The organism is Maritalea porphyrae (assembly GCF_027213965.1).
In the GTDB taxonomy this organism is placed as follows: domain Bacteria; phylum Pseudomonadota; class Alphaproteobacteria; order Rhizobiales; family Devosiaceae; genus Maritalea; species Maritalea porphyrae_A.
The window spans coordinates 230,687-456,482 of the sequence record NZ_JAPWGX010000003.1 but is presented as its reverse complement, the minus strand read 5'-3'; the positions used below and the strand labels follow the sequence as shown (position 1 = coordinate 456,482).

The following is a 225,796-nucleotide window of genomic DNA, read 5'->3' as shown; positions in this document are numbered from 1 at the left end:
AATCCTAAGCGGTAACCTTTATAGATAAAACTGTATGAAGTTTGAGTTTGAAGGAGCGCTAAGCAGCATCATAAACGATACGATTGCGCCCTTCCCGTTTCGCACGATAAAGCGCGATATCAGCACGTTTGAGCATTTGCTCGGGCGTTTCATCGGGCAATTCATTTATTGAAATACCCACGCTCACCGTAATATTGAGCGGCATAGTAAGTCCTGTTTCAAATGGCTCACTAGCAACCGCATGGCGAATACGTTCCGCAATATTCTTTGCATGGACCAAATCTGTCCCAGGCATCATCACCACAAATTCTTCCCCGCCATAGCGACAAGCCAAGTCAACGCCACGAATGTTGCGCTGAAGCCGCGCTGCAAACTCTTTGAGCACTTCGTCGCCAGCCGCATGGCCGTGGGTATCATTGACCGATTTGAAGTAATCGATATCCAGCATCATCAAGCCAAGACCCCGGTCGCCTTCTTTGGCTCTATCCAGTTGCACACACATATGCCGGTCAAAATATCGCCGATTGTAAAGTCCAGTTAGCCCATCGATTACGGCCATTGCCACCGTGCTCGACAAGTTTTTGCGCAACTCATTTGAATAACGATAACGGCGCAACTGCGTACGCACACGTGCTGCAAGCTCATTGCGCTCCACTGGGCGCAAAATGAAATCATTTACGCCAAGTTCAAGTCCACGCACCACCTTTGGCTTATCCGGCACGTCGGCGACAAGAATGATGGGAATGCCGCGTGTATTCTCAAGCGTTCGAATTTGAGAACAAATCCTCAATGGATCAATTCCATCTAGCGCCATGCTAACGACCACAACTTCAAAATCTTGATCCGCTAAATGAAAGGCTGCATCTTCAGGCGTTGCAAGGTGAGTAACATTATGTTCCGTGGCCAATGACTCCATTAGCCGTTTGGCATTATGTGCATCAGAATCGATCAACAAGATGTTGCCACCTGTTGGATCGATGCCTGCTGTCATATCGACAATATCTTCAATCGCAATCGCCTGGCCAGTCACTGCCCGTGCCCGCAACTCATCAGTAAGGCCTTTAAGGCGAGCCAGACTTTTGACACGCGCCATCAGTTGAATATCATCAACAGGTTTGGTCAAAAAATCATCAGCCCCAGATTCAAGGCCACGCACTTTGTCTGAAGGTTGATCGAGTGCTGTCACCATGACCACAGGGATATGCTGTGTCTTTGGGTCAGACTTTAGCCGCTGGCAGGTTTCAAAGCCGTCCATACCCGGCATCATAACGTCCAACAAAACCAAGTCGCAATCACCGCGACGGCAAATCTCAATTGCGTCTGCGCCATTGCTTGCTTCTACAACGTCAAAATACTCAGCCGTAAGCCGAGCGGCCAACAGTTTCACATTCGTTGGAATATCATCAACAACTAATACTCGTGCCGTCATGACTATGCCTTATTCTTTGCCAGCTTAACGACCTGGCCCAATAAAATTCTCAATTGTTTCCAGGAAATGCGGCAACGAGATGGGTTTGGAAATATAGCCTTCACAGCCCCCCTCGCGAATACGCTCCTCATCACCCTTCATGGCGAACGCGGTAACGGCAATCACCGGAATATGCGCCAGCTCTTCATTCTCTTTGATCCATTTGGTCACCACCAACCCAGAGACTTCAGGCAACTGAATGTCCATCAAAATCAAATCTGGGTGATGCTCTTTCGCAATGTCTAGCGCATCAAGCCCATTTCGTGTTTGTATCGTGCGATAGCCGCGCGATTCCAACAAATCGTTGAACAGCTTCATATTTAGCTCGTTATCTTCAACGATCATCACCGTCTTTGACATAATTCCCCGGATCAAATGTTCATATGACTTGTCGAATTTAAGATGCATTTGATTTAACATCCAAAATCTTACGAAAGACGTAATAGGACCCATTTAGATGAGCTTAGTTTCCGACCAGTTTGTTGATGAAATTGCCAACGCCTGCCTGACGCATTTGATAAGTGAGCCCGAGTTGCTGGGTCAGTTTTTGGGTGAAACCGGCACATCGCCAGACGAATTGCGCGTTGAAATTGCTCAACACGTCAAAACAGGTATGATGGACTTCTTCGCCCACAATGAGCCCGCAATGCTTGCCGTTTGCGCAAACGCACGCATCAGCACAGAACAGTTTATGCGCGCCTATTATCAACTCAACCCAAGCGGCTAAAGCGAAATGGCGACACTTTGCAAGGAATGCGGCCACCAGAACGGCGAAAAGGATTTCGACCGATGTCCCGTTTGCAAGTCGCGTCGCACCATTACCCATTCAGAGCTGAATGAACTAAGTATCGCTCATGTGGATTGCGATTCTTTTTATGCCTCCGTTGAAAAACGCGACAACCCGGAATTGCGTGACAAACCGGTCATTGTTGGCGGCAGCCAACGTGGCGTTGTGTCTACCTGCTGCTATATCGCCCGGCTTAGTGGTGTCCGTTCCGCCATGCCCTCGTTTCAAGCCAAGCGCTTATGCCCACAAGCGGTTTTTGTTCGTCCACGGATGGCAGAATACGTCAAAGCCAGCAAACTGATCCGCGATGAGTTCGACAAGTTGACCCCATCTGTTGAACCACTCAGCATAGACGAGGCATTCTTAGACCTGTCTGGCACCCAAAAACTGCACCACGCCAGTCCAGCACAAAGCCTTGCTAAACTCGCACGCGATGTGGAGAAAAACGTCGGCGTGACAATTTCAATTGGGCTTTCGCACAACAAATTCTTGGCAAAAATCGCTTCTGATTTGGACAAACCACGCGGCATGGCGCTGATCGGCAAAGCCGAAACCACACAATTTCTCGCCGACAAGCCAGTGACCATCATTTATGGCATCGGTAAAAAATTCGGAGAGCGGCTGGCAAGAGATGGTATCACCCGCATTGGTCAACTGCAGGAAATGGAACTCAAGGATCTTGCCAGCCGATATGGTGAAATTGGTGCACGTCTCTATTACCTCGCGCGCGGTGAAGACAAGCGCTTGGTCAAACGCTCGCGCGGTGTAAAATCGGTATCGAACGAAACGACTTTCTTTAAGGATATAAATGACTTCGAGGAACTTTCTAAGGTGATGTTACGTCTGTCAGAAGAAGTCAGCAGCCGCATGAAAGCCAAAGATCTTGCCGGCGACACCATAACGTTAAAACTCAAAACAGCTGGATTTGCCACGCGAACACGGCGCCGCCAACTCCTCTCTCCAACTCACTTGGCACACATAATCTATGAAACAGGTCAATCGATGTTGGAAAAGGAAGTGGGCATGACCAGCTTTAGGCTAATCGGCATTGGCGTATCGGGCTTGTGCAAAGCCCCAACGAGTGACCCTGTCGATCTAATTGATCCAAAGGTTGCTCGCAAAGCAGCCGCCGAACGCGCAATGGATAAGGTGCGTGACCGCTTTGGTAAAAAAGCGGTCTTGCGCGGCAAACTAATGAGCGTCAAAAAAGAAGAAATCAAGAGCGACAAAGATTCGCCAAAACCAAAATCAACCTAGGGTACAACCATGACTCCTGAAGAAAAAATTATTGAACTTGGCTTTCAATTGCCTGCCCCTGTCGCACCACTCGCCAGCTATGTGCCAGTACAACGCACCGGAAATCTGCTGCACATTTCAGGGCAACTGCCAATGGATGCTGAGGGCCTGCGCAAAGGTCGCTTGGGGGACAATGTTGGCGTTGAACAAGCACAACAAGCTGCGCAAATCTGTGCCCTCAATATTCTTGGACAAATAAAGTCGAGTGCAGGTGTGGATCTATCCAACATTAAACAAGTTATCAAACTCGGCGTGTTTGTAGCCTGTACCGACGATTTCAATGAGCATCATCTTGTGGCAAATGGCGCATCTGACTTGATCGGCCAATTCTTGGGCGACAAGGGAAAACACGCCCGCGCCGCTGTTGGCGTGCCTTCACTTCCGCTCGGCGCAGTTGTCGAAATCGAAGCGATTGTTGAGATTGCGGATTAATGGACGATATTGCAGCTGCTTTCGCTCAGCCAATTGCCCATCGTGGTCTTCATAGCCACAAAAAGGGTATTATAGAAAACAGTGCAGACGCGTTTGCAGCTGCAATAAATGCGGGCCTTGGCATCGAATGCGACTTGCAGCTGACAGGCGATGACCAACCTGTTGTGTTTCACGACTACACTCTTGATCGTTTGACGGCACAATCTGGTAGGCTGAGGAGCATAAGTGCCGATCAATTCAGCCGCATCCCGCTCAAAGGGAGCCAAAACAAACCCCAGTCCTTTGCCGATCTGTTACAGCAAGTCGACGGACAGGTACCGCTTATCGTCGAACTGAAGTCCCAACATGATGACAATTCGCAATTGGCAAAGCATACAGTTGAAGTCGCGCAAAACTATAAGGGACCGTTGGTGTTTAAGAGTTTTGATCCAAAGCTTTTAGTTGAACTGCGACGCCATGGCTGCCCTTGGCCAATCGGCATAGTATTGGAACGCGAGAAACCAAAAAACGCACCATGGATTGTGGGATTTCTGCTTCGCCATCTCCTACATTGGCCGTGGACAAGATTTAGCTTCGTTTCCTGTAACGTAGATGATTTGGACCTTCCAATGGTGCGGTTGTACAGAACGCTCGGCTACAAAGTGATGACATGGACAGTAAAGAACGAGGCGCAACACGCCACTGCAGCCATTCATGCGGATCAAGTCGTCTTTGAAGACGAAGGGCTTTCCCAACTCGACAAAGGCAAAAAGTGAGCAAACAATCAGCGCCCATTATTGCAAAGACCTTTGGCTCAGCGACACAGATTGGGGCTGACAGTTGGAATGCTTGCGCTGGTTCTACAAACCCATTTGTTCAATATGCCTTTTTTGATGCACTTGAACGTTCGGGCAGCGCTTCGGCTCTGAGCGGCTGGCAACCTCAACATATCGCGCTAGTCGATCAAAACGACATCATCTTTGCTATTATGCCAGCTTACATCAAAAACCACTCTCAAGGCGAATATGTGTTTGACCACGCTTGGGCAGATGCATATGCGCGCGCTGGCGGCAACTATTACCCAAAGCTGCAAATTTCTGTTCCTTTCACGCCCGCCTCTGCCCCCAAACTCCTCATAAGGCCTGATGCCCCTACTGAAATGCTTGCCGCCCTGCCCGATGCCGCCGCGTCGGCAACAATCCAACTAGGGTGCTCTTCTGCGCATGCTACATTCCTTTCAAAAAACGAGCTTGCTGTATTCAAATCAAATGGCTGGCTTGAGAGAAACGATCAACAGTTTCATTGGACCAACAACAACTTCACAAATTTTGATGACTTCTTAGAGAGCCTGACTTCACGCAAACGCAAATCCATTCGCAAAGAGCGACGCGAAGCATTGGCCAATGGAATCAATGTGGTGTGGAAAACCGGGAGCGAAATCACGGAAGCGGATTGGGATGTGTTTTTTGAATTCTATCAGGACACTGGCGCGCGAAAATGGGGCTCGCCATACCTCAATCGCACTTTCTTTTCTATGATCGGCAAAAGCATGGCCGACCGGATACTGTTGATGTTTGCAAAGGACGAAGATCGTACGATCGCTGGTGCGCTCAACTTCATCGGGTCAGATACCTTGTTCGGGAGATATTGGGGATGCAATACCCATGTGCCCTTCCTGCATTTCGAATTGTGCTACTATCAAGCCATTGATTTTGCGATTCAAAACCGCCTAAAGCGTGTAGAAGCGGGCGCACAGGGTGGCCACAAACTTGCCCGCGGCTATGAACCAGTAACAACATATTCAGCCCACTTTATCGCCCATCCGGCTTTTCGAGAGGCCATTGAAGACTATTTGGTCAATGAACGTGAACACGTTGCCTTAGATCAGGCAGAAATGAAAAACTATACGCCATTTAAAAAGCAGACCTAAACCACCACTGCAATTGACAAGCATGCCGAATTTCTGCACCTCTTGAAGAAATTGCCATTCACACTTGAGCAAAGAGCGAACCATGCCTTCAAGCTACGATCCAAATAACATTTTCACCAAGATCATCGCCGGCGATATCCCAAGCCACAAAATCTTTGAAGACGATGTTTGCGTATCAATTATGGATATTATGCCGGAGAGCCGCGGTCATGTGCTGGTTGTCCCTAAAAAAGGCGCGCGCAACTTGATTGACGTTGATCCTGACGATTTGGCGGAACTGATGAAGCGCGTTCAAAAGATAGCCGTGGCGGTTAAAAAATCCATGCGCGCTGATGGGATATTGTTGCGCCAATCGAGCGAAGAAGTCGCGGGCCAAACTGTTTACCACTTACATTTTCACATCATCCCTTGCTACGCCGGGCAACGACGCAATCGGCATGGCGAAGTTGAAGTTTCAAACGACGACTTGGCAGAAATTGCCGAGCACATTCGCGCAGCTCTTTAACAAAAAGGCCGGTCAACTGACCGGCCCTTTTTAATTAGCTCTTTTCAGAACTCGTTTTTGGTTTGCTCTTTGGTGTCGATGGCACCCGAGCGCTGCTCGTTGCCGCCTTCTTGCGCGGTTTTTTGGTGATCGCTTTGCGTTTTTCTGGCCCCGTAATCGCCTTTGGCTTTGCAGGCGCAGGGGGCAAAAACTTAAGCACCAACTCGTCGGCACCTCGTTTCACATCGACTTTCACCGTACCGCCATTTTGTAGCTTGCCGAACAAGACTTCATCAGCCAATGGCTTCTTGATGTGTTCTTGAATGACCCGGCCAAGTGGACGAGCACCCATTGTCTCGTCATATCCGCGCTTGGCAATCCACTTGTTCGCAGCAGTTGTCAATTCGATGGTTACACCACGCTCGCCCAATTGTGCTTCAAGCTGAATAACAAACTTCTCAACAACTTGACTAACCACTTTGCTCGGCAAGGCACCGAACGAAATAATAGCGTCCAACCGGTTACGGAATTCTGGTGTGAAAAAGGTTTTAAGCGCCTCTTCGTCGTCACCTGTACGTTTGTTGGTTGTGAAGCCCACTGGTGCACGCGCCATATCGGCAGCACCCGCGTTCGACGTCATGATCAAAATGACGTTGCGGAACATGACTTCTTTGCCGTTATGATCGGTAAGCTTGCCGTGGTCCATAACTTGCAACAAGATGTTGAACAAATCCGGGTGTGCTTTCTCAATTTCATCAAGCAAAACAACGCAGTGCGGGTTTTGGTCGACTCCATCTGTTAACAAACCACCTTGATCAAACCCAACATAACCTGGGGGCGCACCGATCAACCGTGAAACGGTATGACGCTCCATATACTCGGACATATCAAAGCGCAAAAGCTCCACGCCAAGCGTGTCGGCAAGCTGTTTTGCTACTTCGGTTTTACCCACACCAGTTGGCCCGGTGAACAGATAAGATCCGATGGGTTTTTCAGGCTCTCGTAATCCGGCACGGGCCAGTTTTATTGCAGACGAGAGTGCTGAAATCGCATCGTCTTGCCCAAACACCACGCGCTTCAAATTGTCTTCCAAACCGGAAAGAAGCTCGGTATCAGACTTTGAGACAGATTTCGGGGGAATGCGCGCCATTGTAGCAATGGTTGCTTCAATCTCTTCCACACCAATTTGTTTCTTTCGTTCCGCTTCGGGCAACAACCGTTGCGCAGCACCAGATTCATCAACCACATCAATGGCTTTATCGGGAAGCTTGCGATCATTGATATACCTAGCGCTTAGCTCAACTGCAGTTTTAATCGCTTCATTGGTATATTCAACATCGTGATACTTTTCGTAATATGGCTTCAAGCCCTTCATAATGTCGATCGCTTCAGGAACACTTGGCTCAGCAACATCGATCTTTTGGAATCGACGAACCAAAGCACGGTCCTTTTCAAAGAACTGTCGATATTCTTTGTAGGTAGTTGAACCAATGCAGCGAATTTCGCCAGAAGCAAGCGCGGGTTTAAGCAAGTTTGATGCATCAAGTGCACCACCGGATGTTGCGCCAGCGCCGATTACCGTGTGAATTTCGTCAATGAACAATATGCTGTCAGGTTCTTTTTCAAGCGCCTTGACCACAGACTTCAAACGTTCCTCGAAATCACCACGATAGCGCGTTCCAGCCAGCAGCGCGCCCATGTCGAGCGCATAGATGGTGGCTGGTTTCAAGATCTCAGGCACGTCGCCTTCAACAATCCGCTTGGCCAACCCTTCAGCAATTGCAGTTTTACCAACTCCGGGGTCGCCAACATAAAGTGGATTGTTTTTTGAACGACGGCATAGAATTTGAATAGTACGTTTTAGCTCCGCGGCGCGACCGATCAAGGGATCAATTTTGCCCGCTTCCGCTTTGGCGTTCAAATCAACACAAAACTCATCAAGTGGCGAGGAACCGGAACCCGCTGGCCCATCGCCCTCTTCTTCTGCCCCTTGGATGGGCCGGGTTTCTGTGACACCAGACTTTGAAATGCCGTGAGATATATAGTTCACAGCATCAAGCCGCGTCATATCCTGTTGTTCAAGGAAATAGGCCGCATGGCTTTCACGTTCAGCAAATATGGCGACCAAAACATTGGCCCCCGTTACTTCGTCACGGCCAGACGACTGCACATGAATGACAGCGCGCTGAATGACGCGTTGAAAAGCAGCGGTTGGCGTCGAATCCACATCGCCATCAACAACCAGACTAGAAAGCTCGTCGACAATGAATTCTTCCAAATCTTGGCGCAGAGCTTCGCGATCAACCTCACACGCATCTAACACCGCCAGTGCATCGTCATCTTCGGTTAGCGCCAATAACAAGTGCTCCAACGTCGCCATTTCATGCGAGTGTTCGCGCGCCAAATTCATCGCGTTGTGTAGAGCCTTTTCCAAACCTCGGGAGAATGAGGGCATATCTTACTCCTACTGTTTTTCCATTACGCATTGTAATGGGTGTTGGTTCTTTTTGGCCGCGTCCATGACCTGAGTTACTTTTGTTTCTGCCACTTCGTACGGAAAAATGCCGCACTCCCCCACGCCGTGATTATGTACATGCATTGTAATAGATACGGCTTCATCTTGGTTCTTGTTGAACACTTGTTGCAAAACCGCGATTACAAATTCCATCGGCGTATAGTCATCGTTGAGCAATAGTACGCGATACAATCCGGGCCGCTTGACCTTCGTGCGCGTTTTGGTTGCAACACCAATGCCATCTCCAGAATCGTCATCGTTCTGGTCATTCGAAGACATGTAAATCTTGTTCGTCTCGTTCATGGTATTCGGTGTATTTCTCTGCTCGTGAATCCTAATCCTATTATGTATGCAAATTATGGCCAATGTTAAGACCTAGAAGGTCAAAAACTCTTCCCACGAATCTGCCACAACATGATTAAAATACGCTGCACTTTTTCAAACAAATCAAAACAATTTTACTCATTCGTAAGAAGCCGTCCGTATTTTGGTGCCGAGTGAAGTTGCTCCGGCTGCATATGTTTGCAGAATGAATACGCGGAGCACGAGTTTTGTATTGAGTACGGGCCTACGTATCGGCCCGATTTGTCTGGAGTACAGGGTGGATTTCCTCTCTGATATTTTTAAGCATCGCCGTGTTTTCACGTCAATTTTGACGTCCATCATTCTCGTGATGACAACACTTGTTGCCCCCCAACCCGCCCAAGCTGCAAACTTGCGCAAATATGCGGGTATTGTTGTGGACGCAAAAACCGGCAAGACCCTTTATTCATATGGGGCAGATTCGACCCGATATCCAGCTTCTGTCACAAAAGTGATGACGCTCTATATTGTGTTTGAAGAGCTTGCGGCAGGTCGGCTGAAACTATCTTCCAAACTCAAGGTTTCGAAATACGCGTCCTCCGCGGAACCAACAAAACTCTACCTAAAGCCTGGAACAACAATAGCTGTTTCAGACGCTATCCAAGCCTTGGTCACCAAGTCGGCGAACGATGTGGCGCGCGTAATCGCGGAAAATATTTCTGGCTCGGTTCCAAACTTCGCCGTTCGCATGACCAAAACCGCACGTGCGCTTGGTATGTCACGGACAACATACAAGAATCCATCAGGTTTGCCGAATTCAGCCCAGGTAACAACGGTGCGCGACCAAGCACGTTTGGGCATGGCGATTTTCCAGCATTTCCCACAGTATTTCAAATACTTCAAAACGCGTTCGTTCCGCTATCGGGGCAATACCTACGGCAATCACAATCGCCTACTCGGTTCAGTTCGCGGTGTTGACGGCATCAAAACTGGATATACGCGTGCTTCGGGTCACAATTTGTTGACTTCAGCCCGTCACGGCAACCGTCACATCATCGTGGCTGGTTTCGGTTTTGACTCCGGCGGTTCACGCAACACAAAAGTGAGCCAACTGGTCAACAAATATTTGCCCAAGGCACACAAAGGTAGCTACTGGAAACAAGCGTCTATCGCAAAACCAAAGGGCGGAAGTGGCAATTCGGTGGGCAATTCTCAAGAGATTGCCATCGCATTAGATGGAACACCACCCGCGCGTCCCCAATCATTGGGCGGTGGAACAATTCAAGTGGCGGCTCAAGAAGCCCCAGCAGTTCCTGCCCCACTTGCGGCTCCTGCACCACTCACTGTGGCTGTAAAACCTGCCCCAGTGGCGCCTGAACGCGTTGAAGAACCAATCGAAGTTGCATCCATTGTCAACGTACCAACACCGCCAAGCCGTCCTGAGGACCTATTGGCGGGCGACGGCACAAAGCAGCTGGGCCTTATTGCAATCAACCAGCAAGCACCGGCACCACAACGCCAAACGCTGGAACAAGCCAATGCGTTTACACCGCTTGATTTGCTGGGCAATTTGATCAACCGAAATCAGCCTTCGACCCGGTCAGCCCCAACGCCACCGCAAGGGCTCATTCCGCCCGGTAATATTGTTGACCCGCAGACAACCAGTTCCCTCGGTGCAGCAACAGCACTCAGCGAAATGCCCAAAATCTGGACCGTTCAAATCGGCGCCGCCAAAAATCAGGATGGTGCGAACCAGCTCATAGCCGAGGCAAACAATCAGCTCGCAATTTTAAAGGATTATCGTTCGTCCGTTCAATCAGTCACCCGCAACGGCCAGAGTTTTTACCGGGCGCGGTTCGTCGGGTTTACTGGTGAAGCAGAAGCAGCAACGGCATGCAACGCCCTAAAAGAAAGAAATATCAAGTGCCTAGCCCTGCCCGGCTAGGAAGTCACAACGCATGAGTAAGTGTATCGGAGTAACTCAATGCAAGATTTTGAACAATTGAAAGACCTTGACCAACTAAGAGAGCTCGCCAGTTTTGAGCCAAAGTCAGATTTGGCCTCTTCAGATTCGCGCAAGCGCAAATCCACTTTGTTGCGTATCGCGCAAAACATCGCCGAACGTAGCCAACAAAAAACAGTTGCTGAGATGCTTGGTTCTGTCATGGCAATATCCGCAAGAACACGCCGCGTTTTGCACGAACCGGTTAGTGTTGAACTTGATGTTTTCAATGCAGACGGGTCAAGAGCGGTGGTCCTTGAGTTTGGTCAGTCAACAGACTGACCGCTCACCTCAATTGGCGGCGACGTGGTGGAATGCTTCATTTTCAAGCACACGCGCCCGCCACTCATCTCGACGTGCTTTGCGCTCTTCAATCAATTCGCGCACCGGTAGGTTCAATGAATCGACAAGCTTGCGGTATTCTTGCCTAGCGCTGATCTGCGACACACCACCCCCTAATAGAATTTCATCGCTGGCCGGATCAAAGACTGTAAGACCGGATGAAAACAACGAGCGAAATGCAACACGCTCTGCAATCCCCTCAGCCATACGACATCCCAAACGGTTAGATATCCGCTCAATGGCGGAGTGCACGTTGCGCATATTTCGTGAGGACAGAGAAGCAATCCGGTTGCGCACAATCACCCAGTCAATTGTTCTGCCATCAAGCGCCAACCGTTCTTTACGCGATTGCTGCACCAGGCGAGCATAGTGATTTATAGAACGAATTTCGAGAGTCGTTGGATCGACGTCAGCAAGCACATCAAGATCAATCAAGCTGTCGTTTACCGGTGTGACCAGCGTGTCGGCCAACGAATGACTTAATCTTGTTAGGTGAGTATCAAAACCCGGGGTGTCAACGATTAGAAAATCCGCATGCCTTTCCACCTCACCCACAGCCTGCCGAAACAGCGAGAACTCGATCCGCTCGCGCTCTTTTTGACTATCTGCACGCGCGATAGGCAAGTGGTAATGCGTTGTATGCGGAATGCGAACCCCATGTTTGCGGGCCCAATTGCGGCGGTTCTTTACGTAATGAGTGAATGTTTGTTGACGACTATCGGTATCAATCGTCGCAACATTATACCCTTGATAAAGCAACTGAATGGCAAGGTGAAACGCTGTGGTGGTTTTACCCGACCCGCCTTTTTCGTTGCCCAGCACAATTAGATGCGCCCCAGATCGCTCTACCATTCAATTTCCCTCGTATGTCCCTGCGTACTATTGACGATAGTGGCGGCTAACAACAAGACAGTTTTTATAGTTAATGAAATCTAACTTAATGATTGAGGTAAACGCATTAAATAAGTCCTAATTCGGCAAGCGCTTGTGCCATTTCTTCCGGTGGCCGTTCCGACCCACCAATCGAAGAAATGTCCTTTGGCGCATCATCAACTTTGAGGTAGCGCCAGCCCTGAAAAGGGCGTTTGGGCTGAGGAACAGTAGGCACCAACTCCTGATCCATTACGATGTCGCAAAAAGAACGTCCCTCGCCGTCTGTGCCCGCTTCCAAGCCCACAATACGTTGTCGGCACTGAATCTTGCCCCCAAACACCCAATAAATGGACCCACCAGCCAACAGCTCCTCAGCGCGTTTGGGCATCATTCTTGTACGGTGCCAAGCAAGACCATCTGGCCGTCCCATTCCACTTTGTACCAGCGCTGCGCGATAGGCAGCGAGCTCGTCGATAGAAGTGGTTCCAACCGATAATTTTATCAAATGAATCATGAAGCAAACTTTGCAGCGATTGTTGACTCTAACAAGTCAAAAAGAAGGGGCGCTGATCAATCTGACCGCGCCCCGTTTAATTTGCCAAATAACCTAGAGTTAGTGTCTAGGCACTGACGATGACTGATACGAGTAGTCCAACTGACAGCAGACAAATGAATGTCCAAGTTGCTGCCCGCCAACATACCGCCTTAGATTGGCTGCGCATGCAGTCTCCTATATTTGTTTCACCCCTCCAGCATCGCCTCAAAGCGCCGCCGGAGCTTTAACAGATAATTAATTATAGCGAGCAATGCAAGCATTAGTATTTAGTCGCATGCCCCTGTGCATAAATTGGTGCATAACAACCGGTTAGAGCAGCCCAAACGCAAGACCCGCGAGCCATAAAAACGCAAAGAAACCAACAACATCAGTTACCGTTGTCACAAATGCGGTTGAAGCAACAGCGGGGTCAATATTCAATCGGTCAAGTGCGATCGGAATAAGAATTCCAGACACACCTGCCGCAAACATATTGATAACCATCGCAACCCCAATGACGCCGCCAAGCAACGGACTGGAAAACCATACAGTCGCTACAACACCAATTATTAGCGCAAATATGACCCCGTTTAGCGCACCCACAAGTACTTCACGTGTGATCAAGCGGCGGATGTTAAATCGATCCAATTCCTTTGTCGAAAGCGCCCGCACCGTCACGGTCATCGCTTGCGTGCCCGCGTTCCCGCCCATTGAGGCGACAATGGGCATAAGCACCGCTAGCGCCACCATTTGCGAAATAGTCGCGTCAAATTGGGCAATCACCAAAGAGGCCAAAACTGCGGTGACCAAGTTGACCATCAACCATGTCACACGGCTACGAAGGGCATCCCAAACGTTATCTGAAATCTCTTCGTCACCAACACCAGCCAAACGCTTGATGTCTTCGCCGGCTTCTTCCTGGATCACATCAACGATATCATCAATGGTGAGTACACCGACCATTCTGTTGGAATCGTCTACGACCGCCAATTCGACCAAATCGTATCGTTCAAACAGACGGGCCGCCTCTTCTTGATCTTCTTCCGCGGCAACATCAATCACATTATTGTTCATAATGGCTTCGATGCTATCGGGTCGTTTTGCCCGCAACATGCGGTCCAGCGCCAGGGTGCCCAACAAGTTGTACGATGGATCAACCACATAGATTTGGTAGAAATCGTCAGGCAAATCATCAGCGTCGCGCATATAATCGATTGTTTGCCCAATCGTCCAGAACGGCGGAATAGCAATAAAGTCGGTTTGCATGCGCCGACCGGCTGTTTCGTCGGGGAAATCCAAACTGCGCCGCAATGCCAAACGCTCAAAGGTTGGCAATTGCGCCAAAATCTCAGCTTGGTCTGACCCTTCAATATCCTCAAGAATATAAACAGCGTCATCACTATCTAGCTCTTGCACCCCACGCGCAATATCCGCGTTGGGCAACTCGTCCATCAGCTCAAGGCGAATGCCATCATCAACTTCGGTAAGGGCAGAATAGTCAAACTCGTCACCCAATAGGGTAATCAGGCCCATCCGGTCACTTGAAGACAGCACTTCAAGAACGTCACCAACGTCCGCAGCATGCAGTGGCGCCATAAACGTTTTAACTTCAGCCGAATCGTCGGTGGCGATCAAATCGACGAGTTGATCAACCCATTCACGATTTATCTGATCATCTTCCTCACGCAACTCAGGAATATCGCTAAATTCGACATCTTGAACCGCACTCTGGGCATTTTCTTGAACCATAATCGCCTCCGCAAACGATTTTGAGTTACTCTGCGTAACATGGGTGTAACGAATTCGCGAAATGCTGGCTAGCCGTTGTTTTAGCGGATTTGCACGCTTCGGGTTGAATATAGAAATTACGCACATCACGCGCCACTCACACCGATTTGAGCAGGCGTTATTTTATCTTCTCACTCGTTTCAGCCAAAACAAGGGTGCAGCCAGATGAGCTGCTTAAGAAATTTTGAAAAACTTGAATTCCCTTGGAGGATTAAATGTCTAAGTCAAAAACCGCTACAGGCCTTATCGTTGCTTCTGCAATGGCCGCTGCAATTTCAACAGCTGCATCAGTTGCCCCCGTTCACGCCGATGAAATGGCAATGGAAAAATGCTACGGCGTTTCTGTAGCAGGTAAAAATGACTGCGCTGCGGGTCCAGGCACCACCTGTGCAGGCACATCAAAAGTTGACTACCAAGGCAACGCATGGACACTTGTTCCAGCAGGCCTTTGCGACAATGCAGATTTTTGGGCTAAAGTGATCCCAGGTGATCGTGCCGGTTCAATGGAAGCGCTTGATCGCGACATGGCTGGCTAAGCCACACTGTTTTCTTGGGCGGCAAGTGCCGCCCACGACTTTCAACAAAACCAGTAGCTAAAAGTCTTTGGGGCAGAGCACATGATTGGCAAATATTTTGGCGTAGGCGTCGGCTTCAAACCCGAACACTTCCAAAACATCATGGAATCCCAACCCGACCTTGGTTTCTTTGAAGTCCATGCAGAAAACTATATGGGCGACGGGGGCATCCCTCATCGCATGTTAGGCGCTCTGCGCAATCAATATCAGCTCAGCATCCACGGCGTTGGTCTGTCTCTGGGAACCATGGGCAACCTAGATCAAAACCACCTGCACCGTCTCAAAAGCCTTGTCGATCGCTATCAACCAGCACTTGTGTCTGAGCATCTGGCATGGTCCAGCCACGACGAAGCCAAAAACCTTCTTTTCCTAAACGATTTGCTGCCAATTCCTTACACACAGGAAACACTTGATCGCGTTGTCGAACATGTCGACCAAACTCAAACCACACTCGGGCGGCAAATCCTTGTGGAAAATCCTTCTACTTACGTAGCTTTTAGCGACACGCAGATGAGTGAGATTGATTTTATCACCCAAATGCAAAAGCACACAGGCTGCGGGCTAATTCTTGACGTCAACAACGTCTATATTTCAGCAAACAACCAAAAGATGGATGCATTTGACTATTTGGATAGTTTCCCCACACACGCTGTGGGCGAAATCCATCTCGCCGGACACGCAGAGGACGTTGACGATAGCGGTGAGCGACTACTTATCGACGCCCACGACCGCAAAGTCGCCCCCGACGTCTGGTCACTCTACCGGCATGTCATTCAAAAAACGGGTGAAATCACAACACTAATTGAATGGGACAATGATGTTCCAGACTGGCCAACGCTTTATCATGAAGCAATGGATGCCAAATCCTTGATGATCGAACTGGGAGCAGACACCCATGCCGCTCAGTAAGCAACAATTCTCACAGGTAGAGTTTGCGGCCCGCTTGTTTGATCCCGAGGCGACCGCCCCAAATGGCGTAGTCGATCCAAATGGTGTGGCTGCTCCCAAACGCTACAGTGTCTACAAAAACAATGTTATTGTAAGCTACCTCGAAGCCCTCGCCGCAGCTTACCCCGCTTGCAAAAACCTTGTGGGCGAGGACTTCTTCAACGCCTTGGGCCGCGCCTATTTAACCAACGTGCCGCCAAGTTCGCAGTTGATGATCCTTTTTGGCGAAGGCTTTGCAGATTTTGTTGCCAATTATGCGCCAGCCCAAAAGATCCCATTCTTGCCTGATATCGCCAAACTCGAACGCGCATGGCGGCTTGCCTATCACAGCGCCGACATTGCCCCTATTTCTGCTGAAAAGCTTTCTGCACTTCCCCCAGAACAATTGGGCGATGCAACAGTGTCGTTTTTGCCTTCGGTGGCGTTGATTAGTTCGCCTTTCCCCGTCATCAACCTTTGGGCAGCCGCCACCAAAATGCAAACGTTGGACGGTATAGACCCTCAAAATGGGGAAACTGCTTTGATCGTGCGGCCAGAATTAGATGTAAATGTCCATAACGTCCCGAAAGACCTTGCTGATCCCATTTTGGCGATAATCCACGGTGAAACGCTGAACCATGCGGCAGAAATCGGCCTGGCCAACAATGATGATTTCGATTTTTCTGCGATGTTTAGTTTGCTGATCCAAACTGGCGCGATTGCCAACATCATTTTAGATACAAAAGGAACCTGATAATGCTCGGAACCGTTTTTGGTCGCTTTGACCGTTTGCATATGTTTGGCCTTCCCGGCGCGCTTGTCGGGTCTGCAATCCTTTTGTGGGTGCGCTTCTTTTTGGGCATGCCATATTGGAATTCTGGTTGGACAAAATGGTCGCAATTCCCATTCAGCGTCAATTCATCAGCAAAATACTTGTTTTCACAAGAATATAAGCTGCACATTTTCGGGTCAGAAATCCCCTTTCCTGCCCCTGAACTTCTCGCCCACTTCGCAGGACTCGGCGAAGTAATCCTGCCCGTATTCCTAATCGCCGGATTGTTCTCTCGATTTGCAGCATTGGGCCTATTGGGTATGACGGCTGTCATTCAGCTTGTTTACCCTGGAGCTTGGATGATTCACGCAAGCTGGGCGCTTGCCGCATTGGTGGTCATTGTCGTTGGCCCCGGCATGTTCTCTGTCGACGAAGCTGTGCGCCGCGTCTTAAAGATCAAATAGCGTAAAAACCCAAAGGGTCACGCAATGGTGTGTGGCCCATTTCATTTCGTGCTATCTTGCCACAATTGCGCCTTGAAATCGCGCAATCGAGAACCTTCGCGCAATAGGCGCTAGGGAACCCAACGGGGCAAGGCAAATGAACAAGACAGTATTAGCAATTATCGCAGCCATCATCGTCATCGGTGGCGGTTACTATGTTTATGATAGCGGCCAAAAAGCCGAGCAAGTGCGCATTGAAGCTAAAGCTGCTGCAAAAGCAGCAGAACAAGAAGCAGCCGAAAAAGCTGCTGCAGAGGCGAAAGCCGCTGAAGAACTTGCTAAGGCCGCTGCTGAAGAAGCCGCAAAAGCTGAAGCAGAAGCCAAAGCAAAAGCTGAAGCTGAAGCAGCCGCTGCAGCCGATTTGGCAAAAGCCGCCGAAGAAGCCGCAACCAAGGCAGCTGAGGACGCAGCAAAAGCTGCAGCGGACGCCGCCGCCGCGGCTCAAACTGAAGTCAACAATGCGGTTGAAACTGTACAGGAAGCCCTGAGCGTTGAATCTTTGACCAAGTCGGTTGATGAATCAAACTTGGGCGATATTGAAAAGTCATTGTTGAAAGCTGCAATTCAAGCGGCAGGCGACAACCAAGACGCACTGAAAGCAATTTGGGAAGACTTTAAGGCAAAAACTGCTCAATAATCTGAGCAACGAAAAAGCAAAAGCCCTGGCAGCATTAGCTGACCAGGGCTTTTTGTTTGGTGCGGCCGAGAAGACTCGAACTTCCACGGGTGTTACCCCACAGCGACCTCAACGCTGCGCGTCTACCAATTCCGCCACGGCCGCATTTGGTAGAAATGCTCACCAATCATGTGAGCGCGCCACCCATTAGCAAATGAGTTTCAAAGTGACAAGCTAATTGATGGAATTTGCGAGATTTTCCTCAACGCTATTTGTTGCGTATAATCTTTTCAGTAATATCTACAGACAATTGACCATCATCGATTTTGATTTCACCAATGGCGACAAGCGTGTTGTTTGCGTAGATCTTAAGGGGATCGTGCTCGGTGGCGTCCAGTTCAATAACGGCGCCACGGCCCATGCGGAGCAAATGGTGGATCGGCATATCGGTTGCACCAAGTTCAACCGTTATATCAACCTCAATCGCTTTTAACCTATCCATTTTACTGCCAACACCAAATCTTGATACAATAGACAATTGAAGCAGGCGCAGAATTGCCCTAAATCATGCTTCACCGAATGACTATGCTGAATTTATGGTTAGCGAACCATTAACAAAGCCAAATCACCTGCGCCAATTTGAATAGGTTAGAACACCAAGCCGATGTCACTTGCAACACTTTTTCGTCCCGACAACAAACCCACCCTATGGCAAATTGCTGACGCCCCCGTTCCTTATCCCGTTGCCCTAGAGCAAATGAAGGCGCAAGTGGCTGAGATGGCCACAAACGGCGCACAAGAGCGTGCATGGCTGCTTGAACACCCCCCGCTCTACACTGCTGGTACGTCAGCCAAAACGGACGATTTAACAGACCCAGATTTCTTGCCTGTTTTTGACGCGGGTCGAGGTGGCCAATATACCTACCATGGGCCTGGGCAGCGGGTCGTCTATTTCATGCTCGATCTTAGAGAACGTGGTCGCGATGTCCGCGCCTTTGTTCGCGCGATGGAATCTTTGGTGATCGACACATTGGCGCAGTTCAATATCGAAGGCTATCAGGTTGATGGGCGTGTTGGTGTCTGGGTAAAACGCAAAGACAAGGGCCTTGGAAGAGAAGACAAGATAGCAGCAATCGGTGTGCGTGTTTCGAGATGGATCAGCTTTCACGGCATTTCGATTAATCTAAATCCTGACCTAGACAATTACAAAGGCATCGTGCCCTGCGGCATCACTGATCAGGGTGTCACAAGCTTTGAGGACCTTGGCCAATTGGTATCAATGCCAGAGCTAGACTCTGCTCTAAAAATCGCTTTCGAACGCCACTTTGGCCCCGTCGAAACAGCTCGGTAATTTTGTGGAAATCACCTTCATGATCTGATACAAATGGGACGGAATTTCTCCTTCTCTTACAGATATTGAACGGCACAATGACCCTAGACGACTTGAAAAAACTCGCCACCAGCGGAACCATTTTCAACCTTGATCGAATGATCGGACCAAAGATCATCAAAATCCTCTACCTTTTGGGGCTTGGTGCCATCGGCATTTGGACCGTGCGCCACCTGTTTGGCTCGTTCGCTCAGTCATTTGGTGCAGGCATTTGGGGACTTTTGGAAATCGGTGTGGTTGGTCTTGGCAGTTTCGTTTTGCTGCGTGTGCTGTGTGAGACGCTATTGATCTTTTTCAAGAAGAACGAGGCCCACATTACGCTCGCCCCGACTGCCCGCCCCGCCATGAGCATTTTTGATGACGTGAAGGATGCACTGGAAGAGTTGGCAGATGACGATGCGACCTTTGAAGAACAAAAGTCAATCGAACCTGCACCAGCGAAAAAGCCGGCTGCAAAGCGAGCACCCGCTCGCAAACGTGCAACGGCATCCAAAACCAGTGCCGCATCCAAAACCAGCGCGACGGCCAAGCCAAAATCCTAACTTCACCTACCACTTGGGTTGATGCGCAAACCGCATCAACCCATTAAAATAATTCGCGCCGTTGCAATGCGTTTCCCCTATTGAACAAAAGCAAATTCAACTATGCTGACCGAATTGGATACAATCTAACATCCGGGAAGCCCATGTCTGCGTTTGATTCTAACCCTCCTGCTTTCACCTCAACTCAAATTGACCAGATCTTGGCAGACCACTACGGCCTGACTGGTGCACAAACCATACTTGAAAGCGAACGCGATCAGAACATTGCCGTTGACACAGGTGACGCAAAATTTGTTCTTAAAATCGCAAATGTTGCAGAAGATCTTGAGTTTTTAGAGTTGCAATCAAACGCAATGGCGCACTTGGCAAAAAGCGGCTATCCATTTGCCCCCGCCCAAATCGAAAACAAGTCCGGCCAGAATATTTTCACCGTTGAATTGAACGGCCAGCGACATGCGATCCGGCTCATTTCCTTCATCAATGGTCCCCTCTTGAGCGCACAAATTCCTTCAACTCAAGCGCTTACAAACCTTGGTAGCACCATTGGTCAATTGTCAGCGTCGTTGCAAGGTTTTTCACATCCAGCCGCCAACCGTCCGAATTTTGAGTGGAACTTAGACAATGTTCTCGCGCTTAAAACCATGTGTGCGGACATCGAAAATCATGACAATGCACAACGCGTTAATGCGCTTTTCGAGCGTTATGAAACGCTCATTCAGCCCAAGCTTATCAACCTGCGCAATGCGGTGCTTTATCAAGATGCAAATGACAACAACATTATTGTCGACCCAAATGACGCATCACAAATCAAAGGTGTGTTTGATTTTGGCGATATGTGCTTTGGCCGCCAAATAAACGAGCTCGCCGTTTGCATGGCATATGCGTTGCTGGGCCAAGAAGACATCTACACAGCCGCCCACGCCCTTGTGCGCGGCTACACAAGCGCTTTTGCCTTAACAGAGCAAGAGCTGGAAGTTTTGTTCGACCTGGCGCGCATGCGGCTCGTTTCCAGCGTTTGCATGTCTTCGCACCAAGCCAAAAAATACCCGGACAATGAATACCTCAAAATCTCGCAACAACCTGCCTTTGAATTGCTCAAGAGGCTTGAAAGCGTTGATGTTGGTTTCATGACCGCACTATTCCGCGATGCGGCAGGCTTTGAAGCTGTAAAAGGCGGTAAGGAAGTCACTGCTTTCTTAAAAGCGAACCGCAAAAACCTTTGCCCAATGTTTTTGCCAGATTTCAAATATCAACGTCGCTTTGTCATTCCTGCCGATGGCAGCGATCCTAGAGTACCGGATCTGTCAGCTGAAGAGTTTGACGGATGGTTCAACGCCAAACGTGCGCAACTGAACACGCGATATGGAATTGGGCGCTACGGTGAAGACCGAACTGTCTACCAAACAGCCGCATTTGCATCTCCAGCGTCACCAGAACGCCGCACCATGCATATGGGACTAGATGTATTTGTTGACGCTGACGAGCCGCTTTACGCGCCGATCGCTGGCACCGTTTACACTGTCCACGACAACGCCATTCACCTTGATTATGGTCCCACCTTGATCTTGCAGCACAAAACAGACGACGGCACGCCGTTCTATTCCCTTTATGGTCACCTCTCGCCTTCGATATTTGAGTTGCATAAAGAAGGTGACAAAATTGAAGCTGGTCAACTTATTGGGCACATTGGCGATTGGGATGTAAATGGCGGCTGGTCGCCCCACCTGCATTTCCAAATCATGACCGATATGCTCGGCCACAAGGAAAACTTTTATGGCGTTGGCCACAAAAGCCTCTGGCACGTTTGGAACCAAATCTGCATTGACCCAGACCTAATGCTCGGCCAAGCACCAGAAACCTATCAGATTGACAATCAAGATTCGGCACAAATGATGGAACGGCGGGCGAAATTGCTCGGTCCATCCCTCAGTGTGTCATACAAAAACAAACTAAAAATCGTGCGCGGCGATGGCGTGCATCTTTTTGATGAAACGGGCCGCGCCTACTTAGATTGTGTCAACAACATCACCCACATTGGCCACTGTCACCCTCATCTTGTGCAGGCGATCAGCAAACAAGCCGCCATTTTGAACACCAACACGCGCTATTTGAATGAGTTGGTGCTGGACTATGCTGAGCGCATTACGTCAAAGCTCCCCGATCCATTGTCCGTTGCGTTTTTCGTTAACTCGGGCACCGAGGCAAACGAATTGGCGCTACGCATAGCGCGCCACGCCACCGGCCAAAAGAACACGGTGGTGCTCGATTGGGCATACCATGGCAACTCTCAGGGTGCTGTGGACATCAGCCCCTATAAGTTCAAGCGCAAAGGCGGTTTCCCACAACCAGATTTTGTTGAAATAGCTGACTTTCCCGACCCATATCGCGGGCCGCACAAAGGCTATTCTGAAAACTCAGGCAAAGCCTACGCCCAGTCTGTCGCAGAATGCGTTGGAAACATCAAAAGTAAAACCGGAAATGGGGCCGCAACCTTCATCGCGGAATCAATATCTGGCGTTGGCGGGCAAATCGCTTACCCTAAAGGCTATTTGCAAGCAGCTTATGCAGCGATCAGGGCAGAAGGCGGTATATGCGTCGCCGACGAAGTGCAATGTGGTTTTGGCCGTGTTGGCGATCATTTCTGGGGTTTTGAGTTACAAGACGTGGTGCCCGACATTGTGGTGATGGGCAAACCCATCGGCAACGGGCACCCGCTAGCTGCCGTGGTAACCACAAAAGAACTCGCGACGAGCTTTGCAAATGGCATGGAGTATTTCAACTCCTTCGGCGGCAACCCAGTCTCAATGGCAGTCGGGTTGGCGGTAATGGATGTGATTGAAAATGAAAACATGCAAAGCCACGCCAAAGAATTGGGTGCCTATATCCTGAACCGCTGGCAAACCTGCAAAGACAAATACGAATTTGTTGGCGATGTGCGCGGGCACGGATTGTTCTTGGGCATTGAGCTGGTGAAAGACCGCGAAACACTGGAACCGGCAACTGATCTTGCTGGCCAAATCGTAAATGAAATGCGCGAACGCGCAATATTGCTTTCAACCGACGGGCCGCTTGAAAACGTGTTGAAATTCAAGCCTCCCATGGTGTTCAGCAAAGAAAATGCGGACTTCTTATGCGATACGTTGGACGCAGTGTTTGCCGACTTTGCTTGACGTGGGGCCTGAAAGCGTTAGAAAGCGCTTTGATCCTTCAAAAAGGCAATTTGGATGAACCAGAACCCAACCATCGGACTTGTCAGCCTCGGCTGCCCAAAAGCGCTTGTCGACTCTGAACGCATTTTGACCACCCTGCGTGCGCAAGGCTATAATTTTTCGCGTGACTACGAGGGCGCAGACGTTGTCATCGTAAACACGTGTGGGTTCTTGGACAGCGCCAAAGCTGAAAGCCTAGAGGCAATCGGCGAAGCCATCAAAGAAAATGGCAAGGTTATTGTGACCGGTTGTCTGGGTACTGAAGAGCAGTTGATCCGTGATACCCATCCAAATGTTTTGGCAGTGTCTGGCCCTCATCAATATGAGGCTGTTGTAAACGCAGTGCACGAAAATGTGCCGCCGGTTCACAAGCCATTTGAAACACTTGTGCCCGAGGACGGCTTGCGCCTAACGCCACGCCATTATGCCTACTTGAAGATTTCTGAAGGCTGCTCAAACCGTTGCACTTTCTGCATTATCCCAGCCATTCGAGGTGATTTGCAGTCGCGTCCAATCGCAAGCGTACTTTATGAAGCAGAACGTTTGGTCAAAGCCGGTGTTAAGGAGATCATGGTGATCTCTCAAGACACAAGCGCATACGGCCAAGATATCAAATATGCCTCTTCACGCTTTCATAAGCGCGACGTTGATGCGCGTTTTTATGATTTGGCCCGCGAATTGGGCGATATGGACGCATGGATCCGCATGCACTATGTCTACCCCTACCCGCATGTGGACAAATCGATCCACCTGATGGCTGAAGGCAAAATTCTGCCTTACCTTGATATTCCATTTCAGCACGCGGCGCCAAATGTGCTCAAAGCCATGCGCCGACCCGCAAACCAAGTCAAAACCGCTGATCGCATCAAAGCGTGGCGCGACATATGCCCTGATTTGGCAATTCGCTCGACATTCATTGTTGGCTTCCCTGGTGAAACTGAAGACGACTTCCAGCAACTTCTTGATTGGCTTGATGAAACACAAATCGACCGCGTTGGTGCTTTCACATATGAACCTGTGACTGGTGCGCCGGCCAATGAACTTGAAGGCGCAGTGCCCGACGAGATCAAACAAGAACGCTATGGCCGTTTGATGGAAAAAGCCCAGGCCATTTCAATTGATCGCCTCAGCAAAAAGGTTGGCCGAACAATCGACGTGCTGGTTGATGATGTTTCACCAGAAGACGACCGTGCTCTGGGCCGCAGCCAATGGGATGCACCAGAAATCGATGGGCAAGTGTTTATTGACGACGCAATTAACATCAAGCCCGGCGATATGGTCAAAGTCACGATCAATGATTCTGACGAATATGACTTGTATGGCACCCCGGCTGATGTAGCCCAACAAGCAAACAAAGATGCATAAGGCTTTCTCCCTGAAAATGGGCGATAAGACCTTGGAGCTTGGCCCAAAACCGTTGGTTATGGGCATATTAAATGTCACGCCTGATAGCTTTTCTGACGGCGGCGAGCATAGTGCTGCCGCAGACGCTGTTGGTCAGGCCAAACAAATGATAAGCGAAGGTGCTGACATCATCGATGTTGGTGGCGAAAGCACCCGCCCCGGAGCCAAGGAAGTCGGCGCACAGGCCGAACTAGACCGGATCATGCCGGTGCTTGACGCTTTGGCGGAAGCCAGAATCAATAAGCCCGTTTCAATCGATACATACAAAGCAATCGTTGGTCACCAAGCCATTCAGGCTGGTGCCTCAATCATCAATGATGTTTGGGGTTTTCAACGGGACCCAGAACTTGCCGATGTTGCCGCGCACTACAATATCCCATCTATTCTCATGCATTGGGACGAAGACCGCGACACACAAAAAGACATTGTTTCAGAACTAAAGCGATACTTTGACAAAAGCATTCAAATTGCTGAATATGCGGGACTATCCAAATCTCAAATAGTGCTTGATCCAGGGTTTGGATTTGCAAAAACCTACGAAGAGAACTTCACGCTTCTTGGTCGCATCGACGAATTGGTTGAACTAGGGTACCCTATCCTTATTGGATTCTCGCGCAAATCGACCCTTGGGAAACTGTTGGGGGTTGAGCCTAAAGAACGGGTTGCGGCAACGGGGGCAACCACGGTACTAGCATACACGCAGGGCGCGCATATATTTCGTGTGCACGATGTTCGCGAGAACTATGACGCTTTGCAAGTTGCACACGCAACCTATTACAGCCCTCCACCCGCTCGGGAAATATAATTGATGCCAAAGACAAATCGGACTGAAGACAAAATCGTGCTCGCTGACTTAGCTTTTTATGGCTACCACGGCGTCATGCAGGAAGAAAATGCCCTCGGGCAGCGTTTTCGCATTGATCTGGAGTGCGGTGTGGACCTGTCCAAACCGGGCCTAACGGACGATGTGGAAGACACAATTTCATACGACCAGATTTTCAACTTGGTCAACGAGCGTGTTACCCAAACACGTTTCAAGCTTATCGAAGCGCTTGGGCAGCATTTGATTGATGGCTTGTTCGACACGTTTGAGACGATTGAATGGGTCAGAGTACGTGTGCGCAAACCAGAAGCACCGATTCCCGTTGTAACTGGTGAATTCGCAATAGAATTGGTTCGAGATCGGGAGACAAAGTAATGGGAAAAGCTTGGCTTGGACTTGGAGCAAATATTGGCCGCCCTCGTGCACAATTACTAGAGGCGTTGCGCCGACTAGACGCTCACCCTGACGTACACATCACCCGCAAATCTCGCATCATCGAAACGGACCCTTGGGGTAAAACCGACCAAGATCCATTTCTCAATATGGCCATTGAAGTAGAAACAGCTCTAGGCCCAATCGACTTGCTCGATTCGTGCTTGATGATTGAACAAGCGATGGGCCGCAAGCGCGATGAAAAATGGGGCCCTCGCCTCATCGACATAGATGTGATTGCCTTTGGCCAATCCAGAATCAATAATGAGCGGCTTACGGTGCCACACCCCCACGCCCACGAACGCGCTTTCGTGATGGATCCGCTTGAAGAGATCGCACCATCTGTTGTTGAGTGGATCAGAAATCAGGCAAACGCCTAGAGTTCTCTTTCGACCAGTTCCAACACTTTTACCGCTGCGTCAAAGTCTTGTCGTTTGAAGGCGCGCATACGCATTGCCTCCGCATCTTCACCCCAATGGCTAGCTTGATAGTCTTCATCTACATAGGCGATTTTTAAGACTTCTGAGGCACTAAACAAGCCCTCGGCCAAACCAACTGAAAGAATTGCTGACCCCGTAATCGACGTGATCAACATTGTGCAAAAGGCACCAAACACCCCATAAGGCGCAATAATCTCACCAACCCGTGCTTGCACTTCAGGAGGTTGGTCTTGGTGGATCACTCCTGTAATGACGTTGAACGAAACATCATAGCGCCTGGTGAACGCATCAAGCGCCCCGCCCCAATGTTTTGATTGCAGATCAACTAGTTCTTGTGGCGTGTCCGCTCTGTAAGTTAGCAAGTCGTTCCCGGCGAATTTAACAATCTCCGCCTTCACTGCATCAAGCGTTTCTTCACCCTTTTCGACCGTTGTATTGACCAAACGGGTCAACGGCATGGTCGCAGGGTCTATCTCTTTTTCCTGCGCATCCCATTCAGCTGCAAGCAATGTCGCAAGCCGCTGGCTTGGCACTTTCACCAGCGTTTTGCCCGGCGATTTGATTGAACGCCCGTCTAACAGAACCCCAAAACCACCTTCAACAGCGCCAACGCTCACTTGTTTATAAAAGCGCTTTGCCAACTGTTGTTTTTGGTGTTTTTGCGCACGGCCATATCCATCTTCAATATGGGCTTCTGCATCTTCCAAAATCTCACGCATCGTGCTTACTCCGTCAATTCATCAATTGCATCAATGAGTTGATGATAGTGATCTATCACCAAATCCGCGCCGCTTTCGCGCAATGTTGTATGGTCGTGGTAACCCCAATTTACGCCCAACGCTTTTACGCCAGCCGCCTTTGCCATCGCCATATCATAAGACGTGTCGCCAATCATAACCGTTTTTGCAGCCTTAACGCCAGTTTCGCTCATCGCCGTCAAAACCATGCCCGGATTAGGCTTGGAGGGATTATTGTCTGGCGTTTGCAGCGTATGGAAATGATGACCGAAGCCTTGCTCTTTGAATAGGCGCTCCACGCCTTTTAAACGCTTGCCAGTGGCGATGCCCAAAAATGTCTCATCTTGAGCGCCAAGTGTCGCGATCGCCTCTGCAGCACCTGTATAAATCTGTTCGTTGATCAGGCCGTGTTCAATCTTATGATTGAAATAGTCTCGATAGTCTTGCTCAAGTTTTAGCGCCAGCTCCTGATTGTCGTCGCCAAGCAAATTCAGCATAATAATATCTAGGTTCAACCCAATCCCTGCACGAATGTCTGCGTCCGCTGGTTTGGGCAGGTTGTTTTTGTGAAAGACAAATTGAGCGCTCTCCACGATATGCGCAGCACTGTCGACAATGGTGCCGTCGACATCAAAAATCACCAATCGCATTAACTCTCAGCCCTCGCCCGCAACCCTTCGTCGCGCAATGTTTTGTCATATTCAATTGCAGCCATAACGACTTCACGCACACCTTCACGCTTGGTGTCCGGCATCGACCTGAATTTGATATGCCGTAAGTCTTTTCCGGTGCCTTCAAGCAACCCGAGTGGGTTGGGCAGATGCGCCCCATAAAAGAACTGCAGATTAACGTGCTTAGGCTGTCCGCAAACGGTCACGATTGTGGAGTTTGCAATAAAACCTGGAAATCCCCACCGCTTCATCCGGTGTAAATTGGGATCAACCTCGGCCGCCAAATCATAAACAGCATGCGCAATCTCTTTGATGGGCACATCGAGTTTATCAAAGTGGCTAAGATCAGGCATAGATCAATCCTCGTCTAAGGCGTCTTCTTCATTTTGGTCATAGTATTTGACGTTAAACCCGAACATATCAAACGTCTTTTGCATATGAGGTGGCAATGGCGCTGTAATGTCTAACTGTTTACCGCTCGGCAAAGGTATGGCCAGTCGGCGGGCATGCAAATGAAGCCCCTCACCCAAATCATCGGGCTTTTCCCAATTTTCGATATCAAAATACCGTGGGTCATTAATAATCGGTGTTCCCATCTGCTGCATATGCACACGCAACTGGTGTGTGCGACCGGTCACTGGTTTTAGGGTCACCCAAGCAAACTTACCGCCGGCATCTTCTGTAACCGAATAATGGGTCAACGAGTGCTGCGCCCCGTCAACGCCATTACCAACCACACGCATTTGCTCGCCATCTTCTGTCGATTGACGGGCGACAAAACAAGAAATCTTGCCTTGTTTTGGATGGGGCACATATGCTGTTACCGCCCAATATATCTTACGAGCTGAACGGGAACGAAACACTTTGCCGAAATGTGAGGCAGCTTGACGTGTTTTCGCTATCAGCAAGCAACCCGACGTATCACGATCCAATCGGTGCACAAGCCGTGGCTTTTCACCCTTCTTGTTCGGAATGCTCTCCAGCAATTTATCCACGTGATACTTGGTGCCGCTGCCGCCTTGCACAGCAAGACCATGCGGCTTGTTGATCACCAAAATGGTCTCATCTTCATAAAGCGTAATATCACGCAACAATTGCACGTCTTTTTCGACAACACGCGGCTGATACTCTTTGTGAGTTTCGGGCAAATCACCGATCGGCGGAACGCGAATGGTTTGCCCTTTGGCAAGCCGAGTGTTCGCTTTCACGCGTCCCTTATCAATCCGTACTTCGCCCTTTCGGATAATCCGTTGAAGGCGTGAAAATGGCAAATCTGGGAAATGAACAGAAAACCAGCGATCAAGGCGCATGCCTTCTTCTTCTGCGGTGACTATTCGTTGTTGTACGCCACTCATAGGGCCAAACCTCTCATAAGCGCCAATGCGCCAAACAATGCTGCAATCGAAAGCACTACAGACAAACCTACATAACCAGCAGCAGCCATCACCTGACCGCGCTCATAAAGAACAATTGCATCTAACGAAAATGCAGAAAATGTTGTGAACCCACCACAAAAGCCGGTCGCTAGAAACAGCCGGACTGACTGGCCCCATTCAGGCGTTGTCTTGGCCAAATACCCGATAACAACCCCAATGATGAATGAACCAATTACATTCACGATCATCGTGGCGTAAGGAAAACCAATTAGTCCAAATCGCATTACCAACTGGCCAACGCTATGTCGCCCCATAGCACCCAATGCACCGCCCAAACCGACCAGCAAATAGGACATTCAACTGTCTTTCTAACTTATTCACTCAGGCCCGTTTTGCCTGCAGTTTTGCTGAAACGCAAGCGCTTGAAATAGTCCATTCGCTTTTGCACGTCCCGCTCGAACCCGCGTTCTACAGGATGATAGAACTCTTGTCGCCCTAAATCATCGGGGAAATAGTCTTGCCCAGAAAAGCCTTCAGGGGTGTCGTGATCATAAATATACCCCTTGTTGTATCCCTCATTTTTCATCAATTTGGTCGGCGCATTCAATATGCTTTTTGGTGGCATGGGCGAACCAGTTTTTTTGGCAAATGCCGTGGCCTGATTGTAGGCAGTGTAAACAGCGTTAGATTTTGGCGCCGTTGCCAAATAAACGGCTGCCTGCGCCAATGCCAATTCCCCTTCTGGCGAGCCAAGCATTTGATAAGCATCCCGTGCTGCCACACATTGTGGCAGGGCAAGTGGATCAGCTAGGCCAATATCTTCCACCGCCATGCGGATCAACCGACGCGCCAAAAACATTGGATCTTCCCCAGAAACCAGCATGCGCGTCAAATAATAAAGCGCCGCATCAGGGTCAGATCCACGAATGGTCTTGTGCAGCGCAGAAATAAGGTTGTAATGCCCGTCCTGTCCTTTGTCATAAACTGGCGCCCGGCGCTGAACGATCCGCTCGAGCCCCTCCCTGTCCAACTCATCGCCATCAACAGTGGCTGCAAAGATCTCTTCGACCAATCCCAACAAAGCTCGGCCATCACCATCCGCCATTTCAGCCAATGAAATTCGTGCGTCCTCACTCAGCAGCAATGTGCGCCCCACATGCTCTTCTGCGCGGCGCAGCAATTGTTCTGCGGCCTCATCGTCGTGGGCTTTAAAAGTAAGCACTTGGGCCCGAGACAATAAAGCTGAATTCAACTCAAACGATGGGTTTTCCGTTGTCGCGCCAACCAAAACTAACGTGCCATCCTCCATCACTGGCAAAAAACTGTCCTGCTGCGCTCTGTTAAACCGGTGGATTTCATCCACAAACAACAAGGTTCGCTTGCCAGACCGTTTTAAATCCCGCGCCTGCTCAAAAACCTTCTTGAGGTCAGCAACACCGGAAAAAATCGCAGAAATCTGATGAAAGCGATAGTCGACATTCTGCGCCAACAGACGGGCAACAGTTGTTTTGCCAGACCCCGGCGGCCCCCAAAATACCAAAGAACCCAACCGCCCGGACTTTATCATCCGGGTCAAAACGCCTTCTTCACCCACCAAATGATCTTGCCCAACCACGTCAGCCAAAGATTGGGGACGCAATAGATCAGCCAGAGGCCGATCTTCATCAGGCGCGTTGGATAAGTCTTCAATAAAAAGGTCGGTCATTTCACTCGCTTACAAAGCTATTGTAACCCTAAATAACATGCGGACCATCTGGTCGCCAACCACTCAGGCAATGATAAACAGTTCGGAATACCGTCAAGCTGCCTTCTTTAATGAGCCAAAAAAAAGGCGCCCCGAAGGACGCCCTAATTCATACCAGATATAAAGTAGCTTACGCTGCTTCTTCTGCTTGGTCTTGACGCTCAGCAGTTGGGCCAGAATCTTTGCCTTTTGCTGTGATATCGCGGTCAACAAACTCAATCACTGCGATTGGTGCGTTGTCGCCATAGCGGAAACCCGCTTTAAGCACACGTGTGTAACCGCCTTGACGGTCTTGGTAACGTGGACCCAAAACATCAAACAATTTCTTTGCTTGCGTCTCATCACCAATACGAGAAGCGGCAATACGACGAGAGTGAAGATCACCCTTCTTCGCAAGTGTCACCAACTTTTCAACGATTGGACGTAGGTCTTTTGCTTTTGGAACAGTTGTAACAATCTGCTCGTGCTTAATTAGCGCAGCGGCCATATTTGCAAACATCGCTTTACGATGGCTTGCAGTACGGTTCAACTTGCGACCGGCTTTACGGTGGCGCATTCTATTCTCCTGTCAACTCAATGCGTTAAGCGAAAAAGATCAATAGTGATCTTCAAAACGCTTCGCGAGATCTTCAATGTTTTCAGGCGGCCAGTTGGCTACATCCATACCAAGATGCAGGCCCATTTGCGCCAGAACTTCTTTAATTTCATTTAGTGATTTACGGCCAAAGTTCGGGGTGCGCAACATTTCCGCTTCCGACTTTTGGATCAAATCACCAATGTACACGATGTTGTCGTTCTTCAGGCAGTTTGCAGAACGAACAGACAATTCAAGCTCATCAACTTTCTTGAGAAGCGCAGGATTAAATGCAAGCTCAGGCGTTGCATCTTCAACCACTTCCTTCTCAGGCTCTTCAAAGTTCACGAACACATTCAATTGGTCTTGCAAGATACGTGCAGCAAATGCCACAGCATCTTCAGGGGTAATTGAACCATCAGTCTCAACTGTCAAATTAAGCTTGTCATAGTCAAGAACTTGGCCCTCACGGGTGTTCTCCACTTTATAAGACACGCGCTTAATTGGTGAAAACAACGCATCCACAGATACAAAGCCAATTGGCGCATCTTCAGGACGGTTGCGATCAGCAGGCACATAGCCCTTACCAGTCTCAACTGTGAATTCCATATTGATCTCAGCACCATCATCAAGGTGACAAAGAACCAATTCTGGGTTCAGAATTTCGATATCGCCAGAAACTTCAATGTCGCTGGCCAAGACAGCGCCCGGACCCTTTTTAGACAAAGTGAGACGCTTAGGCCCCTCTTCTTCCATGCGAACTGAAATCTCTTTTACGTTGAGCACCATATCGGTGACATCTTCACGAACGCCAGGCACAGAAGAAAATTCGTGCAGAACGCCGTCAATTTGGATTGCGGTAACCGCAGCCCCTTGCAATGAAGACAACAATACCCGACGCAACGCGTTGCCCAATGTCAAACCATAACCGCGCTCTAGCGGTTCGGCGACAACTGAAGCTACCCGTGCCGGATCATTTCCCGGTACAATGTCCAGTTTTGTCGGCTTAATCAGTTCCTGCCAGTTTTTCTGGATCATTATAGTTTACACCCTTTCAATAATGCGGACTATCCGCCGATAGCCGCATGAAATGTAAAATTCCACACCCGCCCGTTTGGCCGAACGAACGGTAAAGTGAATTAAACGCGACGACGTTTGCGTGGACGACATCCGTTATGTGGAATTGAAGTCACATCGCGGATGCTTGTGACTGTAAATCCAGCAGCTTGCAAAGCGCGCAAAGCTGATTCGCGGCCAGAACCTGGACCACAAACTTCAACTTCCAATGTCTTCATGTTGTGCTCTTGCGCTTTTTTCGCAGCATCTTCAGCAGCAACCTGTGCGGCATATGGAGTAGACTTACGAGAGCCTTTAAAACCCATTGTACCGGCTGATGACCAAGCAATCGCGTTGCCCTGTACATCAGTGATCGTGATCATTGTGTTGTTGAATGTTGAGTTTACGTGCGCAACACCAGATGTGATGTTTTTACGCTCGCGACGCTTAACGCGTGCTTCTTTAGCCATGCTTTTTCCTTATGCGATCTCATCACCACCGTTCTCAGACGGTAGCTCCACCGAAATACACAGTGCCCCAACCATTCGGGGCACCAAAATTACTTCTTCTTACCTGCGATTGCTTTCGCTGGGCCCTTGCGAGTCCGAGCGTTATTGTGCGTATTTTGACCACGCACAGGCAAACCACGACGATGACGAAGACCACGGTAGTTACCCATGTCCATCAAACGTTTGATGTTCATAGCAACTGAACGTCGAAGGTCACCTTCAACGATGTAGTCACGGTCAATTGTTTCACGAACTTGAATGACTTCTGCGTCAGACAATTCCATAACACGACGTTCAGCAGGAATACCTACTTTTTCGCAAATCTCTGATGCGTGTTTAGCACCGATCCCATGAATATACTGAAGTGCAATTTCTACACGTTTATTCGTTGGGATATTTACGCCAGCAATACGAGCCACGTTGCTGATCTCCTTAATTCAATGCAGATCACCATGATCTGCGTCCACACAACAGCAACAGACCGGCATTCGATCTCTTGCAAATTTTTCAAGAAACCGAGCCCAGTCGCACCAATGCGTATAACTAAGCGCGGTTCATAACCGAGTTTCCAGTCCAAAGTCAACCGTTAGGTTGACAAAGGATAAACCTGATATTTCTTAGGCGTCCAAAGCCGCCAATATTGCCTTAGTGACTTCTTCGATTCCCGCCATGCCGTCAACGCTTTTAACGAGGCTCTTGGCCGAATAAAAATCAACAAGCGGAGCGGTCAACTCATGATAGACGTCCAAGCGATTGCGAAGAACTTCTTCGTTATCGTCTTCACGTGCACCACCAGACTCGGCCGCACGTGTCAGAATACGCCCGACAAGGGTATCTGCGTCTGCCTTAATCTCAACTACAGCATCAAGACTGATGCCTTTGTCCTGGAGCAATTCTTCAAGCGCCTCTGCTTGCGCAGTTGTACGAGGGAAACCATCAAGGATAAACCCATTCGCACAGTCCGCTTCGTCCAAGCGATCTGAGATGATGCCAACTACGACTTCGTCAGGAACAAGATCACCACGGGCAATAATGTCTTTGACCTCAAGTCCAAGTGCAGTCTCAGCAGCAATCGCCGCTCGCAACATATCGCCGGTTGAAAGTTGGGGAATGCCAAACTTCTCAATCAAAAATTGAGCCTGGGTGCCCTTGCCTGCTCCCGGTGGTCCTAAAAGAATCAATCTCATTTTTTGCGCCGTCCTCCCAAACGTGATTTTTTCACGAGGCCTTCATATTGTTGCGCAATCAAATGCGACTGGACCTGTGAAATCGTATCGAGTGTCACCGTGACCATAATCAGCAGCGAAGTTCCACCCAAGAACGCTGAAACGTTCAACTGTGAAACGAGCACTTCGGGAATCAAAGCAACAAGTGTCAAATAGATCGCACCAACTATCGTAATTCGCGTCAACACATAATCGATATGCTGGGCTGTGCGCTCACCGGGCCGGATGCCGGGAATGAATCCGCCTGACTTTTTCAAATTGTCAGCCGTTTCAGTCGGGTTAAACACGATAGATGTATAGTAGAACGCGAAGAAAAAGATCAACGAAGCAAAAATTGCAAGGTAAACCGGTTGCCCACGTCCAAGCACGGCCGCAACAGTTGTAAGCCACCCCGGTGCATCACCTTGAGCTGCAAACGACGCCATAGTCGCTGGCAACAAAAGCAATGAAGATGCAAAGATCACAGGAATAACACCAGCCGTATTGAGCTTCAATGGCAAGTGAGATGTATCGCCCTGGAACATCTTATTGCCAACTTGTCGCTTCGGATACTGCACGAGCAGTTTTCGTTGCGCACGTTCAAAGAACACGATGATCGCAATCACTACGATGGCCAATACCAGCAATGCGACAACACCAATGGTCGGCAATGCCCCGGTACGGCTCAACTCCAATGTCTGCGCAATAGCTGCAGGCAATGTCGCAACAATCCCGGCGAAAATGATCAACGAGATCCCGTTGCCAACGCCGCGTGACGTCACTTGCTCACCGAGCCACATCAAGAACATTGTTCCCCCAACAAGGGTTACAACGGTCGAAATGCGGAAAAACCAACCAGGATTGGAAACAACCCCATCACTCGCTTCAAGACCGACAGCAATGCCGTAAGCTTGCAACGCACAGAAAATAACCGCCAAATAGCGGGTATATTGGTTGATCTTGCGGCGACCAGACTCACCTTCCTTCTTCAAGGCCTCAAGCGTTGGAGAAGCAGTCGTCATCACCTGGATAACGATTGAAGCTGTAATGTAGGGAATTAGGTTGAGGGCAAAAATCGCCATCCGCTCAACTGCGCCGCCAGCAAACATGTTGAACATGCCAAAAATGCCCGTTTGCGCGCGATCGAATGTCGCTGCAAATGCGTTGCCGTCGATCCCCGGAATAGGAATGTATGTGCCGAGCCGATAGACCAAAAGCGCACCTAGGGTAAACCAGATGCGCTGTTGAAGATCTTTTGCCTTGGCAAAGGTCGAAAAATTTAAGTTCCGGGCAAGTTGTTCTGCTGCCGAAGCCATATAGCTCAGTCCTTAACTCAAGGAAAAATGTTCGTTATTATTCAGCTGCAGGAAGGTCTACTTTACCACCAGCAGCTTCAACGGCCGCCAAAGCGCCCTTAGATACGTGATCAACCTTGAATGTCACTTTTTTCGAAGTGAATTCGCCGCCATTGATCAAACGAACACCGTCTTTTGCACGACGAATAACGCCCGCTCCAACAAGTGCCGCAACATCAATTACGCCTTTTGCATCCAAGCGACCAGCATCGATTGCTGATTGAATACGATCCAAACGCACAGCATTAAACTTTTTCGCAAACGGATTGTTAAATCCGCGCTTAGGCATTTGCTGGATCAGGTTGGTTTGTTCACCACGGAAGCCATTTACAGACACACCTGAGCGTGACTTTTGACCCTTAACACCGCGTCCACCTGTTTTGCCTTTGCCAGAACCAATACCACGACCAATACGTGTACGGTTTTTTGACGAGCCTTGATTGTCGGCCAACTCATTCAGTCGCATGACAAACCCTTTGATTACTTCTCGTCGACAACGCGAACGAGGTGGGAAACTTTTTTGATCATCCCGCGAACAGCTGGAGTATCTTCCAGTGTTTTACGACGATGCATCTTGTTCAAACCAAGACCAACAAGCGTAGCACGTTGATCTTGAGTGCGGCGGATCGGGCTACCGACCTGCTCTACTGTTACTGTTTTATCAGCCATGTCTCAACTCCAGTTCAAACGCTTAAAACTAAGCGCTTGCTGTTTCGCCAACGTCTGTTTCGCGACGGCGACCTTGGATGTCAGAAACTTTCAAACCACGACGTGCAGCAACTGAACGTGGGCTTTCTAGGTTCTTCAAAGCATCAAAGGTAGCACGCACCATGTTGTATGGGTTCGCTGAACCTTGTGATTTCGCAACAATGTCGGAAATACCCAAAGTTTCAAAAACCGCACGCATAGGACCACCAGCAATAATACCAGTACCAGCAGGTGCTGCACGAAGCAGAACTTTACCGGCGCCGTGGCGACCATTTACATCGTGGTGCAATGTACGTGCTTCACGCAGTGGAACACGGATCATTTGACGTTTAGCTTGCTCTGTTGCTTTACGGATCGCTTCAGGCACTTCGCGTGCCTTACCGTGACCAAAGCCAACGCGGCCCTTTTGATCACCAACCACAACAAGTGCAGCAAAGCCGAAACGACGGCCGCCCTTTACCACTTTCGCTACGCGATTGATGTGGACCAGGCGATCAACAAATTCGCTATCGCGCTCTTGATTGTCTCTCATCGTTTCAACCAATTCTTCTCAATTGTTTTCAATACAGTCGACGCCATCATTAGAAGCGTAGACCACCTTCGCGTGCAGCTTCTGCCAAAGCTTTCACGCGGCCATGATAAAGGTATGCACCACGGTCAAATACAACGTCTTCAACGCCGGCTTTTACTGCACGTGCAGCGAGCAACTTGCCCACTTCAGTTGCAGCAGATTGGTTAGAGCCTTTTTCAACTTTGACATCACTGTCCAAAGTTGAAGCAGCTGCAACCGTGCGGCCTGTTGTGTCGTCAATAACCTGAGCATAAATGTTCTTCTCAGACCGGAATACCGACAAACGAGGACGCCCATTAGCGCGCACTTTAACTGCGCGACGTACCCTCGCCTTACGGCGGTCCTTAGATTGGCTGCGGTTCGCCATGTTTTCGCGTCCTTACTTCTTCTTACCTTCTTTGCGGAAGATATATTCGTCTTCATAACGGATACCTTTGCCTTTGTAAGGCTCCGGTGGCCGGAATTCACGAATGTTTGCGGCAACTTGCCCAACAACTTGCTTATCAATTCCAGAAACAACGATCTCAGTCGCCGCCGGCGCCTGAAGTTCAATGCCCTCTGGAGCTTTGAAAATCACGTCATGTGAAAAGCCTAGCGCCAATTTAAGGTCTGAACCTTGCATTTGCGCACGATAACCAACACCGTTGATTAGCAGCTTCTTTTGGAACCCTTCTTTCACACCGGATACAATATTCTGTACCAATGTGCGTGACATTCCCCATGCAGAACGAGCAGCTTTTGTTTCGTTCACAGGGGTGACCTTGACGCCTTCGTCGGTCATTTCAACAGTCACCAGATCCACCAGATCGACAGACAATTCGCCTTTTGGGCCTTTTGCCTTAATCGTCTGGCCTTCGATTGTGACCGTCACACCATCAACTGGGGCGACTGGTTTCTTGCCAATACGAGACATTTTCTTTTGCCTTCTCGGATCAAACCGTAGCTTTTAAAGAGGATAATTGTGAACGTATTAGAATACGCGGCACAACACTTCCCCACCAACATTATTCGTACGTGCTTCATGATCAGCCATAACACCCTTAGGTGTAGAGACGATCGAAACGCCCAAACCGTTCGCAACCTGTGGGATATTTTTCACAGAAGCGTAAACACGGCGTCCAGGCTTAGAAACACGCTGGATTTCGCGAATGACAGGCACGTCGTCAAGATATTTCAACTCAACGTCGATTTCCGCGATACCGTTTTCAATTTCTGAAACAGTGTAGCCGCGAATAAAGCCTTCAGACTTCAAAACATCCAACACACGAGCCCGCAATTTAGATGCAGGTGTTTTGACACTTGTCCGGTTGCGCATTTGCGCATTCCGGATACGTGTCAACATATCACCAAGCGGATCAGTAAAACTCATCGCTTAATTCTCCTTACCAGCTCGATTTCACGAGGCCAGGGATTTTTCCCTTATTGCCCAAATCGCGTAATGCAATACGTGACATTTTGAGCTTACGATAATACCCACGTGGGCGACCGGTTACTTCACAACGGTTGCGCAAACGAGTTGCTGCACCGTTACGAGGCAAGGCTGCCAGCTTAAGCTGGGCCTGAAACCGCTCTTCAAGTGGAATTGAGGCGTCCTTAACGATCGCTTTGAGAGCCGCGCGTTTGCTTGCATCACGTGCAATCATTTTGCGTTTTTTCTCATTGTTCTCTACGGCGCTTTTCTTTGCCATTCTTCTCTCGTCCTTATCCGACTGTCACGTGTTAGGCTGTTTGCCCAAACGGGAAGTTAAAGCCTTTAAGAAGCGCCAACGCTTCTTCATTTGTGTTTGCAGTCGTACACACAATAACGTCAAGGCCCCAAATTTGGTCGACTTGGTCGTAATTGATTTCAGGGAAAACGATATGTTCCTTGATGCCCATAGCAAAATTGCCACGACCGTCAAAGCTTTTTTCGTTCAAGCCACGGAAGTCACGTACACGAGGCAAAGCAATGTTTACCAAACGGTCCATGAATTCATACATCTGCGTCTTACGAAGTGTAACCTTACAACCCAAAGGCATCTCTTCACGAACTTTAAAGCCCGCAATAGATTTCTTTGCGTATGTAATTACAACTTTTTGACCAGCAATTGCTTCCAAATCAGCAGCAGCTGACTTGACTTTTTTGCTGTCATTAACCGCTTCGCCAACACCCATGTTCAACACGATTTTCTCGAGTTTAGGCACCTGCATTGGGTTTTTGTAATTGAATTGCTCTGTCAACGCTGCACGCAAGACATCGTCATAGTGTGTGCGTAGGCGTGGGACGTAGTTCTCAGCCATCGATCACTTCTCCCGAACGTTTCGCAACGCGTTTCTTTTCGCCGTCCTTAACAACAAAACCAACACGAGTTGCTTTGTTTTCTTTTGGATCAACGAGCGCAATGTTTGACAAATGAATAGGCGCTTCTTTCGTGAAGATGCCGCCCTCTTCGGTCTGGGTCGCACGAGTATGACGCTTAACAAGGTTTACACCTTGAACAACAGCGCGTTTATCGGCTGGGTTGATGTTCAACACGTCGCCGGTTTTACCCTTATCGCGACCTGTGAGGACAATAACCTTGTCACCCTTTTTAATTTTCGCAGCCATTGCTAGAGCACCTCCGGCGCAAGCGAAACAATCTTCATGTGATTCTTTGAACGCAGTTCACGAGGAACTGGGCCAAAGATACGTGTGCCGATTGGCTCTTCACTAGTGTTCACCAAAACCGCTGCGTTGCGGTCAAAACGGATCGTGGTACCATCAGGACGACGGATGTCTTTAGCTGTGCGCACAACTACTGCACGCATAACTTGTCCCTTTTTAACACGGCCACGCGGAATAGCTTCTTTAACGGAAACAACAATCATGTCTCCAACAGAAGCGTATTTACGCTTAGAGCCGCCCAGCACCTTGATGCACATAACACGACGTGCACCGGAGTTATCCGCGACATCGAGATTCGTCTGCATCTGAATCATGACTGGTAGCCTTCTTAATTGTCGGTTGGTTTATGCCAACCTCTACTTAAATCCAAATCCGGAGTTCAATACTTCAATTATGAAGCTTGTACAACGGTCCATCTTTTATTCTTCGAAATCGGCGCACATTCTTCGATTTGAACGATATCGCCAGTTTTGGCAACGTTCGCTTCGTCGTGAGCCTGATATTTCTTAGAACGACGTACCACTTTTTTCAAAAGCGGGTGTGTGAAGCGACGTTCGACGCGCACAACAATCGTTTTATCGTTCTTGTCAGAGACCACAGTCCCTTGCAATATACGCTTTGGCATCAAGCCGCTCCTACTCGCCTGCTACGCTTTTTTCGCGCAGGATTGTTTTCACCCGTGCAACGTCGCGGCGTACTTGCCGAACTCGCGCGGTGTTTTCAAGCTGTTGCGTTGCACCTTGAAAGCGCAGGTTAAACTGCTCTTTCTTAAGGTCTAGCAATTCTTGCTTCAGCTCATCTGCGGTTTTAGCCCGCACATCATTCGCATTCATTTCTTCGATCCCTTAGTCGGCGATACGTGTAACAACACGTGTCTTGATCGGCAATTTCATTGCTGCAAGGCGCAATGCCTCACGTGCAACTTCGTCCGACACACCGTCGATCTCAAACATCACCCGGCCAGGTTTAACCCGAGCGGCCCAATAATCTACTGAACCTTTACCTTTACCCATCCGAACTTCAGTAGGCTTCGCGCTTACTGGAACATCAGGGAAGATTCGGATCCATACACGGCCCGCACGTTTCATGTGACGGGTCATTGCACGACGAGCAGCCTCGATTTGACGAGACGTCACGCGTTCTGGCTCTTGTGCTTTTAGGCCATGAGACCCAAAGTTCAAAGCGCTACCGCCTTTTGCAACACCGCGAATACGGCCTTTATGCATTTTGCGGAATTTGGTGCGTTTAGGTTGCAACATTTTTCAATATGCTCCTTAACCGGCGTTCTGACGGCGCTGCTGACGCTGAGGTTTCTTATCACCTGAGCCTTCTGTAGCGCGACGTTCATGTGCCATTGGATCGTGTTCAAGGATTTCGCCTTTAAAGACCCAAACTTTTACACCGATAATGCCGAAAGTTGTTTCACCTTCTGCTGTGCCATAATCAATATCAGCACGCAGAGTGTGCAACGGCACCCGGCCCTCACGGTACCATTCAGTCCGCGCAATATCAGCACCGCCCAAACGACCCGCAACATTCACACGAATGCCTTGAGCGCCCATGCGCATTGCTGTTTGTACGGCACGCTTCATAGCGCGGCGGAAAGAAACCCGACGCTCTAGTTGCTGTGCAATACCTTGCGCAACCAAAGTTGCATCTGTTTCAGGCTTGCGAACTTCAACAATGTTCAAGTGCACTTCTGAATCTGTAAACTTACGCACTTTTGCACGAAGTTTTTCGATGTCAGCGCCTTTTTTACCGATCACGATACCAGGACGTGCTGTGTGAATAGACACACGACATTTCCGGTGTGGACGCTCGATAACAATCTTAGAAACTGCAGCTTGCTTAAGAGTTTTCTCAAGCATTTTGCGGATCTTAAGATCTTCCTGCAACAACGTGCCGAATTCGCCTTTGTTGGCGTACCAGCGGCTGTCCCAAGTGCGGTTTACGCCAAGACGGAAACCAATTGGATTGATCTTATGGCCCATTATGCAGCCTCCTCAACTTCACGCACAACGATTGTCAAGTGTGAGAAAGGTTTCAAAATCTTTCCTACACGACCACGTGCACGTGGACGAAAACGTTTCATCACAAGCGATTTGCCAACAAATGCTTCAGCAACGATCAACGCATCTGTATCCAGACCGTGATTGTTTTCAGCATTGGCAATAGCGCTTTCCAATGTTTTCTTTACGTCTTTTGCAATCCGCTTAGGAGAGAAGCTCAAATCAGCCAAAGCTTTTTCGACTTTCTTACCGCGGATAGTTGTTGCAACAAGATTCAACTTTTGAGGGCTGGTGCGCACTTGGCGCAGCACTGCCCGTGCCTCGTTGTCTTTCAGCGAACGTTCTCGCTTTGCCTTACCCATCGTTACTTCCTCTTCGCCTTCTTATCGGCGCCGTGGCCGTAATATGTGCGGGTCGGAGAAAATTCGCCAAATTTATGGCCAATCATCTCTTCGGACACATTAACAGGCACGTGTTTTTGACCGTTATAAACGCCAAAGGTCAATCCAACGAACTGAGGCAAAATTGTAGAGCGACGGCTCCAAATTTTGATAACCTCGTTGCGGCCAGATTCCCGAACCTTCTCGGCTTTTTTGATCAGATATCCGTCTACAAACGGACCTTTCCAAACAGAACGTGTCATGTGACCTACCTGCCCTTCTTCTGATGACGTGAACGAACAATAAATTTGTCCGTTGATTTGTTAGAGCGGGTACGCTTGCCCTTAGTTGGTTTACCCCAAGGCGTCACTGGATGACGGCCACCTGAAGTACGACCTTCACCACCACCGTGTGGGTGATCGATCGGGTTCATGGCAACACCACGAACACTTGGACGTTTACCCAACCAGCGTTTACGGCCAGCTTTACCAAGGTTTGTGTTTGAATGGTCAGCGTTTGAAACCGCGCCAACTGTTGCCATACATGCACCAGGAACCAAGCGAGTTTCGCCTGAACCCAAGCGAAGGATCGCCATGCCTTGGTCACGTCCAACATACTGTACATACGTACCAGCTGAACGAGCCATTTGACCGCCTTTAAGAGGCTTCATCTCGACGTTGTGCACGATTGTTCCAACCGGCATACGCTCAAGAGGCATCGCATTACCTGGCTTAATGTCCACTGAATTGCGTGAAGAGATAACTTTATCCCCTGCACCCAAACGCTGTGGAGCCAAGATGTACGCTTGCTCACCATCTTCATAGTTCACAAGTGCGATGAAGGCTGTACGGTTTGGATCATATTCCAAACGCTCAACAGTACCAACAACGTCATACTTGCGACGTTTGAAGTCAACCAAACGGTAGGCACGCTTCACTCCGCCGCCTTGGCGACGCATTGTGATACGACCAGAATTGTTTCGGCCACCCTTGTTTGTCAGACCTGACGTCAATTTCTTGACCGGACCGCCCTTGTGTAGTTCAGAGCGATCGATACCGATCAAGGCGCGCTGGCCTGGCGAGGTGGGATTATATTGCTTCAAAGCCATTTTCTAATCGTCCTGCCCTAAAGTCCAGATGAAAGATCGATTGACTGACCTTCAGCCAACGTCACAATCGCCTTTTTAACGTCTTTACGCTGACCAATACGGCCCTTAAAACGCTTTTCTTTACCCTTACGGATCAACGTATTAACAGCCTGAACCTTAACAGAGAACAAACCTTCAACAGCCTTCTTAATCTCAGGCTTAGTTGCGTCGATCGCGACGTCAAAAACAACTTGATTGTGCTCGGAAGCCATCGTTGATTTTTCAGTCACAACTGGGTTGCGAATAATGTCATATGCGCGTTCGGTGCTCATGAGAAACGTGCCTCCAAGCTTTCCAAAGCCGCTTTGGTCAAGACCAATTTATTGCGACGAAGGATGTCATAAACATTGATACCTTGCGCTGGCAAAACATCGATATGTGGAATGTTGCTAGCTGCACGAACAAAGTTCTGATCCAGCTCTGCGCCACCAATAATCAATGCATTGTCAAAACCAAGCACGCCGAAAGACTTAATCAAAGCAGCCGTTTTAGGCTCTTTTGACTCAGCTTTGTCAAGGATCACAAGATCACCAGCTTTTGCTTTTGTCGACAAAGCCAGTTTCAATGCCAAGGCACGAACTTTCTTTGGCAACGAAATAGCGTGCGAACGTGTAACCGGACCAAAAGCACGACCACCACCGCGGAACTGAGGAACCTTACGGTTACCGTGACGCGCGCCGCCTGAACCTTTTTGGCGAACAAATTTCTTTGTTGTACCGCGAATGTCAGCGCGACCTTTGGTTTCGTGCGTACCAGCCATTTTCTTCAGCTGTTGGTACCGAACCATACGGTGCAAAATGTCAGCGCGTGGCTCTAGACCAAACACGTCATCTGCAAGTTCAACTTTGCCAGCTTCTTTGCCCTCAAGGGTAGTTACTGAAAATTCCATTATTCAGCGCCCCCTTCTTGGACTTCAGCAGCAGGTGCTGCAGCAATTGCTTTGAATGAACCAGGAGTTGGTGCATCCGCAGGAATAGCTTTTTTCACTGCGTCGCGAACCATAATCCAGCCACCTTTTGAGCCAGGAACAGCACCCTGAACCATGATCAAACCGCGTTCAACGTCAGTTTTAACCACTTTAAGGTTCTGAGTAGTTGTCCGAACAGCACCCATGTGACCAGCCATCTTCTTACCTTTGAAGACTTTACCTGGATCTTGACACTGACCAGTCGAACCGTGTGCACGGTGAGAAACCGATACACCGTGAGTAGCACGCATGCCGCCAAAGTTGTGACGCTTCATCGCACCGGCAAAACCTTTACCGATTGATGTTCCAGAAACGTCAACCAACTGACCAACATTGAAATGGTCAGCCAACATTTCGGCGCCCACTTCGATCAAGTTGGCTTCCGAAACACGGAATTCAGCCACTTTTCGTTTTGGTTCAACTTTAGCAACCGCGAAGTGACCACGGCCAGCTCGAGTTACATTCTTTACTTTGGCTGTACCAGACCCCAATTGGAGCGCTGTATAACCATCTTTGTCCGCCGTCCGCTGAGCGACAACTTGGCAGTTCTGAAGACCAAGAACCGTCACAGGGATATCTCTTCCATCCTCTGCAAAGATCCGGGTCATGCCCAGCTTCTGTGCGATCACACCTGAACGCATCGGTTTACACCTTTTTCTTTTATCTTAAAGTTTGATCTCGACGTCCACACCGGCCGCCAGATCCAACTTCATGAGTGCATCCACTGTCTGTGGAGTAGGCTCTACAATGTCCAAAAGACGCTTGTGAGTCCGAATTTCGAATTGTTCGCGGCTCTTCTTATCGATGTGCGGCGAACGGTTGACAGTGTATTTGTCAATTCGTGTTGGCAACGGGATCGGGCCACGTACTTGAGCGCCTGTGCGCTTAGCAGTATTTACGATCTCGCTCGTTGAACTATCGAGTACTCGATGGTCGAACGCTTTAAGCCGGATACGAATGTTTTGACCATTCATGTCGATGCTTCCTAAAATTACGCGTCAGCGGCACGTTGAAAACGCGCCGCCTTTGCGCTGTTAAATCTACTCGATGATTTTTGAAACGACGCCGGCACCAACGGTACGGCCACCTTCACGAATAGCGAAGCGCAGTTGTGCTTCCATCGCGATCGGTACGATCAATTCAACATTCATCTCAACGCGGTCACCAGGCATCACCATTTCGGTGCCTTCTGGCAATGTCACAACACCAGTCACGTCAGTTGTACGGAAGTAGAACTGTGGACGGTAGTTGTTGAAGAATGGCGTGTGACGACCACCCTCGTCTTTCGTCAGAATAATCGCTTCACCAATGAACTTGGTGTGCGGTGTTACTGAACCTGGCTTACAAAGAACTTGACCACGCTCAACTTGCTCACGGTCAACACCACGGATCAAAGCACCGATGTTGTCGCCAGCTTCACCGCTGTCGAGCAACTTACGGAACATTTCAACACCAGTAACGGTTGTTTTCTGGGTGTCTTTAATGCCAACGATCTCAACTTCTTCGCCAACTTTAACAATGCCACGCTCAACACGACCGGTAACAACTGTACCACGGCCAGAAATTGAGAACACATCTTCAATTGGCATCAAGAACGGCTGATCAATAGGACGTGCAGGTGTTGGGATGAAATCATCAACAGCTTGCATCAACTCAAGGATCTTGTTCTTGCCGATTTCGTCATCACGGCCTTCAAGCGCTGCCAAAGCAGAACCAGAAACAACTGGAATGTCGTCGCCTGGGAATTCGTAAGATGATAGCAACTCACGGATTTCCATTTCAACCAACTCAAGCAACTCTTCGTCGTCAACTTGGTCAACTTTGTTCATGAACACAACAAGCGCTGGCACACCAACTTGGCGAGCCAACAAAATGTGCTCACGTGTTTGTGGCATTGGGCCATCAGCTGCGTTAACAACCAAAATAGCACCATCCATTTGTGCCGCACCAGTGATCATGTTTTTCACATAATCGGCGTGTCCTGGGCAATCAACGTGCGCATAGTGACGATTGTCTGTTTCATACTCAACGTGAGCTGTAGAAATCGTAATACCACGTGCTTTTTCTTCTGGAGCTTTATCAATCTCGTCAAAAGCTGTCGCAACACCACCTTGAGCCTCAGCCAATACTTTCGTAATCGCCGCTGTCAATGTTGTCTTGCCGTGGTCAACGTGACCAATCGTTCCAATGTTTACGTGCGGTTTGTTCCGCTCAAACTTTTCCTTCGCCATATCGCTCTCTCCGTATTTCGTATCAGCGTAGTGCTGGCGTTAAAATTAACTGGCGCTTGCCGCCATGACTTCGTCGGCCACCTGTTGTGGCACTTGCGCATAGTGATCAAAGACCATGCTAAATTGTGCACGTCCTTGGCTCATTGAGCGCAACGTATTCACATAACCAAACATGTTGGCGAGCGGTACAAACGCATCAATAACAGTCGCGTTGCCGCGCATATCTTGGCCCTGAACTTGGCCACGACGTGAAGTCAAATCACCAATGATCGAACCCGTGTATTCTTCAGGGCTCACACATTCGACTTTCATGATTGGTTCAAGAAGTTTTGGACCAGCCATCTTAATCGCTTCACGGAAACCTGCACGACCTGCCAACTCAAATGCCATTACAGAAGAGTCAACGTCGTGATAGGCGCCGTCTTTCAGTGTGAACTTCACATCAACAAGCGGGAAGCCAGCAAGTGGACCTGCGCCCATGATGGACTTAACGCCCTTCTCAACACCTGGAATATATTCCTTAGGAACGTTACCGCCAGTAACTGTGTCTGTGAACTCAAGACCAACACCTGATTCACCAGGCTCAATTGTGAATTTGATCCGAGCGAACTGACCAGAACCACCAGATTGTTTCTTGTGGGTATAGTCGTGGTCTGCAACTTTCGTGATTGTCTCACGGTAAGCCACTTGTGGTTGACCAATGTTCGCTTCCACGCCGAATTCACGCTTCATACGATCAACAAGAATGTCGAGGTGCAACTCGCCCATACCTGAAATAATAGTCTGACCGCTCTCTTCGTCTGACTTAACGCGGAAGCTTGGATCTTCAGCAGCAAGACGGTTCAAAGCAAGACCCATTTTTTCTTGGTCGGCTTTAGTTTTAGGCTCAACAGCAATATCGATAACTGGATCTGGGAATTCCATGCGCTCAAGAATAACTTTTGAGTTAGGAGCACAAAGCGTATCACCAGTTGTTGTGTCTTTAAGACCAACAATCGCTACGATATCACCAGCATAGGCGTTTTGAATTTGTTCGCGGCTGTTTGAGTGCATCTCAAACATACGACCAACACGTTCTTTTTTCTCTTTAACTGTGTTCTCAACTGCAGAACCAGCTTCAAGCGTACCAGAATAGATCCGGCAGAATGTCAATGAACCCATGTGAGGATCGTTGGCAATCTTAAACGCAAGCATCGAAAATGGCGCTTCATCAGATGCTGGACGTGAAACTTCTTCTTCTGTGCGTACGTCAATACCAGTAATAGCTGGAATATCGACAGGCGAAGGAAGAAAATCAACAACAGCATCAAGAAGTGGCTGTACGCCTTTGTTCTTAAACGCAGAACCGCAGAACACTGGGTAGAAAGTCACATCGATAGTACCACGACGAACCAACTCACGGATCTTATCATTGTCTGGCATTACGCCTTCCAAGTAAGCTTCCATTGCTTCTTCATCGACATCAACGATCGTTTCGATCATTTTCTCGCGATATTCAGCTGCACGCTCTTTAAGGTCATCAGGGATTTCAACAACATCCCACTCAGCGCCAAGCGCTTCAGACTTCCAAACAAGTGCATTCATCTCAATAAGATCAACAACACCAGCAAATTCGTTTTCCGCGCCAATTGGCAGCTGCATAACAACCGGTGTAGCACCCAAACGCTTCTTGATCATATCTACTGAGTTGTAGAAATCAGCGCCGATTTTGTCCATTTTGTTGACAAAAATCATGCGAGGCACATTGTACTTATCAGCTTGACGCCAAACAGTTTCAGTTTGTGGCTCAACACCAGCGTTCGCATCAAGCAAAGCAACCGCACCATCAAGCACGCGCAATGAACGTTCTACTTCAATCGTGAAGTCAACGTGTCCTGGCGTATCAATAATGTTGAAACGGCGCTTTTTACCGTCGCGGCCAGGCCAGAATGTAGTCGTCGCAGCAGAGGTAATGGTAATACCACGCTCTTGCTCTTGCTCCATCCAGTCCATGGTTGCAGCGCCATCGTGCACTTCACCAATTTTATGGCTTTTACCGGTGTAATAAAGGATCCGCTCAGTCGTTGTGGTTTTACCCGCATCGATGTGCGCCATGATACCGAAATTGCGATAGTCTTCGATCTTATATTCGCGAGACATAATCGTGATACCCTTTTCGATCTACCAGCGGTAGTGTGAGAATGCACGGTTGGCGTCTGCCATCCGGTGCGTATCTTCACGTTTTTTAACAGCTTGGCCGCGACCATTAAGGGCGTCCAAAAGCTCACCAGACAAACGATCAACCATTGTGTTTTCACCACGACCGCGCGCGGCAGTGATCAACCAACGAATGGCCAATGCTTGCTGACGCTCGGTACGCACTTCAACAGGCACCTGATAAGTCGCACCACCAACACGGCGAGAACGAACCTCAACCGCTGGGCGAATATTATCCAAAGCCGTGTGGAACACACCAACTGGATCTTGTTTCGTGCGCTCTTCGACCAAGTCGAAAGCACCGTAAACAATACGCTCTGCTGCTGACTTTTTGCCATCAATCATGAGCGAGTTCATAAATTTAGTAACGACGAGATCACCGAACTTTGGATCCGGGTTAACCTCACGTTTTTCTGCGCGATGTCGACGTGACATATTACAACAGCTCCTTACTTAGGCCGCTTTGCGCCGTACTTAGAACGACGTTGTTTACGATCCTTGACGCTTTGTGTATCCAAAACGCCGCGCAAAATATGGTAACGTACACCTGGAAGGTCACGCACACGACCACCACGAATAAGAACAACAGAGTGCTCTTGAAGGTTGTGGCCTTCACCTGGAATATAAGAAATAACTTCACGCTGGTTCGTCAGACGAACCTTTGCAACCTTGCGCAACGCAGAGTTAGGCTTCTTAGGGGTCGTTGTGTACACACGGGTGCAAACGCCACGCTTTTGTGGGTTCGCTTCCATCGCTGGTACTTTGTTCCGCTTCGGCTTTGGTGACCGAGGCTTGCGGATCAACTGGTTAATGGTCGGCATATTGCTCGAACCTTCTTTTTCATCCGTTCAAAAACTCATGTTTAACAGTTCACAACAACCAACATGGCACCCGCCCTTCCCCAAACGGAGATCGGCAGCGCCAAATAATACAGAGGATTACTCAGTTTCCTGAGAAATCTTGCGTCTCGCAATTGTCGCGTCTGTTACCCGTCAGTGTGTTTGAAGCACTTATATTTCAAACCTTTTAGGTGGCTTGAATAGTGAGGTGCTTCACGACCTACTGTGAAGGTAGGGCGTTATTAAGTCGAACAGCGCCCGACGTCAAGGGTTTCTGGGATTTTTTTGATATTTCGGCCGTTCAAGGCAATATCGGCGCCAATATCAGCGCGCAAACTCGGACATTTGCTCTATTTGGACCAATATCGAGCATCATGGCCAATCAATTGTACGATTACGACTCTAAATCGACTTCTTCAACAGGAAAATAGAATCGCAAATCAAGTGTTTATGTCATTTTGCAGAATCATCTCGCAAAGATGGTAAATCAAAACCTAAAACGACAAAGGGCGCCCACCGGGCGCCCTTTGCAACAATTATAGATAAAGGACCTAGCTCGCAGGCTGCTCACTATTCTCTGGTGAAGCTTCAATACGCAAAGCATTGCGTGCTGCAAGCTCCTCGTCTGCCTGGCGCTTACGCTCAGCCAAGATCAAGTCATCACGCTTACCAGCGACACGCTGTGTCTCCGCCGTAAAGGCGCCAGTTCCCACAGGGATCAAGCGACCAACGATGATGTTTTCTTTAAGACCTTCAAGTGGATCTGCCTTGCCGCTAACCGCAGCTTCAGTAAGAACCCTTGTTGTCTCTTGGAACGACGCCGCTGAGAAGAACGAACGTGTTTGCAATGAAGCTTTGGTGATACCCAACAGAACGGGTGAACCAACAGCCGGCTTACGACCATCAGCAATCAAACGTTCATTGAGTTCATCAAAATCGATCGTATCAATGTTTTCTTCTTTGATCAGACCAGAGTCACCCGGATCGGTAATCTCAACTTTTTGCAACATCTGACGAACAATCGTTTCGATGTGCTTATCGTTGATACCCACGCCTTGCAGACGGTAAACCTCTTGAATTTCGTTCACGAGGTAACGTGCAAGTTCTTCAACACCCTTAATAGCTAGGATATCGTGTGGCGCCGGATTGCCGTCCAAGATGTACTCACCACGTTCAATTGGATCGCCTTCTTGCAGATGGAATGGCTTACCTTTTGGAATGAGATATTCCGCTGGTTCCATTGTCTCATCTTGTGGCTCAATAACAATGCGACGCTTGTTTTTGTAATCACGACCGAAGCGAATAGTACCATCGATCTCTGCGATAATCGCATGATCTTTAGGACGACGTGCTTCAAACAATTCCGCAACCCGTGGCAAACCACCGGTAATGTCTTTTGTTTTGGCGCTTTCAAGAGGAATACGTGCAATCACGTCACCAGGGTTCACTTTTGAACCAGGCTCCGCAGCGATCACAGCTTCCACAGACAAGAGATAACGAGCGTCAGCGCCGCGATCAAGTTTGATCACTTTGCCGTCTTTATCCATCACGGTCAGAGCAGGTTTAAGGTGCTCACCGCGTGGGTTTGAACGCCAGTCGATAACCAGACGTTTGGTAAAGCCAGTAGCTTCATCTGTTTGTTCTGAAACAGATGCACCGTCAACCAAGTCTTCAAAAGCGATGACACCACCAACTTCCGACAAGATCGGACGCACATATGGATCCCATTCAGCAACTCGCTGTCCAGCATTGATGCTGTCGCCAGCTTCAACTTTGAGCGTTGAACCGTAAGGAACCTTATGATGCCCAAGTTCTGCGCCATCTTCGCCAGTGATGACAAGCTGCAACGAGCGGCTCATGTTGACCAAACGGCCTTCACTGTCCTTGGCAACATTACCATTGCGGAACGAAACTTTACCGGTGTGGTTGGCTTCGATGAATGAGCTATCAACAACCTGCGCTGTACCACCAATGTGGAACGTACGCATGGTTAGCTGTGTACCTGGCTCACCAATTGACTGCGCCGCGATAACGCCAACAGCCTCGCCCATATTAACCGGAGTACCACGTGCAAGGTCACGTCCATAACACGTACCGCAAACGCCGTGACGTTGCTTACATGTCAACACAGAACGGATCTTAACCGAGTTGACTTTGCCTTCTTCAACACGATCAGCATCGGCTTCGTCCATCAGCACACCCTTGGCAACCAGCACTTCGCCAGTCTTAGGATGCAAGATGTCTTCCGCAGATGTACGGCCAAGAATTCGGCTACCAATTGAAGCGATAATGTTACCACTATCGATAATCGGCGTCATCGTCAGACCGTCATCGGTTCCACAATCATTTGTGGTGATGATACAGTCTTGTGCAACGTCAACCAAACGACGAGTTAGGTAACCCGAGTTCGCGGTCTTCATCGCTGTATCAGCCAAGCCCTTACGTGCACCGTGGGTCGAGTTAAAGTACTCGTTAACAGTCAGGCCTTCTTTAAAGTTCGAGATAATTGGCGTTTCAATGATGCCGCCATCTGGACGTGCCATCAAACCGCGCATACCCGCAAGCTGCTTCATTTGAGCTGGCGAACCACGAGCACCTGAGTGAGCCATCATGTAAACTGAGTTGATCGGTTTCTGACGACCTGTCTCTTCATCCATCTGTACAGACGAAATCCGAGCCATCATCTCATCAGCAACTTTGTCACCACATTTGGCCCAAGCATCAACAACCTTGTTGTACTTCTCGCCGCGTGTGATCAAACCATCGTTGTACTGCTGTTCAAACTCTTCAACTTGACCACGTGTTGCATCAACAATCGCCTGCTTGGTGTCAGGGATAACCATGTCATCCTTACCAAACGAAATACCAGCTTTACACGCGTGACGGAAACCAAGGTCCATAACTTGGTCACAGAAAATGACGGTCTCTTTTTGACCACAGCCACGGTAAACCGTGTCGATCAGTTTCGAGATCATTTTCTTGGTCATCAGCTGGTTACAAGCTTCAAACGGCACCTTGTCGCTCTTTGGCAACAATTGAGCGATCATCATGCGACCAGGTGTGGTGTCATGAATTTCGTTATATCGGTTGCCTTCAGCATCAACGGTGGTGAAACGACCTTTGATTTTAGTGTGCAGCGTAATGATACCACGTGAAAGTGCATGTTCGATTTCGCCCATAGAAGCGAATGCCATGCCCTCACCTGGCTCATTGTCTGACGCAAGCGACAGATAATAAAGACCAAGAACAATATCCTGCGACGGCACAATGATCGGCTGACCATTGGCTGGGTGCAAAATGTTGTTTGTTGACATCATCAACACACGTGCTTCCAACTGCGCTTCCAAAGACAATGGAACGTGCACAGCCATTTGGTCACCGTCAAAGTCGGCGTTAAAGGCCGCACAAACGAGCGGGTGAAGCTGAATGGCTTTACCTTCGATCAATGTCGGTTCAAAAGCTTGAATGCCCAAACGGTGCAACGTTGGCGCCCGGTTCAACATCACTGGGTGCTCACGAATAACTTCGTCCAAGATGTCCCAAACTTCAGGACGCTCTTTTTCAACCAGCTTTTTCGCTTGCTTAACAGTTGTTGAAAGGCCTTTTGCTTCAAGGCGCGAATAGATAAACGGCTTGAACAATTCAAGCGCCATCTTCTTCGGCAAACCACACTGATGCAGTTTCAACTCAGGACCAACGGTAATAACAGAACGACCAGAATAATCGACCCGCTTACCAAGCAAGTTCTGGCGGAAACGACCCTGCTTACCTTTAAGCATGTCAGAAAGTGACTTCAACGGACGCTTGTTCGCACCAGTAATGGTACGGCCACGACGACCATTGTCGAACAAGGCATCAACAGACTCTTGCAACATCCGCTTTTCGTTTCGGATGATGATGTCTGGCGCACGAAGCTCCATCAAGCGCTTCAAGCGGTTGTTACGGTTGATCACACGACGATAAAGGTCGTTCAAATCTGACGTCGCAAAGCGACCACCATCAAGCGGCACCAAGGGGCGCAACTCAGGCGGGATCACAGGCACAACAGTCATGATCATCCACTCAGGCCGGTTGCCTGACACGATAAACTGCTCAACAACTTTTAGACGCTTGCCCAATTTCTTAGGCTTCAGTTCTGTCGTTGCTTCAGCGATTTCAACGCGAAGCTGAGCTGCCAACTTTTCCAAGTCAAGCGAAGCCAACATTTCGCGGATAGCTTCCGCACCAATCATTGCTGTGAAGCTATCGGCACCATATTCATCTTGGGCGTCTATGAATTCTTCTTCAGTAATAAGCTGGTTGACTGAAAACGGGCTCAAACCGGGCTCGATCACCACATAGTGTTCGAAATAGAGCACCCGCTCGACGTCCTTCAATGTCATATCGAGCAACAGCGCAATACGAGATGGAAGTGACTTCAAGAACCAAATGTGGGCAACTGGCGCGGCCAATTCGATGTGACCCATGCGTTCACGACGAACCCGAGACAAGGTGACTTCAACGCCACACTTCTCACAGATAACGCCTTTAAACTTCATGCGCTTATATTTACCGCAAAGACATTCATAGTCTTTTTGCGGACCAAATGTGCGGGCACAGAAAAGGCCATCGCGCTCTGGCTTGAACGTACGATAGTTGATCGTTTCTGGTTTTTTGATTTCACCAAAAGACCAGCTCAGAATTTTCTCAGGGCTAGCAATGTTGATTTTGACTTGGTCAAAAACTTGCGCCTGAGCCTGCGGATTGAAAAGATCCATAACTTGATGGTTCAATTTCGTATCTCCTATGTTGCAGGTGGGGCTGGACGTCTCCAAACCCCGTTATAAACCTGCGGAAAAATTAAGCGATTGATGTTGCTACTAGATTATTCTGCAGCGTCCGCAGGTTGATCTTGTTCGATCTGATCCTGTGGTTCATCATCCTCAAATTCATCTTCAGCCGCGGTGCTCAATTCAACATTGAGACCCAAGGATCTGATTTCTTTGACCAACACGTTAAAGCTTTCCGGAATACCGGCCTCAAACGTGTCATCGCCCCGAACGATTGCTTCGTAGACTTTCGTCCGCCCTGCAACGTCATCCGATTTAACTGTGAGCATTTCTTGAAGCGTATAAGCTGCGCCGTAAGCTTCAAGAGCCCAAACTTCCATCTCACCAAAGCGCTGACCACCAAACTGCGCCTTACCACCAAGCGGTTGCTGGGTAACAAGGGAGTATGGTCCGATTGAACGCGCGTGGATCTTGTCGTCCACCATGTGACCAAGTTTGAGCATGTAAATGTAACCAACGGTTACATCACGGTCGAACTCTTCACCTGTACGTCCATCGATCAAACGAGATTGACCAGAAGCTTCAAGCCCTGCTTGTTCAAGCATCACAACAATGTCGGCTTCTTTCGCACCATCAAATACCGGTGTTGCGATTGAAACGCCTTTGGTGCCCAAATACTCAGACAAACGCACAACACTGTCGTCATCAAGGTCTTGGATGTAGTCATCATCCGTGTAAAGCGCATTCAGCTCTTCACGAAGTGGCGCTACATTGTTCTGACCTTCACGCTTGTATGTGTCATACATCGCGCCGATTTTGCGGCCCATGCCAGCACAAGCCCAACCAAGGTGAGTTTCCAAGATCTGGCCAACGTTCATCCGGCTTGGCACGCCAAGTGGGTTCAAAACGATGTCAACAGGTGTACCGTCTGCCAAGTGAGGCATATCTTCAACAGGCATGATGCGAGACACCACACCTTTGTTGCCGTGACGGCCAGCCATTTTATCACCAGACTGGATTTTACGCTTAGTCGCAACAAAGACTTTGACCATCTTCATCACGCCTGGTGGCAATTCGTCACCACGCTGAAGCTTGTCAACTTTGTCGATAAAACGCTGCTCAAGTTGTTTGCGGCTGTCTTCATACTGGCCTTGCAATGCCTCAATTTCAGACATTACATGGTCATCATCAACCGCAAACTGCCACCATTTAGAACGTGGCTGGCTTTCAAACACAACGTCATTCAACTTTGTGCCTGCAACATAGCCTTTAGGGCCAGCAGTTGCTTCTTTGCCGAACAACATTTCTTTCAAACGCGCATAAACGTTACGATCAAGAATTGACTGCTCATCGTCCCTATCTTTGGCAAGACGTTCAATCTCTTCGCGCTCAATAGCCATCGCACGTTCATCTTTGTCGATGCCGTGACGGTTGAACACACGAACTTCGATCACTGTGCCCGCATCCCCAGGAGGAACACGCAATGATGTGTCACGTACGTCAGAAGCTTTTTCACCAAAGATCGCCCGCAAAAGCTTTTCTTCTGGTGTCATTGGGCTTTCGCCTTTTGGTGTGATTTTACCCACCAAAATGTCGCCCGCTTCAACGTCCGCACCAATGTGTACGATACCCGCTTCGTCGAGGTTTTTCAGAGCTTCTTCTGAAACGTTTGGAATATCACGAGTGATTTCCTCAGGACCCAATTTGGTATCCCGCGCCATCACTTCGAACTCTTCCAAGTGAACAGACGTGAACACGTCATCTTTCACAATGTTTTCAGAAAGAAGGATCGAATCCTCATAGTTGTAGCCATTCCAAGGCATAAACGCGACGAGCACGTTACGGCCAAGAGCCAAATCGCCCATATCAGTTGATGGACCATCAGCAATCGTATCGCCCGCATCAACATGATCACCCACTACGACCAATGGACGTTGGTTGATACATGATGATTGGTTTGAACGCTGGAACTTCATCAATGTGTAGATGTCCACACCAGACTTAGAAGCATCAGTTTCTTGCGTTGCACGAATAACGATACGTGTCGCGTCAACCTGATCAACGATACCTGGACGTTTGGCAACAATCGCCGCACCTGAATCGCGTGCCACAACGGCTTCCATGCCAGTACCAACAAACGGCGCCTGTGCACGAAGCAATGGCACAGCCTGACGCTGCATGTTTGAACCCATCAAAGCACGGTTCGCATCATCGTTTTCCAAGAATGGAATAAGCGAAGCCGCAACCGAAACAACCTGTTTCGGCGAAACGTCCATCAAGTCAATCGCTTCGCGCGGTGTCAAAGACACCTCACCGGCGTGACGTGATGTTACAAGATCGTTTTCAAACGAACCATCGTCATTCAGCTTGGCGTTGGCCTGCGCAACATTGTATTTTGCTTCTTCCATTGCTGAAAGATAAACAACGTCATCAGTCACTTTGCCATCGATAACTTTACGGTAAGGCGCTTCAATAAAGCCGTATTTGTTGACCCGTGCGAATGTAGCCAAAGAGTTGATCAAACCAATGTTTGGACCCTCTGGAGTTTCAATCGGACAAATACGACCATAGTGGGTTGTATGAACGTCACGTACTTCAAAACCAGCACGCTCACGTGTCAAACCGCCAGGGCCAAGCGCTGAAAGACGACGCTTATGCGTGATCTCTGAAAGCGGGTTGGTCTGATCCATAAACTGTGAAAGCTGTGATGAACCAAAGAACTCACGCACCGCAGCGGCTGCTGGCTTTGCGTTGATCAAATCTTGCGGCATCACTGTGTCAATTTCCACAGATGACATACGCTCTTTGATCGCACGTTCCATGCGCAACAAGCCAAGACGGTAATGGTTTTCCATCAACTCGCCAACTGAACGCACACGACGGTTGCCAAGGTTATCGATATCATCGATATCGCCTTTGCCGTCACGAAGGTTCACCAAAGTGCGAACGACTTCAACAATGTCTTCTTTGCGTAGAACACGAACAGTGTCTTCACACTCCATGTCCAATCGCATGTTCATTTTCACACGGCCAACCGCTGAAAGGTCATAACGTTCAGAATCAAAGAACAATGATTCAAACATTGCTTCAGCAGTTTCGATGGTGGGGGGCTCGCCCGGACGCATCACGCGGTAGATGTCAAACAATGCATCTTCACGAGACTCGTTTTTGTCGAGCGCCAAAGTGTTGCGCAAGTAAGCGCCAACATTCACGTGATCGATATCGAGCACAGGAACAGCGTCAAAACCGGCTTCAACCAATTTAGCCAGATTTGCGTCATCAAGTTCGTCACCAGCTTCGAGATAAATCTCGCCAGTTTCGTCATTGATCAAATCTTCTGCAACATAAGAGCCGAACAAGTCAGCATCTTCCACCAAAACGTGGGTCATGCCGCCTTCGTGCAACTTTTTCGCTGCCCGTGCTGACATTTTCTTGCCAGCTTCGTGCACCACGTCACCAGTATCAGCGTCGATGATGTCTGCGATTGGTTTTGTGCCACGCACTTTTTCCCAATCAAATGGCTGACGCCATCCACCATTCGCACGCTCATAAGTGATCGTGTTATAATATGTATCAAGGATTTCCTCTGCATCCATGCCCAAAGCTTTGAGCAAAGAAGTTACAGGGATCTTGCGGCGACGGTCGATGCGGGCATAAACAACATCTTTCGCGTCAAATTCAATATCGAGCCAAGAGCCACGGTATGGAATGATGCGCGCAGCAAACAAAAGCTTGCCAGAAGAGTGTGATTTGCCTTTATCGTGATCAAAGAACACACCAGGTGAACGGTGCATTTGAGAAACGATAACACGCTCGGTACCATTGACCACAAATGTACCGTTACCGGTCATAAATGGCATATCGCCCATGTAAACATCTTGTTCTTTGATGTCTTTTACAGACTTCGCGCCTGTTTCCTCGTCGATTTCAAATACGATCAAACGAAGAGTGACCTTCAAAGGCGCTGCAAATGTCATATCGCGTTGGCGACATTCATCTACATCATATTTAGGCTGTTCAAATTCATAAGACACAAAGTCCAAGGACGCTGTGTTTGCGAAGTCAGAAATTGGAAAAACTGACTTGAATACAGATTGAAGACCTTCGTCACCACGACCACCCTCAGGTGCGTCTACGATCAAGAATTGATCATATGATGCTTTTTGAACTTCAATTAGGTTTGGCATTTCGATGACTTCTCGAATGCTGCCAAAGGATTTGCGTACTTTACGACGACCTTGATAGTTGGTGGTCATGCCCGCTCCTATGTTTTGAAATGCTTTAAGGGCAACTGTCCAGAATACCGAAAATTATCTTCGGTACTCGGGACATCTGCCCTATTGTTTGTTTACCGCAACTTCGCCCGCCAGATGCAACGGACCAAATTTATTACGCTCAATTACGCTGAGCGAAAGGAAGCGGCGCGGCGCTTATACCGCGCCACTTCCAAAGACTTACTTAAGCTCGACGCCTGCGCCTGCAGCTTCAAGTTTAGCTTTAAGCTCTTCAGCTTCAGCTTTCGCGATGCCTTCTTTAACAGGCTTCGGTGCACCTTCAACAAGGTCTTTAGCTTCTTTCAAGCCAAGACCAGTGATTGCGCGAACTTCTTTAATCACGTTGATTTTCTTGTCGCCAGCAGAAGTCAGAATTACGTCGAATTCTGTTTGCTCTTCAGCAGCTTCAGCAGCAACACCGCCAGCAGCAGCAACAGCTACTGGAGCAGCGGCAGAAACGCCCCATTTTTCTTCCAACATTGTTGAAAGCTCAGAAGCTTCCAAAACTGTAAGGGCAGATAGATCGTCAACGAGCTTTGCTAGATCAGCCATTGTATTTTCCTTATGTATTTCAATTCGAACTGTGGTTGTGATGCGAAGGCGCTATGCCGCTTCTTCGCCCTTTGTAGAATATGCTGAGATAACTCGAGCAATTTGCCCGCCAGGTGCATTGAGAATTGCGGCGATGTTTGTTGCAGGCTGTTTAACCAGACCAGCAAGTTTCGCACGTAGTTCATCAAGACTTGGAAGTTCAGCCAATGCCGCAACCTGTTTAGGGTCGAGTTTGGTTTCACCCATCGCGCCGCCAAGAACGACATACTTGTCGTTAGCCTTAGCAAACTTGGCAGAAATCTTTGCTGCCGTGATTGGATCTTCCGCATAGGTTAGAACTGTTGGACCGGTGAGATATTCACCAAAATCCGCAATTTCAGCATTTTCAAGAGCGAGCTTGGCAAGGCGGTTTTTCGCAACTTTAACTTGGCCACCAGCTTGTTTCATCTGCACGCGCAGATCTTCCATTTTGGCGACTGTCAAGCCTGAATAATGAGCTACTACGACAGAACCAGACGCGTTGAACGCATCTTGCAATGACGATACCAGCTCTCGCTTTTCCGCTTTATCCACTGCTTCTCTCCACTAATGATCCGAGAAACTTCTCGAACCGTTTCAGTTTTGATGCTTTGCTGCCTAAATAGTTCCAGACCAGCTAAAGCAACGGTGAAATGCCTGCCAACCTGAAATGTCCAAACAAAGCTTGGTCAAAACTGGTTTGTTCGAACCGAAACATCCTTGCCCATTCGGGCGAATTCTGTGTCGATTGTCACGCCGTCTATTGTTGGCTGGAATATTAAGTTCCCAAAAAGGAACGCCTACAGTCTCGGACAGGTCTTAATCCAAACCCCTAAAGTTCGGGGTTTGAAATCGGGTGATTAAAACCACCCGAATTCTTGTGTAGGGCGCCTAAACGCCCGCCATCTTAAAAAGCCTTACGCTTGTACAGATGACACATCAACATGAACACCAGGGCCCATTGAAGATGTCAGCGCAACGCGCTGGATGAATGTACCTTTTGCGCCAGATGGTTTAGCTTTCTGAACCGCATCAGCAAAAGCTTTTACGTTTTCAACCAACTTTGCGTCATCAAACGATGCTTTACCAACACCAGCGTGCAAAATACCAGCTTTCTCAACGCGGAACTCAACTGAACCTGCTTTAGCAGCTTCAACAGCAGTTTTCACGTCAGGTGTCACTGTGCCCACTTTAGGGTTTGGCATTAGGTTACGAGGACCCAAAACTTTACCCAAGCGACCAACAAGTGGCATCATGTCTGGTGTTGCAATGCAGCGATCAAAGTCGATGTTGCCCTTAAGCACTTCATCAACAAGCTCTTCTGCACCAACAATATCTGCACCAGCAGCTTTTGCTTCGTCAGCTTTCGCATCGCGAGCAAAAACAGCAACACGTGCTGTACGGCCTGTACCATTTGGAAGCGCTACAACGCCGCGAACCATTTGGTCTGCGTGACGTGGATCAACACCCAAGTTGATGGCCACTTCAATGGTCTCATCAAACTTTGCTGTTGCATTGCTTTTTACAAGCGCAATAGCTTCTTCCAACTTGTAGAGTTTTTTGCGGTCAACAGCTTCACGAGCAGCGACGGTACGTTTACCTAGTTTAGCCATTCTCGTTACCCCTGAACCTCAAGACCCATAGCGCGAGCTGAACCTGCGATTTGTGCCATCGCTGCCTCAATAGTGTCCGCGTTTAGATCTTGGATTTTCTTCTCTGCAATTTCGCGCAACTGGTCTTGCGAAATAGAACCCGCAACTTCGTGACCAGGCTTTTGTGAACCTTTAGGCAAGCCCAAAGTCTTCAACAAGAAATAGCTCACAGGCGGTTGCTTCATTGTGTAGGTGAAGCTTTTGTCCGCAAAAATGGTAATTGTCACCGGAATAGGTGAGTTCTTTTCCATTTCCTGAGTTGCTGCGTTGAAACCCTTACAGAATTCCATGATGTTCAAACCACGTTGACCCAATGCAGGGCCAATCGGGGGTGACGGCGAAGCTGCGCCAGCCGGCACTTGGAGCTTCAAATAGCCCTCAATCTTTTTTGCCATTTTGTTGCCTTTTCAAATGCGCCCGCACCATGCGGACATTCACAACAGCGTGGTGCAAGGTGTAATGTGCTGATTTGGCCAACCAGCACCCTCTCCCACACAGATTTAATGGTTAGGCTTTTTCAACCTGACCATATTCCAATTCAACCGGTGTAGCCCGACCGAAAATAGAAACTTCAACTTTAAGACGCGCGCGCTCCTCATCAACCTCTTCAACCACACCGTTAAAGCTGGCAAACGGACCGTCCGACACGCGAACGCTCTCACCAACTTCAAAGCTGATTGAGGGCTTAGGCCGCTCAACGCCTTCTTGTACTTGATGCAGAATTGAATTCGCTTCAGTTTCTGAAATCGGGATCGGCTTATGCTCAGATCCCAAAAAGCCAGTTACTTTTGGCGTATTCTTGATCAAGTGAAATGTTTCATCCGTCAGTTCCATTTTAACAAGAACATATCCGGGAAAGAACTTGCGCTCTGCGTCAACCTTACGGCCGCGGCGCACTTCAACAACTTTTTCAGTTGGAACAAGCACATCATCAAACAAATGATCAAGGCCCGAAGCCACGATCTTTTCTCTGATAGATTCGGCGACTTTGCGCTCGAAGTTTGAATAGGCCTGGACGATATACCAGCGTTTTGCCATCAGTAAAAAACCTAACCGTTCACTATTAAGGCTTAGCCAATGCTAAGCAGCAATCCTACAAACCAAGCTACAACTTGATCCGCCGCCAAAAAGAACACACTGGCCAATGTCACCATGATCAAAACCATGATGGTTGAAACCATAGTCTCATTACGGGTCGGCCATACGACCTTTGCAACTTCCGAACGGACTTGCTGCAAAAATGTGAACGGATTTGTCCGAGCCATAAAATTCCCTTGAGTTTCAACACGAAACCTGTGTCCGTGTGCCCATAACCAAATAGCCGCGCGAGTCGCCCGCACGGCTGGAAGTGGTGTAATAAACCTTAAGAAATCAAAACGCAACCCCTTTTGGCACATGCGTTGCGCATCATTGCATGTCATTCCACGCCAAAGCTAAACCAAGCGCGCTCTAATTATTCCGCGCAGTGAATTGCCAACATAAAGCTCTCGCGCCTCACGCAAATCGTTCGGTTGCAAAACCATTTCACGGGCATTGCCACTTTCCAGCAGCTCCTGGCGCAAAATACCGGGCAATAACCCAGAGGACAAAGGCGGCGTAAGAAGCCCCTCACCCATATCAGCAAACACATTGGTAATTGTGCCTTCGCACACGTCACCGTGTTCATTTAAAAGGATATACTCATCCAAACCATCCGGCAGATCCGCGCGTAGCTGATTATAAAGTTCACGCTTGGTGGTTTTGATTTTCAGCCAAGGGTCGTCCGCACGAACTTGCTCACTCGCAATTGACACGCGCCAAACTGTATCTTCTGGCAGCGGAAGAAAATCCCAAGTTTCAATTTTCACATCATTGTCAAATCCAACAGACAGGCGCATCCGCTGAGGTTTGTCGCCCCGGATCACATCCAAAATGCTTTTAATGTTCCCCGCTTCAATGCCCAAACGTGCACATCCACGCGCCAGACGCGCCAAATGCAAATCCAACCGCTGCACCCCTTTATCCGGGGTCCAAAGCATAGTCTCGAACACCCTTAAGTCTTTTGGAGCGTGGTCGCGAAGCGCGCTTTCCATAATGCCTCGTCATATTCAGATGCCGCAGTGCTGTCATAAACAACACCGCCGCCCACATTCAACCTTGCGCGGCCATTTTCAACCAATAGCGTGCGAATGGCCACATTAAATTCGGATTGACCATCTGGCCCCCACCAGCCAATGGAGCCACAATATATGTCACGCTGCCAAGGCTCCAAATCCCTGATAATTTCCATTGCCCGAATTTTTGGTGCGCCGGTGATCGACCCACACGGAAAAAGAGCCTGCAATATTCCACTCAATTGAATGCCGCACTGCAATTGCCCCTGCACCAAGCTGGTCATCTGATGAACGGTTGCAAAGCTTTCCACACGGAACAACTCTGGCACATTGACCGAACCAATCTCACAAATCCGCGACAAGTCATTGCGCATCAAATCAACGATCATCAGGTTCTCAGCACGGTTTTTCTCGTCGCTGGCAAGAAATGCCTTGCGCCGAGCATCTTCCTCGAGATTTGCGGATCGCGGTTGCGTCCCCTTCATGGGGCGGGTTTCAATAAGACCGTCCGCAAAGGTGCGGAAAAACAACTCGGGCGAACGAGATAGTATGCTTGGCAAACCATCTTGCTCAATGTGCACACCATACCGAACGGACTGCACTTTTCGCAATGCTGCATAAAGCCCATCTAAATCGCCGACAAGCTGCCCATCAATTGGGAAAGTCAAATTGGCCTGATAAATATCACCAGCCTCAATATAGTCATGCACCACAACAAATGCTTTTTCATAGCTCTGCGCATCCCATCGCGGTTGCAAATGGCTCAGCTCACCGTTTCCAGTCTGCACAGCAACGACTTCGCAATCCTCAAACACCCCAAATCGCAGTAAAGGCAAATGCCGTTTCGCTGGCATAAGATGACGAAGACAAGCCTCCAACGCGTAACCAAGTTCATAGCTTGCATAACCTGCCAACCACTTGCCGCTCGCACACGCCTCATCAAGTGCTGCCAGCGCCGCTGGCACATCTGAAAGGTCATTAGCTTGGATAATCTTGATCGGATCACGAAAGCGCGTAGCTTTCCCACCTGGTCCATAATCAAATTGAAGGTGCATTCAGATTTCCAATAACAGCAGCAGAATTGACTTTGCGCCCCTTCTATTGCGGCCCACATATTCTATGCAAGCGATACCTATGACCGTACTAGCTACAAGATGAGCCGATCACGTTGCAGTTGTCATCTCGGTAATAGGTGCAATTGCCTTGCGTGATCACTGCCGAGCAGCTCCCGCCGGTTCCACCTTCGACGCTTGTTTGCCCGTTTCCAGCTGCGAACAACGCTAAAATCAGAATAATTGGGAAGCCCATGGCAAACCGAACAGTCAGTTTTTTGCTGATCTCTGGCGCGCGCCAAAGCAAAAACAACGCGGTTGGGTACATAACAAATACATAAAGCGGATGCACGAAATTGATCCCAAGGCCAAAAAAACCAATGACGCAAGCGACACTGGCGCCAAACTTTACATTTCTAATGAAATCGTCGCTCTTCCAAACCCCATAAAGGCCAACTGGGAAAAACACCAGCACCCAAGCAATGACCAGCGTTTTGCTGTCATACCAATTGCTCTTGCTCTCAACCGATGCAGCTTCTTCGCTCATTGTTTCCCCCAACGCTCATGCATGATCAAATCCTCAAGCGGCAACCGCTTGCGCCAACCTTTGACTTGTAATTCAGGTTCTTCGTATAACTCATCGACATAGCCAACACACAAATAAGCGATGATCTCAATATCCTCTGGAATTTGCAAAATCTGCCGCATCTTGGCTTCATGATAGATCGAGACCCAACCGACCCCAACCCCTTCAGCACGTGCCGCTAGCCAGAGATTTTGCACCGCGCAAACAACACTATATTGCGCCATCTGTGGATTGTGCGTACGCCCCAACCCTGTTTTACCATTGCGGTTGGGATCACAGGTTATACATATGTTGAGCGGTGCCTTTGTGATGCCCTCAAGCTTCAAGTTTTGATAAAGCGCTTTGCGCTCACCCTTGAACTGCTGCGCCTCTTCCGCCTGCGCCGCCTTAAAAGCAGCTTGTACCTTTTGGCGCTGTTCAAGCGAGTTAATCAGCAAAAAGTTCCAAGGCTGCATAAACCCAACCGAAGGAGCCGCATGTGCAGCACTCAAAATGCGGTTTAAGACCGCGCCATCAATTGGATTGGGCAAAAACTGATCCCGCACATCACGTCGCGTTTTAATAGCGCGATAGACCGCTGCACGATCTTGGGCATCGAACGCTAAACGGTGTTCGTCCGCATCGTTTATTGTCACTTCGCGGTATGAATCTAGTGGATTGTGCATTGTGTGAATCTTGTTACCTCGCCTGAACACGCAAGATCACACAACATTGTCGAACACACAACCAAACACGACCAAGTAAATGGCGGATTTGCTAGCTAAAATTTCTGGAAAAAATGGCAGGGGCGGAGAGACTCGAACTCACGACCCTCGGTTTTGGAGACCGATGCTCTACCAACTGAGCTACACCCCTGCATAAACGACAAACGCCGCTGGCAAGGGTCTAATGCCAACAGCGATTTGTTTCAAGTGCTTTATGGCATTTTGCAGCTAAATTTGTAGCACAATCGGTTTGAGCATAAACAAAAGCCCCAAAAACCCAACGGCCCAAACCAAGGAACGCCCCCAAGGCACAGCAAACAAGTAGCAAAACAGATATACGACCCTCGCCCCAACAAATAGTTGCGCTCCCAATATTGCATCGGCAGGTACGCTGGAGCCGAGCATGTTCAGAATCGCCAGCGCCAAAAACACAGGAAAGCTTTCCCGCAAATTGTTGAAAGCGCGAACAGCACGCTGTCCAACAACGGGCAATTCCGGCAGATCGTCGCGCGAGCCCACATATCGTCCAATGCCAATTTGTGGAATTCGGATAAGACTGGGCAAAAACAGCTGCGCAAAATACAGCGCCAAGGCTACAACTATCCATATAATCATAAATCTCTCCCAATAATCATCATTGCTATAATGGCCATAGGGGGTATCGTTTTCAATTCCCTCACAAGGAATTGCCCTATTTGCGCAATCCCATAGATTGGCTAAAGGAGTACAAGCAGATGAACAGTTTTGGCCACATACTAAGTGCGGAGCGCAAATCTCGCGGTGTTAGCCAACACCGTCTTGCAACAGATGTTCAAACAACACAACGGCATTTGTCTTTCTTAGAAACGGGGCGTTCCAAGCCAAGCCGAGAAATGATCATTCGCCTATCGGAGACCATGCAATTGTCGCACAATCAGCGTGGCGAACTGTTCGAGGCTGCGGGCTTCACTTCACCCTACAGTCAGCGGAATCTGGATAGCAAGAGCATCCGCAAAACCATTGAACTCATGGAAAAATATGTTCTCGCAAACTGGCCCTACCCCGGTTTAATTCTGGACCCAGAAATGAATATCCTGAGTTTCAACCAAAGCGCAAAGTCGCTGTTCATGCTGCCTAACACGTCGGATGCACCGATGAATGTTTATGATGTGCTTTTGAGCAACGGCTTCATGGAGCGTGTACAAAACTGGGAAGAATTGAGTTGGGCCGTCTATCTGCGCTTACGACGTCAGGCCCAAAAACACCCTCAATTTCGCCAAAAATTAGAAAGTTACGAGGCGGCGGGCCTGTTTGATGACGCGATAAAACGCCTTGCTCACTCCTCAGAGGTACCGCCATTCATTCCAATTATGATGGAATTTGAAGATGGCACACGATTGCAATTCACCTCAATTGAAGCGGGGCTTTCCACAGTTCATGATGACATCCTATCCGGCATCACCATTGAACTGGTGCTACCGATAAATGAGGAGAGCGATAAGCTGATGCGCAATCAGCCTTGACCAAACGCCAACCTTGCAACCCACAGGGCTTCACCCACCAAACAGTGCTATTATTGCAAAATATTGACGTCCGCTTTTTTACCCAAAAAATGGCAGAGCCATCATCACCAGCCCAAGGAATCCGACCACCCAAACAATCGAACGCAACCAAGGCACGGCTAGAACATAAGCAACAACATAAACAACACGTGCACCAAGAAACAATTCGGCACCAGCCAAAGCAGCTACTTCATGCCCCTGCATAATGGACAAAATGGCGAGCGGCAAAAATAGAAAGAGGCTTTCTTTAAGATTGATCAGCGCGCGTTCTGCACGTTGCCCCGCCAACGGCAAAGAAGGCAAATCATCGCGACTGCCCACGTAACGGTTCAAGCCAATCTGAAAGAACCGCATAGTCGCAGGCGTCAAAAGCTGCACAATGTAAAGTGCAAGCACAATCAAAATCACATAAGTCATACGCATCTCCTCCGGCGTTTTGCCAGCTTCATCAGAGCACTTAAGCCAATATCGCTTCTAACCGCAAACCAACAACGCCCCCCTACCAACGCAAGAGTGAATCGATATTGTACGCCTAGCGGTAGGCACAGGATAGGCAAATCAAACGCAAACGCCTAACGCTTCTTTGACGCACGCAAACTGAATCTCGGTTCACCCCCCGGCTTGACCCATTCACAACACAAACCAAATTGTCCGGTCAGCAAGTGGGCAGTTGATGAGGTTAGTTACTTTGATCTAGACTAGGCTGGTTCCGTCATTAGATTACTAGGAATTCTCATGTTTCGTTTTTTGTGCTTTTTCTTGTTGTTTGCCTCACCGTGCTATGCTGCAAATATAGGTATCCACGGCAATGACAGTAATACCCTAAACGCAATATCGTTTACCGGGAACTTCATCAAAGGCGATCTGCTGCGGCTCCAAAGCCACATCTCAAAGTTGCCCGACAAAAAATATGCTGCGGTTTTTTTCGAATCTGATGGAGGCTCAATCAATGAAGCACTAGAAATAGGATTATATATCCGGAAGATGGGCATACGGACAGTTGTTCCTCAAAATGCGAAATGCCTTAGCGCCTGCGCGTTCGCCTTCTTGGCGGGCTATGACGCAAGAAACAGGGAACCTTGGCGGACAAAAAGCAGTGAGAGCCATCTCGGATTCCATGCGTTTTGGAGCACTTATGAAGATCGCGCGTATTCACGTGATGAAGTCGAAGAAGAAGTGCGCTTTACGCAGATCATTACCATGGCATTAATCAACTATTTCGGCCAAATTGATGCGCCCACAGAACTTCTTGCTATGTCATTGAGCTACGACTCCGACGACATGCTTTACTTATCAAACAGCGACGCGCTTCAAACAGGTATCAACGTCTGGGACGATGTATCAGATGAAATGATCTATGCAAAAAACGTGATGTCCCTCGGAACAAAATAAAAGGGCGACCCGAAGGCCGCCCTAATGCATTCTCAGTCTTAAAAAAGACTACTCGATGATTTTTGAAACGACGCCGGCACCAACGGTACGGCCACCTTCACGAATAGCGAAGCGCAGTTGTGCTTCCATCGCGATCGGTACGATCAATTCAACATTCATCTCAACGCGGTCACCAGGCATCACCATTTCGGTGCCTTCTGGCAATGTCACAACACCAGTCACGTCAGTTGTACGGAAGTAGAACTGTGGACGGTAGTTGTTGAAGAATGGCGTGTGACGACCACCCTCGTCTTTCGTCAGAATAATCGCTTCACCAATGAACTTGGTGTGCGGTGTTACTGAACCTGGCTTACAAAGAACTTGACCACGCTCAACTTGCTCACGGTCAACACCACGGATCAAAGCACCGATGTTGTCGCCAGCTTCACCGCTGTCGAGCAACTTACGGAACATTTCAACACCAGTAACGGTTGTTTTCTGGGTGTCTTTAATGCCAACGATCTCAACTTCTTCGCCAACTTTAACAATGCCACGCTCAACACGACCGGTAACAACTGTACCACGGCCAGAAATTGAGAACACATCTTCAATTGGCATCAAGAACGGCTGATCAATAGGACGTGCAGGTGTTGGGATGAAATCATCAACAGCTTGCATCAACTCAAGGATCTTGTTCTTGCCGATTTCGTCATCACGGCCTTCAAGCGCTGCCAAAGCAGAACCAGAAACAACTGGAATGTCGTCGCCTGGGAATTCGTAAGATGATAGCAACTCACGGATTTCCATTTCAACCAACTCAAGCAACTCTTCGTCGTCAACTTGGTCAACTTTGTTCATGAACACAACAAGCGCTGGCACACCAACTTGGCGAGCCAACAAAATGTGCTCACGTGTTTGTGGCATTGGGCCATCAGCTGCGTTAACAACCAAAATAGCACCATCCATTTGTGCCGCACCAGTGATCATGTTTTTCACATAATCGGCGTGTCCTGGGCAATCAACGTGCGCATAGTGACGATTGTCTGTTTCATACTCAACGTGAGCTGTAGAAATCGTAATACCACGTGCTTTTTCTTCTGGAGCTTTATCAATCTCGTCAAAAGCTGTCGCAACACCACCTTGAGCCTCAGCCAATACTTTCGTAATCGCCGCTGTCAATGTTGTCTTGCCGTGGTCAACGTGACCAATCGTTCCAATGTTTACGTGCGGTTTGTTCCGCTCAAACTTTTCCTTCGCCATGCGTCATATCTCCGTTCGCTTAGCATCCGGCCAAATAAACAAGGGAACACACCCTGCCGGAAATTCGAGGGTCTATTACCTGAAAAAAACAAACAACAAAAGCCCTAATTTCATGCAACGTAAGAACCGGCTAATATTGCGCCAATCGTTCAATCAATAATGCAAAGAATCTTTGCTTGTTTGCCTTAAATGCCCATTCAACGTTCGGGGTATTTTCAGTCACCCCCCAAAAGTCCACAGCTGTGTGTCCCCTTGTCAATTTGCTTGTGGTTTCTATGGCTACATGACAGGGTTTTAGATCAAAAATAGATGGCTCAAGCAACCAAGCAATTGTGCACGGGTCGTGCAACGGACCGCCCTCAGCGCTGTATTTTGCCGCGTCATATTGACCAAAAAAATCAAGCATCCCGGCAGAAGCATGCGCCACCTTATTGTCGAGCGAGCGAATATCGGCCACCAATTGGGGGTCTGTCATCACTTGGTGCGTCACATCCAAGCCAAACATCACGATGGGACGGCCACAACGCATCACCACATCTGCTGCGTGCGGATCAACGTAAATATTAAACTCGGCAGAAGGCGTCACATTGCCCCCTTCAAAACTCGCACCACCCATCAGAACAATTTGTTTGATCTTGGGCAAAATGTCAGGCGCCTTGCGCAACGCCATTGCAATATTGGTTAGAGGCCCAGTTGGTACCAACGTGATTTCGTCGACATCAGCAGCACGCAACGTTTCAATGATGAAGTCAACGCCATGCTGATCGCGTTTTTTGATCGTCGGCTCAAAAAAATCGATGCCATCAATCCCCGTTTCGCCATGCAAATACTCCGCGGTGAACAATTGCTCGACCATAGGACCATCACATCCTGCAAAAACAGGAACATCCAAACGCCCCGCCATCTCCACAAGAATTCGACAATTCAACTCTGTACGTGCCAATGGCACATTGCCGCCACACGCCACTACGCCACGTACATCAAGTTCGGGCGCATTAAGCGCCAAGAACAACATAAGCGCGTCATCCTGGCCGGGATCGCAATCGATAATTATTGGGATTTTTTGTGACGAGTTTGACATAGATCCTCCAGTATCCAGCAGACTCTATCTTGTTCAAAACTTCAATTGTCAACCTTCTCACCAATTGACGGGCGACCCGATGGATAAACCAAACGAGCCGCCCTATTCGGGTTAGGGCCGAATAGTTCGCGGCTCAATAGGCTCAATTGGATTGATTGGAGCAGTGCCGAAGCCAATTTGGAATGAAGGTTCACTCAAAACCATGAAACGGAGCACAATCCATATGAGGCTAAATTTTATTCGTGGGGCAATTAGTATTCCAAAAGGACATTATCGCTGGACGGGGCTAGAAGTGCAACGTTGCAAAGCTATAAGATAGTTTTCTCAGCCTTTGAAAACGAATACCCTCTGGGCGCACAAATATTGTCTTCAGCCACTTGTGGCGCAAGGCGGTCACCACCACCTTCAGCAGGTTGCAATAATGCAATTTGAACTTTCGATATCGGATGCACTTGATGGCATTAACTCTTCTCTTTTTATTCGCTGGTTTGGTCTTGCTGTTTGTGGGCGGTGAAAGCCTCGTCCGCGGCAGCGCAGCTCTGGCGGTTCGCTTACGTGTACCCGCATTTGTAGTCGGCCTTACAATTGTGGGGTTTGGAACATCGATGCCAGAGTTATTGGTTTCGCTAAGCGCGGCACTAAAGGGTGCACCAGACATTGCAATGGGCAATGTCGTCGGATCAAACATTGCAAACATCCTGCTCATCCTTGGTGTTTCGGCCCTGCTCTTACCTCTGAAACAAGAGTTTTCTAAATCCGCACGCGACATTGGCGTGATGGTCTTTGCCGGATTACTGCTTGTCGGGCTGAGTGCGATTGGCATTATCGAGCGTTGGGCTGGTCTCTTGATGGTGGGTTCACTCGCAACCTATGTGATTTACATTCTATTCTTTGCAAAACAAGGAACAGAGGCGCAGGTTGAACTCCCATTTTCAAGTAATGGCCTGGTGAAAGAAATAGCCTTCGTCGCAATCGGTTTGGTAAGCCTCGTCATTGGGGCTGAATGGCTGGTAGACGCTTCAACAACCATTGCGCGGTCGTTTGAAATACCAGAAGCCGTTATCGGACTGACAATCGTTGCAGTGGGCACAAGCCTGCCAGAACTTGCAACTTCTGTAATGGCCGCATTAAAACGAGAATCCGATATCGCGGTCGGTAACATTTTGGGATCCAACATTTTCAATATTTTGGGAATCCTAGGCGTCACCGCCATCATTACGCCAATTGCAATAAGCCCAACCATGGCAACGTTTGATATACCAGTAATGATTGCTGTTTTCTTCTCACTTGCCATGCTGATCTTTTTCCTGGGGAGGATAAGTCGCATTGCTGGGATTAGCGCACTCACACTCTACGCGGGTTATGTCGCATATCTATACTAGCTCTCTAAACGAAAAAAAGGCACCGCGAACGGTGCCTTTTTCTTAAGCCGATACAATGGGACGCTACATACAGTGTTTGCACTTGGTAGCATAAGCAACAATATCTAACCGTGCTTCTGAGATGTCTTCGCCACAAGAAATGCAGACGCCGTAGGTTCCGTTTTCCATTCGGCTGAGCGCGTTCTCTATTTTTTGCAGTTCTTGCTTTCCTGCATTGCCCAGCCCCTCAAGCATCTCATCATCTTCGCGCTCAACAGCACGTTCTTCCACATCAGGGTCTGGAGTATCATCCAATCGGTCTTCAATTTTGTGCAAACGCTCATCAAGCTCCGCTTTGCGAGCCTGCAAACGGGTCCGGTAAATCTCTAAATCACGCATAATACACCCCTTTCAATCGTTGAGCACATTGTGTCAGAGATGGGCTTGCGCCAAATTGATCTGGCGCAAGTCAAAGCTTTTATGCAGGCACCGGCAAAAACACGCCACCACGATAACCTTTGCGCTTTTGCACAATCGCCAGCACCGCAATGGTTAGTCCAACCATAATGATATCTCCAATTGGAGCAGCAATCCAAATACCTGACTCGCCCAAAAACCGAGGCACTGTAAACAACAACGGCAGACCAATCAGGTAATTGCGTGAAAGGCTTAAAATTGCTGCACGTTTAGCGTCACCAATGGCCTGAAAGAAGCCGGATAGAATTATGGCAGGACCCGCCGTGAAATACATGATCATGACATAGGGCAACACGCGCGCGGTCTCAGCAATCATATCCGCATCTTTGACGAATGAGCCAGCAATTGGACCTGCAAATGAGATAAAGACCACTTCAATGATTACGCAATAAACCAGGGCCACAATAAGTGCCGTCTTGGTGCTGACATTCACACGCGCGGGTAACTTGCCGCCAAAATTGTTGCCAGCAATAGACTGAAATGCCATCGAAATCCCGAGCAATGGCATGAAGGAAAACGTCATAAGCCGTGTGATGATGCCATAAGCCCCAACGGTCACCGTATAGTCATCTGAACCATAGATCTTGAGCAAAGCAACAACACTGCCCGCGATCAAAGAGATTGAAAGATAGTTCAAACTCAGCGGCGCGCCCAAGGCCAGGTTTTCTTTTGCTACCCGCACAAATGTCGCCATATTTGGCAGGTGAAAACCAAGCTTTGAAAACCCGCGCAATCGATAGATCATTATTGCACTCAGCGAGCACAGCTGGGCAGCAACTGTACCCCAAGCAGAACCAGCGACGCCCATATCAAGCATCACGATAAAGATGTAATTGAAAACCATATTGAGCAACGTCACACCGACCGAAACCAGTGTCATGAACCCCATCTTCCCTTCGCTGCGTAAAGCATCAAATTGAACAGAGAGGATGAAAATTAGTGGCGAGGTAAACATCATGATCGACATGTATGTCCATGCCATGCGCGTCAACTCAGGGTCACCATCGGTAACCCACGCCACCAATTGATGGCCAAAGACCAAAAAGACCAACATTAAAACAGCACTGACGGCGATCCCCATAACTATGGCCACGGCAAAACTGTCGGCCGCTCCCCGCAAGTCGTTCGCCCCAAGCCGTCGCGCAACAATGGAAGCAAAGCCATTTGAAATCATTGTGGTCAGCGAATAAATCAGCATTTGCACCGGAAACATAACCGTGACGGCAGTCAGAGCAGCGGAGCCAACAAAGATGCCAAGAAAATAGGCATCAACAAGATTAAACAGACCATTGACCACCATGATCATGATAATAGGCAAAGCGGTTGTCAAAAACAGTTTACCGATGGGTTGGGTCAAATAGTTATTATTTTCAACAGTTTGAGATTCAGTCATGAATCATTTCCTTAATAGTCACGCACCCGCAGGTGGCAAAAAAACATCTCTTGAAATCTGGGCTAAGTGGTTTTTCAACCCGGTAGGCCAATCTGCAATTTGTGCAAAAAACTGCTCTGCATCACCTGCAAAAAGCGCCCGAATGGCCTCTTCGTAATTGGGCAAGTCTCCGGCTACTGCCGTCATAAGTTTGTATGCGGTCTGCTGCCCTGCACGTTTATCTTTGTCGCCGTCAGCCACATGCATCGCCTCACCTACCAGCTTGCGCAATGTCACAGAAGCACCGCCCCGCTGCTCACGCAGCCACTCCCAATGGCGCGGCAACAAAGTCACCTCTTTGCTCACAACTCCGAGCTTGGGGCGTCCAGGGCGCTTGGGTGGCGCAACGGCTTCTTCCAACGGCTGTTTGCTGGCCATTCGACCGAAGACGTCTTCCATTGATCCGCGCAGGTCCAACTCAATGACGTTGGATTTCTGGTTGTCAAAAACCAAAATCATATCATTTGGGTTTTGATCATGGTGCCGCTTCACTTCGTGCACCACTTCCGCCAACGTACCGCTGGCGATCAACTCATGGCCCACAAAGGCAACACATTCCAAATCTGGTGAATAAGTCACAACAATAGTCTCCGCGTTTTGTTGCGAGAGTAATACCGGGGTAAAACTATGGAGTCAATAAAACCCGGGTAAAATATTTTACCCGGATAAAACTAGCTTAGTTTGTCAGCCAAATAGGGCAGACTGCGGTCATATCGATAATCAATCGAGAAATGGTCATCTGGGAATTCTTCGTACACATGATCAATTCCCGCTCCATTCAACTTGTTTTGCATCCGACGCGCCACATAAACAAAATTGAACTGATCGACATCCCCGCAATCAAGCCAAATGCCTTTGAGGCTTTTCAAGTCCTCGATATGCTGATCAAAAATATGCAGCGGGTCCCACTCAAGCCACTTGGCCCAGCGCGACTTATCAAGTTCGCAAGTGTGCAGATCAACGGGTAATCTGATCCCACAAAAGGCTTCCGGATCAGGGTCATAGGTTGCCCCCATCGCCAAAATCATAAGCGCGTGAATGTCATCGTGACTTGGGTTGTGGTTTTCTTCAACTGCCCCCACAAACTTCTCGACTGATCCATCATGTTTTGCCAATGCACGCAAGGCTTTGGGCATATCCGGCAGATAAGCAACATCAAACCCCATATCGCCTGAATGGCAAGCAATAGCAGACCATGTATCCGCATAAAGCATGCCGTGGACCATCGCCGCATATCCACCGGACGATTTGCCGATAACGCCACGTTTGCCATCGCCACCGCAACCAAATCGACCTTCGATTTTGGGCAGCATTTCCTTGATCAAAAAGTCCGCCCAGTTCCCCATGGCCGCAGAGTTGATATATTGATTGCCGCCAAGTCGGGTAAAGCAATCTGGAAAGACAATAACGCAGGGCTTCATGTCACCACTAGCAATCAAACGGTCCAATCGTGCCGGCACATTCTCATCAAACCCTCGCCAATTGGTACGGCTCAAGCCACTCCCCGTGTATCCAGCTAAATCAACGATGATAGGCAAGCCCACACCATCGTGTCCGTGGGGCACATAGACGTCCACGTCACGCAGAGTATGATCGCCAAGCATGTTCGATGTTAGCGCTTCAGATTGAACCTGAATGCGATGAATGGTGCCCTGTGGCAGAGAGTAATCGCGACGCATATGTCACCCCTTGTTTCATTTGAAGCAAAGGTAACAAGCAACAAAAAATCCAGCTACAGCATTTTTGGCTCAAAACGCAGATTTACAGCCATTCACCCCATTGAGTTCTGATTTAGTTTCGCCCATTATCATTGCACAGGCTTTTTAGTTTGCTTTTCGCACAACAATGCCTTGGGCCAACCACTCATCAAAAATCGCTAGCGCCGTTTCGCAAAACTGAGCATCATTGATGTGGCAATCAAGTTCGGTGAACCCAACGGGTGGCTGCACAGACTTTGCTAATTCTTCAACAAAGGCCGCATGGCTTTGCGGTTCATGTGCTGGTTCACCCGGCTTGTCCCATTCTTCAACACCCTGCTTTGGCGAGATTATGTGCACAGGCGCTTTGCTCTCTGATGCCCTCGCCCCAATCTCGCGCGCAACTTGTCGACGCTCCTCAGCATTCAACGTCGCCGACGCCAACAATCGATTGTGAGCATGAAAAGATCGATCGCTGAACTGATCAGGAAACGGTTGCCAGCCGGGGAAATCCACCAAATCCACGCAACCGGGCGCAATAATAGCGGGCGTTTTTGAAGCAGCTGCCCCGCGCAACCGATTGGGTCCCGAATTCACGCTTGAGCCCATCATATGATTGCCCATTTCTTGCGGTGCAAAATCCATCACACATGCAAAAGCCCCTTCCCGCGCCAAATTCTCAAACGCCATACCGCCCATGCCCGTCGCATGAAATATCGCCACTTCAAAACCACGCTCTTCAAGCGCAGGTTTGAGCACTTTCATATATTTCAAGCACGACGAACCAAGACTGGTCATGCCAACCATTGGCTTTTTTTGTGTCGGCATTTCCACCGCACGCGCAGCGCCCAAAACGGCACCCGCCGCTTGGCTCAGCGAAGCTTTGCAAACCGAATTAAGGCCATAAAGACCACCCGCCCACAAAATCATTTGTGTATCAGTTGCCAACCGCTCAGCAGGGATCAGAGTTGAAAATGCAATGGTGGAGATAATGTATTTCGGCACCCCAAGCGGCAACGCCCGCGCGCAATCCAGCGCAAGATCAGTCCCCATAGACCCGCCCATCGCGATCATGCCATCAATACGCCCGGCCTTATGCAGCATTTGGCAAAGCGCCGACGATCCGCGCGCCATAATTTGCATGGCAGTGTTTTCATCGCCACTATCGATGGCCTCGTCAATGGAAGAATTGGCGGCTTCCGCCACTTGATGCTTGGAAATGTCAGTAGGCATCGCCGGATCACCCAACACACTCACGTCCATAGTGAGCACCTTACCGCCCTGCCCCTGAATAGCTTTAGTTAGATAGTCCAATTCATCAGACTTGGTATCATAAGTGCCAATCACCAATATTGTTTTGTCTTGTGTCATCAGTGCCACCTACAATTGAATCCAAGCCGTCTTCAGGTTTTCAAATTTCTCTAAGGCATGCAGCGATTTGTCCGCCCCGTTGCCTGATTGCTTCATGCCCGCCAGCGGCACATTGTTGCCCGCACCGCCATATGTGTTCACATGCACCACACCAGATTTGATGTTGCGCACCATCCGGTGGGCCCGCGACAGATTGGACGTCCAAACGGCGGCGGCCAAGCCAAAGTCCGTGCCATTCGCCAATGCAATCGCTTCTTCTTCACTATCAAATGGCGTAACGCCAACCACGGGACCAAACACTTCGTTTTGGAACAAATCCATCTCTGGTCGAACATCTGTAAAAATCGTGGGCTGCATATAATAACCGCCTTTTTCGGCGTGCAGTTGCTTCCCCCCACAAACCAAAGTCGCGCCCTCAGCAATAGCGCGCTCCACGAAAGCTAGATCGCCTTCTAGCTGCTGCTTAGTGGTGATAGCACCGATACTATTAGTCAGCTCCAACGGGTCGCCCACAATCAGCTTTTCGGCCTGTACTTTCAACCGCTCAACAAATGCATCATGGATGGACCGTTCCACCAAAATGCGCGAACCAGCAACACACACTTCACCCGAATTGCGGAAAATACCAGCAGCCGAAACCTTCGCTGCATGGTCAATGTCTTCGACGTCTGCAAACACCACGTTCGGCGATTTACCGCCCAACTCGAGGTAAAGTCGTTTCATGTTCGAGCGCGCAGCATAATCCATCAACCGGCGACCAGTACCACCAGACCCTGTGAAGGTGATGATATCAATGGCTTGATGAAGGCCCATCGCCTCACCTGCCACGGCGCCATTGCCGGTGATGACATTTAGCACGCCCGCTGGCAATCCAGCTTCCATGCACAATCCCACCAACCTAAGCAGACTTAGTGATGCCGCTTCCGAGGGCTTTAACACGACAGAATTCCCTGCCGCTAATGCAGGTGCAATTTTCCATGCGCCAATCATTAAAGGGAAATTCCAAGGCACAATCGCCCCGACAACCCCAACCGGCTCGCGATGCACCAGCGCCAACACATTGTCCGCAGTCGGCGCGATCTCGCCATAAACCTTGTCGATCGCCTCAGCATAGAACCGAAATGTTCCCGCAGCTGAACCGGGTTCCGCTTTCAGCGCCATTCCGATTTCGGTACCATTGTCTCGCACCCCGAGCACAGCAAGCTCTTTTGCGTTCTGATCAATCAAGTCCGCAATCTTGTGCAATATCTTCATGCGCCCAGCCGGTGCCATGCGAGACCAGTCACCACGTTCAAACACATCACCCGCCGCGCGCACCGCGACATCAACATCATCAGAGGTTGCCGCAGCAATGGTGGTGAGCTTTTGCCCATCGATTGGGCTAACTACCTCAATCACCCCACCATCAGACGCATCCTGCCATTCGCCATTGATCAGCAACTTCTGCGGCGCAATCGCCTGACGACGCAAACCGTCAATCTCAACTTGAGTAATCATAATCAAACGTCCTCAGATTTCTTTGCTCGAAAGAGCGAATAGATGTGCGCCACCAAAACGATCACAATGATACCAAACAACACCTGCGCCACTGGCCGCTCGATAAACTCAAATATATTTTCAACCCGCGCCATGCTCGTGCGAAATTTAACTTCCATAATTCCACCCAAAACCATCCCGAGAATGATCGGGACGATTGGCAAATTCAAACGCTTGAGCATTAAGCCGAACATGCCAAATGCAGCTGCAATGGCGCAATCGATCATCGAGTTGCGCAGCGAATAAACACCAACAAAACTCAAAATCAGGATGATCATGCCCAAAAACCGATTTGGGATAAGCACAACTTTGGTCAACCAGCGCGTCGCACCCAACAAAAACACGAATGCCAAAACATTCAGCGCGATCAGCGCCAAATAAAGGCTGAGCACAAAATCAAAATCGTTTGTGAACAATTGTGGACCGGGAATGACATTGTGAACATAAAACACTGAAAGCATCATGGCAGTAAGTGCCTCCCCCGGAATGCCAAGCGCCAACAAGGGGATCATCGCAGCAGCAGGCACAGCATTGTTCGCCGCTTCGGATGCAACCAACCCTTCAGGCGCGCCTTTGCCAAAGTTCTCACCGTTACCTGAGGTTTTGCGGGCCAATGAATAGGAAAAGAATTGCGCCAAAAACTCCCCAACACCCGGAATCATGCCCATAATTACGCCAAAGCCGGCTGATGGAATTACGATTTTCGGCATCCGCAGCACTTCTTTAAGACCGTCAAACAAACGCCCAACAAGCGCGGGTGGCTTATTGTCTTCATCTTCACCAACCAAAAGCAAAAATGCCTGAGAGAGCGCGAAAAGTCCCAACACAACAACGATCAAGTCGATACCTGAGGCAAGCCAAGTCTGCTCAAAGGTAAACCGCTGGGTGTAGCGAATGGATTCTAAGCCAATCGTATTGATGAAAATGCCCAAACACAGCAGTGCGCCAGCTGCCAAAGCCTGTCCGCGATGGGTAACGACCACCAACACCATACCCAGCAAGGCGGCCAGAAAAATTTCGCGCGACCCAAACATGGGCGCAACCGCTGCCAAAACGGGCGACAGGCTGATGAGCGCGATAATCGAAATGATCGCCCCACAAAAACTCGCTCCAAACGCCAAAGATAAGGCCCGCGTTGCCTCTCCTCTCTTGGTCATGGGAAAACCATCATATGTGGTGAGTGCATTCACCGCTGTGCCTGGCGTATTGACCAAAATCGCGGGGATCGCGCCGCCATACATGGATGATCCATACACCCCAAGCAGCAAGGTCAGGCCAACAATTGGCTCCATCGCAAAAGTCGCGGGTAGCAAGATCGCAATCGCAATGGCGGGTCCAACACCAGGAATAGCGCCGATCACCACCCCACCCACAGAACCGATAAGCAAAGCAATTGCCACATCAATTCGCGCCAAAGCACTTAAACTTGTTAAAAGGAGATCCACAAACAGCCCCTAGAGATAAAGAATAAAGAAGCTGCGCACAGCATCGGGAAGATATTCATAGGTTACGCCGCCTGGTATTTTGACCTGCAAGAAGCTTTTAAAGACCAAGACGATCAACACGCCAGTGAGCACAGCAAAGGCAAAATGCGCACGGCTTCGGTAGCCCAATCGCCATGTCATCAACATCAAAAACCCAACGGTTACCGGCAAATAGCCCACAATGGGCACCAGATAGACATAGGCCATGAACCACAGCACATATTCGCCAGCACGAAGCCACGTCAGCACTTCGGCCACAAAGCCTGGGGCCTGCAACCCATTACGATGAAACCAGAATTGTAGCATTTGGAAAAATCCAAAAATCAGCATTCCAACAATGCCGATCGCTGACCATAGTCCGGGCTGTTTTTCAATCGGCATGCCGTCAAAAAACTTAGCTTGCGTCCCCAGCTGACTGGCCAAGAACACTGCAACCAAAAACGTACAAACACCAAACCACACCAACGCAGAACTGTAAGGGGAAGAAAAATAGTCCTCGACCCTCTGTGCTTGGTTGGATTTACTGCCAATCTCATTTGTCTGGATCATGATCCGAATAATCTCGCTTTATGGTATTGGTCGGGACTATCCGCCCCGACCAATATTGCATATTTATTCGGCAAATTTGGCAATAGCTTCCGCCACAACCCCATCAGCTGCAATTTGTGCGGCTGAATCTGCAGCGTTTTTCCAGTAAACACCTGCACCTGTTTCCGCAGCCAATTTTTGCGCAGCTTCACTTGCCATTGCTTTTTTGGCAGCAGCCGCGATTTTCTCGCGCACGTCCGCTGGCGTATCCTTGTGAACAAATAGACCGTTCCACAAAGCAATATTTAGCGAAGGCTCAAGTTCCCCAACCGTTGGGCTATCTGGCACCAATGGAATACGCTCAGAGGTAACCGTTGCCAACACGTTCACCTTATCCATACAAGGCAGAATGAGCTGCAACGTGGTGTTGATCACGTCTGCATCGCCCGAAGCAAGCGTGTTACAATCCAGCGCATCAAATGCAGCGTTTGAGTAATAACGTGTGCCGTTCTTCTCACCCAACGCCATCGTCACTTGCGTTGGGATCAGGAATGATCCGAAATGCCCAAGCAACAGCTTATTGTCCTGCGAATATGCAGCCAACTCATCCATGTTTTGGTACGGCGCATTTTTGGACGCCGCAATTACAAATGGATAAGTCAGGAAAATACCAACTGGCTCAAAGGGGTCTGGATTAAGCGCCGGAATACCCACATAAGGCCCAACCAGCGGCACATCCACTACAAATGATCCGATTGTATAACCGTCCGCTGGCGCCCCGGCGACTTCAGCAGCCCCCGGAAACGGGCCACCGCCCCCACCTGGCTTATTCACCACAGCGGCGGGCACGCCGTACATGGTTTGAAATTCTTCTGCGATCATGCGCGTAAGCACATCTTCCAAATCACCTGGTGGAAATGGCACCACAAATGAAACGGGTTTTTCTGGGTATTCAGCAACCGCTGGCGAAATAATCGCCAAAACAGAAGCCATCCCCAAAAGGATTACTGAAATTAATGCGCGCATGGTTTCCTCCCTCACAGCGTCAAAAACACAATCGGTTCACTATTGTCACCAACGGTGCAATTAATGGTTGCATTGTGAAACAATATGAGTCAAGATTTTTGTTAGCATGTGAATGAATTGGACTTGAACAGGCATGAAAACTGTCGACAAAGCGATGCACCTCCTAAGCTATTTCACGCCATCTCAACCCGAGATCGGCCTGTCAGAACTTGCGCGCCTCGCCCAAATGGATAAGGCGACCACACGACGTATTCTTGTGTCGCTGGGCAACCATCACTTCATCGAACAGAATCAGATCACCAAGTCATATCGCTTGGGCAGTGGCTTCTTGCACCTCGCGCGCATTCGCGAAGCAACAACGCCCATCACCGCAATTGCAACGCAGACTGTTGATTGGTTATGCGAAACAACAAATGAAACGGCGCACGCAAGCGTTGCTGGACCAAACGCGCTAATCACCGTTGCGCACAAAGAACCCATTCGCGGCACAGTGGTGATGATCGATCCCACAGAACCATTGCCCTTTCATGCCACAGCCTCGGGAATCATATTCTTAGCATTTAACGATAACAGCTTGATTGAAAAGGCATTAGCCAATCAACTCAATCGCTTTACCGATCAAACTGAAACAGACCCAGAAGTATTGCGACATCGTGTGAGCCAAGCGAAAAATGACGGCTACTATCTCAACGAGCATGGATTTGAATCAGACGTCGCGGGCATCGCTGCGCCTTATTTTAATGCCGATGGCACCGCCGCCGGTGCCATAGCCGTCGCCATGCCCATTTCACGCAAAACCGAAGAGTTGGTGAACAAGACCAAACGCCACGTGGCTGCAGCATCCGCGCGCATCACCACGGCCATCGGCGGTGTTGTACATCCCAACGTTCAAAAACTGATCACCTAATATGTTCAAACCAACTAGCAATTCAAATACGTAAAAGGAGCCACCATGCGCGATTCAAATTTCTTGAAAGAGAACAACGCCAAACATATGTGGCACCCAATGGCGCACCCTGCCGATATGCGCTCCAATCCTCCCACCATGATTACTGGAGCAGAAGGCGTTGAAATCATCGACATCGATGGACACCGCACGCTCGATGCTGTGGGCGGATTGTGGAACGCAAATTTGGGTTACTCTGTCGAAAGCATTAAACAGGCAATGACGGAGCAACTGATGGAACTGCCGTATTATTCGGCGTTCCGGGGCACCACCAACGACAAGGCGGTGGAACTTTCCTATGAGCTGAGTGAATGGTTCAAACCCGAAAAAATGGTGCGCTCATTTTTCACCTCTGGCGGCTCTGACTCAGTTGAAACCTGCCTGCGTCTAGCCCGCCAATATCACAAAGTTCGCGGCGAAGGCGAACGTACAAAATTCATCAGCCTCAAAAAAGGCTATCACGGCACTCATTTTGGTGGCGCGTCGGTCAATGGCAACGCCAATTTCCGCCGTAACTACGAACCATTATTGCCCGGCTGCTTCCAACTGCCAGCCCCCTGGACATATCGCAACCCGTTCAACACCGCTAACCCGCAAAAAATTGCCAATCGCATCATTGCCCTGTTCGAAGAAGAAATTGCCTTTCAGGGCGCAAACACAATCGCTGCAATGATCATGGAACCAGTTCTGGGCGCTGGCGGTGTTATCGTACCACACGAAACATTCATGCCGATGGTGCGCGAAGTGTGCGACAAACATGGCATCTTGCTAATCGCTGACGAGGTAATCACAGCCTTTGGACGCACCGGCGCCATGCACGGCTCACGCCTTTGGGGAGTTGCTCCGGATATGATGTGTACCGCCAAGGCGGTCACCAACTCATATTTCCCTTTCGGTGCCGCCATGATCGGCGAAAAAGTCGCAGAAGCTTTTGAAGCCAACAAAGACGCAACCGGCAATATTGGCCACGGCTACACCTATTCAGCCCATCCGGTAGGTTGTGCGGCTGCGTTGGCGACGTTGGCAGAAACCAAAAAGGCACGTGTTTGGGGAAATGCTAAAGAGCGCGGCGTAGAACTACAAGCGGGGCTTGCCCAACTCAAAGAAAAGCATCCTATCGCTGGTGACACCCGTGGCATAGGGCTGATGGCCGCAATTGAATTGGTAGCGGACCGAGAAACGAAAGTCCCAGCTTCAAAAGCCGCCATGGCAGCCGCATTTGAAGGAGCTTATGCTGACGGGGTCACTATTCGGGTTTCTGGCAACAATATCATTCTGTCACCCCCCCTGATCATCACGTCCAACGATGTCACAAGAATGATGAGTGCATTGGACAAAGGCCTAACCGCCGCTGCAAACGCGTAAAAACAAAAGCGTCGCTACTTTGCGGCGCCATTTACTTTGGTTTGCAACTCATCGAGCAGATCAACCAACTGACGCAATTTGTCTTCGCCGAATGCATCCACAATTTCTTCGTAAATAGCAGCGCCTTTTGGCGACACTGTTGCAATGAAGCGCAAACCTTCTTCGGTAGCACTAAACAGCATCCGTCGACCGTCGTTCTTGTCACGACGACCCACAATCCACCCATTTCCTTCAAGCGTTTTGAGCATCCTCGTTAAACTTGGCGGCAGAATACAGGCGTGATGTGCCAAATGGCTGGCATCCAATTCGCCCGCTTCACTCAAAACACGTAACACGCGCCATTGCTGCTCCGTTAACCCGTGCGCCGCCAACATGGGCCGAAAATGCGCCATAACCGACTCTCGGGCTCGCAACAAAACAATGGGGAGTGACCGGTTGGTTTTTTCCAATAGTTGCTCAGCAGTCATGTTTTGATTCTCACCGTTCATTTTTTAGAATTCGCCCAAAACCGCCAAAAATGCAAGAAAACATACCTTCAGCGCATATTGACAATACTAGGCATATTACTTAACATGTTAATTGTTAGGAGCGAATATGCCACATCTAGTGATCCAATATTCAGAGAATATCGAGCCCCGCATTGATATGAAACAACTGTGCGATCAGTTGGGCGATACAATCTGCGCTTCTGACATGTTCCCTAAAGGCGGTGTGCGGGTGCGCGCATATCCGGCGGCTGCATACTCTATTGCAGACCAACACCCACAAAACGCATTCATCGATTTGGTCTTACGCATTGGCGCAGGTCGGACTCAAGACCAAAAACGCAACTTCGGCCAAGCCCTGATCGATCAAGTCAGCGAAATCTGCCAAGACCTGTTGGCTGAACCACATTTCGCATTGTCCCTCGAAATCATCGAAATTGATCCAGACCTGAGCTGGAAAGTGAACACCATCCATCCTCGCCTCAAGTCGAACAGCTAGAATTAGGACCCCAACTATGGCCAGTTTTCAATCCAATGTTGAAAAAGCAAATAGCTATCTAGAACGGTTCCGGCGAGACGGCGTAACCAATTATATCAATGGTGAAGCCGTCCCCGCAGCCGATGGCACAACGTTTGAAAGCATCACCCCTGTTGATCTTTCAAAACTATGTGACGTAGCTCACGGCAAATCTGAAGATATTGACCGTGCCGCAAAGGCCGCACACGCAGCTTTTAAAAGCTGGTCCACCATGCCCGGCACGCAGCGCAGAACCATTCTACACGCCATAGCTGACGGCATTGTAGCCCGTGCCGAAGAAATAGCGCTGATCGAAAGTATGGACACAGGCCAATCCATGCGTTTCATGTCCAAAGCGGCATTACGCGGTGCCGATAATTTCCGCTTTTTCGCTGATCGCGCGCCCACAGCGCAGGACGGACAGTCTCTGCGCAATGCGGGTCAGGTCAATATGACCACGCGCCATGCCATCGGTCCGGTTGGGGTCATCACCCCGTGGAACACACCTTTCATGTTGTCCACATGGAAAATTGCTCCCGCCCTCGCCGCCGGTTGTACTATTGTGCACAAACCCGCCGAGTTTTCGCCGCTAACCGCACGTTTGCTTGTGGAGATCGCTGAAGAAGCGGGCTTACCCAAAGGCGTTTGGAATCTTGTCAACGGATTGGGCGAAGACGCTGGCAAAGCCCTGACCGAACACAAATTGATCAAAGCCATTGGATTTGTTGGCGAAAGCCGCACTGGTTCTATGATTATGGCTCAGGGGGCACCAACCCTAAAACGGGTCCACTTTGAACTTGGCGGCAAAAACCCAGTGATTGTTTTCGCCGACGCGGATTTGGACCGTGCAGCAGAAGCTGCAGTTTTCATGATCTATTCGCTCAATGGCGAACGCTGCACATCTTCTTCTAGGCTTTTGGTTGAACAATCGATCTACAATGAGTTCACGGCCAAAATCGCTAAGAAGGCGAGTCAGATCAAAGTAGGCCACCCACTAGACCCAGAAACCACCGTTGGCCCCCTGATCCACCCTGTGCATGAAAAGAAAGTGCTCGAATATTTTCAAATCGCCAAGCAAGATGGCGCAACAATTGCGTTGGGCGGCGAAAAATTTGCTGGTCCGGGCGGCGGTTGCTATGTCAAGCCAACCCTTTTCACCAATGCCAACAATAAGATGCGGATTGCTCAAGAAGAGATTTTTGGCCCTGTGCTCACCGCCATTCCCTTTGCTGATGAAGCAGATGCCTTAGAAATTGCCAACGATATCGACTACGGCCTTGCCGGATATGTTTGGACAAATGATGTCAACCGCGCCTTCCGTGTTTCCGATCAATTACAAGCAGGCATGGTTTGGGTTAATTCAGAGAACTCACGCCATTTGCCCTCGCCTTTTGGTGGCGTCAAATCATCGGGCATTGGCCGCGATGGCGGCGATTGGTCATTTGACTTCTATATGGAAACCAAAAACATCGCCTTTGCGACAACTGAACATAAAATCCCAAAACTAGGTGGATGATCGCGTTTAATTCTGCGAGCATGAGATCAGACATGCGCGCGAACACTTGAGGAAATATCATGCCATTACCAGAGCATAATCTGTACCCGCCATTTAACGTACTGCGCCTTAGCCATGTTGAGTTTGTGGTCACCAATTTGGTCGCCAGCCGCGCCTTTTATGTGGATACACTGGGCCTGCAAATCACCCACGAAGATGATAACGAAATCTATCTTCGCGCCATGGAAGAACGCGGCCACCATTGCATCATCCTGAAAAAAGGCGAAAAAGCACAGGCCAACGTTTTGGGCTTCAAGGTTTATGATGAACCTGAATTGGATAAGGCCGAAGCTTATTTCCAATCAAAGGGCCGCCCGACAGCATGGATAGAACGCCCCTACCAAGGCCGCACCCTGCGCACATCAGACTGCCACGGCATTCCACTTGAGTTCTATTTCAAAATGGATCGTCTTGAGCCCATCCACCAGAAATATAAGCTCTACAATGGCGTCAAACCGCTGCGCATTGACCATTTCAATGTCTTCTCCCAAGACGTTGATGAAAGCGTCGCCTTTTATGCAGACTTTGGTTTCCGCACCACCGAATATACTGAAGACGATGAGAGCAAACGCCTTTGGGCCGCATGGATGCACCGCAAAGGCGGCGTGCATGATATGGCATTCACCAACGGCCTTGGTCCTCGCCTTCACCACACCGCATTTTGGGTGCCAAATCCGCTCAATATCATTGATCTCTTGGATTTAATGTCCACCACTGGCTATGTGGCCAACATTGAACGCGGTCCGGGTCGCCACGGCATTTCCAATGCATTCTTCTTGTACATTTTGGATCCCGACGGTCACCGGATCGAGATCTATTGTTCAGACTATCAAACGGTTGATCCAGATCTTGAACCCATCAAATGGGACCTAAAAGACCCGCAACGCCAAACACTTTGGGGTGCACCTGCACCACGCAGCTGGTTTGAACATGGCAGCACTTTTGAAAATGTGGAACCGACCATGTCAGATCTTGCAGCATCACCAATCATTGCACCATAGGGGCATTTATGGACTGGAAGAATTTTCGCCATTGGGGCAAACGATTTGTGGACTGGGGCGCAGATTATCGTGAGAACTTGCGCGACCGCCCCGTGCGCGCTCAAACCAAACCGGGCGAAATCATCGCCCAACTGCCCGACACACCGCCTGAAATGGGCGAAGATATGGAAGCCATTTTCGCTGATTTTGAAGCCAAACTGATGCCCGGCATCACCCATTGGCAGCACCCGCGCTTCTTTGCCTATTTTCCAGCGAATGCCGCTCCTGCCTCTGTTCTGGCTGAAATGTTGGTCAATTCGATCGCGGCCCAATGTATGTTGTGGCAAACCTCACCTGCGGCGACCGAACTAGAAACCAAGGTTTTGGATTGGCTACGCCAAGCCATCGGCCTACCTGATGGCTTCACTGGCGTTATACAAGACAGCGCGTCGTCAGCCACCTTGGCTGCAGTTTTGACCATGCGCGAACGGGCATTAAATTGGCGTGGCAACGTGGACGGTCTTGCCGCCCACAAGCAGTTGCGCATTTACTGTTCGGATCAAGTCCACACTTCGATCGATCGCGCCATTTGGGTTGCGGGCATTGGTGAAGAAAACTTGGTGCGCATTCCGCACAAGGGCAAACTGCGCGGCATGGATATTGAAGCACTTAAAAAAACCATCAAGGCTGATCGCGAAGCCGGGTTCATCCCCGCTGGCATCATAGCTAGTGTGGGCGGCACGTCGGTTGGCTCTACTGACAATATTGCCGAAGTTGTTGCGGTTTCCAAAGCGGAAAACCTTTATTCGCACATCGATGCGGCTTGGGCTGGCGCAGCAATGATCTGCCCCGAGTTTCGCCATTTCTGGACAGGCGTTGAAGGCGCAGACAGCATCGTGTTCAACCCACATAAATGGCTTGGCGCGCAATTTGATTGCTCGGCACATTTCATTGCAGACCCAGACGCATTGGTCAGCACATTAGCAATCAAACCAGAATACCTAAAAACCCACGGCACCGATGGCATCATAAATTATTCTGAATGGTCAGTGCCTTTGGGCCGACGCTTTCGCGCTTTAAAAATCTGGTTCTTACTGCGCGCTCATGGCCTTGAAGGCTTGCGCCAAATGATCCGCAATCACGTTGCATGGTCTGAAGGGCTATACAACAAACTATCGCAGGCACCGGACTTTGAAATTGTCACCGAACCCATGTTGTCGCTGTTTAGCTTTCGCTATGCACCTAAAGGCGTCAACGATTTGGACGAGCTCAATCTGCGCCTTCTCACCAACATCAATAATGATGGACGCATCTACCTCACCCAAACAAAGATCGATGGAAAATTCGTCATTCGCTTCCAATGTGGTTCATTCGATATGGAACAGGCAGATGCTGATTTCGCCTATGATGTGATCACTCAAATGGCAGCGCAATTATGATGAATAGATTTGTCTCCTACACCATCAATGGCACCCCCATGTGGGGTGCAACAGATGGACAAAACATCACAGATTTATCCCCTCAAATGACACAGTTTGGGACATTGCGAGACGTGTTCCACGCAAACGCCCAAAATCAGGCACTTGAGCTGGCACAAAAACTGGGACACTCGCGGGACATTGCCGACGCAAAACTGGACATTCCACTGCCAAATCCGGGCAAAATTATTTGCGTTGGCGTCAACTTTCCGGCCCGCAACGAAGAATATAAGGATGGCCAAGATGCCCCGCCTAATATGTCCCTGTTTGTGCGATTCCCAAGCTCATTTACCGGGCATAACTCGCCCCTGATCCGCCCCAAAGCCTCCCATCAACTCGACTATGAGGGTGAGATTGCCATTGTCATTGGCAAGGGCGGTCGGCACATCAGCCAAGCGGAATCGTTAGATCACATCGCAGCCCTAACTATTTGTAACGAAGGCACAATTCGGGACTGGGTGCGCCACGCAAAATTCAATGTGACCCAAGGCAAGAACTTTGACAATTCAGGCGCGATGGGACCATGGCTTGTGCCCTATAGCGATCCGCAACAGATTGAAAACGCAGACATTGTCACCCGCGTAAATGACGAAGTCCGCCAAAAAGACAACACATCACGCATGTTGTTCCCGATCCGCAAACAGATCGAATATATCTCCACATTCACCACCCTTGAACCCGGGGATATCATTGTCACCGGCACCCCCACAGGTGCAGGCGCGCGGCTCGATCCGCCACAGTTCTTGCAGCCCGGGGACAAAGTGGAGGTTGAAGTGTCTGGCATTGGCACCCTGATCAATGGCATTGAGGACGAGCAATGACCCCCGATCAAATCCAAATTGCAGCTAATGCCTTGTTTGAAGCGGAAAAATCCCGCCAGCAAATGGAATTGATTTCACTGGCCAATCCACAAATGACCATGGACGACGCCTACGCGATCCAATCTGCATACGTGGATAAAAAGCGTAAAAATGGCGGCAAACAGCATGGTTGGAAAATTGGCCTCACCTCAAAAGCCATGCAATCCGCATTGGGCATCGACATTCCAGATAGCGGCATATTGTTTGAGGATATGTTTTTTGAAAACGGCAGCCAAATTCCGCGCGACCGCTTCATTCAACCACGAATCGAAGCAGAGATTGCCTTTGTGATGAAAGCCCCGGTTTCCGGGCCAAACATCACCCGCGAGCAGGTGATTGCGGCCACAGACTATGTCTGCCCATCGCTGGAAATCCTGGACACACGTATCGTTCGTCAGGATGCCAAAACGGGGATAAGCCGCAAAATCTTTGACACCATCGCCGACAATGCCGCCAACGCGGGGATAGTCTTGGGCACCCAAAAACATCAAATAAACGCCTTTGACTTACGTTGGGTTGGGGCAATCGTCACCAACAACGACGAGGTTGAAGAAACAGGCCTAGGCGCGGGCGTTCTTAATGATCCAGTCATGGGGATCGTATGGCTCGCCAATCGTTTAGCCCAGTATAATCAATCGATTAGCGCGGGTGACGTGGTCCTTTCCGGCTCATTTATTCGCCCGGTGGAAACCGAGTTTGGCGACCATATATATGCCGATTTCGGCCCCTTTGGACACGTCAGCTGCACCTTCTAACTTTCAGGATCAAACCTATGCCAGCTCCAAAAAACAAGTTCAAACAAGCCCTCAAAAACGGGGACAAACAAATTGGCTGCTGGCTCGGGCTTGCCGATTCATATTGCGCGGAAATCGCCGCAAGTGCCGGATTTGATTGGCTTTTAGTCGATGGAGAACACGCGCCCAACGACCTACGATCCATCCTTAAACAAGTGCAGGTGATCGAAAAATCCAATTCGTCCCCAGCCGTCAGATTGCCAATCGGCGAAACATGGATGATCAAACAATATTTAGACGCTGGAGCGCAGACAATTCTTATCCCCATGGTTGAAAGCGCAAAGCAAGCAAAAGAGCTGGTTGCCGCCTGCCACTATCCCCCAAAAGGCGTGCGCGGCGTCGGCGCATCCCTCGCCCGCGCTTCAAATTTTGGCGGCATTCCAGACTACCTTACCACAGCAGGTGAAGAAATTTGCCTTTTAATTCAAATAGAAAGCCAGGCTGGACTTGATTCACTTGACAAAATTCTTGAGGTCGATGGTATCGATGGTGTCTTTATCGGCCCCGCAGATTTGGCAGCAGACATGGGTTATTTGGGCAAACCCAAGGAAGATGTCGTCGTTAGAGCAATTACGGATGCCATTTCCAAAATCGCAGCGTCTAACAAGGCTGCTGGCATATTGACGCTCGACGAGGTATTTGCCAATAAATGTTTGGACTTAGGTGCATCATTTGTTGCTGTGGGCATTGATGTCACCGCATATGCAAACGCAATGCGTGGCATCGCCAATCGGTTCAAACCTTAGATAGACTTACGACGATCGGTGTTGTGGCGACGCTCGGGCGTCTCATTGGGCGCCAGCGCCCGCACCGTTTGGCCGCGCCCAAGCTCTTTAGCACGATAAAGCGCCTGATCAGCACTGCGGATCACAGACTTCGCTGTAAGCGCATCGTCAGGCCACCAGGCCACACCAATACTCGCGCCAACTTCTGCTGAACCGTTGTCAAACACCACTTCTTCGCACACCGTCTCGATGATGTTGTCGCACAACATCATGACGCTTTCTTCATCCAACCCATCGCGCAGCAAGATGATGAACTCATCGCCACCAACCCGTGCTGCCATTCCTTTATCGCCGACAACGTTTGCGATGCGCTGAGCAACCGTTTTGATAACAGCGTCACCTGCTTGGTGACCATAAGTGTCATTGACGTCTTTGAATTTGTCCAAATCCGTGCAGATGATTGCACATCGGTTCAATTCGGCTTTAGCGATGATATTGTCCAACTCATTGTCAAACTGCAGACGGTTTGGCAAACCAGTAAGAGCATCATGTTCAGCCATGAAGCGATTGCGCTCTTCGCTGACCTGAATGCGAGTGACGATCTTGCTATAGCGGTACCCAATGAACCCAAGCCCAACCGTGATTAGAGCCAACAGGCCAGCCAGAAACGGCAAGGCTTTCTCCCAAATGTGAGCGGAAGGTTTAGTAGCCTCCCAGACCGCAGCGATTTTTGCACTTCCGACACCGCCAATAACCATCTGATCTAATTCAGGGTTTGCATCTTTTTGCGCCACAATGGAAAAACGTGAAAGCCCCAATTGCTCTCTAACCTGGCCAAATGCGAATTTGTTTAGCGGGCGGAAAATGAAAAGAATCTTGGGGTTCCCATCTGGTAAAACCTCCAAAATGTCAGGCACGATTGCCTGAGCAACGGCCATGCCAAGCTGCCCTTCAACCATGCGATAATCGGCAGCATAAATCGCATTATTTGACCAAACCGGGTCACCAATCGGCACAAATCCTTTTCCGCGCACTTTGCGATTTGCAAAATATTTTGTACGCGCGCGTTGAATCAAATCAAAATTTGCAACGATATTCTCTAGGCCATCTCTGGGCTCCATCAACTGGTCCCTAAAAATCGTTATTTGTGGATTGCCTTGCTCGTCAACGATGATGACGTGCTCAAACTCATGCTCAAGCCAACTGTCCTCAGCTATTTCTTCTTGCACATACTCAAGGTCAATTTCGCGCCGATAAAGCTCGAACACAGTTTCGTCCAAAAAAGAAATCTCTGCTTGATCGCTCGCCAACCCTTGCAGCTGAAGCTTCACTTCTTTTGAAACAAGATTGGCTTCAGCATTGAACTGAACTTGATTGGCGACATCACCTGCGGCATTCAAAACGTAAAAATTAGAACCAGCAAACCCAACCACAATGGCGGCACAAAGCACATAGATGCCTATGGCTAGATTGAATTTGAAACCGCGCTGTGGAGCAGCCATACAAAAGTTCCCCGAACTACAGACCTCCAAAGTAGCAAGCAGAGTTGAATGCGGCGCTAATTGGCATGGTTTTTAATAGGTTAAGAGTGGGCAACGCTTTCAAAACATCCCCTTGCCCCCAATGAACTCAACATGAACAGCCCGTTCGAGAACCAGTCACAACCGCGGCGCTAGAGTTGTTCACATCAACAACCACACACCATATTGGGGATTTATCATGAACATCAAAAACACACTCTTAGCCATCGTTTTAGGCTTCGCACTTTCTATGTCTGCAGGCTCAATTGCGCAGGCAGCGGACAACGAACCACCAGAAATCACCTTTGATAACGGTCAATTGTTCGAAAACTGCATGTTGGACGGAGGTAAAACCAAAAATGGGAAAAAGACCTACAGCTGTTCACATGGAGGCACGACAACCACTTGTGACAAAAAGCCAGTAGACAAAGACGCCCCCTGTTCAACTGAAGAGAATGCGAAACGTAGCAAAGGGTTCGCCAAAACCAAATTCGGCTCCAACACCGTTTTAACATTCAAACGCTAATCGCAATTCATATGAAAACTGGTGCGGGGTGGCATTTGCCTTCCCCACCAATTACTCGATCCGGGCCAACTGTATTGACTAAACAATTGGCGAATGACCCGCCAAGTGGTCGAACAAGACATCGGGTCGGTTGAGAAATGAATTTTGGCCAAATCCTGGCACAATTCTAACCTCAACACCTACAGCTTCAAGGCGGCCTTTTGTGTATTCATGGTCAGAGAATGGGTCAGTCTCTCCATAATACACCATTGTCCGACACTTCAGCGCCCCAAGGCTGTCCACCCAATCGCCTGCCATCACAAGCAAATCGGCTTCCACGCCGCCTAAATTGCAATCGATCATTGCACGTGCAAAGTCTGGTGCCCAATCTGACCTAACAATCGACAATACATGCTTGATGTCGTCCGGACTGTTCTCATAAGTCTTCAACCAAATTTTTCGCGCGAATTCCTCATTTAACAACAGCGGAGCAAGCGTGTTAAATACAGGAAACAAAAGCCACTGAAAGCGGCCAATCAACTGCGCCCAATGCCCGGAATATGATGATTTTGCGGGTCGAGGTGAACGCGCAAAATATTGCGGAGAGCACATTAAAAGCTGCTCGCAGCTTTCACCTAGCCGGTCGGCCAACAACATCGCTGACATTCCACCAGCTGTAATCGAGACAATAGGCAAACTTGTTAGACCAAAAGAGGTCAAAAACATAAAACAATCATCCACAAAATCGCTTAACGACATCTCTGGATGTGTCTTATCCAATGGTCGGCCAAAAAAACCTGGACGTAGTGGGATGAGTACACGAATGTTCGCACTTTCTAAGAAATCCGCCCGATTGGGCAATGGCACCAGAGGCTCGACACTTGGGTGCATCAAAAAACAAGGCAGCCCATCCAGCGGTCCTAAGTCCGCAACCAATAGCTCTCGCCCGCTTTCGAATGTTGTACGGTGCAATCGGGCGTGGGGTTGATAATATTGATCAAGCAGTGACTTGAGACGCGACACAGGATCTTCAGCGCTGTCTTGTCCTGAATTCACCAAACTCGTCAGCAAGACAGAAACAATCTGCAAAAGCTCGGCCTGTGAACTAACTTGCGCTTTCGAGCGCAAAGCGGCCAATTGGTTGCGTTTCGTTTGATAGGATCGACCGTCGTCTTGGCTTGCTCGACGCAAACTGGCGCCACACAACAGGTTTTTCAACAAATCAAGTTCTGCGGGCGTGATGGATTCGTCAAATCGCGCAAAAAAACATGCGGCAATTGCATAGTCTGAAACAAAATTCTCCCCATATTTGCCTTGCGCCGAAGCCGCTTGGCTAAAAGTTCCATCGTTCCGCAAATGCAGCCCCACTTCTTCTTCGCAATTCTCAGTAGCACTCGGATGGCTAACAAGTGCCAGCCGTTCAGATTTAGTGAGTTTTGTGGAAATGGACAGAATACGGTCCATAACTTCAAGGGCTGCGTGACGATCATGTTCCAACACTTAAAGTACGCTCCCAAAAACACACAAGTAACGCGTTTCTACTTCCAAAATGCGAAGCAAATCACAGCCTTGCACCAGCAATTGGCGCAAAAGTCATTAGTTCACAAATGAATGAAAGGGTCAAACGCACACCAGCCGCCAAAGAAAACTGTACGAAATCTAGGCGATCACTTGTGAAATTTAAACATATTGAAAAAGGTAAATGGAGCGGGTAGCGAGAATCGAACTCGCATATTCAGCTTGGAAGGCTGCTGCACTACCATTGTGCTATACCCGCATCCGGTTCGGTCGACCAATGTTACATGAATGGTGGAGGGGACTGGATTCGAACCAGTGTAGCCTAAGGCGCCAGATTTACAGTCTGGTGGTATTAACCACTCACCCACCCCTCCACATTTATTCAATGCAACTCGGGACCGAGTCTTGTCAGTTTCCTTCATGAAATGAAAGCAACCAACGCGCGGTTTATGGTCACCATGACGCAATCTGTCAACACCAAATATGTTGTTTTGATGAACCTTTTCTTGTTCGCCCCAGTTTCTGGCGCTTTTGGCCATGAACGAAATATCTAAATATGCTGGACCTGTCCCCACTTTCACGCTACCGAGCACATTATGAAAGATAAATCGAGATTTCAGCCGCGCCGAAAACCAAAGCTCAATGCAATTGAAGCAGGTCAGTTCTATGTTTATGGACTGCACCCCGTTCAAGCTGCGCTGGCCAATGATGCGCGCGAAAAGCACACCCTTTACGCCACGCCAAACGCGATCCGCCGCCTTGAAGAAGAAGGCGCAATCATCAATGTAAAGGTGAAGGATACAACGCCGAAACGCCTTGATGAAATGCTGGGCAAAGACGCGGTGCACCAAGGCGCTGCATTGCATTGCAAGCCGATCGATCGCCAGTCGTTTTCTGGCTTGGAAGATGCAAAGCTATTGCTTGTGCTGGACCAAATCACCGATCCACACAATGTAGGCGCGATTTTGCGCTCCGCTTGTGCATTCGGCGCAGATGCGGTGGTCACCCCTGCCCGCTTTAGCCCACAAGAATCAGGTGTATTGGCTAAATCCGCCTCTGGCGCACTTGATTGGACGCCCATGATTGAGGTGAAAAACTTAGGCAACGCCATTCAAGAGCTCAAAAACATGGGCTTCACCTGCCTTGGATTTGATTCAGAAGCCCCTGAAGAGCTGCAAGCGGGCGGCAATGCCGACAAGCTGGCCATTGTGCTGGGTGCTGAAGGAAAGGGCTTGCGGCAACGCACACGCGAATTATGCGACAAGATGGTGCGCTTGGATATGCCGGGGCCTATCAAGTCCCTCAACGTCTCCAATGCGGCCGCAATCGCCTTGTTTGCGGCAACACGGCGCTAATCGCCGAATTAGGAAGCCAAATTGAGTGTGGGTCGTCCCGCGACGGCCCAAAAGCCTAAACGTCTCTTCGTTAGCACCAACAGACCGATCACAGAAAACAATGTGGTCGCCAGCGTCGCGAAAGCTGCGCCATAGATGCCATAAATTGGTACAAGCGCAAGGTTAAACAAGACGTTGCACACCAGAGAAACAATCAACACAATCGACAACCCACGTTGCCCACCGGTCATGGCCAAGCCAAATTTGGTCACCGCCGTATAGCTTTGAGCTAAAAGGCCAAAGGTCAAGATCAGCAGCGGTTGATATGCGACTGCATAAACATCGCCAAATAGCACCAACAAATACGCACCAACAAACATCAAACCAACAAAACCAATTAGTGTCGGCCAAAACGCCAATGCCGTGAACTGGCGCATCAGGCGTTGCACTTCTGCGTTGTCGCCCTTGGCGTAAGCCGCTGCGATAGGTTTGCCCGCGGTTGCACTGACTGCAAACGTTATGAAACTCAAAAGCGCAGCAATTTTTGTGGCTACGAAGTAAAAAGCCAACTGATCGGGCGTGACAAAAAACTTCAAAACGAGAATGTCTGTATTGGCGAGCAGGATATTATAGGCTTCCATGGTGGTCAGCGGTATCGCCGTGTACAACCACTCGCGACGTATGCCTGGGGTCGACTTGCCTTGTGATTTGCCTACAAAAAGCCCGCGCAAGTACCAAAACTGCCAAATCAAAGCAAGCAGCAGAACAATCAAGCAAATAAGCATGACGCTGCCCGAAGACAGATCAACGCCAAAAACATACAATGCCACAACCCCAGTGCCCAGTAAGATCGGGCGCCACAAGAAGCCAGGTGCATATGCGATAACATTGCGCCCTAACCCACGGGCCAAGCCCTTGCCAATTTCTGTGAGGGTGAACAAGGGCACACAAAACGCGCCCACAAACAATGCAGGCCGATATATTGCCTCAACAAGTGTATTGGGCAAGATCTGCAAAGACAGCAAAATACCGGCGACCGCCAGACCAGTCACAAAAACCGCAACAAAAACACTGAACCGTGAAAACCGGCCCAACTCAGCGGTTTTGTTTTGATCAACATAGGTTGCGACAAATTTCGTCGCCGCAACTGGCAAACCTATACCTGAGAATGTGCCCAACAGGACAACAATGGTCCAAGCAAAAACATAGACACCATACTCTGTTGGTTCGAGAAGTCGCGCCAACAACAAGTGAGAAAGAAATCCGATCCCTGCACCAAACACGCGCACAAACAATGTTGCTAACCCAGTAGAGGTATTGCCTGTAAGTTTTTGCCGCAATTTGGAAATAACGCTCACGCTAATCGCCCAACCTTAAACTAGGCTAGCTAGCCTGTTTCCTGTCTTTAGGAATATCAACTGAGGAGCTTTGTGCCATTGTCTGAGGCACAACGACACCATGTCGGTGTTCAGGACGGCCTTTCCTTTGCCACAAAATCCGATCGAAACCACGCCGCAACAAAGCCGAAAACTCAAATATTGCCGGTTTCAGATCGTCGAAAACAAAACTATCCGATACTTCCTTTGCCCGGATGCAATTCACAGAGTGAATTATCGTTTCGTTCAAAGCGGAGACGATAACGCCAACATTTGCACGTCCCCGCCCCTGAAGCTTATGCAACAAAGTCAAAACTAAGTTTTTCCCAACAACGCCAGATTTGTAATCGGTAGCGTATGCCCGCTTAACATCCAAATGGATGTCTGCGAACATCATCGGAAAATCAATCCCGAGCGCCAATGGCAAGGGCATAGACCCCCAAGGGCGAGCATTTACCTCAAGCAAGACCCATTCACCTGTGGTCACGGACTGTCGAAATTCAAACATCGCGATACCGTTTAATTTGGTCGCCGCGCACATTTTTTCAACAGCATCATACATGCCAGCATCAATCGGCTCGCTGATACGTACCGAGCTGCTGCCCCCACCTGGTTTTTCCACCAACCGACGATGTTGAAATGCACTCAGTATTTTGCCTTTCCGAGCGGCAACAGATAAGCCCACGCCATCAGCAGCACCGGCCGCAGGAAAAAAACTTTCAAGCAAATACTGGCCCGCACTGGGCAAACAATCCAAACGAAAAGCAAGCTCATCCTGACTTGGGACCACATAAACCTGTCCGCGCGTTTCAAGTTCCTCAATTGAATAAGAACTGCGAGCCTTCAACATCAACGGCAGCCCGTATTTCTCAACTAAAGCCTTCGCGTCGCTGTTTTGATCAATAGTTTCGCCTTTAGCAATTGGAACGCCTAGTTGATGTGCCAGCTCTCTGGTGCGGGCTTTGTCAAACAGCATTTCGAGTGCGCGGGGGCCAGGATCAGCCAACCTGAAGTTACGTTGATTTGTTGGCACGGCGCATAAAGGCAAGAGCGCGCGTTCATCACATGGTACAATAAGGTCAAAATGTTCAACGGCCTGCAAATCACGAACTGCAGTAACCCACAAATTCACGTCCAATCCTTGCCTTGGCAATTTGTGAACCTGTTGTACATATTTTGAAAAAAGCGCAGGTGCGGCCCAATTGAACGGCGCTGCGTGAACTTCAAAACCTTGGCGACCGTACGAACGGGCGCAAGCCAAAAATGAGCGCATGTCGTCCCCAACCAACAGTATCTTGGTCTGAGATTTGGTCTTGCTTATTTCAAGTGCTGACTGCACGCCGTCTCCACACAACTTGACCGCCAAAACATCTTTAGCGTTACAATTATTCAAACTTACAATGCGAGATAACGAATTTACCAATGGTTACATTTGGTTGTTTTGAACAACTAAAAAGATTTGAGGTTAACAGAATGCTGAAATCAATTTATTCGGCTTTAACCTTTCGACACCGACGACTTTTCTTTGGACGGGAACGCACAAACACGTTTGGTCTGCTTGCCCTCTGATATTAAGCTTTATAGGCTCAACTCTAACACTTGGAGTTTGGTGAATGAAAATTCTTGAAGTCAATGATCTAAAAAAACTCGCTCAGCGGCGTGTGCCAAAAATGTTCTTTGATTATGCGGACAGCGGTTCTTTCACGCAAAGCACATACGCTGCAAACGAGGCAGACTTTGGCAACATCAAATTGCGCCAGCGTGTCGCTGTCAATATGAGCAATCGCACGCTTAAGACCAAGATGATCGGCCAAGATTTCTCTATGCCAGTCGCCATCGCTCCAACTGGATCAACGGGCATGCAACACGCAGACGGCGAAATTCTGGCCGCCCAAGCAGCGGAAGAATTTGGTGTTCCCTACACTCTTTCAACCATGAGCATTTGCTCGCTTGAAGATGTGGCCGCGGCCACAAAAAAGCCTTTGTGGTTTCAGCTATATGTGATGAAGGATCGCGACTTCAATAAACGCTTGATTGAACGGGCAAAAGCAGCTGGATGCTCCGCGCTTGTGCTGACCCTTGATCTGCAGATTTTGGCGCAACGCCACAAAGATCTTCGCAATGGACTAAAAGCTCCGCCAGAGATCAACTTCTCGACATTCTGGCAGTTCGCCACGCGACCTCGTTGGTGTATGCAAATGCTGCAGACCAAGCAGCACCAATTCGGCAACATTTACGGACACATCAAAGACGTCACCGATCTCGCGTCGCTCCACGAATGGTCTGCCAAGCAATTCGACGAAACACTAAGCTGGCAAGACATTGAATGGATCAAGGAGCAATGGGGAGGCAAGTTGATACTAAAAGGCATTCTTGACCCAGAAGACGCCCAGATCGCCACCCGAACAGGCGCTGACGCCATTATTGTTTCCAATCACGGGGGACGACAGCTGGACGGGGCGCCTTCCTCAATTTCTATGCTATCGCCAATTGTTGATGCGGTGCAAGGTGATATCGAAGTGCATATGGACGGTGGAGTACGCACTGGCGTTGATGTTTTGCGCGCCAAGGCTTTGGGCGCTCAAGGCGTATATATTGGTCGCCCATATCTATATGGACTGGGTGCCATGGGCAAAGCAGGCGTGACGAAAACACTAGAAATACTCGCCAGTGAGCTCGACACCACCATAGCCCTTTGCGGTGAACGCGACATAAATGACGTGGGTACCCACAATCTAATTTCCTAGACGTTCGCCCTCATGGTTGATATTCCTTGAACAAAAATATCATCAACGCATATTATTCAAACGCCAAGACTTAAAGCGAAACCATCACATGATCAAAAACTTTTCCCGACTAGCGATTTCATTACTCTTTGCCCTATTGGGCACCCTTTTTGCACAAGCGAACGAAATCACATCGCAGCTAGAACGCTACAATGATGAACAAAATATCGACGGAGCAAGTTTCTTTGCAAGCATTGACGGCAAAGTCATTGAGGTTGTTGCAGGTACAATAGATCCCGCCCAACAAGAAGAAACCGCTGTGGGAACGCGCTTCTACATCGCCTCAACTGGCAAGATGATGGTCGCCGCGGCAATTCTTTCGATGGTTGAAGATGGCAATTTGCAACTCGATGAACCAATTTGGCCATTGATAGAATCCATTGGTGATATAGAGCGCCTAAAAAACGCTGACGTGGTGACACTGCGCCAAATTCTCAACCACACCTCAGGACTTGCTGAATATCTTAACGAAGAGTTCGACGACGCAAGTCAGCGTGAGCCAGCAAAACGTTGGACACCGGAAGAAGCCCTAAGCTTTGCGTATGACGCAGAACCGGTTTTCTCACCTGGCAAATCATTTGAGTACACGAACACAAACTATGTCCTCTTGGGCTACATTTTAGGGCAGATTGATGGGACAATAGAAAAGGCCCTAGAAAACAGAGTCTTTAATAAGGCTGGCATGAACACGGCCAGTGTTGGTGCCCAGTCATCAGCCCCCCATTTGGCTCATGGTTTTGACGAAGATGGTAATGATGCGAGCGAGCAGGCTTGGGCAAGCATTCTGGGCGATGGCCCTGTCGTTTCAACCGCTCAAGACGTCGCCAAGTTTATGCAAGCCCTGTTTGACAGTCGAACACTACTCGGCCAGAACCTGCTCGACCAAATGCTGACGGGTTCGCAACACGATGAGGGCTATGGCCTAGGCATGGGCGTTGATGAAGATGAATGGGGACAATGGTATGGTCATGCGGGCTCATACGGTGGTTTTGAGGCTGATGTTCGGTTCTACCCTGACCTAAACGCTGTGATGGTGGTCTTGATGAACGGAAACCCCGACGAGGAAAATCCATTTTTGGACACTGCCGCGCAGAAGCTGTTTTAGCTCGATTTCAAATATTCACGCAACTCGTCAAACTGGCGATATGTCGGTGATATATTGGAGATAATCGGCGATACTTCAGAACGTTGTAACCACCTGAGCGCCTGTTCCAATGGCATCGGGTGGCCAACGCCAAACCCTTGAATAACTGTGCATCCAGCCGCTTGCAATTCTTCTGCTTGCTCTATCTCTTCAATGCCCTCAGCAACAACACTCATCCCCAGTTCACTGCAAAGCGCAATGATGGTGCGCACGATTGTAAGTGTTGCCGGATCTAAAAGCATATTGCGTACCATAGCGCGGTCAATCTTGACCCCATGTGTAGCGATCCGAGTCAAATGCGCCAACCCCGCGTACCCCATTCCAAAATCGTCTAATTCAACTAGAAAACCTTCATTGCACGCCTCACGGATTGTTTCCAAATTTGAACCATTCATGCCTTCCAAAAGGTTTGTCTCCAACACCTCAATCGTAACGCTTTCGTTTTTCAAACCACGTAGTTCAACTGCGGAAACCAACTCGCGGATAAAGGTTGGCTTATTCAGCGTGGCAGTTGAAACGTTCATCGAAATACGCAAGTGGGTGTGACCCTCAGCATGCATAAATTGCAAAGCATCTAAAGCGCCGCACATCGCCACATGATCGACACGCGCCATCATGCCGTTCTGCTCTGCAATGGTTAGGAACTCTTGTGGGGGCAATTTGCCGTAAACTGGGTGGTACCATCGGATCAAAGCCTCAAACCCATGCACCGCACCAAGTTCAAGATTATACTGCGGCTGCAGTTCGACGGCCAACTGACCTTCGTCGATGGCCGGACCTAATTGTGAGGAAAGCTCCATGCGGCGTTCATAAACGGTGCCCAAATCCCGATTAAAGCACGATATTCCGTGCCGCCCATTACGCTTGACTTCATAAAGGGCAACATCTGCGTGCTTGATGAGATCATTTTCATTTGTTGCATGCTCGCCAGAAATCGCAATGCCAATACTGCACCCAAACTGCACCACATGATCACCAGAATGAAATGGTCGCTCAAGGGCAGCCAATATTTTTTCCGCAATTCCTTTTAGGGGTTCAAATCCAAGTGTCTCTTCAAAAACCATCAGGAATTCATCACCACCAAAACGGCCTACCATACCCATATCACCAACAATTCGGGTCATTTCAGTCGCTGCATGAATCAACACCTGGTCACCAACAGCGTGCCCTAAAGTGTCGTTGATAGATTTGAATTGATCCAAATCGATGTGCAACACGCCGGCAGTCTTATTGTTGCGCATGGCGTATTTTACAACTTCGTCCAAATGCTTGGACAATTTCATCCGGTTTGGCAGCCCTGTAAGAGAATCATATTCTGCAAGTTCTTTGTTCAGCAACTCAGAACGCCGCAGTTCTTCTTCGTTGTTGCGTTGCTGTGTTATTTCACGCGCAATAATAATGACTTTTGGATCTTCATCGTCATTGAATTTGGCAACAGCAAAACTCAGCTGATTCCAAAAATGCTCGCCATTTTTGCGAATGTTCAGTATGCATTCGAAATCTTCCAAAACGCCTGACGTCACATCATAATGGAACTCGTCAATTTCTGCTTGGCTGGGTCGAATGTCTGGTGGAATGACAAATTCTTGTGGTTTTCTGCCCAAAATCTCCTCGGCCGAAAAGCCTGTCATCTTCGAATAGGCAGGATTCGACCATTCGATGTGCCCCTCAAGATCTTGGATAAGAATGCCGTCATTTGCATTCTCTAAAATGAGAGCCATGACCGCATTCTCGGCCCGCAACTCATGCAGTTTCTGATTCACGTTCTTTAGTTTCTTGCCATAGTTTACACGTGCTTCGCGATTCCGGCGCGCATAATAAACCACTCCGCCACCTAAAAGGCAGCCGAGTAACAACACAAGAAACTGAACGACAATGACCATATCCACAGGGTCAAGCACTCCTAATTAACTCAAGAATACAATGCTACTCGTTAATTAGAGCCAAACGCCGTGCCAAAACTTTGATGCAAACGGTGTCTCGACGTGCTGCAAGTCACATGACGAAATCGATTGTGCTTTGAGCGATGTGCTGGGAGGGAATGGTGCCGGTTGAGAGACTTGAACTCCCGACCCTCTGATTACAAATCAGATGCTCTACCAACTGAGCTAAACCGGCAACGCGCGTTAGATACATAATCCTCCTATGCTGTGCAAGCTCCAATTGTAAAAAAATGAGAGAAAATTTCACAACGTCGAAAAATCTTAGAACCAATTGTCAATATTGGGGCTTTCCGATTCAGGGTTGTGTGTGGCACGTTGCATATTCGTCCTTGTCTCGCACCAATTTGGAGCACGCACGTGCCAGCTTTTTCGAGCGATAGAATCATGTTTGTATCTTCGGGTTCACCAGAGTCCGAAAAAGCACGCGATGTCCTGTGCGCCGAATATGGCACCTGCTCTTTGGATCAAGCAGAGGTAATTGTTGCCCTGGGTGGCGACGGACTTATGCTCGAAACCCTGCACAAAGTCATGGACAAAGAGATCCCTGTTTATGGCATGAATTTTGGGTCAATCGGGTTCTTGATGAATGACTATGGGGCAGACAAGCTAATTGAACGACTTGAAACAGCAGAACCGACAGTTATTCATCCACTGCGAATGACCGCAACCGATAAAAACGGCAATGAACACTCAGCCCTAGCGCTCAATGAAGTGTCGTTGCTGCGGACGTCCTATCAAGCGGCCAAGATTGAAATTCTGATCGATGGAAAGCCGCGACTAGAAGAATTGGTGTGTGATGGGGTATTAGTGGCCACGCCTGCTGGGTCAACTGCTTACAACCTGTCGGCACATGGGCCAATCTTGCCCATCGAAGCTCCACTGCTGGCGCTCACCCCCATCTCTCCTTTTCGACCAAGACGATGGCGCGGCGCAATCCTTTCAAATCGCGCAGAGGTAACCTTCCGCATTCGCGAGATCGACAAGCGCCCTGTAAACGCGGTAGCAGACAGCAAAGAGATTGCAGATGTAGCCGAGGTAAAAGTTAGCGAGTCGCGAACTCACTCGGTGACGCTATTGTTCGATCCAGGCCATAGTCTTGATGAGCGCGTGCTCAACGAACAATTCGATTATTAGGCGGCTGGTAGCGCCAACTGCTCGTCGCGCAAATGCGAAATGTTGATGGCCGCGTCTGGGCTGGCTTCTTCACAAAAGCTTGCCATGACCCCGCGCGCAGCTTCGCGGGCAAGACTGACGTTCTGCTCGTTCAAATATGCAAAGACGCTGTCCAGACTGTCCGGAATATCGCCTTCATGATCGTCAATCAATGCCGAGATAAGTTGGGACACCACAAAGTGGCGTGCGGCCACATCAGTCTCCAAATGAGCCTCGCGCGCCAAAACCGTTAGCCGCGCCATCAGATTACGCAAAGATGGCTCGAAGCCACAACGCGTATAAAGCGCATGTAACGCACGGCGCGTGCCAGATCGCAAAATTCCTTCAGTCTTGCGAGTAGGCAAATCTGCGAGCACTGCCAATGCAGTAACAAAGAATTGCAGGCGACCATTTACGACCGAATTGATCAACAAGCGCGGCGTCAAACGATCTGATTGAAAAAGTGCATCTAAATAGCTGTAGTGCTCCGCAGTTGGCTCACCTTCAACCAAACCCGTTGTCGCCTTATCCAATTGGTCCCGCACAAGGCGATTCAAACGCTGTGGTTGAATGCTTCCATTGACAATGCGCGCGCCCAGCAAGGCATCTGCGATCCGTTCGGTCAGCAAAAACCGTGCAGCAATTGGCAAATCAGGGCGCTGAAGCAATGTGCCCCGCATGGGTGCATCATCACACCAGCGATCAGCCAGTTCGATTAGCAAATCAGACGGCAAAACCAAATCATGCCGGTCCAAAAGCACTCGATCAATTGATTTAGAATGCTCTTGCGCTAAGACTTTGCAGACGTTGACGCCCACTTGCGGGCGCGACAAAATCGCTTCAGCGATTTTTTTACTGCCCTTGCGCGACAAGGCCACTAAGTCACTGTCCAACAAAACCGGCGAAAACTGCACAACAGCGGCAGCAATAATAGATTCGTCCTGTGCCAAGGCAAACATAACAGGACGTGGCGCATTGGGAGAGCGCAGAAGTTCGTAGGCAAGCGCAGCGCGCACTTTCACCGAACTGTCATCCAAAAAACTCAGAACGGCGGCATAAAGGGCTGCTTGCTCGTCGGCGGGTCCACTATGTTCTAAAAACGCACGCGCCGCAATCCGGGCAGCCTGCCCACGCTGCTCACTGTGAGCGGACTGTGACAATGTGTGATATTCATTAAAACCAAGCACGCAAACGCCCTTAAACAACTTACCCATCAAGCGGTTAGACTGAAGACTACGCTTGAAGGCTTAATGAAGCGTTCACCATAATAATTGGTACGGCTATTTGGTATAGAACCGGGCAAAAAAGCTCTGACGCCGTTCGTCATTTTCCACGTCAGATTGGGTGCCCTGATTTTCTTGCAACTCAGGCTGACTTTCAACGGCAAAACGCCCGGGCAAATTGGCCGTGGGCGCTGAACGATAAAGCGCGGCAAAGGGTGAAACAGGGTCCTGCGCCTGAGCCACTGAAAATGGGCCCTGATTGGAAGTGGCCATTTGTTGAGCGGCAAAGGCTGCGGTTTGGCTCACCGACGCATCCACCTCAAGTGATCGATGCTTCGCCACAAGCACTTGATATACTTCCTTAATCGAGCGCGGCTTGCCACTGTCAAAAAAGATACTCTCGTTTGCACGCGCTTGAGACGGAAAATGCATCGCAGCGCTAGCGTTCGGACTAGAAAGGCCTAGGTTGAAAAACTTCTCAGCGCCGCGCGCTCCCATAAAATGAGCAATGTACAGCTCCCCTGGTGAAGGCATGCGTCCAAACTGTTCCTGCAAATACGCACCATTTCGTCGGGTAAATGCGGCCGCCAGATCCGCTGACATTTCAGGGTTCTCTCGTAACGCCAGCACAGCAGATTTCATCTTTGGATCACGAACTTCATACCCATCGGCCGTGCGCTCAATCTTGTCAGAAATGGAGCCATAGCCCAATTTGGGGCCTTCTTCTTTCAAGACTTCAAGCCAAGTGCCTTCAATGAATTGAAACAGCCCAACCGCACTTGATGTTTTTGCCTTAGCTTCTGGATCAAGCGAGCTTTCACGCATTGCGGTTTGCAATAAGTAGTCAAAGTCCACACCATTCTTGTCCCCTGCCCTTGTGAGGGCTTGGGCGAGCTGGGCTGGCACCTGAACCGGCTTTACGCTGGGCATAGCAAAATTACGCTCACAGTTTTCAACACCTTAACAAAACATAAATGCTGTTAAGCAACCATTAACCACGCCAATATTCCACAACTTCTGCAACATCTGGACGCGGACGCTCTTGAGGTACCACGCTTGGCGTGCCGATATGAACAAAACCGGCAAAAAACTCATTATCCTTTGCGCCAAAAATGGCTGCAGCTTCATCGTCAAAAGCAAACCAGCGCGTTACCCATTGCGCCGCAAATCCCAGCGCATTTGCCCCATGCACCAGATTGAAACAAACGCAACCCGCCGAAAGCTGTTGCTCAATTGCCGGAACTTTTGGATGCGCTTGAACAGCGGAAATCACGCCAATGGTCAAAGGCGCGGGCAAAAACCTATTGCGCTCGACATCAAGCATCTCTTCAGAGATCTCAGGATCTCGTTGTTTTGCTAGCTCAGCTAATCGATCACCAGCCATACCACGTTGATCTCCAGCAACAACAACCAACCTCCAAGGCGCCAATTTGCCATGATCAGGCACACGGGATGCAATTTCCAAAAGCTCGGCTAGCTCCAATTCAGATGGGCCAGGTTCTGCCAAAAACGGTAGGGTCACAGATCGCCGCGACTTCAAATACTCAACCATCTCAACATTTTTGCTCATTTTGTCCCCATGTCCCCAGTCCGTTTTGAAAATTTGAGTTGTTTATGCCATAGCTTGGCCGCAAACTTAATCCAAAAGCTTTATAGTTTGTTTGGTGGCAAGACTTATCATCCAACCACCAAAAAATGGAATGGCAATTGCGGCACGTATGATGAAACAAAAATGGACATATGCTGGTTTAATCGGGCTGATGTTGGCCGCACCCTCATTTGCGCAAGAGGTTGCACCTGTCCCACCCGTTCGTCCAGAAAACCTCAATATTACAACACCTTCCGAAACCAACGAGAATCAAGACCTGAACGCCGAAACGCAAATAGAGACGATGACGGACCAAGAAACGATCGTCGTGCCCAAAAGTGGTGGACCACCGCAGCCAGTCAGTATAGGCGCACGAGTGACCGAAGATGGGCCATTCATTCCTAACGGACTGGAGTGGCGGATATACTCTATTACGCCTAATGATAAAGGCGAGTTGGATCTAGTTGCCCGCTCTTCTGATTCTGCCGCCAATTTTAGCTTAGCCGCCGGACAATATATTGCGCATGTTGCTTATGGACGCGCGCAAGCTTCTGACACAATCTCTGTGCAAGAAGGCCCCAACCAGATCGAAATCATTCTCGACGCGGGCGGCCTTGAGCTCAATGCAGCGGTAACCGGCGATATTCCCATCCCGCGGCGCTGGTTAAGCTTTACGGTTTATGCCGACAACCCTACCAACGGTGGCAAAAAAATTATCGCGCAATCGGTATCTCCAGGCAAACTTCTTTATCTAAACTCTGGCACCTATAGCGTCGTTTCACATTTCGGAGAAGTCAATGCAACCGCAAAGGCAGATCTTCGGGTTGAGCCGGGCCAACTGACTTCAGCCACGCTATACCACAAGGCGGCTCAGGTCACATTCAAACTTGTTTCAGAACCCGGTGGCGAAGCGATTGCGGACACGTCTTGGATCATCAAAACGCCTGATGGGCAAACCGTCTACCAAGAAAAAAGTGCTTTTCCGCAAACTGTGCTGGAACAAGGTGAATACATATTGATTGGCAAGCTGGGTAGCCGTGTATTCAACCGCGAATTTGAAATTGTGCCGGGCTTACCGCGTGAAATTGAGCTTTTGGCAGACGCTAACTGATCCGATAGCAAAGTTGGTGCGTAACTCCCACAACAATATGCGGGAGCAAAATATGGCTAAACTCAATCTAATGTCGGCAGCGCTCATTGGCGTGCTATCGATCACGTCCAGCGCCATCGCTGGCCAATTTCCTACCATTAAGGCACAAAACCTCAATAAGGTTGAGATGAATTTGCCTCAGGATTTTGGCGCGCGACGATCAATTGTCATGATTGCTTATACTCAAGGGCAGCAAGATGACGTGAACACTTGGTTGCCTTTCCTCGACCAAGCATCAAAAAAATCCGGCGTGAAATACTATGAAGTACCTGTGATTTCATCGGGCTACAGTTTGATGCGTGGCTTCATTGATAATGGAATGCGTTCGGGCATCACAAGCAAATCAACCCGCGCTAAAACCATCACACTCTACACAAATGTGTCCAAATTCAATCGCGAAGTAGGTGTAAGTGGCAAACGCTCCATCCATGCAATCGTGATCGATCGAAATGGCAAGGTGCTCGCAAATGTAAGCGGCGCTTTCTCCAAGGACAAAGCAAAGAAGATAAGCGCCGCTCTATAATCAAATCAATCTATTGCTAGCGAAGGTCCGGAGGGGTTCCCTCGGCGACCAACATAGCAATTGCGTCCTCGACGGGCATGACCTTTTGGCCTTGTTCCCCCAAGCGGCGAACGGAAACGGTTCCTTCGTTCGCCTCACGCTCGCCGAGGACAAGAATCGCCGGCACTTTGTTTGTGGAATGCTCACGCACTTTATAGTTGATCTTTTCGTTGCGGAAATCAGTTTCAACCCGAATGCCCGCAGCTTTAAGCTTTTCAACCACCGCCAATGCTGCCGGATCAACGCTTGACACAATCGTTGCAACAACAGCTTGAGTTGGTGCCAACCAAACAGGCATACGACCTGCATGGTTCTCGATCAGAATGCCGATAAAGCGCTCGAGTGTTCCAAGCACAGCCCTGTGCAACATCACTGGAATTTGGCGAGAACTGTCTTCAGCAATGTAAGAAGCACCCAATCGTTCGGGAAGAACGAAATCTAGCTGCAAAGTACCACATTGCCATGAACGGCCAATCGCATCCTTCAAGTGGAATTCGAGTTTTGGCCCGTAAAACGCGCCATCGCCTTCAGCAATTTCAAAATCACGGCCCGTTGCCCGCAAAGCATCGCCCAAGCCTTTTTCAGCTTGATCCCAAACCTCGTCAGATCCCGCCCGCATTTCAGGGCGTGTTGCCAACAAGATTTTGACTTCGGTAAAGCCCATATCCTCGTACACTGAATCAAGCAGTGCACAGAACGCTTCAGTTTCGGACGTCACCTGATCTTCACGACAGAAAATATGGCCATCGTCCTGAGTCATTTGGCGCACACGCATTAGCCCGTGCAAAGCGCCATGTGCTTCGTTCCGATGACAACAACCAAATTCCGCCAAACGCAGTGGCAAATCGCGGTAAGACTTGATGCCTTGGTTGAAAATTTGAATATGCGCAGGGCAATTCATTGGTTTTAGGGCCAGCAGTTTTGCGTCTTGCTCAATTTCCAAATGCTCAGAATCGGAAGAAAACTCAATATCTGGCACAACAAACATGTCTTCGCGGAACTTTGACCAGTGGCCAGATTGTTCCCAAAGCTTGCTGTCCATCAATTGTGGGGTTTTCACCTCACCATAACCAGCATTGTTCACTTTGCGGCGGATATATTGTTCCATCTGATTATAGATGGTGTAGCCTTTTGGATGCCAAAAAACAGAACCCTGCGCTTCTTCTTGTAAGTGGAATAAGTCCAGCTCTTTGCCAAGCTTCCGGTGGTCACGCTTTTCTGCTTCTTCAATCATGTGAAGATAGGCGTCAAGCTGCTTTTGGTTGGCCCAAGCAGTGCCATAAATGCGTGACAACATTTTGTTGTTGCTGTCACCGCGCCAATAGGCACCCGCAACCTTTGTTAGCTTAAACGCAGTGCCAATGTCTTTTGTGGTGCGCATATGTGGCCCACGACAAACATCCATCCACTGGCCCTGCTTGTAGATTTTCACATCTTCATCAGCAGCAATCGCGTCAATCAGCTCAACCTTGTACTCTTCGCCCTTGGCTTTAAATACACGCTTAGCTTCCTCGCGGTCCCAAACTTCTCTCGTGAACTCCGCACCGCGCGCGATGATTTCTGCCATCTTTTTCTCAATGGCGACAAAGTCTTGCTCGGTAAAATGCTGGTCGCGCGCAAAATCGTAATAAAAGCCATTTTCGATTGAAGGGCCAATGGTGACTTGAGTATCTGGCCATAGCTCTTGCACGGCTTCAGCCAAAACGTGCGCACAGTCGTGACGGATCAGCTCAAGCGCATCATCATCATCGCGCAGCACAAATTCAATTGCACCGTCTTGCTCAAAGGCTTGAGCAAGATCAACAATTTCTCCATCCACTCGCATGGCGACTGTTTTTTTCGCCAGTGATTTGGAAATGGAGTTTACGATGGTGGTGCCGGTGGTACCCCGAGGATATTCTCGAACAGCACCATCAGGAAACGACACATTGACCATGATCTTTCTCCATTTCATATAAAAATCGCCGCGGCAGCACTATTGCGCCACGATCGGTCAGAAAAGTTGCTTTAACATGTTTTGGAATTATTTCCAGCGCCCAAATCGCCAAGGTGCATACCAACGGCCATTTGAAGGCAATTTTTCTGGAACTGGGTCAAATCCGTCACTACCGCCGGGCCGACATCTATAAACGCGCCCTGCCCCCATCCACCCGCCAGACCAAAAACCGTAGCGCTTGATCGCATCCATGGTGAATTCAGAACAGCTTGGCGCATGGCGGCAAGTTCGCCCCATGAATGCCGAAAGGCTGTAGCGGTAGATCAAAATTAGGCCGACAGCAGTCCATTTGAACGGGAAATCGATAATCATGCCTATAGTACGGAACATCAACCAGCTCGTTCTTTTTGAGCGACTTCATAGGAATCAATAGCATCAACAACCGCGTCAAAAACCAATAAAGTTGAGGCGTGCCGCGGTTTGTAGTCCCGCACGGGTTCAAGATACTTCAAGTCTTCCCATTTGCCGGACGGTGCGGCTCCATTAGCCTTCAGCATCGCCACCATTTGAGTGCGCACAGTGCGCAATTCATCCAGCGTTGAGCCAATAATCTGCTGTGCCACAATCGACGCAGATGTCTGCCCCAGCGCGCACGCATTTACTTCGTGAGCATAATCGACGACCCGATTGCCCTCAATCTTGAGTTCAACATCAATGCTCGAACCACAAACACGTGAAACGCGACGTGCCGTTGCATCCGGCGCTTCAAGCGGATGCATTTGCGGCAAGTTGCCCGCAAGCTCAAGAATTCTGTCGCTATAAATCTGGTTGATACTCATCGTGCCATCATCACAAAGTTGGGTACACACTTGTTTATTGTTACACCATTACCTTATATAGGGCGAGTTACGAGAAACGCCAATGCCCGGAAATTTCGATAAGGCGTTCGAAATTGTGAACCGTTCAGCCATTGTGTGAGTATTAAAGGTCGACGCCATCAGGAGATGATTATGGATGCGACCGCCAAACCTATAAAGCCAACTATTGTGGCCGAAAAAGACGTAAAGCGTCCGACCCGCGAAGAAGCTGAGGCCGCAGTCAAAACACTTATAGCTTGGGCTGGTGACAACCCAGAACGTGAGGGCTTGCTCGACACGCCAAAACGGGTGGTTAAAGCCTACGAAGAGCTCTATGAAGGCTACGGCCAAGACGCCCATGAAATCTTAAACCGCACCTTTAATGAAGTGGGCGGTTATGATGACATTGTATTTGTGTGCGATATCCCGTTTTTCTCGCATTGCGAACATCATATGGTGCCATTTGTTGGCAAGGCGCATATCGCCTATTTGCCAACCGAGGGTGTTGTTGGTTTGTCAAAACTCGCACGCGTTACGGATGTATTTGCCCGTCGCTTGCAAACACAAGAAACCCTGACCGCCCAAATCATCGACGCTATTAATGATGCGCTAAACCCGCGTGGCGCTGCGGTTATGCTGGAGGCCGAGCATATGTGCATGTCGATGCGCGGTATTAAAAAGCACGGGGCGTCAACCATCACGCAAAGGTTTACTGGTGTCTTTGCTGAGGAACCAACTGAACAGCAACGCTTCTTTTCACTCCTTAATATGAATAAGGGCTAAACCCAACACGTCCAGGGTGGCCCAAAATGACGAGCTTTTCATGTCAGATTTCATCGACCCAGGAAGCATGACCAAAACAGAACTCGAGGCGGGAAACGTTTTCGCCCCCCGATTTGATGAAAATGGTCTGATTCTAGCTATCACGTGTGATGCAGATTCAAACGAACTGCTGATGGCCGCCTATATGAACAAAGAGGCCGTCAAACTAACCCTTGAGACCGGGTTTGTGCATTACTATTCAAGATCGCGCAAAAGCCTTTGGAAAAAGGGTGAAAGCTCCGGCGAGCTGCAAAAATTCGTCGAAATGCGCACAGACTGTGATCAAGACATTTTGCAGGTGCTTGCCATTCAAACAGGCACTGGTGCAGCGTGTCATACTGGCAGAAAATCTTGCCTTTACCGCAAAGTGGTCGCCAAAAATGGAAGCCTCAGCCTTGAGGACCTGGGTATGTCGCCACTTTTTGACCCTGATGAGAAATATAGCTCCTAGAATCAAAACGGCCGACGCTCTAACCACGCGACCATGAAATACCCAGCGACATATCCGCCGAGATGAGCTTGCCACGCAACGGACCCACTAATACCGACGATGCCAGGCACTAAGCCGAACAAAATGTTTAGCGCCAACCAAAACCCGGCAAAGCTCAAAGCGCGTCTATTCTTAACAATGTCGGTCAAACTAGCTAGTTTTCGGCCCAATACATGCACCTCGCCAGTGGCTTCATCGGTGTACATTTCTACCGGCTGAAAGACGAATCGGGTGGCGCCGCCGATGAAGGCGGAAACTGCGCCCGAAGCGCCAATCAATATAACAAAACTGCTGCCCGAAATGGCGCCAAACGCGAGCGCCCCAACTGCTGACCCAAACAAGAACACGGCGATGAACCCAATGTTGCCGTATCGCCGTGCAACTGGGCTACCAAACACCGCGAGCCACGCCAAATTGAAGATCAAATGCTGCCACCCGACATGCAAAAAAGCGTGTGAAAACAAAGTGTAATAGCGCGCAAACTCACCGCCGCGAAATTCAGCAGGCAACTGATCACGCAAGGTGACATAGCCAAATTGAACGAAGAAATGGTCATAGGCCTCCGGCGTTAGCATCAGTTGTGCCGCAAGATGAATGGAGAAAAGAAGTCCAATTGCTGCCGCCACAATAAAAGGCAAATTAAAGGCAGGTGGGTTCGCGTTTGGATTAGGCGTATCGCCGTGACCTGGTGGTAAGTTCATAAAAGCTCCTTACACCCCTTATGCCCGTTCTTTGAATACTTTTCCACAACCAGCCGCTGCGTTAACCTTAATAAAGCTTTAAGGGCGATTTTTTCGTCAATTTGGTCCAGATTGATATCAAGAAATAAATAGCGAACAAGGCCGAACTGAGCACCGACAAAATCGGTACCAGATGGTTTGATGCGGGGAATATGACGAATATGCAGATGCAAAGCACGCAGCGGCTCTACAAATATTGGAACGAATTGCGTGGCACACGCAGCGCGCCAGAACGTCGCGATGTCGATCCGACTAAGATCCGCAATGCCCTAGCAAATACCTTCATTCTGGAGTCTTCACCGGACCAAGAGACATTTAATTTCCGGTTGGCCGGCTCACACATCTGCTCAACCTATTGTCGTGAGTTGAAGAACCGTTCGTTCGTTGACCTTTGGCACCGCCGCGACAAAGACGCAATCGAGACGCTCATCAAAGCGGTCACAGATGATCATGCGGCAGCACTTGTTACCTTTAACGCCACTAGCCAGCATAATGCTCAATTGACATTTGAAGCCCTACTGCTGCCCCTTCGGCATAATGGCGCTACGAATAACCGCATCATCGGATCGATAACAGCTTTTGAAGAACCACTGTGGTTTGGCACTCAACCCATTATGGAACAACGGATTTCTGGTCTGCGCCTCATCTGGCCGGACGATCAGAGCAATGAGTTCTCTGGCCGAGACCTGAGCACAAGTGTTGAGTTGGAAGAGCGCGAAGATGTGATCGACATCCGCTCGAATTTTGGTCAAAACTCCAAAGTCTACGGCATCAATGCTCGCCGCTATGCACATTTGGCTGTAATCGACGGCGGAAAACAGTAGTTTAAAGCGCTTTGCCATTACACTCGGTTAACTAACTCGATGCTATTGTTGAGCAAGTTGATCAGAACATTGGCAAACAAGCCTTATGCACACGCAAGCTCTACAAACAGAGACCGTAGATTTGGTTGAACCAGGTCGCTTCCAACGTGTCAAAATATCTTTGCTTGGCCGTTATATGCTGGCTGATCGACGCGAGTTCCCTTGCCAAGTTGTGGAGATGTCCCCCGGGGACGCCGTTATTATTGCGCCCGAGATGGGAAAGCTTGGCGAACGGGTCATTGCCTACATCGATCACCTGGGTCGCATCGAAGGTACAATACAAAAGGAAGCTGATGGTGGGTTTGAAGTAAGCGTAAACGCTTCCCCGCGCAAACGCGATAAGCTCGCAGCGCAACTCACTTGGTTTGCAAACAAAGACATTCTGAATCTTCCAGAGGATCGCCGCCACGAACGTCAGGTCCCTGATATTCGTCATTCGCGCATCATCTTGGAAGACGGACGCAACTACCGTTGTAAAATCGTCGACATTTCTCTTTCCGGTGCTGCGGTTGAAATTGATGTGAAACCTGCGATGAACACTCCCATTACATTGGGGCGGATGCGCGCAACCGTAGTACGGCACTTTGATGATGGCATTGCCGTTGAGTTTTCTTCAGTACAAGAAATCTTCACCGTCGTTCAAGCAAGCTTGCGCTCAGAATAAACCTAATCAGATCAGCAAACAGCAGCCCGCCATTTGTGCGGGCTTTTTTGCGTCCTCCTCACAACTATACTTAACAGCACCTGAATCTAACCCATTGTTTTTGAATAAAAGTCTGCCGGTTTATTTTTCAAGCCCGAAATTTCCAATCTCCATAGTGGTCCTCGTCAGGGAGACTACAAATGGAAAACATCAACCGCCTAATTCGCAATTGCTTGATTGGTATGGCAGCAATCACAATCTTTGCCACGCCAGCTTATGCAATTTCATCAAATGCAGCTTTCGTCGCCGAAATCAAAGAAACGTCCATTCCAATGGGCCACGCGGCATTTTGCAAGACGCGCCCAACAGAATGCGGGCAAAACTCAAAGCTTATTTCTTACGAAGAACTCACTCAGGACAAATGGCAACAGCTGCTTAACATCAATGCTCAACTTAATGCGGAGATCAAACCAATTAACGACATCGATCTTTATCAGACTGAAGAGTTTTGGACCTATCCACGTGGCTACGGAGATTGTGAAGACTATGTTTTGGCCAAGCGCAAAGCGTTGATTGCTGCAGGCTGGGCTCCGAGCACCCTATTGGTAACGGTCGTAATGCAAAAATCTGGTGAAGGACATGCCGTTCTCACCGTCCGCACAGATCGAGGCGACCTAATTTTAGACAATCAAGAAGGACTAATTAAAGTCTGGAGTGAAACGCCATATACGTTCATTAAGCGCCAATCGCAAGTTCATGCAGGCCGATGGATGGAACTCGCAGATAACCGCACGTTTACGGTCGCTAGCAACTAGACCATTCGTGCGATATCAGAAAATTTCGGCCTAACTTCCAACCCTGACACCGGCCGAAACACAAAGACCAGCTTTCCCCGAGGCTGGTCTTTGGCTTTTTTAAAGTTACTTGTGCTTTCAAAGAACTTTTGCAGCATTCAAATAGTGCTGTCCACGATTGACGTACCCCATCGCATGAGCGATCCGGTCATCAAATGTTGATGGATCGAGCTGCTTTTTTATTTTGCCAGGCATCCCAAGTACCATCGAAAACGGTGGAATTTGCTGGCCCTCTGTAACAACAGCTCCAGCACCAATGATCGACCCACGTCCGATCACACAACCATTCATAACGGTTGCCCCCATGCCCACAAGCACGCCTTCTTCAAGAAGGCATCCATGCAAAATGGCCCGATGACCAATCGTACAGTGGGCGCCAATTTCCACGGGAAAACCCGCGTCCGTGTGGATGACACTTAAGTCTTGAACGTTTGCATTTTCGCCGATTGTAATCGGTTCTATATCGCCACGCAGGACCGAGCCGAACCAAATATTTGCCTTGGACTTTGCAATGACATTGCCAATAAGGTCTGCACTTTGTGAAACATAAGCATCTGCCGCAATGGTGGGCGCAATTCCGTCAAACGAATACTGCATAGACCTAAAATCCCAAGATGCCGATATAGACCCACAAGAACAAAAGCCCGACAATGAAACTCCAACCAAATGCGATAAAAGCAGAAAGCAGTGCCTGGCTCACATGAACACCGCCTGCACTATCGCGACGCCAGCCCATGTGCAGCATGATGAAAGGTCCACAAACAAAGCTCATCAACAAATGGCCCGTTGTCGCAAAAATATTGTCGCCATCAAACCGCAGCACAGCCTCTTGCTTCGCAAACAATTGATAGAGATAAGTGGAGCCACCGGCGAAAGCCAATCCAACTGCCACAATGTATAAAGAAATCACAAATTCGTTGGCCACAACCATCTCCCGCCAAAACACACCGCGCGCGTTTACCTTTTGTTAAACATATTGTTGCGTCTATCAATTGTCACGCAAGACTGAGGGAAATGGTTAACGCCAGAATTGGAAGAAAATGCCGCAGATGAAATCGTCTCGAGCGAAAAACGGTATAAAAACCAACATCCTAATTCTGTGCATAGTGCTTAGCATGTTGGGGTTGGGAATCGTCTACGGTCTCGATTTTTTTGAAAGCCGTGCAACGCAAGTTGCAAATGATAAGGGAACGCCTGTTGAGTTCACCATCGCGGCATCAAAACTGCAGGCACCAGAATCGTGGATCGTTTCCGAATTCAATCCCGAGCAAACAATCCTAAATTTGCTCCAATTACACCTGACAATGAACCTAGATGGTCAGAGCTTCACGCTAAACCTGACGTTGATGCCGGCCGCACGTGCCGCCCCAAGCGCATATTTGCTAGATTCACTCTACATCCACAATTTCGCGCCCGGTCGTTCGGACCAAATGTATGGGCTCGTGGTCAAAAAACTAAAGAATGAAGCCGGTTTTGAAGACGAAACCGTTTGGTACGACGCATTGAGCGCCACACCCTTTGTGGCCAAATGCCTAGAGGAGAAGGTCGTAGTTGAGCGCGCAAAGAATTGCATCACGACTGTTTTGGTCAACAAGCGCGTATCCGCGCTCATTCAATTTGAAAAGGCCATTTTGCCCCATTGGCGGCAATTCTCTGTGGCGCTGAACAAGCAAATGGCCGAATTCAACGTTGATTAAGAATAGTCTTCCAGATCAATGTCAAGAATCGCCATTTGGAAGTTGAAAGAGCGTTCGCCCTCATCTTCGTCTAAATACATAACGCCGATGAATTCTTCCCCAAGGTAAACCTCAGCCGAATCGTTCTTGTTTGGGCGTGCCCGAACTTCAAACGCTGGGTTGCCAAATTTTCCACGTAGATACTTCGTGAGATTTGCAATTTCTTCTTTTGTCATTCTGACCACCACTTTTGGCATTTAAGTTAGAGCGCGAAACTAGCAAGTTAGCCAATTTGCTCAACAGCTAGTTTGGTTTTCCCCACTTTAGCCGAATTTCAAATTTTCATGATGAAATGTTTTGTACCAGTTGCCATCTCGCTCAATCCAAAGCGCCATACATATGTCAACAACACCATCATTTTTCTCACGCAAATACGCGAGGCAACAGCTGTCCTTGGATCCAAAATGACCCCACAAGCGGGTCATATTGACGTCCGCGGCCTGCCCGATTTGCTCAATGTAATCCGACTTTGCGATCGCATTTCCATCTACGTCAAAACTCACAAAATCACTAGCAACATGGGCGGCCAGATCTGCTGATTGCATTTCGGCAAAAGCCAATTGTTCTTCACTCAGCCAAATCTGGTCGATAATGCTTTGCTTGGACGTGGAAATCTCAGTTTGAATCTGTTTTACCGCTATCATCGACAATCATCTGGTCCATTCTGGATGCAGGTTGGGCACAACCGGCCTCTCCCACAACCTTCGCAGGAACGCCAGCAACTGTGGTTTTAGCAGGCACATCCTTTAAAACTACTGAACCTGCAGCAATTCGCGCGCAGTCACCAATAGAAATATTTCCCAATATTTTCGCGCCAGCGCCAATCATCACCCCACAGCCAATTTTCGGGTGCCGATCACCGTCTTCTTTGCCTGTACCGCCAAGAGTTACGGCGTGCAAAATTGAAACATCATCCCCAACACGCGCAGTCTCACCGATCACCAGGCCGGTGGCATGGTCCACCATTATCCCACGTCCAATCACGGCCGCAGGATGAATGTCCACCTGAAACACCTGTGAGGAGCGGCTCTGCAAATATCTTGCAAAGTCCTTGCGTCCGCCTTTCCACAATGCGTTGGAAAATCGATAGGTTTGAATTGCTTGAAAGCCTTTGAAAAACAAAACAGGGTCAATTGCCCGGTTGCATGCCGGGTCACGTTCTAATGTGGCCATTAGGTCAGAACGAATATTGTCTGCGATTGATGGATTGTCGCGTAAAACGTCAAAAAACGCCCGGCGAATAATCGCCGCAGGCATATCACGGTGGTCCAGAAGTTCGGATGCGCGATAGGCAATCGCCTCTTCGACGCGCTCGTGGTTGAGAACATTTGCAATAACCAGCCCCGCAAATGCAGGTTCATTGGCCATCATTTGCTCAGCATCGCTGCAAATCGAGCGCCAAACCGGGTCAACGATTGTCGGTTTTTGCGATTGCAGCTTTGTCTCAGCCATTGAAGTTCTCCGTTTTCAACTCTTGTGTATATGGGTGCTATCAACACATTTACCACCCAGCGGCCCCTTTAAGAAGGATAGTGCCGCCCAAGGAATGATAACACAGCTTGTTTAAACTGTTTATCCCCTGTCGCGCGCATGTGATCACGCCCTTCAATCACAAAGCTTTCGCCTTGTTTCATCAATGCGGCCAGCGGTTCAGGTCGACCGCCAACCTCATCTTCACTGCCAACGGCCACGAGAACAGGCAAATCAATTTTGCTTATGTCTTCTTCTGTGATGCGTTGACGTGAAGACGCCATACAAGCAGCCAAAGCACGACGGTCGCTTTTTGTGTGGTCGGCAAATATGCGGAACATGCGCCCAGTTTTGTCTTTTACTTCTTCAAGCGTTGGCGCAAGCAAAGCGTCCACAATTACACCGGACGTGGACATGCCGATTGTCATACGCTCCCCAAGACCACCAAAAATTCCGCATTTGATCAACTCGGGAGCAGCCATACACGCATAAGCAGATATGCGTGCGCCCATTGAATAGCCCATGATCGCAATCTTCTTGATCCCAAGGTATTTGATCAGATTGATCGAATCCTTTGCCATCTCACTGGAAGGATAGGCATCAGAATCATAGATCTTTTGCGATTTGCCATGACCGCGGTTGTCTATTGTGATCACTCGGTATCCGGCACGCACAAGAGAATCAACCCAATCTGTGTCTACCCAATTGACTTTGCCATTGGACCCAAATCCATGAACCAGCAGAATGGATGGCCCCTCGCCATATACGGAATAGGCGATTTCATAGCCTTCAGATTGAAAGTGCGGCATTTTGGACCCTATTTAGTTGCATTTACAGCGCTCAATATCAGCAAAATGTGTTTTGGCAAATTGTCAACTTGCTCAGCAACAGTTATACGCTGGTCAACGCGAATGGGTTTGACTATGTTTACACCCATCTTGTCACGAGACCATTTTTGAAAAAACGAGAGCAATATGGCACACGGCACAACACCACATTACCACAACGCAATGGGCGTCCAAAAAATTGAAATTGGGTCCAAAGAGTTCAAATGTGTGGGCGCATTGCCGCCGTTTGATCATCCGCATATCTTTTTGGATATGGGCGATGACAACGACATTGTGTGCCCTTATTGCTCAACGCATTACATTCACAATGGAAACCTTGGCGCCGCAGCATCTTCTCCCAAAGAAGCCGTTTACGACGCTCATAAGGCGTAACAAACGAGGAATATATGGGCCCCGACAAAACGATTTCAATCAATGGGGCAGGTATTGCCGGTCTAACTTTAGCTCTAGCACTCGCAAAACTTGGCTTTCGCGTGGTCATTGCGGAACAGAGCCGAGAAATCTCACAATTCGGCGCAGGGCTCCAAGTTAGCCCAAATGCCCGCCGTGTGCTGAACGAGCTTGGCTTGAATGAAGTCATTGCCGCTCATAGTTTTGAACCGGCCGGAATTGATATCTATCGCCATGGCAAATCCGCGCCACTTTCCAAGGTAACACTTGGCCAGTTTTCAAAAGAGCGATACGCTGGAACACCCTATGCTGTGATGCATCGCGCTGACCTCGCTGAACAACTCTACAAGGCCACAAAGGCGTTTCCGAATATCGAAATCCTGTTCGGCGTTACCCAAACACGTGTAGAAGACTTGGGTGATGGCGTTTCGGTAATCATCGAACGTGAAGGCAAAGCAAGTTACCCCCTCACCGCACGAGCCCATATTGGGGCCGACGGAGTACGCTCTGTCACCCGAACAGAAGTCTTGGGTGGTAGACGCCCACAATACTCAGGTTATGTCGCTTGGCGCGCTATGGCTAGTTTAGAGCAACTGGGTAAAATCTTGCCAAAGGATCGTTCAGCTCTATTTTGGGGAACCGACTATCATATGGTCGTTTATCCGCTGCCCCAACGTGAACAATTCAATGTTGTTTTGGTGACAGAGTTCGCCTTACCCCTTGAAGACACAGATACTCCAGAGATTTCGAACAAATCTTTGAGCAAAAACAAAACCTTGTCTTCAATCATGGAATCAATTTCTGAGCCATGGACGGCTTGGCCGCTGTTCAATGTCAAAACCGATACTTGGTTCAAAGGCAATGTGGCCATTTTGGGCGATGCCGCGCATGCAATGCTTCCATTTCAGGCGCAGGGCGCAGCAATGTCTATTGAAGATGCAGGTTTGCTCGCGACGATTCTGGCAAGCGAAACTAACAATGCGATAGCATTCGGAAAATGGCAAAATTTACGCCAACCCCGCGCCAATAGGGTCCAAGACCAATCACAAAGAAATGGCTTTGTGTTCCACATGTCCCCGCCACTCAGTTGGGCGCGCGACGCTGTTGTTGCCGGAAAAACAGCAGAAGGTCACCTTGAGCGACTTGACTGGATTTACGCACACGATGCGTTTGAAGGCATGTTGATATCAAAATCCCCTAAGAACTAGAAACGACCTCTGGGGTTGAAAGTTGGTCGAGCCAATTGATAAAGCCCTTGCCATTCCTATATTGGACGTGTCAATTGCCCCTTCTTTCAACAAGGCCTATGGATTCTCATGACTGGTGTGAAAAACCCTCGCCTAGCGCTGATCTTCATTTTGATCACTGTTTTCATAGATATTCTTGGATTGGGGATCATCGTTCCTGTCTTGCCGGGCCTGCTGGAAGAATTGACAGCAGAAAAAGTCTCTAGTGCAGCAGCATACGGCGGTTTTTTGATATCAGCATATGCGCTAATGCAGTTCGTCTTTTCACCGATTCTTGGAAACCTTTCTGATCGGTTTGGCCGACGACCGGTTTTGTTGGCTTCGCTTCTAGGACTTACACTCGATTATTTGTTGATGGGCTTTGCCCCAACCATAATCTGGTTGTTTGTCGGCCGTATTGTTGCAGGCATTATGGGTGCAGCCATTGGTACGGCCACCGCTTATATCGCAGACATCACGCCGAAAGAAAAAAGGGCGCAAAACTTTGGTTTGATTGGCGCAGCAGTTGGCGCCGGCTTCATAATTGGTCCAGCAATTGGCGGGCAGCTTGGTGAATTTGGCACGCGGGTGCCGTTTTTTGTAGCGGCTGCAGTTGCTTTCGCAAATCTGGTGTATGGCTACTTTGTGTTGCCCGAAAGCCTAGGCATGCGCAAAAGGCGTCGGTTTGATGTCAAACGCGCAAACCCCATTGGCACTATACAGTCGCTCAAAAAGTTTCCATTCGTTTTGTCGTTCTTGGGCGTATTGTTTTTCTTCTCTCTGGCAGGACAAGCCTACCCCAGCATTTGGAGCTTCTTCACGATAGAACGCTTCCAATGGACCCCTGCACAAATCGGCATTTCACTGTCAGTATTCGGGATCATGTTTGCGGTGGTCCAAGGTGCATTGATCCGCCCAGCAATCAAAATGTTCGGGGACATTTGGACGGTTGTCATGGGACTTGTCTTCGCAACCATTGGCTTTTTCGGCATGGCCTTCATCGACACTGCCGTTGGCCTTTACATTTTCTTGTTGCCCGGCGCCATGGGTGGCTTTGTTGGTCCCGGCCTCAACGGCCTTATGTCCAGTCGTGTAGACGATAATGCACAGGGAGAACTGCAAGGCGGCGTGAATGCTGTAAACTCCATCACGGCAATTCTTGGGCCACTTGCAGCCACACAATTGTTTGCGTTCTTCACGATTTCGCCCAAAGCCCCCGCCTATTTCCCTGGCGTAGCCTTTTTTGCAGCAGGTATCGCAATTGTTGTCGGTGCAGCAATATTCTTCCAAGCAACTTGGAGATCAGGCCTTTTGGCAAAAAAAGAAAAGCCTAGCCCCCAGAACGACTAAAGGGTGCGCACAGCAGCCCACTTGTCGTAGATCAGCTTTGCCACCATTAAGTCTAAATGAGCGCCGCCTCCGTTCTTGAAAATGGTAACCTCTGCATGGCTTTTCCGCGCAAAAAGGTCACCTTGGGCTAGGTCGTAGTAATCAGCGATCACATCATTTTCACTAATAACGCCTTGAGCGATAGGAATGCTTAATTCGCCTATATCGTGAATGGTCGTTTCGCGAGAATCGACAAACAACCTCCCCTTTTTCAACAGCTCATCGTCAGCTTCGCGCATGTCATTTCTAAAGGCACCAATCAGATCGATATGCGTGCCTGATTTCACCCACTTCCCCATTATCACAGGGCTTCGCGCCATTGTGGCTGAAGTGATGATATCTGCCTCCCCCACGGCCGAGGCCAAATCTGGCGCTGCAATGCAGCTTTGACTTTGTGCCAATGCGCTTGCGTTTTCCGGGTTTCGGCTCCAGACTGAAATCCGTTCAAGCTCTGGGAACACTTCTCGATAGGCATCAATCAGCGAACTAGCAACGGTCCCTGAACCAACTACGAGCAAGTTCTTCGCCTCTGGTCGCGCCAACAGGCGCGCACCCAACACACTGTCGCCTGCAGTTTTCCATTTGGTCACCAATTGACCATCAATCAACGCCTTTATCGCACCGGTTTCATCGTCAAATAGAACGACGACAGATTGGATTGTTGGCAATGGGGGAATACTTTGTGCATTCTGTGGGTAGATCGTTACTGATTTAAGCGCCAACCCAAGCCCGTCAACCCAAGCTGCGCGATTGAGCATAGATTGAACGCCTCGCTCCAACGCCAAATCACCAAGCCTTGCCTTATTCAGGCGATGACCTTCAGCAAGAGCGTCAGCGACTTCTGACCATGTGAGTTGGTGTTCGACATCTTCAATGGATATGAACGGAATATTCATGCAAGTCCCCTGTTTCTTGAAACACTCGACATCACTCTCACACACAAATCAAGATTGTTTTGGCGCGATCCGTTCTATTTAGTATATTTTATCCAATTTAAGATCTGAAAAGAAACCCGCAGGCTTATCAAGCCTGCGGTGCAAAAACTGTAGCAAATTCAACGACTGCTAGGCGCGACCAAATTCATCCTCAAGCCGCACAATATCATCTTCGCCCAAATAGGAACCCGTTTGCACTTCGATCAACTCAAGCAAAATCTTGCCTTTGTTCTCCAACCGATGCACTGCTCCAAGTGGAATATAGACAGATTGGTTTTCGCTAAGCGTTTTTACGCTGTCATCAATTGTGACTTCAGCGGTGCCGCTCACAACAACCCAGTGCTCGGACCGGTGATGGTGCTTTTGCAACGAAAGTTTTTTACCTGGCTTCACAAACAATCGCTTCACCTGGAAGCGGTTCCCCACGACCAAGGACGAGTATCCGCCCCAAGGGCGATAACAAGTTCGGTGCGTTTCTGTTAGCGGCGCAGTTCGTTTGTCACTGCGCAGCTTTTTAACCAACTCACCAACTTTTTGCGCTTCACTGAGCGCACCAACAAAAATGGCGTCTTCACTGACGATAACAGCCACATCGTCCAAACCGGAAACGGTGACCTGCCCTGTTTCTGAATAAACGAGTGAGTTTTTGGTTTCAGATAGCATGACGTCGCCAACGGAAACATTGCCCTCGTTGTCCTGCGCGCCAACTTTCCAAACGGCATCCCAACTTCCAAGGTCCGACCATTCAAACGGAGAAGGAACGACGGCTGCTTTGTCAGTCTTCTCGAAAATCGCGTAGTCGATCGAAATGTCCGGCGACTGAGCAAAAGCATCTTCATTCAACCGGACAAAGTCCAAATCCTTATCAGCATTGTCAACGGCACCGGCAACCGCAGAAGCAACGTCGGGTGCAAGCTTTTCACACTCAGAAATGATCACATCCCGATCAAACAAGAACATGCCAGAATTCCAAAGGTGTTTGCCACCGGCAACAAGTTGCTCTGCCAAGGCGAGTGCTGGCTTTTCAACGAATTTCACAACCTTGTGGCCGCCGCATTCAATTGCGTCACCCTGTTCAATATATCCATACCCAATTGCAGGCTCGGTTGGCTTGATCCCGAAAGTCACCAAATTGCCATTGAGCGCGCACTTAGCAGCCGCATCAACCGCAGTAACATAGTTCGCATCTTCAACAATACGATGATCAGAGGCCAAAACGAACATCAGTGTGTCTTCGCCACCCAAGCTTTGCATGTATTTCGCCGCAGCCAAAACCGCAGCCGTCGTATTACGTGCAACAGGCTCAAGCAAAATACCACCCAGCTCAATGCCAGCTTCTTGCGCTTGTTCAGCCACCAAGAACCTATACTCATTGTTTGTAATGACAATTGGAGCAGCAAATTTCTCGCTATCAGAAACACGCGTAAGCGTTTGTTGAAAAAGGGAATTATCACCAGCAAGGCTTAGGAACTGTTTTGGCCGCGCCGAGCGGGAAATAGGCCAAAGTCGAGTGCCTTTGCCGCCGGCAAGAATAATTGGCACAATCCGCTGATCAACGCCCGCCATGAAATAACTCCAGTTTTAAACACAAAGGTTACCGAATATAGTCATTTTCACACCAATGCAAATCTGAATTGGCGGCGAAATTGCACCTCCGCAAGTATTTGCCAGCTCAATAGCCAATTCATGGCAAGTTACCCATTGAAAAAGCGTCGAATTTATGACAAACCGACGCCTGAACTTATTCAACTCTGGTTTCGCGGACGTGGTGAAATTGGTATACACAAGGGACTTAAAATCCCTCGCCTTGATCGGCTTACGGGTTCAAGTCCCGTCGTCCGCACCAATCACATAAATTGCTCATTGAAATGCATCTGCTGGCAAATAACAAACCAGCATGTTTTCTCGCTCTCCGCGAGAGAGATAGACGTCAATAATCTACATCGCAGAGATAGGCATAAAACGTAGACTCTATGATTCTACCGTTTTTTTGCCTTCTATTCTCGTTCAACGACGTGTGACGGCCATTCAAAAAGTAGGAATTTGTAGTCTCTGGCAATAATGCTCCGGCAAAACAATATCGAACTTCGTCAATTCTAAAGTTTGCCAGCTTTTTCATAGTGCTATTGAGCCAAATCTTTACCGCCGCATTTTCAAAGCGCGAGAAGAGCCCCATTCTGAAAATCAAGCCCTTTTTGAAATACTCACTCGAAAGCGCTTCGTTGAATAGCGGCATGTGCGCACTCCAGCCCATAGCATGTAACTTGTTGCCACTGGATCTTACAACACCATAGCCATAATCGAAGGATTGATACTTTGGGTCGCAGACGTAATCAACGATTGCCGCAATCTTGTTTTGATAGTCATTTGGAATGTGTCGTTGGATGTTACCAAAAACGAAAATATCGTGAATGAAGGGCAAAACGAGCTCGCCATTTTCATACAAAGTCGGGTTGACCAGCTTCTTGGATTGATAGGATTTAGGCAGTTTCGTTCCGATAGAATCCACATATATGTCGTGCTTGAATGGTGAACTGCTTACGAAACCATAAAGGGCATCAATTCTGTCTGTGACCGTTTTACTAACGACCTTTGAAGTGCTACCAGCCCCGAGCAAATACCCAGCCACAACGTAGCGCGCCAGTGAAGTATAGATATCGTCGTTTTGGGTCGTTTCGAGGAAACCAATGCAGTTTTGCATCTGTTCCGTTGTAAGAATGTCATCTAAATTCAAACCAAATTGCAGCAGCTTGCCAAACGCATTCTCAAAGCATCCGTCACTGCTGCCAAGGATTGTCTCATTGGAAATATTTACTGGTATGTTGGCCTTCCAATAAGCGAGCTCAGGCAAGCTTCGTAAGGCCTGATAGTTTTTCTGAAATTCGGGCGCGGCTACATCCTCATTCAGGCGCGCAAGCAAATGTTGAATGGTGGGACTACTGTTTTCCCTTAAGAATTCGAGTTGTCGGTTCCTTGTGTTCATCTGCAAACCGCCTTCCTTAAACAGCAAATGGCCAGAATACGCCATAAGGCGATCGCCGTTTCTGAGGTCATCGAAACTCAAGCGGCATGCAGCAGAGTATTTTACTTCGCAGAAATTGAGATTGAGCTAAATCAAGCATTGCGTCGCAACAAAAATGGCCAGTTGTGGAGACCGGTTACGTGCACGATTTAATTCGGGAAAAAAAGCCCGTTTGCACAGCTTGCAGGCCGAGGCCCTGAGCCAACGACTTGGCTCAAAGCTTCAAATTATCCTAAACTTGCGATATCAGCCAAACACCGATTGCGCTTTTAGTTTTGTGTCAGTCGCCAACGCCATCACGGATTGGGGGAGCATAAGAAACGTCCATATCCCATGGGAAATAAATCCATGTGTCTTGAGATACCTCAGTCACAAAACTGTTCACCAAATCGCGCGCCAATGGCTTGGCGTAAACCGTTGCAAAATGCGCGTTTGGCAACATAGCCTGCACAGCGCGACCCGTTTTCCCAGTGTCCACCAAATCGTCGATAATCAACACCTTTGTATCAGCGCTTGCATCCAGGGCTAAAATGTCTGCTGCAATCGGCTTGAGAACTTTCAGCTCACCTTGATCCTTATTGTCATATGACGCGACTGAAACACTTTCGATAACTCTAATGCCCAATTCTCGGGCGATGATCGCTGCTGGCACCAAACCACCACGCGTAATGCAAACGATAGCGTCAAATGGCCCCTCCGCGTTCAAACGCCAAGCCAACGCGCGAGAATCGCGGTGAAACTGATCCCAAGAAACTGGAAAACTCTTATTCTGTGGTGCGCTCATGGCATGCCTCTTTAAATCTTCAATTTGCTCTGCGTTGCCGCAGCAATAATTTCGCGCACCTTTTGTGTCGCTTCGTCCAATGAGGACTTGTCTGATGACCGCAAAACAATCTGCGTCATATAATGATCAGACCCCATTTGCGGGTAAGAACCAATTTTGACCGTTGGGTAAGAAATTTGCAATGCCGCAAGTGGTTCAGAAAGCGAACTTTCCCCAACCTGTGAGTCGCAGGAGGCGCTAAACACTTCAATACCGGTTTTTAGGGTGGGTGCAATTGCTTCCAACATGCCTTGCATGATCTTTGGCACCCCAGCCATCACATAGACATTGTCCATTTTAATCCCTGGTGCACCCGAGACCGTGTTGGGAATCAGCTCACCACCCTCAGGGATACGCGCCATGCGCAGCCGTCCCTCGTTCATCGGATAGTCCGTAAAACGATCTTGCATCATCTTGATGGCACGATCGTCCACGTTAAGGGGCACACCAAACGCCGCAGCAATACCATCGGCTGTGATGTCATCATGCGTTGGCCCAATGCCACCGGTGGTGAAAAGATAGGTGAATTTCGTGCGCAATGCGTTCACAGCGTCAACAATTTCGGGAATTTCGTCTGCAATCACCCGCACTTCGCACAGATCAATATTTAAGTCTTCACAGAAATCAGCCACCGTACCGATGTTTTGGTCCTTTGTGCGGCCCGACAGAATTTCATCACCGATCACCAGCATGCCAGCGGTAACACGTTCATTCGTTGAATTCTTGCTCATAAGCTCACCTATTCTTTGCTTGACTGAATGGCCGACGCCAACAACAATTGCAAGCCTCTTGTGAACACCCACCAACCTCTCGGAGATCCCATTGCACCTTCCATCGCCGCTAATTCGCGGCACGCTGGTCCAGCGCTACAAACGTTTCCTTGCTGACATTACGTTGGAAAACGGCGAGTTGATCACCGCGCATTGTGCAAATCCAGGCGCAATGCTCGGTTTAAACATGCCAGGACTGCCTGTTTATGTGTCCAAATCGGATAATCCGAAAAGAAGACTGAAATACTCGCTCGAACTGGTGGAACTCCCTACAGGATTAGTTGGCATAAACACGAACTATCCCAACAAAATCGTCGGCGAAGCACTATCCGGAAACGCCATTTCAGAACTTTCACCAGTTGATGACTTCAGAGCTGAAGTTAAATACGGTGAGAATTCCCGCATTGATTTTTTGCTAAACCAAGATGCAGGACGCAAAACCTATCTGGAAGTCAAAAACGTCCATCTGTCCCGAGGCGGCAAGCAAGCCGAGTTTCCTGACTGCGAAACAGATAGGGGCGTTAAGCACCTCAAAGAATTAGCAAATATGGTCGCCAACGGACACCGAGCGATCAATCTCTATCTGATCCAACGCACAGACTGTGACCATTTTTCATTTGCCGAAGACCTTGCCCCCAAATATGCAGCAGCAGCCAAAGAAGCTCACACTGCAGGTGTTGAATTCTTGTGCTACGATTGCCAGATCAATTTGGAACAAATTTGCATCGCCTCAAGGCTTCCAATTTCAATGCCTACCGGTTAGTTTGCGCGCAAAGCAAACTGAGAAGAACAATGGTCACATACGCATCTGCCAATCCAAATCAAAAACGCACCCCCGGTATAATTCCTCTTCACGGTGAAGAGGGATTTGAAGGAATGCGCAAAGCAGGTGCCCTCGCCGCACAAGCGCTGGACCTTATGTATGAGCAAGCCAAACCCGGTGTAACTACAGCGGCACTTGATCGTTTGGCCTTTGAGTTCGCAAAGGACAATAACGCGGTTCCGGCCACACTGAATTATCGCGGGTACCGCCATTCAATTTGCACAAGCATCAACCATGTTGTGTGCCATGGCATCCCAAACGAGAAGCCCCTCAAAGAGGGCGACATCGTCAACATAGACATCACTTTAATTGTCGATGGCTGGCACGGCGATACAAGCCGCATGTACCCCATTGGCGCAATCTCACGCAAAGCCGAGCGCCTGATTGAGGTTACATATGAAAGCCTTGCCCGCGCACTTGAAGTGGCCAAACCCGGCAATACAACTGGTGACATTGGCGCCGCAATTCAGTCTTACGCAGAAGCTGAGCGCACATCTGTCGTTCGAGATTTTGTCGGCCATGGCCTTGGCCGCCTATTCCACGACGAACCAAATATCTTGCATTTTGGCACCCCAGGCTCAGGACCTGAACTAAAACCGGGCATGATTTTCACGATCGAACCAATGTTAAACCTGGGCCGTCAGCACGTAAAAGTACTGGCTGATGGCTGGACCGCGGTGACGCGTGATCGCACATTATCCGCACAATGCGAACACTCCATCGGCATCACTGAGCACGGCTGCGAGATATTTACTCAAAGTGCAAAAGGCTTGTTTAACCCACTTGAGGCAAGTCGGTAATGAGCGACAAGCCAAGGACTCCAGACAAACCAAACACGTCCGGCATGTCTGAGGCACCCCAACCTCATTTCCACGGGCATCGCGATCGTTTGCGTGCGCGTTTTCAGTCATCAGGCGCTGAAGGCATGCAAGACTATGAGTTGTTAGAGCTTTTGTTGTTTCGCCTTTTGCCACGTCGCGACACGAAACCCATCGCCAAAGCACTAATGGAGCGATTTGGCAGCTTTTCTGAGGTGTTATCTGCCCCGCCAGCATTGTTGCAAGAAATTGACGGACTAGGTCCCTCAGCCGCAACAGATCTGAAAGTCATCCTGGCAGTTGCACAACGCTTTTCTAAGTCTAAAGTTCCAGCGCGCCCAACGTTGGGTTCGTGGTCGGAGCTTTTGGACTATTGCCACGCGCAAATGGCATATGAAAGCAAAGAACAATTCCGCATACTTTTTCTGGACAAAAAGAACAAACTCATCGCTGACGAGGTGCAACAAATTGGCACAGTAGACCATACTCCGGTCTATCCTCGTGAGGTCATAAAACGTTCACTTGAGTTATCAGCTACGGCCCTAATTTTGCTACACAATCACCCTTCCGGTGACCCCACTCCGTCGAATGCCGACATTCAAATGACGCGCGCGATTGACGAAATTGCGAAGCCTTTGGGAATCACTTTGCATGACCACGTCATTATTGCAAAAGATGGTCACGCCTCAATGCGCGGTTTGAAGCTGATCTAAGGCGACTATGTGCGCAAAATCGGTGGTAAGACGCCGCGAATTGCTTTGTAGTAACCAAACAGAACGCTATTTCCTTTCACCAGCATCTTGAGACGTTCCAAACTAGCCTTTGCCGCAAAAAACACCCAACCTTTAAATGTTCTTGGCAAAAAACGACTGGTCACTGGTACCAATTCATTGCACCAGCGCTTTTTTTCATATGATTCGCCGACACCAATATCGACCATGGTAAAGCTATCCTTACCCAGTTTTTGGCGCAGAATCTCCAATACACACTGGTTGCCTGGCGACCCCGCCAATATGTCGTCGTCCACACTCATGGAAGAGACAAGCATGAACAAGTTGTTTTGGTGAGCAACACAGTAACGCACTGATATAACTTCTTCATTCAAGCGGAGTGCATACAAAAGGGGGCGGACGGATTTCGATTTAGAGAACAAATCAGAATAGACGTCGCGCACTTCTTTTTTCGTGAATGGATCTTCGATACCAAGTTGCTCAAAGCGTTTGCGCTTTTGCTCAAACATCACTTGCAGCACATGTTCCGCTTGGTCAACTTGTGCAATTTCAACCAAATCAACTGCGCCCAAGGCGTCAAGCTTTTGACGATGTTGCTTGTCGCGTCTCCTGCGTTTTCGATCGCGCCGCGATTTGTCGCATTCTTCCCAACTATCAAAGCGCACCCTGAAAATGTGATCACACACAGAACTCTTGCCCACGCCCTCAAATGCCACAAACTCAGTATCGGCACCTTCAATCAGCCCAGGCAAATACAAAACATCTGATACTGGCAGCGCGGCAACCACACTTTGCCAAAACGCTTCACGCTGACTTTCGCTCAGGCGCTCAAACAGATCGTGATTCATCAAAGGGCCATTGCACGCAACATGATCGCCCACAAACCATGTGAGAATTGTTACACCCAACTTCTTGCTCATCGCCAACGGTAAAACCATCAACGGCTGTTTGCCCAAATATGCAGTCACATAAAACTGTTCTTGCTTTGGAACATTTGTCGCTTCGACCCACGAACGCACAAAATCAAAGGATTGTCCGGGCGAGGACAAACCAAATGCCTCAAGCGCGCGCCATTGAGGCTCAACATCATATAAGTTTGAGCTTACCGAAAACATCGGATTCCATCCAGCCGGAACAACAGCACCAATGCGTTCCTCATGAACGTCTTGTTGATTGTCAGAATACATCTGCACTTAGCTCCACATAAATACTGGAGCATCCTCGCTCAAAACACTTAAAACCTTTGCACAAGTTAGCAAACGACTCGGCTTTGGCGGCAATCATTTGGCTTTAGGGTTAATTCTATCCAAAACTCTGCAAAACTGGAAATGTCTCGAGCAACCAAAAACTGATGCGAGTGAAATCTCCCGTGAGAAAAAGTATGCCGGTAATCACCAAAAACCCACCCATTACTTTTTCAACCATTCCAAGGTTCTTCTTAAATTTAGAGAAGAAACTCATAAAAGGTCTAACGGCCAAGGCAGCTAAGAAAAACGGCACACCTAACCCAAGTGAATAGACCGCCAAAAGCCCAGCGCCCTGCCATGCCGTTTCTGAACTAGCGGCGACCGGCAATATTGCTGCGAGAATTGGTCCGATACAGGGGGTCCAACCAAGAGCGAACGCAAGTCCCAGCAAATACCCGCCCAAGGGACCAGATGCTTTTGAGGGACCATCGAACTTTGCTTGGCGGTACAAAAAACCAATTTTTAGAATGCCAAGGAAATGCAACCCCATCACAATGATTGCGATCCCCGCAAGCGATGTGAGCCAGGAAAGGGATGAGCGCAGCACCTCACCGAACAAGGTTGCCGTGGCACCCATGCCAACAAAAATGGTCGAAAACCCAAGAATGAAGAAAAACGAAGTCATAACGGTTCGCCACCATACGGCGCTGCCTGTGCTGCCCTCGCGACGGATTTCCTCAAACGTCGTCCCGCCCATATAACTCAAATAGGGCGGCACAAGGGGCAAAACGCAAGGCGATAAGAAGCTCAAAACGCCGGCACCAAAAATCACAGGTATGCTCAAAGAAATCATATTGGCTCCAATCCCCCTTCTAATGCCCCATCAAATAGTTGGGCGCAAGCACCTCACTGTCGCACTCAAGGGATTGTGATTCTTGTTGAGAATCGCCAAAAAACCATGAATTCAGCTTCATTCTCCCTTCGGCCAATTGGCAGCGCCAAAAACATGTGCTAACCCGCGCCCCATAACCTCCTTTGATATATTGGACAGCGTGATGACCGACTTGCCTATCAAGATCGCCCCTTCCATTCTTTCCGCCGACTTTGCACGTCTTGGCGAAGAGGTAAAAGCAATCGACGACGCCGGATGCGAATGGGTCCATGTGGACGTGATGGATGGTCATTTTGTGCCCAACATCACAATCGGGCCAATGATTGTCGAAGCAATCCGCCCGGTAACAAAAAAGATACTCGACGTGCATTTGATGATTTCACCTGCCGATGCTTATCTTGAAGCATTTGCCAAAGCGGGTTCCGACATCATCACCGTACACGCCGAAGCTGGCCCACACTTAGACCGCTCGTTGCAGGCCATCCGCAATTTGGGCAAGAAAGCAGGCGTTTCGCTAAATCCAAGCACGCCTGTTTCAGTCATCGAAAATGTCATAGACCGCCTCGATCTTGTTTTGATCATGAGTGTGAACCCAGGCTTTGGCGGCCAGGCGTTTATTCCGCAAGCTTTGGAAAAAATCCGTCAAGCCAAAGCGCTTGTTGGCAACCGCATGATCGACATTCAAGTCGATGGTGGTGTCACTGAACACAATGCAGGTGAAATTGCAGCGGCCGGAGCCAATGCTTTGGTTGCAGGCTCTGCCGTTTACAAAGGCAACGACCCATCAACTTACGGTCCACGAATGGACGCTATCCGAAACGCCGCCCTCGCCGGTCGCGGTTAAGATTTATCCTGAATCAAAAACTTCAGAAAGACAGCTAAGCTCATGATCCCTCGTTATTCTCGTGAACAAATGACCTCTATTTGGTCTCCTGAATCAAAATTCAAAATCTGGTTCGACATCGAGGCACATGCAGCTTCAGCCCAAGTCAAAATGGGCGTTGTACCCCAAGAAGCAGCTGACGTTATTTGGGCAAAAGGCAAAGACGCGCAGTTTGATGTTGAGCGAATTGACGAAATCGAACGCGAAGTAAAACACGATGTGATCGCGTTCCTAACGCACTTGGCAGAGATCGTTGGGCCTGAAGCTCGTTTCGTGCACCAAGGCATGACCTCTTCAGACGTTTTGGACACATGTTTCAATGTGCAGTTGGTTAAAGCCACAGACTTACTTTTGGAAGATATGGACAAATTGCTTGCCGCGCTTAAAAAACGCGCATTCGAGCACAAAATGACCATCACCATAGGCCGCAGCCACGGCATCCACGCAGAACCAACAACCTTTGGCATCAAGATGGCCCTTGCCTTCGCTGAGTTCGACCGCTGCCGCAAACGTTTGGTCAACGCTCGCGAAGAGATTGCAACTTGTGCGATTTCTGGCGCGATTGGTACATTTGCCAATATCGACCCAAGCGTTGAAGTCTATGTTGCTGAGCAAATGGGCCTCTCTCCTGAGCCTGTTTCAACACAGGTCATCCCGCGTGATCGCCACGCTATGTATTTTGCCACATTGGGCGTGGTCGCTTCTTCCATTGAGCGTTTGGCTGTTGAAATTCGTCACTTACAGCGCACAGAAGTTTTGGAAGCGGAAGAATTCTTCTCTAAAGGTCAAAAAGGCTCGTCCGCGATGCCACATAAACGCAACCCAATCCTGACCGAAAACCTAACCGGTTTGGCACGGATTGTGCGCATGGCCGTAACGCCCGCCATGGAAAACGTAGCACTTTGGCACGAACGGGATATTTCCCACTCATCTGTTGAGCGCATGATTGGTCCGGATTCAACAGTAACGCTGGACTTTGCCCTGATGCGCTTGACCAACGTCATTGAAAATTTGGTCGTTTATCCTGAAACCATGAAAGCCAACATGGACAAACTCGGCGGCCTGCACAATTCTCAACGCGTTTTGTTGGCGCTCACTCAAGCTGGCATGTCACGTGAGGACAGCTATAGCGCGGTACAGCGCAATGCCATGAAGGTATGGCGCGGTGAAGGCGAATTCGCAGCATTCTTAAAAGCGGATGACGACGTATCAGCCGCGCTAACAGATGCACAAATCGATGATATGTTCGACGACGCGTACCACATGAAACACGTCGACACGATCTTCACTCGGGTATTTGGCGAGGCCTAATTCAAAGCTTGACCAAATTGCAATTGATTGGAAAGGTGGGCCTCAACGCCCACCTTTTTCTTTAGGCCATCACATATGTCCATTCGCGACATTCTGCTCGCAATTCTGGTTGTTGCCATCTGGGGCTTCAATTTTGTTGTGATCAAAGTCGGCGTTGCCGACGTACCCCCGCTTTTGCTCACGGGCCTTCGCTTTTTGGCTGCTGCGCTTCCTCTCGTCTTTTTCGTCAAAAGACCCAAAACCCATTGGGGCTACATCGCAGCATATGGGTTTATTCTGGGTGTCATCAAATTTGGCATGCTATTTACCGCCATCAAACTTGGTGCTAGCGCATCACTCGCTTCGATCGTGACGCAAATGCAGGCCTTTTTTACAATTGGTTTTGCCTTTTTGCTTTTGCGCGAAACACCCAAAATTTGGCAAATCATTGGTGCTGTAATTGCATTTAGCGGCATGGCGATCATGGGGTTCGAGCAAGCGGCAGACGCTCAATTCGTCCCTTTCCTCCTGCTGATTGCAGTTGGCGCTTCTTGGGGTGTGGCCAATATCATCATCAAAAAGGCTGGCCAGATAGATATGTTCAGCTTCATTGTTTGGGCAAGTCTGGTGCCCCCTCTTCCCCTGTTTGTCTTGTCCTGGCTTATCGAAGACCAAGATGCGATTGTAAACGTCTTAACCAGCCCGACGGCAATTAGCATTGGCGCTGTTTTTTATCTTGCATACGCTGCAACCATCATTGGTTTTGCCATTTGGAACCAACTGCTAAAAAAATATCCTACAAGCTTAGTCGCACCATTTTCGCTGCTTGTACCCCTATTTGGCATTCTGTCAGGCGTTCTAATTTTGGGCGAAACCATGAGTACACTGGCAATCATTGGTGGCGGCGTTATCTTTTTGGGCCTTTTGCTCAATGTTTTTGGGGAACGCATTGCCATATTCATTAGGAAAAAAAGAGCGATTTAGCGCGCCACATTTCGGACGTTTTCACTTGCATCTAACTTATGAATTGTGCACCAAGACATTATGAAAATAGCAGACGCAGACATACTTATCATTCCCGGCTATCAAGGCTCCCCTGAAGGCCATTGGCAGCACGGCTGGGCACAAAAAATGCCAACAGCTCGAATTGTCGAGCAAGAAGACTGGAATAAACCTGATCTTGAAAAGTGGGTTAGTAGCGTACTGCAAGAGATAATGATGGCAACACGCCCGGTGGTGCTGATTGGTCATTCGCTTGGCGTTACAACCATTGCTCATGTTGCAAAAAGATTGACTGACACGAAGGTTATCGGCGCGTTACTCATCGCCCCACCGGACCTTGATCGCAAAAAGGGCATGCCCAAGCAAATCATGGGATTTGCCCCCGTGCCCCGCGATCCACTGCCATTCCCATCAACACTTATCGCCTCGTCAAACGATCCGTTTTGCAGTGTCGAAGCGGCGGCAGAAATGGGTATGGCGTGGGGTTCTGCGTTCAACAATGCTGGCGAGCTGGGTCACGTAAATCCAGCATCAGGCTTTGGCGCTTGGCCAGAGGGCCTTATGGCCTTCGCCAATCTCATGAAAAAACTCTAGTTGGTTTTAGTTGGCCATTCTGTGTGGTGGCCATCAATCACATATTTATGGCTATGGCGCACCGCTTCATGTTTGTGAGGATGTCTGTGGGGTTCTGGCCCTTCCCACCCTTCATGCACATGTTGGTGGTGCGACCCATGATAGTGCAGATGATCATGGTAAAGTTCATCATGTTGATGTTCAATCGCTGATGGGTCATCGTTTTGCCACAGCTGTTGCGACAAGATCATTGCCCCCAGAGACACAAGTGCAAAAATCAAAAAAGCTGGTTGGAACCCAAAAGAACTCGCCAGCCAACCAGCTGCCGGATAACTTGCCAACCAACATAGATGGCTTAGCGTGAACTGCGCCGCGAATAGTTTAGGCAAGTCTTCGTCAGAAGCCGACCGTCGCAGCACGCGCCCGGCAGGGGTCTGCACCAGCGAATAGCCAATACCGAGCATAAACCAAGCCACTAGCAACAAATCAAAACGGCCAACATATCCCGCCAACAGCATCGTTAAGCCAAGTAACCAACCACCACGCCGCATCACTGCTTGATCACCCAGTCGATTGACCAATCGCGGTACCATTAAAGCAGCAACAAGCGAACCCAGACCAAATGCACTCATAGCGATTGCAACCATGCTCTCTCCACCGCCAAATTGGCCGCGAACCAACACCACAGTATTCACAATCACCATTGCTCCAGCTGCAGATACAACCAAAAACATCGCCAACATGCCCATCAGACGAGGCGTTTTGCGGTAAATTTGAAATCCTTTTAGAATTTTGTCTTTTGCGCTGAGGGATTTGTCTTGCAGATCCTCAATGGCGGGCATCCTTGTCGACAGCACCAATCCAGCGGAGACCAAAAAGGCAGCCGAGTTTGCGACAAAGAAAACATCAAAACTAACGAACAACAGCAAAGCGGCCGCAATTGTGGGGCTCAACAAATTCTCTAAATCATACGCCAGCCGCGCCATTGAAAGCGCCTTCGTGTAGTCTTCTTCATCTTCGAACAATTGTGGAATGATCGACTGAAATGTGGGCGTAAACCCAGCAGAACATGCGTTTAGCACAAAAATCAATAAATAGATCTGCCATTCAGCGGTAACAAACGGCAAAATCAAAACACATGCTGCCCGCGCAACATCCAGCGCCACCAGCAGTCTTTTCCGTCCACTAGGCCGGATCAGTCCACCTACCACTGGCGCAACAAAAATGAAGGACATCATCTTGATTGCCAACGCGGTGCCCAGCACCACCCCCGCTCGATCACCTGCAATTTGAAAGGCAAGCAAAGCCAGAGCAATAGTGGTCAGGCCGGTGCCAAGCAACGCGATTAACTGCGCGCTAAACAGTTTGCGAAATGCCACATTCTGAAAAATCGATCGTTTACTAGTCACTTGCCCTGCCATTCGTTTTTTGGAGATGTCATCACAGCCCATATAAAAAGGCAAAGAAAAACGGCCCCACAAATGCAGGGCCGTTCAAAATCAAGACTATGATGCTTAGTCTTTTGTTTCAAATGTCTGCGCAACTTCCGCATAGAGCGTACGCATTTTGCCATGCAAATCATCATCCGAAATTGTTACGCCTTTGGCGTCAAAATCAGCGCGGATTTTGCGGAAAACGTCTTCATCGCCTGCTTCTTCAAAATCAGATGCGATGACTTCACCCACATATGTCTCAATTTCAGATGCAGCTGTGATGCCCAATTGCTCCGCGGCCCATTGACCCAAAATCTTGTTACGGCGCGCTTCAATTTTGAATTTCGTCGCTTCGTCGTGCACAAACTTCGCTTCTGCAGCCTTTTCGCGATCTTTAAAACCGGACATATGTTCGTCTCCACTTAAAAAGGGTTGAGCCCTTTGGCCTCTTCACCAACGAGATAGTGTGATTGGGCGAATAAATCAACGATACTTTGCCCATTATCAAGCACATTAGAACGGGAATCGGGCATTTCCGCGTTGATTGGGGTCAATTATTCCGGGACAAAGGAGATTTGCGCCACAAATACCACACAAATTGCTTGCTTTTTTAGCCCAAAAAGGCGCATGAAGCCCGCGAAAGCTTTTATCCAGTTCAGAATCACGGGGAACAAGATGAACCGTCGCCGCAAAATTTACGAAGGCAAGGCCAAAACCCTTTATGAGGGTCCAGAACCGGGCACTTTAGTACAACACTTCAAAGACGACGCAACTGCGGGCAATGGCGCCAAGCATGAAGTCATCGAAGGCAAAGGCGTTCTGAACAATCGAATTTCAGAATATATCTTCACAAAATTGAACGAATTGGGCATTCCAACCCATTTCGTGCGACGCATGAACATGCGCGAGCAGTTGATCCGTGAAGTAGAGATTATCCCGATTGAGGTGGTTGTCCGCAACATTGCAGCAGGCTCTATTTGCCCACGTCTTGGTCTTGAATCTGGCACCCGACTTCCCCGTTCAATCATCGAGTTCTATTACAAAGATGACGCGTTGAACGACCCTATTGTGTCCGAAGAGCACATCACGGCTTTTGGTTGGGCCAATCCTCAAGAACTTGATGACATCATGACATTGGCTGTGCGGATAAATGATTTCCTCTCCGGTCTTTTTATGGGTGCAGGCATCCAATTGGTCGATTTCAAAATCGAATGCGGCCGCCTGTATCAAGAAGACACCATGCGCATTGTCTTGGCTGACGAAATCTCGCCGGACAACTGTCGCTTATGGGATGCAAAAACCCAAAGAAAACTAGACAAAGACGTATTCCGTCAAGATTTGGGCAGCTTGGTCGATAGTTATCGTGAAGTTGCGCAACGTCTAGGCATTTTGGTAGAAGCAGAGAACGCGCTGACTACTGGCCCGCGCTTGGTAAAATAAACGGCCACACGGCCAATAAATGAATGGTTAGAATTATGAATGCACGTGTGTTCGTTACATTGAAGAACGGCGTCCTTGATCCACAAGGCAAAGCAATCGAAGGCGCATTAGGTAGTCTTGGTTTTGAAGGCGTTGACGCCGTGCGCCAGGGCAAAATATTCGATCTAAAAGTCAATGCAAATTCGAAAGAAGAAGCAAAAGCTGAAATAGCCAAAATGTGCGAGAAGCTGTTGGCCAATACAGTGATTGAAAACTACACGATCGAGTTACACGACTAATCGATCCGTTTTGGGCATGTGCCCACAAATTTCACCCGCTAGTTTTACGAATTTTGGGCTCAAAACATATGTTTTGAGCCTCTTGGAGTTGTTATGTTAAAATCTGTTTCGTTGTCGCTGATGTTTTTTATCGCTATGGGTTTGTTCGTTGCAGCCTACGGCACATTGCCCGCTTAAGCGGCCAAGTCCGAATGCCAAAACAATAGAACTTTACGCATTAATATTAACAGTTAATCAAACCTTTCGAAATCCTCACTCCTCTCGTTCTCGTGATCGCTCTCGTCGTTAATATCTGGTAAATTCGCTGCAACGCATGTGTATTGAGGAGCGTGACGATGAATGAAATCAAACGACTAGATTGGGTTGATATGGCAAAGGGCCTATCAATTTTGTTGGTGGTCATGCTTTACGCAACCAACGGAGCGGGCGAAGCGACAGGCAATGTGGGTGCTCTGCATTATCTTATTGGATATGCAACACCGTTCAGAATGCCCGAGTTCTTTTTGATCTCCGGCCTTTTCCTTGCCAATGTTATCAATCGTCCATGGGCAAAATTCACTGACCGTCGTGTTGTGCATTATCTCTATTTCTACGCATTGTGGGCAATTATTCACATCGTAGTAAAAGTAGGTTTGGCTACCGCTGATCCCCTCACTGCGCTTGAATATCTAGCTTGGGCGGTAATTCAGCCCTACGGCGTACTTTGGTTCATCTACGTGCTCGCCCTTACCGGGGTTGCAGCAAAAGTGCTCAAAGAACTGCGAGTTCCACATTGGGCGGTTCTTGCAGTTGCAGGCGCAGCTTCAATGGCTCAAATCCACACAGCCAGCTACGCGCTTGACCAATTTGCGGAGTATTTTGTGTTCTTTTATGCCGGCTATGCTTTTGCACCTTGGATCTTTAAGCTCGTTGACAAAGCAATGTCAGCCCCAACTGCAGCAATAGCTGGTCTATCTCTATGGGCATTGCTAAATGGGTATCTTGTGTTCACACCTGGATTTGTCGCAGAGCCAGGTCACTTCACAATGGGTTTGGCAGAAACACCTGCTATTCGGTTTGCCCTTGCCCTTATAGGCTCTGTTGCCTTGTGCGTTGCCGCGGGAATGCTGTCACTTGTGAATTGGATGGGATGGTTGCGCTTCATCGGCAAACGATCTCTCGTGATTTATGTGGCATTTGCGCTGCCGCTTACCTTCAGTCGTCTCGTATTGATCAAACTTGATCTGATCAGCGACACAACTTTGCTCACCATCATAACAATGCTGATCGCAATTCTGCTGCCGCTTTTCGGATATTGGATGATCGAAAAGCTCGGTTTTGGACGTTTTTTGTTTACTCGACCAACGTGGGCGACCTGGCTCAACGACAGCAAAAAAACTGACCATCCAATCAAATATGGCACCCCAGCGGAATAAGCGATCAAGAAATCGTCATAAACTCAAAAAAAGAGGCTCAGCACACCGCTGGGCCTCTTGCTTTTTAGGCTGAAATTCCGTCAAAGAAAGGCAAATATCCGTGGCCCAGACACGATGGCCACCAAACTTGTCGCTAAGACTTCGATCCAGCACTCAACACCCAATGGGGACTGAACATGAAATCAGCTGTGATTCTTTTCCCCGGTCTAAATCGTGACCGGGATATGCTAACCGCATTAGAGAAAATTACCGGTCATAAACCACACGCAATTTGGCATGGTGATGCGGAATTACCAAAGGTTGACCTCGTTGTTATTCCGGGCGGTTTCTCATATGGAGATTATTTGCGCGCCGGGGCAATTGCTGCGCGCTCACCCGCCCTTGCTGCGGTTAAAAAACATGCCGACGCTGGCGGCCTAACACTGGGTGTGTGCAACGGCTTCCAAATCCTCACGGAAGCGGGGCTCTTGCCCGGCGCTCTTATGCGCAATCGTGACTTGAAGTTTTTGTGCAAAACGATTCATCTTAAAGCAGAAAACACAACCAGCGCCTTCACAAGCGAATACGCCAACTCCCCCGTTGTGCCTTGCCCGATCGCCCACCATGATGGCAATTACACCATCGATCCAGATGGTCTTAAAGACCTGCAAGACAATGACCGGATTGCATTCCGCTATTGCGACCAAAACGGCAACACTGATTTGGCCGCAAACCCGAATGGCTCCATCGACAATATTGCTGGCATCTTAAACAAACGCGGCAACGTGCTGGGCATGATGCCTCACCCTGAAAACCTGATCGAAAAAGCGCACGGCGGCATCCAAGGCCGCATGATCTTTGAAAGCCTTGTGAAAGCGGTGGCGTAAATGTTGAAGAACCAAGACATCGAAATCACCAAAGAACTGATTGCATCGCACGGCATTAACGACGAGGAATATGCCAAAATTCTCGAACTGATTGGCCGTGAACCAACTTATACTGAGTTGGGCATATTCTCAGCCATGTGGAACGAGCATTGCTCGTATAAGTCATCCAAACTTTGGCTTAAAACATTGCCCACAAAAGGCGAGCGGGTGATCCACGGGCCGGGTGAAAACGCTGGCGTAGTCGACATTGGTGATGGCCAAGCTGTGGTGTTCAAAATGGAAAGCCACAACCACCCTTCTTTCATCGAGCCTTACCAAGGTGCAGCGACGGGCGTTGGCGGCATTTTGCGCGACGTTTTCACTATGGGAGCGCGACCAATCGCTGCAATGAATGCTTTGCGGTTTGGTGCACCAGAACACGAAAAAACACGTCACCTTGTTTCAGGCGTTGTTGAAGGTGTTGGTGGATACGGCAACTCATTTGGCGTCCCAACGGTTGGCGGTGAAGTTGAATTCGACGCGCGCTACAACGGCAACATCCTTGTAAACGCATTTGCGGCTGGCCTGTTGGATACTGATAAGATCTTCTTGTGTGCAGCCAAAGGTGTTGGCTTGCCCATCGTATATTTAGGCGCGAAAACTGGACGTGATGGCGTTGGCGGCGCAACAATGGCATCTGCCGAGTTTGGCGATGACATCGACGAGAAACGCCCTACCGTTCAAGTAGGAGATCCTTTCACCGAAAAGTGCTTGCTTGAAGCTTGCCTTGAACTCATGGCCACAGGCGCTGTTATTGCCATTCAAGATATGGGCGCAGCAGGTCTTACTTGTTCAGCGGTTGAAATGGGCGCACAAGGCAATTTGGGCGTTGAATTGAACCTCAATGACGTGCCAGTACGCGAAGAGCACATGACACCATACGAAATGATGCTGTCAGAAAGCCAAGAGCGCATGTTGATGGTACTCGACCCAAACAAAGAAGAAGAAGCCCAAGCGGTCTTTAAGAAATGGGAATTGGACTTCGCTATCGTGGGTAAGACCACAGCTGACTTGCGCTTCCGTTGCATTCATAACGGCATTGAAGTCGCGAACCTGCCAATTAAGGATCTCGGCGATGAAGCGCCAGAGTATGATCGCCCTCGTTCTGAATACCCTGCGCCTCCTGCGCTAGGTGATATTCCTGCTGACTTTGACCCAACCAAAGCATTGATGACCCTAATCGGCAATGCAAATGGCGCGTCACGTCGCTGGGTTTGGGAACAATATGACACACTAATCCAAGGTAATTCGGTGCAACTGCCCGGCGGTGACGCAGGTGTTGTGCGCGTTGAAGGCGCTGACGGCAAAAAGGCCCTCGCCTTTTCAGTCGACGTAACCCCTCGCTATTGCGAAGCCAACCCTCGCGAAGGCGGCAAGCAAGCCGTTGCGGAATGCTGGCGCAACCTATCAGCAGTTGGGGCTCTACCTTTGGCTTCCACCGACAACCTTAATTTCGGCAATCCTGAGAAGCCTGAAATCATGGAACAATTCGCCCAATCCATTCTTGGCATTGGCGATGCATGTCGTGCGCTCGACTTCCCAATCGTTTCTGGCAACGTGTCACTTTACAATGAAACCAACGGCATTGGCATTTTGCCCACCCCCGCTATTGGCGGCGTGGGTCTGATGGCTGATTGGTCAAAAATGATGACTCAAAGCTTCAAGAACGAAGGCGATGTGATTCTTTTGGTTGGCAAAAAAGGCACACATCTGGGCCAGTCCGCATTCTTGCGCGATTGCCTTGATCGCATCGAAGGCGATGCGCCAACCGTCGATTTGGAAGAAGAGGCCAAAAATGGCGCGTTCGTTCGCGGCTTGATCGACGATGAATTGCTCACTGCATCTCATGACCTGTCAGATGGCGGCTTGGCCGTTGCACTGGCGGAAATGGCAATTGCTGGTGATATTGGTGCTAAAGTCGGCGTGGCGACTGATCTACAAAACTTGTTTGGAGAAGACCAAGCCCGCTATTGCATTACGGCAAATTCTGCTAATATCGACTCAATTCTGGCGCGCGCGTCTGAGCAAAGTGTTTCCATTGCCAAACTGGGTACTGTTGGTGGTGAAACACTTCAACTTGGCGATGCGATAAGCTTGAAAGTAACTGATATGCGTGCGGCGAATGAAAGCTGGTTCCCTAACTATATGGCAGCGGAAGCGGCCGAATAGCCGCTTCGCCCAACCAAAAAAGAATTGGCACTTATATGTCTATTGGCACCGCAGAAATCGAACGCTTGATCCTAACCGCAATTCCAGATGCAAAAGTGCATGCAGAAACGGACGATGGTCACCACTATACAGCAACAGTGGTAGCTGAAGCATTCAAAGGCAAAACCCGTGTGCAACAACACCAAATGGTCAATGCGGCACTTAAGTCTGTCCTAGACGATGGCTCGCTGCATGCGCTCGCCCTTAAAACAAACGCACCGGAGTAATTTCCGGTGCGTGCCGTCCTATTTGATGTGGATGGCGTTCTCATCCACTCGATGTTTCACCCAGATCCTGCCCGTTGCCGAAATTGGAGCGCGCATATGGAAATGGACTTCGGTATTGATCGCGACACTTTCAATCAATTCTTCCGCAAGGATTTTGGTGAAATTGTCCGGGGTCGCCGTTCAATTGTGGATGCACTCGACACGTTTTTGCCCACCATCGGTGCCAAAATCAATACACTGGATTTCCTCACCTATTGGTTTGAAAACGACACGCCACTAAACTTGCAACTGCTGGACGGCATCAAACGCTTGCAGCGCACTGGTGCAGCCAAAGTCTATTTGGCCACCAATCAAGAGCATTTGCGCGCATTCCACCTTTGGAAAGAACTGCGCCTGAATCATATTTTCGACGACATGTTTTATGCAGCTAGACTTGGATTCGCCAAGCCGGATGCAGAGTTCTTTGAACAAGTTGATCAAGCAATCGGCCCCCAATCGCAAGCACCATTGTTTTTTGACGATGGGCAAAAGAATGTCGATGCGGCTAACATTCATGGTTGGGACGGCGCAATGTTCTTGACCGAAGATGACTTCTTCAATCACCCTTGGATCAAAGAGCAGCTGAAATGAAGCACATCATGAACCCATGGGACAACGGCGTCATTATCCGCTCGTGGGATGAAGAAGACGGCCCGGCCATGGCCGAGCTCCACCGTCGCGCAATTCTTGCAACCAGTGATGAGTTCTATACTCAGGCACAGCGCGAAAGCTGGGCACATGGCCTAACTGGCGAAGGCTACGCAAAGAGCGCAAAAAACGGCGAGCAGTTTATCATCGCTGTTGACGAAAACGACAAACCCCTCGCCTTTTGTGGGTTCAAGGGCAATGAAGTATGCGGCCTTTATGTCGATCCTGATCACCAGGGCCGGGGCATTGGTTATAAACTAGCCTTACGCGCAATTGCCAATATTACGCAAAATCGGCCGGAAAAACTGATCGTTGACTCCAGCGCACCTGCGGTTGGCTTCTACGAACAATTTGGCTTCAAAACGGTCAAAGAGGTCACCCATGATACTCGCGGCGGCGCTAAACTTACTGCCTTTGACATGGAATCGGAGCCAATCGAATATTCCGACGAGATTGGTCCCCATGAAGGTCGTGAACTTCAGCTTATGCTCGACGGCAAAAAGCGCGTCGCTTGGTTCAACGAAATGGAACCGGTTGATGCTTTCGCCAAACATGTCGACGATGGCGAGCTTGTTCGGTATGTCTGGCACGACTATACGCGAAACTTCTATGAGGCCGCAAAAGATCACATGCCAGCAACCACGCCTTGGCCAGAACCCGCTTTCTACTATCTTCCGGGCGAAGAACCACGAATGCATAAATTGATTGAGCTGATTGTCGAACAACTCTCGCAGCAGGAGCCCGGCGTCTCAATCAAACGCGAACGAAAAATTGGCACACTGTTGGACTATTCACCACAATCAATCGACGCCTTCATTGAGCAATTGCAAACAAGATCAGCAAAAGGTGAAATCACTATTCTCGACAATTGAGCGTCGATATTCTAAATAGTGGACAACCACTTTCACATTTGCAGGCGAAGGGTGGCTTTCGCTTGGCCAAACTAACGATTTCCAAAGGACAAAATTATGAGCGATATCAACGCATTCATCGAAGACAACGTGAAGAAAAATGATGTGTTCTTGTTCATGAAAGGCTCACCAGATTTTCCACAGTGCGGTTTTTCTGGCCAAGTTGTGCAAATCTTGAACTACCTTGGCGTTGAATATGCATCTGCCAATGTACTCGAAAGCGACGAACTGCGCGACGGCATCAAAGCCTACACAAATTGGCCAACCATTCCTCAGCTATATGTCAAAGGCGAATTTGTTGGCGGTTGCGATATTATCCGCGAAATGTTCCAAGCTGGCGAATTACAGTCCCACCTCACCTCGAACGGCATCACCGTTAAAGAAGCGAGCTAATTGATGACGCGTCATTGGACAGTCTACCTTTCCGGCGAAATTCATTCCAATTGGCGTGAAGAAATTGAAGCTGGCGCACAGGCGGCTGGTCTCAACGTCTCTTTTTCGTCGCCCAATACCAACCACGCTGACAGTGATGATTGCGGCGTGGCCATTATGGGCGCGGAAGACAAAAAGTTTTGGCACGACCATAAAGGCGCAAAACTCAACGCCATCCGGACCCGCACACTGATCGAAGAAGCGGACTTGGTGATTGTGCGCTTTGGCGAAAAATACAAACAGTGGAACGCAGCATTTGACGCTGGCTTCGCCGCGGCTGTTGGCACTCCACTGGTCGTAATGCACGGCGAAGACCACCAGCATGCACTCAAAGAAGTTGATGCGGCGGCCCTTGCAGTCATTGAGACACCTCAGCAAGCGGTGCAAATTCTTGCCTACGTGCTGAATGGCGACATGCCGAAATCGAACTAGGCGGTTTTGAAGATGGTGGGCTTGTGTTTATCAAGCCCACCGTTCATCCTGCGGGCATACATTCCTTAAAGCTATTGCCCAATGCTCCTAGATCCCCACAAAAACAAAATTGAATTCATTCTTCTCATCGCTTTAATGATGGCGCTGAATTCTATTGCCGTAGACATCATGTTGCCTGCTTTGCCCATCATTGCCAATGACCTGGGCGCCACAAGCGAGAACGACTTGCAGCTTGTGCTCACGCTTTATTTGGCTGGGTTTGGCTTCTCTTTGTTGATCTATGGCCCCTTGTCAGACTCAATTGGCAGAAAACCCGTAGTTTTCATCGGCACCACACTGTTCTTGATTTCAGTTGCACTTGCACCTTTGTCACCAGACTTCACCTACTTGCTGCTACTTCGGTTTATTCAGGGGCTGGGCGCAGGCGCATCGCGTGTTGTGGCCAATGCTATCGTTCGCGACAGTTACGAGGGCCGAACCATGGCGCAAATAATGTCCTTGGTCATGATGGTTTTTATGGCCATGCCCATTATCGCTCCAAGCTTTGGCCAAGTCATTATAATGCTCACCACTTGGCATTCTACGTTTCTCTTCATGGCAGTCATGGCAATCGTCATGCTGGTTTGGGTTTGCTTTCGCCTACCCGAAACTCTTTCGACACAGCACAAAAAACCACTATCCTTTAAGTCGATTATTTCGAGTTTCGCTTTGGTTTTCACCACTAGACAAGCCATGGCCATGACCTTTGCAAATATGCTTCTACTCGGCACGTTATTTGGATTTTTGGGCATATCGCCCCTTGTCTATATCGACATATATGAGCTTGGACCACTCTACCCGCTCATGATTGCGCTAACAGCAACTAACCTTGCCATCGCTTCTTTTGTGAACTCAAGATTACTCAATCACTTCAGAGCGGATCAAATCGCATTCGTCGCAACCATCGGCTTCATCATTTGTGCGCTGATTTGGAGTTTATTGGCATGGCAAATTGAAACATTGCCACTTTGGCTATTTGTCGCGGTGCACCAGCCCATTATGCTGTGTTTTGGTTTTGCGGGCGTCAACCAATTCTCTAGCGCTATGCAACCTCTTGGCAGCGTTGCGGGCACTGCTTCGTCAGTTATTGGTTTTATCCGCACAACAGGTGGCGCTGCGGTCGGCGCTGCAATTGGTTATTTTTTTGATGGAACAATTTTGCCTCTAACATTGGGGTTTTTGTATTGCGGCGTGGGTGCCGCAGGCTTCATGTTGCTGGCTCGGCCTGCGTTTCGGCCTTTGTCAAAACCTGTTTAAGCAAAAAAGTTTGCCCCGACCCAAATCACAATCGGCACCGTTATAAAAGAAAACACAGTCTGCACAGTCAGCGTCGAAGCATAGAGTTCAGCATCACCACCCATCTTTTTGGCCAGCACGTATCCGTTTGCGGCCGCTGGCACGGCGGCGAAAATCAGCAACACTTGCGCTGTCATTCCCGATACACCAAATATCCAGCACAAAACGCCCATTAGGGTTGGTATCATCAATAGACGCCCCAAAACGCCAACCCACATTTCTCGCGAAGGGTTCAACGCAGCCTTAAGGCTTAGCCCCGCCCCCAGCGCCAATAGGCTCAACCCAAGTGCAGCGCTGGCCAACAAGTCCATGAACGTCAACACAGGCTTCCAAATGGGCACATGGCCGAAATTAAGCACAAGCCCCAGCATCGCGCCTAAAAAGATAGGATTTTTCACCACCCCCAACGCAACATTTGCAAAGCTAAACTTGATCGTTTCAGAGAAACTGACCAACACCACAATGTTGACGAATTGAATTAGCGGCACCATCACCGCAAAAGAAAGCGCGATAGCTGTGCTTCCTTCAGGACCAAACAATTCCAAAACAATGGCGAGGGCAATAAACCCGTGATAGCGCGAAACCGTTTGAAAAACAGTGGTATATTGCGGTTTCCCAATTTTCCAAACCCTGCGTAAAACTGGATAAATCGCCAATACCAGCGCTGTGGTGATTACCACCATTAGCAACATGACCGCAGTAACAGCGCCTAGCTCAATCTGGCTAAAATCCGCTTTGACCAATGTGCTGACGAGCAAAGCTGGGAAAAGCACCCAAAAACAAAGCTCATCCACGATTTGCCATTTGTCAGCCGTCACGAAATTGCTTTTTCGCAATCCAAACCCGAGCATCACGATTGCGAAGACGGGCAAAATATTCTCAAAAGCGGCTAGCATACATATCCTGGTGAGTTTTGGTTTTGGTGGGCATCCAACCGCTACTCCCATCGCACATATGTGTCAAACCAATTGGCGAAATTGGTCAAACCTATTGCCAAGTCAGTTTTCACCTGACATTATTTACAGACACCTAAGTTGCTCGCCGCGCCTTTTCGACGCCCAGCACCCACCACAAGACCCGAAAGTTTGGTCCAGCGACCCCAAGAAATTGCGGCTGCATCGCTTGTCCACTGGAGCTCGAATGAAGATCGAAAAACTGAACATTACTGATAATCGTTATGAGTTTATCGCGCTGGCCGCCCTTGTGATGGCGCTGAACGCTTTAGCCATCGATATCATGCTGCCCGCACTGCCAGACATTGGTGATGCAATCGCGGTCGTGAGCGAAAACCATCGTCAATATGTGATCACCAGTTTCTTGATAGGTTTTGGCATCAGCCAATTGTTTTTTGGGCCCCTTTGCGATGCGATTGGCCGGCGCAAAACATTCTTCATTGGCGTCACAATATACATCATTGCCGCGCTCTTGGGATCGATGACCGAGAGTTTCACCGCCATGGTCACCATGCGGGTAATCCAAGGCGTCGGTGCCGGAGCCACCCGAGTTGTCGCGCTTTCAATGGTAAGAGACAGTTTTGCGGGCCGTGCAATGGCCGAAGTCATGTCATTGATCATGATGGTCTTTATGGTGATGCCTGTTCTCGCTCCAGCCTTTGGTCAATTGATTATTCTGATTGGCCCTTGGCAGTGGATCTATATCGCAATGGCAGTTATTGCACTTATCGCATTGGTTTGGGTTACGATCCGTCTTCCAGAAACGCTAAAACCCGAAAATCGTCGACCCTATAGACCCGATGTTGTCATTGATGGGTTTCGAATTGTCTTCACCAACCGTTCAGCGCTCATGTATGGCCTCGCCAACATGGTAAAAATTGGTGCACTATTCGGGTTCCTTGCAGCGTCGCAACAAATCTACGGCGAACTCTATGGTTTAGGCGCGCTCTTCCCGGTGGCATTTGGATTTATCGCACTGGTGATGGCCAGCGCTTCGTTTGTCAACTCGCGATATGTTGGCCGATTTGGGATGCGACTACTGTCACACAGCGCGCTGCTTGGTTTTGTAGCCTTAAGTGCCGTTTGGTCAATCCTTGCCTATTTCGATGCACTGCCCCTTTGGCTATTCATTGCCTTGCAAGCACCCATTATGTTTTTGTTTGGTCTCACAGGCACCAATTTCAACTCATTGGCCATGGAACCATTGGGCCGTGTCGCAGGCACAGCGGCCTCAGTTTTTGGCTTTATGCAAACCGCAGGTGGCGCTGTATTGGGCACGCTAGTTGGCCAATCTTACGATGGAACAGTACTGCCAATCGCGCTCGGCTATTTGATATTTGGTTCCATCAGTGTTGTTTTGGTATTGATTGCCGAAAATGGCACTTTATTCCAAGCCCACAACGACCCCATATGATTTGGTGATAGGGCAATTCAATTATTTGATTTGTTGAACACATCCAATTGGCGCAAGCTCTGGTGTGAACTTCGATAGGGCGAAAAAATGACCAATGCAAAATCAGCGACCGCTGCGGCGCTGCCAATTCTAATCATTGCCGGCTGCATTATAGCTATGACGTCGTTTGGCGTACGCTCGACGTTTGGCCTGTTCACGTTGCCGGTCACCGCAGAATTTGGCTGGGGCCGCGAGGTTTATGGCCTCGCACTGGCAGTCCAAAACCTAGTTTGGGGGCTAATGCAGCCTATCGCTGGCGGTATGGCAGATCGCTACGGCACCGCAAAAACCCTTTCAGTTGGTGCAATCATTTATGCGGCGGGTCTATTGCTCATGGCAACAGGGGGCACCGAGGCAAGTCTTTATCTTGGTGGTGGTGTTCTTGCGGGCATCGGCATTGGAACTGCGTCGTTTGCTGTGGTTATGGCGGCCTTTGGTCGTGCCGTTCCAGCAGAGAAACGTAGTTTTGTATTTGGCATTGCAACCGCTGCTTCATCTGCCGGGCAATTTGTATTTGCGCCCATTGGCCAACAATTTATCAATTCATTCGGCTGGCAAACGACCTTGGTTTATTTCGCTGCAGCCCTTCTGTTGATCTTACCTTTATCCTATGCGCTCAAAGGCAAAACTAATCACACTGCAGAAGACACAGAAGATCTGCCCGTACTTGAAACCCTAAGCCGCGCTTTCAAACACCGTTCGTATAATCTTTTGGTTGCAGGTTTCTTCGTTTGCGGTTTCCATTTGGCCTTCGTTACCGTGCATATGCCAGCATATTTGGTTCAATGTGGACTTTCACCAGATGTAGGCAGCTGGGCACTTGCATTGATTGGGCTGTTCAATATCGTTGGCTCACTTGCAGCAGGTTATTTGGGTGGCAAAGTTCCAAAGCAATTGTTGCTCGCTTCAATCTATTTGTCACGCGTCGTTGTCACCGGGCTGTTTCTGCTGATCCCAGTAAGCGAAGTATCGACTTACTTGTTCGCTGCATTTACTGGCCTTTTGTGGCTTGCAACAGTACCGCCAACCGCAGCATTGGTTTCTGGATTTTTTGGTCCCAAATACATGGGTATGTTTTACGGATTTGCCTTCTTGTCCCACCAAGTGGGTTCATTTTTTGGCGTATGGCTCGGTGGTGTTGTGTTTGATCGCACTGGATCATATGACCTTGTTTGGTACTTGGGCATTCTGCTTGGGCTGGCAGCAACTGCATTGCACATTCCAATTAGCGAAAAACGCTCCGATCGATTTCGCGCAGCCGCACCTGCTCAGTAACTATTGATCTGCAGGCTGCAAGCTCGCGAAATTGAAGAGATTGTGATCAAGCATATGAGACGGATTGATGTTAGCAATCGCTGACATCATCCGCTCTTTGCGACCAGGGTCTGCCTTTTCCATATCCGCCAACATCTTCTTCATCATCACCCGTTGCAAGCCATCTTGTGACCCACACAGATTGCATGGAATAATCGGAAACTGCATCGCATCCGAAAACCTTTGCAAGTCTTCTTCCGCGCAAAAGCTCAGTGGCCGTAGCAGGGTCAAATCACCCTCGTCATTCAAAAGCTTTGGTGGCATTGCCGCCAATCGACCGCCATGGAACATGTTCATCAAAAACGTCTCAAGAATATCGTCTCGGTGATGTCCCAATACAACCGACGTGCATCCCTTCTCGCGCGCAATGCGATAAAGATTTGCACGACGCAATCGAGAACAGAGCCCGCAGTAGGTCGCACCTTCAGGCACTTTTTCTTTTACGATCGAATATGTATCTCGATATTCAATGTGGTGTTGAACACCAAGTGACTTGAGATAGGTGGGCAGCACATCCTTTGGGAAACCAGGCTGTCCTTGATCCAGATTGCAGGCAATCAACTCAACAGGCAATTGATCCCGCGCCTTCAAATCCAGCAAAATCGCCAGCAAACCATAGGAGTCCTTGCCGCCTGACAGTGCGACCAACCAGCGCGCGCCTGGTTGCACCATTCCAAACCGGCCCAAGGCTTCACTTGTTTGACGCAAAAGCCGTTTTCGCAATTTTTTGAACTCCACGCCGGTCGGCATGGTGGCAAACAATTGGCTCGTTTCGCTGTTCGTTGTGGATTGAATGTCTGACACGTTTCTCGCCCAATCTAGTGTTGGGTGCAGCGATACTGTGTTTGATGGGGTTTGGAAAGCGCTAGTTGGCGCCTGCTAGGCAACGTTTCGCTGTTGTTGTTCTTTAAGCTTCATATTGCGCAGGTCTTCTAGCGAACGCCAAAAAATCACATATGTTGCGAAGTCGCGCGTAAAATTCTCAAATTCGTGCACCACATCAACACCAATTGGCACAACGTCTCCGGGTTGCATATCGTGTTTGTTGTTGCCCACTTTTAGGTGAGAACGGCCTCGCATAACGATATAAATGATGTGAACGCCCGGTGGCACGGGATACATCCCGCTTTTTGGTGTATAAAGCTGGACTGATAGCGTATCGCTCGCGAATGCCCGAGCGAACCAAACACCGTCGGGCCACTTTTTCGTCGGGGGACCAGGTATCCGGTCCATAAGATCGTCAAATCCAATTCGCATCAATAATCCCTACCACGATCAATGGGACTAGTTCCCATTGTTGCCCTCCAGTATGCGCATAGGCGTCGCTACAATACGGTTAATAACAAAAGTCTTATGCAAATAGAGTGAAAAAACTGGAAACAAATACCTCACTTTTGAGCAAACTGCCCATTTAGTTACAAAAAAAGCCCAGTATTTCCCTTAACATATTAATGGATTCACATATTTGCTTGCGTGTAGTTGAATATGTAGGAAGGATGCCACTCAGGGAACATATCTTGAGGGAGGTATCTTGTGTTTCGATCGTTTTTTCCAATGCCAAAGGTCTTTTTTGGCGCGGCCGTGATTTGGACCACCATTTGTGTAACATTATGGTTCACTTTCGGCAGTCAACTTCAGGGTGTTCTAAGCCTTGACCCCGTGCTCACACCAAACCCGGGCGACGATCCTGCTCCATTTTTAGACAACCAGAAAGTATGGCTCTATCAATACATACTGATGGCAACCTACGGTTTTTGCATCCCTTGGTTCTTTATTGGGCGCAACAAGTGGTATTGGTGGTCCGTGGTCGGATCGGCATCTATTTTCATTATCATTTATGCTCAAGTTCAAGTTGGTGCTTATTTGAATGATTGGTACGGCAGCTTTTACAACCAAATCCAACAAGCACTTTCTGAACCGGGCTCTGTCTCAATCGAAAAATTCTATGGCGATCTTGTCCCCGTAGTTTTGATCCTGCTACCCAATATCGCTGTTGCGGTTTTGGTTGCCTTCTACACGGGGCACTACATTTTTCGTTGGCGCACTGCTATGAATTTCTACTACATGGACCACTGGCAGAGTGTGCGCGAAGTGGAAGGGGCATCTCAACGAATTCAAGAAGACACGATGCGTTTCGCCACAAGCGTTGAAGATCTTGGTGCCGATTTGGTCGGATCGCTAATGACTCTTGCTGTTTTCTTGCCAATCTTATGGACATTATCCCAGCAAGTGACTGAACTGCCCCTTATCGGTGAGGTGAGCGCATCCCTTGTTTGGGTCGCTTTGGTTTCAGCAGCATTTGGTACAGTGCTTTTAGCAATTGTGGGCATTCGATTGCCCGGTCTTGAGTTTAACAACCAAAAAGTTGAGGCCGCTTACCGCAAAGAACTGGTATATGGAGAGGACGACCCTGCTCGCGCACAACCTCTTGAAATTACCAACCTTTTTGGCGAAGTTCGCAAAAACTATTTCCGCCTTTATTTTCACTACATGTACTTCAACGTAGCAAGGTACGTGTACTTGCAAGGTTCACTCTTCATTCCTTTGATTGCCTTGGGCCCGTCAATTGTAAGCGGCGCCATTACATTTGGCCTGCTTCAACAAGTGTTCAATGCATTCAGCAAGGTTGAAGATTCATTTAGATACTTGGCCAACTCTTGGACTCAAATCATCCGCTTGATGTCTGTCTATCAACGCTTGCGCAAATTCGAAAAAGCCATGCCAGTCTAGTTGCTGGCCAATAGGGCAACAAAAAAAGGCCGCCCCAAAGGGCGGCCTTGAATTCTTGGTGCTGTGGTCGTCTCGATTAACGAGAGTAGAATTCCACAACTAGGTTTGGTTCCATTTGAACCGGATATGGAATATCCGACAAAGTTGGAACACGTGTCATTGAAACAGTCAGCTTCTCGTGGCTGTAGTCCAAGTAATCAGGCACATCGCGCTCAGCCAATTGTGTTGCTTCCAACACAAATGCGAGCTGCTTTGACTTCTCACGAACCTCAACAACATCACCAACCTTCAAACGGTATGAAGGAATGTTGACACGTTTGCCGTTAACAAGCACGTGGCCGTGGTTTACGAACTGACGAGCAGCAAACACAGTTGTAACGAATTTAGCGCGGTATACTACAGCATCCAAACGACGCTCCAATAGACCCACCAACAATTCGCCGGTATCGCCACGTTGACGTGTTGCTTCACCGTATACGCGTTTGAATGACTTCTCAGTCATATTGCCGTAATAGCCTTTAAGCTTTTGCTTAGCACGCAACTGCAGACCGAAATCTGACAATTTGCCTTTACGGCGTTGACCGTGCTGACCTGGGCCATATTCACGACGGTTTACTGGGCTCTTTGGACGACCCCAAATGTTTTCGCCGAGGCGACGGTCAATTTTATATTTCTGCGAATGGCGTTTTGTCATCGCTTGTCCTTTATATTTTTCTCTTTAAAGACAGCGCCCTCCTTTGATTTGTTAAACTCTTGATTCAACAAACCTGACAGACTGTGCGAAAAACACATCAACCGTTCCCGGCGGGTCAAATTGCTTTGACCAACATGAAAACCGACAGTCTCGGGTGCCCTTGACCAAACCAATAGATTCAGCAAGTGGCGCGGATGTACCGCCCTAGGGACCTAAAGTCAACGATTTTCAATAGTTTTCGAGCAAGTAAGGACAGTTTTCTGTCGCAAATACTCACATCAAAAACAAAAAACTGCCCGCCTATTGAAATTTGTTGTTGCAATCCTGATTTGGTGTGTTACTACTCTAGCACACTAAATGAGTGAGACACATGAACCAATGGAATGAAACACAGCCGATTTTTGTACAGATAAGGACACGCATTATGGCCCTTATTCTGAACAAGACGACAAATGAGGGCGAAGCCCTTCCTTCTGTCCGTCAGATCGCAACAGACCTGTCGGTGAACCCACTAACTGTCACCAAAGCATACCAGTCTTTGGTTGAATTGGGGGTTGTAGAAAAAAGAAGAGGGCTTGGCATGTTCGTTGCGGAAGGCGCGCACAAAATTTTGTTGAACCACGAACGCGAAAAGTTCTTAACCGAAGAATGGCCACGTATTCGCACCCAAATTGAGGCACTAGACCTCAACCTAAACGAGTTATTGAAAGAAGAGGGCAAATAATGACCAACCCAACTCCCCTCGTTAAAGCCACAGCTATACGCAAAGGGTTTGGCAAAAAGGAAATTCTGCACGGTCTGGATTTCCAAATTCAACCAGGTCGCATTGTTGGGCTAATTGGCCACAACGGCGCGGGCAAGACAACCACATTGAACGCGCTTTTAGGGCTGACCGATTGTGACGGCGAAATTTCCGTTCTAGGCAAAGACCCATATGCAGAGCGAGCCGCACTTATGAATGAAGTTGCCTTCATTTCAGATGTTGCCAGCCTGCCCCGCTTCATGCGTGTTCGCGAGCTCTTCGATCTTCTCGATGAGATTCACCCAAATTTTTCAAGGGAGAAGGCAAATGGATTTCTTCACGGAACAGACATCCGCGCTGATGCAAAGATTAAAAATCTATCAAAAGGTATGGTCGCTCAGCTGCACCTTGCTGTCGTCATGGCGATCAATGCTCGGCTTCTAGTCTTAGACGAACCAACGCTCGGATTGGACATCACTTACCGCAAACGCTTCTACAAACGCTTGCTGGAAGACTACATGAACGAAGAGCGAACTCTCTTGATCACCACTCACCAAGTGGACGAAATTGAGTTTATGTTGACAGATTTGATGTTTATCCGCGACGGCCATCTGGTGCTGGACAGCCCGATGGAAGAGGTCGGCGAACGTTTCGTGCAACTGGTTGTTGCACCAAATGGCATTGACGCTGCAAAAGCACTGCGACCCATTTTTGAAGAAAGCAAATTTGGTCAAAACATCATGATTTTCGATGGTGTTGACCATGAAAAACTGAGCACGCTGGGTGATGTTAGCATCCCATCTGTTTCCGATTTATTCGTCGCCCTAATGCAACGCGACACGGCCCACCAAGGAGAAATGATATGAGATCTTGGTTCGCGCTCGTCAAACGAGAATTCATTGAACATAGAGGAGCATTTTTGATCGCTCCCGCCGTCATAACCCTCGTGGTCACAGTTGTGCTATCGCTAGCGATTTTAATGAATCAGCCAGAAATAGCTGCAGACGTGGAAGGCATGCCCGGCAGCGTAAAATTCTTCGAAGCGGCTTATATGGCTACCTTTTTGCTCTGGGGCATCTATATGATCATCGCACTGTTGTTCTATTTTTCCGACGCGTTTCACGCAGATCGGCGGAGCAATTCTCTGCTGTTTTGGAAGTCTATGCCTAAAAGTGATTTGGAAATTCTCGGTTCAAAAGTACTCGCTGGCTATACGATATTCCCATTGGCCATCGGCCTCTGGGTGATGATCACCGGCGTCATCGCTTATTTGTTTGCAAATGTTATTGGTTTGATTGTTGTTTTTTACAATGCCCCCACAATCCTTGAATTTATCAATAGCTACATGCAAATAACCATTGCAGGTGCCTGCTATGTCTTGATCTCTTTGCTATGGTACGCCCCAATTTTTGGCTGGGCCGCATTTTTGGGCACATTGTTCAAACGTTGGAGCATCCCCCTCTTCTTTGTTATTCCAGCCGTAGCGGTATTGCTCGAACGTGTGATCAACATCCGCGACCTTGCATATGAGAGCAAAATCTTAGAGTTCATCATGTTTCGGTTGGAAATGTCTGGAGAAGACACGATGGAGTTTGATCCAGAAGTCTGGATCATGCAGCCAGGCGCAACATCGGCATGGGAACTGATCACCTTTGCCATCTCTCAAACGGATTGGCTGCATATGGGTATTGGTGTGCTTATGCTTGGGGGATTTGTTTACCTTGCGAGCGAATATCGCCGCCGCCTAATTGACGCCTGAACGAAGAGTTCAACCAGAGAAATGAAGGGACGCCTATTCGGCGTCCTTTTTTTGTTTGTACTTAGATTGATCGCGCAATGGGTTTGGCCTTTCGTGTCGGCGGTCCAACGCTGCCACAACACCACGAAAAGTGCGCACTTCCTGAATATTCATTTGGGCGCGCGCAAACATGGCCCGCATATTCGCCACCATTGAAGGACGCTTGCCCGGTGTTTTGAAGAAGTTAACCCGATCCAGCGCTTCTTCGAGGTGAAGCATCAAGCCAACCAAATCTTCACGGGTCGCAGGTTCTTCAGCGGGGCCATCAAACGGCAAATCGCCGGCGCCATTAAATGCTCGACGCCATTCATAGGCCAGCACAAGAACAGCTTGTGCAATATTGAGCGAGGCAAACGCAGGCTCCACCGGCAAAGTGACGATTTTATCGCACAGTGCTACCTCGTCATTATTCAGCCCCCAACGCTCCCGACCAAACAATATGCCCACTTTTCCGCCACTCTTGATCGGCCCAACCATCTCGTCCGCCGCAACATCAGGCCCAATGACGGGTTTATACATGTCACGCGAACGCGCCGTTGTGGCATAGCACCGGGTCAAATCCGCAATTGCTTCTTCAACCGTCTCAAAAACCTGAACGCGATCAATCACATGGTTCGCTTTTGCTGCGGCAGAGCGTGCTTTTTCGCTCGGCCAACCATCACGGGGGTTGACCAAACGCAAATCCCACAAACCAAAGTTTGCCATAGCGCGGGCAGCCGTACCGATGTTTTCGCCCAGCTGCGGTTCGCATAAAATAACTGCAGGGCCCGGTTTTAGCTCCAGTCCCTTAGTGCTGTCAGTACCTGCCATTCATCGCTCCATCAGTTGGTGGCGATGAATGGGCCAATCATCGCAAAAGATCAAGGGTGCAATTCGCGCCACTCTCGTTGCAAAATTGCATAAATCAGCAGTTCATCCCAATCACCCTTGAACAAAGCCTGTTCTTTAAAGTGCGCTTCGCGCCGCATCCCAAGCTTTTCCATCAACTTATAAGAAGGTTGATTTGGCGCAGAGCATTTGGCTTCGATCCGATGCAAATTACCTACCTTAAACGCAATATCCATCAATGCCGTTGCAGCTTCCAACGCATACCCTTTACCTTGGAACCGAGGATTGAGCACATAGCCAATCTCGCCCTGGCGTGCTTCAACATCTCTGGAAAAAAGCAAAAACTCGCCAATCATTTCCCCCGTTTCTTTTATTTCCACGTGAAGGAATAGCGGGTGACCCTCAGGAGTAAACTCAGTGAACCCCAACCGACGTTCCATCGTTTTTTCAATCTCATCACGTTCTCGTGGTTCATATGGCAAATATCGGCAGACTTCTGGATCAGCACTATACTCCATCAAAGCGTCCACATCATCCGCACGTGGCAAACGCAACACGAGGCGATCGGTCTCAAGTGGCAATTCAAACGGCAAATTCATACGTAAATTATCCAATATTCAATTTAGTGTTGCATCTGGCGCAAATGCTCGGCAAGCTGAGCAAATGAGCGATTTTGTTGAAACCTTTTGCGCTTGTGGCGCGGTCAGTGTCAAAATTTCAGGTGAGCCACGCACAACCATGTTGTGCGCGTGCAAGGATTGTCAAAAAGCCAGTGGCACCGGACATAGTGCACTTGCTCTCTTTAGTGATGACACTACTCAAATTTCTGGCGAAACCAAGTCTTTTTCCGTCACGGCAGATAGCGGCGCAACGGTACAAAGGAACTTCTGTCCAAATTGCGGCACGCCAGTTTTTGGCGTGACCTCTCGCGTGCCAGGTCACAAACTACTCCCTGTCAGCATGTTGGGCGATGCCGCAGAAACATACAAACCAAGATCACTCATCTTTTCACGGTCACACCTATCTTGGGATCACATCGATCCGGAACTGCCACAGTTCCACAAATACAAAGAGAGTTAGAAAGGTTTATTGAAATGACAAAAACCGGCCAATGTCACTGCGGTGCAGTAACGTTTGAAGTAGATGCAGAGCCGGTCCGCATGGCCCAATGCCATTGCGAAGCCTGCCGCCGCTTAACCGGCACAGGCCACGTGGTTCACGCCTTTTTCCGGCGCGAAGATGTCAAAATTTCCGGCACGACAAAAACCCACAAGTCAATCTCTGACGCGGGCAACACAAGAACCAGACACTTCTGCCCCGAGTGTGGTTCTCGCCTATTCGCAGAAAATACCCGTGCACCAGGCGCAATTGGTGTTTCCGTCGGCGCATTCGACGAGTCTGATTGGTTCAAGCCTGAAGTCATCTTATATTACTCTCAGCGTCCAAAATGGGACCCTGTGGACGACACAATAGAAAAACACGAGTTTATGTAATGACTGAAGAACGCGAAGCTCTTGCCGACCGTATTCGCCAACTCATCGGCGATGATCCCAACATCACCGAAAAGAAAATGTTTGGCGGCATCGCGTTCATGCTTAATGGAAACATGCTGGTTGGGCCGCACAAAGATGGCACACTGATGGCACGTGTTGGACCAGATCTATATGAAGAGGCCCTTTCCCGACCTGGTGCAAGCGTAATGGATTTTACCGGCAAAACCATGAAGGGTTTTATCCACATTCACCCTGACAAGTTGGTTGATGACGAAGCCTTAGCAACCTGGATAGCCCTAGCCACTGAATTTGTTGGGGCATTGCCGGCAAAATAAGCAATCAGATTTCGCTGAATATTAAACTTGCATTCACACCGCCGAACCCAAAACCGTTGGACAGGACATGCTTGATATCCCACTCCTTGGACGCGTTGGGTGCAAGTTCATATTTATCCGCTTCTGGCGTAGGGTCTTCGATATTCAATCCCGCCGGCACTATCTTATTGCGCATTGCCAAGATTGAATAGATGGCCTCAATTGCACCTGCAGCGCCAAGCAAGTGTCCAACTGAAGACTTTGTAGAGGTAACGGGCAAGTCTTTACCTCTACTTTCAAATACTGCAGAAATGCCGGCAATTTCCGCAGAATCCCCAACGGGGGTCGAGGTGCTATGGGCGTTAATATAGCTAATGTCTTTTGGCTCCAACTGCGCCATGCGCAGTGCTTGCTTCATGGCACGTTGTCCTCCTTCGCCGTCAGGCGCAGAGGCGGTTAAGTGAAAAGCATCCCCCGACGTGCCATAGCCCGAAATTATCGCCAACGGTGTTGCACCGCGCTTTTGGGCATGGCTTAACCGCTCCAATACCAACACCGCGGCCCCCTCAGACAAAACAAAGCCTGCATGATTCTTGTCGAAAGGGCGCGACGCCGCTGCGGGTGTGTCGTTAAAATCTATCGCCAGCGCTCTTGCTGCGCCAAACCCACCAATCGAAACAGGGTCAACACAGGCCTCTGCTCCACCACAAATCGCAACATCTGCCTCACCACTCAGTATTATGCGCATACCATCACCAATTGCTTGTGCAGACGCAGCACAAGCTGTCACTGGCGCCCCAACTGGCCCCTTAAGTTGATGCAATATGGAGATATGTCCTGCCGCCAAATTGGCCAAAAACGAGGGCACCACAAATGGTGACAATCGACGGGGACCACGTGCGTCAATGGTGCGTGTCGCAGCAGTCATAGCCGGAAAACCGCCTACGCCAGTCCCAATAATTGTGGCGCTTCGCACTTTGTCTTCGTCCGTCTCAGGTGCCCAGCCCGCTTGTGCCAGCGCCTCGTTTGCGGCTGCAACCCCGTACTGGATGAACAAATCCATCTTCTTGATATCTTTTGGAGAGATGTGATCCTCTGCTGCAAAGCCAAACTCATCGTCAGATTTTGCTGGCACAATTCCAGCAATCTTTGCACCGAACTCAGATGTATCGAACCGATCATGCCGCACAATACCACTTTTGCCCGCAAGCAACCGCCGCCAATTCACGTCTACACCAACACCAAGCGGGCTGACCGCCCCCATTCCTGTAACAACAATCGGATCGTTCTTTGAATTCAACATCATCAGGTTCTTTCCGTCTCATTTATCTCTCAATTGCGAGGGATTCATTTCAATTAACGTGTATATACACAGCAATAAAGCCAAGACTGAGCCCCACACCTTTGTTCAAAACTTCTCGCTTCGGGTTAGTTCCGCTGTGATGCGGCGCAAAACATCTAGCGCCTGGTCAACTTCATCTTTTGAAACTTGTTTGAACGCCATGCTCTGCGCTTGCCGCCATGCAGGCGTCATATCCACCATAAGTTGTCGCCCAGCCGGGGTAAGCTCAACGGTGCGGGCATTCCCCTTCCGCGCAGGAACAAGTTTTACCAATTGCTTTTTTTCCAGCAGCGCTAGGTTTCTGGTCAGGGTTGTTCGCTCAATCGCCAGAAACTCTGCCAAAGCAGATACGGAGTTGTGATCGGTCCCAACGAGTGACGCGAGCAAAGAGAATTGCTCCGTGGAAACATTAAACTCACGCATGTGTTCGGCAAAGCGACGCGTCATCACCCGGGCGGCGGCACGCGTGTTACGCAACAGACATTTTTCGATCTCTGACTCCATGTGTGAAAACTACTGTGTATCTACACAATGTCAAGACTTATTGTTTCTGCACAAGCCAATGGCAGCAAATTGACCCCAGCACTTTGCGTTTCTTAATTACAGTGCTATAGGGCAACTCGAATGCCTGTCGCCCACAAACAGGCCTCCCCATTCAACCAAGCTATGCGGAGTATCCCATGAGCAAAATCAAGGTAGCGAACCCAATCGTCGAACTCGACGGCGATGAGATGACACGGATCATCTGGCAGTTCATTAAAGACAAACTCATCCACCCTTATCTCGATGTGGATCTACACTATTACGATCTTGGCATTGAAGCACGTGACGCTACAGACGATCAGATCACAGTAGATGCGGCGAATGCGATCAAGAAACACGGCGTTGGCGTAAAATGCGCAACAATTACGCCAGACGAAGACCGCGTTGAAGAGTTTGGTTTGAAGCGCATGTACCGCTCACCAAACGGCACAATCCGCAACATTCTTGGTGGCGTTATCTTCCGCGAACCAATCATTTGCCGCAACGTTCCACGTTTGGTTCCAGGCTGGACCCAGCCAATCATCGTCGGCCGTCACGCTTTTGGTGATCAATACCGCGCAACAGATTTCAAATTCCCAGGCAAAGGCAAGCTTACAATCAAGTTTGTTGGCGAAGATGGGGCCGAAATTGAACATGAAGTGTTTGACGCACCAAGTTCAGGCGTTGCAATGGCGATGTATAACTTGGACGACTCAATTAAAGACTTCGCACGCGCATCAATGAACTACGCGTTGAACCGTGGCGTACCTTGTTACCTTTCAACAAAGAACACAATCTTGAAAGCCTATGATGGCCGCTTCAAAGACCTGTTCCAAGAAGTTTTTGACGCTGAATTTGCTGATGCATATGCTGAAAAGAAAATCTGGTACGAACACCGCTTGATCGACGACATGGTTGCTTCAGCCCTTAAATGGTCTGGTGGTTATGTTTGGGCCTGTAAAAACTATGATGGCGACGTACAGTCTGACATTGTTGCACAGGGCTTTGGTTCTTTGGGTCTAATGACGTCAGTATTGATGTCACCAGACGGAAAAACTGTTGAATCAGAAGCTGCACACGGCACAGTGACACGTCACTACCGTCAGCACCAAAAAGGTGAAGCAACTTCAACGAATTCAACGGCTTCAATCTTTGCTTGGACACGTGGCTTGGCCCACCGTGCGAAGCTGGATGACAATGCCGAGTTGGCAAAGTTCGCTTCAACGCTTGAAGAGACTGTGATCAACACAATTGAAAGCGGCGGCATGACCAAAGACTTGGCTCTACTTGTTGGGCCAGACCAGGAATGGCTTTCAACAATTGGCTTCCTTGAAGCAATCGACAAGAACTTGCAAAAAGCGATGGCATAGCGCCACTCCGCTTTGTAAGGCAAAAAGACAACCGCTCACACGCTAGTGTGGGCGGTTTTTTTGTGCAATATTGGGGACAAATGCTCAGGATTCAAAAATGTCAAATCTTAGCCAAAATGGGCGTTGCTTGTGTGGCGGAATTGTATACAGCGTCACAAGTGAGCCGATCCACACCACAATCTGCCACTGCAAAATGTGTCAAAGGTCCACGGGTTCCGCCTACCTTTTAGAACCTATCTTTATGAAAGAAAGTGTCTCCGTTACTGAAGGCGCTACAACCGTATACGAGCATATCTCGGACATGAGTGATCAAGCATTGTGGATTAACTTTTGTGGCAACTGCGGCACCAAACTGTTCCAGACCTTTGCACGGTTTCCAGAAGTTGTCGGGGTATTTGGGGGCACATTCGACAATCCGGATTGGTTTGCCCGTACACCAGAAAACACCCGTCACATTTTCACGGCGTCCGCGGTCCAGGGAGATCTTTTCCCCGCACATTTCCAATTGTATCGCCAGCATACATCTGACTCAAATACCGGGAAGAAAAACACGCCATACATTTTGAAAGAACACAGAGAAGTTGAATGATCACAATGCTATTTGGTCTTTAATCGCTCGTCTGCAATCGCTTTAAAGTCAGCCTGTAAATGGGTGTTTTGTGTCAACAAGTAATTGAAATCATGCGCGTCCAACTCTAACAAATCGCACGCTGTGGCGGTCTTTGCCGAAAGCATATTCAGGTCCTGCGCCAAAAGGGCCGTTTCGCCAAAGTGTTCCCCTGCCCCCAAACGCAGCGTTTGACCACCTGTTTTCACAACCACCTCGCCCGTCACCACAAAATACATTGCATCAGTCACATCACCCGCGCGCACAATTGTCGTGCCTTTTGGCAAATGACGCGACTTAAGCAAATCCATAATCTCAGCAATCTCGCTGGCATCGAGTTTGGAAAACAAGCCTACTTTTGAAATCATGTTCCAAGTGACCACGAAATTGCGCTGATTGACCTCCATCGCAAAACCGTTGGAGAGAATGCCGATGGGTAATGCGAATATCCCAACACCAAAAATCATAATCAAGCCGGCGAACCATTTTCCAAGGGCAGTTGCAGGAATAACATCGCCATAACCAATGGTCGTCAACGTCGCCATCGCCCACCACATTGCAGAAGGAATGTCACCAAATGCCTCTGGCTGCACATTCCCTTCAATGGCATACATGCCCGATGCTGCAATCAACAAAAGCGCTGTCAAAATGAGTAGCACACCAAGTAGCGATCGGCTTTCGCGGTATAAAACTCGACCGAACAACTGAAATGCCGATGAGTATCGCGCGATCCGCAAAAACCGCAACATGCTTAGGACACGCAGTATCCGCAAATCGATACCGCTTCCTGGTCCGAAATAGAATGGCAAGATAGCGATCAAATCCACAAGCGCCAACGGGGTCACCATGTAGCGAAGTCGAGACCACAGAGGGTGTCCATCACGTCGCAATGGGTGCTCTACACATACCCAAACACGCATGGCATATTCCGCCGAAAACACAACAACTGAGGCATATAGAATGAAATCGAGCTGTGGGCCGAATTGCTGCACAATTTCATCAACGGTGCCCAATACAAATGCCAAGGCGTTCAAAAAAATCAATGTCACTAAAACAACATCGCTAATAAGCGATGCCCAATCTCCGCCCGCTGCGGGCTCCAATATTTCAAACCACCTGCGTCGAAGTTGCTGCAATCTTGTGCGTTTCATTGACAAAGAACCTTTCAAGTCGCTCATTATCCGCAAAAACCCTAAAGAACATGTTGCGACCCCGGCGCGATAATTTGCCACGCGCACAAGTCAAGTGCGAACGCGACCAACAAATTGGCCACACCCCTTCTTTTACGCGCCATCGTACCCATATCTCACCCATACTTTTCAATTGGAGCATAAACTGATGTCTCGTATTGCACTTATCGCCATCCCAATCTTCATCACCAGTCTGTCAACTGCGCATGCAGACTCTTCTAGACTTTATGAATTCTCAGGCTTTGACAGGATCGAAGCACAGGATGGCCTAAATGTTTCAATTCAACACAACGAGACCCACCGAGTTGAAGTCATTGCAAACAAGTCCGACTATTTTGACAAGATTACTATTGTCCAAAAGGGTGACAGCCTAATCGTGAAACGCAGAGAAGACTGGGGGGTAACAGGCCTACTGTCATGGGCGCAGAACTGGGCGAATGGGGTTCAAATCAATATCCACATGCCAGAACTGAGTGAAGTGGAGGCTTCCTCCGGTGTAGACATTCAGATTGGCGAATTTGAACTTGACCGACTGGCTTTAGAAGCTTCCTCAGGCGCATCTGTCGTTGCCAACGGGATTATTGTAAACCGCTTAGCGCTCGATACCAGCAGTGGCGCTTCCCTTGAAATCGAAGGTTCATGTTCAATCCTTAAAGCAGAAGTATCCTCCGGCGCGAGTATTTCTGCTGCAAATTTCGCCTGTGTAGAAGGCGATATTGAGGCGAGCAGCGGTGGCAGCATGCAAACAAATCTATCAGAATCGGTTAACGCTGAAGCCTCATCCGGTGGATCGATCGAAATTGTTGGTAAGCCAAACACCACCAAAATCGAGAAGACATTTGGTGGCTCAGTAACTCTGGTAAAGCACAAAATATGAAGCCCGGTGCACATATCGACCTGCCGCTCCCATTTCGCCAAGAATGTGATATCGACATAAGCCAAATCTCTGAAATCGAGTGGAATTTGGCGTATCACTCGCGGTTAGACACGATAAAACACCAACAGTTACTACCTATGCCCAAGAGCAAAAATTTGCAGAGGCCATTGAATTTGCAACCGCAGGGAGAGTACTGAGTATTAGTCGCGCCAAAACAGGCTTAATCAACGATTTGTTCTTTTGGAAAAACGATTGGAAGAACAAAGCGCGGGTGATTGTTCAACTCCCCACACTCATTCGTCTCGAGGCGACTTCTGGCGCGAATGTGATACTCAATGCCACTCAATTCCACGAAGTCACTATCAACGCCAAACATGGAGCATCGGTGCGCGTAATAGAAAACACTTCTGAAAAGCACTAAGAATTGGCCTGATACAAATTTCAACCGCAATTCTCGTTTACGTTGGCAAAAACTACGATTGCTCGGGTCTGTGTCATCATGAAAAAACGCTACGTAATTGCTTTGTCTTTTCTCACTGTTTTTTGGGCATGGAACAGTTCACTGTTGGCGCCAGCACCAAAAAGCGAGAAGGTAAAACTACTAAGCCATCGCGGCGTACATCAAACATTTGATCGCGAAGGGCTCAAAAATGACACGTGCACAGCAACACGCATATTCCCGCCGACACATGATTTGATAGAGAACACGCCCCAATCAGCGGCGGCAGCTTTTGCTGCGGGTGCGCATGTGGTGGAAATCGACATTCATCCTACGACCGATGGTAAGTTCGTGGTTTTCCATGACTGGAATGTTGATTGTCGAACCGATGGAACTGGCGTTACGCGACAAAAGTCGCTCACAGAATTGAAAAAGCTGGACATTGGTTTTGGCTACACAGCAGATAAAGGCAAGACATTTCCGCTTAGGGGAAAATATGTTGGCGGAATGCCTGAACTATCAGCATTTCTAGCCGAGTTTCCGGAACAACAGTTTCTGATCAATTTCAAGAGCAATAATGTGGAAGAGGGAAAAGCGTTTTCCAAACTTCTAGTTGAGTTTCCGCACGTGCAAAAACAAGTCTTTGGTGTCTATGGTGGATCGGCACCCACCAACTATGTGCTGGAACAAACACCCACCATTTTGGGATACACAAAGCCACAAACCAAACAGTGCCTTATTCAATATATGGCCTATGGTTGGACTGGCATAGTACCGCAATCATGTCAAAACCACTTTGTGGCAGTCCCCGCAAACTTTGCATGGGCCCTGTGGGGTTGGCCAAACCGTTTCCAACAACGTATGCGGAATGCCGGGGCGCAAATCATTTTGCTTGGTCCAATGTCGCTCGATGACCCGGGGTCGACTGGCATAGACACCATCGAACATACAAACCTAATACCCAACAGATTTGATGGATACGTGTGGACTAATCGTATCGAATTGATCGGTCCACACTTGAATTTGAAAAGCTAGCCTACGATCGCCGCTCGGATTGCATCGATTGCTGCACTGGCTTTGCTACCGTCAGGGCCGCCACCTTGCGCCATGTCTGGACGACCACCGCCACCTTTGCCGCCAACCGCCTCTACGCCTAACCGAACAAACTCTACAGCGCTGTATTTCTCTTTCAGATCATCAGTAACACCAACAGCAATACCAGCTTTCCCATCTTCAGAGACGCCCGCAATTGCCACGATCCCAGATTTTATCTGTGCTTTGCCTTGATCCACAAGGCCCCGCAACTCACGTGTTGGAATACCCTCTGCAACGCGACCAACGAAGGATATTCCCGCAATTTCTTCAGGACCGTTATCACCGGTCGCGCCCCCACCCATTGCCAATTTCTGACGGGCTTCGCTCAATTGCTTTTCAAGAGACTTGCGTTCCTCAATCAATGCATCAACACGCACGAGTGCATCACGTGGCGCAACTTTCAAACGATCTGCAATGCTCTTGACGGTTTTGTCCTGCTCATCAAGGTAAGCGCGCGCACCTTGTGCCGTAAGAGCTTCAAGCCGACGCACACCGGACGCAACCGCACTTTCGGCCACAACTTTAACCAACCCTATTTCACCAGTATTGCGCACGTGTGTTCCGCCGCAAAGCTCCATTGAGTAAGTCTTGCCGGCTTTCTCGCCTTCAAGCGCTTTACCCATAGAAACGACGCGCACCTCGTCACCGTACTTTTCACCAAATAGCGCCATTGCACCAGCTTCTTTGGCCTCATCGACCCCCATCAAGCGGGTTTCTACGACTGAGTTTTGAACAATTATGGCGTTGGCCAACCGCTCAATGTTGGCAATCTCTTCGTCGCTCACCGCTTTTGTGTGAGAAAAATCAAATCTCAAACGATCCGGAGAGACCAAAGATCCCTTTTGCGCCACATGCGCACCCAAGGTTTCACGAAGTGCCTCATGCAATAGGTGTGTAGCGGAGTGATTGGCACGTATTGAAGCGCGCCGAGCACTGTCAACACGCATGTCTAGAGGTTGCCTCACCTTCACCACACCAGCGGTTACAGTTGCCGCGTGAGCAAAAACCTTACCCACATGCTTGGTTACATTGGTTATCTGAACACTAACACCTTCACCCAGTGCGGTGCCGTGATCACCCACCTGCCCGCCACTTTCTGCATAAAATGGTGTCTGGTTAAGGACAATCTGCCCTTGCTCACCAGCACTCAGTTCAAGAACCTCTTCGCCGTCTTTCACAATCGCGGTTACCACACCTTCAGCCCGCTCATGTTCATAACCTAAGAACTCAGTTGCACCCGCTTTGTCGGCAATCCCAAACCAAACAGCCTCATTTGCGGCATCACCAGAACCACTCCAGTTCGCCCGAGCCTCAGCTTTCTGAGCGGCCATAGCGGCGTCAAACCCGGCCTGGTCCACTTCTACGCCACGTTGGCGCAGCGCGTCCTGCGTGAGATCGAGCGGGAAACCATAGGTATCATAGAGCTTGAAAGCTGTGCGGCCTTCCAATACATCACCTTCCCCCAATGCGGCGCTTTCTTCTTCTAGAATGGAAAGCCCGCGGCTGAGTGTTTTAAGAAAACGCTCTTCCTCTAACCGAACAGTCTCTGCGATCATTTGTTCACCATGCACCAGTTCGGGATAAGCCTGCCCCATCTCGCGCACCAATGTGGGTACAACCGAGTGGATGACCGGTTTATCCGCACCGAGCAATGTCGCGTGGCGCATAGCACGGCGCATAATACGACGCAAAACGTAGCCTCGCCCCTCATTTGAGGGCAACACACCTTCGGCAATCAAAAACGACATGGACCGCAAATGGTCAGCGATCACCCGCCGGCTCTGATCACCTTTATCGGCAATATCTGTATTCGTTGCATTGGCAATGTCGCCAATCAGCGTTTTGAACATGTTGGTTTTGTAATTGTCGTGAGTGCCTTGCATCAAAGCTGCAAAACGCTCCAACCCCATCCCCGTGTCGATGGAAGGGTTCGGCAAATTCGTACGCTCGCCATTTGCATGCTGTTCATATTGCATGAACACCAAGTTCCAAATCTCGATAAAACGGTCGCCGTCTTCTTCTGGTGTGCCGGGACGCCCACCCCAAATGTGGTCGCCATGGTCGTAAAAGATTTCAGAAGACGGCCCGCAAGGCCCAGTGTCACCCATTGACCAAAAATTGTCTGAAGTCGCAATGCGTATGATCTTGTCCTCAGACAATCCAGCGATCTTCTTCCAAAGATCAAATGCCTCATCGTCATCCGCATAGACCGTCACCAACAGTTTTTCCACTGGCAGCTGATATTCTTTTGTGATCAGGTTCCACGCCAACTCAATGGCATTTTCCTTGAAGTAGTCGCCAAAGGAAAAATTCCCCATCATTTCAAAGAATGTATGGTGACGTGCGGTGAACCCTACGTTGTCCAAATCATTGTGCTTGCCACCTGCACGCACACACTTTTGCGCGGATGTGGCGCGTGTGTACGCACGCTTTTCAAGACCTGTGAACACGTTTTTAAAAGGAACCATACCTGAATTGGTGAACATCAAGGTTGGATCATTCTGCGGGACCAAGGGACCAGACGCTACAACTTCGTGACCATTCTTGTTGAAATAGTCGATAAACTTGGAGCGGATTTGGTTGACGCTACTCATAAAGCCTGCCGGTTTGTTGAAGGCCCCAAAACAATTGGAGCAATTGACATTTTTGCTGTTTTTAACCTCTGCAATGCCCCCTGTCTAGGTGAGTGTGAGCCAAGTCAATTTTCCCATAAAAAAAGCGCCGACTTTCGCCCGCGCCTTTTTGTGAGGTGTATCTAGGTTAAGAACGTTTTCACCCATCTGACGTTGGGTAAATTCACATTCTCGACAGCTTATTCTTTGTCAGCTTCAATCAGAGTTGGATCAAGTTCGGTGATTGCCGCTGGCTCAACCATATTGTCAGTGTTTAAGCCAGCACTTTCGCGCACTCCCGCCTCAATTTCGTAGGCCAGATGCGGATTGTCTTTCAGGAATTGACGGGAATTCTCACGGCCCTGCCCTAAGCGTTCGCTGTTGTAAGAGAACCAAGAACCCGATTTCTCGACAATTCCAGCCTTAACACCCAAGTCAAGCAATTCACCGGTTTTGGAAATACCTTCGCCATACATAATATCAAATTCGACCTGACGGAACGGTGGAGCCAACTTATTTTTGACCACCTTTACCCGTGTTTGGTTGCCAACAACTTCATCGCGCTCTTTAATCGCGCCAATCCGACGAATGTCCAAACGAACTGAAGCATAGAATTTAAGAGCGTTACCACCCGTTGTGGTTTCAGGTGAACCAAACATCACACCAATCTTGTGTCTGATTTGGTTGATAAACAGCACCATTGTTTTCGAACGCGAAATAGAGCCAGTGAGTTTACGCATAGCCTGGCTCATCAAACGTGCTTGCAAACCGGGAAGTGAATCTCCCATCTCGCCTTCAAGTTCGGCCTTTGGTGTCAACGCTGCGACGGAATCAACAACCAACAAATCAATTGCGCCAGAACGAACCAAAGTGTCCGTAATCTCTAGTGCCTGTTCGCCGGTATCTGGCTGAGAAATCAGTAAATCATCAATATTGACGCCAAGTTTGCGCGCATAAATTGGATCAAGCGCGTGCTCTGCATCAACAAAGGCACAAATGCCCCCCGCTTTTTGCGCTTCAGCAATTGCATGTAGCGCCAAAGTAGTCTTACCAGAACTCTCAGGACCAAAGACTTCAACAATTCGGCCCCGTGGTAAACCACCAATCCCTAAGGCGATATCTAGGCCCAGGGAACCCGTTGGCACAGACTCAACTTCAACCGCTGTGTTTTCACCCAGCTTCATGATTGAACCTTTGCCGAAGTTTCTCTCGATTTGCGACAGTGCCGCCTCGAGTGCTTTGTTCTTATCCATAGAACCCCCCTCGACTACGCGAAGTTGAGAATTAGCCATTACCTTCTCCTTATTCCAAAACCAGCGCCGTCATGCAACCATCGGGCAAATCTATTTATTTAATTTGTACCGTATTTGTTCTCATGTTTTCACTACAATGTCAATAGATATAAACCACTGCAACTAAACAATAAAATTTGTTTTATTCTAGCTTTGTTCTCACAATTCACATTCCGGCCTGATTATGCATCCACAGATTCATTTCAAGCCACGACAAGAATAGTGCGCCTATTCACTTGAACACGGTAGAATCAGGCGTATATTAGAACGATTGTTCGACTAATTTATGGACATTCTCCCATGGCTCCCCAACGACTAAGTGGACTAGACCTCGCGCGGTTCTTTGCATTTTTCGGCATGGTTGTTGTCAATTTTCAGGTTGTGATGTTCTCCGGCGAGGACACAGCACACGACTTCCTGAATAGTGCACTCGTCTTTTTGGAGGGCAAGGCTGCCGCAACATTTGTTGTTTTGGCTGGTGTCGGCGTCACCCTCGCCTATCAACGCACAACCACCAAATCCTTTTACACAACCATGCTCAAGCGAGCGGCATTTTTGATGGTCATTGGGCTCATCAACATGTCCATTTTTGAAGCCGACATCATCCACTATTATGCGGTCTATTTCGTCATTGGAATGTGGTTACTATCTCTAAGTAAGCGATGGTTGCTCGCAATAACGCTTTTCATTGTTTTTGCTTTTCCCGCGCTAATGTTGGTGTTGGATTATGATGCCGGTTGGGACTGGAGCACCCTCAACTACGATGGATTTTGGACATATGCTGGGTTTTTCCGAAATCTGTTCTTCAATGGATGGCACCCCGTTATTCCGTGGCTGGCATTCTTCAGTTTTGGCATATTTTTGGCCAAATTGGATTTGGCCAACAAGCAAAACGCACAACGTATTGTCGTTGTCGGGATCTCCGGCATGGTCGTGATCCCGATGCTGAGCGAAGTGTTGGTCGGTGCTATGGTTCCCATTTTGGGCCAAGATACAGCAACAGTTTTTGCCACATCCCCCATTCCGCCAGGGCCACTTTATATGCTAAACGGAGCAAGCACCGCTCTGTGTGTAATCGGAGCTTGCTTACTCGTCCCCGAAAAAGCCTATCAAAGCGATTTGCTCAAGACGCTTTGTCACACCGGCCAGCAAACGCTCACCTTGTATTTTGCACATATATTAATAGGCATGGGTATTGTCGAAGCGCTGGGCCTAGTCGAAAAAACCTCCACAACAATTGCACTCTGGGCCGCAATTGAGTTCGTCGCAGCGTCAATTTTGTTCACCTACTTGTGGCGAAAAAATTTCAAGCGCGGACCGATTGAAGCGCTTATGCGTCGCACTACTGGTTAGGCGAAAAATTAGCAGGTGCTATTCAGCGCCTGCCAAAACGGTTTTAACTTTTTGTGCCAATTGCTTCAATGAGAAGGGTTTTGCCAAGAATTCCACAGAACTGTCGTCTTCCAGTCCTTTGCGAATGTTTTCCTCTGCATAACCGGACACAAATATGACCTTTATGTCTGGGTAACGTTCACGCATATGCGTCAACAGCGTTGGTCCGTCCATTTCGGGCATTACCACGTCAGAAATAAGCAGCTCAATTTCACCATCTATTTCTTCGAGCACTTCAAGCGCTTCCACCCCACTGTCAGCTTCATGCACAACATAACCTGCAGATGCCAGTGCCCGCGACGCGAAAGCCCGCACGCTGTCCTCATCTTCAACAATCAATATGCGCTCTTTGCCTGTCAAATCACGCACTTTGGGCGCGACCTCAGGTAAAGGCTTATCTTGCGACAGCTTCAACTTGTCTTCTTTGGGAGCATAGCGTGGCAAGAAGATTTTGAATGTTGTGCCAACGCCGATTTCTGTATCGGCATAAATGAACCCGCCGGTTTGCTTTACGATCCCATAGACAGTTGAAAGGCCGAGCCCTGTGCCCTTGCCAATATCTTTGGTTGTAAAGAACGGTTCAAAAATCTTTTCAAGCACCTCTTGAGGAATCCCGGTTCCTGAGTCTTGAACTTCAATCAGCACATAATCCGCGGGTGGCATGCCACGATAATTAAATGTTGCCGCAACCGCTTCCTCAACATTGCTTGTGCGAATTTTTACACTGCCCCCATCCGGCATTGCATCTCGCGCATTTACCACCAGGTTGATTACAACCTGTTCAAGCTGAATATGGTCAGCACGCACAGGCCAAATGTCTGCAGCATGATCCACCGTTAGGGTGATACTGTCGCCAATTAAGCGCTTAAACAGTACCGTTAGATCATCAACCAGCAGCGAAACTTCTAATACTTCCAACCGCAGCGTCTGACGACGCGAAAATGCCAGCAATTGCCGCACCAAGCCCGCAGCCCGGTTAGCGTTTTGCTTGATTTCCATTGTGTCTTTAAATGAAGGGTCATTCGGCCGCAAATTCAGCAACAACAGGTCAGAGAACCCAATAATAGCCGTCAATATATTGTTTAAATCGTGCGCAATGCCACCAGCCAATTGGCCAACAGCTTGCATTTTCTGACTTTGCGCAAACTGCTGCTCCAACACCCGTTGCTCGGTCGTATCAAGCGCATAAACAATAACCCGCTCGTCAATACTGCCCCCATCAGCAATACCGGACACATAAAGGCGCACGCTGCGCTCTTCATTTGCTGCAAGAACTGTATCCACAGGTTCAATGGTCGATTGATTAGATTTCGCTGCATCAATAGCCGCCACAAATCTAGATTTTGCCTCCGGCGCAACGAGTTCGGTCAATGGCAGCCCTTCAGTTGCCTTTTCGCCATGCTCATTGCCAAACGTCCGCATAAACGGTGCATTCGTCCGCACAATATTGCCCGTTGCATCAAGTGCTGCAATCGCAAATGGGGTGTCGTTGAAGAAACGGCTAAACCGCACTTCAGCGTTACGCAACTCTTCAGACGCATCAATGCCCGGCGCACGATCTAGCACCAAAGTTCGCGTTTCGCCCAAATCACCTTCAGCAAGCCGTGCTGCACGGTGCAGCAAACGCACAGGAAAGTTTGTGCCATCCCGTTTCACCAAATCGATATCAATGACTTCGGTCTTAATTTGTCCGTCGTTGCTCCCGCCCAGTAGCAGGCCGGAACCTTCACCACGAACAATTTCAGACAATCGCAAAGAACCTGCATCAAACTCAGCCAAATCATAACCAAGCCAATTGGCAAGCGTGGCGTTGAGATATTGAATTTTTCCCCGTCCATCGGTGGAAAAGAAGCCAGCAGGCGCATGGTCGAGATAGTCAATTGCTTTTTGCAACTCTAAGAAAATGTTCTCTTGCCGCTCACGGTCCCGCGAAATGTCTTCAACCGACCATAGCACCAGCTTTTTACCAGAATCGCCGTCTATTTCTGGCAAGGCTTTCACAGAAACGCGATACCAAATTGTATCGTTGGTACCGCTCTTGAGCCCCGGCCCCTCGGTCAATCGAATATCTTCTATCGCGCGGCGGCCATCGTGGGCTGCGCGTGAAAGTCGGTAGATCGCTTCGCTTGCTTCCGCAGCGCTAGCAAAAAGCCGCGGCACACTTACGAGCGATTTGCGGTTCAGCCCCGAAATCAAATCACCGTAGGCCGCGTTCGCATACACAATGCGTCCTTCTCTGTCTGCAACCACAGCGCCATAATCCAGACTGTCAACTATGGCGTTTTGCAGCGCGGGACCATCGTCCGTTTGCGCAATTTTGAACAAGCCAGCAGCAAGCCCAAACAGACAAAAAACACCAATCACAGCCAAAACGCCCAAAACCAACAATAACATGTCGGATGGGATTTGGTCGCCATAGACAGAATAGGCTATGGCCAGGCCAACGAATAACGCAGAGAGAAAAATGACACGCCACACGCCCCCGCCACCCAAGCGCGCTTGTGCTGCAGGTTGGGGATAGCTATCTTCGGCCAGCGGCGTCATGGACATTTTTTTGCCCCTATTTTGTCTCACGGTGGGCATGATCAATCGCCCCAAAAACCGCAAGAATCATGATTATTGTTCTATCTAATCATCATCATTAGATGCGCTCGCATCAAGCAAGATTAATACATTATTTAGCATTTCAATGATTTGCGCAGTATTTTTTCGTTAATTCGAACAGTTTTCCAAAACTTGGCTGAACTAGTTCGCGCTCCAAGAACGTGATTTGCGCAATTGCATCACATAGCCGATAACCTGCGCCACTGCTTTGAAGTGCTCGGCGGGAATTTCTTCCTCCACTTCCACTGTTGCGTGTAACGCACGCGCCAATGGCGGGTTTTCAACAATGGGGATTTCGTGCTCGCCCGCAACTTCTCGAATCTTTAGGGCTACTGCATCGGTTCCTTTGGCCAAACAGATTGGAGCGCCCATGCCTTTTTCGTATTTCAATGCAATCGCATAGTGGGTCGGGTTTGTAATGACCACACTTGCCTCAGGTACTGCCGCCATCATGCGTTTGCGACCACGCTCGGCACGCAATTGTCTAATCTTGGCTTTGACCTTAGGATCACCTTCCATTTGTTTGTATTCGTCACGAATTTCTTTGATGGTCATTTTTTGTTTCTCCCACCATTTGTTGCGCTGGTACATAAAGTCCAATCCCGCAACAACGGTGATAACCGCCAAAGTACCCATGATGATCTTGATGCCCATCTCCTGAAAAACCGGCATTATCATTGATGGGTCTGCAGTGATGATTGTGTCCAAACGGTCACGTTCCGGCCACATCACCAAAAACATAATGATCGATACAATGCTCAACTTGGCAATGCCTTTGGCAAAGTTGACCAACGCTTCGCTGGAAAACAGACGCTTTGCCCCCTGCAATGGTGAGACTTTCGAGAATTTTGGCTTTATCGGATCAAGTGACCAAACGGGTTTATGTTGCACCAAGTTCGCAGCAAGCGCAAAAAAAGCCATCAGCAACAATGGCACAATCGCGACAACCAAAACGGTTCCTGAAAGACCTTGCCAGAAGGCGGCAAATCCTGGTCCTCCCACTTCAATTTGATCTGCGTTTAGCATGATCATTTTGAGCTGCCCCATCAAACTAGATGCGGTAAAGGGGGCCAGAAGCGCAAAAACAAACGCCGTGCCAACCATCATAAACCAAGTCGTCAGTTCCTGACTTTTGGCCACGTCACCACGTTTATGAGCATCATCGAGCTTTTTCTCAGAGGGGTCCTCGGTTTTCTCGGACTTATCCGGTTCGTCTGCCATGACCGCCTTACCCGATCATGCGGAGCAAGAATTGCTCGATATGATTCATATACCAAGTCATTATCATCGTCAGCAGAAGCACAAACAGCAAAAGGCCAATCGCGATATTTGCCGGCATAGCGATAAAGAATACTTGCAATTGAGGCATCAAACGCGCCAACAATCCAAGGCCAAAATAAAAGACCAGTCCGAACACAATAAAAGGTGCAGACATTTGCACCCCGACGACAAAACTGCCAGCGATCACCTCAATTGCCATATCCGCTGCATCCCTCAGATCCAGCGCGGCACCGGGCAAAAACAGCGAATAACTGTTATAGATCGCAGCGAGTACCAAATGGTGCAGATCCAGGGTGAAAACCATGGTCACACCCAAAACGGCAATGAAATTTCCAAATATCGCACCTTGTACACCACCTTGGGTCGGATCGGCGGTTTGCGCAAATGAAAGGCCAGTTTGAAAGGCAATCACTGTACCCGCCACTTGTGCTGCGGACATTAGAATTCTCGTGACCCCGCCAATGATCAGCCCCACGCCAATTTCAGACAGCAATAAAAAAATAGCAGGATAGAACGTAACCGTTTGCGTCGGGTAATACTGCGAAATGAGCGGATACATGATAAATGTAAACACCAACGCCAGCGTCAACCGCATGCGCATAGGCAAACGCTGAGAGCTAAAACCCGGCATCAGCATAATCAAGGTGCCTAGGCGCGCAAATATCAGAATGTAGATCAGCGCAGTTTGTGGGAGCCAATCAATGCTCATCCCATTAGCCGCCAGACACTATGAGATCGGCGACGCGATGCATATAGCCGCTCATCATCGAACCCATAAACGGCAACAACAATATCATAGTGATAAAAATTGCTAAAATCTTTGGCACAAACACCAGTGTCATCTCTTGGATTTGCGTCAGCGCCTGAAACAGCGCGATCACAACACCAACAACCAACCCCACTAGCATCAATGGGGATGACACATAGATCAAGGTCCAAATACCGTCTTGTGCAACATCAAGAACTTGCGCACCGGTCATCTTGGCCTCCAACTAAGGTGAAGCAGACACCCTAAATCGGCATCCGCATGATTTCTTCATAAGCACTAATCACCCGGTCACGAATCGTTACCATGGTTTGCAGTGCTATTTCAGTTTCAGAGATTGCGGTCACAACATCAACCACGTTGGACTTTCCATCAACAAGATCTAGTGCCTTTTTGTCGGCGACGCGTCCAGACTCGACAACTTCGCCAATTGATTCCGCAACCAACTTGCCGAAATCAGGAGCAGCACCCATGTTTCCGGCCGCCGCGCCAGGCGCTGCTTTGGAGGCCTGATCGACAAGTTTGGTTGCACTTGCGTAAGCATTTGATGCCGCAGAAAACGGTACGCTCATTTGATTCCCCAGTTTTACTCTTGCCTCACCTCACCACCGTTCCCCAACGATTGTGCAGCAATTGGCTCTCCGTTAACGCGTGCTACCCACGCAAAATATCCAACGTACCACCAAGCATTTGGCGCGACGTCGTGATCACATTCAAGTTGGCCTCATATGTCCTTTGCGCTTCGCGCATATCCATGGTCTCAATCAAAGAATTCACATTTGGATAGAGCACATATCCGCGCTCATCGGCCGCCGGATGTCCCGGTTCATAACGGCTTTGAAAATCACTCATGTCGTAGCTGACTTTGCCGATCTCAACCTGGTTGGCCTGCAACTCACTATTGTAAACAGCCTCAAATGTTGGCACACGGCGACGATACGGGTCCCCACCCGGCTCTTTCGCTGCAGAGCTAGCATTGGCCATATTTTCGGCAATAATCCGCATACGAGCAGATTGCGCATGCAAGCCAGTTGCGGCAATTTTCAATGAGCTCATAAAGTCAGTCATTTTTTACTCCTACTGCCCAAAGCCGTTTTCAGGCCTTGCCTAGCGCCGTTTTGATCAGCTTAATCGAACGCGTATAGATCGCGGTCGCGGCCTGATAGTCCATTTGGTTGCCGGCAACCTTCATCATTTCATCTTCCAAAACGACAGCGTTGCCTTCTGGCGTAATCTCAAAACTATTCATTTTGCGCGCACCAAACTTGTCTGCTCCTTGCCCAGCAACGCTAAAGTGCTGTGCATTGGTTGCAGTTGTCGAAACACTCGACATCTGGACAGAACTCATTTGGTCCGCAAATGAAAATGCCTTAAGGTCGCGTCCACGATAGCCGGGCGTTTCCGCATTTGCTACATTCTCGGCCAATAATGACTGGCGTGTTTGATGCCACTTCATTTTTTCACTAAGCGCTTGGAACAAGGGCATTTTCGAAATCGACATAATCAGGCTTCCACTTCTACTAGGCAGATATTGCCGCCCATTTAGTTAACACCTCATTAACGATATCTCCCAAATTGCAATTTATAGGGGTTTTTCGGCCTTGCCCTTGCCAAATTTGCTTGTATAGCTGACAGCGTGGGAATAAATTTCCTATGCGCAGCGCCTAAAAATGGCGCAAACTTACGCATCCAACGGGGAAACGGGCAGCAAAATGGGTTTTATCAGCGATCTTTTTGGCAATGTTGACAACAACATTTGGGTACTTGCGGGCGGTCTCGCGATAACCATCGTTGCCATCATACTCGTAGTTTGGCTGCTAAAATTTGCCTTCAACGCCAGTCGCAACGGCCTTGGAAATCGAGTAAAACGTTTGGGCGTTATAAGCACGGCAGCTGTCGATAATAAGCGCCAATTGGTCATCATCCGTCGTGACAATGTTGAACACTTAATCATGATTGGTGGCCCAACGGATGTGGTCATTGAAACCGGCATCGACCCAGAAGAATCCGTTGCCCAAAAATCGCCTGCCAAGCGATCAACCAAGCCGGTTGCTCAAGTAGCACCTTCTAAGGCTGAACCAAGAGTTGACCCTGTTGCCGCAGAACCAAGCGCCCCTGCGCCAAAACAGCCGATCCCTGCCAATCCTGCCAGCATCAGCACAACTGCTTTTGCCCGCCCAGCGCCACGCATTGTACCAAACAATCCCTCACCTAGCGTAGACGAGGCGCCAACCAATGTTACGGCGATCGAAAAACTGCGAGAGCTCGGCAAGTCAAACCCGGACTCTACTGCCTCTTCATTGCGCTATCCTGGTATCCTGCGACCAGTCACACGCCATAAAGGCGTGGATATAAGCAAGAACGATCAGATAAACGACGATCATTCCGACGACTCAGATAAATTGAACGCTCAAGAAGCGCCCAAAGTTGATGTGGTGCATGGAGCAGATGGTGCTAAGGACAGCAAAACCGGCGAGTCAAAAAACCAAGACCGTAAACCCGCCAACAGCTAACAGACAAGTCATCGATTTGCCCTTCGTTCGGGCAACACTTTTTCGCTGCCTGAAGTTATCCGGCATCTGCTTTGCCATTATGCTGGTTGGTTCGCTAATTGCGTTCCCAGCCTTAGCGCAAGATATTTCCGTAGATTTTGGTGATCAAACAACGCTAACCGAACGTGCGGTGCAGCTGGTTGGCATCATCACAATTCTCTCACTCGCACCTTCAATCTTGGTGATGGTAACCTCTTTCACCAGAATTGTTGTGGTTCTTTCTTTGTTACGAACAGCGATTGGCTTGCAAACTGCTCCCCCAAACTCGGTCATGATTTCGCTTGCGCTGTTCCTCACTGCGTTTGTAATGGCTCCCACTTTGCAGCAGTCCTACGATGATGGCATCGCCCCTCTCGTCAGCGGTGCGCTGCAAATTGAAGAGGCATTGCCGCGTGCAGCTGCGCCTTTGCACGAATTTATGCGCCAACATGTCCGCGACAAAGATGTTCAGCTATTTCTTGATCTAACAGAGGCTGAAATCCCAGAAAATCCTGAAGACCTTGCGATTACAATTCTTGTACCTGCATTCATGATTTCTGAATTACGGCGGGCTTTCGAAATCGGCTTTTTGCTGTTCGTGCCCTTCATTGTCATCGACATGGTTGTCTCATCAGTTCTGATGTCTATGGGCATGATGATGCTGCCCCCAATCGTAATATCGCTGCCGTTTAAACTGATTTTCTTTGTTCTGGTCGACGGTTGGCACTTGGTTGCAGGGTCACTCATCCGAAGTTTTGGCTAATCAACTGCGCAAAATGTGAAACACCAAATCAACTAAAGAACGTCTGCCTGTGGCGCAATTGCGCCTTCGTCGACATATTGGGTTTTGTAGGCATTAAGAAACGAGTTCAGTGAATCAACATCCGCAATCTGTCGCGCAAGTTTTCTAAATTCAACTGTACCATATGCGGTTTTGCTCGTAACGAATTCAAACACCGGCCATTCTGGCGTCCCTGACATCCGGCCAGAGTATTTCGCACGCAAACGCGTCAGCCCAATTTCGTCGCTAGCAAGGGTATAAGCCACTGCTGCTTTTACCATATGGTTTCTAACCGCAGTTGAAAGCACGCCATCAGGCAACCCATCAGCGTAAACGCGTTCTAGCATTTCCCCGGCCTCACGGTAGCGCCGTCCCGCCCAATGGGCATCTACTTCCAATAGCGCCGCATCGCGCCCCTCTAGGCCACGCAAAATGTCTACTGCAAGTTCATCGCGCCCAGCATCAATCAGTGCCCTAGCTTCAAGAATACGACGTTGCCGCTCAAGCGTCGGGACCAAATTTGCAAGGCGTGTGCGATAAAGCGTTTTCAACGCCAAATCAGGGCGATGGTTCGCAATATGGATCACAGCAAGATCAGCCGCAATTTTTGCCCGCGCGACCCCTTCAAGTCGATTGTCAATTTGATACTCCAGCAACCCAGCCGCCTGCTCCAGCAGATCCACGCGCACCAGCCGTCGTGCCAAGTTCCTAATCATTTCATCGCCCTTAGCACCCACCGGTGCCAAATGGCGGAAATCGTAGAATATTGCAAGCGCAGCAATAGGGTCCAAACGATCTGCCTCACCGTTCAGATAGAGGTTGGCAAACACCTGCTTAGCTTCATCATAGAGCGCAGTTTCATCGTCTGTGTCTTGGTACTCAGCAGCCATCAATTCAAGTGTCTCGAAACCGGACCGATAGTCACCTGACTGAAATTGAAACCGTCCCATCATATGTTGAATTTTGGCCGCCAAATCACCGCCACGCCAAATTAACGATTGAAGCTCAAGCGTCTGCGTTGCTTTCTCGACATCAATTTTCCCGGTTTTTTCAAGAATAACCAATGTCCGATAAACAGCTTCAGCATGGGTCGGCCGAATGTCCGCATTCATCACCGAACCATAGGTATCCAAAGCTTCTTCGTATCGCTCTTCAATTTCATCGACACGTCCTGAAAGCAAATCATAATGGCTAAGACCCGTTTTATCTAACAGCGCAAAGTCAATCGCATCTAAATAGCGCACAGCGAGACTGGCATCTTCTTCCTCAACAGCGGCACGGGCAGCGGCAAAATAGAACTTGTTCTGCAACCAAGAGGGGTAGTTCTGCACCACCTCTTCGGCCCGCAGAGCATCGATGCGCGCCATATCATATTCGGACCGCTGAACACGAGCTAGCGTGCGCCACATAACGGCATCGGTATTTTCTGAGATCTCGTCATCCAACAATAACTCCAGTGCGTCGTCTGGGCGATGTGCCAAAACATTCGCAGCTGCCATCGCTACCTTTGTTTTATCCAAAAGCGCGGGTCGCTTTGTATCGGACAACACCACATCGGCCACACCGATCGCCTCATGCGCTAAATCCATCGATAGATAGAAACGAACCAGTTCAAGCCGCGTCGCTTCCAACGCTGGCCCTTCAGCCTCAGTAATCCGGTTGGAAATCTCTTCATGTTTCTCGCGATACTGCTGTGGGTTTCCGACTCCAAAACTTGTTAGATCCAGAAAACTAACGCGATCTTCGTTGTTTTGCAGTTTTTCTTCGGTACGTCGCTCCACACCAGCGGACAGAACCAGGCCATCAGCCGCATCTATTAGCACCCGGCTCTCTTCAATTGTGACGTTAAGCTCATCATGAAAAGGCTTGATGACAAGGCCATGAACAGCACGCAACGCCCGAAAATCAACATACTCCAAATCACGAACCACGGCACGTGAGGGAGGATAGGCTGTGACCACATGCAGCATGTCGCCTACATTAGGATCCCTGATTTTGTGAACCTTTGCAGGGCGAAGTAGATCGGCGGCAACACGCACCCTGCCCGTAGCTGTGGTGTCTTGCGTTAGAACCATCGGCTCAGTCGGCGAAATTAAAATATCACCAAGCGACAGCACCCAAGAGCGCCCCTCAGACCCAAGCGTAGCCAGGCGTTCCGCATTCATGTTCAATCGTACAATCTGCGTTTCACCCGCGCTATCAACTTCAAAATCGCTCGCAATTCCCCCCATCATGTCCATATCAGATGGCTCACCAATGTTCACATGAGTGTCAAAAACCATCCAAACAGCACCGCCCCTCTTGTATACGGCTGCCGGAGTATCTTGCTCAAAAGGAAAAACCAAACGCACGGTACCACCGATGCGATTGATAAATGGCGTGATTGCGGTCTGGCGAGAAAACGATGGTCCACGTTCAAGTTTGGCTTCCTGCATAATCTCAGCAGGTGTTTTTTCCTGTTCTTCAACGGTCAACTCAAGGTCTTCAGGGATATTCCCTTCGACCAAATCAGCGAGCGGCACACTGATGCTCTCGTTATTTGAGAAGTCTAGGTCGAGCGTATAACGACGCTTTTCTTCATTAAAGAAACGCGGCTCAACCTCTTCCGCCAATTGAAATGTCAAAAGCAAACCGTCATCAGAAACTAACTTGGACATACCTAGAATTTCCGGCGGCAAATCAGATTCAATCGTGTAAAAATCCACATCGACTGGCCATTCAAAAAGCAACGTTACGGTGCGGTCGTCTGCGTCATAAGTGGCTTCCGTCTCCATTGTCCAATCAAACACCAATCGCGAAAAAGTCGGGTGCCGACCAAGTCGAACGTCAAGTTCTGGTTTGGACTCACGTGCAATCTTTGCTTTACGACGTCTCTCTGCAAGCAAAGCGGCCTGCTCAGCGCGCAGCGCAAGTTCTTTTACAACTTCTTCGGGCAACGCTGGATCAAGCCCTGTCCAGCCAGAAGGGATAAGGTCAATGAATAAACGTTCACCCGCTTCGATCTTATTGATCCGATATTCCTGCTTCAAACCAAACCGAATACCTTTGCGATCCGGGTCTAAGCGACCGACCGCAATGTATTCGCTTAGGTGCTCGGTGACGTCAGGTAAATTGATTTCGATTGGCTTTGAAAACTCCAGCGCCAAAACGCCTCCGGCTGTTTTGAGTGTGTATGAGGGCAGATTGAGCCGATCTTTGAACCGAATGATCAAGCGGCCAAAGCCCGTTTGCCCTTGCGCTATGAGCTCCACACGTTCGGCAGGTTCTTTTATCTGAGCACTGGCATCGGTCACAAAACCGCAAAGGCTCAACACCGCAATCCACAAAAGGAAAGCGATGGAGCGCAGATCAGCATTTTTTGGTGCTCGTCTAACGATCATTAACCGCAAAGGGCTCCGACTTTTTCACTACAAACAAATTATCGTGCTAGGCTTAACGGCGCCTTACTTTTCACAACTCTATTGCCCAATGATTTGCGGAAGTTCGTTATTGTTCGGCCCATCGACTGTTTGGCTGAGCTCAGTCAAGTTTGGATTTGCCAAGTTTATCGTCAGCGCCTCGGCTTTTTCGGGGTCCATTGCAGCCAAAATTGTGGCCATTTTGCGCGGATTGATCCGTTCAACCATGCGCACCAACACAAGCATGTCGAGACGATCAAAAATCCTTGCCGCGTCCTTGGCTTTCATATTCTCATAAGTGGCGACCAAAGATTTGAATTTTTCCTCTTCTTTGCCTTCCTTTTTGTCAACCAAAGCCGAGATACGTGCCTCGATTTGTTTGAGCTCATTTGCTCTGGTTTCCAAGCGCAGCTCTGCGGCGCGAACAATAGATTCTTGAACAATCAATTGCTCAGCGCGCTTATCAAGCTCTTTTCGCCGCTCACTCAAACGCTCCAAGAACTCCAGCTCTGTTGTGGAAACGCCCGAGGAATCGCTCAATGCCGTTAAATTACCTTTTGAATCCATAGAAACGGGCGGCGCTTCCACAGGACGATTGGGATTAAGCGCAGCATTTGTTGCGTCAACAACCGGGTTGCTCGAAGCTTCGTCTTGATCAGCGTCTTGAGCTTGCTCCTGCGCCTCTTGTGCAATTGCCTCGCGATTCCCAAAAACATAGAGATCACCGGACACAAAACCAAATACCTTGAACAACAGCAGCGCAGACGCCACCACCATTACAACCGGCAATAAGCGGACTGAATTCACGCCGCCGCTCCATCACGACGAGAAATACTATCCAAATGATCAAGTGCCGCTTTGGCTTTCAGGGGTTTTTCCTTTGGTTGAGGCGCTGCATTACGGGCGGTTTGAGCAATCATGGCGATCTTATGCATAACTGATTGCCCTGCATTCACGTGATGGGCCAATTCTATTGAAAAGCTTTCGGCCTCGCTCAAACGTGTCTGAATCATACCGTCACACTGAATTGCAGTTTTCCGCAATTCAGTGATTGCGCCATTTGCTTGATCAGTTGCTCGCACGAGATCGGTAATCATTGTTTGCAATGCGGCCCTGTCGTCACGCAACCGTTTCAACCGTATGTTCAATATGTAGCAATAACCGATTGTAAGAATGAGAAGAACAGCAACGGCACCTTCCACGATCAATCCCAGCGCAAAATTACCCATTGTTAATCATTCCCTTGTTCGTCCATGGCCTCAAAAACAGCCATTGTCACTTTTGGTGGATTAAGTGGTCGCGTGACCCTTACAGACACATTTTTGCCGATGTGCCCCATAATGCCTTCGGTCAGCGCAACATCGCCGCATCGCAATGAAATAGGATCATTGGGCGACCGCTCAAACATCAATGTATCGCCCTCCTCCAGCTTCAACATATCAGAAAGCGGTATTTCCCACTCGTGCAACACAGCTTGAATTTCAGTATCGGCGGCATAAATCTCTGTAGCCAAGTGCCCTTCCCAAATCGGGTCACGGCCAAATTTCTCCCCCATGAACATTTGCAGCAGTTGTTCACGAATGGGTTCAATGGTCGCGTAAGGCAGCAATATTTCAACTTTGCCACCGCGATCATCCATATCGATGCGCAGTTCAATAAGGATGGCAGCGTTGGCAGGGCGGGCAATCGCAGCAAAGCGTGGATTTGTTTCCATCCGTTCAATGCTGAATTTCACCGGCGTCAGGGGCTCAAACGCCTTGTGCATATCCTCAAGAATCAACTCAATCATACGATTGGTCAAACTCATTTCGATCGTTGTATAGGGTCGCCCTTCAACCCGAATGGTATTGTTGCCGCGCCGACCACCAAGCAACACATCGATCATAGAATAGATGAGATTGCTCTCAACAGTCATCAATCCAAAATTGTCCCACTCTTCAGCCTTTATGACCGTCAATATCGCAGGAAGTGGAATTGAGTTTAGATAATCTCCAAAACGTACAGATGTAATGCTGTCGAGGGAAACCTCAACGTTGTCCGAAGTGAAATTGCGCAAAGATGTCGTGGTCAACCGCACCAAACGGTCAAACACGATCTCAAGCATCGGCAAACGCTCATATGAGACAAGTGCCGAGTTTATAAGCGCTTGGACACCTGAAAGGTCTCCAATACCCATATCACCACTGTCAAAACCTAAAAGGTTGTCGATCTCGTCTTGGTTGAGAATACGGTCAACCGCGGCGCCATCTTCACTATCATCGTTGCCTTCGATCATGGCGGCCCATTCAGCGGCCGCACCTTCCCCATCACCATCACCAGCTTCTTCTTCGCCAGAGATGCCAAATTCTTTCAGGAGATCGTCAGTTTCTGATTCAGACATTGCTCATGCGCCCCTATTGCACCAATATCTCTTTGAAAACGATGCTCTCAACTTGTGTCGGAAACAGCGCCAGATTTACCCGTCGACGTAGTTCCTCTTTGAGACGATAAATTCCCCCAGATCCTTCAAGATCTGACTTTCGCATTTCGCGCAGGTAAACCTGAAACGTATCAAGTACGCGCGGCATAAGCGTTTCGACATTTGGCACCATGGCCTCATCGGCAAGCTCAAGCGAAACAGCAACCTTCAAGAACATGTCCTTTGACTCGCCCTTTGAATTCAAATTCACGCTGATTATCGGAAGGTCATAGAAATAGGTTTGCCGCACCACTTCCGTATTTTCAGATGCAGTGGTTTCGCCTCCGCCAGAAAAAAGGAAAAAATAGGCAGCGCCGCCGCCCAGCAAAAGCACAACAGCTGCACCGATGATAATCATCAACGGCGGGCCTTTTTTCTTTTCGCCTTCTTCGCCTTCTGTGTCTTCAGCTGTTTGATCTGACATTTTTTCGCTCTACGACTTAAGTGCACAAATGGAAATTCTTTTCCATAATCCACGTAACGACGAGAAGGTTAACGAAGTATTACCAATTTGAACTTGCTGGGCAATTATTGCCGGGGCAATTTTTCCGCCCGACCCGCTCAGACCACCATTTTATCATCTATTATTTAGAATATCCCAATAAAAACAATGAGATAAAAACTGGCACGATCCTCGCATTGTGTTTGGCAGGCGAAAAACTTGGGGAAGTGGCCCGCTGAACAAAATTGGGGAGATAGTGCAAAATGGAAAATGCACAGCTCATAAGCTTATCGCGCCAGATCGCGCTGCAACGTCAAATGGACGTTGTCGCCAACAATATGGCCAACATAAACACCGCTGGGTACAAGAACGTCGATATTCTCTTCGAAGAATATATTATGCCGACTGCGCGCCACAAGGACTTCAAAACACTCGATCAGCCACTTTCATTCACCCAAGACTGGGCGACAATTGACGATTTTGCTTCAGGTTCAATTGAACTGACGGGCAATGAACTTGATATGGCAATCCAAGGCGATGGCTTTTTTGTCGTGCAGACACCCGCCGGCGAAATGTACACGCGCAACGGCAGTTTCCAACTCAACCAACGCGGCGAGCTCGTGACCTCTGAAGGTTTCAACGTTCTTGCCGACGGTGGTTTTTTGACATTCGCGCCAGAAGAAACCGGTATTGTTGTAACAAAAGATGGACGTGTTTCTACCTCTCAGGGCGACAAAGGCATCTTGCGTATCGCAGAATTTGAGGATCCCCAGTCCCTCAAACGCGAAGGCGACACGATGTTTTCCGGCGAAAATCCAAATTATGACAATTCATCTCATATCGCCCACAAGGCTATCGAGCGTTCCAACGTTTCTGGCGTCAGCGAAATGACCGAAATGATCCGCGTAACCCGCGCCTATACCTCACTGGCAAGTTTGCAAACAAAGCAAGACGAACTGCGCCGAACTGCAATTAAACGCCTTGGCGACTTGAGCGCTTAAGCGCCGTCCCTGTAGGAAGGATTAGAACACATGAAAGCTCTATATACCGCATCAACCGGGATGGCCGCGCAGGAACGCAACGTTGAGGTGATCTCAAACAATATCGCCAACATGCGCACCACTGGGTTCAAGAAACAACGCGCCGACTTCCAAGACCTGCTTTATCAAGTCTATCGTCGCGCCGGCTCGCAAACATCAGAATCTGGCACACAACTTCCGACAGGTGTGGAAGTAGGTTCCGGCGTCAAACTGGGCGCAACCCCGCGCATCATGAGCCAAGGCAGTGTTGCACCAACACAAAAAGAATTAGACGTTGCCATTAGGGGAGAAGGCTTCTTTTCCATTACCATGCCAGATGGCCGGACGGGCTACACACGAGACGGCTCTTTTGAGAGAGATAGCCAGGGGCAACTTGTCACCATTGAGGGCTATCAAGTTCAACCCGGCATCATTATCCCAGATGGCGCACGATCAATCTCGATCTCCGCAGATGGTCAAGTCGAGGCCTTTTTGAACCAAGACGCAAGCCCTACTGCACTCGGACAACTCCAACTTTCCCGCTTCGTCAACAAGGCTGGTTTGGAAGCCGTTGGGGACAATCTTTATGTGGAGACGGCAGCCAGCGGATCGGCGCAAACCGGCACCGCGAACGGTGATGGTTTTGGCAATTTGCTGCAAGGTCACTTGGAAATGGCCAACGTGAATGCGGTGACGGAAATCGCAGATCTAATCGCCGCTCAGCGCGCCTATGAAATGAACGCGCGGGTAATTTCTGGAGCTGACGAAATGCTTCAAGCAACGTCGCAGCTACGCTAGGAGATTAGGTAAAATGTTTCGCTTCGCCAAATCACTATTCATCGGACTTTTAGCCCTAAGCACCAGCACCACATTGTGCCTTGCTCAACCAACGCTTCGCTCATCTGTTACCGTTCATTCAAAAATCGTCACCGTTGGCGACATGTTTGATGGTGCGGGAAACTTGGCCGAAGAAGGTCTATTTCTCAGCCCAGCACCCGGTACTGTTGGGGCGGTCCCATTGCCATCGATCCAACTGGCAGCGCAGCGCGCAGGCATTACATCGTTCGACGCCAAAGGAATTACTCATGTGCGTGTTGAGCGACCAGGCTTGGCGATTGACCAAGACTTCTTAGGCACCATTTTTGGCCAAGAGGTTGCAAATCGCAGCCAACTGTTGCCCAATCAGACTGCCAAGTTTTCGGCATATGGTGCCTTTGAAACCATATTTGCAGACCCCATTGCCGCACAACCTGCAACGCTACTAGATTTCACTTTCGAACCACAATCCGGTCGCGTTTCCGCCCGGTTGGCACTTGCGGGCCACAATGCTCCGATCGCCATCAACGGAAAACTCGAAATTGTCGCTCCTGCTGCCCATCTGACCCGTTCAATGGCCAAAGGCGAAATCGTCGACATCAATGATATTGAGTTCAAGCCTACACCGGTACGTTTCTCAAAAGTGCAAGGTGACATCCAACTGGAAAACCTAGTTGGAAAGAGCCTTACCCGCGCCGTCCGTGGCGGATCAATGATCAAATTGAGTGATCTAACCGACCCGACTTTGATTGACCGCAATGATCTTGTGACCATCCTCTACCGCAATGGCCAACTAAAACTCACGGTCAAAGGGCAAGCTCTACACGCCGCGACACAAGACCAAACGGTCACCGTTCTCAACCTTATGTCAAAAAAGACTGTTCAAGGCATAGCCATTGGCGCCGGGACAGTCCTTATCACCAACGATCCAACCCGCCTCGCAAGCCGGTAGCAGGAGCTCATCATGAAACTTTTCAAAATCCTTACACTGGTAGCGCTCGGCGCAAGTTTGGCAGCCTGCACAACAGCAAATCGCTTGGCAGGAATTGGCAAAGCACCTGCTCTGACAACTATTGAAAACCCAACAGCGCAAGCCGGTTACAAGCCAGTGAACATGCCAATGCCAGCACCTGAGCGGGTCGCCTATTCACCAAATTCGCTATTCATTTCGGGCCGCCGCGGTTTCTTCAAAGACCAACGCGCAAGCAAAGTCGGCGACATTCTCACCGTTCAGGTAACAATTTCCGATAAGGCCTCATTTTCAAATAAAACAGCCCGCTCTCGCTCCAGCTCGAATGACGCAGGCGCAGGGGGCGTGATCGGATCGTTGTTCAACAATGCCGTTCCCGGTGTTCCAGCTTCAGGCGCCATTGAATTGAAATCAGGTCTAACAGATGCCGGCAACGGCACTGTGGATCGCGCGGAAACATTGCAAACCCAGGTTGCGGCAGTGGTTATCCAGGTTCTGCCGAATGGAAATCTGGTCATCGAAGGACGCCAAGAAGTCCGCGTGAACTTTGAAGTTCGGGATTTGATTGTGGCAGGCATAGTGCGCCCCGAAGATATTGGCGCTGCCAACACCATCCCATCGGCAAAAATTGCACAGGCCCGCATTTCATACGGCGGTCGCGGACAAATTACCGACGTTCAGCAACCTCGCTACGGCCAACAATTTATGGACGCCATCCTACCGTTTTAGTTCAACACCAGTTTTGCCAATCGAATTTCCCCAATTTTTCGATTGGCTCTCCCCAGAAGGACGCGGCTTTCCCCAATTTGCCGCGTCCTTCTTATTTTCCCAATCCAATTATTGTGTAAAATTAAAAATCAGAACACCGCTGACAATTGCAGTTCCGCCAATCATCAGCGAAAGCGTTGCAACTTCGCCCAATAACGAAATCCCCAACCCAGTTCCCACCAGCGCAATGATCGGCCCAATTTGGCTGAGATAGACCGCCCCTGCAATCTTTTGCAAAACGAAATAGAAAGCAAAACCAACAGCAAAAATCAGAATTTGCAGTCCGGCAATCGCGCTCATCTGCAAAGTAGGCACAACAAATGAGATCTCGCCCATTGCAACGGCGAGCGCGAACGACATAAGCCCAGCAAAGATCAACATAAGTGGCGCTAGAGCAAATGGCGAAGCCCCTTCAGGCCATGCCCAAGACCGATAAACGTTTCCAAGAGCCAGAAAGACAGGTCCCATTAGCGCCACAAACACCCAGACGGCAGCATATTGCGCCCCGGCAAACTTCCCCAAACTCAAAGCAACAGCGCCAATTAATGCAATGCCAACGCCAATTGCGCGGGAAAACTTGAACTGCTCAGTGCGCATGGCCACGCTGATCATATAGGTCAAGACCGACGCGAAAGCGGTTACCATCGCCACAAAACCCGCACCGACATGAGGCACTGACGAAAAAAAGGCGATATTGGGCAGCGCGAAAAGAAAACCGCTGATCAGTGAGAACTTGATTACGCTGCGACTTTGATCTGGTCGATGCCCATATGCTCGCAACCCGAGCATCATTAAAAGACCCCCAAGAACTCCCGATATCGCTAAAAATACGATTGGATGCCAGCCAACCTGCGCCGCTATTTTGCCATTAACCGTCGTCGCACCAAAAAAACTGCCAACAACCACCAATAGAGCAAACGGCAAGAACTTCTTGAAATTGGAGTTTTCAAACAGGCTTTTACTTCCACCTGCAGTTTCCTCAACCAAAGGCTTGTTTTTTGGCGACATTGCTAAGATAAATTCGGCCATTGATATTCTCCAGTTCGCACTTGGATTATATCTTTACATAAAGTATCTTGATGTCAAGATAAATTGAGGTGACTATGGACCGCGCGCAGCTTGCAGCCAATCAATGGCAAAAAGAATGGCCCGAAATCAATGGCTTACCTATGCTCACGCTGGGTCGTTTAGCAGAAGTTGCGGCCCGAATAATGCAAAAAGAAATGGAACCTTTTTTTGCCCAGCATGATCTTCACGCAGGGGAATTTGATGTTTTAGCCACATTGCGACGCAGCGGCAAACCCTATGCCCTCACCCCAACGCAACTATATGAAGCGACCATGGTTTCATCCGGGGGCATGACAAATCGTATCGATCGATTGGAAAAATCAGGCCTTGTGGAACGACAAAAAAACCCAAACGATCGCCGTGGCGTCATCGTTGCGCTCACCAAATTGGGGTATGAAAAAATCACCCACATCATCCCACTTCACATCAAAAACGAAGAGCGGATTCTAGCTTGTCTATCTAACGAGGATCTCAACCAGCTCAATCATCTCACGAAAAAGCTGTTAGATGGACTGCAAACCTAGCAGTCAAAAGGAACAAATTTCGAAAAAATCTGCTGTGCTTCTGCGAGATCTACTAAAGGAACGTAGTCGCAAACCTGAGCATATTCAGCCCACATTTCCAACACTTTTGGATTGGAATGCGCCTCATGCATCGCTTCTTCACTGATCCACTCAAAGACCTCAATAAAGGTCCCATCACTCGCGCGCATGACGATGGACTGACGTTCGGTTGCCAGCCCTTGATCCCGCAAACGCTGAACGTGGGTTTTCATTAATTCCGCCAACGCCTCATCACAACCCTGTTTGGGTCGATATCCAACAATGACGATGCGGGACATTTTCGCTACCTACTTCAAAACATGCCGCTTTTGCGAAAGCTCTGCCAAAAGTGGATCAATGTGCTGTGAGAACTCCTCGCGCCTTGCAGTCTTTATCTGTCTTAAAACCCGCATAGCGTGGTCGGCAGTAAACTTTTCGAAATAACGACCAGCATCTAGACCATCAGGCCATACATTGGACAGGCGACGGTTGATATATTCCTCGACCATATACTGCTGTCGTTGGATAGATTGGGCAAATGTGCCAAGGCTCCAAGCCATTTTCAGTGCATAAAGGTCAACGCCAGCGCGACTTCCCCCGGTCAATCCAAACCGCTGCATATATTGGCGGCTCTTGGCTTCAAACCGTTGCGGCGCATAGTCTTCGGTCACATCTTGCCACCCAAGCGCCCCAAGCGTGGCAACAAGCCCACTCGGTGTCACTCGTTCTTGAAATTGGAGATCAAATCGACCTGCATCGGCCAAGACCTTTAGCACAAGATCAGAGCAAGATAGCCATTCTTTGATTTGCTTGGCGTTGCTATCGCGAGGTCCGCGCCCAATTCCCAAAAACCGACGCAATCCGTATTTGGACTCAATATACCGCCACGCCTTCATCATGGATTCAGCGCCAAACGATGTGTCGGGGGCGGTCAGACCAGGCGCACGCAGCACCAGAAAGTCGCGATATCTATTCTGACTGTCGTAACAAAGGTCAATTACGGGCACAAATCGCACACCGCCGGGATGTACCATATCTGTATAGTACCCTTTGACCGCTCTAGGGTACGCCTCAATTGCTGTAAGCTCAGACCCCACCAGCGCACAGTGTGTGAATTTGCGGTCGGACTTAAAGGCGTCAAGATCGAACACATGCTGAAACGCAACATTGACGTTCGATTTTGGTCCATACGAACGGTAGAACACGACATCGTAAGGTTTTGAAATCGGCCAAGAATGCCCTGCAGGCACAGATGAACTGGAGCGCGTGGTAAGCTGTTGATCATGCATCGAAGCCTGATTCATACGCAACTCACCCCTTTCAACCCCACTGACCAATGCAACTCAGAACCATCACACAATGAATATGCATGAAACGCAACACAAATTGCACGCTATCCGTTCATCGCGAACTGATCAGGATCAATCGTCGCGGTAAACTTTTTCCCGCCGCTCATGTTTTTCTTGCGCTTCAAGACTCATCGTTGCGATTGGCCGAGCGTCTAGTCGTGCAAGACCAATTGGCTCGCCAGTGACTTCGCAATACCCATAAGTCTTGTCATCAACACGCGCCAGAGCCGAGTCAATTTTGGAAATCAGCTTGCGTTGCCGATCTCGCGTCCGCAATTCAAGGGCACGATCACTTTCAGATGACGCTCTGTCCGCTATATCTGGGTGATTTTGACTTTCCTCTTGCAATGCCTCAAGCGTCTCCTTGCTCTCGCGCAGAATATCCTCTTTCCACGCGACCAGCTTCTTGCGGAAATACGCAAGTTGGCGGGCATTCATAAATTCTTCGCCTTCGGTCGGTTTGTAAGTCTCAGAACCACTAAAAGTTGGCTCTTCCAATTCGACCTTGCTCTCCAAATCCATTGACACAGCAATATACTCCCTAAGTCTATGCGCGACATATATAATGGCCAAGACAACCCACGGCAAGTGAGTTTGTTACGCTGCATGTAAGGATTGTGTGTGACTGGAATATGAAACGAGCTATTCTGAAGCCCAAAATCTGCAACTATTTGTATCTATTGAACTTTGCAAGTTCGACACGTACGCGCAATTCAATATCATCAATTATTGAATCAAGCGAAGGATCAAGGTTGCCACGCGCTTTTGTGACCAGATTCAGCATATTATCGAGCCGAGATTCGGAAATCTGTCCAACCAATAAGTCGGTTTTGATTTGTTCTAAACCATCCAAAAGGTCGTGCCCCCGTTTAACCGCCTTTTTTCGCGCGAATGTTGGGTCTTCAACAGCTTGCAACGCCAAAAGAGCGTCTATTCCACCAACGTCCTGGCTCGGTGCAGAGGTTTCCGATCGCGCAACCGGTGCACTCTCACTAGGAACAGAAAAAGCCGAATCCTCAGACTTTCCGGCCTTTTTGCCAGATTTCTGTGCCGTCCTATTCAATCGATTTGCATCTGTAATGCGCATCTAGAATTTGTACTCCAAATCACCTCAGAGCGTGAAATACGCCCACTAGGCAAAATTTACCACAGTTCACCAGCAAATCACCAAGAATAGGCAGCTTTTTCCTCTAAAATTTTCCAGACAAAGATTCATTTCAAAAAATCAATGCATTTCAACGCCTTAACGGAAGTCGAAAATTGGCACGATATTCGCAACTGTTAGGGCAATAGCGATGGAACATGTGCTGGGGAGCATATGCATCATTCGAACAATTGGGGAAGTTGATGACCAAACTGACGGCATTTATTATTTCAGTCCTTTGTGTCCTAACGATTGCTCTGGGCTTTGTAAGCAACGCGAACGCCGCCCGGATCAAAGATATTGTGGACATTGAAGGTGTTCGTGAAAACCAACTGGTGGGCTATGGACTTGTGGTGGGCCTCAACGGCACGGGTGATGGCCTCAACAATTCACCTTTCACCAAACAAAGCTTGCAAGCCATGCTGGAACGCATGGGCGTCAACACATTGGGCGCATCAATGCGAACCGCAAATGTTGCCGCCGTTATGGTCACCGCCAACTTACCGGCATTCGCATCGCAAGGCTCAAGAATTGACATCAATGTTGCAGCCCTTGGCGACGCCAAAAGCTTGCAGGGCGGCACATTACTCGTTACCCCGCTAATGGGTGCAGATGGCGAGGTTTACGCAATTGGGCAAGGTCAAGTTGCGATAAATGGATTTTCCGCTGGTGGGGATTCAGCCACTGTTATTTCCGGTGTGCCGACAACTGGCCGCATTTCCTCGGGCGCCATCATTGAGCGGGAAGTAAACTTCTCCTTAGGTGCGCGTCGTTCAGTCCGCTTGGCGCTTCGCAACCCCGATTTCACCACATCTCGCCGTATTGCGCTCGCCATCAACAATTTGATTGGCATGCCAACCGCAGTCCCCATTGATAACGCTACGGTTGAATTGACCCTCCCACGCGGCTTCAATGGCAACATTGTGGATTTGGTCACCGATATTGAACAACTGGTGGTCACTCCAGACCAAACCGCCAAAATCGTAATTGATGAAAACTCCGGCATCATTGTCATGGGACGTGAAGTGCGTGTGTCAACAGTTGCTGTTGCGCAAAGCAACTTAACTGTAACGATCACAGAAACACCAGAAGCCTCGCAGCCAGCACCGCTTTCACTTGGTGAAACCGTTGTCCTGCCGCGTACCGAAGTTGCAGTTGATCAAGTGGACAGCAAATTGGCATTGGTTGAAGAAGGTGTCACCTTGCAAGAGCTCGTCGACGGCCTAAATGCCTTGGGCATATCACCACGAGACCTCATCTCGATTTTGCAGGCAATAAAATCCGCGGGCGCACTGCAAGCCGAAATTGAGGTAATGTAATGGCCTATTCCCAAATTCACATTCCGGTGCAGCGCCCAGCGCATATGCCCGAACAAGCTTTCAATCAGCTCAAAAGCAAAGCCGTGGAACTCGAAGGTGTGTTTTTAAATACCCTGCTTTCTCAAGTTTCTTCAAGCGTAGACACTGAGGGGGACTTCGGTGGAGGCTACGGCGAGGAAACGTGGCGCGGCATGCAAGCCTCTGAAATGGCAAACAGCATGGCCCAAGCGGGCGGCATAGGCCTTTCAGACAGCATATTGCGAGATCTCATTGCCACTCAGGCGGCATCAAACTCACCTCAATTTACTGCACTTCCAGGCGGAGCATACAAAAAATGACACCTCAACAGATGCGCGCTCAAGCACTCGCAAAAACCAGAAAGCTTCCTATGCCGGATAGTCCCGAAAAAGTATGCGCCGACGCCGATATCGCTCTTCACTCATTAGTTGATGTGACGAACAAGGAAACAAATCTGCTCCGGGCTGGCAAATTACTAGAAGCAAGTGAGCTTGCAGCACGAAAAGCTGAATTGGCCCAAACTTACGTCGGTCTCGCCCGCGCAATTCAATCAAACGCGCAGGAGATAAAGGAAACAGCACCACACCTTCTGCAAAAACTGCAACAAGGCCAAGCTGCCCTTGCCACACAAATGGCTGAGAACTTGCGTGTGCTTGCCACCGCCAAATCTTTGACCGAAGAAATCGTCAGCAGCGTCGCATCTCAGCTGGGGCAGTCAAACCAAACCGCAGCATACGGCAACACCGGCCGCGGCACGGCCACTCAAGCAGCTTCCATCAAAGGCGTTTCGGTCAACACATCCCTGTAACATTAATTTCAATTTGAATTAATTAGCATCGATTCAAATCATTGAACTTCAACACGCCTCCTCCATACTAAAAACTGCCAAGAAGGCTGATTTTAATGGAGAAGACCCGTGAACCTCAGAATTGAGTCGGCAGCCGGTTTTCAAGGTGGCGCTTTTGCCGCTGGCAATGCCAGTTTAAAAAGCGAACATTATGGCAAACCGGACGCTGCCGCTGCGAAAGCACCCGCAAGCGACGCTAAGCCTGCGCCACCGTCACCCCAAATTGTGACTGCGGTCAGTGAAAAACCGATCGACCAGTTTCCAAAGCTCGTTGGACCAGCAGCGCCAGCCAGTGTGCTCTTTGAAGCATCCCTGGTGGCAAGCGCAAAGGTCAAAGCCAGCGAAGGAAATACCGATGGCGAGAAGCCAACAAACACCATTTTTCCGCGCATGATCAATCGCCGGTGGGTCCCCTCACCCGCAGCCATGCGCATGCTCGAGGACCTTAAATAAATCAACCAGTTAAACGAAAGGAGATAACCCTCTATTAACCCTAAAACACACCCCACTTGCCCCGTTAAGGTTTGATTCAATCAACCCGGGCTTTATGGGTGCCATGCTGGAGAAAACACTTGTTGGTGTTGATCCGGGTTTAGCGTGAGCCAGAAAGGCTCACTTGTATGCCAGAATGGAGTATTTAGTATCATGGCTATTCAACTATCAAATGCAGTTCGTCAGAACCTTAACGCACTTCAAAGCACAGCTGAAATGCTGGGCCAAACTCAAAACCGTCTATCGACTGGTTTGAAAGTGAACTCAGCGCTGGATAATCCAGGTTCTTTCTTTACAGCACAATCATTGAATTCCCGCGCTTCAGACCTTTCATCACTTCTTGATGACCAAGGCCAAGCCGTTCAAACGCTAAAAGCGGCTGATGAAGGTATTCAATCAATCACAAAACTTGCTGAAGCTGCCAAAGCGAAAGCAAACCAAGCTTTGCAGTCCTCTTCAACAGCTGACCGTCGCAAGTTCGCTGGCGAATATAACGAATTGATGACACAGATTGAATCAATCGCAAAAGATGCTGGCTACTCAGGCAAAAACTTGCTTGCTGGTTCAGGCAACGATTTGTCAGTGGTATTCAACGAATCTGGTTCATCAAAAGCAACTGTTACTGCTGTTGATTACACAGACACAACTGGCACTCTAGGTCTTGCAGACCAAGCCGTTGGCGTAAACGGTACTGTGTCAATTACCCTTGCTGCCATCAACGCAAGTGATGAAGCTGGCGATACATTGGAGCTTTCTGTCGGTGGCTCAGTTGTTTCAACAGTTGCCCACACCGCCGACCACGATATCGATGCCTTGGCCGCAACTTGGAATGCGATTGACGGTGTGACAGCTACCGTTAACGGCACGAGCATCGACATTGTTTCGGAAAATGGTCAGGTTTCAATCGATGATACCGATGCAACCGCAGACCTTGCGACAACAGCAAGCACCAACTATGTCAAAGGTGGCTTTGACACAGATACGGACATTAACGCGACTTTGTCAAAACTAACTGACGCATTGGGTTCACTTCGCTCACAGGCTTCAACATTCGGTACAAACTTGACTGTTGTTGAAAACCGTCAGGACTTTACAAAGTCTATGATCAACACATTGCAAGAAGGTGCAGGCAAACTAACACTTGCCGATTCTAACCAAGAGGGTGCGAACCTTCTGGCCTTGCAAACACGTCAGTCTTTGGCTTCGACTTCACTGTCATTCGCCTCACAAGCTGACCAAAATGTGTTGCGTTTGCTCTAGTTCAAACAAACAGATAAGTAGATTTCAAGGCGGGTCTTCGGATCCGCCTTTTTTGCACCCTGCAAACGCCATTAACCTAGCGTTAGGCATAATCAGGCATTTTCTAGAAAGAGGTTCCAGGAAGGAGCCCTTAAGTACCTAGAAAAGGAATTTAGTAAATGTCTGAAATGATTCATCTTTCGTCCGCAGTGCGTCAAAACCTGCTCTCACTGCAGAATACCGCGGACTTGATGTCAAAAACCCAAAACCGTCTCGCTACCGGCCTAAAGGTCAACTCAGCGCTCGACAATCCGGGTTCATTCTTCACAGCTTCTTCATTGAACAATCGCGCATCTGATCTTGGCGGCCTGCTAGACGATATGGGCCAAGCCGTTCAAACGCTGAAAGCTGCAGACGAAGGCATCCAATCTATCACCAAATTGGTAGAAGCTGCAAAAGGCAAGGCAAACCAAGCTTTGCAATCTTCATCAATGGCTGACCGACGAAAGTTTGCCAGTGAGTACAACGAGCTCCTTTCACAAGTTGAAACACTCGCAAAAGATGCTGGCTATTCAGGTAAGAACTTGCTTGCTGGTACGGGCAATGATTTGTCGGTTGTATTCAATGAAGACGGCACTTCAAAACTAGGCGTTTCTGCAGTTGATTATACTGATTCAACGGGTGCGCTAGGGCTTGCAGATTTGGCCGTCGGTGTAAGCGGCACCGTATCAATTACCCTTGCTGCTATTAACGCAAGTGATGAAGCTGGCGATACATTGGAGCTTTCTGTCGGTGGCTCAGTTGTTTCAACAGTTGCCCACACTGCCGACCACGATATCGATGCCTTGGCAGCGACTTGGAATGCGATCGACGGTGTTACTGCTACCGTTAACGGCACTAGCATCGACATTGTTTCGGAAAATGGTCAGGTTTCAATCGATGATACCGATGCAACCGCAGACCTTGCGACAACAGCAAGCACCAACTATGTCAAAGGTGGCTTTGATACAGATACGGACATCAACACTTCGTTGACGTCACTATCCTCCGCATTGGGCACACTTCGCTCTCAAGCGTCTACCTTTGGTACAAACCTCACCGTTGTTGAGAACCGTCAGAACTTCACCACTCGTCTAATCAATACGTTGGAAGAAGGCGCCGGCAAGTTGACATTGGCAGATAGCAACTCAGAGGGTGCGAACCTTCTTGCATTGCAGACTCGCCAGCAACTTTCTTCAACCTCACTATCGTTCGCCTCTCAGGCAGACCAAAACGTGTTGCGTTTGTTCTAAGCTTAACAACTCCACACAATTTCGCAAAAGGCGGGTCTTCGGATCCGCCTTTTTTTTCGTTCGTAACATACTGAAAACAAACACTTTCGCAAAATGCGACGTCTTTTTTCGCAAAATGCAACCGCGTTAACCTTTCGTTATCCATAGACTGGCATCCTCAACATACGGCCCCAGAATGGGGTTCTGTATAGCCTAGAAGAGGAAAAATAATGTCTGAGATGATTCATCTTTCAGCGGCCGTACGCCAAAACTTGCTCTCGCTGCAATCCACAGCGGACTTGATGTCGAATACGCAAAATCGACTGGCAACCGGCCTCAAAGTAAACTCCGCCCTTGATAACCCAAATTCGTTTTTCACAGCATCCGCTCTGAACAACCGCGCATCTGACTTGAGCGGCTTGCTCGATGATATGGGTCAAAACGTCCAAACGCTTAAAGCTGCAGACGAGGGCATTCAGTCCATCACCAAACTGGTTGAAGCTGCAAAAGGTAAAGCCAATCAGGCTTTGCAAACATCTTCAATGTCCGATCGCCGCAAGTATGCGTCTGAGTATAATGAATTGCTTAGCCAGATTGAGGATCTTGCAAAAGACGCTGGCTACAATGGTAAAAACCTGCTTGCAGGCACAGGTAATGACCTGACTGTAGTGTTCAATGAAGATGGCACTTCAAAGCTCAACATTTCAGCTGTTGATTATACGGACACCTCCACAGGGCTCGGCATGGCCGATCAAGCCGTTGGCGTAAGCGGCACTGTGTCAATTACCCTTGCTGCCATCAACGCAAGCGATGAAGCTGGCGACACATTGCAGCTTTCTGTCGGTGGCTCAGTTGTTTCAACAATTGCCCACACTGCCGATCACGATATCGATGCTTTAGCCGCAACTTGGAATGCAATCGACGGCGTCACTGCAACTGTAAATGGCACGAGCATCGACATTGTTTCGGAAAATGGTCAGGTTTCAATCGATGATACAGATGCAACCGCAGACCTCGCGACAACAGCAAGCACCAACTATGTCAAAGGTGGCTTTGACACAGATGCCGACATTAACGCCGAACTCGCCAAAATGACGACCGCTTTGGGCACACTTCGCTCCCAAGCGTCGACTTTTGGTACCAACATGACCGTGGTTGAAAACCGTCAGAACTTCACCACACGTCTGATCAATACGCTTGAAGAAGGTGCCGGCAAACTGGTCCTTGCAGACAGCAACGAGGAAGGTGCGAACTTGCTGGCCTTGCAAACACGCCAGCAACTCTCCTCAACATCACTATCATTCGCATCTCAGGCAGACCAAAACGTACTACGACTCTTCGGATAGTAGTCTCGCTAGGCTCGGTCAGAAAACGGCTCGTGGGAACGAGCCGTTTTTTTATGCACAGATGAATCTCGCCGCTGTCCCATAATGGAACCCACTCAAGACTAGCGTTAACCTTTCGGTAAGGTTAACAATTCATTGTCGCTAAGAATCAAAGCGCAAGAATTGTTAACTTTTAGCCAGGATGGTTTAACATGGCCGACATTACCCTCTCCCAATCCGTCAGACAGAATCTTTTGTCACTTCAAAGCACAGCGGACTTGCTCGGGCGAACTCAAAACCGTCTGGCTACAGGACAAAAAGTAAACTCAGCGCTCGACAACCCAAATTCATTCTTTACTGCGCAAGGATTGAACAACAGATCCAATGACTTATCGACATTGCTCGATTCAATGGGACAAGCTGTTCAAACCATCAAAGCGGCAGATCAAGGCATGTCCACCATCGTCGATTTGGTGGAAGCGGCAAAAGCAAAAGCCAATCAGGCACACCAATCCAACCTTGTTACTGATCGCCAAAAATTCGCGTCAGAATACAACGAATTGCTGTCGCAAATAGAATCGATTGCAAAAGACTCGGGCTATTCAGGCAAAAACCTATTGGCCGGTGCGGGCAACGACTTGCAGGTTGTTTTTAACGAAGACAGCACGTCCAAACTCTCAATTGCTGCTGTTGACCTGACTGATACATCTGGCCTATTGGCCCTGCCCGACCTTACCGTTGGCACCGCATCTACCGGCACAGTGACTGAGGCAAACCTTATTGCCGGCCGCGAGCCAGGCGACACACTGACGCTTACAGTCGGCTCAAAAACACACACCATCGAATATGGCGCAACAACAACCGCTGCAGATATTGTTTCGGCGTTGGATGCCCTGCCGGACGTAACGGCAACAACTGATGGCACTACGGTGACCATCTCTACAGTTGGCGGCGGTAATTTTAGCCTGGACGACACAAACGCCACAGCAGATATGACGACAGTTACCGGCACAGGATATGCCCAAAGCAGTTTTGAGCTGGACACGTCGATCAACAACACCTTGTCTGCGATTACAGAAGCTTTGAATACTCTACGCGGGCAAGCCTCTACCTTTGGGACCAACCTAACCGTTGTGGAAAATCGCAAAGATTTCACAAAGCAAATGATAAACACATTGGCCATTGGCGCAGATATGCTCACCCTTGCTGACAGCAACGAGGAAGGTGCGAATATGTTGGCTTTACAAACACGCCAACAACTATCTTCGACCGCTTTGTCCATGGCGTCGCAGGCCGATCAAAACGTATTGCGTCTCTTCCAATAATAGGGGGCAAAGGACCAGTTTATGGCGCTCAAAGTTGAACTCAAGCCAAATGAAAAACTGATTATCGGCGATTGCGTGATCACCAACTCCGATCAGCGCACCCGCTTTTATGTGTCTGGGCACTCTCCAATTCTTCGCGAAAAAGACATCCTGACGTTTGAAACAGCCGACAGTCCAGCAAAACGCGTCTATTTCGCCATTCAGTTGATGTATTTGGAAGACGACATCGAAAAGGTGAAAGAAGATTACTTCACGCTGGTGAATGATTTTGTTCGCGCTGCGCCTTCAACCGTTGCGTTGGTGGACGATGTAAATAATGAGATATTAACGGGTTCACTATATAAAGCTTTGAAAAAGGCCAAGAAACTCATTGAGTATGAACGGGAATTGTTAGGGCATGCAACAACAGGCGGCAGCAGCGTATCAACAGACAGCCAAGAAGACGGCGAGTCCTCGTGAGTTAGAGGCGAGTTTGCTTTCAAAATCGGCGGCACAGTTACAGCGTATCAAAGACGATTGGGACAATAAGAAAAGCGAATTGGACGGTGCCCTCACCTACAATCGCAAACTTTGGACAGTTTTTCTCACCTCCGTCACAAAAGACGAAAACCCGCTGCCCGTTGCAATTAAGCAGAATGTGGCCAATCTTGGTATTTTTGTGATGAATCAGACCATTCAGATTTTGGCAAATCCTGCACCTGAGAAGCTAACCGTGATGATCAACATCAATCAAGAGTTAGCTGCTGGCTTGCGCACCCAAATGCAACAAGCCGCAGAATAAAAACCAAAAGCAGCTTTGAGAATTCTAAAGCGACGGTCTCGGATCGTCGCTTTTTGCTTATTGGACGTAATTGACCAAAGACAATTTGCTCACGATTGAAGCGGTTTGATAGCTCGCTTGCATACGGGTCTGCAGTGACAAAATGCGCATAGCGACTTCTTCAATTGGCGCTTCTTCAATATTCACCAACATATTATCCAGCATCGATTTTTGCTGCACTTGTCGTTCCGCAATACGACCATTTGTTGTTTTGGCCAAACCCAACTCCATTTGAATAACTTCAATAGAGCCTTTTTCAGAGTTATGACTTTCGGACAAACGGTCGCGCACGGCATTGTTAAGTGATTGATATTTCAACTTTGCATCCGGATCAGAGGGTGAGAAACCTTCTGCCGCAAACACTGCCAAAGAGCGTATCAGACGGGTTGGACCGTCTTCATTTGCTTGCGCCCCATAAGAAACCCGTGTGTTTTCATCCACCCGCGCGTCAACCGTCTGGCGCGGGTTCGTTGCGCTCTGCCCTGTATACCAGATCACTGTGTCTGTATCAGTTGCCGCCACCAAACCGGTTGCCGTGTCGTACGGTGGACCATCCACACGTTGTGTCGTCTCTCCGTTCGCGGCGAAGAAATTGTCCGACGCTGCAAAGGCCGACGCGGCCACCAGATCAGTTTTGGTCAGCTCAGCAAGTTTTGTGTCCAAAGCAGCCTTGAAGTTGGCCGCGGTTGCCGCGGTTGTACCGCCAATCTGGAATTCGTTTGACGAAGTTGGTGGCCCAGCCACTGCTTTCATTTGCGCCTGAATTGTGCGCCCATCTGGCATATCAAGTCCAATAATAATCCGCTCATTATCGTTCGGCTGCGCCGCAAAGTCGACGCTCAATGATGGTGGTGCTCCCGCCGGCCCGGTCAAGGTGGCAGCCGCTCCATCAGAGCTCAGACTATCAAGTTTAAAACCAAACGGATGGGTACCATCTTCACTCAAAGAAACAGCAGTGCCAACGATCCCAGTGGTTAGGCGCCCCATATTGGCCGCGCCCATGTCCGCCATTTTTCGTTGCGCCATTACCGTGCGAAAGCCCGCTTTACCGTCCTTGCCGTTCATGACCGCATCAAACTGCTCAACGGGGTTCTTTTCGGTTTCGTTACCGCCAAACAAATGCCTTCCATTGAGTTCACTATTCATCAAATCAATGAGCTCGGTCATCCGCGTCTCAGCCAAATACTGAGCGGCCGTCATATTGACGCCGTTGATTTCATAGGTACCCTGCTGCGCTGATGCACGCGCAGCGCCCTCAATTTCATCAACCCGCGACATCGTCGTAGACATGAAATTGATACGGATATTCACCATGTCAACATTCTGCTTGTAACTATCCAATGCGCTCAGCCGAGACCGCAAAGTCATATCGACAACACGGTCGCCGCCAAGTCCAGACAATGTTTGAGATTTCTGTCCTGTGCTCAATTGTTGCTGCAGCACATCCAAGTCGCTGCGCATGTCCGCAATCGAACGATAGTTAAATTGGGCTGGGAACATTGAGTTATTAATAATCATCGACTTATCCCTTTCCCTTAAATTTGCATCAGTGTTTCAACGAGTTCTTTGGCGATGCTCACCACCCGCGCATTGGCCGCATAGGCGTTTTGCAGCTGCAGTAGCATTGCCATTTCCTCATCAATATCAACGCCATAAGCTTCCTTGGCACGCATTTCGAGCGTTTCCATCACCACGCCCTGGCTTTCATAAGCTTGCTTAGTTGAGGCGATTACATTGCCTTGAAAGTTCAACGCTTGCTTGACCAAATTCTCCACATTACCAGAGACTTTGAAGAACCCCGTAGCCTGATCGGATGCCGTAGATGCAGTAAATTCCAAATTGGCCAACTGATCGATAAGATAATTGGGTCGCGTCGCATCACCAATTGAAGTGGTGGTTTCATGCTTCACCAGCAATGAGTTATCAGCAACAATCGCTTGGTTCACCGCAATTCGGCCGGCGTAGCCACGTTTTTGCGGAACACCATCAAGCGAGTTTGTAAAGCTGCCTCCACCATTATCAGTGAACAGTGACAAAGCTGTCCCAGCACCTTGATCGGCTGTTACTGTTGTGTGCGCATTCAAACTATTGATATCAGTGGTATTTCCCGCGCCATCGTCCATGAAACGAATTGTAGTCCCCGCAGGATTACTGACCGTAATCGCGGCACCAAGTGTTGCATTTAGCGATGTTGCAACAGCGCCAATTCCTCCGCTAAAATCCAGTCCAATTGTGCGGACACCATTTGCAGCCGTAGAATCCATCGGCAGTTTTGACGCATCATCAACCCGCACAACATTGACTGTTTTAGCGGTCCCGCCTTCCACATATTTCACAGTAAAACTGTTGCCAACTTGTACGTTGGCTAGGTCCACTTCAAAACCATTCGCTCCGCCAGCGGCCACGGCAGCACCTGCTGTATCAATGGTAGACATAGCCTGCGCCAAGCCAGCAGCAATCTCATCAAGCTGGTTTTGCAAGGTCACCAAGCTATTATCGCGTTGGTCCAACAGTGAAGAAATCCTGCCTGTGTGCAAAACCCCATGCGCAACAACATCAATTGCAAGACCAGAAGGGGTCGCAATGGTCAATTGGCCAACCCCAGATTTTGCTGGATCAGCGTCGTAAAGCGCAGTGGCTGCCAAATTTCCAGCGGTCTGGAACTGGAATTGCGAAGCCTTGCCATCCAACAAACCAATGCCAGATCGTGTGTGCAATGCAACAGAGCCGTCACCACGATAGTCAACACTCACGTCAACCAACTCGGAGATTTTGTTGATCAATCGATCCCGTTCATCCAACACACTTATGCGTGTATCATCGTCTCTTGTTGTGTCCGTCAAGTCAGCATTGATGTCTGCAAGAGATGACAAATATTGATTGACTTCAGAGACATGCACAGAGATTTGACTCTCCGCCTCCACCCGCATCGTTTGGGTCGAGCGCGACAAGAAGTTCAACGTTTCTGCCATAGATTGCGCCCGATCAACAACTTGAGATCGAGACACAAAGTCCTCTGGGCTAGTGGTAAGCGACTGTAGTGAAGCTTTCAGATTAGCAAGCTGTGTATCAAGTGAATTGATGCTGCCAGGCTTGCCCAGCAGCTGATCAATCTGGTTCATGAAACCTGCTTTGACGTCCATCGCGCCCATTTTACCGGTTTCACGATGTGTTTGCGTTTCAAGTGCTTGCACATAGGCGCGCTGCACCTTAGCAACACGCACGTTAACGCTGTTGACGCCAAGATCTTCAACAAGCGAAAGTTTTTGGCGGTGATAACCTGGGGTGCCCGCGTTCGCAACGTTACGGGACACCACGGTAAGACCGCGTTGGTTCATGTCCATTCCAGCGAGTGCGTTGCTAAGTGTTACACTTAATCCCATGATAATCCCGTTACAAACCTGAAGTCATAAAAGACGAGATAAAGGCGCAGCTAGGCGCCTAAACCTATCTCACCATATTGAGCGCTTCTTGCAGCATTTCATCAGCGCTCGACACAATCCTTGTGCCCGCTGCATATGCTTGCTGCGTCACAATGAGTTTCGTGAACTCTTCAGAAATATCGGTGTTGGAACTCTCTAAAGCAGCGCCCGTCACTTTGCCATCAATATCCAAAATCGCATCGCCAGATTCCGACGTTGCGGAGTAAATCCCCCCATCGTGCCGTCTCAGCTGGTTTTCCGAGTTGAACTGAGCGGTCACAACTTGCGCCAATTCAACTTTTTTGCCGTTGGAATAATTGGCAACAATTCGCCCTTCACTATTCACTTCAACTGAAACAAACTCACCAGCGGGATAACCATTTTGCGAAAGCTTTGTGACCTCCGCAGTTCCATTCGCATCAGAAAACTGCGTCACGCCATTGGACCCATGAATAAGCGACACATCACCAATGGTGATCCCATCAATTACCAATCCTGTTAGACTCACCGATGATACAGCCGGATCTAGCGAGCCGTTCGTACCAAAAACATAATCCTGGCTCACCTTTTTCCACTGAGGGTTCGCACCAGTGGCATCCCCGTCAAACTGATAGAACATGTTCCAAGTGTCTTTCGCAGCCCCCCCTTGGGCATAGCTGGCGGTTTTTGCCCACCGCAGCTGTACGTTCGCTGGTGCGCCATTTTCCGCATATACGGTGATCGCTCCGCCAGCGATTGAGTCAGCCAAGAACTTTGCGTTTTCGTCAGCATTTACGTTGCCAGTAGCGATCGGATCTACTGTATAGTCGCCAGAATCGAGCAATTCGGAATGTGTATTAACCGGATCATAGCCGGCGTTTTTCGGCAACTGAGGCAAGTTCAATTGATAATTGAAAACCGCTGTGCGTTGAGACGGAAGGAATGAGTTGTCCAGCTTAATAACCTCTGGCACAGAACCGGCAACGTTGCCCGTTTTGCTGTCAATTGGCAGGCCTTTAAGATAGGCCGCTGAACCGTTGACCAAATAGCCCTCTTTATCTACGTCAAAGTCGCCGCGACGAGTAAAGAAATCCGTGCCACCAAAAACCGCATTGCCATCATTGGTGCCGATTTTCTTTTCAACAACAAAGAAGCCACCGCCATTGATCGCCATATATGTGTTGCGGTCGGCTACGGTAATATCACCCTGCACGTCGTTCGTCGCACGTGATTGCGCCAACACCGCACCAGCAATTTGCCGTTTGGAAGGAGCATCTGGGATCAAATCAACAAAATCAGTTTCAATCCGTTTATAGCCAGTTGTTTGAGAGTTCGCGATATTGCCTGAAATATGTTCAAGCGCGAAGGACTGAGCTTGAAGCCCCGTCACTGCAGTCGCCAACGCACCATAAATACCCATTACATTCTCCTTTTGATCACGACGCACGCATCTGTTGCCAAATAGAATGCAATTACAGTGCCAGATTCATAACACCTTGATTCAAAAGGATTTCACTAAAAACACACAACACCAAACACTTGTTATGCGGCAGATTCAGCCCGGCACACGGCAAGTTTTACCCACCGCACAACAGAATGAACCAAACACATATTGTCTGACTTGCGGGCGCAACCATTCTCAGCTATGAGCAATTCAACGTTCATGCGCCCTGCCATTTGGGGCCCAACCTCAAGGTGCAAAATGCTTTTTGCAAGCGCAAATGAGTATCAAGAGAGCCCGCAAAAAGCGGTGACGACCTTTGGTATGTCTGGCGTTGGCAAAACCATGGTCGCCAGTCAGTTGCGCCGTTCAGGTTGGTTTCACTATTCTGTCGATTATCGCATTGGCACCCGCTATATGGGCGAGCATATTGTCGATAACTTCAAAAAGCGGGCGATGCGCGACCCATTTCTTGCGGGTCTATTGCGCTCCGACAGCATTTATATTGGTTCAAACATCACGTTCCACAACTTGTCACCCCTTTCGACCTATTTGGGACAACCTGGCGATCCAGAAAAAGGTGGGCTTGAATTTGCCGAGTTCAAACGTCGCCAAGCCCAACACCGCATTGCTGAAATATCGGCCATGCAAGATACCGCCTATTTTATCAAACGTGCGCAGGACATTTATGGCTATGATCACTTCATAGCTGATACGTCCGGTTCATTCTGTGAAGTGGTTGACCCCAACGATCCAAACGATCCGGTAATCCAAGCGGTCACACCTCACACTGCCCTTTTGTATATTCGTGGCACACAAGAAGACGAACAACGTTTGATTTCAAACTTTGTCAAAGCGCCCAAGCCCATGTATTATAGCCCAGACATGCTTGAAAACGCTTGGGGCCGGTACAAGGCCGAAAAGAACATTGCTAACGATAAAGATGTGGACCCAGACGATTTTGCTGTTTGGGGCTTCGCCGCCCTTGTGCGTCATCGTTTGCCTATTTATCAAGCGATCGCCGACAAATTTGGCTACATCGTAGAAGCACGCGACTATGAAACCATCCGCGACGACAAAGATTTCGACGCGATGATGATGATGGCGGTTGCACACCGCCATGCTGGTTGAGTTCTTAACCTCTTCCGCCTAAATCTTCTTTACCCTTAAATGTTGAAAACCCAGATCTGACCCGTCAGATTTTTAGCAACTCAAATTGGAGTATTTCCATGCCCATCAAAATTCCCAACGATCTGCCCGCTCGCAAAGTGCTGGAAGCAGAGGGCGTTATGGTAATGGACGAAGATCGTGCTGCCCGGCAAGATATTCGCCCGCTGCAAATTGGTTTGCTCAATCTCATGCCCAACAAAGAGCGCACAGAAACGCAGTTCACCCGGCTGATCGGTGCAACGCCGTTGCAGGTAGATCTAACATTGGTGCGCATAACCGAGCATCAATCCAAGAACACACCTCAAACGCACCTCGAAAGCTTTTACAAAACTTGGGACGAAGTGAAACACCGCAAGTTTGACGGTTTCATCATCACCGGCGCCCCCATTGCGCATTTGGAATTTGAAGATGTGGGCTATTGGGACGAGATGAAAGAAATCATGGATTGGACGCGGACCAATGTGCACACAACCATGTTTGTGTGCTGGGGCGCGCAAGCGGCTTTGCATTACTTCCACAATGTCCAGCGTTTCCGCCGGCCTAAAAAGGCCTTCGGTGTTTATCGTCATCAAGCAGCTGCAACCGCCTCGAAATATCTTTTGGGCTTTTCAGACGATTTTGCCATTCCCGTGTCACGGATCAACGACATCGATGAAGCGTCGGTGCCAAAGGATTTGGAGATTTTGGTGAGTTCGAGCGAAGTGGGTCTTTGCTTGCTGGATGACGCGGAAAATCGCCAGTTGTTCATGCTCAACCACCTCGAATATGATCATCGCTCTTTGGCCGAAGAATATTTGCGTGACAAAGAAGCAGGGCTCAATATTCAACCGCCGATTAACACTTTTCCGAACGACGATGTGACCAAAGAACCGCTAAACCGTTGGCGCTCACATGCCTATTTGCTGTTCGGCAACTGGATCAACCAGATGTACCAAACAACCGAATATGATCTGGATAATATCGGCAAATAATCGCGATATCTGATTCACATCATCAGCAAACACAGCCAAGCGATTGATTTCTCAACGCTTGGCTTTTTTGCGCCTACCAAATTCAACCACCGCAGCAAATTGGCTTGTTACGAGTTGGCGTACAACAGCATTCCGATCCGCGCGATCAACGAATAGTCACTCCATTATGGCAAACCAACCCTCACTTGATGGGGGACCAGTTGGATTATCGCCCCACCTTGGACTTTTCGCCCTTCGCCAAAATCACACTTGCAATATATCTATTAGATACATATATACCATCCAGACCGATTACTTTGGAGCAAAAATATGAAACGTGTTTGGTATGTTGTGGTTCCTCTTTTCATTTTGGTTGGAGCGGTTGGCGTGCTTTATTCCCAACTTCAACCTGCACTACCCAAGCCGACGGGCCCCAACATTGTGGGCTACCAACGATTTGCCGTGGAACAAGGCGAGCGCTGGGTTGATTTACAAATCTTCTACCCAGCTACTGCCAAAACCGACCAACAGCCTCAAGCGATCCCCGTGGAGTTGGCGCAAGAGTTTGGCAAGGCCTACAACGCTCCAACCATCGCTATGCAAGACGAGCGAGCCCTGCCCGCTTACACAGACGCACCTGTGGCCAATGGTCAGCACCCAATTCTCGTCTTCAATCACGGTCACGGTATGTATGCCACTCAGAATAGCCACCAGATTATCGAACTGGCGAGCCACGGGTACATCGTTATTGCCCTCAACCATCCCCGCCACAGCTTATTGAGCAAAAATGGAACGCAAACAGTTCTTCGCGGTCCGGACATCGCCGATTATGAAGACGATGAGATAAAAACACTCCTATTGCGCCAACAGCGCGGTAACAACGAACTGCGCGCAGCCAATTCACTCAACGAATGGAATGTGGCCATGAGCGCAATTCAACAAGAAGCATTTGCAGACATTGTGGACCAATTCCCCAAGTGGATTGAGAACAATAGTCTGGTGCTGAACGCTTTGCCAAAACTACAAACGGGGGAAATTGAAAATGCGTTGGCTGGCAAAATGGACCTCGATAAAATCGGATATTTTGGCCACTCGTTCGGTGGTGCGGTTGCAACCCACATGGGCATGAACGACGAGCGCATCAAAGCCGCCTTCAATTTGGATGGCCCCGTTTTCACCTGGTCATTGAAAGAAAGCCCAACCGCAAACTTCTGCTTCGCATATGCAGACTCCAACAACCAAGCCGGCATCCCAAGCGATTTCTCATGGGCCAACCGCCAAATCGCCATCGCCACCCATGGCTGCGAGCGCACGTTTAAAGGCGCATCTCACATGAATTTCAGCGATCTCAATGAGATCAAAATGATGAAATGGCTCGGACAACTAGGGCCGATCGACAACATAGCAATGCGCGAACACCTCAATGCATCTTTGCTTCAGTTCTTTAACCTGCACTTGCGCGGCACTGGCGAAATCGCCAAGCTTGCGGGCACCGAACTGATTCAACACTGAGTACGCCATGCAAGATATGATCATTTTAGGGCTCCTCGCTTACAGCGAGGCCAGTCTTTATGACCTAAAAAAGACCATGGAGCGCTCAACGACGATGTTTTACAACACATCAATCGGCTCCATCCACCCAGCCCTGATAAAGCTCGAAAAACAAGGCTATGTAACGAGCCAAAAAGAAGCAACAGGCAAGCGCATCAAAAAAGTCTACAAACGCACCCCAGAAGGCGCTGAAGCGTTTCAGGCGTGGATCAGCGAACCCATCGCGGTGTTCAAAACCCGCGACGAAAGCATGTTACGCTTATTCTACATGGGCCATATCAAAGGCGATGTGAGCACCCACATCCAACTCTATATCGATGAGGCGGATCAATGGATTGTTTTGCTTGAAACCATGTTAGCCGCACAAGACCTTTCAACAGTGCCCCAAGAACTCAAAAAAGTAGCCTTCTTCCAACTCGCCACCATGCGCTATGGTCTAGATACGATCAAATTCGGCAAACAATGGTACAAACAATTGTTGATTGATTATCGCGCGCAACAATTTGATTAAACACGGCCAGCAATCGCTGTGCGCCGCTCTGCCAATCCAACCGTCAACCACCACACCAAACATGCCCCTGCCCCAATGGTCACCGCCACATACATCATCGGAATAGGCGAGGCACTGGTCAGCGAGAACGCACCAAGAAGCGTTGTAAGCATACCAGCCATTGACCCAAGCGACTGATCAAACGCGGCCAACCGCGCAGCGCGTTCTTTGGGTTGCTGAAACACATACCCCATAATCGACACTGTAAAACTGGTCTTAGAAAGCGTCAGCAACATAAACATCAACGGGATCATATAAATCGAAAATGGTGACGGCACCGCCAATGCCAAGCCCAAAAATCCAACGACCACGCCAAACCACGACAAAGCGATCATCCCGGACGGAAATCCCGACGGTTTTTTACCCCAACGCACGAAAGCCAGATTGACCAACAAACCCGTCGCCGCAGAAAGGGATAACGCAACCGATAACAGTATTTTGGGCACTTCGAACAAGTTCAACGTATAGGGCATCAAATTCGACATCATCACCGAAAGGCCACTGACCCCAACAATGGGCACGCCCATCAACAACCATGTCTTTAAGCCAACACGCGCGCTCGTCGTTTCCGGCTTTGCGTTAGCGGCTTGGCTCGACCTTTCTACGCCACCAAATCTGCCCATTACCACCAGTGGCAACACCAAAATGCAAGCAACAGCACTCACGACAAACACGAACTTCTCGCCAATCACCACGCCAAGCACACCGCCCACCAACGGCGCTGCGATGCGCGCGCCAGAGTTCGTTAGGTTAGTCCAAGCTGCAAACTTGCCATGCTCACGATAACGTTCAGCAAGCGCCGCAATTGTGGGATAGAACAGACCAATCGCAGCTGACCGCAGGGTCACCAAGACCAGCAGCATCGCCAAGTCATTGACCCAAAACATCATCCCCGTCGCCAGAGCGCGAACAACAAGCGAGAACAACATCAAATCCCGTGCCGAATATCTCGCAACCAAACGCGCGTAATATTTGCCCAAAATCGACAATGGCAAAAACATCGCCACTGCGATAAAGGCCACGCCTTTTGCATCAGCTTGCAACACGTAACCGGCGAATGTGAAAATAGAAATAAGGTCAAGCGAAGCGGTAACCGCTGCGACCGCCATAATGGCCAACAATTTGTACATGAGGTGCCGCTTGGCGCTCCAAAACTGAATACGGCCCCTCAATAGTTGCGATTCTACCCGCCATGTAAAGCACAGGAAATTGCAGGACGGTTCAACCTGACCTGCTTTTCAACGCCCCAATCAACGCCACAGCCTCAGCAGGCGGTTTTTGCTCAACCCGCAAATATTCGGACCCATCTTTGTTGCGCTGCAGCATATTATAGCCGACCATCACGCGCCTCAATGTCGCTGGGTCAGCAAATTCATGTTGGCTGTTCAAAATGTCACTCACCTCTCGTTCTGTCAGAATTTGACCAGCAGGCAATTTTGACCACAGCACCCAAATGCAGACCTGTTGCACCTTGTTGCGCGCCGGCCAACGGATTAAACGCCCGCCATCATCAAATTGGTTTAGACCGCGCTCAACCAATGCATAATCCACCGCGCCCACCCGCGCAGAATTTGACAACCGCGTCTCAGATTTCTGCGCAGACTTCATATGTTGAAAATTACGAAACCCGCCCGCCTTGGCCAACAAATTCAACATGCGAACATGGGTCAATGCTTGGGTATTTTGGCTAAGGTGTTTCGTTAGGGCGCGAGAGAATGCGGAAACATCCTCCACAAAAAGAGGTGTGACTTGCTTTGACATAATCATTCCTGCGTGCCGCTGAAACGTCGTTGGTCACTGACTTAACGAACCGGCACTGAAGTTATGTTCAAATGCAGATCAAAATGAAGCAGCTTTAGCTATCCCACAAAGAGACCAGTGACGCCTTGGTGCATGCTCGACCAACTTCAATTTAGCACAACAACATTGTTCGGCAATATCAAATTTGAACTATTCAATCGTACTCAGCAATATCCCTTAATGACAGATCTGGTATATCACCGGTCCCCCACGTACTAACGGTCTTGTCGCCAATTCGGCCAATAGTTGATTTAACCAATTCGTGATCCCCACGGATTTTATAAATGTAGGCCAGAAACAACAGCGCATTATCAATTGAAAAGAATTTGCCCGTCTCTTCTTCATAATTGATCAATTTCAAGAAATGGTTTTCCGCCTCAACGTAGTTACCTAGAGCGATCGCAACGCCGCCGCTCAGGTAACGTCGCCTAAACTGGTCTGGATATGTCTTGTGGTACTCCTGTTCAATTTGTCGCGCTAACTCATAGTCATCAAATCGATTTGCAACGTAGAACCTATAAACGCCCAACCGTTCCGGCGGAAAATCGCCTTGCTCCGCGCAGGCATCCACAAACGCAAATGCGTCAGTTTTGTTGAGATGGCGAATTGAGCTGTTGAACTTTTCAATAAACTTCATTGCCTCAAACCCTATCGCTTCACGCTCATCACCGCAGCGGCACGCACCACAGTTTTGCTGGTCACCAAATATATCGCCAAAACCACAACGGGCAATGCCAAGAGCTGGTTGGTGGTTAACTGTTCGCCAAGCCACAAGACCCCGATAATGGCTCCACCAACGGGCACCGCGAAATTGATCTGCGACATTTGTTTCGCTTCAATCCGGTTGACCAAAAAGAAGAAGATCATCATCGCAAACGCGGTGGGTACCACACCAAGAAAGATAACAGCAATCACAGATGCCGTGCTCGGGGTGGCAAGGTTTGAAACATCCAACGAAACCAGTGTCGCCACCCCAATAAAGAATGCCCCAACGCTCATAGATCCAGCGGCCATTTCCAACGGGTGCCGCTTTGGCGCCCGTTTTATCACCACCGTATTCATCGCATAACAAAGCGCTGCACCCACCAGGGCGATTTGCCCCACAAGGTGCGATCCGATGGCTGAAAGTGCATCAATGCCGAATAACAATATAAGGCCACCAAATCCCAGCAACACGCCAAAGGTTGAGCGTTTTGTCAACCGCTCCCCCGCTAAAACAAAATGCGCCAACACAACCGACGCAATAGGCGCTACACCCATCAAAATCGCAGCAAGGCTGCTGCTCACGTGCAATTCACCGTATGAGATTAAAAAGAACGGCAGCGCTGTGCCCATCACACCCGTAATGAAATATATGCGCCAGGCCGCCCAACTCATCTCAAAGCGCACGCCACGCGAAAGCATGACAGCGACCAAAATGATCGCGCCAAGCCCCATACGCCCAAACACCAACACGGCGGGATCAATTGTCTCAACCCCAATTTTGATGATAGCATAAGACGAACTCCAGATCACAGCCAGCAACAGCCAAAGACCAACGTTTAAAGCTCTGTCCATTTGTCCCGCCTTCAGATCAACTTGCATCGCTACATTTTTTGTAGCATATTGCGCTACACTAATTGTAGCATCTGAGAAATGCAATGCCGGAATTCGACGAAACATTTTCAGCCCAATTCCGCCCCGGAAGTCCCGTCAAAGGCTCAAAAACAGGTGAGCCGATTATGGCGCTTTTTGACCTTATTGGGCGCCGATGGTCCATGGGAATACTATGGAATTTGGCCAAACAGGACCGCACCTTCCGCGACCTACAAGCAAGCTGCGACTCTGCATCCCCAACCGTTTTAAACACCCGTTTGAAAGAATTACGTGCTGTGGGCTTGGTGGAAAAGACTGCAAACGGATACAGCCTCACCACCAATGGCCGCGAGCTGTTTGAAAAGCTCGAGCCATTGGGGGAATGGGCCAAAAGTTGGACCAAAACGCTGTAGCGCGACGTTGATTCATCGCGCAAAGTGCCAGACTCAAATCATCAACAACTCAGCACAAGCCCTTGCGACTGCATTGCATTTTTTTCTAATCCAACACAGCCGCAACACTGTTGACCTTTATCTATTATCGATTTGGGCGCGAACCGACAGGCGCCCTTTCCGAGAAATGCGATAGGCTTTTCCGCCATAGGATTTTATAAATCCGCGTTTTTTTAGGCTTTGAAAAACATGCAAACTACAGTCAGAAAGCACGTACCCTTCTCTTGTATAACATTCGACCGATGCAACTTTTCCGTTTGGGTTTCGCACGAAATTAATCCTGCCACCCTGTGACAAGACGTGCAGCACACGCTGCTCAAATTTAGAAATATTCAATGGAGTTCTCAACACTATGCAATAGACGCACGGGCCTATGCCTCGCCAAGCGCAAAGGCATCCCGTAGGACTGAAAGTGCTCCGATGTTCAGGAGCTAGTGGTTTACCACAATCTCTTGCATAATGTGTCTCCAGCGCTACGATTGGTTTGAATACGCTTAATGTTGATTACCAACCTCCGACCCCATAAACAATCCTCCCCCACCCAAGAATTCTGTACAGTTGCATCCATGCAACGATCAACACAGAGCAACCAAGCCCTTGTGATCAGTCAAAAAATACCTACCTTGTGATCAACAAGGGCAAATCAAGGAATAAGGCTCCATGAGCAATTGGGCGGACGAAACACGCATCGCGCTCGACAATTTGGTGGACAATGTCCAAAACATTTTCACTCCAAATTTGCGGCTGGGGGTCACTGGTTTGTCGCGCTCAGGCAAAACCGTCTTTATTACCTCCTTGATCCAGCAGCTGATTGAAGGCAACAATTTGCCTTTGTTCAAGCCGCTAGCACAGGGCCGCATCATCGGCGCAAAATTGGCACCCTTGCCCAACCCTACCATGCCTCGATTTGCATTTGAGGACCATCTGTCTGCCTTAACGGGGAAAGATCGACACTGGCCAACGTCAACCCGGCAAATCTCAGAACTACGCCTCACCATCAAATATCAAAGCGCATCTTGGGTGGGGTCCATAACCGGGCCGCAAGAGCTCAACATTGATATTGTTGATTATCCGGGCGAGTGGCTTTTAGACCTCCCTTTGCTAGATAAATCATTTGAGCAATGGTCAACCGATGCTTTTGAACGCGCTAGCGAACCTGCCCGCCGCGACATGGCCAAAACATGGAAACAGCTCAGCAATGCCATCAAGCCAGTTGCGGAATTTGATGAGGCCGAAGCACAGAAACTCAGCACCGCCTTCAAAGCCTATTTGACCGAATGCCGCGAAGACGCACATGCCTTATCCGCCTTACCGCCGGGTCGCTTTTTGATGCCCGGAGATCTAGAAGGCTCACCCGCCCTTTCGTTCGCACCGCTGCCTCCCCAATCTGGCACCAAACCCAACAACAGTTTTTACGCGACAATGGAAAAGCGCTATGAGGCATATAAAGACCTTGTGGTGCGCCCATTTTTTCGCGATCACTTCGCCCGCCTAGACCGCCAAATCGTGCTGGTCGACACACTATCCGCCCTTAATGCAGGCCCAGCGGCGGTCAAAGATTTGCAGTCCGCCATCAGCGAAATTCTGTCCTGTTTTCGCACGGGCCAAAACAACATTTTGTCGTCGTTGTTTTTCTCCAATATCGACAAAATCTTGTTCGCCAGCACCAAGGCTGACCATCTACATCACACCAGCCATAATCAGCTGGAACTCATCCTCAATCACTTGGTCGCCAACGCCGCGCGGGACGCGCAGTATAAAGGTGCCGCCACCTCCTCCATCGCCCTTTCGTCCGTCCGCGCCACCCGTGAAGGCGAAGTGGAACATGAAGGCGAAAACCTACAAACCATCATTGGCACGCCACAAAAGGGCGAAGTGTTGGGCGACAAAACATACAACGGCAAAACCGAAATCGCTTTATTCCCCGGTGAGTTACCGCAAAAACCTGAATCAGTCTTTGACCCAAATGCCGAACATATTGGCCAGCTCAAATTCTTGCGCTTTCTCCCGCCAGCACCACAAACTACTGAAACAGGTCATTTCAAATTGCCCCATATCCGCATGGACCGCGCTATTGAGTTTTTAATCGGAGACAAGCTGCAATGAAGAAACCTGTCGCCATTGAAATAGACACCGCACCCAAATCCAAACCGGTCAAACCCACCAAAGCGGACACGCCAAAAGCACCAGTTGCGTTCGAGGTCGCTCAGGCAAAAATGCAAGAGCCAGATTTCAACGCTGATATCGAATTGGTCGACGATATTCCCCTGCCCAAACGCTCTATCTGGTCCAAACTCTTCTGGGCAGCGCTGGCCTTTCTGGTATCGCTTGGCACCGGCTTGGCGCTTGAACGTTTAATCTCCGATCTGTTCGCCCAATACCCTGCGCTTGGCTGGGTCGGCCTTGCTGCTGTTGGCGTCCTGTTGCTGGCGCTTTTCGCGCTCATCATCCGCGAATTGTTCGGCATATTGCGCCTGCGCAAGCTCGAGCATTTGCGCCACGCCGCACAAGTTGCCCACCAAAACCACAAGCTGCAAGACGCCAAAAACATCGCCAGCGATATTCGCTCTCTTTACGCAGAACGCGCTGATTGCGCCCGCTATGTCGCCAAATACGAACAGGGCGCAGATGGCGTTTTTGATGCCGATCATGTTTTACCATTTGCCGAACGCGAACTGCAGCACCCGCTCGACAAAAAGGCCCGCACAATCATCGCCAACTCAGCGCAACGCATTGCGCTGGTTACTTCCGTCAGCCCCCGCGCCATTGTCGATATTGCCTTCGTGCTCTACGAAAGCATTCGCCTGTCCCGCCGCATCGCCACGCTTTACGGTGCCCGCCCCGGCTTTTTCGGCTTCATGACTTTGTCCAAAGCCATTCTTGGCCACCTCGCCCTTACCGGCGGCATCGCCTTGGGGGATAGTGTGGTGCAGCAACTCCTCGGCCATGGCGTTGCGGCCCGCATCTCCTCCAAACTGGGCGAAGGCGTTATCAACGGCCTCATGACCGTTCGCGTCGGCATCGCCGCCATGCGCGCCACCCGCCCAATGCCGTTCCTCAACGCCAAGGCCCCAACCGTTGGCGAATTTTTGCCAGACTTGATGAAAATTACTAAAGCGCCCGACAAGCCCTAATAACTATCTCTAAGGCGAAGCCACTCCATGCCGTAGGCAAGCTCATCTTCGTCCCGCCCTTTTGGCGTGAGGTCCAGATAGTTGTAGGCCCCATTCATCAAGTCCACACCTCGGCTGAATGTGGAATAAGTGTGGTACAGGTCCTCACCATTTCGCGCGAAAACACTAATGCCCGGCATTTCATCACCGCCTGAAAATGGCTGATAATTGTAGCGCGCCTCTTCGCCTTCTCTAAATGATACTTCCATGTCAAAGTTGAAGTCACTGGGCGCAGACGAGACCCAATCAAATGTCCACCCCATGCGTTTTTTGAACGGCAATAGTTTGCTCAACGGCGCGCGCGAAATCGTCTTAAAGGAAACATCGCGTGCAGCCAGATGCGCATCAATACCATCAAAACTGTCCGCCCAAAACGAACAGCTTTTGCAGCCATTTTCCCAATCTGGGCCCATCATGAAATGATAGATCACCAATTGTTCTTTCTCACCGAATAAGCCGCGCAAGTTTTCAGAGCCGCGCTCGGTTTCAAATTCATAGTCTTTTTCAACTTTCACCCAAGGCATTTGCTGCCTTTTTGCGCTCAGCTGATCGCGAAGGCGCGTAAATTCTTTCTCCTCCGCCAGCAAAGCCAAACGTTCATTTTCCCAGTCTTTTCGGCCAACAATTCTAATCGGTTGCATTGCAATCTCCCTTGGACACAAGCCTATCATTGAAACTTCATTCAACAATATGTCGAACGAATTGCAGCAATTTTGACAAGCTGTGCCGCTTTCCATCATTTCAATAAAACAAGAGTTTTATTATCTTATTTACTTGACGATCCCAAAACTCAGGCGTAATGGCATCTAATGACTTTTGCATCCCGCCTTGAAAAACTCCGCACGCCCTATTTCATGCTCATCCTGATGGCCATCACCATTCAGGTTGGTTTTGCCTCTTGGAGTGCCATTTTGAACAACTTTGCCCATGATGACGCCGCCTTTACGGGCGCGGATATGGGCTTGTTGCAATCCGTGCGCGAAATACCCGGCTTTTTGGCCTTCACGGCGGTCTTCTTCATCCTTTTATGGCGCGAGCAAACATTTGCGCTGATCTCGCTTGTTGTGTTTGGCATCGGCATTGCCATCACCGGCATGTTCCCGTCTGTCACCGGGCTTTTGATCACCACCTTCATCATGTCGCTTGGCTTCCATTATTACGAAACCATGTCCCAAAGCCTGCAATTGCAATGGTTGCCAAAAGAAACCGCGGCCAAACAATTGGGCACCATTTTGGCGGCAAGCGCCTTTGGGCAATTGCTCATTTATGGGCTTGTGATCCTTTTGTGGAAAGTCCTCGCCCTGCCCTATATCGCCATGTTCTGGGTGTTTGGTGGGCTAACCCTTTCGCTGGTTTTGTTCATCATTTTGTTTTTCCCGACATTTGATCAACCTCATTTGCAGAACAAAAAACTGATCCTTCGCAAACGCTATTGGTTATATTACGCCCTCACATTCATGTCTGGCGCGCGCCGCCAAATCTTTGTGGTTTTTGCCGCCTGGATGATGGTCGAAAAGTTCGGCTACCACGTGCATGAAGTGGCGTTTTTGTTCATCATCAACACCACCTTCAATATGTTCTTCGCCCGCAAAATCGGCTCTGCCATCGGCCACTTCGGCGAACGCGCCGCACTAACGTTTGAATATATCGGCCTGATCATCGTTTTTGTCAGCTATGCTTTCGTCAATAACGCTTTCCTTGGCGCGTCGCTTTACGTAATCGACCATTTCTTCTTCGCGCTGGCCATCGCCATGAAGACCTATTTCCAAAAGATCGCCGACCCCGCCGATATGGCCCCCACCGCCGCCGTGGCCTTCACCATCAACCACATCGCCGCTGTGGTCATCCCCGTCGCGTTCGGGGTTATTTGGCTCTACAATCCAGCCTATGTGTTCTTCGCAGGCGCTGGCTTTGCGGTCGTATCGCTAATCTTGTCGCAGCTTATTCCACGTCATCCGGTTGAGGGGCATGAGACTTTGTTGGTGAAGCCGAAGGTTGTTGTTGGGGAGTAGAGTCCGACTTCTTTCGACCGGATCACCGCTCCATATCCCTTCGTCCCCCTCGGGCTTGACCCGAGGGTCCATGATATGACTATCGCCATTTGATAAATGTGGAAACGTGATCCCGGCTCGGGGGCCGGGAATGCCCTGTGGTGAGTTGTCAAGTTTCCCTCACGGCATCCCCGGACTTGATCCGGGGTCACGTTGGCTACCGCCACCGTTGTTGTGGATCCTCGGATCAAGTCCGAGGATGACGGTCGTGCACATGGCGGCCTCCCCCCCTCATATCAACGGATCATACGCCCACTGCAACAACGCCTGCCGCTGACGGCGGCGGCAGAAGATGTCGCCGGGTTCGCAATTGGCGCGGATTTGGCCGGCGTGGCGGGCGAAGCCGCGCCAGCGTTTGATTTGTTTCTCGTCCACGTCAGGCAAGCGACGCCCCGTGAAATAGCGGCAATACCATTGGAACCAGCCGCGCGGATCGGGGCCATAAATCCAGCCCTTTTGTTGCCAAACGCTTAGAGGTTGTCGGCTTTTGGTGCCGAAATAATTGCATGAAATATCGGGTTGGTCGGAAAGGCGTGCGCTTGCATACCAATCGGCGGGGAATTCATTTGTGCAATCGTTGAGATATTTACCTTCGAACACACCCATCGCCAGCATTTCTTCAGGGGTATGGTGGGGGACAAATGTTGAATCAAACTGCTCACCCATTGGCACAAGCAATTGATAGGCATAACCCTTTTGCATTTTGTCATTCACTTCAACCCAATCACCAACAGCCATTTCATTCCCCTTTTGTGTTCTATGATATACGCAACAGACCTCAGTTGGATCACAATTTTTGACGTGCAAAAACATCAGGTCAGCAGAACTGCCAGTTGATAAAGGTGCAGGGCGCGAGGCGTTTGAAATCTCGTCATGTGTAGTAAAAATAATGAGACGTCAAACGCCTCGCGCAAATGGCTTTTGCATCCAAATTTGGTCTACCCCGGGGTGCTAAACCCTTCTATCCCCTTACCCGCGTTCCACCAAAACTGTTCTGATCGCCTTGATCATTTGGTGATATTGGAAAACAGTACCCGATAAACGACTTACAGCTGCCCTCGGTGTCGGACTGGACAGATCAAACGGTGCGGCACCGCAAACGTCTTGCGGCCCGGCCATCCCCTTTGATTTGGTCAGCGCCCCGCCTGATACGATTTGCCTTCCACCGCCCGCCATTCGTCAACAGCCTGCGCGGTTTCAATCAAAGGTGAGATATTGTGGCAAAGGGATTTGTGGCGGGGATAGATTTTTTGCTCTTTTCGCGCCGCCGTTGGTCGCTTCACTCCCGACCCCGGCACCCCCGCCATTTTCGCGCCGCCGTTGGTCGCTTCGCTCTCGACCCCGGCACCCCCGCCATTTTCGCGCATAACAGTCAGGCAAGAAAAAACCCTCTCCCTCTCCCTGAGCTTGTCAAAAGGTCGGTGAGTATTGCCGGGTGGTTCGACGGGCTCACCATGAGGGTGAGGTTGGCCCCACGTTCGCACAGCTTACGTGACCCCGGATCAAGTCCGGGGATGCCACAGAGGGAAAAGCCCTTGCTTGGAGCTGTATCTGAAATGCTGAAAATTAGCTTGGGCGGTCAGCCCGGCCAACGTTTTGGCCGCCCCATCGGAGCGCCAATAGTCTGCACAGCGCGTACTTAACCAACATCTAAGCGGGGCACCAATCGGCGGGGGTGCCGGGGTCGGGAGCGAAGCGACCAACGGCGGCTCAAAAAAGAGCCGCCTTGAGGTCAATTATGCCACTTTTTCTTCTGGCTTGGAGCTTGGGGCCAATGAAACCTTTAGCCCATCAAGTTCTTCGCTCATCAGAATTTGGCAAGACAGGCGAGAGTTTTCTTGAACATCTGGCACGGTGTCCAGCATGTCCTCTTCCTCGTCGGTTGCAGGGTGCAACTTGTCTTCCCATTCGGGGGCAACGAAAACGTGACAGGTGGCGCACGCGCAAGCGCCGCCACACTCGGCTTTAATGGGCAATTCCCAATCGCGGATAACTTCCATTACCCGCCAGCCTTCAAGGGCTTCAAGTTCGTGCTCTTTGCCGTCAAGATCTGTCACATAAACGCGCATTATTTAACTCCAAGCTTCTTTTGCAAGCTGGTTGAAGAGGTGGTGTATTGGAACACAACCTTTTGATCCGGATGGATAATTTTTTTCGCGGCTTGCGCCATCAACGCAGCTTCATGGAAGCCAGAAAGGATAAGCTTCAACTTACCCGGATAATAGTTGATGTCACCAATCGCAAAGATACCTTCTTCGGATGTGGTGAATTTCTCGGTGTCCACATTGATTAGATTTTCGTGCAGATTGAGACCCCAATCAGCAACGGGACCCAACTTCATGGTGAGACCAAAGAACGGTAACAAACGGGTTGCTGGCAGCGATTTTTCGCCATCTTTAGACTTGATGTTGACGGCTGTAATTTGACCGTCTTCACCTTCAAGGTTGGCGATTTGACCAAGTTCAAACTTGATTTTACCCGCATCAACCAAAGCGCGCATTTTATTCACGCTATCAGTATGGGCACGGAAACTATCGCGACGGTGCACAAGGGTTACAGACTTGGCGATTTCAGCCAAGTTCAACGTCCAATCCAGCGCACTATCGCCCCCGCCAACAATCACAATGTCATGGTCGCGGAACTCGTCGCGGCGACGCACAGCGTAAAACACAGATTTGTTCTCAAAGTTTTCGATCTCTGGCACAGGCGGACGCTTAGGCTGGAATGAACCACCGCCCGCAGCAATCACCACAACCTTACATTTGAAGGTTTGATTGTCGTCGGTCTTAACGATGTACGAGCCGTCTTCCTGCTTCTCAAGCTCGGTGACCATTTGGTTATAATGGTACGTGGGGCCAAACGGCTCCGCTTGCTGCAACAAGTTGTTCGTCAGTTCCTGACCAGAAATTTCTGGAAAAGCTGGAATATCATAGATCGGCTTTTCGGGATAAAGCTCGGCACATTGGCCGCCCGGCTTGTCCAAAATATCGATTAGGTGGCATTTAATGTCCAACAAGCCCAATTCAAAAACGGCAAAAAGACCAACAGGGCCGGCACCGATGATCACCACATCGGTGACAATCTCACGCTCGCTCATTTCTCATACTCTCTTCGTATTTTATCGCGGGCGCTGGACCACCCAGTAAGTTTTCTATTTTGCCCGCCGCAAGAACGGACGTGTTCCAACAGGCACCTCTAGTGATGCCCCAATAGGTTGCATGAAGAGCGTGACCGAACCAAGGTCATTCTCTTGCAGTGCCTTTTTGGTCGCTTCATTTTGAACAGTCAAGGCATCGAACCCACATCTAAGGAAATAGGCCACCTGATCGGTCAAAATGTCGCCACGGGCGCGCAGTTCATTCTCATAGCCGTAGCGCTCACGCAACAAACGGGCATAAGAATACCCCCGCCCATCGGTAAAGGCTGGGAACTCAACCACAATCGAGGTGAAACGCTTCGCGTCTTCACCCAAAGCATCCACATCGTCACCCGGTGCCAAAATCAAACCCAAATCACGCGGATTTGCATCAATCTCAGCTTTGTTGGCAACATAAACACTCAGCGGCACATGAACATGATGCAGATCATGCAAGGCTTCGTCTTCTTTTAGATCACGCCACAAATCGGCAACAAATGCGCCGTCTTTGAACAAATTCATT

General features: G+C 49.2%; 246 protein-coding genes and 6 tRNA genes (1 of these 252 only partly in view). 107 read left to right on the top strand and 145 right to left on the bottom strand.

The window, feature by feature from the left end; translation table 11 throughout:
* Nucleotides 1-58: 58 nt before the first annotated feature.
* Together O4H47_RS11145 and O4H47_RS11140 are read right to left on the bottom strand one after the other, a co-directional pair.
* Entirely contained in the window at nt 59-1,429 is a 1,371-nt protein-coding gene (locus O4H47_RS11145) for a PleD family two-component system response regulator (protein WP_269394053.1), read from the bottom strand.
* Between the two features lie 24 nt (nt 1,430-1,453).
* On the bottom strand, nt 1,454-1,828 hold the full coding sequence (locus O4H47_RS11140; protein WP_269394386.1) for a response regulator: 375 nt from the start codon (nt 1,826-1,828) through the stop codon (nt 1,454-1,456).
* Between the two features lie 97 nt (nt 1,829-1,925).
* On the opposite strand from O4H47_RS11140, the gene O4H47_RS11135 reads away from it, so the two are divergent.
* The 6 genes from O4H47_RS11135 (at nt 1,926) to O4H47_RS11110 (ending at nt 6,397) form a co-directional block, all read left to right on the top strand.
* Nucleotides 1,926-2,195, top strand: a complete 270-nt coding sequence (locus O4H47_RS11135) for a DUF3572 family protein (RefSeq protein ID WP_269394052.1) — start codon at nt 1,926-1,928, stop codon at nt 2,193-2,195.
* Nucleotides 2,196-2,201: 6 nt separating this feature from the next.
* Nucleotides 2,202-3,512: a DNA polymerase IV gene (locus O4H47_RS11130; protein WP_269394051.1), complete on the top strand. Its 1,311-nt coding sequence runs from the start codon at nt 2,202-2,204 to the stop codon at nt 3,510-3,512.
* Nucleotides 3,513-3,521: 9 nt separating this feature from the next.
* On the top strand, nt 3,522-3,983 hold the full coding sequence (locus O4H47_RS11125) for a RidA family protein (RefSeq protein WP_269394050.1): 462 nt from the start codon (nt 3,522-3,524) through the stop codon (nt 3,981-3,983).
* On the top strand, nt 3,983-4,738 hold the full coding sequence (locus O4H47_RS11120; RefSeq protein WP_269394049.1) for a glycerophosphodiester phosphodiesterase family protein: 756 nt from the start codon (nt 3,983-3,985) through the stop codon (nt 4,736-4,738). Before O4H47_RS11125 ends, O4H47_RS11120 begins: the two co-directional genes overlap by 1 nt.
* A complete protein-coding gene (locus O4H47_RS11115) occupies nt 4,735-5,892 on the top strand; it encodes a GNAT family N-acetyltransferase (RefSeq protein WP_419719616.1) in 1,158 nt (385 codons plus the stop codon). The genes O4H47_RS11120 and O4H47_RS11115 overlap by 4 nt, the downstream gene beginning before the upstream one ends.
* Before the next feature lie 82 nt (nt 5,893-5,974).
* The gene (locus O4H47_RS11110) at nt 5,975-6,397 is read left to right on the top strand and encodes an HIT family protein (protein WP_269394048.1); all 423 of its coding nucleotides are present in this window, start codon (nt 5,975-5,977) and stop codon (nt 6,395-6,397) included.
* Between the two features lie 34 nt (nt 6,398-6,431).
* Here the strand turns inward: O4H47_RS11110 and clpA are convergent, their stop codons facing one another.
* The gene (gene clpA / locus O4H47_RS11105; RefSeq protein ID WP_269394047.1) at nt 6,432-8,831 is read right to left on the bottom strand and encodes an ATP-dependent Clp protease ATP-binding subunit ClpA; all 2,400 of its coding nucleotides are present in this window, start codon (nt 8,829-8,831) and stop codon (nt 6,432-6,434) included.
* 9 nt (nt 8,832-8,840) lie between these two features.
* A complete protein-coding gene (clpS, locus tag O4H47_RS11100) occupies nt 8,841-9,170 on the bottom strand; it encodes an ATP-dependent Clp protease adapter ClpS (RefSeq protein ID WP_269394046.1) in 330 nt (109 codons plus the stop codon).
* Between the two features lie 322 nt (nt 9,171-9,492).
* Between clpS and O4H47_RS11095 the strand changes: the two genes are divergently transcribed.
* Entirely contained in the window at nt 9,493-11,139 is a 1,647-nt protein-coding gene (locus O4H47_RS11095; protein ID WP_269394045.1) for a D-alanyl-D-alanine carboxypeptidase, read from the top strand.
* A 39-nt stretch (nt 11,140-11,178) separates the two neighbouring features.
* Nucleotides 11,179-11,478 (top strand): hypothetical protein, encoded by a 300-nt coding sequence (locus tag O4H47_RS11090; RefSeq protein WP_269394044.1) that lies wholly within the window; start codon nt 11,179-11,181, stop codon nt 11,476-11,478.
* A 9-nt stretch (nt 11,479-11,487) separates the two neighbouring features.
* Here O4H47_RS11090 and O4H47_RS11085 read toward each other — a convergent pair whose 3' ends face one another.
* The 3 genes from O4H47_RS11085 to mgtE form a co-directional block, all read right to left on the bottom strand.
* The gene (locus tag O4H47_RS11085; protein ID WP_269394043.1) at nt 11,488-12,390 is read right to left on the bottom strand and encodes a division plane positioning ATPase MipZ; all 903 of its coding nucleotides are present in this window, start codon (nt 12,388-12,390) and stop codon (nt 11,488-11,490) included.
* A 106-nt stretch (nt 12,391-12,496) separates the two neighbouring features.
* Complete coding sequence (locus O4H47_RS11080) at nt 12,497-12,925, bottom strand: DUF1489 family protein (RefSeq protein ID WP_269394042.1); 429 nt, start codon at nt 12,923-12,925, stop codon at nt 12,497-12,499.
* A gap of 351 nt (nt 12,926-13,276) precedes the next feature.
* A complete protein-coding gene (gene mgtE / locus O4H47_RS11075; protein ID WP_269394041.1) occupies nt 13,277-14,695 on the bottom strand; it encodes a magnesium transporter in 1,419 nt (472 codons plus the stop codon).
* A gap of 254 nt (nt 14,696-14,949) precedes the next feature.
* On the opposite strand from mgtE, the gene O4H47_RS11070 reads away from it, so the two are divergent.
* The 5 genes from O4H47_RS11070 (at nt 14,950) to O4H47_RS11050 (ending at nt 18,148) form a co-directional block, all read left to right on the top strand.
* Nucleotides 14,950-15,270 carry a DUF2282 domain-containing protein gene (locus tag O4H47_RS11070; RefSeq protein WP_269394040.1) on the top strand — a complete coding sequence of 107 codons (321 nt, stop codon included), beginning with the start codon at nt 14,950-14,952 and terminating at the stop codon, nt 15,268-15,270.
* An 81-nt stretch (nt 15,271-15,351) separates the two neighbouring features.
* Entirely contained in the window at nt 15,352-16,218 is an 867-nt protein-coding gene (locus O4H47_RS11065; RefSeq protein ID WP_269394039.1) for a DUF692 domain-containing protein, read from the top strand.
* Nucleotides 16,205-16,990, top strand: a complete 786-nt coding sequence (locus O4H47_RS11060; protein WP_269394038.1) for a DNA-binding domain-containing protein — start codon at nt 16,205-16,207, stop codon at nt 16,988-16,990. The genes O4H47_RS11065 and O4H47_RS11060 overlap by 14 nt, the downstream gene beginning before the upstream one ends.
* 2 nt (nt 16,991-16,992) lie before the next feature.
* Nucleotides 16,993-17,472: a DoxX family protein gene (locus tag O4H47_RS11055; RefSeq protein ID WP_269394037.1), complete on the top strand. Its 480-nt coding sequence runs from the start codon at nt 16,993-16,995 to the stop codon at nt 17,470-17,472.
* A 136-nt stretch (nt 17,473-17,608) separates the two neighbouring features.
* Nucleotides 17,609-18,148: a hypothetical protein gene (locus O4H47_RS11050; protein WP_269394036.1), complete on the top strand. Its 540-nt coding sequence runs from the start codon at nt 17,609-17,611 to the stop codon at nt 18,146-18,148.
* A gap of 57 nt (nt 18,149-18,205) precedes the next feature.
* Here O4H47_RS11050 and O4H47_RS11045 read toward each other — a convergent pair.
* Both O4H47_RS11045 and O4H47_RS11040 read right to left on the bottom strand, forming a co-directional pair.
* Nucleotides 18,206-18,292: transfer RNA gene (locus O4H47_RS11045), tRNA-Leu, on the bottom strand.
* Between the two features lie 103 nt (nt 18,293-18,395).
* Complete coding sequence (locus O4H47_RS11040) at nt 18,396-18,629, bottom strand: FliM/FliN family flagellar motor switch protein (protein WP_269394035.1); 234 nt, start codon at nt 18,627-18,629, stop codon at nt 18,396-18,398.
* Nucleotides 18,630-18,791: 162 nt separating this feature from the next.
* Here O4H47_RS11040 and lipB point away from each other — a divergent pair, with 162 nt between their 5' ends.
* From lipB to folK, 7 genes are all read left to right on the top strand, one after another.
* Nucleotides 18,792-19,478: a lipoyl(octanoyl) transferase LipB gene (gene lipB / locus O4H47_RS11035; protein ID WP_269394034.1), complete on the top strand. Its 687-nt coding sequence runs from the start codon at nt 18,792-18,794 to the stop codon at nt 19,476-19,478.
* A 77-nt stretch (nt 19,479-19,555) separates the two neighbouring features.
* Complete coding sequence (locus O4H47_RS11030; RefSeq protein ID WP_269394033.1) at nt 19,556-20,059, top strand: DUF4282 domain-containing protein; 504 nt, start codon at nt 19,556-19,558, stop codon at nt 20,057-20,059.
* Between the two features lie 143 nt (nt 20,060-20,202).
* Nucleotides 20,203-23,229 (top strand): aminotransferase class III-fold pyridoxal phosphate-dependent enzyme, encoded by a 3,027-nt coding sequence (locus O4H47_RS11025; protein WP_269394032.1) that lies wholly within the window; start codon nt 20,203-20,205, stop codon nt 23,227-23,229.
* 54 nt (nt 23,230-23,283) lie between these two features.
* Nucleotides 23,284-24,633 carry a 30S ribosomal protein S12 methylthiotransferase RimO gene (gene rimO / locus O4H47_RS11020; RefSeq protein ID WP_269394031.1) on the top strand — a complete coding sequence of 450 codons (1,350 nt, stop codon included), beginning with the start codon at nt 23,284-23,286 and terminating at the stop codon, nt 24,631-24,633.
* Nucleotides 24,626-25,477 (top strand): dihydropteroate synthase, encoded by an 852-nt coding sequence (gene folP, locus O4H47_RS11015; RefSeq protein ID WP_269394030.1) that lies wholly within the window; start codon nt 24,626-24,628, stop codon nt 25,475-25,477. Before rimO ends, folP begins: the two co-directional genes overlap by 8 nt.
* Nucleotides 25,478-25,480: 3 nt before the next feature.
* Entirely contained in the window at nt 25,481-25,870 is a 390-nt protein-coding gene (folB, locus tag O4H47_RS11010) for a dihydroneopterin aldolase (RefSeq protein ID WP_269394029.1), read from the top strand.
* Entirely contained in the window at nt 25,870-26,307 is a 438-nt protein-coding gene (gene folK / locus O4H47_RS11005) for a 2-amino-4-hydroxy-6-hydroxymethyldihydropteridine diphosphokinase (RefSeq protein WP_269394028.1), read from the top strand. Before folB ends, folK begins: the two co-directional genes overlap by 1 nt.
* Here folK and O4H47_RS11000 read toward each other — a convergent pair.
* The 51 genes from O4H47_RS11000 to O4H47_RS10750 all read right to left on the bottom strand — a co-directional run bounded on the left by O4H47_RS11000 (nt 26,304) and on the right by O4H47_RS10750 (nt 65,601).
* Nucleotides 26,304-27,086 carry an ATP12 family chaperone protein gene (locus O4H47_RS11000; RefSeq protein WP_269394027.1) on the bottom strand — a complete coding sequence of 261 codons (783 nt, stop codon included), beginning with the start codon at nt 27,084-27,086 and terminating at the stop codon, nt 26,304-26,306. The two genes, folK and O4H47_RS11000, sit on opposite strands and share 4 nt — an antisense overlap.
* A 5-nt stretch (nt 27,087-27,091) precedes the next feature.
* Entirely contained in the window at nt 27,092-27,754 is a 663-nt protein-coding gene (locus O4H47_RS10995; protein WP_269394026.1) for an HAD-IA family hydrolase, read from the bottom strand.
* Entirely contained in the window at nt 27,754-28,128 is a 375-nt protein-coding gene (locus tag O4H47_RS10990; protein ID WP_269394025.1) for a DUF1801 domain-containing protein, read from the bottom strand. Before O4H47_RS10990 ends, O4H47_RS10995 begins: the two co-directional genes overlap by 1 nt.
* A gap of 3 nt (nt 28,129-28,131) precedes the next feature.
* Nucleotides 28,132-29,130, bottom strand: coding sequence for an RluA family pseudouridine synthase (locus tag O4H47_RS10985; protein WP_269394024.1), 999 nt, complete (start codon nt 29,128-29,130; stop codon nt 28,132-28,134).
* Nucleotides 29,127-29,507 (bottom strand): fluoride efflux transporter CrcB, encoded by a 381-nt coding sequence (gene crcB, locus O4H47_RS10980; RefSeq protein ID WP_269394023.1) that lies wholly within the window; start codon nt 29,505-29,507, stop codon nt 29,127-29,129. The genes O4H47_RS10985 and crcB overlap by 4 nt, the downstream gene beginning before the upstream one ends.
* Before the next feature lie 17 nt (nt 29,508-29,524).
* Nucleotides 29,525-30,856, bottom strand: a complete 1,332-nt coding sequence (locus O4H47_RS10975; RefSeq protein WP_269394022.1) for a replication-associated recombination protein A — start codon at nt 30,854-30,856, stop codon at nt 29,525-29,527.
* A 169-nt stretch (nt 30,857-31,025) separates the two neighbouring features.
* Nucleotides 31,026-31,451, bottom strand: a complete 426-nt coding sequence (rplQ, locus tag O4H47_RS10970) for a 50S ribosomal protein L17 (RefSeq protein ID WP_269394021.1) — start codon at nt 31,449-31,451, stop codon at nt 31,026-31,028.
* Nucleotides 31,452-31,490: 39 nt separating this feature from the next.
* Entirely contained in the window at nt 31,491-32,507 is a 1,017-nt protein-coding gene (locus tag O4H47_RS10965; RefSeq protein WP_269394020.1) for a DNA-directed RNA polymerase subunit alpha, read from the bottom strand.
* 101 nt (nt 32,508-32,608) lie between these two features.
* Nucleotides 32,609-32,995, bottom strand: a complete 387-nt coding sequence (rpsK, locus tag O4H47_RS10960) for a 30S ribosomal protein S11 (RefSeq protein ID WP_269394019.1) — start codon at nt 32,993-32,995, stop codon at nt 32,609-32,611.
* A gap of 89 nt (nt 32,996-33,084) precedes the next feature.
* Nucleotides 33,085-33,453 carry a 30S ribosomal protein S13 gene (gene rpsM, locus O4H47_RS10955; protein WP_269394018.1) on the bottom strand — a complete coding sequence of 123 codons (369 nt, stop codon included), beginning with the start codon at nt 33,451-33,453 and terminating at the stop codon, nt 33,085-33,087.
* A gap of 198 nt (nt 33,454-33,651) precedes the next feature.
* A complete protein-coding gene (locus O4H47_RS10950) occupies nt 33,652-34,221 on the bottom strand; it encodes an adenylate kinase (RefSeq protein ID WP_269394017.1) in 570 nt (189 codons plus the stop codon).
* Entirely contained in the window at nt 34,218-35,555 is a 1,338-nt protein-coding gene (gene secY, locus O4H47_RS10945) for a preprotein translocase subunit SecY (protein ID WP_269394016.1), read from the bottom strand. The genes O4H47_RS10950 and secY overlap by 4 nt, the downstream gene beginning before the upstream one ends.
* Nucleotides 35,556-35,592: 37 nt before the next feature.
* On the bottom strand, nt 35,593-36,060 hold the full coding sequence (gene rplO, locus O4H47_RS10940) for a 50S ribosomal protein L15 (protein WP_269394015.1): 468 nt from the start codon (nt 36,058-36,060) through the stop codon (nt 35,593-35,595).
* A gap of 14 nt (nt 36,061-36,074) precedes the next feature.
* The gene (rpmD, locus tag O4H47_RS10935) at nt 36,075-36,263 is read right to left on the bottom strand and encodes a 50S ribosomal protein L30 (RefSeq protein ID WP_269394014.1); all 189 of its coding nucleotides are present in this window, start codon (nt 36,261-36,263) and stop codon (nt 36,075-36,077) included.
* Between the two features lie 28 nt (nt 36,264-36,291).
* Nucleotides 36,292-36,834, bottom strand: coding sequence for a 30S ribosomal protein S5 (gene rpsE, locus O4H47_RS10930; protein ID WP_269394013.1), 543 nt, complete (start codon nt 36,832-36,834; stop codon nt 36,292-36,294).
* A gap of 49 nt (nt 36,835-36,883) precedes the next feature.
* Nucleotides 36,884-37,240 carry a 50S ribosomal protein L18 gene (gene rplR / locus O4H47_RS10925; RefSeq protein WP_269394012.1) on the bottom strand — a complete coding sequence of 119 codons (357 nt, stop codon included), beginning with the start codon at nt 37,238-37,240 and terminating at the stop codon, nt 36,884-36,886.
* Between the two features lie 12 nt (nt 37,241-37,252).
* Entirely contained in the window at nt 37,253-37,786 is a 534-nt protein-coding gene (gene rplF, locus O4H47_RS10920) for a 50S ribosomal protein L6 (protein ID WP_269394011.1), read from the bottom strand.
* 57 nt (nt 37,787-37,843) lie between these two features.
* Nucleotides 37,844-38,242, bottom strand: coding sequence for a 30S ribosomal protein S8 (rpsH, locus tag O4H47_RS10915; protein ID WP_269394010.1), 399 nt, complete (start codon nt 38,240-38,242; stop codon nt 37,844-37,846).
* A 13-nt stretch (nt 38,243-38,255) separates the two neighbouring features.
* Nucleotides 38,256-38,561, bottom strand: coding sequence for a 30S ribosomal protein S14 (gene rpsN / locus O4H47_RS10910; RefSeq protein WP_269394009.1), 306 nt, complete (start codon nt 38,559-38,561; stop codon nt 38,256-38,258).
* A gap of 31 nt (nt 38,562-38,592) precedes the next feature.
* Nucleotides 38,593-39,153 (bottom strand): 50S ribosomal protein L5, encoded by a 561-nt coding sequence (gene rplE / locus O4H47_RS10905; RefSeq protein WP_269394008.1) that lies wholly within the window; start codon nt 39,151-39,153, stop codon nt 38,593-38,595.
* Nucleotides 39,146-39,460: a 50S ribosomal protein L24 gene (gene rplX, locus O4H47_RS10900; protein ID WP_269394007.1), complete on the bottom strand. Its 315-nt coding sequence runs from the start codon at nt 39,458-39,460 to the stop codon at nt 39,146-39,148. The genes rplE and rplX overlap by 8 nt, the downstream gene beginning before the upstream one ends.
* Before the next feature lie 2 nt (nt 39,461-39,462).
* Nucleotides 39,463-39,831, bottom strand: coding sequence for a 50S ribosomal protein L14 (gene rplN, locus O4H47_RS10895; RefSeq protein ID WP_269394006.1), 369 nt, complete (start codon nt 39,829-39,831; stop codon nt 39,463-39,465).
* 77 nt (nt 39,832-39,908) lie between these two features.
* The gene (rpsQ, locus tag O4H47_RS10890; RefSeq protein WP_269394005.1) at nt 39,909-40,142 is read right to left on the bottom strand and encodes a 30S ribosomal protein S17; all 234 of its coding nucleotides are present in this window, start codon (nt 40,140-40,142) and stop codon (nt 39,909-39,911) included.
* A 10-nt stretch (nt 40,143-40,152) separates the two neighbouring features.
* Nucleotides 40,153-40,350: a 50S ribosomal protein L29 gene (rpmC, locus tag O4H47_RS10885; RefSeq protein ID WP_269394004.1), complete on the bottom strand. Its 198-nt coding sequence runs from the start codon at nt 40,348-40,350 to the stop codon at nt 40,153-40,155.
* Nucleotides 40,351-40,362: 12 nt separating this feature from the next.
* Entirely contained in the window at nt 40,363-40,776 is a 414-nt protein-coding gene (gene rplP, locus O4H47_RS10880) for a 50S ribosomal protein L16 (protein ID WP_269394003.1), read from the bottom strand.
* 15 nt (nt 40,777-40,791) lie between these two features.
* Complete coding sequence (gene rpsC / locus O4H47_RS10875; RefSeq protein WP_269394002.1) at nt 40,792-41,508, bottom strand: 30S ribosomal protein S3; 717 nt, start codon at nt 41,506-41,508, stop codon at nt 40,792-40,794.
* Nucleotides 41,508-41,888: a 50S ribosomal protein L22 gene (gene rplV, locus O4H47_RS10870; protein ID WP_269394001.1), complete on the bottom strand. Its 381-nt coding sequence runs from the start codon at nt 41,886-41,888 to the stop codon at nt 41,508-41,510. The genes rpsC and rplV overlap by 1 nt, the downstream gene beginning before the upstream one ends.
* Before the next feature lie 2 nt (nt 41,889-41,890).
* Nucleotides 41,891-42,169 (bottom strand): 30S ribosomal protein S19, encoded by a 279-nt coding sequence (rpsS, locus tag O4H47_RS10865; RefSeq protein ID WP_269394000.1) that lies wholly within the window; start codon nt 42,167-42,169, stop codon nt 41,891-41,893.
* 5 nt (nt 42,170-42,174) lie between these two features.
* Complete coding sequence (rplB, locus tag O4H47_RS10860) at nt 42,175-43,014, bottom strand: 50S ribosomal protein L2 (RefSeq protein WP_269393999.1); 840 nt, start codon at nt 43,012-43,014, stop codon at nt 42,175-42,177.
* A 17-nt stretch (nt 43,015-43,031) separates the two neighbouring features.
* Nucleotides 43,032-43,325, bottom strand: coding sequence for a 50S ribosomal protein L23 (locus O4H47_RS10855; RefSeq protein WP_269393998.1), 294 nt, complete (start codon nt 43,323-43,325; stop codon nt 43,032-43,034).
* Nucleotides 43,322-43,942 carry a 50S ribosomal protein L4 gene (gene rplD, locus O4H47_RS10850; protein WP_269393997.1) on the bottom strand — a complete coding sequence of 207 codons (621 nt, stop codon included), beginning with the start codon at nt 43,940-43,942 and terminating at the stop codon, nt 43,322-43,324. Before rplD ends, O4H47_RS10855 begins: the two co-directional genes overlap by 4 nt.
* Nucleotides 43,942-44,661 carry a 50S ribosomal protein L3 gene (rplC, locus tag O4H47_RS10845; protein WP_269393996.1) on the bottom strand — a complete coding sequence of 240 codons (720 nt, stop codon included), beginning with the start codon at nt 44,659-44,661 and terminating at the stop codon, nt 43,942-43,944. Before rplC ends, rplD begins: the two co-directional genes overlap by 1 nt.
* A gap of 24 nt (nt 44,662-44,685) precedes the next feature.
* On the bottom strand, nt 44,686-44,994 hold the full coding sequence (gene rpsJ / locus O4H47_RS10840) for a 30S ribosomal protein S10 (protein WP_269393995.1): 309 nt from the start codon (nt 44,992-44,994) through the stop codon (nt 44,686-44,688).
* 66 nt (nt 44,995-45,060) lie between these two features.
* Nucleotides 45,061-46,251, bottom strand: coding sequence for an elongation factor Tu (gene tuf, locus O4H47_RS10835; RefSeq protein WP_269393975.1), 1,191 nt, complete (start codon nt 46,249-46,251; stop codon nt 45,061-45,063).
* 45 nt (nt 46,252-46,296) lie between these two features.
* Nucleotides 46,297-48,390, bottom strand: a complete 2,094-nt coding sequence (gene fusA, locus O4H47_RS10830) for an elongation factor G (RefSeq protein WP_269393994.1) — start codon at nt 48,388-48,390, stop codon at nt 46,297-46,299.
* 21 nt (nt 48,391-48,411) lie between these two features.
* Nucleotides 48,412-48,882, bottom strand: a complete 471-nt coding sequence (gene rpsG / locus O4H47_RS10825) for a 30S ribosomal protein S7 (protein WP_269393993.1) — start codon at nt 48,880-48,882, stop codon at nt 48,412-48,414.
* A gap of 14 nt (nt 48,883-48,896) precedes the next feature.
* The gene (gene rpsL, locus O4H47_RS10820; RefSeq protein ID WP_269393992.1) at nt 48,897-49,268 is read right to left on the bottom strand and encodes a 30S ribosomal protein S12; all 372 of its coding nucleotides are present in this window, start codon (nt 49,266-49,268) and stop codon (nt 48,897-48,899) included.
* A gap of 569 nt (nt 49,269-49,837) precedes the next feature.
* Nucleotides 49,838-54,058, bottom strand: coding sequence for a DNA-directed RNA polymerase subunit beta' (gene rpoC / locus O4H47_RS10815; protein ID WP_269393991.1), 4,221 nt, complete (start codon nt 54,056-54,058; stop codon nt 49,838-49,840).
* Between the two features lie 92 nt (nt 54,059-54,150).
* On the bottom strand, nt 54,151-58,311 hold the full coding sequence (gene rpoB / locus O4H47_RS10810) for a DNA-directed RNA polymerase subunit beta (protein WP_269393990.1): 4,161 nt from the start codon (nt 58,309-58,311) through the stop codon (nt 54,151-54,153).
* Nucleotides 58,312-58,509: 198 nt separating this feature from the next.
* Complete coding sequence (gene rplL, locus O4H47_RS10805) at nt 58,510-58,881, bottom strand: 50S ribosomal protein L7/L12 (RefSeq protein WP_269393989.1); 372 nt, start codon at nt 58,879-58,881, stop codon at nt 58,510-58,512.
* Nucleotides 58,882-58,932: 51 nt separating this feature from the next.
* Nucleotides 58,933-59,454 (bottom strand): 50S ribosomal protein L10, encoded by a 522-nt coding sequence (rplJ, locus tag O4H47_RS10800; RefSeq protein ID WP_269393988.1) that lies wholly within the window; start codon nt 59,452-59,454, stop codon nt 58,933-58,935.
* A 362-nt stretch (nt 59,455-59,816) separates the two neighbouring features.
* Nucleotides 59,817-60,512, bottom strand: a complete 696-nt coding sequence (gene rplA, locus O4H47_RS10795) for a 50S ribosomal protein L1 (RefSeq protein WP_269393987.1) — start codon at nt 60,510-60,512, stop codon at nt 59,817-59,819.
* Nucleotides 60,513-60,517: 5 nt separating this feature from the next.
* Nucleotides 60,518-60,946 carry a 50S ribosomal protein L11 gene (gene rplK / locus O4H47_RS10790; RefSeq protein WP_269393986.1) on the bottom strand — a complete coding sequence of 143 codons (429 nt, stop codon included), beginning with the start codon at nt 60,944-60,946 and terminating at the stop codon, nt 60,518-60,520.
* Between the two features lie 112 nt (nt 60,947-61,058).
* A complete protein-coding gene (gene nusG, locus O4H47_RS10785) occupies nt 61,059-61,589 on the bottom strand; it encodes a transcription termination/antitermination protein NusG (protein WP_269393985.1) in 531 nt (176 codons plus the stop codon).
* 32 nt (nt 61,590-61,621) lie between these two features.
* On the bottom strand, nt 61,622-61,816 hold the full coding sequence (secE, locus tag O4H47_RS10780) for a preprotein translocase subunit SecE (RefSeq protein ID WP_269393984.1): 195 nt from the start codon (nt 61,814-61,816) through the stop codon (nt 61,622-61,624).
* Between the two features lie 168 nt (nt 61,817-61,984).
* Complete coding sequence (locus O4H47_RS10775) at nt 61,985-62,623, bottom strand: aminotransferase class IV family protein (protein ID WP_269393983.1); 639 nt, start codon at nt 62,621-62,623, stop codon at nt 61,985-61,987.
* Complete coding sequence (locus O4H47_RS10770; RefSeq protein ID WP_269393982.1) at nt 62,584-63,699, bottom strand: aminodeoxychorismate synthase component I; 1,116 nt, start codon at nt 63,697-63,699, stop codon at nt 62,584-62,586. Before O4H47_RS10770 ends, O4H47_RS10775 begins: the two co-directional genes overlap by 40 nt.
* 88 nt (nt 63,700-63,787) lie before the next feature.
* Nucleotides 63,788-64,243, bottom strand: a complete 456-nt coding sequence (locus O4H47_RS10765) for a hypothetical protein (protein WP_269393981.1) — start codon at nt 64,241-64,243, stop codon at nt 63,788-63,790.
* A complete protein-coding gene (gene bluB / locus O4H47_RS10760; RefSeq protein WP_269393980.1) occupies nt 64,240-64,947 on the bottom strand; it encodes a 5,6-dimethylbenzimidazole synthase in 708 nt (235 codons plus the stop codon). The genes O4H47_RS10765 and bluB overlap by 4 nt, the downstream gene beginning before the upstream one ends.
* Before the next feature lie 114 nt (nt 64,948-65,061).
* A tRNA-Trp gene (locus tag O4H47_RS10755) sits at nt 65,062-65,137 on the bottom strand.
* Nucleotides 65,138-65,214: 77 nt separating this feature from the next.
* Nucleotides 65,215-65,601 carry an MAPEG family protein gene (locus O4H47_RS10750; RefSeq protein WP_269393979.1) on the bottom strand — a complete coding sequence of 129 codons (387 nt, stop codon included), beginning with the start codon at nt 65,599-65,601 and terminating at the stop codon, nt 65,215-65,217.
* A gap of 119 nt (nt 65,602-65,720) precedes the next feature.
* Between O4H47_RS10750 and O4H47_RS10745 the strand changes: the two genes are divergently transcribed.
* Nucleotides 65,721-66,488: a helix-turn-helix domain-containing protein gene (locus O4H47_RS10745; RefSeq protein ID WP_269393978.1), complete on the top strand. Its 768-nt coding sequence runs from the start codon at nt 65,721-65,723 to the stop codon at nt 66,486-66,488.
* 78 nt (nt 66,489-66,566) lie between these two features.
* On the opposite strand, the gene O4H47_RS10740 is transcribed toward O4H47_RS10745, so the two are convergent.
* Entirely contained in the window at nt 66,567-66,944 is a 378-nt protein-coding gene (locus O4H47_RS10740; RefSeq protein ID WP_269393977.1) for an MAPEG family protein, read from the bottom strand.
* Between the two features lie 318 nt (nt 66,945-67,262).
* Between O4H47_RS10740 and O4H47_RS10735 the strand changes: the two genes are divergently transcribed.
* Nucleotides 67,263-67,919 (top strand): hypothetical protein, encoded by a 657-nt coding sequence (locus tag O4H47_RS10735; RefSeq protein ID WP_269393976.1) that lies wholly within the window; start codon nt 67,263-67,265, stop codon nt 67,917-67,919.
* A 48-nt stretch (nt 67,920-67,967) separates the two neighbouring features.
* Here the strand turns inward: O4H47_RS10735 and tuf (O4H47_RS10730) are convergent, their stop codons facing one another.
* Nucleotides 67,968-69,158 carry an elongation factor Tu gene (gene tuf / locus O4H47_RS10730; protein WP_269393975.1) on the bottom strand — a complete coding sequence of 397 codons (1,191 nt, stop codon included), beginning with the start codon at nt 69,156-69,158 and terminating at the stop codon, nt 67,968-67,970.
* A 130-nt stretch (nt 69,159-69,288) separates the two neighbouring features.
* The gene (locus tag O4H47_RS10725; protein ID WP_269393974.1) at nt 69,289-70,239 is read right to left on the bottom strand and encodes a nucleoside hydrolase; all 951 of its coding nucleotides are present in this window, start codon (nt 70,237-70,239) and stop codon (nt 69,289-69,291) included.
* Between the two features lie 455 nt (nt 70,240-70,694).
* On the opposite strand from O4H47_RS10725, the gene O4H47_RS10720 reads away from it, so the two are divergent.
* A complete protein-coding gene (locus O4H47_RS10720; RefSeq protein WP_269393973.1) occupies nt 70,695-71,621 on the top strand; it encodes a calcium/sodium antiporter in 927 nt (308 codons plus the stop codon).
* Nucleotides 71,622-71,684: 63 nt separating this feature from the next.
* Here O4H47_RS10720 and O4H47_RS10715 read toward each other — a convergent pair whose 3' ends face one another.
* From O4H47_RS10715 to O4H47_RS10675, 9 genes are all read right to left on the bottom strand, one after another.
* The gene (locus O4H47_RS10715) at nt 71,685-71,999 is read right to left on the bottom strand and encodes a TraR/DksA family transcriptional regulator (RefSeq protein ID WP_269393972.1); all 315 of its coding nucleotides are present in this window, start codon (nt 71,997-71,999) and stop codon (nt 71,685-71,687) included.
* A 79-nt stretch (nt 72,000-72,078) separates the two neighbouring features.
* Nucleotides 72,079-73,470, bottom strand: a complete 1,392-nt coding sequence (locus O4H47_RS10710; protein WP_269393971.1) for an MATE family efflux transporter — start codon at nt 73,468-73,470, stop codon at nt 72,079-72,081.
* Nucleotides 73,471-73,488: 18 nt separating this feature from the next.
* Nucleotides 73,489-74,088: a DUF2239 family protein gene (locus O4H47_RS10705; protein WP_269393970.1), complete on the bottom strand. Its 600-nt coding sequence runs from the start codon at nt 74,086-74,088 to the stop codon at nt 73,489-73,491.
* A 92-nt stretch (nt 74,089-74,180) separates the two neighbouring features.
* A complete protein-coding gene (locus tag O4H47_RS10700; RefSeq protein ID WP_269393969.1) occupies nt 74,181-75,188 on the bottom strand; it encodes an alpha/beta hydrolase in 1,008 nt (335 codons plus the stop codon).
* Between the two features lie 144 nt (nt 75,189-75,332).
* Entirely contained in the window at nt 75,333-76,586 is a 1,254-nt protein-coding gene (locus O4H47_RS10695) for a Tm-1-like ATP-binding domain-containing protein (RefSeq protein WP_419719615.1), read from the bottom strand.
* Nucleotides 76,587-78,074: an aldehyde dehydrogenase gene (locus tag O4H47_RS10690; protein WP_269393967.1), complete on the bottom strand. Its 1,488-nt coding sequence runs from the start codon at nt 78,072-78,074 to the stop codon at nt 76,587-76,589.
* 2 nt (nt 78,075-78,076) lie between these two features.
* Complete coding sequence (locus O4H47_RS10685) at nt 78,077-79,558, bottom strand: tripartite tricarboxylate transporter permease (protein ID WP_269393966.1); 1,482 nt, start codon at nt 79,556-79,558, stop codon at nt 78,077-78,079.
* Between the two features lie 9 nt (nt 79,559-79,567).
* Nucleotides 79,568-80,146 (bottom strand): tripartite tricarboxylate transporter TctB family protein, encoded by a 579-nt coding sequence (locus O4H47_RS10680; protein ID WP_269393965.1) that lies wholly within the window; start codon nt 80,144-80,146, stop codon nt 79,568-79,570.
* A 63-nt stretch (nt 80,147-80,209) separates the two neighbouring features.
* Nucleotides 80,210-81,151 carry a tripartite tricarboxylate transporter substrate-binding protein gene (locus tag O4H47_RS10675; RefSeq protein WP_269393964.1) on the bottom strand — a complete coding sequence of 314 codons (942 nt, stop codon included), beginning with the start codon at nt 81,149-81,151 and terminating at the stop codon, nt 80,210-80,212.
* A gap of 133 nt (nt 81,152-81,284) precedes the next feature.
* On the opposite strand from O4H47_RS10675, the gene O4H47_RS10670 reads away from it, so the two are divergent.
* Entirely contained in the window at nt 81,285-82,058 is a 774-nt protein-coding gene (locus O4H47_RS10670) for an IclR family transcriptional regulator (RefSeq protein ID WP_269393963.1), read from the top strand.
* Nucleotides 82,059-82,103: 45 nt separating this feature from the next.
* The gene (locus O4H47_RS10665; protein WP_269393962.1) at nt 82,104-83,462 is read left to right on the top strand and encodes an aminotransferase class III-fold pyridoxal phosphate-dependent enzyme; all 1,359 of its coding nucleotides are present in this window, start codon (nt 82,104-82,106) and stop codon (nt 83,460-83,462) included.
* A 14-nt stretch (nt 83,463-83,476) separates the two neighbouring features.
* On the opposite strand, the gene hpaR is transcribed toward O4H47_RS10665, so the two are convergent.
* Nucleotides 83,477-83,950 (bottom strand): homoprotocatechuate degradation operon regulator HpaR, encoded by a 474-nt coding sequence (gene hpaR / locus O4H47_RS10660; protein ID WP_269393961.1) that lies wholly within the window; start codon nt 83,948-83,950, stop codon nt 83,477-83,479.
* Between the two features lie 106 nt (nt 83,951-84,056).
* On the opposite strand from hpaR, the gene O4H47_RS10655 reads away from it, so the two are divergent.
* The 7 genes from O4H47_RS10655 to hpaI are packed head-to-tail and all read left to right on the top strand — an operon-like array spanning nt 84,057 to nt 90,877.
* Nucleotides 84,057-84,446 (top strand): 5-carboxymethyl-2-hydroxymuconate Delta-isomerase, encoded by a 390-nt coding sequence (locus O4H47_RS10655; protein WP_269393960.1) that lies wholly within the window; start codon nt 84,057-84,059, stop codon nt 84,444-84,446.
* Between the two features lie 16 nt (nt 84,447-84,462).
* Entirely contained in the window at nt 84,463-85,980 is a 1,518-nt protein-coding gene (gene hpaE, locus O4H47_RS10650) for a 5-carboxymethyl-2-hydroxymuconate semialdehyde dehydrogenase (protein WP_269393959.1), read from the top strand.
* 59 nt (nt 85,981-86,039) lie between these two features.
* Nucleotides 86,040-87,020, top strand: a complete 981-nt coding sequence (hpaD, locus tag O4H47_RS10645) for a 3,4-dihydroxyphenylacetate 2,3-dioxygenase (protein ID WP_269393958.1) — start codon at nt 86,040-86,042, stop codon at nt 87,018-87,020.
* An 8-nt stretch (nt 87,021-87,028) separates the two neighbouring features.
* The gene (locus tag O4H47_RS10640; protein WP_269393957.1) at nt 87,029-88,438 is read left to right on the top strand and encodes a pyridoxal phosphate-dependent decarboxylase family protein; all 1,410 of its coding nucleotides are present in this window, start codon (nt 87,029-87,031) and stop codon (nt 88,436-88,438) included.
* Nucleotides 88,435-89,298, top strand: a complete 864-nt coding sequence (locus tag O4H47_RS10635) for a fumarylacetoacetate hydrolase family protein (RefSeq protein ID WP_419719614.1) — start codon at nt 88,435-88,437, stop codon at nt 89,296-89,298. Before O4H47_RS10640 ends, O4H47_RS10635 begins: the two co-directional genes overlap by 4 nt.
* The gene (gene hpaH / locus O4H47_RS10630; RefSeq protein WP_269393956.1) at nt 89,295-90,092 is read left to right on the top strand and encodes a 2-oxo-hept-4-ene-1,7-dioate hydratase; all 798 of its coding nucleotides are present in this window, start codon (nt 89,295-89,297) and stop codon (nt 90,090-90,092) included. The genes O4H47_RS10635 and hpaH overlap by 4 nt, the downstream gene beginning before the upstream one ends.
* A 17-nt stretch (nt 90,093-90,109) precedes the next feature.
* Nucleotides 90,110-90,877 carry a 4-hydroxy-2-oxoheptanedioate aldolase gene (gene hpaI / locus O4H47_RS10625; protein WP_269393955.1) on the top strand — a complete coding sequence of 256 codons (768 nt, stop codon included), beginning with the start codon at nt 90,110-90,112 and terminating at the stop codon, nt 90,875-90,877.
* Here hpaI and O4H47_RS10620 read toward each other — a convergent pair.
* Nucleotides 90,874-92,358: a GGDEF domain-containing protein gene (locus tag O4H47_RS10620; protein ID WP_269393954.1), complete on the bottom strand. Its 1,485-nt coding sequence runs from the start codon at nt 92,356-92,358 to the stop codon at nt 90,874-90,876. The two genes, hpaI and O4H47_RS10620, sit on opposite strands and share 4 nt — an antisense overlap.
* Nucleotides 92,359-92,575: 217 nt before the next feature.
* Here O4H47_RS10620 and O4H47_RS10615 point away from each other — a divergent pair, with 217 nt between their 5' ends.
* Nucleotides 92,576-92,902: a hypothetical protein gene (locus tag O4H47_RS10615; RefSeq protein ID WP_269393953.1), complete on the top strand. Its 327-nt coding sequence runs from the start codon at nt 92,576-92,578 to the stop codon at nt 92,900-92,902.
* Between the two features lie 78 nt (nt 92,903-92,980).
* On the opposite strand, the gene O4H47_RS10610 is transcribed toward O4H47_RS10615, so the two are convergent.
* The 3 genes from O4H47_RS10610 to O4H47_RS10600 form a co-directional block, all read right to left on the bottom strand.
* Entirely contained in the window at nt 92,981-94,381 is a 1,401-nt protein-coding gene (locus O4H47_RS10610) for an alpha/beta fold hydrolase (RefSeq protein WP_269393952.1), read from the bottom strand.
* Between the two features lie 203 nt (nt 94,382-94,584).
* Nucleotides 94,585-94,658: transfer RNA gene (locus O4H47_RS10605), tRNA-Gly, on the bottom strand.
* A gap of 30 nt (nt 94,659-94,688) precedes the next feature.
* Nucleotides 94,689-94,773 (bottom strand) — tRNA-Tyr (locus O4H47_RS10600).
* A 222-nt stretch (nt 94,774-94,995) separates the two neighbouring features.
* Between O4H47_RS10600 and rlmB the strand changes: the two genes are divergently transcribed.
* Complete coding sequence (gene rlmB / locus O4H47_RS10595) at nt 94,996-95,754, top strand: 23S rRNA (guanosine(2251)-2'-O)-methyltransferase RlmB (protein WP_269393951.1); 759 nt, start codon at nt 94,996-94,998, stop codon at nt 95,752-95,754.
* Nucleotides 95,755-95,762: 8 nt separating this feature from the next.
* On the opposite strand, the gene O4H47_RS10590 is transcribed toward rlmB, so the two are convergent.
* Complete coding sequence (locus tag O4H47_RS10590) at nt 95,763-97,091, bottom strand: oligosaccharide flippase family protein (protein ID WP_269393950.1); 1,329 nt, start codon at nt 97,089-97,091, stop codon at nt 95,763-95,765.
* 25 nt (nt 97,092-97,116) lie between these two features.
* The gene (locus tag O4H47_RS10585; protein ID WP_269393949.1) at nt 97,117-98,448 is read right to left on the bottom strand and encodes a hypothetical protein; all 1,332 of its coding nucleotides are present in this window, start codon (nt 98,446-98,448) and stop codon (nt 97,117-97,119) included.
* 274 nt (nt 98,449-98,722) lie between these two features.
* Between O4H47_RS10585 and O4H47_RS10580 the strand changes: the two genes are divergently transcribed.
* The gene (locus tag O4H47_RS10580; RefSeq protein WP_269393948.1) at nt 98,723-99,856 is read left to right on the top strand and encodes an alpha-hydroxy acid oxidase; all 1,134 of its coding nucleotides are present in this window, start codon (nt 98,723-98,725) and stop codon (nt 99,854-99,856) included.
* 88 nt (nt 99,857-99,944) lie between these two features.
* Complete coding sequence (locus O4H47_RS10575) at nt 99,945-101,000, top strand: serine hydrolase domain-containing protein (RefSeq protein WP_269393947.1); 1,056 nt, start codon at nt 99,945-99,947, stop codon at nt 100,998-101,000.
* Here O4H47_RS10575 and O4H47_RS10570 read toward each other — a convergent pair.
* A complete protein-coding gene (locus O4H47_RS10570; RefSeq protein WP_269394383.1) occupies nt 100,997-102,922 on the bottom strand; it encodes an EAL and GGDEF domain-containing protein in 1,926 nt (641 codons plus the stop codon). The genes O4H47_RS10575 and O4H47_RS10570 overlap by 4 nt on opposite strands.
* A 159-nt stretch (nt 102,923-103,081) precedes the next feature.
* Nucleotides 103,082-103,157, bottom strand: a tRNA-Thr gene (locus tag O4H47_RS10565).
* A 182-nt stretch (nt 103,158-103,339) separates the two neighbouring features.
* Between O4H47_RS10565 and O4H47_RS10560 the strand changes: the two genes are divergently transcribed.
* Nucleotides 103,340-104,116, top strand: coding sequence for an NAD kinase (locus tag O4H47_RS10560; protein WP_269393946.1), 777 nt, complete (start codon nt 103,340-103,342; stop codon nt 104,114-104,116).
* Here O4H47_RS10560 and O4H47_RS10555 read toward each other — a convergent pair.
* From O4H47_RS10555 to O4H47_RS10545, 3 genes are all read right to left on the bottom strand, one after another.
* The gene (locus tag O4H47_RS10555) at nt 104,113-105,321 is read right to left on the bottom strand and encodes a DUF2336 domain-containing protein (RefSeq protein ID WP_269393945.1); all 1,209 of its coding nucleotides are present in this window, start codon (nt 105,319-105,321) and stop codon (nt 104,113-104,115) included. The two genes, O4H47_RS10560 and O4H47_RS10555, sit on opposite strands and share 4 nt — an antisense overlap.
* Before the next feature lie 93 nt (nt 105,322-105,414).
* Entirely contained in the window at nt 105,415-106,287 is an 873-nt protein-coding gene (locus O4H47_RS10550; protein ID WP_269393944.1) for a transglycosylase SLT domain-containing protein, read from the bottom strand.
* A 61-nt stretch (nt 106,288-106,348) separates the two neighbouring features.
* Nucleotides 106,349-106,927 (bottom strand): nitroreductase family protein, encoded by a 579-nt coding sequence (locus O4H47_RS10545; RefSeq protein WP_269393943.1) that lies wholly within the window; start codon nt 106,925-106,927, stop codon nt 106,349-106,351.
* 148 nt (nt 106,928-107,075) lie between these two features.
* On the opposite strand from O4H47_RS10545, the gene O4H47_RS10540 reads away from it, so the two are divergent.
* Both O4H47_RS10540 and O4H47_RS10535 read left to right on the top strand, forming a co-directional pair.
* Nucleotides 107,076-108,056, top strand: a complete 981-nt coding sequence (locus O4H47_RS10540) for a hypothetical protein (protein ID WP_269393942.1) — start codon at nt 107,076-107,078, stop codon at nt 108,054-108,056.
* A 52-nt stretch (nt 108,057-108,108) separates the two neighbouring features.
* Nucleotides 108,109-108,618 carry a hypothetical protein gene (locus O4H47_RS10535; protein WP_269393941.1) on the top strand — a complete coding sequence of 170 codons (510 nt, stop codon included), beginning with the start codon at nt 108,109-108,111 and terminating at the stop codon, nt 108,616-108,618.
* Between the two features lie 16 nt (nt 108,619-108,634).
* Here the strand turns inward: O4H47_RS10535 and thrS are convergent, their stop codons facing one another.
* The 3 genes from thrS to O4H47_RS10520 form a co-directional block, all read right to left on the bottom strand.
* Nucleotides 108,635-110,593, bottom strand: a complete 1,959-nt coding sequence (thrS, locus tag O4H47_RS10530) for a threonine--tRNA ligase (protein ID WP_269394382.1) — start codon at nt 110,591-110,593, stop codon at nt 108,635-108,637.
* 87 nt (nt 110,594-110,680) lie between these two features.
* Nucleotides 110,681-110,983, bottom strand: a complete 303-nt coding sequence (gene yidD / locus O4H47_RS10525; protein ID WP_331283677.1) for a membrane protein insertion efficiency factor YidD — start codon at nt 110,981-110,983, stop codon at nt 110,681-110,683.
* Entirely contained in the window at nt 110,983-111,432 is a 450-nt protein-coding gene (locus O4H47_RS10520) for an iron-sulfur cluster assembly scaffold protein (protein WP_269393940.1), read from the bottom strand. Before O4H47_RS10520 ends, yidD begins: the two co-directional genes overlap by 1 nt.
* A 171-nt stretch (nt 111,433-111,603) precedes the next feature.
* On the opposite strand from O4H47_RS10520, the gene folE reads away from it, so the two are divergent.
* Nucleotides 111,604-112,233, top strand: coding sequence for a GTP cyclohydrolase I FolE (folE, locus tag O4H47_RS10515; RefSeq protein WP_269393939.1), 630 nt, complete (start codon nt 111,604-111,606; stop codon nt 112,231-112,233).
* Between the two features lie 40 nt (nt 112,234-112,273).
* Complete coding sequence (gene hisI, locus O4H47_RS10510; RefSeq protein ID WP_269393938.1) at nt 112,274-112,723, top strand: phosphoribosyl-AMP cyclohydrolase; 450 nt, start codon at nt 112,274-112,276, stop codon at nt 112,721-112,723.
* A 2-nt stretch (nt 112,724-112,725) separates the two neighbouring features.
* On the opposite strand, the gene O4H47_RS10505 is transcribed toward hisI, so the two are convergent.
* The gene (locus O4H47_RS10505) at nt 112,726-113,463 is read right to left on the bottom strand and encodes a rhomboid family intramembrane serine protease (RefSeq protein WP_269393937.1); all 738 of its coding nucleotides are present in this window, start codon (nt 113,461-113,463) and stop codon (nt 112,726-112,728) included.
* A 191-nt stretch (nt 113,464-113,654) separates the two neighbouring features.
* On the opposite strand from O4H47_RS10505, the gene O4H47_RS10500 reads away from it, so the two are divergent.
* The 3 genes from O4H47_RS10500 (at nt 113,655) to O4H47_RS10490 (ending at nt 115,823) form a co-directional block, all read left to right on the top strand.
* On the top strand, nt 113,655-114,326 hold the full coding sequence (locus tag O4H47_RS10500; protein ID WP_269393936.1) for a PAS domain-containing protein: 672 nt from the start codon (nt 113,655-113,657) through the stop codon (nt 114,324-114,326).
* Between the two features lie 85 nt (nt 114,327-114,411).
* Complete coding sequence (locus O4H47_RS10495) at nt 114,412-115,029, top strand: PilZ domain-containing protein (RefSeq protein ID WP_269393935.1); 618 nt, start codon at nt 114,412-114,414, stop codon at nt 115,027-115,029.
* Between the two features lie 179 nt (nt 115,030-115,208).
* Nucleotides 115,209-115,823 (top strand): transglutaminase-like cysteine peptidase, encoded by a 615-nt coding sequence (locus tag O4H47_RS10490; protein WP_269393934.1) that lies wholly within the window; start codon nt 115,209-115,211, stop codon nt 115,821-115,823.
* A 117-nt stretch (nt 115,824-115,940) separates the two neighbouring features.
* Here O4H47_RS10490 and O4H47_RS10485 read toward each other — a convergent pair whose 3' ends face one another.
* The gene (locus O4H47_RS10485; RefSeq protein WP_269393933.1) at nt 115,941-116,459 is read right to left on the bottom strand and encodes a gamma carbonic anhydrase family protein; all 519 of its coding nucleotides are present in this window, start codon (nt 116,457-116,459) and stop codon (nt 115,941-115,943) included.
* Between the two features lie 4 nt (nt 116,460-116,463).
* Entirely contained in the window at nt 116,464-116,787 is a 324-nt protein-coding gene (locus O4H47_RS10480) for a DUF6949 family protein (protein WP_269393932.1), read from the bottom strand.
* A gap of 190 nt (nt 116,788-116,977) precedes the next feature.
* On the opposite strand from O4H47_RS10480, the gene O4H47_RS10475 reads away from it, so the two are divergent.
* Entirely contained in the window at nt 116,978-117,559 is a 582-nt protein-coding gene (locus tag O4H47_RS10475; protein ID WP_269393931.1) for a hypothetical protein, read from the top strand.
* On the opposite strand, the gene O4H47_RS10470 is transcribed toward O4H47_RS10475, so the two are convergent.
* The 4 genes from O4H47_RS10470 to O4H47_RS10455 form a co-directional block, all read right to left on the bottom strand.
* The gene (locus O4H47_RS10470) at nt 117,556-117,774 is read right to left on the bottom strand and encodes a DUF3126 family protein (protein ID WP_269393930.1); all 219 of its coding nucleotides are present in this window, start codon (nt 117,772-117,774) and stop codon (nt 117,556-117,558) included. The genes O4H47_RS10475 and O4H47_RS10470 overlap by 4 nt on opposite strands.
* A gap of 87 nt (nt 117,775-117,861) precedes the next feature.
* Entirely contained in the window at nt 117,862-118,242 is a 381-nt protein-coding gene (locus O4H47_RS10465; protein ID WP_269393929.1) for a hypothetical protein, read from the bottom strand.
* On the bottom strand, nt 118,214-119,050 hold the full coding sequence (gene cysE, locus O4H47_RS10460; protein WP_269393928.1) for a serine O-acetyltransferase: 837 nt from the start codon (nt 119,048-119,050) through the stop codon (nt 118,214-118,216). Before cysE ends, O4H47_RS10465 begins: the two co-directional genes overlap by 29 nt.
* Nucleotides 119,051-119,118: 68 nt before the next feature.
* Complete coding sequence (locus tag O4H47_RS10455; protein WP_269393927.1) at nt 119,119-119,877, bottom strand: alpha/beta fold hydrolase; 759 nt, start codon at nt 119,875-119,877, stop codon at nt 119,119-119,121.
* Between the two features lie 165 nt (nt 119,878-120,042).
* Between O4H47_RS10455 and O4H47_RS10450 the strand changes: the two genes are divergently transcribed.
* The 3 genes from O4H47_RS10450 (at nt 120,043) to O4H47_RS10440 (ending at nt 122,882) form a co-directional block, all read left to right on the top strand.
* Complete coding sequence (locus O4H47_RS10450) at nt 120,043-120,288, top strand: zinc-finger domain-containing protein (protein ID WP_269393926.1); 246 nt, start codon at nt 120,043-120,045, stop codon at nt 120,286-120,288.
* A 14-nt stretch (nt 120,289-120,302) separates the two neighbouring features.
* Entirely contained in the window at nt 120,303-121,514 is a 1,212-nt protein-coding gene (locus tag O4H47_RS10445) for an FAD-dependent monooxygenase (RefSeq protein ID WP_269393925.1), read from the top strand.
* Nucleotides 121,515-121,622: 108 nt separating this feature from the next.
* A complete protein-coding gene (locus tag O4H47_RS10440; RefSeq protein ID WP_269393924.1) occupies nt 121,623-122,882 on the top strand; it encodes a TCR/Tet family MFS transporter in 1,260 nt (419 codons plus the stop codon).
* On the opposite strand, the gene O4H47_RS10435 is transcribed toward O4H47_RS10440, so the two are convergent.
* Nucleotides 122,879-123,817, bottom strand: a complete 939-nt coding sequence (locus O4H47_RS10435) for an ornithine cyclodeaminase family protein (RefSeq protein WP_269393923.1) — start codon at nt 123,815-123,817, stop codon at nt 122,879-122,881. The genes O4H47_RS10440 and O4H47_RS10435 overlap by 4 nt on opposite strands.
* Nucleotides 123,818-123,985: 168 nt before the next feature.
* Nucleotides 123,986-125,422 (bottom strand): mannose-1-phosphate guanylyltransferase/mannose-6-phosphate isomerase, encoded by a 1,437-nt coding sequence (locus O4H47_RS10430; RefSeq protein ID WP_269393922.1) that lies wholly within the window; start codon nt 125,420-125,422, stop codon nt 123,986-123,988.
* Between the two features lie 193 nt (nt 125,423-125,615).
* On the opposite strand from O4H47_RS10430, the gene O4H47_RS10425 reads away from it, so the two are divergent.
* Nucleotides 125,616-125,702, top strand: a tRNA-Leu gene (locus tag O4H47_RS10425).
* A gap of 84 nt (nt 125,703-125,786) precedes the next feature.
* Here O4H47_RS10425 and O4H47_RS10420 read toward each other — a convergent pair.
* The 3 genes from O4H47_RS10420 to O4H47_RS10410 form a co-directional block, all read right to left on the bottom strand.
* The gene (locus tag O4H47_RS10420) at nt 125,787-126,920 is read right to left on the bottom strand and encodes a hypothetical protein (RefSeq protein ID WP_269393921.1); all 1,134 of its coding nucleotides are present in this window, start codon (nt 126,918-126,920) and stop codon (nt 125,787-125,789) included.
* A gap of 238 nt (nt 126,921-127,158) precedes the next feature.
* Nucleotides 127,159-127,662, bottom strand: a complete 504-nt coding sequence (gpt, locus tag O4H47_RS10415) for a xanthine phosphoribosyltransferase (protein ID WP_269393920.1) — start codon at nt 127,660-127,662, stop codon at nt 127,159-127,161.
* A gap of 11 nt (nt 127,663-127,673) precedes the next feature.
* Entirely contained in the window at nt 127,674-128,432 is a 759-nt protein-coding gene (locus tag O4H47_RS10410; protein WP_269393919.1) for a competence/damage-inducible protein A, read from the bottom strand.
* Between the two features lie 91 nt (nt 128,433-128,523).
* Between O4H47_RS10410 and sfsA the strand changes: the two genes are divergently transcribed.
* Genes sfsA through radC form a run of 3 tightly spaced genes read left to right on the top strand, consistent with a single transcriptional unit; the run spans nt 128,524 to nt 130,825 of the window.
* A complete protein-coding gene (gene sfsA / locus O4H47_RS10405) occupies nt 128,524-129,234 on the top strand; it encodes a DNA/RNA nuclease SfsA (protein WP_269393918.1) in 711 nt (236 codons plus the stop codon).
* Nucleotides 129,235-129,263: 29 nt separating this feature from the next.
* Complete coding sequence (map, locus tag O4H47_RS10400; RefSeq protein ID WP_269393917.1) at nt 129,264-130,094, top strand: type I methionyl aminopeptidase; 831 nt, start codon at nt 129,264-129,266, stop codon at nt 130,092-130,094.
* A complete protein-coding gene (radC, locus tag O4H47_RS10395; protein ID WP_269393916.1) occupies nt 130,094-130,825 on the top strand; it encodes a RadC family protein in 732 nt (243 codons plus the stop codon). The genes map and radC overlap by 1 nt, the downstream gene beginning before the upstream one ends.
* 5 nt (nt 130,826-130,830) lie before the next feature.
* On the opposite strand, the gene O4H47_RS10390 is transcribed toward radC, so the two are convergent.
* Both O4H47_RS10390 and O4H47_RS10385 read right to left on the bottom strand, forming a co-directional pair.
* Nucleotides 130,831-132,030, bottom strand: coding sequence for a GNAT family N-acetyltransferase (locus O4H47_RS10390; RefSeq protein ID WP_269393915.1), 1,200 nt, complete (start codon nt 132,028-132,030; stop codon nt 130,831-130,833).
* Nucleotides 132,031-132,145: 115 nt separating this feature from the next.
* Complete coding sequence (locus O4H47_RS10385) at nt 132,146-132,883, bottom strand: cytochrome c biogenesis CcdA family protein (RefSeq protein WP_269393914.1); 738 nt, start codon at nt 132,881-132,883, stop codon at nt 132,146-132,148.
* 202 nt (nt 132,884-133,085) lie between these two features.
* Between O4H47_RS10385 and rpe the strand changes: the two genes are divergently transcribed.
* The 4 genes from rpe to O4H47_RS10365 all read left to right on the top strand — a co-directional run bounded on the left by rpe (nt 133,086) and on the right by O4H47_RS10365 (nt 136,691).
* A complete protein-coding gene (rpe, locus tag O4H47_RS10380; protein ID WP_269393913.1) occupies nt 133,086-133,766 on the top strand; it encodes a ribulose-phosphate 3-epimerase in 681 nt (226 codons plus the stop codon).
* Nucleotides 133,767-133,808: 42 nt separating this feature from the next.
* On the top strand, nt 133,809-135,116 hold the full coding sequence (gene purB / locus O4H47_RS10375) for an adenylosuccinate lyase (protein WP_269393912.1): 1,308 nt from the start codon (nt 133,809-133,811) through the stop codon (nt 135,114-135,116).
* Between the two features lie 75 nt (nt 135,117-135,191).
* A complete protein-coding gene (locus tag O4H47_RS10370; protein ID WP_269393911.1) occupies nt 135,192-136,079 on the top strand; it encodes an EamA family transporter in 888 nt (295 codons plus the stop codon).
* Between the two features lie 60 nt (nt 136,080-136,139).
* Complete coding sequence (locus O4H47_RS10365; protein WP_269393910.1) at nt 136,140-136,691, top strand: RBBP9/YdeN family alpha/beta hydrolase; 552 nt, start codon at nt 136,140-136,142, stop codon at nt 136,689-136,691.
* Here the strand turns inward: O4H47_RS10365 and O4H47_RS10360 are convergent.
* Nucleotides 136,688-138,079, bottom strand: coding sequence for an MFS transporter (locus O4H47_RS10360; RefSeq protein ID WP_269393909.1), 1,392 nt, complete (start codon nt 138,077-138,079; stop codon nt 136,688-136,690). The genes O4H47_RS10365 and O4H47_RS10360 overlap by 4 nt on opposite strands.
* A gap of 105 nt (nt 138,080-138,184) precedes the next feature.
* Nucleotides 138,185-138,511, bottom strand: coding sequence for a DUF1476 domain-containing protein (locus O4H47_RS10355; protein WP_269393908.1), 327 nt, complete (start codon nt 138,509-138,511; stop codon nt 138,185-138,187).
* A gap of 267 nt (nt 138,512-138,778) precedes the next feature.
* Here O4H47_RS10355 and purC point away from each other — a divergent pair, with 267 nt between their 5' ends.
* From purC to O4H47_RS10300, 11 genes are all read left to right on the top strand, one after another.
* Nucleotides 138,779-139,543: a phosphoribosylaminoimidazolesuccinocarboxamide synthase gene (gene purC, locus O4H47_RS10350; RefSeq protein ID WP_269393907.1), complete on the top strand. Its 765-nt coding sequence runs from the start codon at nt 138,779-138,781 to the stop codon at nt 139,541-139,543.
* A 32-nt stretch (nt 139,544-139,575) separates the two neighbouring features.
* Complete coding sequence (gene purS / locus O4H47_RS10345; protein ID WP_269394380.1) at nt 139,576-139,821, top strand: phosphoribosylformylglycinamidine synthase subunit PurS; 246 nt, start codon at nt 139,576-139,578, stop codon at nt 139,819-139,821.
* 335 nt (nt 139,822-140,156) lie between these two features.
* Complete coding sequence (locus O4H47_RS10340) at nt 140,157-141,236, top strand: acyltransferase family protein (RefSeq protein WP_269393906.1); 1,080 nt, start codon at nt 140,157-140,159, stop codon at nt 141,234-141,236.
* Between the two features lie 176 nt (nt 141,237-141,412).
* Entirely contained in the window at nt 141,413-142,102 is a 690-nt protein-coding gene (gene purQ / locus O4H47_RS10335; RefSeq protein WP_269393905.1) for a phosphoribosylformylglycinamidine synthase subunit PurQ, read from the top strand.
* On the top strand, nt 142,103-144,310 hold the full coding sequence (purL, locus tag O4H47_RS10330; protein WP_269393904.1) for a phosphoribosylformylglycinamidine synthase subunit PurL: 2,208 nt from the start codon (nt 142,103-142,105) through the stop codon (nt 144,308-144,310).
* A gap of 35 nt (nt 144,311-144,345) precedes the next feature.
* On the top strand, nt 144,346-144,576 hold the full coding sequence (locus O4H47_RS10325) for a BolA family protein (RefSeq protein WP_269393903.1): 231 nt from the start codon (nt 144,346-144,348) through the stop codon (nt 144,574-144,576).
* 6 nt (nt 144,577-144,582) lie between these two features.
* A complete protein-coding gene (locus tag O4H47_RS10320) occupies nt 144,583-145,206 on the top strand; it encodes an HAD-IA family hydrolase (protein ID WP_269393902.1) in 624 nt (207 codons plus the stop codon).
* Nucleotides 145,203-146,135 (top strand): GNAT family N-acetyltransferase, encoded by a 933-nt coding sequence (locus O4H47_RS10315; protein WP_269393901.1) that lies wholly within the window; start codon nt 145,203-145,205, stop codon nt 146,133-146,135. The genes O4H47_RS10320 and O4H47_RS10315 overlap by 4 nt, the downstream gene beginning before the upstream one ends.
* Nucleotides 146,136-146,231: 96 nt before the next feature.
* Nucleotides 146,232-146,567 (top strand): Grx4 family monothiol glutaredoxin, encoded by a 336-nt coding sequence (gene grxD, locus O4H47_RS10310; protein WP_269393900.1) that lies wholly within the window; start codon nt 146,232-146,234, stop codon nt 146,565-146,567.
* A gap of 3 nt (nt 146,568-146,570) precedes the next feature.
* Nucleotides 146,571-147,038 (top strand): YtoQ family protein, encoded by a 468-nt coding sequence (locus O4H47_RS10305; RefSeq protein ID WP_269393899.1) that lies wholly within the window; start codon nt 146,571-146,573, stop codon nt 147,036-147,038.
* A gap of 81 nt (nt 147,039-147,119) precedes the next feature.
* Nucleotides 147,120-148,334: a multidrug effflux MFS transporter gene (locus tag O4H47_RS10300; RefSeq protein ID WP_269393898.1), complete on the top strand. Its 1,215-nt coding sequence runs from the start codon at nt 147,120-147,122 to the stop codon at nt 148,332-148,334.
* Here O4H47_RS10300 and O4H47_RS10295 read toward each other — a convergent pair.
* Nucleotides 148,331-149,269 carry an AEC family transporter gene (locus O4H47_RS10295; protein ID WP_269393897.1) on the bottom strand — a complete coding sequence of 313 codons (939 nt, stop codon included), beginning with the start codon at nt 149,267-149,269 and terminating at the stop codon, nt 148,331-148,333. The two genes, O4H47_RS10300 and O4H47_RS10295, sit on opposite strands and share 4 nt — an antisense overlap.
* 244 nt (nt 149,270-149,513) lie before the next feature.
* Here O4H47_RS10295 and O4H47_RS10290 point away from each other — a divergent pair, with 244 nt between their 5' ends.
* Together O4H47_RS10290 and O4H47_RS10285 are read left to right on the top strand one after the other, a co-directional pair.
* A complete protein-coding gene (locus O4H47_RS10290) occupies nt 149,514-150,740 on the top strand; it encodes a multidrug effflux MFS transporter (RefSeq protein ID WP_269393896.1) in 1,227 nt (408 codons plus the stop codon).
* 87 nt (nt 150,741-150,827) lie between these two features.
* A complete protein-coding gene (locus tag O4H47_RS10285; RefSeq protein WP_269393895.1) occupies nt 150,828-152,054 on the top strand; it encodes an MFS transporter in 1,227 nt (408 codons plus the stop codon).
* On the opposite strand, the gene ttcA is transcribed toward O4H47_RS10285, so the two are convergent.
* A complete protein-coding gene (gene ttcA / locus O4H47_RS10280; protein ID WP_419719625.1) occupies nt 152,055-152,888 on the bottom strand; it encodes a tRNA 2-thiocytidine(32) synthetase TtcA in 834 nt (277 codons plus the stop codon). It lies immediately after the preceding gene.
* An 84-nt stretch (nt 152,889-152,972) separates the two neighbouring features.
* On the bottom strand, nt 152,973-153,350 hold the full coding sequence (locus O4H47_RS10275) for a hypothetical protein (RefSeq protein WP_269393893.1): 378 nt from the start codon (nt 153,348-153,350) through the stop codon (nt 152,973-152,975).
* Nucleotides 153,351-153,626: 276 nt separating this feature from the next.
* Here O4H47_RS10275 and sbmA point away from each other — a divergent pair, with 276 nt between their 5' ends.
* Nucleotides 153,627-154,823, top strand: coding sequence for a peptide antibiotic transporter SbmA (sbmA, locus tag O4H47_RS10270; protein ID WP_269393892.1), 1,197 nt, complete (start codon nt 153,627-153,629; stop codon nt 154,821-154,823).
* A gap of 76 nt (nt 154,824-154,899) precedes the next feature.
* On the opposite strand, the gene rpsD is transcribed toward sbmA, so the two are convergent.
* Nucleotides 154,900-155,517, bottom strand: a complete 618-nt coding sequence (rpsD, locus tag O4H47_RS10265; protein ID WP_269393891.1) for a 30S ribosomal protein S4 — start codon at nt 155,515-155,517, stop codon at nt 154,900-154,902.
* A gap of 370 nt (nt 155,518-155,887) precedes the next feature.
* Between rpsD and O4H47_RS10260 the strand changes: the two genes are divergently transcribed.
* Genes O4H47_RS10260 through O4H47_RS10250 form a run of 3 tightly spaced genes read left to right on the top strand, consistent with a single transcriptional unit; the run spans nt 155,888 to nt 158,018 of the window.
* Complete coding sequence (locus tag O4H47_RS10260) at nt 155,888-156,241, top strand: GntR family transcriptional regulator (protein ID WP_269393890.1); 354 nt, start codon at nt 155,888-155,890, stop codon at nt 156,239-156,241.
* Nucleotides 156,241-157,125 carry an ABC transporter ATP-binding protein gene (locus O4H47_RS10255; RefSeq protein ID WP_269393889.1) on the top strand — a complete coding sequence of 295 codons (885 nt, stop codon included), beginning with the start codon at nt 156,241-156,243 and terminating at the stop codon, nt 157,123-157,125. The genes O4H47_RS10260 and O4H47_RS10255 overlap by 1 nt, the downstream gene beginning before the upstream one ends.
* The gene (locus O4H47_RS10250) at nt 157,122-158,018 is read left to right on the top strand and encodes a hypothetical protein (RefSeq protein WP_269393888.1); all 897 of its coding nucleotides are present in this window, start codon (nt 157,122-157,124) and stop codon (nt 158,016-158,018) included. The genes O4H47_RS10255 and O4H47_RS10250 overlap by 4 nt, the downstream gene beginning before the upstream one ends.
* Nucleotides 158,019-158,051: 33 nt before the next feature.
* Here O4H47_RS10250 and O4H47_RS10245 read toward each other — a convergent pair whose 3' ends face one another.
* Together O4H47_RS10245 and O4H47_RS10240 are read right to left on the bottom strand one after the other, a co-directional pair.
* The gene (locus O4H47_RS10245) at nt 158,052-158,867 is read right to left on the bottom strand and encodes an RNA methyltransferase (protein WP_269393887.1); all 816 of its coding nucleotides are present in this window, start codon (nt 158,865-158,867) and stop codon (nt 158,052-158,054) included.
* Nucleotides 158,868-158,917: 50 nt separating this feature from the next.
* Nucleotides 158,918-159,484 (bottom strand): GNAT family N-acetyltransferase, encoded by a 567-nt coding sequence (locus O4H47_RS10240; protein ID WP_269393886.1) that lies wholly within the window; start codon nt 159,482-159,484, stop codon nt 158,918-158,920.
* A 64-nt stretch (nt 159,485-159,548) separates the two neighbouring features.
* On the opposite strand from O4H47_RS10240, the gene O4H47_RS18170 reads away from it, so the two are divergent.
* The 3 genes from O4H47_RS18170 to O4H47_RS10230 are packed head-to-tail and all read left to right on the top strand — an operon-like array spanning nt 159,549 to nt 160,713.
* Nucleotides 159,549-159,965: a GFA family protein gene (locus O4H47_RS18170; protein ID WP_419719613.1), complete on the top strand. Its 417-nt coding sequence runs from the start codon at nt 159,549-159,551 to the stop codon at nt 159,963-159,965.
* Between the two features lie 14 nt (nt 159,966-159,979).
* Nucleotides 159,980-160,378, top strand: a complete 399-nt coding sequence (locus O4H47_RS10235) for a GFA family protein (protein WP_269393885.1) — start codon at nt 159,980-159,982, stop codon at nt 160,376-160,378.
* On the top strand, nt 160,378-160,713 hold the full coding sequence (locus O4H47_RS10230) for a TfoX/Sxy family protein (RefSeq protein WP_269393884.1): 336 nt from the start codon (nt 160,378-160,380) through the stop codon (nt 160,711-160,713). Before O4H47_RS10235 ends, O4H47_RS10230 begins: the two co-directional genes overlap by 1 nt.
* A gap of 4 nt (nt 160,714-160,717) precedes the next feature.
* On the opposite strand, the gene fabF is transcribed toward O4H47_RS10230, so the two are convergent.
* Nucleotides 160,718-161,995, bottom strand: coding sequence for a beta-ketoacyl-ACP synthase II (fabF, locus tag O4H47_RS10225; RefSeq protein ID WP_269394379.1), 1,278 nt, complete (start codon nt 161,993-161,995; stop codon nt 160,718-160,720).
* Nucleotides 161,996-162,100: 105 nt separating this feature from the next.
* Nucleotides 162,101-162,538: a MarR family winged helix-turn-helix transcriptional regulator gene (locus tag O4H47_RS10220; protein ID WP_269393883.1), complete on the bottom strand. Its 438-nt coding sequence runs from the start codon at nt 162,536-162,538 to the stop codon at nt 162,101-162,103.
* 176 nt (nt 162,539-162,714) lie between these two features.
* Between O4H47_RS10220 and O4H47_RS10215 the strand changes: the two genes are divergently transcribed.
* Nucleotides 162,715-163,926, top strand: a complete 1,212-nt coding sequence (locus tag O4H47_RS10215; RefSeq protein WP_269393882.1) for an NADP-dependent isocitrate dehydrogenase — start codon at nt 162,715-162,717, stop codon at nt 163,924-163,926.
* A 97-nt stretch (nt 163,927-164,023) separates the two neighbouring features.
* Nucleotides 164,024-164,515, top strand: a complete 492-nt coding sequence (locus O4H47_RS10210; protein WP_269393881.1) for a GFA family protein — start codon at nt 164,024-164,026, stop codon at nt 164,513-164,515.
* 8 nt (nt 164,516-164,523) lie between these two features.
* Here the strand turns inward: O4H47_RS10210 and O4H47_RS10205 are convergent, their stop codons facing one another.
* On the bottom strand, nt 164,524-165,711 hold the full coding sequence (locus O4H47_RS10205; RefSeq protein ID WP_269393880.1) for a cyclic nucleotide-gated ion channel: 1,188 nt from the start codon (nt 165,709-165,711) through the stop codon (nt 164,524-164,526).
* Nucleotides 165,712-165,871: 160 nt separating this feature from the next.
* Here O4H47_RS10205 and O4H47_RS10200 point away from each other — a divergent pair, with 160 nt between their 5' ends.
* The 3 genes from O4H47_RS10200 to O4H47_RS10190 all read left to right on the top strand — a co-directional run bounded on the left by O4H47_RS10200 (nt 165,872) and on the right by O4H47_RS10190 (nt 168,074).
* Nucleotides 165,872-166,600 (top strand): GIN domain-containing protein, encoded by a 729-nt coding sequence (locus tag O4H47_RS10200; protein ID WP_269393879.1) that lies wholly within the window; start codon nt 165,872-165,874, stop codon nt 166,598-166,600.
* A gap of 79 nt (nt 166,601-166,679) precedes the next feature.
* Nucleotides 166,680-167,021 carry a hypothetical protein gene (locus O4H47_RS10195; RefSeq protein ID WP_269393878.1) on the top strand — a complete coding sequence of 114 codons (342 nt, stop codon included), beginning with the start codon at nt 166,680-166,682 and terminating at the stop codon, nt 167,019-167,021.
* Between the two features lie 78 nt (nt 167,022-167,099).
* A complete protein-coding gene (locus O4H47_RS10190) occupies nt 167,100-168,074 on the top strand; it encodes a glycerophosphodiester phosphodiesterase family protein (RefSeq protein ID WP_269393877.1) in 975 nt (324 codons plus the stop codon).
* Here the strand turns inward: O4H47_RS10190 and alaS are convergent.
* Together alaS and recA are read right to left on the bottom strand one after the other, a co-directional pair.
* The gene (gene alaS / locus O4H47_RS10185; protein ID WP_269393876.1) at nt 168,071-170,728 is read right to left on the bottom strand and encodes an alanine--tRNA ligase; all 2,658 of its coding nucleotides are present in this window, start codon (nt 170,726-170,728) and stop codon (nt 168,071-168,073) included. The genes O4H47_RS10190 and alaS overlap by 4 nt on opposite strands.
* Nucleotides 170,729-170,946: 218 nt before the next feature.
* Complete coding sequence (recA, locus tag O4H47_RS10180) at nt 170,947-172,038, bottom strand: recombinase RecA (protein ID WP_269393875.1); 1,092 nt, start codon at nt 172,036-172,038, stop codon at nt 170,947-170,949.
* Between the two features lie 300 nt (nt 172,039-172,338).
* Here recA and O4H47_RS10175 point away from each other — a divergent pair, with 300 nt between their 5' ends.
* Complete coding sequence (locus O4H47_RS10175) at nt 172,339-173,391, top strand: DUF418 domain-containing protein (RefSeq protein WP_269393874.1); 1,053 nt, start codon at nt 172,339-172,341, stop codon at nt 173,389-173,391.
* Between the two features lie 18 nt (nt 173,392-173,409).
* Here the strand turns inward: O4H47_RS10175 and cckA are convergent, their stop codons facing one another.
* The 7 genes from cckA to flgB all read right to left on the bottom strand — a co-directional run bounded on the left by cckA (nt 173,410) and on the right by flgB (nt 179,582).
* A complete protein-coding gene (gene cckA, locus O4H47_RS10170; protein ID WP_331283683.1) occupies nt 173,410-175,974 on the bottom strand; it encodes a cell cycle histidine kinase CckA in 2,565 nt (854 codons plus the stop codon).
* A 201-nt stretch (nt 175,975-176,175) separates the two neighbouring features.
* Nucleotides 176,176-177,255, bottom strand: coding sequence for a flagellar biosynthesis protein FlhB (flhB, locus tag O4H47_RS10165; protein ID WP_269393872.1), 1,080 nt, complete (start codon nt 177,253-177,255; stop codon nt 176,176-176,178).
* A gap of 7 nt (nt 177,256-177,262) precedes the next feature.
* Nucleotides 177,263-178,024, bottom strand: a complete 762-nt coding sequence (gene fliR / locus O4H47_RS10160) for a flagellar biosynthetic protein FliR (protein ID WP_269393871.1) — start codon at nt 178,022-178,024, stop codon at nt 177,263-177,265.
* A gap of 4 nt (nt 178,025-178,028) precedes the next feature.
* Nucleotides 178,029-178,295 (bottom strand): flagellar biosynthesis protein FliQ, encoded by a 267-nt coding sequence (fliQ, locus tag O4H47_RS10155; protein ID WP_269393870.1) that lies wholly within the window; start codon nt 178,293-178,295, stop codon nt 178,029-178,031.
* Between the two features lie 31 nt (nt 178,296-178,326).
* On the bottom strand, nt 178,327-178,653 hold the full coding sequence (gene fliE, locus O4H47_RS10150) for a flagellar hook-basal body complex protein FliE (RefSeq protein ID WP_269393869.1): 327 nt from the start codon (nt 178,651-178,653) through the stop codon (nt 178,327-178,329).
* A gap of 82 nt (nt 178,654-178,735) precedes the next feature.
* Nucleotides 178,736-179,149 (bottom strand): flagellar basal body rod protein FlgC, encoded by a 414-nt coding sequence (gene flgC, locus O4H47_RS10145; RefSeq protein ID WP_269393868.1) that lies wholly within the window; start codon nt 179,147-179,149, stop codon nt 178,736-178,738.
* A 28-nt stretch (nt 179,150-179,177) separates the two neighbouring features.
* Nucleotides 179,178-179,582 carry a flagellar basal body rod protein FlgB gene (gene flgB, locus O4H47_RS10140; protein WP_269393867.1) on the bottom strand — a complete coding sequence of 135 codons (405 nt, stop codon included), beginning with the start codon at nt 179,580-179,582 and terminating at the stop codon, nt 179,178-179,180.
* A gap of 211 nt (nt 179,583-179,793) precedes the next feature.
* Between flgB and O4H47_RS10135 the strand changes: the two genes are divergently transcribed.
* Both O4H47_RS10135 and fliP read left to right on the top strand, forming a co-directional pair.
* The gene (locus tag O4H47_RS10135; protein WP_269393866.1) at nt 179,794-180,594 is read left to right on the top strand and encodes a flagellar biosynthetic protein FliO; all 801 of its coding nucleotides are present in this window, start codon (nt 179,794-179,796) and stop codon (nt 180,592-180,594) included.
* Nucleotides 180,595-180,673: 79 nt separating this feature from the next.
* Nucleotides 180,674-181,375 (top strand): flagellar type III secretion system pore protein FliP, encoded by a 702-nt coding sequence (fliP, locus tag O4H47_RS10130; protein WP_269393865.1) that lies wholly within the window; start codon nt 180,674-180,676, stop codon nt 181,373-181,375.
* Between the two features lie 32 nt (nt 181,376-181,407).
* Here fliP and O4H47_RS10125 read toward each other — a convergent pair whose 3' ends face one another.
* The 5 genes from O4H47_RS10125 to O4H47_RS10105 all read right to left on the bottom strand — a co-directional run bounded on the left by O4H47_RS10125 (nt 181,408) and on the right by O4H47_RS10105 (nt 187,673).
* Nucleotides 181,408-184,773, bottom strand: a complete 3,366-nt coding sequence (locus O4H47_RS10125) for a hypothetical protein (protein ID WP_269393864.1) — start codon at nt 184,771-184,773, stop codon at nt 181,408-181,410.
* A gap of 78 nt (nt 184,774-184,851) precedes the next feature.
* On the bottom strand, nt 184,852-185,598 hold the full coding sequence (locus O4H47_RS10120; RefSeq protein ID WP_269393863.1) for a MotE family protein: 747 nt from the start codon (nt 185,596-185,598) through the stop codon (nt 184,852-184,854).
* Entirely contained in the window at nt 185,595-186,020 is a 426-nt protein-coding gene (locus O4H47_RS10115; RefSeq protein ID WP_269393862.1) for a DUF6468 domain-containing protein, read from the bottom strand. The genes O4H47_RS10120 and O4H47_RS10115 overlap by 4 nt, the downstream gene beginning before the upstream one ends.
* A 2-nt stretch (nt 186,021-186,022) precedes the next feature.
* Nucleotides 186,023-187,171 (bottom strand): flagellar motor switch protein FliM, encoded by a 1,149-nt coding sequence (gene fliM, locus O4H47_RS10110; RefSeq protein WP_419719612.1) that lies wholly within the window; start codon nt 187,169-187,171, stop codon nt 186,023-186,025.
* Nucleotides 187,172-187,184: 13 nt separating this feature from the next.
* Nucleotides 187,185-187,673 carry a flagellar basal body-associated FliL family protein gene (locus O4H47_RS10105; RefSeq protein ID WP_269393861.1) on the bottom strand — a complete coding sequence of 163 codons (489 nt, stop codon included), beginning with the start codon at nt 187,671-187,673 and terminating at the stop codon, nt 187,185-187,187.
* Between the two features lie 281 nt (nt 187,674-187,954).
* Between O4H47_RS10105 and flgF the strand changes: the two genes are divergently transcribed.
* The 4 genes from flgF to flgH are packed head-to-tail and all read left to right on the top strand — an operon-like array spanning nt 187,955 to nt 191,225.
* The gene (gene flgF / locus O4H47_RS10100) at nt 187,955-188,692 is read left to right on the top strand and encodes a flagellar basal-body rod protein FlgF (protein ID WP_269393860.1); all 738 of its coding nucleotides are present in this window, start codon (nt 187,955-187,957) and stop codon (nt 188,690-188,692) included.
* 30 nt (nt 188,693-188,722) lie between these two features.
* The gene (flgG, locus tag O4H47_RS10095) at nt 188,723-189,508 is read left to right on the top strand and encodes a flagellar basal-body rod protein FlgG (protein ID WP_269393859.1); all 786 of its coding nucleotides are present in this window, start codon (nt 188,723-188,725) and stop codon (nt 189,506-189,508) included.
* Between the two features lie 13 nt (nt 189,509-189,521).
* Nucleotides 189,522-190,478, top strand: a complete 957-nt coding sequence (gene flgA / locus O4H47_RS10090) for a flagellar basal body P-ring formation chaperone FlgA (RefSeq protein WP_269393858.1) — start codon at nt 189,522-189,524, stop codon at nt 190,476-190,478.
* A gap of 12 nt (nt 190,479-190,490) precedes the next feature.
* Nucleotides 190,491-191,225: a flagellar basal body L-ring protein FlgH gene (gene flgH / locus O4H47_RS10085; protein WP_269393857.1), complete on the top strand. Its 735-nt coding sequence runs from the start codon at nt 190,491-190,493 to the stop codon at nt 191,223-191,225.
* Nucleotides 191,226-191,333: 108 nt separating this feature from the next.
* Here flgH and O4H47_RS10080 read toward each other — a convergent pair whose 3' ends face one another.
* Nucleotides 191,334-192,293, bottom strand: a complete 960-nt coding sequence (locus O4H47_RS10080; RefSeq protein WP_269393856.1) for a DMT family transporter — start codon at nt 192,291-192,293, stop codon at nt 191,334-191,336.
* Nucleotides 192,294-192,367: 74 nt separating this feature from the next.
* On the opposite strand from O4H47_RS10080, the gene O4H47_RS10075 reads away from it, so the two are divergent.
* The gene (locus O4H47_RS10075; protein ID WP_269393855.1) at nt 192,368-192,856 is read left to right on the top strand and encodes a MarR family winged helix-turn-helix transcriptional regulator; all 489 of its coding nucleotides are present in this window, start codon (nt 192,368-192,370) and stop codon (nt 192,854-192,856) included.
* Here O4H47_RS10075 and O4H47_RS10070 read toward each other — a convergent pair.
* The 4 genes from O4H47_RS10070 to O4H47_RS10055 all read right to left on the bottom strand — a co-directional run bounded on the left by O4H47_RS10070 (nt 192,853) and on the right by O4H47_RS10055 (nt 195,310).
* Complete coding sequence (locus O4H47_RS10070; protein ID WP_269393854.1) at nt 192,853-193,173, bottom strand: hypothetical protein; 321 nt, start codon at nt 193,171-193,173, stop codon at nt 192,853-192,855. The genes O4H47_RS10075 and O4H47_RS10070 overlap by 4 nt on opposite strands.
* Nucleotides 193,174-193,182: 9 nt before the next feature.
* Nucleotides 193,183-194,178 carry a hypothetical protein gene (locus O4H47_RS10065; protein WP_269393853.1) on the bottom strand — a complete coding sequence of 332 codons (996 nt, stop codon included), beginning with the start codon at nt 194,176-194,178 and terminating at the stop codon, nt 193,183-193,185.
* Between the two features lie 117 nt (nt 194,179-194,295).
* The gene (gene dksA / locus O4H47_RS10060) at nt 194,296-194,745 is read right to left on the bottom strand and encodes an RNA polymerase-binding protein DksA (protein ID WP_269393852.1); all 450 of its coding nucleotides are present in this window, start codon (nt 194,743-194,745) and stop codon (nt 194,296-194,298) included.
* Nucleotides 194,746-194,890: 145 nt separating this feature from the next.
* Nucleotides 194,891-195,310: a flagellar assembly protein FliX gene (locus tag O4H47_RS10055; RefSeq protein ID WP_269393851.1), complete on the bottom strand. Its 420-nt coding sequence runs from the start codon at nt 195,308-195,310 to the stop codon at nt 194,891-194,893.
* A gap of 260 nt (nt 195,311-195,570) precedes the next feature.
* On the opposite strand from O4H47_RS10055, the gene O4H47_RS10050 reads away from it, so the two are divergent.
* The 10 genes from O4H47_RS10050 (at nt 195,571) to flaF (ending at nt 203,984) form a co-directional block, all read left to right on the top strand.
* Entirely contained in the window at nt 195,571-196,686 is a 1,116-nt protein-coding gene (locus O4H47_RS10050; protein WP_269393850.1) for a flagellar basal body P-ring protein FlgI, read from the top strand.
* Complete coding sequence (locus O4H47_RS10045) at nt 196,686-197,024, top strand: rod-binding protein (RefSeq protein WP_269393849.1); 339 nt, start codon at nt 196,686-196,688, stop codon at nt 197,022-197,024. Before O4H47_RS10050 ends, O4H47_RS10045 begins: the two co-directional genes overlap by 1 nt.
* Nucleotides 197,021-197,512, top strand: coding sequence for a hypothetical protein (locus O4H47_RS10040; RefSeq protein WP_269393848.1), 492 nt, complete (start codon nt 197,021-197,023; stop codon nt 197,510-197,512). The genes O4H47_RS10045 and O4H47_RS10040 overlap by 4 nt, the downstream gene beginning before the upstream one ends.
* 108 nt (nt 197,513-197,620) lie before the next feature.
* Nucleotides 197,621-198,004, top strand: a complete 384-nt coding sequence (locus tag O4H47_RS10035) for a hypothetical protein (protein WP_269393847.1) — start codon at nt 197,621-197,623, stop codon at nt 198,002-198,004.
* Nucleotides 198,005-198,196: 192 nt separating this feature from the next.
* Entirely contained in the window at nt 198,197-199,303 is a 1,107-nt protein-coding gene (locus O4H47_RS10030; protein WP_331283676.1) for a flagellin, read from the top strand.
* 158 nt (nt 199,304-199,461) lie between these two features.
* On the top strand, nt 199,462-200,574 hold the full coding sequence (locus tag O4H47_RS10025) for a flagellin (RefSeq protein WP_269393846.1): 1,113 nt from the start codon (nt 199,462-199,464) through the stop codon (nt 200,572-200,574).
* Nucleotides 200,575-200,783: 209 nt separating this feature from the next.
* Nucleotides 200,784-201,899: a flagellin gene (locus O4H47_RS10020; RefSeq protein WP_269393845.1), complete on the top strand. Its 1,116-nt coding sequence runs from the start codon at nt 200,784-200,786 to the stop codon at nt 201,897-201,899.
* A 191-nt stretch (nt 201,900-202,090) separates the two neighbouring features.
* A complete protein-coding gene (locus O4H47_RS10015) occupies nt 202,091-203,203 on the top strand; it encodes a flagellin (RefSeq protein WP_269393844.1) in 1,113 nt (370 codons plus the stop codon).
* A 21-nt stretch (nt 203,204-203,224) separates the two neighbouring features.
* A complete protein-coding gene (gene flbT, locus O4H47_RS10010) occupies nt 203,225-203,662 on the top strand; it encodes a flagellar biosynthesis repressor FlbT (RefSeq protein WP_269393843.1) in 438 nt (145 codons plus the stop codon).
* Nucleotides 203,601-203,984 (top strand): flagellar biosynthesis regulator FlaF, encoded by a 384-nt coding sequence (gene flaF / locus O4H47_RS10005; RefSeq protein ID WP_269393842.1) that lies wholly within the window; start codon nt 203,601-203,603, stop codon nt 203,982-203,984. The genes flbT and flaF overlap by 62 nt, the downstream gene beginning before the upstream one ends.
* Nucleotides 203,985-204,041: 57 nt before the next feature.
* Here flaF and O4H47_RS10000 read toward each other — a convergent pair whose 3' ends face one another.
* The 3 genes from O4H47_RS10000 to O4H47_RS09990 all read right to left on the bottom strand — a co-directional run bounded on the left by O4H47_RS10000 (nt 204,042) and on the right by O4H47_RS09990 (nt 208,844).
* Nucleotides 204,042-205,541, bottom strand: a complete 1,500-nt coding sequence (locus O4H47_RS10000; RefSeq protein ID WP_269393841.1) for a hypothetical protein — start codon at nt 205,539-205,541, stop codon at nt 204,042-204,044.
* Nucleotides 205,542-205,558: 17 nt separating this feature from the next.
* Complete coding sequence (flgK, locus tag O4H47_RS09995; protein ID WP_269393840.1) at nt 205,559-207,406, bottom strand: flagellar hook-associated protein FlgK; 1,848 nt, start codon at nt 207,404-207,406, stop codon at nt 205,559-205,561.
* Nucleotides 207,407-207,470: 64 nt separating this feature from the next.
* The gene (locus O4H47_RS09990) at nt 207,471-208,844 is read right to left on the bottom strand and encodes a flagellar hook protein FlgE (protein WP_269393839.1); all 1,374 of its coding nucleotides are present in this window, start codon (nt 208,842-208,844) and stop codon (nt 207,471-207,473) included.
* 282 nt (nt 208,845-209,126) lie between these two features.
* On the opposite strand from O4H47_RS09990, the gene O4H47_RS09985 reads away from it, so the two are divergent.
* The 4 genes from O4H47_RS09985 (at nt 209,127) to O4H47_RS09970 (ending at nt 213,047) form a co-directional block, all read left to right on the top strand.
* Nucleotides 209,127-209,996 carry an ATPase gene (locus O4H47_RS09985; protein WP_269393838.1) on the top strand — a complete coding sequence of 290 codons (870 nt, stop codon included), beginning with the start codon at nt 209,127-209,129 and terminating at the stop codon, nt 209,994-209,996.
* Between the two features lie 98 nt (nt 209,997-210,094).
* On the top strand, nt 210,095-211,006 hold the full coding sequence (locus O4H47_RS09980; RefSeq protein ID WP_269393837.1) for a homoserine O-succinyltransferase: 912 nt from the start codon (nt 210,095-210,097) through the stop codon (nt 211,004-211,006).
* A 309-nt stretch (nt 211,007-211,315) separates the two neighbouring features.
* A complete protein-coding gene (locus O4H47_RS09975; protein ID WP_269393836.1) occupies nt 211,316-212,497 on the top strand; it encodes a chlorophyllase/cutinase-like alpha/beta fold protein in 1,182 nt (393 codons plus the stop codon).
* 7 nt (nt 212,498-212,504) lie between these two features.
* A complete protein-coding gene (locus O4H47_RS09970; RefSeq protein WP_269393835.1) occupies nt 212,505-213,047 on the top strand; it encodes a PadR family transcriptional regulator in 543 nt (180 codons plus the stop codon).
* Here O4H47_RS09970 and O4H47_RS09965 read toward each other — a convergent pair.
* The 4 genes from O4H47_RS09965 to O4H47_RS09950 all read right to left on the bottom strand — a co-directional run bounded on the left by O4H47_RS09965 (nt 213,044) and on the right by O4H47_RS09950 (nt 216,443).
* Nucleotides 213,044-214,216, bottom strand: a complete 1,173-nt coding sequence (locus O4H47_RS09965; RefSeq protein WP_269393834.1) for an MFS transporter — start codon at nt 214,214-214,216, stop codon at nt 213,044-213,046. The genes O4H47_RS09970 and O4H47_RS09965 overlap by 4 nt on opposite strands.
* Nucleotides 214,217-214,307: 91 nt before the next feature.
* Nucleotides 214,308-214,847 (bottom strand): DUF2087 domain-containing protein, encoded by a 540-nt coding sequence (locus tag O4H47_RS09960; RefSeq protein ID WP_269393833.1) that lies wholly within the window; start codon nt 214,845-214,847, stop codon nt 214,308-214,310.
* Between the two features lie 193 nt (nt 214,848-215,040).
* On the bottom strand, nt 215,041-215,523 hold the full coding sequence (locus O4H47_RS09955; RefSeq protein ID WP_269393832.1) for a tetratricopeptide repeat protein: 483 nt from the start codon (nt 215,521-215,523) through the stop codon (nt 215,041-215,043).
* Nucleotides 215,524-215,534: 11 nt separating this feature from the next.
* A complete protein-coding gene (locus tag O4H47_RS09950) occupies nt 215,535-216,443 on the bottom strand; it encodes a DMT family transporter (RefSeq protein ID WP_269393831.1) in 909 nt (302 codons plus the stop codon).
* Between the two features lie 83 nt (nt 216,444-216,526).
* Here O4H47_RS09950 and O4H47_RS09945 point away from each other — a divergent pair, with 83 nt between their 5' ends.
* A complete protein-coding gene (locus O4H47_RS09945; protein ID WP_269393830.1) occupies nt 216,527-216,874 on the top strand; it encodes a winged helix-turn-helix transcriptional regulator in 348 nt (115 codons plus the stop codon).
* A gap of 117 nt (nt 216,875-216,991) precedes the next feature.
* Here O4H47_RS09945 and O4H47_RS09940 read toward each other — a convergent pair whose 3' ends face one another.
* Nucleotides 216,992-217,264, bottom strand: coding sequence for a YjhX family toxin (locus O4H47_RS09940; RefSeq protein ID WP_331283675.1), 273 nt, complete (start codon nt 217,262-217,264; stop codon nt 216,992-216,994).
* A gap of 309 nt (nt 217,265-217,573) precedes the next feature.
* Between O4H47_RS09940 and O4H47_RS09935 the strand changes: the two genes are divergently transcribed.
* Nucleotides 217,574-219,019 (top strand): YcjX family protein, encoded by a 1,446-nt coding sequence (locus tag O4H47_RS09935; RefSeq protein WP_269393828.1) that lies wholly within the window; start codon nt 217,574-217,576, stop codon nt 219,017-219,019.
* A complete protein-coding gene (locus O4H47_RS09930; protein ID WP_269393827.1) occupies nt 219,016-220,047 on the top strand; it encodes a YcjF family protein in 1,032 nt (343 codons plus the stop codon). Before O4H47_RS09935 ends, O4H47_RS09930 begins: the two co-directional genes overlap by 4 nt.
* On the opposite strand, the gene O4H47_RS09925 is transcribed toward O4H47_RS09930, so the two are convergent.
* Nucleotides 220,044-220,727, bottom strand: coding sequence for a DUF899 domain-containing protein (locus tag O4H47_RS09925; protein ID WP_269393826.1), 684 nt, complete (start codon nt 220,725-220,727; stop codon nt 220,044-220,046). The genes O4H47_RS09930 and O4H47_RS09925 overlap by 4 nt on opposite strands.
* 168 nt (nt 220,728-220,895) lie before the next feature.
* Between O4H47_RS09925 and O4H47_RS09920 the strand changes: the two genes are divergently transcribed.
* Nucleotides 220,896-222,098 (top strand): MFS transporter, encoded by a 1,203-nt coding sequence (locus O4H47_RS09920; RefSeq protein WP_269393825.1) that lies wholly within the window; start codon nt 220,896-220,898, stop codon nt 222,096-222,098.
* A 270-nt stretch (nt 222,099-222,368) separates the two neighbouring features.
* On the opposite strand, the gene O4H47_RS09915 is transcribed toward O4H47_RS09920, so the two are convergent.
* The 5 genes from O4H47_RS09915 to O4H47_RS09895 form a co-directional block, all read right to left on the bottom strand.
* A complete protein-coding gene (locus O4H47_RS09915; protein ID WP_269393824.1) occupies nt 222,369-222,875 on the bottom strand; it encodes a hypothetical protein in 507 nt (168 codons plus the stop codon).
* A 395-nt stretch (nt 222,876-223,270) separates the two neighbouring features.
* Complete coding sequence (locus tag O4H47_RS09910) at nt 223,271-223,504, bottom strand: hypothetical protein (RefSeq protein WP_269393823.1); 234 nt, start codon at nt 223,502-223,504, stop codon at nt 223,271-223,273.
* A 369-nt stretch (nt 223,505-223,873) separates the two neighbouring features.
* On the bottom strand, nt 223,874-224,206 hold the full coding sequence (locus tag O4H47_RS09905; RefSeq protein WP_269393822.1) for a 2Fe-2S iron-sulfur cluster-binding protein: 333 nt from the start codon (nt 224,204-224,206) through the stop codon (nt 223,874-223,876).
* Nucleotides 224,206-225,234, bottom strand: coding sequence for an NAD(P)/FAD-dependent oxidoreductase (locus tag O4H47_RS09900; RefSeq protein ID WP_269393821.1), 1,029 nt, complete (start codon nt 225,232-225,234; stop codon nt 224,206-224,208). The genes O4H47_RS09905 and O4H47_RS09900 overlap by 1 nt, the downstream gene beginning before the upstream one ends.
* Before the next feature lie 54 nt (nt 225,235-225,288).
* On the bottom strand, nt 225,289-225,796 hold the final stretch of the coding sequence (locus O4H47_RS09895; RefSeq protein WP_269393820.1) for a phosphoadenylyl-sulfate reductase. The gene runs 779 nt beyond the window's last position; the window shows 508 of its 1,287 coding nt (coding positions 780-1,287); its start codon lies beyond the right edge, outside the window — the gene reads right to left on this strand; the stop codon is at nt 225,289-225,291.

Bases quoted from the DNA above. Each gene is read 5' to 3' on its own strand.
- O4H47_RS10285 (WP_269393895.1), top strand. From the start codon at position 150,828: ATGACCAATGCAAAATCAGCGACCGCTGCGGCGCTGCCAATTCTAATC.
- O4H47_RS10745 (WP_269393978.1), top strand. From the start codon at position 65,721: ATGAACAGTTTTGGCCACATACTAAGTGCGGAGCGCAAATCTCGCGGT.
- O4H47_RS10950 (WP_269394017.1), bottom strand. From the start codon at position 34,221: ATGAGATTGATTCTTTTAGGACCACCGGGAGCAGGCAAGGGCACCCAG.
- O4H47_RS10115 (WP_269393862.1), bottom strand. From the start codon at position 186,020: ATGGGTAATTTTGCGCTGGGATTGATCGTGGAAGGTGCCGTTGCTGTT.
- O4H47_RS10410 (WP_269393919.1), bottom strand. From the start codon at position 128,432: ATGAGCAAGAATTCAACGAATGAACGTGTTACCGCTGGCATGCTGGTG.
- rplK (WP_269393986.1), bottom strand. From the start codon at position 60,946: ATGGCAAAAAAGATTGAGGGCTATTTGAAGCTCCAAGTGCCGGCTGGC.
- rpsQ (WP_269394005.1), bottom strand. From the start codon at position 40,142: ATGCCAAAGCGTATATTGCAAGGGACTGTGGTCTCTGACAAGAACGAT.
- secE (WP_269393984.1), bottom strand. From the start codon at position 61,816: ATGGCTCGGACAAATCCGTTCACATTTTTGCAGCAAGTCCGTTCGGAA.
- rpsS (WP_269394000.1), bottom strand. From the start codon at position 42,169: ATGACACGTTCTGTTTGGAAAGGTCCGTTTGTAGACGGATATCTGATC.
- rplX (WP_269394007.1), bottom strand. From the start codon at position 39,460: ATGGCTGCGAAAATTAAAAAGGGTGACAAGGTTATTGTCCTCACAGGT.
- O4H47_RS10765 (WP_269393981.1), bottom strand. From the start codon at position 64,243: ATGAGCGAAGAAGCTGCATCGGTTGAGAGCAAGAGCAATTGGTATGAC.
- O4H47_RS10050 (WP_269393850.1), top strand. From the start codon at position 195,571: ATGACCAAACTGACGGCATTTATTATTTCAGTCCTTTGTGTCCTAACG.
- O4H47_RS10000 (WP_269393841.1), bottom strand. From the start codon at position 205,541: ATGATTATTAATAACTCAATGTTCCCAGCCCAATTTAACTATCGTTCG.
- recA (WP_269393875.1), bottom strand. From the start codon at position 172,038: ATGGCTAATTCTCAACTTCGCGTAGTCGAGGGGGGTTCTATGGATAAG.
- clpA (WP_269394047.1), bottom strand. From the start codon at position 8,831: ATGCCCTCATTCTCCCGAGGTTTGGAAAAGGCTCTACACAACGCGATG.
- O4H47_RS09975 (WP_269393836.1), top strand. From the start codon at position 211,316: ATGAAACGTGTTTGGTATGTTGTGGTTCCTCTTTTCATTTTGGTTGGA.
- O4H47_RS10465 (WP_269393929.1), bottom strand. From the start codon at position 118,242: ATGATAGCGGTAAAACAGATTCAAACTGAGATTTCCACGTCCAAGCAA.
- rpsL (WP_269393992.1), bottom strand. From the start codon at position 49,268: ATGCCGACCATTAACCAGTTGATCCGCAAGCCTCGGTCACCAAAGCCG.
- O4H47_RS09905 (WP_269393822.1), bottom strand. From the start codon at position 224,206: ATGCGCGTTTATGTGACAGATCTTGACGGCAAAGAGCACGAACTTGAA.
- O4H47_RS10015 (WP_269393844.1), top strand. From the start codon at position 202,091: ATGGCCGACATTACCCTCTCCCAATCCGTCAGACAGAATCTTTTGTCA.
- rpsE (WP_269394013.1), bottom strand. From the start codon at position 36,834: ATGAGAGACAATCAAGAGCGCGATAGCGAATTTGTTGATCGCCTGGTC.
- O4H47_RS10450 (WP_269393926.1), top strand. From the start codon at position 120,043: ATGGCACACGGCACAACACCACATTACCACAACGCAATGGGCGTCCAA.
- O4H47_RS10655 (WP_269393960.1), top strand. From the start codon at position 84,057: ATGCCACATCTAGTGATCCAATATTCAGAGAATATCGAGCCCCGCATT.
- O4H47_RS10700 (WP_269393969.1), bottom strand. From the start codon at position 75,188: ATGCGTCGCGATTACTCTCTGCCACAGGGCACCATTCATCGCATTCAG.
- hpaE (WP_269393959.1), top strand. From the start codon at position 84,463: ATGGCCAGTTTTCAATCCAATGTTGAAAAAGCAAATAGCTATCTAGAA.
- O4H47_RS10190 (WP_269393877.1), top strand. From the start codon at position 167,100: ATGAAAAAACGCTACGTAATTGCTTTGTCTTTTCTCACTGTTTTTTGG.
- rplV (WP_269394001.1), bottom strand. From the start codon at position 41,888: ATGGGTAAGGCAAAGCGAGAACGTTCGCTGAAAGACAACGAGGCACGG.
- fliP (WP_269393865.1), top strand. From the start codon at position 180,674: ATGCTGGTTGGTTCGCTAATTGCGTTCCCAGCCTTAGCGCAAGATATT.
- O4H47_RS09960 (WP_269393833.1), bottom strand. From the start codon at position 214,847: ATGTCAAAGCAAGTCACACCTCTTTTTGTGGAGGATGTTTCCGCATTC.
- O4H47_RS10125 (WP_269393864.1), bottom strand. From the start codon at position 184,773: ATGATCGTTAGACGAGCACCAAAAAATGCTGATCTGCGCTCCATCGCT.
- O4H47_RS10550 (WP_269393944.1), bottom strand. From the start codon at position 106,287: ATGCCCAGCGTAAAGCCGGTTCAGGTGCCAGCCCAGCTCGCCCAAGCC.
- O4H47_RS10640 (WP_269393957.1), top strand. From the start codon at position 87,029: ATGGACTGGAAGAATTTTCGCCATTGGGGCAAACGATTTGTGGACTGG.
- flbT (WP_269393843.1), top strand. From the start codon at position 203,225: ATGGCGCTCAAAGTTGAACTCAAGCCAAATGAAAAACTGATTATCGGC.
- O4H47_RS09945 (WP_269393830.1), top strand. From the start codon at position 216,527: ATGCCGGAATTCGACGAAACATTTTCAGCCCAATTCCGCCCCGGAAGT.
- O4H47_RS10670 (WP_269393963.1), top strand. From the start codon at position 81,285: ATGAAAACTGTCGACAAAGCGATGCACCTCCTAAGCTATTTCACGCCA.
- rplR (WP_269394012.1), bottom strand. From the start codon at position 37,240: ATGGCGAACCGCAGCCAATCTAAGGACCGCCGTAAGGCGAGGGTACGT.
- O4H47_RS10030 (WP_331283676.1), top strand. From the start codon at position 198,197: ATGGCTATTCAACTATCAAATGCAGTTCGTCAGAACCTTAACGCACTT.
- rplC (WP_269393996.1), bottom strand. From the start codon at position 44,661: ATGCGTTCAGGTGTGATCGCACAGAAGCTGGGCATGACCCGGATCTTT.
- O4H47_RS09925 (WP_269393826.1), bottom strand. From the start codon at position 220,727: ATGCAACCGATTAGAATTGTTGGCCGAAAAGACTGGGAAAATGAACGT.
- O4H47_RS10240 (WP_269393886.1), bottom strand. From the start codon at position 159,484: ATGAATTTGCCGTTTGAATTGCCACTTGAGACCGATCGCCTCGTGTTG.
- O4H47_RS10775 (WP_269393983.1), bottom strand. From the start codon at position 62,623: ATGGAAAGCGCGCTTCGCGACCACGCTCCAAAAGACTTAAGGGTGTTC.
- O4H47_RS10080 (WP_269393856.1), bottom strand. From the start codon at position 192,293: ATGGCCGAATTTATCTTAGCAATGTCGCCAAAAAACAAGCCTTTGGTT.
- O4H47_RS09965 (WP_269393834.1), bottom strand. From the start codon at position 214,216: ATGTACAAATTGTTGGCCATTATGGCGGTCGCAGCGGTTACCGCTTCG.
- O4H47_RS10020 (WP_269393845.1), top strand. From the start codon at position 200,784: ATGTCTGAGATGATTCATCTTTCAGCGGCCGTACGCCAAAACTTGCTC.
- O4H47_RS10635 (WP_419719614.1), top strand. From the start codon at position 88,435: ATGATGAATAGATTTGTCTCCTACACCATCAATGGCACCCCCATGTGG.
- O4H47_RS10235 (WP_269393885.1), top strand. From the start codon at position 159,980: ATGACAAAAACCGGCCAATGTCACTGCGGTGCAGTAACGTTTGAAGTA.
- rpsN (WP_269394009.1), bottom strand. From the start codon at position 38,561: ATGGCAAAGAAAAGCGCCGTAGAGAACAATGAGAAAAAACGCAAAATG.
- O4H47_RS10340 (WP_269393906.1), top strand. From the start codon at position 140,157: ATGAATGAAATCAAACGACTAGATTGGGTTGATATGGCAAAGGGCCTA.
- O4H47_RS10740 (WP_269393977.1), bottom strand. From the start codon at position 66,944: ATGACTTATGTGATTTTGATTGTGCTTGCACTTTACATTGTGCAGCTT.
- O4H47_RS11080 (WP_269394042.1), bottom strand. From the start codon at position 12,925: ATGATTCATTTGATAAAATTATCGGTTGGAACCACTTCTATCGACGAG.
- folP (WP_269394030.1), top strand. From the start codon at position 24,626: ATGCATAAGGCTTTCTCCCTGAAAATGGGCGATAAGACCTTGGAGCTT.
- rplD (WP_269393997.1), bottom strand. From the start codon at position 43,942: ATGGAATTTTCAGTAACTACCCTTGAGGGCAAAGAAGCTGGCAAAGTT.
- O4H47_RS10855 (WP_269393998.1), bottom strand. From the start codon at position 43,325: ATGAGCACCGAACGCGCATATGACATTATTCGCAACCCAGTTGTGACT.
- O4H47_RS11140 (WP_269394386.1), bottom strand. From the start codon at position 1,828: ATGTCAAAGACGGTGATGATCGTTGAAGATAACGAGCTAAATATGAAG.
- O4H47_RS09980 (WP_269393837.1), top strand. From the start codon at position 210,095: ATGCCCATCAAAATTCCCAACGATCTGCCCGCTCGCAAAGTGCTGGAA.
- O4H47_RS10995 (WP_269394026.1), bottom strand. From the start codon at position 27,754: ATGCGATTGGTGATTTTTGATGTCGACGGCACCATTGTCGACAGTGCT.
- O4H47_RS10505 (WP_269393937.1), bottom strand. From the start codon at position 113,463: ATGAACTTACCACCAGGTCACGGCGATACGCCTAATCCAAACGCGAAC.
- O4H47_RS10025 (WP_269393846.1), top strand. From the start codon at position 199,462: ATGTCTGAAATGATTCATCTTTCGTCCGCAGTGCGTCAAAACCTGCTC.
- tuf (WP_269393975.1), bottom strand. From the start codon at position 46,251: ATGGCGAAGGAAAAGTTTGAGCGGAACAAACCGCACGTAAACATTGGA.
- O4H47_RS10135 (WP_269393866.1), top strand. From the start codon at position 179,794: ATGGGTTTTATCAGCGATCTTTTTGGCAATGTTGACAACAACATTTGG.
- O4H47_RS10220 (WP_269393883.1), bottom strand. From the start codon at position 162,538: ATGGAGTCAGAGATCGAAAAATGTCTGTTGCGTAACACGCGTGCCGCC.
- map (WP_269393917.1), top strand. From the start codon at position 129,264: ATGGTCACATACGCATCTGCCAATCCAAATCAAAAACGCACCCCCGGT.
- O4H47_RS10485 (WP_269393933.1), bottom strand. From the start codon at position 116,459: ATGCAGTATTCGTTTGACGGAATTGCGCCCACCATTGCGGCAGATGCT.
- fliR (WP_269393871.1), bottom strand. From the start codon at position 178,024: ATGAGCATTGATTGGCTCCCACAAACTGCGCTGATCTACATTCTGATA.
- fliE (WP_269393869.1), bottom strand. From the start codon at position 178,653: ATGAGCGTACCGTTTTCTGCGGCATCAAATGCTTACGCAAGTGCAACC.
- thrS (WP_269394382.1), bottom strand. From the start codon at position 110,593: ATGGTCAATGTGTCGTTTCCTGATGGTGCTGTTCGAGAATATCCTCGG.
- O4H47_RS10500 (WP_269393936.1), top strand. From the start codon at position 113,655: ATGACGAATATGCAGATGCAAAGCACGCAGCGGCTCTACAAATATTGG.
- O4H47_RS10435 (WP_269393923.1), bottom strand. From the start codon at position 123,817: ATGAATATTCCGTTCATATCCATTGAAGATGTCGAACACCAACTCACA.
- O4H47_RS10305 (WP_269393899.1), top strand. From the start codon at position 146,571: ATGACGCGTCATTGGACAGTCTACCTTTCCGGCGAAATTCATTCCAAT.
- fabF (WP_269394379.1), bottom strand. From the start codon at position 161,995: ATGTTGAATTCAAAGAACGATCCGATTGTTGTTACAGGAATGGGGGCG.
- tuf (WP_269393975.1), bottom strand. From the start codon at position 69,158: ATGGCGAAGGAAAAGTTTGAGCGGAACAAACCGCACGTAAACATTGGA.
- O4H47_RS10205 (WP_269393880.1), bottom strand. From the start codon at position 165,711: ATGAGCGACTTGAAAGGTTCTTTGTCAATGAAACGCACAAGATTGCAG.
- rplL (WP_269393989.1), bottom strand. From the start codon at position 58,881: ATGGCTGATCTAGCAAAGCTCGTTGACGATCTATCTGCCCTTACAGTT.
- grxD (WP_269393900.1), top strand. From the start codon at position 146,232: ATGAGCGATATCAACGCATTCATCGAAGACAACGTGAAGAAAAATGAT.
- rpsH (WP_269394010.1), bottom strand. From the start codon at position 38,242: ATGAGTTTTACTGATCCGCTTGGTGATATGTTGACACGTATCCGGAAT.
- O4H47_RS10615 (WP_269393953.1), top strand. From the start codon at position 92,576: ATGAACATCAAAAACACACTCTTAGCCATCGTTTTAGGCTTCGCACTT.
- rpsJ (WP_269393995.1), bottom strand. From the start codon at position 44,994: ATGAATGGTCAAAACATTCGTATCCGGCTTAAAGCGTTCGACCATCGA.
- fliQ (WP_269393870.1), bottom strand. From the start codon at position 178,295: ATGACCGGTGCGCAAGTTCTTGATGTTGCACAAGACGGTATTTGGACC.
- O4H47_RS10260 (WP_269393890.1), top strand. From the start codon at position 155,888: ATGAACCAATGGAATGAAACACAGCCGATTTTTGTACAGATAAGGACA.
- folK (WP_269394028.1), top strand. From the start codon at position 25,870: ATGGGAAAAGCTTGGCTTGGACTTGGAGCAAATATTGGCCGCCCTCGT.
- O4H47_RS11120 (WP_269394049.1), top strand. From the start codon at position 3,983: ATGGACGATATTGCAGCTGCTTTCGCTCAGCCAATTGCCCATCGTGGT.
- O4H47_RS10520 (WP_269393940.1), bottom strand. From the start codon at position 111,432: ATGAGTATCAACCAGATTTATAGCGACAGAATTCTTGAGCTTGCGGGC.
- O4H47_RS09900 (WP_269393821.1), bottom strand. From the start codon at position 225,234: ATGAGCGAGCGTGAGATTGTCACCGATGTGGTGATCATCGGTGCCGGC.
- O4H47_RS10255 (WP_269393889.1), top strand. From the start codon at position 156,241: ATGACCAACCCAACTCCCCTCGTTAAAGCCACAGCTATACGCAAAGGG.
- O4H47_RS11030 (WP_269394033.1), top strand. From the start codon at position 19,556: ATGACCCTAGACGACTTGAAAAAACTCGCCACCAGCGGAACCATTTTC.
- rplE (WP_269394008.1), bottom strand. From the start codon at position 39,153: ATGGCTGAGAACTACGTCCCACGCCTACGCACACACTATGACGATGTC.
- nusG (WP_269393985.1), bottom strand. From the start codon at position 61,589: ATGGCAAAACGCTGGTATATCGTCCAGGCCTATTCAAACTTCGAGCGC.
- flgA (WP_269393858.1), top strand. From the start codon at position 189,522: ATGTTTCGCTTCGCCAAATCACTATTCATCGGACTTTTAGCCCTAAGC.
- O4H47_RS11145 (WP_269394053.1), bottom strand. From the start codon at position 1,429: ATGACGGCACGAGTATTAGTTGTTGATGATATTCCAACGAATGTGAAA.
- O4H47_RS10985 (WP_269394024.1), bottom strand. From the start codon at position 29,130: ATGAGTGGCGTACAACAACGAATAGTCACCGCAGAAGAAGAAGGCATG.
- O4H47_RS09920 (WP_269393825.1), top strand. From the start codon at position 220,896: ATGACTTTTGCATCCCGCCTTGAAAAACTCCGCACGCCCTATTTCATG.
- O4H47_RS10315 (WP_269393901.1), top strand. From the start codon at position 145,203: ATGAAGCACATCATGAACCCATGGGACAACGGCGTCATTATCCGCTCG.
- O4H47_RS10040 (WP_269393848.1), top strand. From the start codon at position 197,021: ATGACACCTCAACAGATGCGCGCTCAAGCACTCGCAAAAACCAGAAAG.
- O4H47_RS10075 (WP_269393855.1), top strand. From the start codon at position 192,368: ATGGACCGCGCGCAGCTTGCAGCCAATCAATGGCAAAAAGAATGGCCC.
- O4H47_RS11125 (WP_269394050.1), top strand. From the start codon at position 3,522: ATGACTCCTGAAGAAAAAATTATTGAACTTGGCTTTCAATTGCCTGCC.
- O4H47_RS11025 (WP_269394032.1), top strand. From the start codon at position 20,203: ATGTCTGCGTTTGATTCTAACCCTCCTGCTTTCACCTCAACTCAAATT.
- O4H47_RS09915 (WP_269393824.1), bottom strand. From the start codon at position 222,875: ATGGCTGTTGGTGATTGGGTTGAAGTGAATGACAAAATGCAAAAGGGT.
- rplP (WP_269394003.1), bottom strand. From the start codon at position 40,776: ATGTTGCAACCTAAACGCACCAAATTCCGCAAAATGCATAAAGGCCGT.
- rplF (WP_269394011.1), bottom strand. From the start codon at position 37,786: ATGTCTCGTATTGGCAAGAAACCAGTCGCCCCAGTTGATGGTGTGACG.
- O4H47_RS10475 (WP_269393931.1), top strand. From the start codon at position 116,978: ATGTTGGGGTTGGGAATCGTCTACGGTCTCGATTTTTTTGAAAGCCGT.
- rpsG (WP_269393993.1), bottom strand. From the start codon at position 48,882: ATGTCACGTCGACATCGCGCAGAAAAACGTGAGGTTAACCCGGATCCA.
- rpsK (WP_269394019.1), bottom strand. From the start codon at position 32,995: ATGGCTAAAGAAGCACGCGTTAAGCGTCGCGAGCGTAAAAACATCACA.
- folB (WP_269394029.1), top strand. From the start codon at position 25,481: ATGCCAAAGACAAATCGGACTGAAGACAAAATCGTGCTCGCTGACTTA.
- secY (WP_269394016.1), bottom strand. From the start codon at position 35,555: ATGGCTTCGGCAGCAGAACAACTTGCCCGGAACTTAAATTTTTCGACC.
- rpsD (WP_269393891.1), bottom strand. From the start codon at position 155,517: ATGACAAAACGCCATTCGCAGAAATATAAAATTGACCGTCGCCTCGGC.
- O4H47_RS18170 (WP_419719613.1), top strand. From the start codon at position 159,549: ATGAGCGATTTTGTTGAAACCTTTTGCGCTTGTGGCGCGGTCAGTGTC.
- purC (WP_269393907.1), top strand. From the start codon at position 138,779: ATGAACCGTCGCCGCAAAATTTACGAAGGCAAGGCCAAAACCCTTTAT.
- O4H47_RS09910 (WP_269393823.1), bottom strand. From the start codon at position 223,504: ATGCGCGAAAATGGCGGGGGTGCCGGGGTCGAGAGCGAAGCGACCAAC.
- O4H47_RS10750 (WP_269393979.1), bottom strand. From the start codon at position 65,601: ATGATTATATGGATAGTTGTAGCCTTGGCGCTGTATTTTGCGCAGCTG.
- O4H47_RS10355 (WP_269393908.1), bottom strand. From the start codon at position 138,511: ATGTCCGGTTTTAAAGATCGCGAAAAGGCTGCAGAAGCGAAGTTTGTG.
- O4H47_RS10390 (WP_269393915.1), bottom strand. From the start codon at position 132,030: ATGTATTCTGACAATCAACAAGACGTTCATGAGGAACGCATTGGTGCT.
- O4H47_RS10540 (WP_269393942.1), top strand. From the start codon at position 107,076: ATGATGAAACAAAAATGGACATATGCTGGTTTAATCGGGCTGATGTTG.
- O4H47_RS10430 (WP_269393922.1), bottom strand. From the start codon at position 125,422: ATGGCGGGCGTTGATCAGCGGATTGTGCCAATTATTCTTGCCGGCGGC.
- mgtE (WP_269394041.1), bottom strand. From the start codon at position 14,695: ATGGTTCAAGAAAATGCCCAGAGTGCGGTTCAAGATGTCGAATTTAGC.
- O4H47_RS10455 (WP_269393927.1), bottom strand. From the start codon at position 119,877: ATGCCGCACTTTCAATCTGAAGGCTATGAAATCGCCTATTCCGTATAT.
- purL (WP_269393904.1), top strand. From the start codon at position 142,103: ATGTTGAAGAACCAAGACATCGAAATCACCAAAGAACTGATTGCATCG.
- O4H47_RS10580 (WP_269393948.1), top strand. From the start codon at position 98,723: ATGAAAATTCTTGAAGTCAATGATCTAAAAAAACTCGCTCAGCGGCGT.
- O4H47_RS11090 (WP_269394044.1), top strand. From the start codon at position 11,179: ATGCAAGATTTTGAACAATTGAAAGACCTTGACCAACTAAGAGAGCTC.
- O4H47_RS11055 (WP_269394037.1), top strand. From the start codon at position 16,993: ATGCTCGGAACCGTTTTTGGTCGCTTTGACCGTTTGCATATGTTTGGC.
- rpe (WP_269393913.1), top strand. From the start codon at position 133,086: ATGACCGACTTGCCTATCAAGATCGCCCCTTCCATTCTTTCCGCCGAC.
- O4H47_RS10620 (WP_269393954.1), bottom strand. From the start codon at position 92,358: ATGGCTGCTCCACAGCGCGGTTTCAAATTCAATCTAGCCATAGGCATC.
- O4H47_RS09990 (WP_269393839.1), bottom strand. From the start codon at position 208,844: ATGGGTATTTATGGTGCGTTGGCGACTGCAGTGACGGGGCTTCAAGCT.
- purB (WP_269393912.1), top strand. From the start codon at position 133,809: ATGATCCCTCGTTATTCTCGTGAACAAATGACCTCTATTTGGTCTCCT.
- O4H47_RS10230 (WP_269393884.1), top strand. From the start codon at position 160,378: ATGACTGAAGAACGCGAAGCTCTTGCCGACCGTATTCGCCAACTCATC.
- O4H47_RS10725 (WP_269393974.1), bottom strand. From the start codon at position 70,239: ATGTCAAACTCGTCACAAAAAATCCCAATAATTATCGATTGCGATCCC.
- dksA (WP_269393852.1), bottom strand. From the start codon at position 194,745: ATGGATTTGGAGAGCAAGGTCGAATTGGAAGAGCCAACTTTTAGTGGT.
- O4H47_RS10965 (WP_269394020.1), bottom strand. From the start codon at position 32,507: ATGATCCAGAAAAACTGGCAGGAACTGATTAAGCCGACAAAACTGGAC.
- rimO (WP_269394031.1), top strand. From the start codon at position 23,284: ATGAACCAGAACCCAACCATCGGACTTGTCAGCCTCGGCTGCCCAAAA.
- rplQ (WP_269394021.1), bottom strand. From the start codon at position 31,451: ATGCGCCACCGTAAAGCCGGTCGCAAGTTGAACCGTACTGCAAGCCAT.
- O4H47_RS10210 (WP_269393881.1), top strand. From the start codon at position 164,024: ATGTCAAATCTTAGCCAAAATGGGCGTTGCTTGTGTGGCGGAATTGTA.
- flgK (WP_269393840.1), bottom strand. From the start codon at position 207,406: ATGGGATTAAGTGTAACACTTAGCAACGCACTCGCTGGAATGGACATG.
- O4H47_RS10045 (WP_269393849.1), top strand. From the start codon at position 196,686: ATGGCCTATTCCCAAATTCACATTCCGGTGCAGCGCCCAGCGCATATG.
- O4H47_RS10680 (WP_269393965.1), bottom strand. From the start codon at position 80,146: ATGATCCAGACAAATGAGATTGGCAGTAAATCCAACCAAGCACAGAGG.
- O4H47_RS10490 (WP_269393934.1), top strand. From the start codon at position 115,209: ATGGAAAACATCAACCGCCTAATTCGCAATTGCTTGATTGGTATGGCA.
- flgH (WP_269393857.1), top strand. From the start codon at position 190,491: ATGAAACTTTTCAAAATCCTTACACTGGTAGCGCTCGGCGCAAGTTTG.
- flgG (WP_269393859.1), top strand. From the start codon at position 188,723: ATGAAAGCTCTATATACCGCATCAACCGGGATGGCCGCGCAGGAACGC.
- O4H47_RS11000 (WP_269394027.1), bottom strand. From the start codon at position 27,086: ATGCGTGAGATTTTGGAAGATGCAGAAGCCCATATTGAAGATGGATAT.
- O4H47_RS10445 (WP_269393925.1), top strand. From the start codon at position 120,303: ATGGGCCCCGACAAAACGATTTCAATCAATGGGGCAGGTATTGCCGGT.
- gpt (WP_269393920.1), bottom strand. From the start codon at position 127,662: ATGAGCGCACCACAGAATAAGAGTTTTCCAGTTTCTTGGGATCAGTTT.
- O4H47_RS11110 (WP_269394048.1), top strand. From the start codon at position 5,975: ATGCCTTCAAGCTACGATCCAAATAACATTTTCACCAAGATCATCGCC.
- O4H47_RS10370 (WP_269393911.1), top strand. From the start codon at position 135,192: ATGTCCATTCGCGACATTCTGCTCGCAATTCTGGTTGTTGCCATCTGG.
- O4H47_RS10975 (WP_269394022.1), bottom strand. From the start codon at position 30,856: ATGACCGACCTTTTTATTGAAGACTTATCCAACGCGCCTGATGAAGAT.
- O4H47_RS10215 (WP_269393882.1), top strand. From the start codon at position 162,715: ATGAGCAAAATCAAGGTAGCGAACCCAATCGTCGAACTCGACGGCGAT.
- flgC (WP_269393868.1), bottom strand. From the start codon at position 179,149: ATGACTGACTTTATGAGCTCATTGAAAATTGCCGCAACTGGCTTGCAT.
- folE (WP_269393939.1), top strand. From the start codon at position 111,604: ATGGATGCGACCGCCAAACCTATAAAGCCAACTATTGTGGCCGAAAAA.
- purQ (WP_269393905.1), top strand. From the start codon at position 141,413: ATGAAATCAGCTGTGATTCTTTTCCCCGGTCTAAATCGTGACCGGGAT.
- cysE (WP_269393928.1), bottom strand. From the start codon at position 119,050: ATGGCTGAGACAAAGCTGCAATCGCAAAAACCGACAATCGTTGACCCG.
- O4H47_RS10070 (WP_269393854.1), bottom strand. From the start codon at position 193,173: ATGTCCCGCATCGTCATTGTTGGATATCGACCCAAACAGGGTTGTGAT.
- fusA (WP_269393994.1), bottom strand. From the start codon at position 48,390: ATGTCTCGCGAATATAAGATCGAAGACTATCGCAATTTCGGTATCATG.
- O4H47_RS10055 (WP_269393851.1), bottom strand. From the start codon at position 195,310: ATGCGCATTACAGATGCAAATCGATTGAATAGGACGGCACAGAAATCT.
- hpaH (WP_269393956.1), top strand. From the start codon at position 89,295: ATGACCCCCGATCAAATCCAAATTGCAGCTAATGCCTTGTTTGAAGCG.
- cckA (WP_331283683.1), bottom strand. From the start codon at position 175,974: ATGACGCCGCTGGCCGAAGATAGCTATCCCCAACCTGCAGCACAAGCG.
- O4H47_RS11065 (WP_269394039.1), top strand. From the start codon at position 15,352: ATGATTGGCAAATATTTTGGCGTAGGCGTCGGCTTCAAACCCGAACAC.
- O4H47_RS10365 (WP_269393910.1), top strand. From the start codon at position 136,140: ATGAAAATAGCAGACGCAGACATACTTATCATTCCCGGCTATCAAGGC.
- crcB (WP_269394023.1), bottom strand. From the start codon at position 29,507: ATGTCCTATTTGCTGGTCGGTTTGGGCGGTGCATTGGGTGCTATGGGG.
- hisI (WP_269393938.1), top strand. From the start codon at position 112,274: ATGTCAGATTTCATCGACCCAGGAAGCATGACCAAAACAGAACTCGAG.
- O4H47_RS10250 (WP_269393888.1), top strand. From the start codon at position 157,122: ATGAGATCTTGGTTCGCGCTCGTCAAACGAGAATTCATTGAACATAGA.
- O4H47_RS09985 (WP_269393838.1), top strand. From the start codon at position 209,127: ATGCTTTTTGCAAGCGCAAATGAGTATCAAGAGAGCCCGCAAAAAGCG.
- O4H47_RS10275 (WP_269393893.1), bottom strand. From the start codon at position 153,350: ATGCGAATTGGATTTGACGATCTTATGGACCGGATACCTGGTCCCCCG.
- hpaD (WP_269393958.1), top strand. From the start codon at position 86,040: ATGCCATTACCAGAGCATAATCTGTACCCGCCATTTAACGTACTGCGC.
- O4H47_RS10720 (WP_269393973.1), top strand. From the start codon at position 70,695: ATGGCATTAACTCTTCTCTTTTTATTCGCTGGTTTGGTCTTGCTGTTT.
- O4H47_RS10675 (WP_269393964.1), bottom strand. From the start codon at position 81,151: ATGCGCGCATTAATTTCAGTAATCCTTTTGGGGATGGCTTCTGTTTTG.
- O4H47_RS10535 (WP_269393941.1), top strand. From the start codon at position 108,109: ATGGCTAAACTCAATCTAATGTCGGCAGCGCTCATTGGCGTGCTATCG.
- rpsC (WP_269394002.1), bottom strand. From the start codon at position 41,508: ATGGGCCATAAGATCAATCCAATTGGTTTCCGTCTTGGCGTAAACCGC.
- O4H47_RS10570 (WP_269394383.1), bottom strand. From the start codon at position 102,922: ATGGTCATTGTCGTTCAGTTTCTTGTGTTGTTACTCGGCTGCCTTTTA.
- O4H47_RS10545 (WP_269393943.1), bottom strand. From the start codon at position 106,927: ATGAGCAAAAATGTTGAGATGGTTGAGTATTTGAAGTCGCGGCGATCT.
- lipB (WP_269394034.1), top strand. From the start codon at position 18,792: ATGTCACTTGCAACACTTTTTCGTCCCGACAACAAACCCACCCTATGG.
- O4H47_RS11040 (WP_269394035.1), bottom strand. From the start codon at position 18,629: ATGGATAGGTTAAAAGCGATTGAGGTTGATATAACGGTTGAACTTGGT.
- fliM (WP_419719612.1), bottom strand. From the start codon at position 187,171: ATGTCTGAATCAGAAACTGACGATCTCCTGAAAGAATTTGGCATCTCT.
- bluB (WP_269393980.1), bottom strand. From the start codon at position 64,947: ATGCACAATCCACTAGATTCATACCGCGAAGTGACAATAAACGATGCG.
- hpaI (WP_269393955.1), top strand. From the start codon at position 90,110: ATGCCAGCTCCAAAAAACAAGTTCAAACAAGCCCTCAAAAACGGGGAC.
- yidD (WP_331283677.1), bottom strand. From the start codon at position 110,983: ATGTTCCGTACTATAGGCATGATTATCGATTTCCCGTTCAAATGGACT.
- O4H47_RS09950 (WP_269393831.1), bottom strand. From the start codon at position 216,443: ATGGACAGAGCTTTAAACGTTGGTCTTTGGCTGTTGCTGGCTGTGATC.
- O4H47_RS10495 (WP_269393935.1), top strand. From the start codon at position 114,412: ATGCACACGCAAGCTCTACAAACAGAGACCGTAGATTTGGTTGAACCA.
- O4H47_RS10470 (WP_269393930.1), bottom strand. From the start codon at position 117,774: ATGACAAAAGAAGAAATTGCAAATCTCACGAAGTATCTACGTGGAAAA.
- O4H47_RS09970 (WP_269393835.1), top strand. From the start codon at position 212,505: ATGCAAGATATGATCATTTTAGGGCTCCTCGCTTACAGCGAGGCCAGT.
- O4H47_RS11050 (WP_269394036.1), top strand. From the start codon at position 17,609: ATGAACAAGACAGTATTAGCAATTATCGCAGCCATCATCGTCATCGGT.
- O4H47_RS10175 (WP_269393874.1), top strand. From the start codon at position 172,339: ATGGCTCCCCAACGACTAAGTGGACTAGACCTCGCGCGGTTCTTTGCA.
- flhB (WP_269393872.1), bottom strand. From the start codon at position 177,255: ATGGCAGACGAACCGGATAAGTCCGAGAAAACCGAGGACCCCTCTGAG.
- O4H47_RS09930 (WP_269393827.1), top strand. From the start codon at position 219,016: ATGAAGAAACCTGTCGCCATTGAAATAGACACCGCACCCAAATCCAAA.
- rplO (WP_269394015.1), bottom strand. From the start codon at position 36,060: ATGCGACTGAATGAGTTGGCCGACAATCAAGGCTCGTCAAAAAACCGT.
- O4H47_RS10575 (WP_269393947.1), top strand. From the start codon at position 99,945: ATGATCAAAAACTTTTCCCGACTAGCGATTTCATTACTCTTTGCCCTA.
- flgF (WP_269393860.1), top strand. From the start codon at position 187,955: ATGGAAAATGCACAGCTCATAAGCTTATCGCGCCAGATCGCGCTGCAA.
- O4H47_RS10065 (WP_269393853.1), bottom strand. From the start codon at position 194,178: ATGAATCAGGCTTCGATGCATGATCAACAGCTTACCACGCGCTCCAGT.
- O4H47_RS10325 (WP_269393903.1), top strand. From the start codon at position 144,346: ATGTCTATTGGCACCGCAGAAATCGAACGCTTGATCCTAACCGCAATT.
- O4H47_RS10290 (WP_269393896.1), top strand. From the start codon at position 149,514: ATGAAGATCGAAAAACTGAACATTACTGATAATCGTTATGAGTTTATC.
- rplN (WP_269394006.1), bottom strand. From the start codon at position 39,831: ATGATTCAGATGCAGACGAATCTCGATGTCGCGGATAACTCCGGTGCA.
- O4H47_RS10710 (WP_269393971.1), bottom strand. From the start codon at position 73,470: ATGACTGAATCTCAAACTGTTGAAAATAATAACTATTTGACCCAACCC.
- O4H47_RS10105 (WP_269393861.1), bottom strand. From the start codon at position 187,673: ATGTCAGATCAAACAGCTGAAGACACAGAAGGCGAAGAAGGCGAAAAG.
- hpaR (WP_269393961.1), bottom strand. From the start codon at position 83,950: ATGAACGGTGAGAATCAAAACATGACTGCTGAGCAACTATTGGAAAAA.
- O4H47_RS10665 (WP_269393962.1), top strand. From the start codon at position 82,104: ATGCGCGATTCAAATTTCTTGAAAGAGAACAACGCCAAACATATGTGG.
- rplA (WP_269393987.1), bottom strand. From the start codon at position 60,512: ATGGCTAAACTAGGTAAACGTACCGTCGCTGCTCGTGAAGCTGTTGAC.
- O4H47_RS11135 (WP_269394052.1), top strand. From the start codon at position 1,926: ATGAGCTTAGTTTCCGACCAGTTTGTTGATGAAATTGCCAACGCCTGC.
- O4H47_RS09935 (WP_269393828.1), top strand. From the start codon at position 217,574: ATGAGCAATTGGGCGGACGAAACACGCATCGCGCTCGACAATTTGGTG.
- O4H47_RS10715 (WP_269393972.1), bottom strand. From the start codon at position 71,999: ATGCGTGATTTAGAGATTTACCGGACCCGTTTGCAGGCTCGCAAAGCG.
- O4H47_RS11070 (WP_269394040.1), top strand. From the start codon at position 14,950: ATGTCTAAGTCAAAAACCGCTACAGGCCTTATCGTTGCTTCTGCAATG.
- clpS (WP_269394046.1), bottom strand. From the start codon at position 9,170: ATGTCTTCGAATGACCAGAACGATGACGATTCTGGAGATGGCATTGGT.
- O4H47_RS09955 (WP_269393832.1), bottom strand. From the start codon at position 215,523: ATGAAGTTTATTGAAAAGTTCAACAGCTCAATTCGCCATCTCAACAAA.
- O4H47_RS10295 (WP_269393897.1), bottom strand. From the start codon at position 149,269: ATGCTAGCCGCTTTTGAGAATATTTTGCCCGTCTTCGCAATCGTGATG.
- flgB (WP_269393867.1), bottom strand. From the start codon at position 179,582: ATGTCGATTTCGAAAATGCCCTTGTTCCAAGCGCTTAGTGAAAAAATG.
- O4H47_RS10385 (WP_269393914.1), bottom strand. From the start codon at position 132,883: ATGATTTCTTTGAGCATACCTGTGATTTTTGGTGCCGGCGTTTTGAGC.
- rpmD (WP_269394014.1), bottom strand. From the start codon at position 36,263: ATGGCTGATAAAACAGTAACAGTAGAGCAGGTCGGTAGCCCGATCCGC.
- alaS (WP_269393876.1), bottom strand. From the start codon at position 170,728: ATGAGTAGCGTCAACCAAATCCGCTCCAAGTTTATCGACTATTTCAAC.
- O4H47_RS10440 (WP_269393924.1), top strand. From the start codon at position 121,623: ATGACTGGTGTGAAAAACCCTCGCCTAGCGCTGATCTTCATTTTGATC.
- flaF (WP_269393842.1), top strand. From the start codon at position 203,601: ATGCAACAACAGGCGGCAGCAGCGTATCAACAGACAGCCAAGAAGACG.
- rpoB (WP_269393990.1), bottom strand. From the start codon at position 58,311: ATGACCACCAACTATCAAGGTCGTCGTAAAGTACGCAAATCCTTTGGC.
- O4H47_RS10990 (WP_269394025.1), bottom strand. From the start codon at position 28,128: ATGCCTGATCTTAGCCACTTTGATAAACTCGATGTGCCCATCAAAGAG.
- O4H47_RS10735 (WP_269393976.1), top strand. From the start codon at position 67,263: ATGTTTCGTTTTTTGTGCTTTTTCTTGTTGTTTGCCTCACCGTGCTAT.
- O4H47_RS10200 (WP_269393879.1), top strand. From the start codon at position 165,872: ATGTCTCGTATTGCACTTATCGCCATCCCAATCTTCATCACCAGTCTG.
- O4H47_RS11085 (WP_269394043.1), bottom strand. From the start codon at position 12,390: ATGGTAGAGCGATCTGGGGCGCATCTAATTGTGCTGGGCAACGAAAAA.
- radC (WP_269393916.1), top strand. From the start codon at position 130,094: ATGAGCGACAAGCCAAGGACTCCAGACAAACCAAACACGTCCGGCATG.
- O4H47_RS11060 (WP_269394038.1), top strand. From the start codon at position 16,205: ATGCCGCTCAGTAAGCAACAATTCTCACAGGTAGAGTTTGCGGCCCGC.
- O4H47_RS10245 (WP_269393887.1), bottom strand. From the start codon at position 158,867: ATGGCAGGTACTGACAGCACTAAGGGACTGGAGCTAAAACCGGGCCCT.
- rpmC (WP_269394004.1), bottom strand. From the start codon at position 40,350: ATGAATGCGAATGATGTGCGGGCTAAAACCGCAGATGAGCTGAAGCAA.
- O4H47_RS10770 (WP_269393982.1), bottom strand. From the start codon at position 63,699: ATGCACCTTCAATTTGATTATGGACCAGGTGGGAAAGCTACGCGCTTT.
- rlmB (WP_269393951.1), top strand. From the start codon at position 94,996: ATGAAAGATAAATCGAGATTTCAGCCGCGCCGAAAACCAAAGCTCAAT.
- O4H47_RS10690 (WP_269393967.1), bottom strand. From the start codon at position 78,074: ATGATTACTCAAGTTGAGATTGACGGTTTGCGTCGTCAGGCGATTGCG.
- rplB (WP_269393999.1), bottom strand. From the start codon at position 43,014: ATGGCTTTGAAGCAATATAATCCCACCTCGCCAGGCCAGCGCGCCTTG.
- O4H47_RS10300 (WP_269393898.1), top strand. From the start codon at position 147,120: ATGCTCCTAGATCCCCACAAAAACAAAATTGAATTCATTCTTCTCATC.
- O4H47_RS11130 (WP_269394051.1), top strand. From the start codon at position 2,202: ATGGCGACACTTTGCAAGGAATGCGGCCACCAGAACGGCGAAAAGGAT.